At 59.2% G+C, this 224480-nt stretch carries 214 protein-coding genes, 1 other RNA gene and 7 pseudogenes (1 of these 222 cut by a window edge); 119 read left to right on the top strand and 103 right to left on the bottom strand.

Annotated features, from left to right (window positions below; genetic code table 11):
* Together PSH90_RS26345 and PSH90_RS26340 are read left to right on the top strand one after the other, a co-directional pair.
* Positions 1-2855, top strand: the 3' portion of a protein-coding gene (locus PSH90_RS26345; RefSeq protein WP_256807623.1) for a hypothetical protein. The gene continues 181 nt to the left of window position 1, outside the view; the window shows 2855 of its 3036 coding nt (coding positions 182-3036); its start codon lies off the left edge, out of view; it ends in the stop codon at positions 2853-2855.
* Positions 2845-3354 (top strand): hypothetical protein, encoded by a 510-nt coding sequence (locus tag PSH90_RS26340; RefSeq protein WP_252877119.1) that lies wholly within the window; start codon positions 2845-2847, stop codon positions 3352-3354. The genes PSH90_RS26345 and PSH90_RS26340 overlap by 11 nt, the downstream gene beginning before the upstream one ends.
* Positions 3355-3527: 173 nt before the next feature.
* On the opposite strand, the gene PSH90_RS26335 is transcribed toward PSH90_RS26340, so the two are convergent.
* Positions 3528-3800 (bottom strand): hypothetical protein, encoded by a 273-nt coding sequence (locus tag PSH90_RS26335; RefSeq protein ID WP_252877118.1) that lies wholly within the window; start codon positions 3798-3800, stop codon positions 3528-3530.
* 11 nt (positions 3801-3811) lie between these two features.
* On the opposite strand from PSH90_RS26335, the gene PSH90_RS26330 reads away from it, so the two are divergent.
* The 4 genes from PSH90_RS26330 to PSH90_RS26315 all read left to right on the top strand — a co-directional run bounded on the left by PSH90_RS26330 (position 3812) and on the right by PSH90_RS26315 (position 6808).
* A complete protein-coding gene (locus PSH90_RS26330) occupies positions 3812-5176 on the top strand; it encodes a lysozyme inhibitor LprI family protein (protein ID WP_256807625.1) in 1365 nt (454 codons plus the stop codon).
* Between the two features lie 139 nt (positions 5177-5315).
* On the top strand, positions 5316-5771 hold the full coding sequence (locus tag PSH90_RS26325) for a cell division protein (RefSeq protein ID WP_252877116.1): 456 nt from the start codon (positions 5316-5318) through the stop codon (positions 5769-5771).
* Between the two features lie 4 nt (positions 5772-5775).
* Complete coding sequence (locus PSH90_RS26320) at positions 5776-6363, top strand: lysozyme inhibitor LprI family protein (protein WP_237143798.1); 588 nt, start codon at positions 5776-5778, stop codon at positions 6361-6363.
* 13 nt (positions 6364-6376) lie between these two features.
* Positions 6377-6808, top strand: coding sequence for a hypothetical protein (locus tag PSH90_RS26315; protein WP_252877114.1), 432 nt, complete (start codon positions 6377-6379; stop codon positions 6806-6808).
* Positions 6809-6867: 59 nt separating this feature from the next.
* Here the strand turns inward: PSH90_RS26315 and PSH90_RS26310 are convergent, their stop codons facing one another.
* On the bottom strand, positions 6868-7230 hold the full coding sequence (locus tag PSH90_RS26310; protein WP_056790830.1) for a DUF6124 family protein: 363 nt from the start codon (positions 7228-7230) through the stop codon (positions 6868-6870).
* A 368-nt stretch (positions 7231-7598) separates the two neighbouring features.
* Here PSH90_RS26310 and PSH90_RS26305 point away from each other — a divergent pair, with 368 nt between their 5' ends.
* Positions 7599-7982, top strand: a complete 384-nt coding sequence (locus tag PSH90_RS26305) for a hypothetical protein (protein WP_056790828.1) — start codon at positions 7599-7601, stop codon at positions 7980-7982.
* 188 nt (positions 7983-8170) lie between these two features.
* Positions 8171-10735 (top strand): hypothetical protein, encoded by a 2565-nt coding sequence (locus PSH90_RS26300; protein WP_305381781.1) that lies wholly within the window; start codon positions 8171-8173, stop codon positions 10733-10735.
* Between the two features lie 88 nt (positions 10736-10823).
* Here the strand turns inward: PSH90_RS26300 and PSH90_RS26295 are convergent, their stop codons facing one another.
* The 6 genes from PSH90_RS26295 to exbB form a co-directional block, all read right to left on the bottom strand.
* Entirely contained in the window at positions 10824-12224 is a 1401-nt protein-coding gene (locus PSH90_RS26295) for an aminoacyl-tRNA deacylase and HDOD domain-containing protein (RefSeq protein ID WP_041476626.1), read from the bottom strand.
* Between the two features lie 79 nt (positions 12225-12303).
* Positions 12304-14379 carry an ATP-dependent DNA helicase RecG gene (recG, locus tag PSH90_RS26290; RefSeq protein WP_041476627.1) on the bottom strand — a complete coding sequence of 692 codons (2076 nt, stop codon included), beginning with the start codon at positions 14377-14379 and terminating at the stop codon, positions 12304-12306.
* A gap of 9 nt (positions 14380-14388) precedes the next feature.
* The gene (locus PSH90_RS26285) at positions 14389-15318 is read right to left on the bottom strand and encodes a hydrogen peroxide-inducible genes activator (protein WP_024014805.1); all 930 of its coding nucleotides are present in this window, start codon (positions 15316-15318) and stop codon (positions 14389-14391) included.
* Positions 15319-15534: 216 nt separating this feature from the next.
* Positions 15535-16281 carry an energy transducer TonB gene (locus PSH90_RS26280; RefSeq protein ID WP_041476628.1) on the bottom strand — a complete coding sequence of 249 codons (747 nt, stop codon included), beginning with the start codon at positions 16279-16281 and terminating at the stop codon, positions 15535-15537.
* Complete coding sequence (gene exbD, locus PSH90_RS26275; protein ID WP_016772535.1) at positions 16278-16706, bottom strand: TonB system transport protein ExbD; 429 nt, start codon at positions 16704-16706, stop codon at positions 16278-16280. Before exbD ends, PSH90_RS26280 begins: the two co-directional genes overlap by 4 nt.
* A 6-nt stretch (positions 16707-16712) precedes the next feature.
* Positions 16713-17666 (bottom strand): tonB-system energizer ExbB, encoded by a 954-nt coding sequence (gene exbB / locus PSH90_RS26270; protein WP_041476629.1) that lies wholly within the window; start codon positions 17664-17666, stop codon positions 16713-16715.
* Positions 17667-17854: 188 nt separating this feature from the next.
* Here exbB and PSH90_RS26265 point away from each other — a divergent pair, with 188 nt between their 5' ends.
* Positions 17855-18712: an SDR family oxidoreductase gene (locus tag PSH90_RS26265; protein WP_252887012.1), complete on the top strand. Its 858-nt coding sequence runs from the start codon at positions 17855-17857 to the stop codon at positions 18710-18712.
* A gap of 140 nt (positions 18713-18852) precedes the next feature.
* On the opposite strand, the gene PSH90_RS26260 is transcribed toward PSH90_RS26265, so the two are convergent.
* The 6 genes from PSH90_RS26260 to PSH90_RS26235 all read right to left on the bottom strand — a co-directional run bounded on the left by PSH90_RS26260 (position 18853) and on the right by PSH90_RS26235 (position 24155).
* On the bottom strand, positions 18853-19593 hold the full coding sequence (locus PSH90_RS26260; RefSeq protein ID WP_305381779.1) for a hypothetical protein: 741 nt from the start codon (positions 19591-19593) through the stop codon (positions 18853-18855).
* Between the two features lie 65 nt (positions 19594-19658).
* Positions 19659-20039 carry a RidA family protein gene (locus PSH90_RS26255; protein WP_014340863.1) on the bottom strand — a complete coding sequence of 127 codons (381 nt, stop codon included), beginning with the start codon at positions 20037-20039 and terminating at the stop codon, positions 19659-19661.
* A 24-nt stretch (positions 20040-20063) separates the two neighbouring features.
* Positions 20064-22169 carry a bifunctional GTP diphosphokinase/guanosine-3',5'-bis pyrophosphate 3'-pyrophosphohydrolase gene (spoT, locus tag PSH90_RS26250; protein ID WP_007920338.1) on the bottom strand — a complete coding sequence of 702 codons (2106 nt, stop codon included), beginning with the start codon at positions 22167-22169 and terminating at the stop codon, positions 20064-20066.
* A 57-nt stretch (positions 22170-22226) separates the two neighbouring features.
* Positions 22227-22490 (bottom strand): DNA-directed RNA polymerase subunit omega, encoded by a 264-nt coding sequence (rpoZ, locus tag PSH90_RS26245; protein ID WP_008030604.1) that lies wholly within the window; start codon positions 22488-22490, stop codon positions 22227-22229.
* Positions 22491-22658: 168 nt separating this feature from the next.
* Entirely contained in the window at positions 22659-23279 is a 621-nt protein-coding gene (gene gmk, locus PSH90_RS26240) for a guanylate kinase (protein WP_039757364.1), read from the bottom strand.
* Between the two features lie 12 nt (positions 23280-23291).
* Complete coding sequence (locus tag PSH90_RS26235) at positions 23292-24155, bottom strand: YicC/YloC family endoribonuclease (protein ID WP_016770639.1); 864 nt, start codon at positions 24153-24155, stop codon at positions 23292-23294.
* Between the two features lie 268 nt (positions 24156-24423).
* On the opposite strand from PSH90_RS26235, the gene rph reads away from it, so the two are divergent.
* The 3 genes from rph to gltS all read left to right on the top strand — a co-directional run bounded on the left by rph (position 24424) and on the right by gltS (position 27119).
* A complete protein-coding gene (gene rph / locus PSH90_RS26230; protein ID WP_027610407.1) occupies positions 24424-25146 on the top strand; it encodes a ribonuclease PH in 723 nt (240 codons plus the stop codon).
* 25 nt (positions 25147-25171) lie between these two features.
* On the top strand, positions 25172-25540 hold the full coding sequence (locus PSH90_RS26225; protein ID WP_016772541.1) for a DUF4870 domain-containing protein: 369 nt from the start codon (positions 25172-25174) through the stop codon (positions 25538-25540).
* Positions 25541-25910: 370 nt separating this feature from the next.
* Entirely contained in the window at positions 25911-27119 is a 1209-nt protein-coding gene (gene gltS, locus PSH90_RS26220) for a sodium/glutamate symporter (protein ID WP_041476631.1), read from the top strand.
* A 68-nt stretch (positions 27120-27187) separates the two neighbouring features.
* Here the strand turns inward: gltS and PSH90_RS26215 are convergent, their stop codons facing one another.
* Positions 27188-27967 carry an exodeoxyribonuclease III gene (locus tag PSH90_RS26215; protein WP_016772543.1) on the bottom strand — a complete coding sequence of 260 codons (780 nt, stop codon included), beginning with the start codon at positions 27965-27967 and terminating at the stop codon, positions 27188-27190.
* 82 nt (positions 27968-28049) lie between these two features.
* Between PSH90_RS26215 and pyrE the strand changes: the two genes are divergently transcribed.
* The gene (gene pyrE, locus PSH90_RS26210) at positions 28050-28694 is read left to right on the top strand and encodes an orotate phosphoribosyltransferase (protein ID WP_056791572.1); all 645 of its coding nucleotides are present in this window, start codon (positions 28050-28052) and stop codon (positions 28692-28694) included.
* A 102-nt stretch (positions 28695-28796) separates the two neighbouring features.
* Here pyrE and PSH90_RS26205 read toward each other — a convergent pair whose 3' ends face one another.
* The 7 genes and pseudogenes from PSH90_RS26205 to coaBC form a co-directional block, all read right to left on the bottom strand.
* Positions 28797-29189, bottom strand: a complete 393-nt coding sequence (locus PSH90_RS26205; protein WP_305381777.1) for a hypothetical protein — start codon at positions 29187-29189, stop codon at positions 28797-28799.
* On the bottom strand, positions 29176-29748 hold the full coding sequence (locus PSH90_RS26200; RefSeq protein WP_016772546.1) for a hypothetical protein: 573 nt from the start codon (positions 29746-29748) through the stop codon (positions 29176-29178). Before PSH90_RS26200 ends, PSH90_RS26205 begins: the two co-directional genes overlap by 14 nt.
* A 15-nt stretch (positions 29749-29763) precedes the next feature.
* Positions 29764-29976, bottom strand: a complete 213-nt coding sequence (locus PSH90_RS26195) for a hypothetical protein (RefSeq protein WP_056791581.1) — start codon at positions 29974-29976, stop codon at positions 29764-29766.
* A 196-nt stretch (positions 29977-30172) separates the two neighbouring features.
* The gene (gene argB / locus PSH90_RS26190) at positions 30173-31078 is read right to left on the bottom strand and encodes an acetylglutamate kinase (RefSeq protein WP_016772548.1); all 906 of its coding nucleotides are present in this window, start codon (positions 31076-31078) and stop codon (positions 30173-30175) included.
* A gap of 17 nt (positions 31079-31095) precedes the next feature.
* Positions 31096-32499: pseudogene (locus PSH90_RS26185) on the bottom strand (phosphomannomutase/phosphoglucomutase); the annotation flags it as partial.
* 239 nt (positions 32500-32738) lie between these two features.
* Positions 32739-33194: a dUTP diphosphatase gene (gene dut / locus PSH90_RS26180; RefSeq protein WP_041476635.1), complete on the bottom strand. Its 456-nt coding sequence runs from the start codon at positions 33192-33194 to the stop codon at positions 32739-32741.
* Positions 33195-33199: 5 nt separating this feature from the next.
* Complete coding sequence (gene coaBC, locus PSH90_RS26175) at positions 33200-34408, bottom strand: bifunctional phosphopantothenoylcysteine decarboxylase/phosphopantothenate--cysteine ligase CoaBC (protein WP_016772551.1); 1209 nt, start codon at positions 34406-34408, stop codon at positions 33200-33202.
* 133 nt (positions 34409-34541) lie between these two features.
* On the opposite strand from coaBC, the gene radC reads away from it, so the two are divergent.
* Positions 34542-35216: a DNA repair protein RadC gene (gene radC / locus PSH90_RS26170; RefSeq protein WP_095181239.1), complete on the top strand. Its 675-nt coding sequence runs from the start codon at positions 34542-34544 to the stop codon at positions 35214-35216.
* A gap of 145 nt (positions 35217-35361) precedes the next feature.
* On the opposite strand, the gene PSH90_RS26165 is transcribed toward radC, so the two are convergent.
* A complete protein-coding gene (locus PSH90_RS26165) occupies positions 35362-36948 on the bottom strand; it encodes an ABC transporter substrate-binding protein (RefSeq protein ID WP_133335679.1) in 1587 nt (528 codons plus the stop codon).
* A 446-nt stretch (positions 36949-37394) separates the two neighbouring features.
* On the opposite strand from PSH90_RS26165, the gene rpmB reads away from it, so the two are divergent.
* Complete coding sequence (rpmB, locus tag PSH90_RS26160) at positions 37395-37628, top strand: 50S ribosomal protein L28 (protein WP_007920377.1); 234 nt, start codon at positions 37395-37397, stop codon at positions 37626-37628.
* Between the two features lie 11 nt (positions 37629-37639).
* The gene (gene rpmG, locus PSH90_RS26155) at positions 37640-37795 is read left to right on the top strand and encodes a 50S ribosomal protein L33 (RefSeq protein WP_016772554.1); all 156 of its coding nucleotides are present in this window, start codon (positions 37640-37642) and stop codon (positions 37793-37795) included.
* Positions 37796-37998: 203 nt separating this feature from the next.
* On the opposite strand, the gene PSH90_RS26150 is transcribed toward rpmG, so the two are convergent.
* Positions 37999-38361, bottom strand: a complete 363-nt coding sequence (locus PSH90_RS26150; RefSeq protein ID WP_150742913.1) for a cupin domain-containing protein — start codon at positions 38359-38361, stop codon at positions 37999-38001.
* A 236-nt stretch (positions 38362-38597) separates the two neighbouring features.
* Here PSH90_RS26150 and PSH90_RS26145 point away from each other — a divergent pair, with 236 nt between their 5' ends.
* Complete coding sequence (locus PSH90_RS26145) at positions 38598-40091, top strand: aldehyde dehydrogenase (protein WP_305381775.1); 1494 nt, start codon at positions 38598-38600, stop codon at positions 40089-40091.
* Between the two features lie 260 nt (positions 40092-40351).
* Positions 40352-41494 carry an MFS transporter gene (locus PSH90_RS26140; RefSeq protein WP_041476639.1) on the top strand — a complete coding sequence of 381 codons (1143 nt, stop codon included), beginning with the start codon at positions 40352-40354 and terminating at the stop codon, positions 41492-41494.
* An 87-nt stretch (positions 41495-41581) separates the two neighbouring features.
* On the opposite strand, the gene PSH90_RS26135 is transcribed toward PSH90_RS26140, so the two are convergent.
* Together PSH90_RS26135 and PSH90_RS26130 are read right to left on the bottom strand one after the other, a co-directional pair.
* Positions 41582-43150, bottom strand: coding sequence for a phospholipase D family protein (locus PSH90_RS26135; RefSeq protein WP_252879093.1), 1569 nt, complete (start codon positions 43148-43150; stop codon positions 41582-41584).
* Between the two features lie 61 nt (positions 43151-43211).
* Complete coding sequence (locus PSH90_RS26130; protein ID WP_041476641.1) at positions 43212-44633, bottom strand: PLP-dependent aminotransferase family protein; 1422 nt, start codon at positions 44631-44633, stop codon at positions 43212-43214.
* Between the two features lie 175 nt (positions 44634-44808).
* Between PSH90_RS26130 and PSH90_RS26125 the strand changes: the two genes are divergently transcribed.
* Complete coding sequence (locus tag PSH90_RS26125) at positions 44809-45051, top strand: DUF1127 domain-containing protein (RefSeq protein ID WP_041476642.1); 243 nt, start codon at positions 44809-44811, stop codon at positions 45049-45051.
* A gap of 47 nt (positions 45052-45098) precedes the next feature.
* Here the strand turns inward: PSH90_RS26125 and PSH90_RS26120 are convergent, their stop codons facing one another.
* Positions 45099-46409: an FAD-binding oxidoreductase gene (locus PSH90_RS26120; protein WP_236167768.1), complete on the bottom strand. Its 1311-nt coding sequence runs from the start codon at positions 46407-46409 to the stop codon at positions 45099-45101.
* A gap of 146 nt (positions 46410-46555) precedes the next feature.
* Between PSH90_RS26120 and PSH90_RS26115 the strand changes: the two genes are divergently transcribed.
* A complete protein-coding gene (locus PSH90_RS26115; protein WP_041476668.1) occupies positions 46556-46909 on the top strand; it encodes a YkgJ family cysteine cluster protein in 354 nt (117 codons plus the stop codon).
* A gap of 120 nt (positions 46910-47029) precedes the next feature.
* On the opposite strand, the gene PSH90_RS26110 is transcribed toward PSH90_RS26115, so the two are convergent.
* Positions 47030-47518: an Lrp/AsnC ligand binding domain-containing protein gene (locus PSH90_RS26110; RefSeq protein WP_010465173.1), complete on the bottom strand. Its 489-nt coding sequence runs from the start codon at positions 47516-47518 to the stop codon at positions 47030-47032.
* 153 nt (positions 47519-47671) lie between these two features.
* Between PSH90_RS26110 and dadA the strand changes: the two genes are divergently transcribed.
* The 6 genes from dadA to PSH90_RS26080 all read left to right on the top strand — a co-directional run bounded on the left by dadA (position 47672) and on the right by PSH90_RS26080 (position 53793).
* Positions 47672-48976, top strand: a complete 1305-nt coding sequence (gene dadA, locus PSH90_RS26105) for a D-amino acid dehydrogenase (RefSeq protein ID WP_122506211.1) — start codon at positions 47672-47674, stop codon at positions 48974-48976.
* Positions 48948-49301: a RidA family protein gene (locus PSH90_RS26100; RefSeq protein ID WP_041476645.1), complete on the top strand. Its 354-nt coding sequence runs from the start codon at positions 48948-48950 to the stop codon at positions 49299-49301. The genes dadA and PSH90_RS26100 overlap by 29 nt, the downstream gene beginning before the upstream one ends.
* A 93-nt stretch (positions 49302-49394) precedes the next feature.
* Positions 49395-50468, top strand: a complete 1074-nt coding sequence (gene alr / locus PSH90_RS26095; RefSeq protein WP_252877104.1) for an alanine racemase — start codon at positions 49395-49397, stop codon at positions 50466-50468.
* 88 nt (positions 50469-50556) lie between these two features.
* Complete coding sequence (locus tag PSH90_RS26090; protein WP_016772566.1) at positions 50557-51105, top strand: cupin domain-containing protein; 549 nt, start codon at positions 50557-50559, stop codon at positions 51103-51105.
* Positions 51106-51286: 181 nt separating this feature from the next.
* Positions 51287-51700: a cytochrome c5 family protein gene (locus PSH90_RS26085; protein ID WP_039757383.1), complete on the top strand. Its 414-nt coding sequence runs from the start codon at positions 51287-51289 to the stop codon at positions 51698-51700.
* 170 nt (positions 51701-51870) lie between these two features.
* The gene (locus PSH90_RS26080; RefSeq protein WP_305381774.1) at positions 51871-53793 is read left to right on the top strand and encodes an acetyl-CoA hydrolase/transferase C-terminal domain-containing protein; all 1923 of its coding nucleotides are present in this window, start codon (positions 51871-51873) and stop codon (positions 53791-53793) included.
* A gap of 131 nt (positions 53794-53924) precedes the next feature.
* On the opposite strand, the gene PSH90_RS26075 is transcribed toward PSH90_RS26080, so the two are convergent.
* Positions 53925-54497 carry a xanthine phosphoribosyltransferase gene (locus PSH90_RS26075; RefSeq protein WP_016772573.1) on the bottom strand — a complete coding sequence of 191 codons (573 nt, stop codon included), beginning with the start codon at positions 54495-54497 and terminating at the stop codon, positions 53925-53927.
* A gap of 57 nt (positions 54498-54554) precedes the next feature.
* Positions 54555-56564: a DNA helicase Rep gene (gene rep / locus PSH90_RS26070; protein WP_016772574.1), complete on the bottom strand. Its 2010-nt coding sequence runs from the start codon at positions 56562-56564 to the stop codon at positions 54555-54557.
* 272 nt (positions 56565-56836) lie between these two features.
* Here rep and PSH90_RS26065 point away from each other — a divergent pair, with 272 nt between their 5' ends.
* Entirely contained in the window at positions 56837-58510 is a 1674-nt protein-coding gene (locus tag PSH90_RS26065; RefSeq protein ID WP_056791613.1) for a bifunctional diguanylate cyclase/phosphodiesterase, read from the top strand.
* Between the two features lie 128 nt (positions 58511-58638).
* Here PSH90_RS26065 and PSH90_RS26060 read toward each other — a convergent pair whose 3' ends face one another.
* Positions 58639-60033: a NorM family multidrug efflux MATE transporter gene (locus PSH90_RS26060; protein WP_252877102.1), complete on the bottom strand. Its 1395-nt coding sequence runs from the start codon at positions 60031-60033 to the stop codon at positions 58639-58641.
* A 160-nt stretch (positions 60034-60193) separates the two neighbouring features.
* Here PSH90_RS26060 and PSH90_RS26055 point away from each other — a divergent pair, with 160 nt between their 5' ends.
* The 3 genes from PSH90_RS26055 to PSH90_RS26045 all read left to right on the top strand — a co-directional run bounded on the left by PSH90_RS26055 (position 60194) and on the right by PSH90_RS26045 (position 64689).
* A complete protein-coding gene (locus PSH90_RS26055; RefSeq protein ID WP_122698699.1) occupies positions 60194-61114 on the top strand; it encodes a LysR substrate-binding domain-containing protein in 921 nt (306 codons plus the stop codon).
* 188 nt (positions 61115-61302) lie between these two features.
* Positions 61303-63279 carry a methyl-accepting chemotaxis protein gene (locus PSH90_RS26050; protein ID WP_016772578.1) on the top strand — a complete coding sequence of 659 codons (1977 nt, stop codon included), beginning with the start codon at positions 61303-61305 and terminating at the stop codon, positions 63277-63279.
* Between the two features lie 195 nt (positions 63280-63474).
* Entirely contained in the window at positions 63475-64689 is a 1215-nt protein-coding gene (locus PSH90_RS26045) for an aldose 1-epimerase family protein (RefSeq protein ID WP_305381773.1), read from the top strand.
* Here the strand turns inward: PSH90_RS26045 and PSH90_RS26040 are convergent.
* Positions 64686-65333 (bottom strand): annotated as a pseudogene (locus tag PSH90_RS26040) (ATP-binding protein); the annotation flags it as partial. The gene PSH90_RS26045 and the pseudogene PSH90_RS26040 sit on opposite strands and share 4 nt — an antisense overlap.
* Before the next feature lie 258 nt (positions 65334-65591).
* Between PSH90_RS26040 and PSH90_RS26035 the strand changes: the two are divergent.
* The 5 genes from PSH90_RS26035 to PSH90_RS26020 all read left to right on the top strand — a co-directional run bounded on the left by PSH90_RS26035 (position 65592) and on the right by PSH90_RS26020 (position 71459).
* Positions 65592-66146 carry a heteromeric transposase endonuclease subunit TnsA gene (locus tag PSH90_RS26035; RefSeq protein ID WP_060753681.1) on the top strand — a complete coding sequence of 185 codons (555 nt, stop codon included), beginning with the start codon at positions 65592-65594 and terminating at the stop codon, positions 66144-66146.
* Positions 66133-68061 (top strand): helix-turn-helix domain-containing protein, encoded by a 1929-nt coding sequence (locus PSH90_RS26030; RefSeq protein WP_060753640.1) that lies wholly within the window; start codon positions 66133-66135, stop codon positions 68059-68061. Before PSH90_RS26035 ends, PSH90_RS26030 begins: the two co-directional genes overlap by 14 nt.
* Entirely contained in the window at positions 68058-68948 is an 891-nt protein-coding gene (locus PSH90_RS26025; protein WP_305381771.1) for a TniB family NTP-binding protein, read from the top strand. Before PSH90_RS26030 ends, PSH90_RS26025 begins: the two co-directional genes overlap by 4 nt.
* Positions 68906-70027 (top strand): TniQ family protein, encoded by a 1122-nt coding sequence (locus PSH90_RS27640; protein ID WP_081086978.1) that lies wholly within the window; start codon positions 68906-68908, stop codon positions 70025-70027. Before PSH90_RS26025 ends, PSH90_RS27640 begins: the two co-directional genes overlap by 43 nt.
* Before the next feature lie 670 nt (positions 70028-70697).
* On the top strand, positions 70698-71459 hold the full coding sequence (locus PSH90_RS26020) for a hypothetical protein (RefSeq protein ID WP_162492701.1): 762 nt from the start codon (positions 70698-70700) through the stop codon (positions 71457-71459).
* A 55-nt stretch (positions 71460-71514) separates the two neighbouring features.
* Here the strand turns inward: PSH90_RS26020 and PSH90_RS26015 are convergent, their stop codons facing one another.
* The 9 genes from PSH90_RS26015 to PSH90_RS25975 all read right to left on the bottom strand — a co-directional run bounded on the left by PSH90_RS26015 (position 71515) and on the right by PSH90_RS25975 (position 79764).
* Complete coding sequence (locus PSH90_RS26015) at positions 71515-71733, bottom strand: hypothetical protein (RefSeq protein WP_305381769.1); 219 nt, start codon at positions 71731-71733, stop codon at positions 71515-71517.
* A gap of 30 nt (positions 71734-71763) precedes the next feature.
* Positions 71764-73593 (bottom strand): hypothetical protein, encoded by a 1830-nt coding sequence (locus PSH90_RS26010; protein WP_305381767.1) that lies wholly within the window; start codon positions 73591-73593, stop codon positions 71764-71766.
* Between the two features lie 225 nt (positions 73594-73818).
* A complete protein-coding gene (locus tag PSH90_RS26005) occupies positions 73819-74262 on the bottom strand; it encodes a hypothetical protein (RefSeq protein WP_305381765.1) in 444 nt (147 codons plus the stop codon).
* 87 nt (positions 74263-74349) lie between these two features.
* The gene (locus PSH90_RS26000) at positions 74350-75681 is read right to left on the bottom strand and encodes a three-Cys-motif partner protein TcmP (protein ID WP_305381763.1); all 1332 of its coding nucleotides are present in this window, start codon (positions 75679-75681) and stop codon (positions 74350-74352) included.
* 16 nt (positions 75682-75697) lie between these two features.
* Complete coding sequence (locus PSH90_RS25995; protein ID WP_011102969.1) at positions 75698-76441, bottom strand: phage Gp37/Gp68 family protein; 744 nt, start codon at positions 76439-76441, stop codon at positions 75698-75700.
* 251 nt (positions 76442-76692) lie between these two features.
* Positions 76693-77859 carry a three-Cys-motif partner protein TcmP gene (gene tcmP, locus PSH90_RS25990; RefSeq protein ID WP_305381761.1) on the bottom strand — a complete coding sequence of 389 codons (1167 nt, stop codon included), beginning with the start codon at positions 77857-77859 and terminating at the stop codon, positions 76693-76695.
* A gap of 145 nt (positions 77860-78004) precedes the next feature.
* On the bottom strand, positions 78005-78613 hold the full coding sequence (locus PSH90_RS25985; RefSeq protein WP_305381760.1) for an antitoxin Xre/MbcA/ParS toxin-binding domain-containing protein: 609 nt from the start codon (positions 78611-78613) through the stop codon (positions 78005-78007).
* Positions 78614-78667: 54 nt separating this feature from the next.
* On the bottom strand, positions 78668-79054 hold the full coding sequence (locus tag PSH90_RS25980; protein ID WP_224795215.1) for a hypothetical protein: 387 nt from the start codon (positions 79052-79054) through the stop codon (positions 78668-78670).
* A 131-nt stretch (positions 79055-79185) separates the two neighbouring features.
* Positions 79186-79764 (bottom strand): ACP phosphodiesterase, encoded by a 579-nt coding sequence (locus tag PSH90_RS25975; protein WP_305381758.1) that lies wholly within the window; start codon positions 79762-79764, stop codon positions 79186-79188.
* 241 nt (positions 79765-80005) lie between these two features.
* Between PSH90_RS25975 and PSH90_RS25970 the strand changes: the two genes are divergently transcribed.
* The 5 genes from PSH90_RS25970 (at position 80006) to kefC (ending at position 84198) form a co-directional block, all read left to right on the top strand.
* On the top strand, positions 80006-80338 hold the full coding sequence (locus PSH90_RS25970; protein WP_014860758.1) for a carboxymuconolactone decarboxylase family protein: 333 nt from the start codon (positions 80006-80008) through the stop codon (positions 80336-80338).
* Between the two features lie 38 nt (positions 80339-80376).
* On the top strand, positions 80377-81483 hold the full coding sequence (locus tag PSH90_RS25965; RefSeq protein WP_305381756.1) for an alkene reductase: 1107 nt from the start codon (positions 80377-80379) through the stop codon (positions 81481-81483).
* Positions 81484-81513: 30 nt separating this feature from the next.
* Positions 81514-81732, top strand: coding sequence for a 4-oxalocrotonate tautomerase family protein (locus PSH90_RS25960; RefSeq protein ID WP_134175963.1), 219 nt, complete (start codon positions 81514-81516; stop codon positions 81730-81732).
* Between the two features lie 111 nt (positions 81733-81843).
* A complete protein-coding gene (kefF, locus tag PSH90_RS25955) occupies positions 81844-82365 on the top strand; it encodes a glutathione-regulated potassium-efflux system oxidoreductase KefF (RefSeq protein WP_305381754.1) in 522 nt (173 codons plus the stop codon).
* Entirely contained in the window at positions 82366-84198 is a 1833-nt protein-coding gene (gene kefC, locus PSH90_RS25950; RefSeq protein WP_305381753.1) for a glutathione-regulated potassium-efflux system protein KefC, read from the top strand.
* A 21-nt stretch (positions 84199-84219) separates the two neighbouring features.
* Here kefC and PSH90_RS25945 read toward each other — a convergent pair whose 3' ends face one another.
* From PSH90_RS25945 to PSH90_RS25915, 7 genes are all read right to left on the bottom strand, one after another.
* A complete protein-coding gene (locus tag PSH90_RS25945; RefSeq protein ID WP_305381752.1) occupies positions 84220-84549 on the bottom strand; it encodes a co-chaperone YbbN in 330 nt (109 codons plus the stop codon).
* Between the two features lie 64 nt (positions 84550-84613).
* Positions 84614-85312, bottom strand: a complete 699-nt coding sequence (locus PSH90_RS25940) for a DsbA family oxidoreductase (RefSeq protein ID WP_305381750.1) — start codon at positions 85310-85312, stop codon at positions 84614-84616.
* A gap of 3 nt (positions 85313-85315) precedes the next feature.
* Complete coding sequence (locus PSH90_RS25935; RefSeq protein WP_134175968.1) at positions 85316-85906, bottom strand: TetR/AcrR family transcriptional regulator; 591 nt, start codon at positions 85904-85906, stop codon at positions 85316-85318.
* Between the two features lie 102 nt (positions 85907-86008).
* Entirely contained in the window at positions 86009-86782 is a 774-nt protein-coding gene (locus PSH90_RS25930) for an SDR family NAD(P)-dependent oxidoreductase (RefSeq protein WP_134175969.1), read from the bottom strand.
* A gap of 93 nt (positions 86783-86875) precedes the next feature.
* On the bottom strand, positions 86876-87430 hold the full coding sequence (locus PSH90_RS25925; RefSeq protein WP_305381749.1) for an OsmC family protein: 555 nt from the start codon (positions 87428-87430) through the stop codon (positions 86876-86878).
* Positions 87431-87814: 384 nt separating this feature from the next.
* Positions 87815-88390 carry a TetR/AcrR family transcriptional regulator gene (locus tag PSH90_RS25920; RefSeq protein ID WP_305381748.1) on the bottom strand — a complete coding sequence of 192 codons (576 nt, stop codon included), beginning with the start codon at positions 88388-88390 and terminating at the stop codon, positions 87815-87817.
* Positions 88391-88775: 385 nt separating this feature from the next.
* Positions 88776-88982, bottom strand: a complete 207-nt coding sequence (locus PSH90_RS25915) for a hypothetical protein (RefSeq protein ID WP_305383156.1) — start codon at positions 88980-88982, stop codon at positions 88776-88778.
* A 495-nt stretch (positions 88983-89477) separates the two neighbouring features.
* Between PSH90_RS25915 and PSH90_RS25910 the strand changes: the two genes are divergently transcribed.
* The 4 genes and pseudogenes from PSH90_RS25910 to PSH90_RS27635 all read left to right on the top strand — a co-directional run.
* On the top strand, positions 89478-90065 hold the full coding sequence (locus PSH90_RS25910) for a hypothetical protein (protein ID WP_305381746.1): 588 nt from the start codon (positions 89478-89480) through the stop codon (positions 90063-90065).
* On the top strand, positions 90062-90379 hold the full coding sequence (locus PSH90_RS25905) for a hypothetical protein (RefSeq protein WP_060753629.1): 318 nt from the start codon (positions 90062-90064) through the stop codon (positions 90377-90379). The genes PSH90_RS25910 and PSH90_RS25905 overlap by 4 nt, the downstream gene beginning before the upstream one ends.
* Positions 90379-90789, top strand: a complete 411-nt coding sequence (locus PSH90_RS25900) for a protein-export chaperone SecB (RefSeq protein WP_134175974.1) — start codon at positions 90379-90381, stop codon at positions 90787-90789. The genes PSH90_RS25905 and PSH90_RS25900 overlap by 1 nt, the downstream gene beginning before the upstream one ends.
* Positions 90790-91256: 467 nt before the next feature.
* Positions 91257-91532 (top strand): annotated as a pseudogene (locus tag PSH90_RS27635) (DUF4113 domain-containing protein); the annotation flags it as partial.
* A 579-nt stretch (positions 91533-92111) separates the two neighbouring features.
* On the opposite strand, the gene PSH90_RS25890 reads toward PSH90_RS27635, so the two are convergent.
* Positions 92112-92255 carry a hypothetical protein gene (locus PSH90_RS25890; protein ID WP_158510682.1) on the bottom strand — a complete coding sequence of 48 codons (144 nt, stop codon included), beginning with the start codon at positions 92253-92255 and terminating at the stop codon, positions 92112-92114.
* Positions 92256-92682: 427 nt separating this feature from the next.
* On the opposite strand from PSH90_RS25890, the pseudogene PSH90_RS25885 reads away from it, so the two are divergent.
* Both PSH90_RS25885 and PSH90_RS25880 read left to right on the top strand, forming a co-directional pair.
* Positions 92683-93344: pseudogene (locus PSH90_RS25885) on the top strand (alpha/beta hydrolase); the annotation flags it as partial.
* Between the two features lie 651 nt (positions 93345-93995).
* Complete coding sequence (locus PSH90_RS25880) at positions 93996-94994, top strand: hypothetical protein (RefSeq protein ID WP_305381745.1); 999 nt, start codon at positions 93996-93998, stop codon at positions 94992-94994.
* Positions 94995-95286: 292 nt separating this feature from the next.
* Here PSH90_RS25880 and PSH90_RS25875 read toward each other — a convergent pair whose 3' ends face one another.
* The 6 genes and pseudogenes from PSH90_RS25875 to PSH90_RS25850 all read right to left on the bottom strand — a co-directional run bounded on the left by PSH90_RS25875 (position 95287) and on the right by PSH90_RS25850 (position 100589).
* Positions 95287-95520, bottom strand: coding sequence for a hypothetical protein (locus tag PSH90_RS25875; protein ID WP_305381743.1), 234 nt, complete (start codon positions 95518-95520; stop codon positions 95287-95289).
* 39 nt (positions 95521-95559) lie between these two features.
* Positions 95560-97122, bottom strand: a complete 1563-nt coding sequence (locus PSH90_RS25870) for an anti-phage dCTP deaminase (RefSeq protein WP_060753625.1) — start codon at positions 97120-97122, stop codon at positions 95560-95562.
* 141 nt (positions 97123-97263) lie between these two features.
* Positions 97264-98115 (bottom strand): annotated as a pseudogene (locus PSH90_RS25865) (YifB family Mg chelatase-like AAA ATPase); the annotation flags it as partial.
* A gap of 595 nt (positions 98116-98710) precedes the next feature.
* Positions 98711-99256 carry an N-acetyltransferase gene (locus PSH90_RS25860; protein WP_353956558.1) on the bottom strand — a complete coding sequence of 182 codons (546 nt, stop codon included), beginning with the start codon at positions 99254-99256 and terminating at the stop codon, positions 98711-98713.
* Positions 99257-99451: 195 nt separating this feature from the next.
* Complete coding sequence (locus PSH90_RS25855; RefSeq protein WP_252877099.1) at positions 99452-99964, bottom strand: Bro-N domain-containing protein; 513 nt, start codon at positions 99962-99964, stop codon at positions 99452-99454.
* A gap of 364 nt (positions 99965-100328) precedes the next feature.
* The gene (locus tag PSH90_RS25850; protein WP_095181253.1) at positions 100329-100589 is read right to left on the bottom strand and encodes an accessory factor UbiK family protein; all 261 of its coding nucleotides are present in this window, start codon (positions 100587-100589) and stop codon (positions 100329-100331) included.
* A gap of 394 nt (positions 100590-100983) precedes the next feature.
* Between PSH90_RS25850 and glnK the strand changes: the two genes are divergently transcribed.
* The 4 genes from glnK to sutA all read left to right on the top strand — a co-directional run bounded on the left by glnK (position 100984) and on the right by sutA (position 103766).
* A complete protein-coding gene (gene glnK, locus PSH90_RS25845) occupies positions 100984-101322 on the top strand; it encodes a P-II family nitrogen regulator (protein WP_002555808.1) in 339 nt (112 codons plus the stop codon).
* Between the two features lie 37 nt (positions 101323-101359).
* Entirely contained in the window at positions 101360-102697 is a 1338-nt protein-coding gene (locus PSH90_RS25840) for an ammonium transporter (RefSeq protein ID WP_041476939.1), read from the top strand.
* A 215-nt stretch (positions 102698-102912) separates the two neighbouring features.
* Positions 102913-103338, top strand: a complete 426-nt coding sequence (locus PSH90_RS25835; protein WP_024014775.1) for a secondary thiamine-phosphate synthase enzyme YjbQ — start codon at positions 102913-102915, stop codon at positions 103336-103338.
* Between the two features lie 101 nt (positions 103339-103439).
* Positions 103440-103766 (top strand): transcriptional regulator SutA, encoded by a 327-nt coding sequence (gene sutA, locus PSH90_RS25830; RefSeq protein WP_056791627.1) that lies wholly within the window; start codon positions 103440-103442, stop codon positions 103764-103766.
* Between the two features lie 189 nt (positions 103767-103955).
* Here the strand turns inward: sutA and PSH90_RS25820 are convergent, their stop codons facing one another.
* The 6 genes from PSH90_RS25820 to PSH90_RS25795 are packed head-to-tail and all read right to left on the bottom strand — an operon-like array spanning position 103956 to position 108562.
* Positions 103956-104663 carry an HAD family hydrolase gene (locus tag PSH90_RS25820; protein ID WP_305381742.1) on the bottom strand — a complete coding sequence of 236 codons (708 nt, stop codon included), beginning with the start codon at positions 104661-104663 and terminating at the stop codon, positions 103956-103958.
* Positions 104660-105559, bottom strand: coding sequence for a tyrosine recombinase XerC (gene xerC / locus PSH90_RS25815; protein WP_252877097.1), 900 nt, complete (start codon positions 105557-105559; stop codon positions 104660-104662). Before xerC ends, PSH90_RS25820 begins: the two co-directional genes overlap by 4 nt.
* Before the next feature lie 2 nt (positions 105560-105561).
* The gene (locus PSH90_RS25810) at positions 105562-106287 is read right to left on the bottom strand and encodes a DUF484 family protein (protein WP_041476935.1); all 726 of its coding nucleotides are present in this window, start codon (positions 106285-106287) and stop codon (positions 105562-105564) included.
* Positions 106288-106300: 13 nt separating this feature from the next.
* Positions 106301-107131, bottom strand: a complete 831-nt coding sequence (gene dapF / locus PSH90_RS25805) for a diaminopimelate epimerase (protein WP_056791632.1) — start codon at positions 107129-107131, stop codon at positions 106301-106303.
* A gap of 3 nt (positions 107132-107134) precedes the next feature.
* Positions 107135-108382, bottom strand: coding sequence for a diaminopimelate decarboxylase (gene lysA, locus PSH90_RS25800; protein ID WP_056791636.1), 1248 nt, complete (start codon positions 108380-108382; stop codon positions 107135-107137).
* Between the two features lie 9 nt (positions 108383-108391).
* On the bottom strand, positions 108392-108562 hold the full coding sequence (locus PSH90_RS25795) for a lipoprotein (RefSeq protein WP_016772589.1): 171 nt from the start codon (positions 108560-108562) through the stop codon (positions 108392-108394).
* A 314-nt stretch (positions 108563-108876) separates the two neighbouring features.
* Between PSH90_RS25795 and cyaY the strand changes: the two genes are divergently transcribed.
* The 3 genes from cyaY (at position 108877) to rnk (ending at position 110108) form a co-directional block, all read left to right on the top strand.
* The gene (gene cyaY / locus PSH90_RS25790) at positions 108877-109209 is read left to right on the top strand and encodes an iron donor protein CyaY (RefSeq protein WP_056791639.1); all 333 of its coding nucleotides are present in this window, start codon (positions 108877-108879) and stop codon (positions 109207-109209) included.
* Between the two features lie 3 nt (positions 109210-109212).
* Positions 109213-109434 carry a DUF1289 domain-containing protein gene (locus PSH90_RS25785; protein WP_076564524.1) on the top strand — a complete coding sequence of 74 codons (222 nt, stop codon included), beginning with the start codon at positions 109213-109215 and terminating at the stop codon, positions 109432-109434.
* Positions 109435-109688: 254 nt separating this feature from the next.
* Positions 109689-110108: a nucleoside diphosphate kinase regulator gene (gene rnk / locus PSH90_RS25780; protein WP_024014769.1), complete on the top strand. Its 420-nt coding sequence runs from the start codon at positions 109689-109691 to the stop codon at positions 110106-110108.
* Positions 110109-110117: 9 nt separating this feature from the next.
* On the opposite strand, the gene PSH90_RS25775 is transcribed toward rnk, so the two are convergent.
* The 3 genes from PSH90_RS25775 to PSH90_RS25765 form a co-directional block, all read right to left on the bottom strand.
* Positions 110118-112961, bottom strand: a complete 2844-nt coding sequence (locus PSH90_RS25775) for a class I adenylate cyclase (protein ID WP_305381740.1) — start codon at positions 112959-112961, stop codon at positions 110118-110120.
* A 182-nt stretch (positions 112962-113143) separates the two neighbouring features.
* The gene (locus PSH90_RS25770; protein ID WP_003229392.1) at positions 113144-113389 is read right to left on the bottom strand and encodes a TIGR02647 family protein; all 246 of its coding nucleotides are present in this window, start codon (positions 113387-113389) and stop codon (positions 113144-113146) included.
* A gap of 197 nt (positions 113390-113586) precedes the next feature.
* Positions 113587-113877, bottom strand: coding sequence for a hypothetical protein (locus tag PSH90_RS25765; RefSeq protein ID WP_305381739.1), 291 nt, complete (start codon positions 113875-113877; stop codon positions 113587-113589).
* Between PSH90_RS25765 and PSH90_RS25760 the strand changes: the two genes are divergently transcribed.
* Both PSH90_RS25760 and PSH90_RS25755 read left to right on the top strand, forming a co-directional pair.
* Entirely contained in the window at positions 113876-114001 is a 126-nt protein-coding gene (locus PSH90_RS25760) for a hypothetical protein (protein WP_263596261.1), read from the top strand. The genes PSH90_RS25765 and PSH90_RS25760 overlap by 2 nt on opposite strands.
* The gene (locus PSH90_RS25755) at positions 114001-114660 is read left to right on the top strand and encodes a glutathione S-transferase (protein WP_056791651.1); all 660 of its coding nucleotides are present in this window, start codon (positions 114001-114003) and stop codon (positions 114658-114660) included. Before PSH90_RS25760 ends, PSH90_RS25755 begins: the two co-directional genes overlap by 1 nt.
* Positions 114661-114787: 127 nt before the next feature.
* On the opposite strand, the gene argH is transcribed toward PSH90_RS25755, so the two are convergent.
* Positions 114788-116182, bottom strand: coding sequence for an argininosuccinate lyase (gene argH / locus PSH90_RS25750; RefSeq protein WP_305381738.1), 1395 nt, complete (start codon positions 116180-116182; stop codon positions 114788-114790).
* A 317-nt stretch (positions 116183-116499) separates the two neighbouring features.
* Here argH and PSH90_RS25745 point away from each other — a divergent pair.
* From PSH90_RS25745 to rsd, 8 genes and pseudogenes are all read left to right on the top strand, one after another.
* A pseudogene (locus PSH90_RS25745) lies at positions 116500-116655 on the top strand (sensor histidine kinase); the annotation flags it as partial.
* Positions 116652-117398 (top strand): LytTR family DNA-binding domain-containing protein, encoded by a 747-nt coding sequence (locus tag PSH90_RS25740; protein WP_016772598.1) that lies wholly within the window; start codon positions 116652-116654, stop codon positions 117396-117398. The pseudogene PSH90_RS25745 and the gene PSH90_RS25740, both read left to right, overlap by 4 nt.
* A gap of 137 nt (positions 117399-117535) precedes the next feature.
* Entirely contained in the window at positions 117536-118477 is a 942-nt protein-coding gene (gene hemC, locus PSH90_RS25735) for a hydroxymethylbilane synthase (protein ID WP_252868458.1), read from the top strand.
* A pseudogene (locus PSH90_RS25730) lies at positions 118474-119172 on the top strand (uroporphyrinogen-III synthase); the annotation flags it as partial. The gene hemC and the pseudogene PSH90_RS25730, both read left to right, overlap by 4 nt.
* 84 nt (positions 119173-119256) lie before the next feature.
* Complete coding sequence (locus PSH90_RS25725; protein ID WP_056791721.1) at positions 119257-120399, top strand: uroporphyrinogen-III C-methyltransferase; 1143 nt, start codon at positions 119257-119259, stop codon at positions 120397-120399.
* Positions 120396-121634: a heme biosynthesis protein HemY gene (locus PSH90_RS25720; protein WP_042607105.1), complete on the top strand. Its 1239-nt coding sequence runs from the start codon at positions 120396-120398 to the stop codon at positions 121632-121634. Before PSH90_RS25725 ends, PSH90_RS25720 begins: the two co-directional genes overlap by 4 nt.
* A gap of 216 nt (positions 121635-121850) precedes the next feature.
* Entirely contained in the window at positions 121851-122402 is a 552-nt protein-coding gene (locus PSH90_RS25715; RefSeq protein WP_305381736.1) for a disulfide bond formation protein B, read from the top strand.
* A gap of 181 nt (positions 122403-122583) precedes the next feature.
* On the top strand, positions 122584-123042 hold the full coding sequence (gene rsd, locus PSH90_RS25710; protein WP_095181261.1) for a sigma D regulator: 459 nt from the start codon (positions 122584-122586) through the stop codon (positions 123040-123042).
* Between the two features lie 57 nt (positions 123043-123099).
* Here rsd and PSH90_RS25705 read toward each other — a convergent pair whose 3' ends face one another.
* Positions 123100-123765 carry an FKBP-type peptidyl-prolyl cis-trans isomerase gene (locus PSH90_RS25705; protein ID WP_305381734.1) on the bottom strand — a complete coding sequence of 222 codons (666 nt, stop codon included), beginning with the start codon at positions 123763-123765 and terminating at the stop codon, positions 123100-123102.
* A 192-nt stretch (positions 123766-123957) separates the two neighbouring features.
* Between PSH90_RS25705 and PSH90_RS25700 the strand changes: the two genes are divergently transcribed.
* Positions 123958-125139, top strand: a complete 1182-nt coding sequence (locus tag PSH90_RS25700; protein ID WP_305381733.1) for an AlgP family protein — start codon at positions 123958-123960, stop codon at positions 125137-125139.
* On the opposite strand, the gene PSH90_RS25695 is transcribed toward PSH90_RS25700, so the two are convergent.
* The gene (locus PSH90_RS25695) at positions 125136-125597 is read right to left on the bottom strand and encodes a TIGR02444 family protein (RefSeq protein ID WP_095181264.1); all 462 of its coding nucleotides are present in this window, start codon (positions 125595-125597) and stop codon (positions 125136-125138) included. The two genes, PSH90_RS25700 and PSH90_RS25695, sit on opposite strands and share 4 nt — an antisense overlap.
* A 50-nt stretch (positions 125598-125647) precedes the next feature.
* Between PSH90_RS25695 and PSH90_RS25690 the strand changes: the two genes are divergently transcribed.
* The 3 genes from PSH90_RS25690 (at position 125648) to rhtB (ending at position 128926) form a co-directional block, all read left to right on the top strand.
* The gene (locus PSH90_RS25690) at positions 125648-127558 is read left to right on the top strand and encodes an ATP-binding cassette domain-containing protein (protein ID WP_305381732.1); all 1911 of its coding nucleotides are present in this window, start codon (positions 125648-125650) and stop codon (positions 127556-127558) included.
* Positions 127558-128139 (top strand): mechanosensitive ion channel family protein, encoded by a 582-nt coding sequence (locus PSH90_RS25685; protein ID WP_056791670.1) that lies wholly within the window; start codon positions 127558-127560, stop codon positions 128137-128139. Before PSH90_RS25690 ends, PSH90_RS25685 begins: the two co-directional genes overlap by 1 nt.
* Before the next feature lie 154 nt (positions 128140-128293).
* The gene (rhtB, locus tag PSH90_RS25680) at positions 128294-128926 is read left to right on the top strand and encodes a homoserine/homoserine lactone efflux protein (protein ID WP_024014759.1); all 633 of its coding nucleotides are present in this window, start codon (positions 128294-128296) and stop codon (positions 128924-128926) included.
* Positions 128927-129143: 217 nt separating this feature from the next.
* Here the strand turns inward: rhtB and PSH90_RS25675 are convergent, their stop codons facing one another.
* The 5 genes from PSH90_RS25675 to PSH90_RS25655 form a co-directional block, all read right to left on the bottom strand.
* On the bottom strand, positions 129144-129890 hold the full coding sequence (locus PSH90_RS25675; RefSeq protein ID WP_016772609.1) for a hypothetical protein: 747 nt from the start codon (positions 129888-129890) through the stop codon (positions 129144-129146).
* 3 nt (positions 129891-129893) lie between these two features.
* Positions 129894-130481, bottom strand: coding sequence for a penicillin-binding protein activator LpoB (lpoB, locus tag PSH90_RS25670; protein WP_016772610.1), 588 nt, complete (start codon positions 130479-130481; stop codon positions 129894-129896).
* Between the two features lie 36 nt (positions 130482-130517).
* Positions 130518-130889 (bottom strand): YcfL family protein, encoded by a 372-nt coding sequence (locus PSH90_RS25665; RefSeq protein ID WP_016772611.1) that lies wholly within the window; start codon positions 130887-130889, stop codon positions 130518-130520.
* A 16-nt stretch (positions 130890-130905) separates the two neighbouring features.
* Complete coding sequence (locus PSH90_RS25660; RefSeq protein ID WP_056791673.1) at positions 130906-132300, bottom strand: COG3014 family protein; 1395 nt, start codon at positions 132298-132300, stop codon at positions 130906-130908.
* A gap of 206 nt (positions 132301-132506) precedes the next feature.
* Entirely contained in the window at positions 132507-133913 is a 1407-nt protein-coding gene (locus PSH90_RS25655) for a COG3014 family protein (protein ID WP_150637080.1), read from the bottom strand.
* A 242-nt stretch (positions 133914-134155) separates the two neighbouring features.
* On the opposite strand from PSH90_RS25655, the gene PSH90_RS25650 reads away from it, so the two are divergent.
* Together PSH90_RS25650 and PSH90_RS25645 are read left to right on the top strand one after the other, a co-directional pair.
* A complete protein-coding gene (locus PSH90_RS25650; protein ID WP_095181268.1) occupies positions 134156-136054 on the top strand; it encodes an FTR1 family protein in 1899 nt (632 codons plus the stop codon).
* A 102-nt stretch (positions 136055-136156) separates the two neighbouring features.
* A complete protein-coding gene (locus PSH90_RS25645; protein WP_041476910.1) occupies positions 136157-136612 on the top strand; it encodes a YaiI/YqxD family protein in 456 nt (151 codons plus the stop codon).
* A 104-nt stretch (positions 136613-136716) separates the two neighbouring features.
* Here the strand turns inward: PSH90_RS25645 and elbB are convergent, their stop codons facing one another.
* Together elbB and PSH90_RS25635 are read right to left on the bottom strand one after the other, a co-directional pair.
* Positions 136717-137385 (bottom strand): isoprenoid biosynthesis glyoxalase ElbB, encoded by a 669-nt coding sequence (gene elbB / locus PSH90_RS25640; RefSeq protein WP_016772616.1) that lies wholly within the window; start codon positions 137383-137385, stop codon positions 136717-136719.
* Positions 137386-137552: 167 nt separating this feature from the next.
* Positions 137553-138212: a DedA family protein gene (locus PSH90_RS25635; protein WP_110644478.1), complete on the bottom strand. Its 660-nt coding sequence runs from the start codon at positions 138210-138212 to the stop codon at positions 137553-137555.
* A gap of 207 nt (positions 138213-138419) precedes the next feature.
* On the opposite strand from PSH90_RS25635, the gene hemB reads away from it, so the two are divergent.
* Together hemB and ppk1 are read left to right on the top strand one after the other, a co-directional pair.
* Positions 138420-139433, top strand: a complete 1014-nt coding sequence (gene hemB / locus PSH90_RS25630) for a porphobilinogen synthase (RefSeq protein ID WP_252877091.1) — start codon at positions 138420-138422, stop codon at positions 139431-139433.
* 18 nt (positions 139434-139451) lie between these two features.
* On the top strand, positions 139452-141677 hold the full coding sequence (gene ppk1 / locus PSH90_RS25625; RefSeq protein WP_016772619.1) for a polyphosphate kinase 1: 2226 nt from the start codon (positions 139452-139454) through the stop codon (positions 141675-141677).
* 170 nt (positions 141678-141847) lie between these two features.
* Here the strand turns inward: ppk1 and ppx are convergent, their stop codons facing one another.
* The 5 genes from ppx to PSH90_RS25600 all read right to left on the bottom strand — a co-directional run bounded on the left by ppx (position 141848) and on the right by PSH90_RS25600 (position 146404).
* Positions 141848-143350, bottom strand: a complete 1503-nt coding sequence (gene ppx / locus PSH90_RS25620; protein ID WP_041476907.1) for an exopolyphosphatase — start codon at positions 143348-143350, stop codon at positions 141848-141850.
* A gap of 207 nt (positions 143351-143557) precedes the next feature.
* Entirely contained in the window at positions 143558-144295 is a 738-nt protein-coding gene (locus PSH90_RS25615) for an amino acid ABC transporter ATP-binding protein (protein WP_007911148.1), read from the bottom strand.
* Positions 144282-144932, bottom strand: coding sequence for an amino acid ABC transporter permease (locus PSH90_RS25610; RefSeq protein WP_016772621.1), 651 nt, complete (start codon positions 144930-144932; stop codon positions 144282-144284). Before PSH90_RS25610 ends, PSH90_RS25615 begins: the two co-directional genes overlap by 14 nt.
* Positions 144929-145597, bottom strand: coding sequence for an amino acid ABC transporter permease (locus tag PSH90_RS25605; protein ID WP_305381731.1), 669 nt, complete (start codon positions 145595-145597; stop codon positions 144929-144931). The genes PSH90_RS25610 and PSH90_RS25605 overlap by 4 nt, the downstream gene beginning before the upstream one ends.
* Before the next feature lie 21 nt (positions 145598-145618).
* Positions 145619-146404: a transporter substrate-binding domain-containing protein gene (locus tag PSH90_RS25600; protein ID WP_076564506.1), complete on the bottom strand. Its 786-nt coding sequence runs from the start codon at positions 146402-146404 to the stop codon at positions 145619-145621.
* 256 nt (positions 146405-146660) lie between these two features.
* Between PSH90_RS25600 and PSH90_RS25595 the strand changes: the two genes are divergently transcribed.
* The 6 genes from PSH90_RS25595 (at position 146661) to PSH90_RS25570 (ending at position 152854) form a co-directional block, all read left to right on the top strand.
* Positions 146661-147368 (top strand): FadR/GntR family transcriptional regulator, encoded by a 708-nt coding sequence (locus PSH90_RS25595; RefSeq protein ID WP_056791723.1) that lies wholly within the window; start codon positions 146661-146663, stop codon positions 147366-147368.
* Positions 147369-147488: 120 nt separating this feature from the next.
* Entirely contained in the window at positions 147489-147818 is a 330-nt protein-coding gene (trxA, locus tag PSH90_RS25590; RefSeq protein ID WP_003206727.1) for a thioredoxin TrxA, read from the top strand.
* A 248-nt stretch (positions 147819-148066) separates the two neighbouring features.
* Entirely contained in the window at positions 148067-149326 is a 1260-nt protein-coding gene (rho, locus tag PSH90_RS25585; protein ID WP_003229334.1) for a transcription termination factor Rho, read from the top strand.
* Between the two features lie 240 nt (positions 149327-149566).
* Positions 149567-151033: a 4-hydroxy-3-polyprenylbenzoate decarboxylase gene (gene ubiD / locus PSH90_RS25580; RefSeq protein ID WP_039757427.1), complete on the top strand. Its 1467-nt coding sequence runs from the start codon at positions 149567-149569 to the stop codon at positions 151031-151033.
* Complete coding sequence (locus PSH90_RS25575) at positions 151033-152001, top strand: CDP-6-deoxy-delta-3,4-glucoseen reductase (protein WP_056791686.1); 969 nt, start codon at positions 151033-151035, stop codon at positions 151999-152001. The genes ubiD and PSH90_RS25575 overlap by 1 nt, the downstream gene beginning before the upstream one ends.
* Before the next feature lie 184 nt (positions 152002-152185).
* Positions 152186-152854: a gamma-glutamylcyclotransferase gene (locus PSH90_RS25570; protein WP_024014748.1), complete on the top strand. Its 669-nt coding sequence runs from the start codon at positions 152186-152188 to the stop codon at positions 152852-152854.
* On the opposite strand, the gene glpT is transcribed toward PSH90_RS25570, so the two are convergent.
* Together glpT and PSH90_RS25560 are read right to left on the bottom strand one after the other, a co-directional pair.
* On the bottom strand, positions 152830-154179 hold the full coding sequence (gene glpT, locus PSH90_RS25565) for a glycerol-3-phosphate transporter (protein ID WP_024014747.1): 1350 nt from the start codon (positions 154177-154179) through the stop codon (positions 152830-152832). The genes PSH90_RS25570 and glpT overlap by 25 nt on opposite strands.
* A 257-nt stretch (positions 154180-154436) precedes the next feature.
* A complete protein-coding gene (locus tag PSH90_RS25560) occupies positions 154437-155414 on the bottom strand; it encodes an NADPH:quinone oxidoreductase family protein (protein WP_039757431.1) in 978 nt (325 codons plus the stop codon).
* A gap of 150 nt (positions 155415-155564) precedes the next feature.
* Here PSH90_RS25560 and PSH90_RS25555 point away from each other — a divergent pair, with 150 nt between their 5' ends.
* Positions 155565-155972, top strand: a complete 408-nt coding sequence (locus PSH90_RS25555; RefSeq protein ID WP_056791694.1) for a flagellar basal body-associated protein FliL — start codon at positions 155565-155567, stop codon at positions 155970-155972.
* A gap of 19 nt (positions 155973-155991) precedes the next feature.
* Here the strand turns inward: PSH90_RS25555 and PSH90_RS25550 are convergent, their stop codons facing one another.
* From PSH90_RS25550 to PSH90_RS25535, 4 genes are all read right to left on the bottom strand, one after another.
* Positions 155992-157110 carry an ABC transporter permease gene (locus PSH90_RS25550; RefSeq protein WP_095181272.1) on the bottom strand — a complete coding sequence of 373 codons (1119 nt, stop codon included), beginning with the start codon at positions 157108-157110 and terminating at the stop codon, positions 155992-155994.
* Positions 157110-159833, bottom strand: coding sequence for a ribosome-associated ATPase/putative transporter RbbA (rbbA, locus tag PSH90_RS25545; protein WP_305381730.1), 2724 nt, complete (start codon positions 159831-159833; stop codon positions 157110-157112). The genes PSH90_RS25550 and rbbA overlap by 1 nt, the downstream gene beginning before the upstream one ends.
* Complete coding sequence (locus PSH90_RS25540) at positions 159830-160795, bottom strand: HlyD family secretion protein (RefSeq protein WP_305381729.1); 966 nt, start codon at positions 160793-160795, stop codon at positions 159830-159832. The genes rbbA and PSH90_RS25540 overlap by 4 nt, the downstream gene beginning before the upstream one ends.
* Before the next feature lie 123 nt (positions 160796-160918).
* A complete protein-coding gene (locus PSH90_RS25535) occupies positions 160919-161368 on the bottom strand; it encodes an EVE domain-containing protein (RefSeq protein WP_095181275.1) in 450 nt (149 codons plus the stop codon).
* Positions 161369-161565: 197 nt separating this feature from the next.
* On the opposite strand from PSH90_RS25535, the gene PSH90_RS25530 reads away from it, so the two are divergent.
* On the top strand, positions 161566-161721 hold the full coding sequence (locus PSH90_RS25530) for a hypothetical protein (protein WP_024014743.1): 156 nt from the start codon (positions 161566-161568) through the stop codon (positions 161719-161721).
* A gap of 35 nt (positions 161722-161756) precedes the next feature.
* On the opposite strand, the gene PSH90_RS25525 is transcribed toward PSH90_RS25530, so the two are convergent.
* The 4 genes from PSH90_RS25525 to PSH90_RS25510 form a co-directional block, all read right to left on the bottom strand.
* Positions 161757-162362, bottom strand: a complete 606-nt coding sequence (locus PSH90_RS25525) for a 5-formyltetrahydrofolate cyclo-ligase (RefSeq protein ID WP_024014742.1) — start codon at positions 162360-162362, stop codon at positions 161757-161759.
* A gap of 81 nt (positions 162363-162443) precedes the next feature.
* Positions 162444-162622: non-coding RNA, 6S RNA (gene ssrS, locus PSH90_RS25520), on the bottom strand.
* A gap of 30 nt (positions 162623-162652) precedes the next feature.
* Entirely contained in the window at positions 162653-162970 is a 318-nt protein-coding gene (locus PSH90_RS25515; RefSeq protein WP_056791703.1) for a cell division protein ZapA, read from the bottom strand.
* Positions 162967-163176, bottom strand: coding sequence for a TIGR02449 family protein (locus PSH90_RS25510; protein ID WP_007911197.1), 210 nt, complete (start codon positions 163174-163176; stop codon positions 162967-162969). Before PSH90_RS25510 ends, PSH90_RS25515 begins: the two co-directional genes overlap by 4 nt.
* A gap of 125 nt (positions 163177-163301) precedes the next feature.
* On the opposite strand from PSH90_RS25510, the gene PSH90_RS25505 reads away from it, so the two are divergent.
* The 10 genes from PSH90_RS25505 to gcvP all read left to right on the top strand — a co-directional run bounded on the left by PSH90_RS25505 (position 163302) and on the right by gcvP (position 175977).
* On the top strand, positions 163302-163862 hold the full coding sequence (locus tag PSH90_RS25505; RefSeq protein ID WP_041476897.1) for a YecA family protein: 561 nt from the start codon (positions 163302-163304) through the stop codon (positions 163860-163862).
* 27 nt (positions 163863-163889) lie between these two features.
* Entirely contained in the window at positions 163890-165224 is a 1335-nt protein-coding gene (pepP, locus tag PSH90_RS25500) for a Xaa-Pro aminopeptidase (protein WP_041476895.1), read from the top strand.
* On the top strand, positions 165221-166408 hold the full coding sequence (gene ubiH, locus PSH90_RS25495; protein ID WP_305381728.1) for a 2-octaprenyl-6-methoxyphenyl hydroxylase: 1188 nt from the start codon (positions 165221-165223) through the stop codon (positions 166406-166408). Before pepP ends, ubiH begins: the two co-directional genes overlap by 4 nt.
* The gene (locus PSH90_RS25490) at positions 166401-166886 is read left to right on the top strand and encodes a DUF4442 domain-containing protein (protein ID WP_305381726.1); all 486 of its coding nucleotides are present in this window, start codon (positions 166401-166403) and stop codon (positions 166884-166886) included. The genes ubiH and PSH90_RS25490 overlap by 8 nt, the downstream gene beginning before the upstream one ends.
* A 9-nt stretch (positions 166887-166895) precedes the next feature.
* Positions 166896-168113 (top strand): 2-octaprenyl-3-methyl-6-methoxy-1,4-benzoquinol hydroxylase, encoded by a 1218-nt coding sequence (locus PSH90_RS25485; protein WP_252887992.1) that lies wholly within the window; start codon positions 166896-166898, stop codon positions 168111-168113.
* A 220-nt stretch (positions 168114-168333) separates the two neighbouring features.
* Positions 168334-169338, top strand: a complete 1005-nt coding sequence (locus PSH90_RS25480; RefSeq protein ID WP_056791711.1) for an extracellular solute-binding protein — start codon at positions 168334-168336, stop codon at positions 169336-169338.
* Between the two features lie 243 nt (positions 169339-169581).
* A complete protein-coding gene (locus tag PSH90_RS25475; protein ID WP_252886960.1) occupies positions 169582-171198 on the top strand; it encodes an iron ABC transporter permease in 1617 nt (538 codons plus the stop codon).
* A 155-nt stretch (positions 171199-171353) separates the two neighbouring features.
* The gene (gene gcvT / locus PSH90_RS25470; RefSeq protein WP_056791717.1) at positions 171354-172436 is read left to right on the top strand and encodes a glycine cleavage system aminomethyltransferase GcvT; all 1083 of its coding nucleotides are present in this window, start codon (positions 171354-171356) and stop codon (positions 172434-172436) included.
* A 47-nt stretch (positions 172437-172483) separates the two neighbouring features.
* A complete protein-coding gene (gcvH, locus tag PSH90_RS25465) occupies positions 172484-172867 on the top strand; it encodes a glycine cleavage system protein GcvH (RefSeq protein WP_125925399.1) in 384 nt (127 codons plus the stop codon).
* Between the two features lie 236 nt (positions 172868-173103).
* Positions 173104-175977: an aminomethyl-transferring glycine dehydrogenase gene (gcvP, locus tag PSH90_RS25460; protein ID WP_305381724.1), complete on the top strand. Its 2874-nt coding sequence runs from the start codon at positions 173104-173106 to the stop codon at positions 175975-175977.
* A 186-nt stretch (positions 175978-176163) separates the two neighbouring features.
* Here the strand turns inward: gcvP and PSH90_RS25455 are convergent, their stop codons facing one another.
* From PSH90_RS25455 to PSH90_RS25445, 3 genes are all read right to left on the bottom strand, one after another.
* Positions 176164-176484 carry a DUF2388 domain-containing protein gene (locus tag PSH90_RS25455; protein ID WP_172667868.1) on the bottom strand — a complete coding sequence of 107 codons (321 nt, stop codon included), beginning with the start codon at positions 176482-176484 and terminating at the stop codon, positions 176164-176166.
* A gap of 65 nt (positions 176485-176549) precedes the next feature.
* The gene (locus tag PSH90_RS25450; RefSeq protein WP_024014732.1) at positions 176550-178334 is read right to left on the bottom strand and encodes a GspE/PulE family protein; all 1785 of its coding nucleotides are present in this window, start codon (positions 178332-178334) and stop codon (positions 176550-176552) included.
* 92 nt (positions 178335-178426) lie between these two features.
* Positions 178427-178765, bottom strand: a complete 339-nt coding sequence (locus PSH90_RS25445) for a hypothetical protein (RefSeq protein ID WP_305381723.1) — start codon at positions 178763-178765, stop codon at positions 178427-178429.
* 126 nt (positions 178766-178891) lie between these two features.
* Between PSH90_RS25445 and PSH90_RS25440 the strand changes: the two genes are divergently transcribed.
* Positions 178892-179356 (top strand): Lrp/AsnC family transcriptional regulator, encoded by a 465-nt coding sequence (locus PSH90_RS25440; protein WP_024014730.1) that lies wholly within the window; start codon positions 178892-178894, stop codon positions 179354-179356.
* 106 nt (positions 179357-179462) lie between these two features.
* Here PSH90_RS25440 and PSH90_RS25435 read toward each other — a convergent pair whose 3' ends face one another.
* Entirely contained in the window at positions 179463-180833 is a 1371-nt protein-coding gene (locus tag PSH90_RS25435; RefSeq protein ID WP_041476882.1) for an inorganic triphosphatase, read from the bottom strand.
* A 156-nt stretch (positions 180834-180989) separates the two neighbouring features.
* Between PSH90_RS25435 and argE the strand changes: the two genes are divergently transcribed.
* Both argE and argA read left to right on the top strand, forming a co-directional pair.
* Positions 180990-182144, top strand: a complete 1155-nt coding sequence (gene argE / locus PSH90_RS25430) for an acetylornithine deacetylase (protein WP_305381722.1) — start codon at positions 180990-180992, stop codon at positions 182142-182144.
* Between the two features lie 262 nt (positions 182145-182406).
* On the top strand, positions 182407-183708 hold the full coding sequence (argA, locus tag PSH90_RS25425) for an amino-acid N-acetyltransferase (protein WP_016772647.1): 1302 nt from the start codon (positions 182407-182409) through the stop codon (positions 183706-183708).
* Between the two features lie 139 nt (positions 183709-183847).
* Here argA and tauA read toward each other — a convergent pair whose 3' ends face one another.
* The gene (tauA, locus tag PSH90_RS25420) at positions 183848-184837 is read right to left on the bottom strand and encodes a taurine ABC transporter substrate-binding protein (protein ID WP_305383151.1); all 990 of its coding nucleotides are present in this window, start codon (positions 184835-184837) and stop codon (positions 183848-183850) included.
* 364 nt (positions 184838-185201) lie between these two features.
* On the opposite strand from tauA, the gene PSH90_RS25415 reads away from it, so the two are divergent.
* From PSH90_RS25415 to PSH90_RS25380, 8 genes are all read left to right on the top strand, one after another.
* The gene (locus PSH90_RS25415; RefSeq protein WP_095181290.1) at positions 185202-186560 is read left to right on the top strand and encodes an OprD family porin; all 1359 of its coding nucleotides are present in this window, start codon (positions 185202-185204) and stop codon (positions 186558-186560) included.
* A gap of 292 nt (positions 186561-186852) precedes the next feature.
* Positions 186853-187491: a peroxiredoxin gene (locus PSH90_RS25410; protein ID WP_041476878.1), complete on the top strand. Its 639-nt coding sequence runs from the start codon at positions 186853-186855 to the stop codon at positions 187489-187491.
* A 315-nt stretch (positions 187492-187806) separates the two neighbouring features.
* The gene (gene ssuE, locus PSH90_RS25405; RefSeq protein ID WP_041476877.1) at positions 187807-188400 is read left to right on the top strand and encodes an NADPH-dependent FMN reductase; all 594 of its coding nucleotides are present in this window, start codon (positions 187807-187809) and stop codon (positions 188398-188400) included.
* A gap of 89 nt (positions 188401-188489) precedes the next feature.
* Entirely contained in the window at positions 188490-189464 is a 975-nt protein-coding gene (locus tag PSH90_RS25400; protein ID WP_041476876.1) for a sulfonate ABC transporter substrate-binding protein, read from the top strand.
* A gap of 25 nt (positions 189465-189489) precedes the next feature.
* Positions 189490-190638, top strand: a complete 1149-nt coding sequence (gene ssuD / locus PSH90_RS25395) for an FMNH2-dependent alkanesulfonate monooxygenase (RefSeq protein WP_133335804.1) — start codon at positions 189490-189492, stop codon at positions 190636-190638.
* Positions 190639-190647: 9 nt separating this feature from the next.
* Positions 190648-191430 (top strand): aliphatic sulfonate ABC transporter permease SsuC, encoded by a 783-nt coding sequence (gene ssuC, locus PSH90_RS25390; RefSeq protein WP_056786226.1) that lies wholly within the window; start codon positions 190648-190650, stop codon positions 191428-191430.
* Positions 191427-192233, top strand: coding sequence for an aliphatic sulfonates ABC transporter ATP-binding protein (ssuB, locus tag PSH90_RS25385; RefSeq protein WP_305381720.1), 807 nt, complete (start codon positions 191427-191429; stop codon positions 192231-192233). Before ssuC ends, ssuB begins: the two co-directional genes overlap by 4 nt.
* 29 nt (positions 192234-192262) lie before the next feature.
* Positions 192263-192478 carry a molybdopterin-binding protein gene (locus PSH90_RS25380; RefSeq protein WP_003229256.1) on the top strand — a complete coding sequence of 72 codons (216 nt, stop codon included), beginning with the start codon at positions 192263-192265 and terminating at the stop codon, positions 192476-192478.
* Between the two features lie 161 nt (positions 192479-192639).
* Here the strand turns inward: PSH90_RS25380 and PSH90_RS25375 are convergent, their stop codons facing one another.
* Together PSH90_RS25375 and PSH90_RS25370 are read right to left on the bottom strand one after the other, a co-directional pair.
* The gene (locus PSH90_RS25375) at positions 192640-193272 is read right to left on the bottom strand and encodes a TetR/AcrR family transcriptional regulator (RefSeq protein ID WP_095181294.1); all 633 of its coding nucleotides are present in this window, start codon (positions 193270-193272) and stop codon (positions 192640-192642) included.
* A 282-nt stretch (positions 193273-193554) separates the two neighbouring features.
* The gene (locus PSH90_RS25370) at positions 193555-194931 is read right to left on the bottom strand and encodes a glutamine synthetase family protein (RefSeq protein ID WP_016772657.1); all 1377 of its coding nucleotides are present in this window, start codon (positions 194929-194931) and stop codon (positions 193555-193557) included.
* 728 nt (positions 194932-195659) lie between these two features.
* On the opposite strand from PSH90_RS25370, the gene PSH90_RS25365 reads away from it, so the two are divergent.
* From PSH90_RS25365 to PSH90_RS25335, 7 genes are all read left to right on the top strand, one after another.
* Entirely contained in the window at positions 195660-197018 is a 1359-nt protein-coding gene (locus tag PSH90_RS25365; protein ID WP_016772658.1) for a glutamine synthetase family protein, read from the top strand.
* Positions 197019-197074: 56 nt separating this feature from the next.
* Positions 197075-198439 carry an aspartate aminotransferase family protein gene (locus PSH90_RS25360; RefSeq protein WP_236167738.1) on the top strand — a complete coding sequence of 455 codons (1365 nt, stop codon included), beginning with the start codon at positions 197075-197077 and terminating at the stop codon, positions 198437-198439.
* A 171-nt stretch (positions 198440-198610) separates the two neighbouring features.
* Positions 198611-199723, top strand: coding sequence for a polyamine ABC transporter substrate-binding protein (locus tag PSH90_RS25355; RefSeq protein ID WP_039757472.1), 1113 nt, complete (start codon positions 198611-198613; stop codon positions 199721-199723).
* 186 nt (positions 199724-199909) lie between these two features.
* Complete coding sequence (locus PSH90_RS25350) at positions 199910-201007, top strand: polyamine ABC transporter substrate-binding protein (protein WP_305381719.1); 1098 nt, start codon at positions 199910-199912, stop codon at positions 201005-201007.
* Between the two features lie 63 nt (positions 201008-201070).
* Positions 201071-202213, top strand: coding sequence for an ABC transporter ATP-binding protein (locus PSH90_RS25345; protein WP_252884988.1), 1143 nt, complete (start codon positions 201071-201073; stop codon positions 202211-202213).
* 35 nt (positions 202214-202248) lie between these two features.
* Positions 202249-203130, top strand: a complete 882-nt coding sequence (locus PSH90_RS25340; RefSeq protein ID WP_177327003.1) for an ABC transporter permease subunit — start codon at positions 202249-202251, stop codon at positions 203128-203130.
* The gene (locus PSH90_RS25335) at positions 203127-204017 is read left to right on the top strand and encodes an ABC transporter permease subunit (RefSeq protein ID WP_056786237.1); all 891 of its coding nucleotides are present in this window, start codon (positions 203127-203129) and stop codon (positions 204015-204017) included. Before PSH90_RS25340 ends, PSH90_RS25335 begins: the two co-directional genes overlap by 4 nt.
* Positions 204018-204217: 200 nt before the next feature.
* Here PSH90_RS25335 and PSH90_RS25330 read toward each other — a convergent pair whose 3' ends face one another.
* Positions 204218-206629, bottom strand: a complete 2412-nt coding sequence (locus PSH90_RS25330; protein ID WP_305381718.1) for a penicillin acylase family protein — start codon at positions 206627-206629, stop codon at positions 204218-204220.
* Between the two features lie 102 nt (positions 206630-206731).
* Positions 206732-207310, bottom strand: coding sequence for a DUF6436 domain-containing protein (locus PSH90_RS25325; RefSeq protein ID WP_056786241.1), 579 nt, complete (start codon positions 207308-207310; stop codon positions 206732-206734).
* A 99-nt stretch (positions 207311-207409) separates the two neighbouring features.
* Between PSH90_RS25325 and PSH90_RS25320 the strand changes: the two genes are divergently transcribed.
* Complete coding sequence (locus tag PSH90_RS25320; protein ID WP_056786244.1) at positions 207410-208357, top strand: alpha/beta hydrolase; 948 nt, start codon at positions 207410-207412, stop codon at positions 208355-208357.
* 87 nt (positions 208358-208444) lie between these two features.
* Here PSH90_RS25320 and PSH90_RS25315 read toward each other — a convergent pair whose 3' ends face one another.
* On the bottom strand, positions 208445-209179 hold the full coding sequence (locus tag PSH90_RS25315; RefSeq protein ID WP_041476866.1) for a DUF2059 domain-containing protein: 735 nt from the start codon (positions 209177-209179) through the stop codon (positions 208445-208447).
* Between the two features lie 108 nt (positions 209180-209287).
* Between PSH90_RS25315 and PSH90_RS25310 the strand changes: the two genes are divergently transcribed.
* Positions 209288-209920 (top strand): 2OG-Fe(II) oxygenase, encoded by a 633-nt coding sequence (locus PSH90_RS25310; RefSeq protein WP_076564478.1) that lies wholly within the window; start codon positions 209288-209290, stop codon positions 209918-209920.
* Positions 209921-209922: 2 nt separating this feature from the next.
* A complete protein-coding gene (locus tag PSH90_RS25305; RefSeq protein ID WP_095181302.1) occupies positions 209923-210408 on the top strand; it encodes a DUF523 domain-containing protein in 486 nt (161 codons plus the stop codon).
* Positions 210409-210632: 224 nt separating this feature from the next.
* Here the strand turns inward: PSH90_RS25305 and PSH90_RS25300 are convergent, their stop codons facing one another.
* Complete coding sequence (locus PSH90_RS25300) at positions 210633-211196, bottom strand: transporter substrate-binding domain-containing protein (protein ID WP_095181303.1); 564 nt, start codon at positions 211194-211196, stop codon at positions 210633-210635.
* Between the two features lie 135 nt (positions 211197-211331).
* Here PSH90_RS25300 and PSH90_RS25295 point away from each other — a divergent pair, with 135 nt between their 5' ends.
* Positions 211332-211757 carry a DUF4399 domain-containing protein gene (locus tag PSH90_RS25295; RefSeq protein ID WP_305381717.1) on the top strand — a complete coding sequence of 142 codons (426 nt, stop codon included), beginning with the start codon at positions 211332-211334 and terminating at the stop codon, positions 211755-211757.
* A 51-nt stretch (positions 211758-211808) separates the two neighbouring features.
* On the opposite strand, the gene serA is transcribed toward PSH90_RS25295, so the two are convergent.
* Positions 211809-213038, bottom strand: coding sequence for a phosphoglycerate dehydrogenase (serA, locus tag PSH90_RS25290; RefSeq protein WP_024014707.1), 1230 nt, complete (start codon positions 213036-213038; stop codon positions 211809-211811).
* 205 nt (positions 213039-213243) lie between these two features.
* On the opposite strand from serA, the gene PSH90_RS25285 reads away from it, so the two are divergent.
* From PSH90_RS25285 to PSH90_RS25270, 4 genes are all read left to right on the top strand, one after another.
* Entirely contained in the window at positions 213244-214638 is a 1395-nt protein-coding gene (locus PSH90_RS25285; RefSeq protein WP_305381715.1) for an FAD-binding oxidoreductase, read from the top strand.
* Positions 214639-214679: 41 nt separating this feature from the next.
* Positions 214680-215345: a fumarylacetoacetate hydrolase family protein gene (locus tag PSH90_RS25280; protein WP_024014705.1), complete on the top strand. Its 666-nt coding sequence runs from the start codon at positions 214680-214682 to the stop codon at positions 215343-215345.
* A gap of 204 nt (positions 215346-215549) precedes the next feature.
* Entirely contained in the window at positions 215550-216473 is a 924-nt protein-coding gene (locus PSH90_RS25275; protein WP_252868441.1) for an SdiA-regulated domain-containing protein, read from the top strand.
* A gap of 117 nt (positions 216474-216590) precedes the next feature.
* Positions 216591-217508, top strand: coding sequence for an SdiA-regulated domain-containing protein (locus tag PSH90_RS25270; RefSeq protein ID WP_056786260.1), 918 nt, complete (start codon positions 216591-216593; stop codon positions 217506-217508).
* A gap of 143 nt (positions 217509-217651) precedes the next feature.
* Here PSH90_RS25270 and rpiA read toward each other — a convergent pair whose 3' ends face one another.
* Positions 217652-218326: a ribose-5-phosphate isomerase RpiA gene (gene rpiA, locus PSH90_RS25265; protein ID WP_007913886.1), complete on the bottom strand. Its 675-nt coding sequence runs from the start codon at positions 218324-218326 to the stop codon at positions 217652-217654.
* A 317-nt stretch (positions 218327-218643) separates the two neighbouring features.
* Between rpiA and ilvA the strand changes: the two genes are divergently transcribed.
* Positions 218644-220158 (top strand): threonine ammonia-lyase, biosynthetic, encoded by a 1515-nt coding sequence (gene ilvA, locus PSH90_RS25260; RefSeq protein WP_016772678.1) that lies wholly within the window; start codon positions 218644-218646, stop codon positions 220156-220158.
* A 41-nt stretch (positions 220159-220199) separates the two neighbouring features.
* Complete coding sequence (locus PSH90_RS25255) at positions 220200-220613, top strand: DUF2269 family protein (RefSeq protein ID WP_305381714.1); 414 nt, start codon at positions 220200-220202, stop codon at positions 220611-220613.
* Between the two features lie 120 nt (positions 220614-220733).
* Here PSH90_RS25255 and PSH90_RS25250 read toward each other — a convergent pair whose 3' ends face one another.
* The gene (locus PSH90_RS25250) at positions 220734-221390 is read right to left on the bottom strand and encodes an HAD family phosphatase (protein WP_041476856.1); all 657 of its coding nucleotides are present in this window, start codon (positions 221388-221390) and stop codon (positions 220734-220736) included.
* A 143-nt stretch (positions 221391-221533) separates the two neighbouring features.
* Here PSH90_RS25250 and PSH90_RS25245 point away from each other — a divergent pair, with 143 nt between their 5' ends.
* Entirely contained in the window at positions 221534-222013 is a 480-nt protein-coding gene (locus PSH90_RS25245; RefSeq protein WP_003229203.1) for an RNA pyrophosphohydrolase, read from the top strand.
* Between the two features lie 22 nt (positions 222014-222035).
* Complete coding sequence (gene ptsP, locus PSH90_RS25240; protein ID WP_041476855.1) at positions 222036-224315, top strand: phosphoenolpyruvate--protein phosphotransferase; 2280 nt, start codon at positions 222036-222038, stop codon at positions 224313-224315.
* Positions 224316-224480: the final 165 nt, after the last annotated feature.

The following is a 224480-nucleotide window of genomic DNA, read 5'->3' as shown; positions in this document are numbered from 1 at the left end:
TGGACTCCACTTACTACACAACCGTGGTGCCACCCGACGTCAAGAAAGGCGATATCGCTCTTTGGATTAATGAAGATCCGCTGGGTGGTGGAGATAAGTTATTTCATACCGGTATTGTTGTTGACGTTAATCCTACCGGTACTGCAGGCAAGTTCTTCGGCGCGCAGACGAGGAAAGGGCCGTCATTTACTTACTTTGGCACTAAAGATCCGGCCTTCTACTGGCCCATTCCTACAAAATTTCTCAGGGCTAAAGAAGAGTATAGAACCGGCGCAGCGGAACAACCGGCCCCTGCCCCCGCTCCTGCACCAACGCCTGCTGGACCGGAGCCTGTTCTAAACTTTCAATTCCCCATAAGAAAGGCTGATGGGAAACAGTTCGACAGTGCCAATGAACTGTATACCGCCATCGAAAATGAGACCTCAGGTCAATACCTTTTGGGTAGCTATAACTTTTGGCACGGTGGCATTCATATTAGCAATGCCAGTGCATCCTACTGTGTGAAAGACGAGCCCGTACGATGCATGGCGGATGGTGTGGTTGTAGCCTATCGCCTCAACGAAGATTATTTACAGTCGGAGTACGCTGGAGATAAACCGGCCAAGCTTAAATACTCTAATTCTTTCTGCCTGGTTCGGCATGACTACAAGTCGCCCGCTAACCCGGAAGAAGGCCCGAACAAAGGGAAACAAAATAAGCTGGTATTTTTCAGTCTTTATATGCACTTGATGCCCTATAAAGGCTACTTGCCTACAGAGGAGGAGTTGGGTAAGCCGAAGATAAAGTTCACGGTGGGAGATTTTACTGCCCGCAGTGATTCTGAGGAAGGTCCGGAATGCGTGAAGTATGGGCTGATTTCTGCGGGCTCTGTCTTTGAAGTTCTAGAAGAAAAGCTTGCCAGCAACGGTATCACTTACGCCCGAGGTAAGTTGTTAAGTGGCAAGGTGCCTAACAGGAAATTAGGGGAAGAATCCTGGTTTGCTTATAAGAAAGATGGTGTGGCAGTCAAGAATAAAAAAGACACCGCGATCTGGAGCGCAATATTACCGCCGGAACGAACCCGGCCAGGCTATTGGAAGGGGCTGGTTAAGGCTCGTGTCAGCGCCCCGAACGGATTGCCGTTGTTCGCAGCGCCCAAAGCTGTTGCTAACGGTGAAAGTGCTGGTGAACCGCTGGGAGAAATGGCCCTTTGTTTGAACAGTGAAATTAAATTCGACGGCACCAAAGTATTTAATCTGAAGGTTGGAAGTTCTCTGGTTCGGATGGCTGAGTGCACCTGCCTGTCTGGCGGTTTGAGAGGCGCAGGAACGGTTCCGTCAACATTCTGGGCGAGCGTCGAAGATATCGGTAACGGTCGGATGGTCACGTGGGCCGAAGTCACACCTGCCGAATTCGATAAGGTAATTGCTTGCGAAGCAGCGATAAAAGCAGGCCATCCAATAGGGTTTTTAGGCTTGCAGGAGAACCTCGGGAAAGTTGAGGGTTCAATCTCTAGCAAATATCACGCTCATATTGAGATATTCACCAGTGATACCGGCCTCGATAAATTCTTGCAGAATGAAGCTGCCCTGAAAATTGGCATGAGTTACCTGAATCTGCCGGCGGGCACGGTACTTGCCAGTAAGGCGACCACGGGACAGCCTGCGACCCTTGAGTCCAAACATATAGTTCCTATGGGATCGGTCTCTGTGTTCAAGGACTCAAAAGGGGTTGAGTGGTATGAGCCGACCGTTACAGAGAAAGATAAAAAGCTGACGGGCCTGATCAAAAAGGCAGATGTTACCTTTACGTCTGCAGGTGCTCAGTTGATATCTCAACATGATTGGGCAAAGTTGGGATATGCAGTTGTCAAAGAGGGCGATGAGAATTCAGATGGTTTTCTTGATCCGGACTCGATGCCGCCTTTTTTCAAGGAGCTCCATGCGAAACTCGACGCTTTGGGTGACAAAGATGGTGAAGTTACCTCCGCGGACTTGAACTCGGCATTGAAGAATGTGGAGTTCCGGGATAAATGGACAAAGTTGATTGCTTACCACCCCACCGAGTGGCAGGCGAAGTCTTCCGAGCCCAAGTGGAGTCGCCTTGATCAATTGCTCGCTGAGTCGCCAAAGTTACTGGAACATGAAAAAGAGCGGATTGACAAGCTTGTTTTTTGGGATGAGCTGGCGGGTGCGTTACAGATGCCTCTTCCGAAACAGGTCTATCATTTTCACCCGATTGCGTTCGTCAATAATTTCATGAAGTTTGCCGTGCCTGGAAAAGGTTGGGCGCACAGTGCGTTTGCCAATTTGCTCGCGAGCGTTGAGTCGAATAATGATTACACTGCTTACAATAGGACCAAGGGTGGACTGAAAGCGTTTTATAAAACTGATTTGACTACGTTGACCATCGCTGAACTACAGCAGAAACAGAAGGACCGGGATATTTTTGCGGCGGGTCGCTATCAAATGGTTCCTGACACGATAAATGGTGCTGTGAAAAAGCTCGAACTTGCTTCCACGCTTAAATTTGACGAAGAGACTCAGGATAAGATTTTTGAGGAATACTTGATAAAAGTTAAGCGCAAGGCATTCATCCAGTATCTGGAAGGCGATGGCGACGTCGAAAAAGCTGCCTATGCCTGGGCCTTGGAATTCGCCTCGGCAGGTGTAAGAAAGGGCAAGACCATTAGCCCGGTGCCGAAGAAAGATGAGCACGGAAACATCGAAATGAAAGACGGCAAACCGGTGATGCTCGCGAGGGTCGCAAGCTTTGAGGGACAGTCGTATTATGCGGGCGACGGTCTCAATACCGCTCACATTTTGCCGGCTGACATGGTTCGTGTTCTCGAGGAGTCAAAAAACAATGGCAAGTAAGTTATCAGCGTCCCGCTTGTTTTGGCTGGGCGCGCTTTTTCTCTTCTCGTGTTTTGCCAAGGCCGATGTGCCGCGGTTCGAAAACTATAAAGTCGACGAAATTTTTAAGGGCCAACATCACGACGCTGTTGCCAGTGATGAAAATAAAAGCTGGGCTGAGGGGCGCAAGAAAGCCATCAAGCAACCCGTAAATTTTGCGGGCCATTATGTTGTTTACGCAAACGGCTGTGGCGGCGGGTCTATCTGTGGCGAAATTCTTGACGTGAAAACGGGGGAGGTTGTTACGTCCTTTCCTAATGCTTATTACATCATCGGAAATGACGGTACCGCACCCTACGCGGCCGTCTACAAGCCAGACAGCAAATTGCTCGAAATTATGGGTGTAGCGGCCGATCCGGAAGTGGATGTAGAGGGTAACGATCTCGAGGAGGGTAACCGGCAGCGCTTCTACGAGTTCGATGGCAAGAAGCTCACTCTGATCGAACTTGTCGATCAGTAAATTTGGTTTATTCCAAGGGGAAAGGTGACGGATGTGCCTCTGGCTAAGTCCGCACCTCCCCTTTCTCCAGCGTGTTCATTTCCTGCGTTGTCGCCATCGACTATCCCTGATGTTGCAACGACCCGTTTGCACTCCTGGGATTCCGGGCGCAGGTGGGAGTAGGGCGGGTAAATTCAGTTCAACCCTTTAGCGGCATCACTAATCGGTCTGACTTGGACGATGCCGGCGTTAGCTGAAACCACCACATTGAGTCCCGTCAACGGTGTCGACACGAAATCAGCCCCAAATCCGGCACGTTTGAAGAGTTGCAGCCGGACTGCGGCGATGGCTTCGTTAACCTGCGCGTCGACAAAAAACGTAAGACGTTGCTCAGCACTTACTGGGGCATGAACGGACCAGATCAATGCATCACCCGACTCACCAAACGCAAAGCCTGAATGACTCAAGGAAGAACCCCGTGAAACGTTTTGTTTTTACCCTGCTGGCCGTGCTACTGCCGGTTTCAGCGGCCTATGCGCAGGATGACTGCAGCCATGTCACCTCAAGCCTGGAAATGGTGCCCTGTTCGGAGGCGGCGAAGAAGGCTGCCGATGCGCAGTTGAACGTCAGCTACAAGCAGTTGATGTCGCGGCTTGAGTCTGACTATCGAGCAGATCCGGCGTTGGGTGCGGAGTACGCGGCGAAGGTTAAAGAGTCGCAACGTGCGTGGTTGAAATTGCGCGATGCTAACTGCCCTTTGGAGGCATTCGAGATCGAGACTGGGATGCCGGCGCATGTGTTCGCGGTTAACTTGTGCATCGCCAGAATGAGTCGCGAGCGCTCGGCGTATCTGGACAAGATTGTCCCTGCGCTTGCATCCGATAAGAGCGCTTCGACGGCACCGACCAGCGACGCTTGCCCCTCGGAGGAGTTCGCGCCTTTCCTGACCGCGTTTTCCGCCAACAGCGAATCACAACGCCGTCTGACTGCAATGACGGTCAAGTCGCTGGTGTTGAAACCGGTAGCTGGGAAGGATCGACGTACCTTTGAGCCTTCGACCTCGGGTGTCAGTGGAACAACCTTCACCTATCCGCTGATGGCTGCAATCACGCCCGGCAAGACACCTGGGGTCGAGATTGAAGAGGTTGATGACAGTCACGTCAACGTGGTGGATAAACGGGCCGGCAACAGCAATATCAAGATCTTCAACTTCTCTCGTCAGGCGTGCTGGGTGCTTGAGGGGATTGAGGATTGGTCGGTCAGCGAGAAGGATCTTGTCGCAACGGATAACCCGGGAATGAGCCGCGCCGAAAACTTTTGTTATCAGCGTGCAGAAGCGTTGGGTGGGCTGGGGTCTCTTGAGCAATACGGGCTGACTGCGGAGCTGATTGAAGCGTCGCTGGAAAATTTTGTGTGTGCTGCAGAGTCGGGCGATGCACAGGCGAGCCTGTCGGCGGCGAGCCTGAGTCTTTCGCAAATGGCATCTCAGTTGGAAACCCCTAAGGTTGAGGCTTTGTTCAAAGCGGCCTCGAAAATACCAAAGGGTGCGCTGGGCTATGCGACGTTTCTTTGTTCGGGAAACTCCACCGACTATAACGGCCCTTGCCTTCATCCCAAGCAGGCAGAAGAGCAGGTTATTCGAGCGATTACCATGGGCTCCACAGACGCGATGAATTATCTGGCTTCTACCTTTGAAGCAGGCGAGTGGGGAACGAAGGATATGTCTCGAGCGTTAGCCTGTTATCAAATGGCGGCTGACAAAGGTGATCAGCTGGGCCTCTTCAACGTGGGGCGATTGGGATCGTCAGCCACGGCGCCCATCAAATCCAGCCACTGCATTTGAATTTCGAGGGCCTGTTTGAGGCGGTTTTGCACAAGTTTTGCCTGAATCCCTCAGGCTAAAACGTTTAACGCTTGAGCATCTGACTCCCCCGATTTTCCTTTAAACTCCCCACCCCCAAGGAACGCGCTCAGGACACGGAATGCCAGCCCCTTCTTCCTCGCTTCGCCCAGCGTTGGTGCTTTGGCTATATGCCGCTGCGATCACGCATATCCTCGCCGGTCTTACCCTGACCTGGGCCGGTGACTCCGGCTTGCTCGATGGCTACCTGCAAGTCCTCGAACTGTCGTTCTGGGGTGCCGATGCGGTTCCCACCGCCGGCCGCGAACAACAAGTCTGGTGGCTCGCGCTGTTCGGCGCGACGTTGCAAAGTTATTCGCTGTACATGTTCGCGCTGGTGCACTTGGGCAATCGCTTGAAAGCTCCGGCCATCTGGGGCTGGTTGATCGCCGGCATCCTGTTATGGGCGCCGCAGGACATGTGGCTCTCGGCGCAACAGCAGGTCTGGTCGCACGTGTGGCTGGATGGTTTAGCTCTGTTGGTGTTGTTGCCGCCGCTGTTTTGGCTGTACAGACATGACCGTCAAAGGAAGGAGTAACAGCGTGAAAGTATTTTCGATTCTTCTCGGTTGCTTGCTCTCTGCTGCTTCATCCGCATTGTTTGCTGGAGAAGCGTGCAACCCAGACAGTTTGTCCAACCCGGACTTGATCACCTGCGGCCAGCAAACCTTCAAGAAAGTCGATGGTGTCTTGAACGAGCAATACAAAAAAGCGCTGTCGACTCTGGCTCCTGCGGAGCAAAGCCACCTGAGAGATGTGCAAAAGAACTGGGTGCGCTTCAAAGAGTCGTTTTGCGAAGAGCTTTACCAAGCTGCGTTGCCGGGTGCTGAGGCGCCAATCGAGAGGCTTGGGTGTCTGGTGCAGACAACCAATGCTCGGCTGGGAGAGTTGATCGCTCTACAGACGGGTTTACTGCTGGATGGTTTTTACAAAGCGGCATCCGCGATTGCAGGGAAGGATCGTGAGAGAAATTTAGCGGCCTCAATCGAGCGGCTGGGAGGGGATCAATTCGATGATCCGCTTTGGAAGAAGTACGCAGAAGGGCACTGCCAGATGGCTAGCCGTCTGTTGCGTGAAGACGTCGCCTACTGCGTGGTGAGGATGCGCTTTCAATTACCCATGAACCGCTAAAGGAATGTTTGGTTTGAAATTTTCGTCTGCATTGTTTTCCGCGATGCTCGTTTTCATTCCTCTGGCGGCTCATAGCGAGGTCACGACCGGGGTTTTTTGCTTTCGCTCCTACGAAGGCAAACCCATAAATTTTGAATTCCGAACCTATTACGACTCTGTCGCCAAATGGAGCGGTGCTGGCGTCAAGTACAGCAAGTCGAAAAAGGCAATCGGGCTGGTTCATCGCAGTACTGAACAAGAAGAACTCGTGTATGGCCGGCCCTACCAGTACACGACAACTTGGGTTGAAGTAGTTGATGGCGCACTGACAGGTGAGTATCAGATGGTCACTCAGGGTGGCCGGGTTGATGCGATGACGTATACGAATTACAAGTCTGCAAAGAAGTATTCGTTTGAAAACGATTACAACGTGGATGCGAAACCTGAAACAGGTTGCCAGTGGTGAAGCAGGGAATATTCAAAAAGGGGACTTAACGTCCCCTTTTTTTTCATTCACCAATCTCGCTACGGCTTGGCCGCCACGCTTCGCACTTCAATGTGATCAAGCGTCCCTTCCACCATCAATCTGACCCCGTCCGCCATCCTACTCAATGCCAATGCAACCGAGCGGCGTGAGCCATCTATGTCGTCCGCAAGGTCCGCAGCGATGATGCTGATGGATAGCAGGTCTTCCGAGGCGTTGGCCAGGAGGGCTTCGGCATCGATGTCCGGGTTCAGGCTGAACAGGCCTTCAGGGCGTGGGGCCTGAGAGAGGTCAGATTTGCCGAAGTGGTGATCGAGGGCGCGTTCGGCGGCTTCATGTAATTTTCTTGAATCGAAGGATTCGTAGGGGGAGGTGTCCTCGGTGTTGGTATTTGAATTGGTCATCGGTGTAAATCCCTTGGAGTAAGAAGAAATTGCTCCCGAATTCGGACTTGCACATCCGGTCACCGAATACCCGATGACGCAGGAAGCCTATCGGTGATCTTCAAGCTCGCCTAGTTCACGGACAGCCCCGCACTTTGCAGGAAACTTCCCATGGATTCGCGGGGCGGAAGATCAAAAGATCGCAGGCTTCGCCAGCTCCTACAGGGATGTGTTTCAACAGGTGTAGGACGTTGCTTGCGGAATCGTGACTTGGCGGTCATCGTGCGGGAAATGGTCTGCATCCTCTTCCAACAGCTTCAGATACTGGCGTTATCGTCCGAATCCCTTACACTGCCCCGGCCGTTCATTTTCCTTTTGAGGCTGTGCGCATGAAATTTCGTTTTCTCCTGTGGATGATGGGTTTGTTGATGGGTAAGGCCAGCCGGACAAATCCTGCGTTCCAGCAGCAGTTGGGTGACAAGGATCTGGTGTTTCAGCTGCAGACGCTGGACGGGAAAGTGGCGCGGCATTTCGTGGTCAAGGATCAGCGCATCACCAGCAAGTCTGGCGTGGTGCCGGAGCCGGCGTTTGCGATTGCGTTTAAAGACGCGGGTTATGGCTTTGCCACGATGCAGGCGAAGAACAAGCAGTTGGCGTTTATGCAGGGGATTCAGGACAAGTCGATCCAGCTCAAGGGCAACCCGGCGCTGGTGATGTGGTTTCAGGGGTTGATGAAGTATTTGAAGCCGAGGAAGGCAAAGGCCAAGGCTTGAGATTTTTTTGGGTTGGCTTCAAGCGAAGCACAATGAAGAATCGTGCGTTCTTTGGCTCGCAAAGTCTTTATTCAGGCCTGTAAAGACGGTCGAACTGTCATTTCTGTCAGGTGCTTTGCTCATCTTCGCGATGCTCTACTCAAGCTCCGGTCCCGTAAAGGACGCCACGCACTTGATGGAGCAAGAACATGACTCAGGCTCAGGACTTGACCACGCCAGGTACCCCCGATCCCTCTTTTGCCCTGAATGGTTTATTGAAATTACCGATACCGGGCATTGCGAGCCATGAGGCTGCGGCCGTTTTGGCCCTTCCCGACGGGAAGTTGCTGGTCGCTCTTCCTCTGGAAGGAAGTGACGCGCTGCTGGCCATCGCCCGATTGAACGAAGACGGTACGCTCGACAAGTCCTTCGGAAGTCATGAGACGGGTTTCGTCGAGATATCTTTGAACGGCGCTAGCATCAGCACCGTGTTTGGGCTCGATGCGTTGCGGGACGGCGGCTGGCTGGTGCGCGTTCAATACTTCACACAGAAGGCCGTCGATGCCGGCCAAGCAATGATCCGCTTGAAAGGCGACGGTGAGCTGGACGATTCGTTCGGCGATAAAGGCGTGAGTTTATTTTCTTTCTACAAGATCCCGGGCTCCACGCTTGCGTCGTCGGCAGGGGCGAAGTCAAGCCAAAAGTCCCCCGCTACAAATGCCTCTACCGTCTCTGCAGTTCAGCAGGCCGATGGCAAAATCGTCCTGCTCCATTTCCTGCTGATCGATGAGCCATGGCCATCGCCCGTCGTGATGCGTCTTTTGGCGAACGGCTCGCTCGATCCATCATTTGACGGCGCGGGGTACGTCTTGGTGGATGTCGGTGCCACCTCGAACACCGCCGGCGCTATCGCTGTTCAAGCCGATGGCAAAGTATTGGTTTGCGGCGTTTTTCAGAGTGGTGAGACAGCCTCCGGAGTTTTTCTGGCACGTTTGGACGTAGCGGGGAAGCTGGATAAGGATTTCAACAACGGCCAGGCGAAGCTGATTTTCGACGAGGATGGCGAGAGCTCTTTGAACGCTGTTTCGGTGCGCGAAAGTGATGGCAGGATCGTTGCGGTGGGTGACGCCTGGCAAAAGAACGTCCATGGCGGGTTGGTGGTTGTGCTGAACGCCAGTGGAGCATCCAATCTTGTATTCAATAATGGCCAGCCTCTGTTTTCCCCGTTACTGCCAGACGGATTGACGTGGCGGCATACATCACAGCTCGACGGCTCGATCATTGTCGTTGGAGCCGGTGATTCCGCGGTAATTACCGCGCGCTTTCTCGCAGACGGCAAGCTGGACACGGCCTTCAACGGTATTGGCTATACGCTCTTCGATAACGTAGCGGGGCCAGTGTTTCCTCATGATCTGGCAATCATGGAGGACGGTCGGATAGTGGTGTCCATGACCCACACCAGCCTTTCTGACCCTTCCCGGGTGGATGGTTGGATCACTCGCTATCTAAGCGCAAACCTGACGAGTGGCACGCTGAATTTTGATCCGTCTTTTGGCGAAAACGGCATTGTCAGATTTCCGCTTGGAGGATTGTCTGAGTTTGACGTAAGAGCGGTATTGGCTCTGCCGGACAACAAGTTGCTGGTGGCTGTTCGTCGACGCAACGATGGCCTGGAAACGCTGATCGCCCGGCTTCTGGAGGACGGCCAACTAGACCTCGGTTTTGGTGAAGAAAAGACCGGATTCGTCGAGATTTCACTCAAGGACGGTTTGTATATGCACTCGATGCTCGAGTTGACGCCGTTCCCGGATGGCGGTTGGCTCGTTCGTGCCGAGTACCAGAACAATGGGCCTGATGTTTCCGCCGGGCTGGTTGTCGTGAAACAAGACAAAGATGGACGGCTGGATCACAACTTTGCTGAACAGGGTGTGCGTTACCTTCCTTATGCGCAGATGGGGAGCGCGGGTCATGGCGACAATGTCTTGCGGCAAGACGAGAAAATCCTGCTGGTCGGATCCGTCGAAGACGACGCTGGCCGTGTGAGCGGCGTCGTCATGCGGCTCAATGCGGATGGCTCCGACGACACCACGTTCAATGGCACGGGTTTCGCGCCTGTCGAGCTCGCTGGCATTGCACACCAACACAGTTCTGCGCAGATGGTCGCGCATCAACCTGACGGCGCTGTGGTGGTTGGTGGCAGCTATAGCGGGCCATCTTCGGGCGCTTACGTCATTCGATTCGACGCTAACGGCAAGATCGACAGGGAGTTTGGCGAGAGCGGTAACGGAGTCGTGATCATCTCTGGTGAGGATGAGATCCACCTGTCCGCCATTTCAATTGTGGATAGCAAGATTGTTCTTGCAGGGGCTGCCGTAAGGGACGGTGGCATGCGTGGAGTGATTGCGGTCCTCACGTCCAAAGGCTCCTACAATCTCGTATTCAATAACGGTAAACCGTTGTTCTCCGACTTTGTCCCGCAAGGTTTGAGATGGTTGCGCTGTGTAGCGCGACCTGACGGTTCAATCGTCGTCAGCGGCGACACCGGAATCGGAGTCACCGACGATGATCCGAGTGCGATCACGGCGAAGTTTTTGGCGGACGGAACACCGGACCTGTCATTCAACGGCACAGGGTTCAGCATCTTCGACGAGGCCGGGGTCCTGGAGGCTCTTCATGACATGACGGTACTAGGGGACGGCCGAATTGTAGTGGGAGGGTATTTCATTGGAAGCTTCCCGAACCCGCAGGGCTGGGTGATTCGGTACCGCGGTTGATTACGCCAATAATCAACAGTTGGCCGCAACGCACCCGCTCCTGAAGATCGCATCGATCTTGTGGGAGCGGGCTTGCCTGCGAAGCTTTTCAGGCCTGGCTGAACTGCGAAGCCAGTTCACGCAGCAGCACTTCAGCCTCAAGCACTTTGCTGACGACATCGTTGGCTTTGTCACGGCTCAGGCCGACGCGTTCAAGCAGGGCATCCGGAATATCTTCATCCGGCCCGGAGCCAATCCCGCGGCTGCGTAGCAGGCGTACGGCCAGGCAGACGAGGTTCGGGTATTCGGCGTAGGCGCCGTCGTAGCTTGGGTCGTGCTGGAAGCGCAGGGCGGTGGCCAGTTCATCCGGCATGTCCCAGTAGCGCATCAGCCACGAGCCGATCTGTTCACGGCTGATACCGAGCAGGTGTTGCTCGATGTAGCTGTGGCACAGGTGCGGGTTGACCTCCAGGTGGCGGCAGATCAGCGAGAAGTGCGGCGGGAACACGTGGGCCAGCAGCAGGTAACCGAAGTTATGCAGCAGACCGGCCAGATACGTCAGGCCTGCTTCCGGGCGCTGGGCGCGCGGCATGGCGCGGGTCAGGCCTTCGATGACGGCGGCGGTGTAGATCGACTGCTGCCAGTACGGCGTGGTGTGTTGCGGGTGGTCTTTGGGCAGGCTCAGGGTCTTGCCGAGGGCCAGGCCCAGCGCGAGGTTGATCACCAGATCGAAGCCCAGCACGCGGACGATCGCGTCTTCCACCGAACGAATCTTGCCCGGCGAGGCGTAGTACGGCGACGCCGCCCAGCTCACCACTTGCGCGGCCAGCGCCGGGTCGGTTTCAACCACGCCGGTGATGTCGTCGATGGTGGCATTGGGGTCAACGCGCAGCTTGATGATTTTTTGCGCGGTTTCGGCCAGCGGCGGAATCTCGATGGTCGCTTCCAGACGCTGCTGAATGCGGCGTGCGGTGAACGCCTGCACGGCCTGGGTGATTTCCTCGCGGTCATCGTCCGGGCGGTCGAGGTTCGGGCGGATGCTGCTCAGGGCTTCGCCGAAGTTGGCGGCGCTGGCCTTGGTCAGCATCGATTTGAAGTCTTCGCTGCTGATTTCCAGCAGCAGGCCCGGCTCGCCGGAGTTGATCAGCAGCTTCGGCTCGCGCAGCAGGCTTTCTTCGTAGAGGCACGGCGAACTGGTTAGCGCCGGCAGGCCTGGGAGCAGGCTCAGATTGTGTTTGCCGAGCATCTTTTCCAGGCGTTCGGTGGACACCGCTGTGAGTCGGCGACCAGTGAGTTCGGCGAGGCGATTGAGATCCAGCAACTGGCTCTGTGGAAACAGCACCATCAACGCGCCCACGGCGTCGTCCAGCAACACGGCCTGCACTTTGCGCGAGGCATTGAGGCCGTGGTGGTCGAGCACTTCTTCGTAGGCAACGCCCAGCTTGTTGAGCAGCAGCCGAATAACAGACGGAGCTTGCGGAGATTCGGGGACGAGAGCAGCTTCGGTCATGGTCTGTATCCGTTTTTGAAACAATGGCAGGAGTATAACCAGCTCTGTAGGAACGATCCTGCACAAACTGCGACGGTGCTCACACTTGGCCGTATTGCTGCCCATGCCGCAGCCAACGGTCAAGCAATGGGCTGACGTGGGTCGGCCAGCGCTCCAGCAAAGCCTGGGCGGCATCGCGCACGGCGGGCAATAAATCGGCGTCGCGCATCAGGTCGGCGACCTTGAATTGCAGCAGGCCGGTCTGGCGGGTGCCGAGCATTTCCCCGGGGCCGCGCAGTTCGAGGTCCTTTTCGGCGATAACGAAACCGTCGTTGGTCTCGCGCATGATGCCCAGGCGCTGGCGACCGATCTGCGACAGCGGCGGATGGTAGAGCAGTACGCAATGGCTGGCGGCGCTGCCCCGGCCGACGCGACCACGCAACTGGTGCAACTGTGCGAGACCAAGGCGTTCAGGGTTTTCGATGATCATCAGACTGGCGTTGGGCACGTCGACGCCGACTTCGATCACCGTGGTCGCGACCAGCAGTTGCAGGTTGCCGGCCTTGAACTCGGCCATGACGGCGGCTTTCTCTACCGGTTTCATGCGCCCGTGAATCAGCCCGACTTTCAATTCGCCGAGGGCGGCAGTGAGGTCTTCGAACGTGGTTTCGGCGGCCTGGCAGGTCAGCTCTTCGGACTCCTCGATCAACGTGCACACCCAATAGGCCTGACGCCCCTCGGCACAGGCGCTGCGCACCCGTTCGATGACTTCGACGCGGCGGGTGTCGGTGACCAGCACGGTGTTGACCGGGGTACGCCCGGGCGGCAATTCATCGAGGATCGAGGTGTCGAGGTCGGCGTAGGCGCTCATCGCCAGCGTCCGTGGAATCGGTGTGGCGGTCATGATCAGTTGGTGCGGGCACATGCGCCCGCCGACGCCTTTCTGCCGCAGTGCCAGACGCTGTTGCACGCCGAAGCGGTGCTGTTCGTCGATGATCACCAGTGCGAGGTTCTTGAACTGCACTTCGTCCTGGAACAGCGCGTGGGTGCCGACCACCATTGGTGTTCCGCTGGCGATCTGCTCCAGCGCGGCGACGCGGTTTTTGCCTTTGAGCTTGCCGGCCAGCCACGCGACTTCAATGCCAAGCGGTTCGAGCCAGCGCTTGAAGGTGATGAAGTGTTGTTCGGCGAGGATCTCGGTCGGCGCCATCAATGCAACCTGGTAACCGGCCTCCAGCGCTTGCAGTGCGGCGAGGGCGGCAACCACGGTCTTCCCCGCGCCAACGTCACCCTGAATCAGGCGCAACATCGGTTCGTGCTGACTGAGGTCGTAGGCGATTTCGTTGCCGACGCGCTGTTGCGCGCCGGTCGGGTTGAAGCCGAGGTTTTTCAGATATTTCGGTGGCAGCTTTGTGGCTTTCGGCATCGCCGGCGCGCGCAGTGAACGCATGCTTTCGCGCAGACGCTGTTGCGACAGTTGATGCGTGAGCAGTTCTTCGAAAGCCAGGCGATGCTGCGCCCAGTGATGGCCAAGGGCGAGTTCATCGACGTCGGCATCGGCGGGCGGGTTGTGCAGGTAACGGATCGCGTCGGCCAGCGGCGCCAGTTGGTAGTCGCGGGCCAGTTCGGTCGGCAGCCAGTCCGGCAGGGTGCTCGGCTTGAGCAGCGTCAAGGTCTGCATGCACAACTGGCGCAGGCGCTGCTGGGTCAGCCCTTCGGTGAGCGGGTAGACCGGGGTCAGGGTTTCATCCACTGGCGGCGGTTCGTCGCCGGTGATGGCGCGGTATTCGGGGTGGTAGATTTCCAGGCCTGAGGCGCCGGGCCGGGCTTCACCGTAGCAGCGAACCCGCGTGCCACGCTTGAGGCCTTCTTTCTGCGCATTGCTGAAATGGTAGAAGCGCAGGCTCAGCCCGCCGGTGCCGTCCTGCAAGCGCACGACCAGACTGCGGCGGCGACCCATGACCACGTCGGCACCGCTGACGGTGCCTTCGACCACGGCGTCCTGCCCCGGTCGCAATGCGCCGATCGGCACCACGCGGGTGCGATCCTGATAACGCAGCGGCAAGTGGAAGAGCACGTCCTGCAGATTCTCGAGGCCGACCTTAGCCAGTTTCTCGGCCATGGCTTCGCCGACACCCTTGAGTGCCGTCACCGACACTTGCGACAGCTCCGTCATGACGCTCGCTTAACCGGCCGTGACCGGCGCCGCTGGCTTGGCCACCGAGCACAGGCGAATGGAGTCGGCGAGGATCTCGATGGCTTTCGGCCGTGGGAAGCTGGCGCGCCAGGCGATCGCCACGGTGCGGAACGGCACCGGCGCGGTCAGTGGACGCACTTCGATCACGCCGGGGGCGTAGTGATGGCTGTCCACCGCCGACAGCGGCAGGATCGAGATGCCCAGGCCGGACGCGACCATGTGGCGAATGGTTTCCAGCGAGCTGGATTCTACCGTGGTGTGCTTGGCGCCGTCGTTGCCCTTGGTCAGGGTCGGGCAGGCTTCGAGCACCTGATCGCGGAAACAGTGACCTTCACCGAGCAGCAGCAGGCTCTTGTCGTTGAGCAGGCCGGCGTCGATGGATTCTTTCTTGGTCCACGGATGCTGGGCCGGCATGAGCACGTAGAACGGCTCGTCGTAAAGCGGCAGGGTCAGCACGTCGGCTTCATTGAACGGCAGGGCGATGATGATCGCGTCGAGCTCGCCGTTGCGCAGTTTGTCGCGCAGCACGTGGGTAAAGTTTTCTTCGATGTACAACGGCATCTGCGGGGCGACCCGGTGCAGTTGTGGAATCAGATGCGGGAACAGGTACGGGCCGACGGTGTAGATGGCGCCGACTTTCAGCGGTGCGGTCAGCTGGTTCTTGCCGGCTTGGGCCAGTTCGCGGATGCCTTGGGCTTGTTCCAGGACTTTCTGCGCCTGGGCGACGATGCCTTCGCCGACCGGGGTCAGGCGCACGGCGCTTTTGCTGCGCTCGAAAATCAGCACACCGAGTTCGTCTTCAAGTTTTTTCACGCCCACCGACAGCGTCGGCTGACTGACGTGGCAACGCTCGGCGGCATGGCCGAAGTGCTGCTCTTGGGCGAGGGTAACGATGTAGCGTAATTCTGTGAGGGTCATAGCAAGCGTCCATGAAGATGCGCGCCAAGCATACCGGCTGCAATCGATAGACGCACGTTATCAGACTGCGGGCTGAGTGCGACACCGGTCGAGGTCGGTTTGCCGCTGGCAGATATGCAAAAGGCACCTTTCGGTGCCTCTTGGCTTGGTTCTCTCGGCTAGCGGAGAACCTTGTGGGAGCTGGCAAGCCAGCTCCCACAGGTATTGCGGTGTTGCTTAGCGGCGGCGTTCGAGCGAATAAACAAACGGCGCAACAATTTCGATCGAGCCGTTGTTGAGCATGTCGGCCGGCGGCTTGGGCAGCGGTTGTGCGCGGCGGATCATGTCCAGGGTGGCCCGGTCCAGATCAGCGTTGCCAGAGCGGCCCACCAGTTCGAACGACAGCACATTACCTTCGCCATCAACCACGAAGCGCAGACGATTCAAGCCTTCTTTGCCCCGCGACTGCGCACTCTGCGGGTACTTTTTGTACTTCTGCAAATGCGCGAGCAGGGTACCTTGCCAACTGGCCTTGGCTGCCAACTGAGCCGGCGACGGACCTGGTGCGGGCTGGGCGGATTTCTCCGTTGGCGCCTGAGTCGGTTGAGTATCGGCCGGTTTCTCCTCGGAAGGTTTTTCCTTCGGCGGATCAGGCAGCTTCTTCTCCACCGGCTTTGGCGGTTTCGGCTTGGGCTTAGGCTTGGGTTTGGGTACCGCGATTTCCGCTTTCGGTGCTTCAGCCAGTTTCGGGATCGGCAACTCTTCAACCGGAGCCGGTGGCTGCGGCGGTGTGACGACTTTCGGCGGAGCCGGCGGTGGCGGGGCAGGCAACGGGGCCAGCTCGACCATCATTGCCTGCGGCGGCAATTCGATGGGCGGGCGGGCGGTCCAGTTCAGCGCCAGCGCGATGGCCAGCGCGTGCACGCCCAGCACCACGGCCAGGCTACCGCTGTAACGCGTCAGCTTATGGCGCGTCGTGATCATTTCTTGGCTGCCGTCTCAAGTCCGACCAGACCGACCTTCAGGTAACCGGCGGCGCGCAGGCTGTCCATCACGCTCATCAGGTCGCCGTAATCCACGCCTTTGTCGGCCTGGAAGAAGATGGTGGTGTCTTTCTTGCCCTGGGTCTTGGCGTCGAGGGTGGCGCCGAGGGTTTCGGCTTTCACTTCGTCGTCACCGAGGAACAGGCGCTGGTCCGCTTTCACACTGAGGAACACCGGTTTCTCTGGCCGCGGCGCCGGTTTGGCGGTCGAGGCCGGCAGGTCGACTTTGATGTCCACAGTGGCCAACGGCGCGGCCACCATGAATATGATCAACAGCACCAGCATCACGTCGATGAACGGCGTGACGTTGATTTCGTGGTTCTCGGCCAGATCGTCGTCTGCGCCTTCTTTCAAATGCAGGCCCATGGCCGATTACCCCACTTTAACCATGTGCGGCTGCGAGCTGCGCTCAGGCTGGTGGTCGAGATCGCGGCTGACCAGCAACAGGACTTCTGCCGAGGCATCGGAGACCTGCGCCTTGTAACCGGCGATGGAACGGGCGAAGACGTTGTAGATCACCACCGCAGGGATCGCCGCAACCAGACCCAGTGCAGTGGCCAGCAGCGCTTCAGCGATGCCCGGTGCGACAACTGCAAGGTTGGTCGTCTGGGTTTTGGCGATGCCGATGAAGGAGTTCATGATGCCCCACACGGTACCGAACAGACCTACGAACGGTGCGGTGGAACCGATGGTGGCGAGGACGCCGGTGCCGCTGCTCATGTTGCGACCGCAGGCAGCAACGAGGCGCTCGAGGCGGAAGCTGACGCGTTCCTTGATGCCTTCTTTCTCGCGGCTGTTGACCGACAGGCGCATCTCTTCAAGCGCGTCATGCACCAGCAGGTTGGCGAGGGTGCCTTCCTTGCCAGCCGTTGCGCTGGCTTCCTTGAGGGTGGTGGCTTTTTTCAGTGCAGCGATTTCGCCACGCAGACGACGCTTGGCGCCCATCAGCTCGAAGCCTTTGGCGATCCAGATAGTCCAGGTGATGATCGAAGCGATGGCCAGACCGATCATCACGATTTTCACGATGATGTCGGCGTTCTGATACATACCCCACGGCGAAAGGTCGTGGGCCATGCCCAAGGTGTTGTCGGCTTCGAGGGCTTCAGGTGCGTCGGCCGCGTCGACAGCCTGCACCGGATCGGTGGCGGCTGGTGCAGCCGGAGCGGCAGCGGGTGCGCTCTGCTCGGTGGCGGCTGGGGTGGCGGGCGCTTGAGCGTCGGCGAAGGCGGCGGTCGGTGCCAGCATCAGGCTGAGCAACAGAGCCGCGACAGCGCTCCAGGCACGAGGTCGAGTGGTTGGCGAAGCGGGAGTTTGATTACGTGTCATGCTGGCCGGACCTGAGATAGAAAAACGTTGTTGCTCTTCCAGGCCTCGTGAGGCCGAGAACAAAAGTGGCGTGCATTATTGCAAGTAATTCTTGTTAACAAAAGTAATAGAGTAACTTTTTTTCCTTCATTGCTAGCCGTTCGTCCTGTGCCAGAGCTAGTCTGTGCCTTTCTGATGGGAGTTTTCTGATGTCCGCGCCTTCTGTTTTGATTGCCGGTTGTGGTGATGTCGGCAGTCGTCTGGCCACGCAATTGCTGGCGGCTGGCTGGCAAGTTCATGGCCTGCGCCGCGACGTTTCCAAGCTGCCGGAGGGTGTCATCGGCGTCGCCGGCGACCTGTTCAGCGAAGAGTGTCCGGCGACCTGGCCGGTAGGCGCTGTCGATTATCTGGTGTATTGCGCTGCGGCCACCGATCACGACGAAGAGGGCTATCGCAAGGCCTACGTGCAGGGTTTGCAGAATGTGCTGAGCTGGCTTGGTGACTATGGGCAAGTGCCCGAGCGGCTGATCTTCGTGTCGAGCAGCAGCGTGTACGGCCAGCAGGATGGAGCATGGGTGGATGAGACCTCCGAGACGGTCGCGGCCGGTTATTCAGGTCGCTTGATGCTCGAAGCCGAGCAGGTCGCGCTCAATAGCGGCATCCCGGCAAGTGTGCTGCGGCTGACCGGCATTTACGGCCCGGGCCGCGAGTGGCTGCTGACTCAGGTGCGTCGCGGCTATCGCGTGGCTACGGAGCCACCGCTGTATGGCAATCGTATTCATGCCGATGATGCAGCGGGGCTGCTGGCGTTCTTGCTGGAAAAAGACCGCGAGGGCGTCAAGCTGGACGAGCTCTATATCGGTGTGGATGACGCGCCAGCGCCATTGGCCGAGGTGGTGGGCTGGTTGCGCGAGTACCTGGGTGTGACTGAATGGGCGGACGACGCCAGTGTGCGGCGCACCGGCAGCAAGCGTTGCAGCAATGCGCGGGCGAAAGCGTTGGGGTGGGTGCCGAAGTATCCAAGTTACCGCGAAGGCTATGCAGCGATTCTTAAAGGTAAGTGCTGAATTTTCAGCAACACAAAAACCACTGTGGGAGCGAGCCTGCTCGCGAATGCGGTATGTCAGTCATTATCAGTTCGACTGACCCACCGCGTTCGCGAGCAGGCTCGCTCCCACATTTGATCTTCTGAGGTTTCGGAAGCAGGTTACTGTTTTTCCAGCAACCACTTGCGCTCACCCGCGGCAAACTGCGGTTGCTCATCCGCCAGCGCAGCGTTGACTGCTTGCAAAATCTCCAGCTCCTTGCCCTTGCGCACAAAGATCCAGTTATTGCCCTGGCCATTGAGTTGCAGCCACATGCTGTCGTTGCCATTGCTCATGGACGCGCAATCGCCGGCCAGACACAAGGCATAACGGTCAACGCCCGGCAGGCCGGTCACCTGGCCGTCGGCCTGGAACTGCACGGTGCCGCCTTCACCCTGGCCACTGGCGATGATCCAGTTGCCGCCCAGGTATGCTGAGTAGAGCGCGCGTTCGAAGCTGGCACCGATTGGCGCGCCTTCCGGCACGGGGATCTGTGCGCGATCGAAGACTTGTTCGGGTTCGTTGTCGCTGGCAGCTTGCTGCAGGCGCCCGCCATCGCGTTTCAGTTCGCTGGCGGAGCTGCCGTAGAAATCGACTTTCCAGGCGCCGGACTCTCCGCCCAGCAGCCGTCCTTCGACGTTCTCAAAACCGTTGGTGTAGCGGGCCTGACCGGCCTTGGTGTTGACGTCCCACTCCAGATTCGGGCCGTAAGCCTGCAGCGCTTCACGCAGGGGACCGCCCTTGGCGGCGGCATCGATCGCCACCTGGTTGATCCAGGTGCCGCTGATGTCACGGTCGGCAGGGTCGCTGGCGCAGCCGCCGAGAAACAGGGCGAGCAGCGAGAGAGCTAGCGCTTTGCGCATGGTGAAATCCTTTCAAAACCTTTTCTTGCGGCAGTCGGCGCGGCGTGAAGGCCGCGCCGTGCGCATCACTCGATGACCAGAATGGCATCCATTTCAACCTGCGCACCCTTCGGCAGGGCGGCCACGCCAATGGCGGCGCGGGCAGGGTATGGCTGGTCGAAGTACTTGCCCATGATCTCGTTGACCTTGGCGAAGTGGCTCAGGTCGGTGAGGAAGATGTTCAGTTTGACGATGTCCTTGAACGAACCGCCGGCAGCTTCGGCCACGGCTTTGAGGTTCTCGAAGACCTGGACGGTCTGGGCTTCGAAGCCCTCAACCAGTTCCATGGTTTTTGGGTCCAGAGGAATCTGGCCCGACATGTACACGGTGTTGCCTGCCTTGATCGCCTGGGAGTAAGTACCGATGGCGGCCGGGGCCTTGTCGCTGGTGATGACGGTTTTGGTCATGTAGGACTCCTTGTAATAGGCAGGTTATGCGCGCATGCGGGTGATGCGGATCACCCCGGTCAAGGCGCGCAGTTTCTTGATCACGCGGGCCAGGTGCACACGGTCGTGGACGCTGACCACCAACTGCACGACGCTGATGCGACCATCGCGTTCGTCCATGCTGATTTTCTCGATATTGCCGTCGGCCGCGTTGACGCTGCTGGCCAGCAGGGCGATCAGGCCGCGCTGGTGTTCCAGCTCGACGCGCAACTCGACGTTGAATTCGCCGGTGACATCCTTGGCCCACGAGAGCTGGATGCATTTTTCCGGGTTGTGCCTGATTTCGCTGATGTTGCGGCAGTTATCCAGGTGCACGACCATGCCTTTGCCCGCCGACAGATGTCCGACAATCGGGTCGCCGGGGATCGGTGTACAGCACTTGGCGTAGCTGAGCACCAGGCCTTCGGTGCCGCGAATCGCCAGCGGACCTTCCGGGCTCGGCAGCTGCTCGCCTTCGCCAAGCAGGCGACGGGCAACGACATAGGCCATGCGGTTGCCCAAGCCGATGTCTTCGAGCAGGTCTTCGATCAGTTCGAGGCGGTACTCGGTAAGCATTGCTTTGACGCGCTCTGCCGGAATCTTCTCCAGGGAGCTGTCGAAACCGTTGAGGACCTTGTTCAGCAGGCGTTCGCCAAGACTGATGGACTCGGAGCGGCGTTGTAGCTTCAGCGCATGACGAATGTGCGTACGCGCCTTGCCGGTAACGACGAAGTTGAGCCATGCCGGGTTCGGCCGGGCGCCGGGAGCGCTGACGATCTCGACCGTGGAGCCGCTTTGCAGCGGTTCGGACAGCGGCGCGAGACGACGATTGATGCGGCAGGCGATGCAGCTGTTGCCGACATCGGTGTGCACTGCGTAGGCAAAGTCGACCGCCGTGGAGCCTTTTGGCAGCTCCATGATCCGGCCTTTGGGCGTGAACACGTAAACCTCGTCCGGGAACAGGTCGATCTTCACGCTTTCGATGAATTCCAGCGAGTTGCCGGCACGTTGTTGCATTTCCAGCACGCCTTTGACCCACTGGCGAGCGCGGGCGTGCGTGCCTTTCGGTTGCTCGTCACCGCTGGATTTGTACAGCCAATGGGCGGCGATGCCGTTGTTGGCCATTTCTTCCATTTCGCGGGTGCGGATCTGGATCTCGATCGGTACACCGTGCATGCCGAACAACGTGGTGTGCAGCGACTGATAGCCGTTGGCCTTGGGGATCGCGATGTAATCCTTGAAGCGCCCTGGCAACGGTTTGTACAAATTATGCACAGCACCCAATACGCGGTAGCAGGTATCGACCTTGTCGACGATGATCCGGAACGCGTAAACGTCCATGATTTCGTTGAAGGCCCGACGCTTGCCGCGCATTTTCTTGTAGATGCCGTAGAGGTGTTTCTGCCGACCGCTGACTTCGCCCTGGATGCCGTCGATGGCGAGGCAATGGCCGAGGGACTCTTCGATCTTGTTGACGATTTCCTTGCGGTTGCCCCGGGCGCGCTTGACCGCCTGGTAGATCCGCGCGGAACGCATCGGGTGCATGGCCTTGAAGCCGAGGTCTTCGAATTCGATGCGGATCGCGTGCATGCCCAGCCGGTTGGCGATGGGTGCGTAGATCTCGAGGGTTTCCTTGGCGATACGCCGGCGTTTTTCGCCGGACAGCACTTCCAGCGTGCGCATGTTGTGCAGACGGTCGGCGAGCTTGACCAGGATCACCCGGATGTCGCGCGCCATGGCCATGGCCATTTTCTGGAAGTTTTCAGCCTGTGCTTCGGCCTTGGTCTCGAAGTTCATCTGGGTCAGTTTGCTGACCCCGTCGACCAGTTCGGCCACGGTTTCACCAAACTGCGCTTGCAGCGCTTCCTTGGCGATACCGGTGTCTTCGATCACGTCATGCAGCATCGCGGCCATCAGGCTCTGATGGTCCATGTGCATGTCGGCAAGTATATTGGCCACGGCAAGAGGATGCGTGACGTACGCCTCACCACTGCGACGGCGTTGACCGTCATGGGCTTGTTCGGCGTAGAAATACGCTCGGCGGACCAGGTTGACCTGGTCATTGCCGAGGTAGGTCGATAAGCGATCGGCGAGGGCGTCTATGCTCGGCATGATGAATCCTGCCGAAAGCTGTGACCCCGCGCCGTGCTACGTCGACCAGGCATAGGCTTAGACGGCCTCGTTCGACTCGTCCTCGAACGCTGCGAACAGCGGTTCATCCTGGACGATTTCCTGCTCGGCGATGAACTCGTAGCTCATCAGGCCTTCAGCAATTTCACGCAGCGCGACAACGGTCGGCTTGTCGTTTTCCCACTGCACCAATGGCTCTTTGCCGCCGGTGGCCAGTTGACGGGCACGCTTGGTAGAGAGCATGACCAGCTCAAAGCGGTTTTCCACGTGTTCTAGGCAGTCTTCAACGGTTACGCGGGCCATGGTATTCCTCGGAGCGAATGCAATATGCGCGCTGCCCGGTTGGGCGAGCGGACTGAGCAGTTTAAAAAATCACCAGCGATTAGGGAAGCGCTGATTTTTTGACCAGACCCTTCAACGCGCTGCAAGCACCAATGTAAAGCGCTTGCAGGCATTTTGGGAAGTGCTGTTTTAGCCGAGCAACTCAGCCAGCAATTTGCCGAAACGCACTTGCTGGCGTTTCTGTTGCAGCTGATTGGCGCGGAAAATCGCTTTCAGATCGTCCAGCGCGTGGGCGAAATCGTCGTTGATGATCAGGTAATCGTAATCGACGTAATGGCTCATCTCGCTGACCGCTTCGCGCATGCGGCCGTCGATGATCTCGTCGCTGTCCTGGCCGCGGTTGGTCAGGCGCTGGTGCAGGGCTTGCAGCGATGGCGGCAGGATGAAGATCGAGCGTGCTTGCGGCATCAGCTTGCGCACTTGCTCGGCGCCTTGCCAGTCGATTTCCAGAATCAGGTCGTGACCTTCGTCCAGCGTCTGCTGCAGGCGGCTTTGCGAGGTGCCGTAGAAGTTGCCGAAGACCTCGGCGCGTTCAAGAAAGTCGCCGTGCTCGCCCATCTTCACGAACTCTTCGCGGGTCACGAAATGGTAGTTCACGCCATCCACTTCGCCCGGGCGCATGGCGCGGGTGGTGTGCGAGACCGAAACGCGGATCTCCGGGTCGGCGTCGGTCAACGCCTTGACCAGACTGCTCTTGCCCGCGCCCGATGGCGCGGAAATGATGTACAGGGTGCCGGTGTGTTGGGTCATGTCAGGGTAGCCTTACTCAATATTCTGCACTTGTTCGCGCATCTGCTCGATCAACACCTTGAGGTTGACGGCGGCCTGGGTGCTGCGCGGGTCGAAGGCTTTGGAGCCCAATGTGTTGGCCTCGCGGTTGAGCTCCTGCATCAGGAAGTCCAGACGCCGCCCGGCGGCACCACCGGACTTGAGCACCCGGCGGACTTCGATGATGTGAGTGCTCAGGCGATCCAGTTCTTCGGCCACGTCGCTTTTTTGCGCGAGGATGACCATTTCCTGTTCCAGGCGCTGCGGGTCGAGCTCAGCCTTCATGTCGGCGAAGCGGTCGAGAACCTTCTGGCGCTGGGTGGCGAGCATCTGCGGCACCAGTTCACGCAGGGTCACCACGTCTTCTTCGATGGAAGTCAGGCGGTCGTTGATCAAGCGAGCCAGCTCCGCGCCTTCGCGCTCGCGACCAGCCTTCAGATCCTTCAAGCCCTGATTGAACAGCGCCAGCGCTTCGGCGTTCAGCGCTTGCGGGTCGGTCGCATCGGCCACCAGCACGCCGGGCCAGGCCAGCACTTCCAGCGGATTCAGCGCAGCAGGATTCTTGATCAGCCCGGCAACGGTTTCCGCAGCGGCCACCAGTTGTGCGGCGCGTTCGCGGTCCACTTGCAGCGGTTTGCCGGTGCTTTCTTCGGTGAAGCGCAGCGTGCATTCCAGTTTGCCCCGCGACAGGCCCTGACGCAGTGCTTCACGCACGGCGCCTTCGAGGTCGCGAAACGATTCGGGCAAGCGCAGGTGCGGTTCCAGATAGCGGCTGTTGACCGAGCGCAGTTCCCAGCTCAGGGTGCCCTGAACGCCGGCTTTCTCGACGCGGGCGAAGGCGGTCATGCTGTGCACCATGGCGGTGACCTCGCAATGCAGATCGGCGCGAAACGCTGTTTCGCAGGCGCGATTTCAATGAATTTAAGCCGACTGGCAGCAAAGGCGCAGGATTGTAGCGCAGTGCGGCGAATGCGCCCAAACACACGGTGTGACAAAGCGCTGCAGCCCGTCGGTTATGCGCGCTCGAGGGGCTTCGGTCGTCGGCCGGCGGTTTTAACCAGTGCCCACTCGCGGTGCAGGGCTCTATAATGCTCGGCAGTTTTCCGTCCTCAGTACAGGTATCCCTATGAAACGTCCAAGTGGTCGCGCTGCCGATCAGCTCCGCTCGATCCGCATCACCCGCAACTACACCAAACACGCCGAGGGATCTGTACTGGTCGAATTCGGTGATACCAAAGTCATCTGCACCGTCAGCGTCGAAAATGGCGTGCCGCGCTTCCTCAAAGGCCAGGGCCAGGGCTGGTTGACTGCCGAGTACGGCATGCTGCCGCGCGCCACCGGTGAGCGTAACCAGCGTGAGGCCAGCCGTGGCAAGCAGGGCGGTCGTACTCTCGAAATCCAGCGTCTGATCGGCCGCTCCCTGCGCGCGGCGCTGGATATGTCCAAGCTTGGCGACGTGACCCTGTATGTCGATTGCGACGTGATCCAGGCCGATGGCGGTACTCGCACCGCGTCCATCACCGGCGCCATGGTTGCGCTGGTCGATGCCCTGAAAGTGATCAAGAAGCGCGGCGGCCTGAAAGGCGGTGACCCGCTCAAGCAGATGATCGGTGCAGTCTCGGTGGGCATGTACCAGGGCGAGCCGGTGCTGGATCTGGACTATCTTGAAGATTCCGCTGCTGAAACCGACCTGAACGTAGTGATGACCAGCACCGGCGGTTTCATCGAAGTGCAGGGCACTGCTGAAGGCGCGCCGTTCCAGCCTGAAGACTTGAACGCCATGCTGGAACTGGCGAAGAAAGGCATGAACGAGATCTTCGAACTGCAGAAGGCTGCACTGGCCGACTGAGGTTTTCGACCACAAGGAGGACATGATGAGTGACGAGCAAGAGTTGCTGCCCAAACCGAGCCAGGAGGTTCGCCAGTGGGCAATGTTCTGTCACCTGTCCGCCTTGCTGGGGATCTGGATTCCGTTCGGCAATCTGATCGGGCCGTTGATCCTATGGCAGATGAAGCGCGAGAAAGACCCTTTTATCGATGCACAGGGCAAAGAGGCGTTGAATTTTCAGATCACGGTGGCGATAGCCTCAATGATCTGCTTCCTGCTCATGCTGCTGATCATTGGTTTCTTCCTGTTTGGTTTGTTGGCGATCGCCGCACTGGTCCTGACGATCATTGCAGGGGTCAAAGCCAACGAAGGTTTCCCATACAGATATCCGTTCACCTGGCGATTGATCAAGTGAAAGTCTGTTGTAGCGCAATATGAAAATACCCCGACTTATCGGGGTATTTTTATTTGTGCAACTTAATAATTGGTTTTTGTTGTAGGACTAGTCTGTTAACGATGTGCGGTTTGGCATTTATTTGCTGATATTCCTCTATTACATCTTTGGTCACAACTGATCGGTCCAGTGCTTATTCCCGTTCTTGTTATTGGCGCGAGCTGATTGTTAAAGTTTCCCGATGTTATGTTTCGGTTGAAACATTCCGATATGTTCAAGCCATCGATGGCACTTGAATTCCCCAGTAATCAGTGTTGAGAAAATCAGCCGGTTCACCAGTAGAGCCCAGGTAAACGCTCGCCTCGTGAATACTTAGCCAAGAATAATCCACATGATTGAGCTCGATTTCTACGGCACGCTCGTGGCCGCTTCTTTAGTACTGCTGCTCGGACGCGGACTTGTTACGCGTGTCGGCTTTCTGCGAAGTTACAATATTCCTGAACCGGTAGCGGGTGGCCTGGTGGTTGCCGTGCTCCTGTTGATATTGCGCACGTTCGATATTGAAGTCCGCTTCGATACATCATTGCAAACACCCTTAATGTTGGCTTTCTTTGCCACCATTGGCTTGAGTGCCGACCTTGCCAGTCTGAAGAAGGGCGGCCGCATTGTCGGTATCTTCCTGCTGGCGGTCATTGGCTTGCTGGTGGTGCAAAATGCCATGGGCATCGGGTTGGCAACCCTGCTCGGGCTCGACCCTTTGATGGGCTTGCTGACGGGCTCTATCACGCTGGCCGGCGGCCACGGCACTGGCGCGGCATGGGGCGCGGTGTTCAGCGAGAAATATGGCCTGGCCTCGGCTTCGGAGCTGGCGCTGGCCTCAGCGACGTTCGGTCTGGTGCTGGGTGGTCTGATCGGTGGGCCCGTTGCCCGATTGCTGATCAAGCGCGTGCAAGTGCCGGGTTGCAATACGCAACAAGCGCCGCGACTGCCAAGAGGTTTTGAACAGCCGAACAAGGAACGCTCGATCACGCCGTTTTCTTTCGTCGAAACGCTGGCGCTGATTGCCGTCAGCCTGCTCGCTGGCAACCTTCTGAATGGCGTTCTGCATGGCACTGCGTTCGAACTGCCGACGTTTGTTTGCGTGCTGTTTGTAGGTGTGGTGTTGCGCAACAGTCTGTCAGCACTTGGCTTGTATCAGGTGTTCGAACGTGAAGTTTCCGTGCTCGGCAATGTCAGCCTCTCGCTGTTTCTGGCGATCGCGCTGATGTCGCTGAAGCTTTGGGATCTGGCGGCGTTGGCATTGCCGATCTTCATCATTCTGGCCGTGCAGGCGCTGGTCATGGCGCTGTTCGCGATTTTCGTAACGTTCCGGGTGATGGGCAGCAACTATGATGCCGCCGTGCTCGCTGCGGGACATTGCGGCTTTGGGCTGGGTGCCACGCCTACGGCCATTGCCAACATGCAAGCGGTGACGCAGCGCTATGGGCCTTCGCAGATCGCGTTTCTGGTGGTGCCGATGGTAGGAGCGTTCTTCATCGATATCGTTAACGTCATCGTGATCAAGCTGTACCTGGCCCTGCCATTTTTCGCTGCGGTCTAGGAAGCACAGTTCATAAAAAATGCCCGCATCTCACGATGCGGGCATTTTCTTTGGCTGCGATACGACGCTTAGATGGTCAGCGTCCAGTCGTAGTCGACGATCAACGGCGCGTGCTGCGAAAACCGTGGCTGACGCGGCAGGCGTGCACTGCGCACCGAGCGACGCAGGCCCGGGGTCAGGATCTGATAATCGAAACGCCAGCCCAGATTGAGCATCTCGGCCTGTTCGTTATCCGGCCACCAGCTGTACTGATCGCCTTCGCGGCTGACTTCGCGCAGCGCATCGACATAGCCCATGTTGCCGACAATCTCGTCCATCCAGGCGCGTTCCGGCGCCAGGAAGCCTGGAGATTGCTGGCTGTCGCGCCAGTTCTTGATGTCGAGTTTCTGCTGCGCAACGTACAGCGAGCCACAATAAATGTACTCGCGACGTTTGCGTCGCTGTTTGTCCAGGTACTTGCCGAAATCGTCCATGAGCTTGAACTTCTGGTTCAAGTCCTCATCGCCGTTCATCCCCGAAGGAAACAGCAAGGTGGCAATACTGACTTTGTCGAAATCTGCTTGCAGGTAGCGCCCGTAGCGGTCGGCCGTCTCGAAACCGAGACCGCTGATGACAGCCTTCGGTTGCAACCGCGAATACAAAGCCACGCCGCCTTGGGCAGGGACTTCAGCATCGCAGGCATAAAGGAAGTAGCCATCCAGTTGGAAGGCTGGGTCATCCAGTTCAAAGGCGGAGGCACGGGTGTCCTGCAGGCAGATGACGTCGGCATTCTGGGCTTGCAGCCAACTGAGCAAACCGCGCTCGACTGCCGCCTGAATACCATTGACGTTCACACTGATGATCCGCATAAATGGCCCCAAAAATCGCGTGCGTGTATGATACACGGCGTCAAGCTAATTAGCTAAATCCGTGGTATTTGGGGTTTTTTTCATGCAAGCGTATCAGCGCGATTTCATTCGTTTTGCCATCGATCGCGGCGTTTTGCGCTTCGGTGAGTTCACCCTGAAGTCCGGGCGCACCAGTCCCTACTTCTTCAACGCCGGCCTGTTCAACTCGGGTTCGGCCCTGGCGCAGCTGGGACGTTTCTACGCTGCGGCCATCACCGAGAGCGGCATCCCCTTCGACGTTCTGTTTGGCCCGGCTTATAAAGGTATTCCGCTGGCGGCCACGACCGCCGTTGCGCTGGCCGAGCATCACGATCGTGACCTGCCGTGGTGCTTCAACCGTAAGGAAGCCAAGGCCCACGGCGAGGGCGGCAGCCTGGTTGGCGCGCCGCTGACTGGCGAAGTCTTGATCATCGACGACGTGATCACCGCCGGCACCGCCATTCGTGAAGTGATGCAGATCATCGCTTCCCAAGACGGCGCCAAAGCCGCCGGTGTGCTGATCGCACTGAACCGTCAGGAGCGTGGCAACGGCGAATTGTCGGCCATCCAGGAAGTCGAGCGTGACTTCGGCATTCCGGTGATCAGCATCGTCTCGCTGAATCAGGTGCTGGAGTTCCTCGCCGACGATCCGCAGCTCAAGCAACACCTCCCAGCCGTGGAAGCGTACCGCGCCCAATTTGGCGTGTGATACGCACCTGTAGGAGCTGCCGAAGGCTGCGATCTTTTGATCTTGTTTTTCAGGATCAAGATCAAAAGATCGTCCGATCGCGGCCCGAGCCTTCGGCAGCTCCTACAGTGGTCTACGCAGTTTTTGCCATTTGATCAGCAGTCTCAGCGCCAGTCCCGCATTGACCAGCGCAAACACCAGCAGCGCTACAACCACCATCACGTACAACGTGCGATCCACATCGAAATCCCACAAATCCAGCGTGCTGCTGTCGATGATGCTAACCGCAGCCGGCAAGTTGACGTAAAACAGCGCCACAAACGCGCACGTCAATGGCAATGCTCGCCAGTAGAAAGCTGCCATCACCTTGTCTCGACTGCGCTTGCGGGCCTGCGAACCTTTTTGAAATTCATCTTCAGCCAGCGCTTCATTGAGCGCCGGCCACGCCAGATTGAACATGAACGTGGTCAGGGTCAGCAGCAAGCCACTGACCGCGACGATGTCACTGAACGGCATTCAGACCCAGCGTTGCACACAGCAATGCGTGGGAATCTTCGCTGATCTCGAATTGCCCGGCGCTGCCCTTGCGTTTGGTGATGGGTTTGAAGGTCGGCTCGTTCTGGGTGATGAGCATGTTCAATTCATCGCGGATCACGTCCGAGCTGATCACCACCAGAAACACGTTTTGCGCATGCTCGGCGGACTGGATTACGGCGCGCATGCTGTGCTGCAGGATGTCGTCGAGCTGATTGCGAAAACGCGAAACGGTGTTCTTCAGCAGGGTTTTGCTTTGGCTCTGGGTCAGTTGAAAGATCGTCGAGATCTGCGATTCGGTCGGCAGGGTTTGCCCAAAGTAACTCTGAATCAGATACAGCAGGCGATCCTGTTTGGCTTCGTCCGCCCGGCTGGGCATGCCGCCCTCAACCAGCATTTTCAGGTATTCGGTCAGGCTGGCTTTGGCGATGCGCTCCAGCGCATGGGCGATTTCAGCGTCGCCGATGCGCAAGGTCTTTTTTACCGGTTCCTTTTGTTCCTGCTCGAAAGCATCGGCGTCGATCGTGAACGAGATCTGCATGAGTCGCCGCTCCGGTTATTTGTCGCTGGCGGCTGGGTAGGGATCCTGGGGCGCATCTCCTTGGCCGGTGAGCACTTTCCAGCCCTTGAGTGGGTGAGAGGCTTCGGTGAAGTCAGGGCAGGGCGGCATCGAAGTCTGCGAAGGGGCTGAATACTCTCGGCCGCAGTCCACGCAGGCGTAAGTGCCAGCCGAAATGTCACTGCCGTAAGGAACGCTGTTTTTTTGCATGGGAAGATCTCCGTTGGATGAGGGGAAGATCCTATGGAGATTTGTTCTGGAGGGATGTCGGACGTTTCGCTGTGTCGCGTCAGGCTTTTCCTGCGCGCACAAAAAAGATCGCAGCCTTCGTCAGCTCCTACAGAAATTTCGCATCAACGAAATTTGCAGGCGCTGCCGCAGATTGCGATCTCCGGTGTATCAGCGATCAAGGACGCTTGCGATTGCTGATCAGCGTACCCACGCCAGTATCAGTGAAGATTTCCAGCAGAATCGCGTTCGGCACACGACCGTCGATGATCAACGAACTACCTACGCCACCCTGAACCGCTTCCAGTGCGCAGCGGATCTTCGGCAGCATGCCGCCGTAGATCGTGCCATCGGCGATCAGGTCGTCGACCTGCTGCGTGCTCAGGCCGGTCAGCACGGTGCCCGACTTGTCCATCAGGCCGGCAATGTTGGTCAGCAGCATCAGCTTTTCAGCTTTCAGTGCTTCGGCAACCTTGCCCGCCACCAGGTCGGCGTTGATGTTGTACGACTCGCCGTTCTCACCGACGCCAATCGGCGCGATGACCGGGATGAAGTTGCCTTTGACCAGCAGATTCAACAGCTCGGTATTGATGCCGACGACTTCGCCGACATGGCCGATGTCGATGATTTCCGGCTGGGTCATCTCCGGGGTCTGGCGGGAGACGGTGAGCTTCTTCGCCCGGATCAGCCCGGCATCCTTACCGGTCAGGCCGATGGCGCTGCCGCCATGGCGGTTGATCAGGTTGACGATACTCTTGTTGACCTGACCGCCAAGGACCATTTCCACCACGTCCATGGTCGCCGCGTCGGTAACGCGCATGCCGTCGACGAAGTGGCTTTCGATCGACAGGCGCTTGAGCAGATCACCGATCTGCGGGCCGCCACCGTGCACGACCACCGGGTTGATGCCCACGGCTTTCATCAGCACGATGTCGCGGGCGAAGCCGGTTTTCAGCTCCTCGCTTTCCATCGCGTTGCCGCCGTATTTGATCACCAGGGTCTTGCCGACATAGCGTCGGATGTAAGGCAGCGCTTCGGACAGGACCTTGGCAGTGTTGGCGGCGGCTTCGCGTTCGAGGGTCATTCAGGGCTCCGGGTGGATCAGAACGGTAGTTGGAGATCAGGTGCAACGCGTTTCAGTTGGGCGTGGAACACATCCTTGATGCGCTGCAATTCAGCCTCGTCATCGGCCTCGAAGCGCAGCACCAGCACCGGTGTGGTGTTGGACGCGCGCACCAGGCCCCAGCCTTTGGCGTAATCGACACGCACGCCGTCGATGGTGGTCAGGTCGGCGCCTTCGCCCCACTGAGCATCGTGCAGTGCATCAATGATGCTGAATTTGCTCTCTTCGGTCACATGGATATTGATTTCCGGCGTGGAAATATCGTTCGGAAAGGTCGCAAACAGCTCTTCAGCAGTGGATTTTTCCTTGCTGAGGATCTCCAGCAGACGTGCGGCGCTGTAAATGCCGTCGTCGAAACCGAACCAGCGCTCCTTGAAGAAGATGTGCCCGCTCATTTCGCCGGCCAACAGCGCGCCGGATTGTTTCATTTTCTTTTTGATCAACGAGTGACCGGTCTTCCACATTAGCGGCCGACCACCGTATTCCTTGATCAATGGCACCAGGCGACGGGTGCATTTGACGTCGAAGATGATTTCCGCGTCCGGGTTGCGCGCCACTACGTCGCGAGCGAACAGCATCAGTAGGCGATCCGGGTAGACGATGCTGCCGGTATTGGTCACCACGCCAACGCGGTCGCCGTCACCGTCGAAGGCCAGGCCGATATCGGCGTTGGTCTCTTTGACTTTGGCAATCAGGTCTACGAGGTTTTCCGGTTTGCCCGGATCCGGGTGATGGTTCGGGAAGTTGCCGTCGACTTCGCAGAACAGCGGGATGACTTCGCAGTTCAGCGCTTCGATCAGTTGCGGGGCGATCACGCCGGCCGCGCCGTTGCCGCAGTCGACCACGACTTTCAGGCGGCGGGCCAGTTTGATGTCCTGGACGATTTCGGTGTTGTAGCGGTCGAGGATTTCGACCTGAGTGACGCTGCCCTGGCCAGTGCTCAGGTCGTTGTTCTTGATGCGTTCGTGCAGCACCTGAATCTGCTCGTTGGCGAGGGTGTCGCCGGCGATGACGATTTTGAAGCCGTTGTAGTTCGACGGATTGTGGCTACCGGTGAGCATCACCCCGGACTTGCCGGCCAGCACGTTGGCGGCGTAGTACAGTGCCGGCGTTGGCACCAGGCCGACATCGCTGACGTGGCAACCGCTCTCGGCGATGCCGCGAATGAGTTCCGCGACCAGCTCCGGGCCGGACAGGCGACCGTCACGACCGACCGACACGTTCGGTTCGCCCTGAGCCAGGCTCTGCGAGCCGATGGCGCGACCGATCCAGTAGGCGGTTTCACCGTTGAGGTATTCTGGCACGGTGCCACGAATGTCGTAGGCGCGGAAAATGCTGTCAGGCAGCTTCGGGGCGATCTTGGCGGGGGTGCTCATCTGTGGACATGCTCCATCTCGAAAAGGGCGGGACAGACCGGCGAAAGATTCGACGGCAGGCTCAAACTGAAGGGTATGACGGCGTTTTCCACAGAGAGTTCGTGCTATGAAAGGGCCATGACGCCCCGGCTGGCGTGGCTTTCGGCCGGCAAAACCTTGATTTACGGTGTTAAAACCTGCTGCCGATGTAGCGCATTTTTTGTGGCGAGGGGATATATCCCCTCACCACAATAATTTCTATCCGGTTATTTGGTGCCGGTATGGCCAAAACCACCGGTACCGCGCTCGGTCTCGACAAACTCTTCAACCATTTCGAAATGCGCCTGCACCACCGGCACCAGCACCAATTGCGCCAGGCGTTCGCCCACGGTCATGGTGAAGTCGCTCTGGCCGCGGTTCCAGCAGGAGACCATCAGCGGGCCTTGGTAATCGGAGTCGATCAGGCCGACCAGATTGCCCAGCACGATGCCATGTTTGTGGCCCATGCCCGAGCGCGGCAGGATCAGCGCGGCGAGATTCGGGTCGCCGATGTACACCGACAGGCCGGTGGGAATCAGCACGGTTTCACCCGGTTTGATCACGATGTCCTGTTCCAGCATGGCGCGCAGGTCGAGGCCGGCGGAGCCCGGAGTGGCGTATTGCGGCAGCGGGAATTCGCTACCGATGCGTGGATCGAGGATCTTGGCTTGCAAAGCGTGCATGTAAATTAAACCTGGTTCAGACGTTCGGCGATAAAAGTGACCAGTTGGCGAGCGATCTTGCTCTTGCTGGTCTGGGCGAAAACCGTGGCGTGCAGCTCACGGTCGATGACGCTGCAGGCGTTTTCTTCGCTGTTGAAACCGATGCTCGGGTTGGCGACGTCGTTGGCGACGATCAGATCGAGATTCTTGTCCTTCAGCTTGCGTGCAGCGTAGTCGAGCAGGTGTTCGGTTTCGGCGGCGAAGCCGACACTGAACGGACGGTCGGGACGGGTCGCGATAGTGGCAAGGATGTCCGGGTTGCGCACCATTTGCAGGACGAAGCCGTCACCGCTCGTAGGATCTTTCTTGAGTTTATGCGGGGCGACGACTTCAGGGCGGTAGTCCGCCACCGCTGCCGACGAGATGAACACGTCGCAAGGCATGGCCGATTCGCAGGCGGCGAGCATGTCGCGGGCGCTGACGACATCGATCCGCGTCACGCGATCAGGCGTCGGCAAGTGCACCGGGCCGCTGATCAAAGTGACACGGGCGCCGGCTTCCACGGCTGCTTCGGCGAGGGCAAAACCCATTTTGCCGGAGCTGTGGTTGGTGATGTAGCGCACCGGATCGATGTTTTCCTGAGTCGGGCCGGCGGTGATCACCACATGCTTGCCGGTCAGGGCCTGGCGCTGGAAGCAATCGGCGGCGAGCAGGGCCAGATCGGTGGCCTCCATCATGCGGCCCATGCCGACGTCGCCGCAGGCCTGGCTGCCCGAGGCCGGGCCGAAAGTCTTCAGGCCACGGCTTTCCAGCAGTTGCAGGTTGGCCTGGGTCGCCGGGTCGCGCCACATCGCCTGATTCATCGCTGGTGCGACGGCAACCACGGCATCAGTGGCCAGCACCAGCGTGGTCAGCAGATCGTTGGCGATGCCTTGGGCCAGACGGGCGATCAGGTCGGCGGTGGCCGGGGCGATCAGTACCAGATCGGCCCATTTCGCCAGCTCGATATGACCCATGGCGGCTTCGGCGGCAGGGTCGAGCAAGTCGAGGTGAACCGGGTGGCCCGACAGGGCCTGCATGGTCAGCGGGGTAATGAATTCGGCGCCGCCATGGGTCATGACCACACGCACTTCGGCACCCTGGTCGATCAGGCGGCGAACCAGATCGGCGCTCTTGTAGGCCGCAATGCCGCCGCCGACGCCCAGAACGATGCGTTTCCGATACAGCCGCTGCATAGGTCTGCCTTTCATTTCGTTGATGACGGCGGCGCGATACCCCTCCCCAGGGTTGAATCGACCGCCAAAAAGATGGGCTACGATATCACAGCGACCGCTACGGAACAGCGGCGCCCACAGACAAGGAGGTGCTATGAGTATTCGCGATTGGCCGGCGGCGGAACGGCCGCGGGAAAGGCTGTTGGAACACGGCGCAGGGAGTCTTTCGGACGCTGAGTTGTTGGCGATTTTTCTGCGGACCGGATTGCCCGGAAAAAGCGCTGTGGACCTCGCCAGACATCTGCTGACGCAATTCGGTGGCCTGCGTTTGCTGCTCGAGGCCGATCAGGACGCATTCAGCAAACAACTGGGCCTCGGCCCGGCCAAGTTCGCGCAGTTGCAAGCCGCGCAGGAAATGAGCAAGCGCCATCTGGCCGAGCGTTCACGACAGAAACCGGCACTGGAAAACCCTCAGGTCGTCCGCGATTACCTCAAGGCGATGCTGCGGCATGAGCCGCACGAGGTGTTCGGCTGCCTGTTTCTCGATTCAAAGCATCAGGTGCTTAATTTCGAGGCACTGTTTCGCGGCTCGATCGACAACACCAGCGTGCACCCCCGGGAGGTGGTGAAGCGCGCGCTGGCCAATAACGCGGCGGCGGTGATTCTGTGTCACAACCATCCGTCCGGCAACACCGATCCGAGTCAGGCAGATCGGCTGCTGACCAAGCGCCTGCAGAAAACCCTGGAACTGATTGACGTGCGAGTGCTCGATCACTTCATCGTCGGCGACGGCGAGCCGCTGTCGATGGCGGAGTGTGGTTGGATGTAGTTCTCGGCGCCGATTCTGGACCTTGTGGGAGCGAGCCTGCTCGCGAAGGCGTTTTATCAGTCAGCATCATTGTTTGCTGAAAGACCGCTTTCGCGAGCGGGCTCGCTCCCACAGATTGTTTCCATCCACCGGTGTGTCAGGCAGGTTATTTGAGGCTGATCTTGGAATAATCCTGCCGGCCAAACGGGCTGACGGAATAACCCTGAACATCCTTGCGCGTCAAAGCGTAGGCCGTCGGGTGCGCCAGTGGCAGCCACAATGCCTGCTGCTGGATCTGCGCTTGTGCCTGCTCATACAGCTTGGTGCGCACGCCTTGCTCGCTAGTGGTCTTGCCGGCGCTGATCAGCTTGTCCAGATCGGCGTTGCAGTAGCGGGCGAAGTTGGTCCCGGACTTCACTGCTGCGCAGGAAAACTGCGGGGTGAGGAAGTTGTCCGGGTCGCCGTTGTCACCGGCCCAGCCCATGAACAGCAGATCATGTTCGCCGGCCTTGGCGCGACGAATCAGCTCGCCCCATTCGATCACACGAATTTCTGCCTGGATGCCGATCTCGGCCAGATCCGACTGCAGCATCTGCGCGCCGAGGCTTGGGTTCGGGTTGAGCAGGCTGCCCGATGGCCGCGTCCAGATCGTGGTCTGGAAGCCGTCCTTCAAGCCGGCCTTGGCCAGCAGCGCCTTGGCTTTGGCCACGTCGTGCGGATAGCCCGGCAGGTTCTTGGCATAGCTCCAGGTGTTCGGCGGGTACGGGCCGTTGGCCGCTTCGGCCGTGTCTTCGAACACGGCTTTGATGTAGTTGGCCTTGTCGAAGGCGAGGTTGATCGCCTGGCGCACTTCCGGCTTGTCCAGCGGCGGATGCTGGCTGTTAATGCCCACGAAAGCGGTCATGAACGCGTCAGTCTTTTCGACTTTCAGCGTCGGCTCCTTCAGCGCAGCCTGTACGTCCAGTGGTTTTGGCGACAGGGCGATCTGGCATTCATTGCGCCGCAGCTTTTGCAGACGCACGTTGGCGTCCGGCGTGATGGCGAAGATCAACGGGTCGACGGCAGGCTTGCCATGGAAATAATCCGGGTTGGCCTTGTAGCGAATCGCCGCGTCTTTCTGGAAGCGATTGAACACGAACGGACCGGTGCCGATCGGCTGGCTGTTGAGTTTGTCGGTGGCGCCGGCCTTCATCAGTTTGTCGGCGTATTCGGCGGAATAGATCGAGGCGAAACCCATGCTCAGGGTCGCGAGGAAGGTCGAATCCGGATGATCAAGCGTGAAGCGCACGGTGAGCGGGTCAAGGGCGTCGATCTTTTTGATCAGGGTTGGCAACTGCATCGACTGCGCATGCGGGAAGCCGCTCTGCGCGACTTTGTGCCACGGGTTGGCCGGGTCGAGCATGCGGTCGAAGCTGAATTTGACGTCTTCGGCACTCAGCTCGCGGCTCGGCTTGAAGTAATCGGTTGTGTGAAATTTCACCTGCGGGTGCAGTTTGAACACATAGGTGAGGCCGTCGGTGCTGACTTCCCAGCTGTCGGCAAGGCTCGGAATGACCTTGCCGCTGGCGGTGTCGAAATCCACCAGGCGGTTCATCAATACGTCAGCCGAAGCATTGGTGGTGGTCAGTGAGTTGTACTGCACCACGTCGAACCCTTCAGGGCTGGCCTCGGTGCACACGCTCAACGCGGCGGCCTGGGCAAGGGGGCTCAGCAGGAGCGGGGCGAGCAACAGGGGTAGGGCAGCGAGGCGCATGGTCGGTTTCCTTTACAGATCGAAGGCCCATCTGCAAGTGCAGTCTGGAAAAGTCCTACCCTAGAGCTCTGAATTGCAAATGACTATCCCCTTTTTGCATTTTCAGGCGCACTCTTGCGCGGTTTCTAGCGTGGGCCGCCCGATGAAAAGTCTGAATCGCCTGTAGGACGGGATTTCTGCGACGAGTGGTCAAAACTGGCCGCAGCCTTTGTCCAAGGCGTCTGCGGCGGAAAAAATCGCCCTTTTGCCGATTGATTGCACACCGATTGTTGTTGCACCCCGGTCTTTCTGGTATAAAGCAGCGCTCTTTTCTAGGGGCCCGGTTCCTTCACTGTAGGTGTAGCCGGTAAGACCTCTAAAGAAACGCGGCGCCTGGCGCCAAATGACTGAGAGATTAAGCGGCCAACCCATGCCGGGTTGGGCATGTGGTTTTAGAGGGCTGAGGCATGTCGAGAGTATGTCAAGTTACCGGTAAGGGTCCGGTGACTGGGAATAACATTTCCCACGCAAACAACAAAACCCGTCGTCGTTTCCTGCCGAACCTGCAGCATCACCGCTTCTGGGTTGAAGAAGAGAAACGTTTTGTGCGTCTGCGCGTATCTGCCAAAGGCATGCGTATCATCGACAAGCGTGGCATCACTGTCGTGCTCGCCGAACTTCGCCGCGATGGCAAGATTTAAGGGAGCTAATCATGCGTGAATTGATTCGTTTGATCTCGAGCGCCGGTACTGGTCACTTCTACACTACCGACAAGAACAAGCGTACTACCCCGGACAAAATCGAGATCAAGAAATATGATCCGGTTGTTCGCAAGCACGTGATGTACAAGGAAGGCAAAATCAAGTAATTGATTTTTCCTGACTGCGAAAAAGGCCCGTATCGTGAGATACGGGCCTTTTTTTTGCCTTGGATTCTGCGGTGACCGGTTAGGCCTTATCGCTGGCAAGCCAGCTCCCACATTGATTGCCGGTCTTCACAGAACCTGTGTCATGCACAAAACCTGTGGGAGCTGGCTTGCCAGCGATGAGGGCCGATCAGCCAGCAAACATCTCAAGCCTTCTGTTCAAAGATCACATAAACCTTGCGGCAAGCCTCCAGCACTTCCCAGGTGCCGCGAAAACCCGCCGGGATCACGAAGCGATCGCCAACGCGCAAGGTCTTGGCATTGCCATCGCTGTCACGCAATACCGAAACCCCCTGCAGAATCTCGCAGTACTCATTCTCGGTGTAATTCACCGTCCACTGGCCCACCGCGCCTTCCCACACACCAACACCCATTTGCCCACAAGGGCTGTCGTATTGATGAAACACCGCCTGCTCAGGATCGCCCTTGAGCACTTTCGCCGGGTCCGGGCGATAACGCTCGGCTTCGCTGCTGGCGAGGCTGATGTCGACGACGTTCTGGATGTTCATTGTTGTTTTCTCCGTTAATGACGGCGCGTTGGCTGGAATGAGCCAAAGTCTATGTTTATTAAAATGAACACCGCAAGGCCGTATGGCCAGCTTATGTCAAATATATTGAAACAAACCCGGTCGCTGGTTTAGGGTGGCGGGTGCCTCGGGCCGAAAGTGCAGGCTGGCCGGGCAGAATTCTTGAACAGCGCCGCAGCGCTTGCGGTGCTCGTATTCAATAAGAGGAGGACACCCGAATGACCACCCTGACTCGTGCCGACTGGGAACAACGCGCCCGCGATCTGAAAATCGAAGGCCGCGCCTTCCTGAATGGCGAATACACCGACGCCGTTTCCGGCGAAACCTTCGAATGCATCAGCCCGGTCGATGGCCGCTTGCTCGGCAAGATCGCCAGCTGCGACGCCGCCGATGCTGACCGTGCTGTAGAAAACGCCCGCGCCACCTTCAACTCCGGCGTCTGGTCGCGCCTGGCGCCGACCAAACGCAAAGCCACCATGATCTGCTTCGCCAGCCTGCTGAAACAGCACGCCGAAGAACTCGCGCTGCTGGAAACCCTCGACATGGGCAAGCCGATCAGCGATTCGCTGTACATCGACGTGCCGGGTGCGGCGCAGGCGCTGAGCTGGAGCGGTGAAGCGATCGACAAGATCTACGACGAAGTCGCCGCGACCCCACATGATCAACTGGGCCTGGTGACTCGCGAGCCGGTGGGCGTGGTCGGCGCTATCGTGCCGTGGAACTTCCCGCTGATGATGGCTTGCTGGAAACTCGGCCCGGCGCTGTCGACCGGCAACTCGGTGATCCTCAAGCCGTCGGAAAAATCGCCGCTGACCGCCATCCGTATCGCTGCGCTGGCCATTGAAGCCGGGATTCCGAAAGGCGTGCTCAATGTGCTGCCGGGCTATGGCCACACCGTCGGCAAGGCGCTGGGTCTGCATAATGATGTCGACACGCTGGTCTTCACCGGCTCGACCAAGATCGCCAAGCAACTGATGGTCTACGCCGGCGAATCGAACATGAAGCGCGTCTGGCTGGAGGCCGGCGGCAAGAGCCCGAACATCGTCTTCGCCGATGCGCCGGATCTGCAGGCCGCCGCTGAATCCGCCGCCAGCGCCATCGCCTTCAACCAGGGCGAAGTCTGCACCGCCGGTTCGCGTCTGCTGGTCGAGCGCTCGATCAAGGACAAATTCCTGCCGATGGTGATCGAGGCGCTGAAAACCTGGAAGCCGGGCAATCCGCTGGACCCGGCGACCAACGTCGGTGCGCTGGTCGATACCCAGCAGATGAACACCGTGCTGTCGTACATCGAATCCGGCCATAGCGATGGCGCCAAACTGGTCGCCGGCGGCAAGCGCATCCTCCAGGAGACCGGTGGCACTTACGTCGAGCCAACCATTTTCGATGGTGTGAGCAATGCGATGAAGATTGCTCAGGAAGAGATTTTCGGCCCAGTGTTGTCGGTGATCGCTTTCGACAGCGCCGAAGAAGCCATCCAGATTGCCAACGACACGCCATACGGTCTGGCCGCAGCGGTGTGGACCCAGGACATCTCCAAGGCGCACCTGACCGCCAAGGCTTTGCGCGCCGGTAGCGTGTGGGTCAACCAGTACGATGGCGGCGACATGACCGCGCCGTTCGGTGGCTTCAAGCAGTCGGGCAACGGTCGCGACAAATCGCTGCACGCCTTCGACAAGTACACCGAGCTGAAGGCGACGTGGATCAAGCTGTAAGACGTTAGCGAGCCCGGTCACTCCGGGCTTCCTGACCAAACAGAGATCCGCTGTGGGAGCGAGCCTCTGTGGTGAGGGGATTTATCCCCGTTCGGCTGCGAAGTAGTCGCTAAACCATTGCACGCGGTGTACCTGGTACATCGTGGTTGCAGGTTTTGGGGCCGCTGCGCGACCCAACGGGGATAAATCCCCTCGCCACAGGGGCTCGCTCCCACAGTGATTTTGTGGTGCATATAAAAATATCCACAGGAGCGTGGAACATGCGGTGGGCGACGTATTTCGCCGTGTTGGCGTCTGTCTTGAGTGTCGGTCTGGCCCTGGGGGTCAGCATGCCGCTGGTGTCGTTGCGTCTGGAGGGCTGGGGCTACGGCTCGTTCGCCATCGGTGTGATGGCAGCCATGCCGGCGATCGGCGTATTGCTGGGGGCGAAGGTTTCCAGCCATCTCGCTGCGTATTTCGGCACGGCGAACCTGATGCGCCTGTGCCTGTGGGCCGGGGCATTGTCGATCGGCCTGCTGGCGCTGCTGCCGAGTTATCCGATCTGGTTGCTGCTGCGGTTGCTGATCGGTGTGATCCTGACCATCGTGTTCATTCTTGGCGAGAGCTGGATCAATCAACTGGTGGTCGAGCAGTGGCGCGGGCGTCTGGTGGCGCTGTATGGCAGCAGCTATGCGCTGAGCCAGCTGTCCGGTCCGTTGCTGCTGGGTGCGCTGGGTACCGAGCATGATTACGGTTTCTGGGTCGGGGCCGGTCTGCTGACGCTCTCGCCTTTCCTGCTGCTGGGGCGCAGCGGCGCGCCGAGCAGCGAGGCCAACAGCGTCACGTTTGGCGATCTGTGGGGCTTTGCCCGTGAGCTGCCGGCGATTGCCTGGGCGGTGTCATTGTTCGCCGCGTTCGAAGCGATGATCCTGACGTTGCTGCCGGTGTACTGCCTGCAACAGGGGTTCACCGCCGAAATCGCGCTGGCCATGGTCAGCACCGTGGTGGTCGGCGATGCGCTGCTGCAATTGCCGATTGGCGCCCTGGCCGATTACCTGTCGCGGCGCACGCTGTTTGCCGGGTGCGCGGTAGTGTTAATGCTGTCGAGTCTGGCCATTCCAATGCTGCTCGACACGCTGCTGATCTGGCCGCTTTGGGTGCTGTTCGGCGCCAGTGCTGGCGGCTTGTTTACCCTGTCGCTGATTCTGATTGGCGAGCGTTATCGTGACGATGCGCTGGTGCGCGCCAATGCGCATATTGCCCAGTTGTGGGGTGTCGGTTGTCTGGTCGGGCCGTTGGCGGCGGGGGCGGGGAGTCAGTGGATCAACGGGCATGCGTTGCCACTGTTGATGGCGGCTGGGGCTTTCGGGTTGGTTATCCTGTTGTTGCGCCAGGGCGCCTTCGGCAAAATCCAGACTGCTTGAGATAAAAAGATCGCAGCCTTCGGCAGCTCCTACAGGGCAAACGCATTTCCAACTGTAGGAGCTGCCGAAGGCTGCGATCTTTGCTTTTTACAGCATCCGCTCCAGGCCGACGCTGGTGCTGAACCATGAGTTGAAGCGCCGCCACCAGCTCCCCGGTTCCTTGGTCAGGGTATGCATCTGGCCGTTGTCCTCGGTGACCCAGACGACCTTGCCGTCCTCGAGTTTCGCCTGATAACTCAAGGTTGGCGCCATGCCTTGCAGTGCCAGTGCGCGCACATGCTCGGCCAGTTCCGGGCTGTCCACCAGGACGCCGACCTCGGTGTTCCACAGCACCGAGCGCGGGTCGAAATTGAACGAGCCGATAAACGATTTGCGTCGATCAAAGATCATCGCCTTGCTGTGCAGGCTGGAATCCGAGCCGCGAAACGACTTGCTGTAGAACACGCGTGGCCCGCTGCCGTAGTTATCCCCAGGCTGGCGGCGCAACTCATAGAGTTTCACTCCGTGTTCAAGCAACGCCTTGCGATAGGGCGCGTAACCGCCATGCACCGCCGGTACGTCGGTAGCCTCCAGCGAATTGGTCAGCAGACTTACGGAGACCCCGGCATCGGCGCGCCCTGTCAGGTAGACCAGCCCCGGCTGGCCGGGCACAAAGTAGGCGGAAATCATGATCAGCTCTTTGCTGACGCCGGTCAGTTCCGGCGCCAGTTGTGTGGTCAGCAGCAGATGCGGATCCGGTTCGCCCTTGGACAGGACCTTGCTCGGCGCATCCCACAAGGCCTGGTTCCAGGCCCAGATCAGCTCTCTGCGCCAGATGTCCATGCGCGGGTCGGTGGTGAACTTCATCAACTGCTGATACAGCGCGTGGTTCTGCTTGCGGGTTTCTTCCAGCGACTCTTCCAGGCGCGTGCGCGTGTTTTGCAGGTCGACGGCGGTCGGTTGGCTGGAGAGAAATTCGTCGATCGGCTTGCTCAGCGCACTGTTCCAGTACTGGTCGAAACTGTGTCCGAGCTGCTCGGCCACCGGGCCGATGCTGAGCATGTCGATGTCGGTGAAATTCAGGTTGGCTTCGGCATCGAAATATTCATCGCCCAGATTGCGCCCGCCGACGATGGCCGCGCTGTTGTCCGCCAGCCACAACTTGTTGTGCATGCGCCGGTGCTGCACGGACAGATTGAACAGTCGCCCGGCCGCGCGTGTTACGCCGGTACTGCGCCCGAGATGCAACGGATTGAACAAACGAATCTGGATCTGCGGATGTGCCGCAAGGGTGGCGATGATCTGGTCGAGGCCGTCGCTGGTGGTGTCGTCGAGCAGGATGCGCACGCGCACGCCACGGTCGGCCGCCTTCAACACTTCCTCCACCAGCATCCGCGTGCTGATGCCGTCGTGGACGATGTAGTACTGCAAATCGAGGCTGACCTGGGCATGGCGAATCAGCTCGGCGCGTGCGGTAAAGGCCTCGCCACTGTCCGAGAGCAGGCGAAACCCCGATTGCCCTTTGTAGGGTGCGGCCTGAGCCTGAATCGAACGGCCGAAGCTGGAGTCCGACGCCGGCAGGGCCTGGCTTGGTTCGCGCGGCACATCAAGGCTGGCGCAGCCGCTGAGGAACGAGGCGAGTATCAGTAAAGCGAGTAGGGGCTGTCTGAAGCTCACGTAGGGTCGTTCCGGTTGGCGGCTGAGGTCGGCAATTTGGACGCCGGGCGCGCAAAAAAGGTCAGTCGGTCTCAGCGAGTAATTTGATTGCCGCAGCACCGACCTTGCGCACCGCTTCTTCGATTTGCGCTGTTGGTTTGGCAGCGTAGTTCATCCGCAAACAATTGCGGTACTTGCCCGAGGCGGAAAAGATGCTGCCAACGGCAATCTGTACGCCCTGATCGTGCAGCGCGCGATTCAGTTTCAGCGTGTCGAAACCTTCCGGCAGTTCCACCCAGAGCATGAAGCTGCCTTGCGGGCGGCTGGCGCGGGTGCCGGCCGGGAAATAGCGCGTCACCCAGTCGATCATCGCGTCACGATTGCGTTGGTACTGCATGCGCATACGCCGCAAGTGCGGCTCGAAATGGCCGGCCTTGATGAATTCGGCGATAGCGATCTGCGGTTGTGGTGCGGTGGAGCCGGTGCTGATGTATTTCATGTGCAGCACTCGCTCCAGATATCGGCCCGGCGCCACCCAGCCGATGCGCAGCCCCGGCGCCAGGGTCTTGGAGAACGAGCTGCAGAGCAACACGCGGCCGTCTTCGTCGAAGGATTTGATCGTACGCGGGCGCGGGTAGGTATAGGCCAGCTCGCCATACACATCATCTTCGATGATCGCCACGTCGAAACGCTGGGCGAGCGTCAACAACGCGCGTTTGCGCGACTCGGGCATGACGTAGCCGAGCGGGTTGTTGCAGTTTGGGGTGAGCTGAATGGCCTTGATCGGCCACTGTTCCAGCGCCAGTTCCAGGGCGTCGAGGCTGATCCCGGTGAGCGGGTCGGTGGGGATTTCCAGGGCTTTCATGCCCAGGCCTTTGAGGGTCTGCATGGCGCCGTGAAAACTCGGCGAGTCCACCGCGACGATGTCGCCCGGCTCGCAGATCGCATGGATGCTGGTGGAGAGCGCTTCGTGGCAGCCAGTGGTGATCACCAGATCGCTGGCGCTCAACTGACAGCCGGAATCGAGCATCAGCCGTGCGATCTGTTCGCGCAGTTCGAGGTTGCCGTGGATGTTGTCGTAATACAGACCAGGCATGTCCTGCCGGCGGCTGATTCGCGCCAGCCCGCGCAGCAGCGGCTTCATGGTAGGTGAGCCAACATCGGGCATGCCACGTCCCAATTGCACGACGTCCTTGCGCGGTACGGCGCGGATCAATTCCAGCACCTGATCCCATTGCGAAATCTCTACCGGCCGTTGCGCGGGGCGGCCTACTGCGGGCAGCTCCGGCAACTCGCGTCCGACGGGGACAAAATAGCCGGACTTGGGTTTTGGCGTGGCCAGACCGCTGTCTTCTAGCACGCGATACGCCTGCTGCACCGTGCTCAGACTGACTCCGTGTTCGACGCTCAAGGCACGCACCGACGGCAAGCGGTCGCCGGGACGATAGAAGCCTTGTTCGATGCGGGTGCCGAGCAATTCGGCGAGGTTTACATACAGAGTCATGGTGGCCTTGGTGCGTCTTGGTGAAAACCAGTACAGATGCGGCAAAAATCAATCATTCAGTCTGCGAATCGGCAAATCTGTATGGATTTAATACTGGTTCTTTGAGTCTGTAATGGTTTTGCTCGCCCGCGCATCATGGAATCTCTGGCTACCCAAGTAAACAGGAGCAACGAAAATGAACGGCTTGAGCGATGTGCGGCTGACGTTACACAGTCAGGAACTGGCGGCAGGGCAAAAGGACAACGCGCGCAATCTGCTGCGTAACGCGCCGTCCGGCCTCAGTCGCTGGGATCTGTTCTGGCATCGTCTGCACACGCGCAAGGCATTGCTCGGCCTGACACCGGAGCAGCTCAAGGATGTCGGGTTGACGCGGGAGCAGGCAAGGGAGGAGGGGTTGAAGCCGTTCTGGCGGATATGAATACCGCAGAGCGTTCCCATGCTCTGCGTGGGAACGATCCTGATTCGTCAGACCAACTCTTTCAGCCGATGCCACAACATCCCCAACGCCAACAACGGCGAGCGCAAGTGCTTACCGCCGGGGAAGGTGATGTGCGGCACCTTGGCGAACAGATCAAAGCCGCCGCCATGCTGCCCGCTGATCGCCTCGGCCAGCAGCTTGCCGGCCAGGTGTGTGGCATTCACCCCATGCCCTGAATAGGCCTGGGCGTAATACACGTTCGGCTGGTCGGCGAGCCGGCCAATCTGCGGCAAGCGGTTGGCACCGATGCCGATCATCCCGCCCCACTGATAATCGATTTTCACCCCGGCCAGTTGCGGGAACACTTCAAGCATCTTCGGTTGCATATAGGCGCCGATGTCTTTCGGATCGCGTCCCGAGTAATGACATGCGCCGCCAAACAACAAGCGTCGATCCGCCGAGAGCCGGTAGTAATCCAGCGCCACCCGCTGATCGCAGACCGCCATGTTCTGCGGCAGCAGGTTGTGCGCCTGCTCTGCGCTCAACGGTTCGGTGGCGATGATGTAGCTGCCGGCGGGCAGGACCTTGCCGCTCAGTTGCGGGTTGAGGTCATGGAGATAGGCATTGCAGCCCAGCACCAGAGTCTTCGCCCGCACCGAGCCTAGCGCGGTGTGCACCTTCACTTCGGGGCCGTAATCGATGCGCGTCACTGCCGATTGCTCGAACAATTGCACGCCCAGTTGCTGCGCCGCTGCCGCTTCGCCCAGCGCCAGATTCAGCGGGTGCAGATGCCCGGAACCCATGTCGATCAAACCGCCGACATAGCGCTTGGAACCGACCACGGTGTGCATTTCACTGGCCTGCAACAGACGGGTTTCGTAGCGATAACCCAGGCTGCGGAGTTCTTCGGCATCTTCGGCAAAACCGTCGAGATCGGAAGGCTTGTTGGCGAGGTCGCAGTAGCCCCAGGTCAGGTCGCAGGCAATGCCGAAACGCTCAACGCGCCGACGGACAATCTCCACCGCTTCCAGGCCCATGAGTTTCATCTCGCGCACGCCCTCGGCACCGATGACATTGGCGAACTGGTCAAGGCCGTGACCGACACCGCGAATCAACTGCCCGCCGTTGCGACCGCTGGCGCCCCAGCCGATCCGGTGCGCTTCCAGCAACACTACGCTGAAACCGCGTTCGGCCAGTTCCAGCGCCGTGTTCAACCCGGAAAAGCCACCGCCGACCACGCAGACATCCGCCACCACCTCGCCTTGCAGCACGGGATGGTCAGGCTGCGGCAGGCTGCTGGCGGCGTAATAAGAGGCAACGTGGGGTTGGCTCGCGGTGGTCGGGGCGCGGGCGGTCATGGGCATCATCCAACGGCTGAGTGTCGAGAAAATTTGACGGAGCATAAGCCGCGCGCCCGAACGTGGGCAACATCGGTCGGCCTGCGGTGTCTGGATCCGGACTTTTGCGGCACAATCATCAGCCCGCCACTTTGGTCACCGTTTCGATGAGCTGCAACAGTCAGAAAATCCGCACCCTGCGTCAGCAGATCCCCACGTTCGACTGCGTGCCGGGCTGCCACGACTGCTGCGGCCCGGTGACCACGTCGCCCGAGGAAATGGCCCGGCTGCCGCGCAAATCCCGGGCCGAGCAGGATGCCGCGCTGGAAGAACTCAACTGTGTGCACCTGGGGCCGAATGGCTGCACGGTGTATGAAGAGCGGCCGCTGATCTGTCGATTGTTTGGTACGACCAAGACCCTGCCGTGCCCGAACGAGCGGCGGCCGGTGGAGTTGATACATCCACGGGTCGAGAAGCAGATTTTCGAGTACATGGCGGCGAATCGGCAGGTGTTGGTTTAAGTGATCGTTCCCACGCTCTGCGTGGGAACGCCTCTTCGGACGCTCCGCGTTCGGCCTTTGGGACGCAGAGCGTCCCGGGCTGCATTCCCACGCAGAGCGTGGGAACGATCATTGCGGTGATCAGTCCGGAATCGGCAGGCAAAGGCTCTCTTTCACCTCTTCCATGACGATATAGCTCTTCGATTCACGCACATGCGGCAGCTTCAACAGAATGTCGCCGAGCAGTTTGCGGTACGAGGCCATCTCGGAAATCCGCGCTTTCACCAGATAGTCGAAATCCCCTGACACCAAATGGCACTCCAGCACATGCGGCAGCTTCAGCACCGCGCGTCTGAATTCTTCGAATGTGTCGCCGGATTTGTAGTCGAGGCTGATCTCGACAAACACCAGCAAGCTACCCTTCAAGTGCTGCGGATTGAGCCGGGCGTTGTAGCCCATGATGATCCCCTCGCGCTCCAGGCGCCGCACGCGCTCGGTGCAGGGCGTGGTCGAGAGACCGACCTTTTCCCCGAGTTCGGTAAAGGAAATCCGCCCGTCCGCCTGGAGGATGCGCAGGATGTTGCGGTCGATCTTGTCCAGCTCACGTTTGGTCTGAGTGTTGGTACGCATAGGGGATGCGCCTCCGTGAAAAGGGTTTTTGTCGAGAATTGTCGCCAAATATAGGCGCTTATATAGTGAAAAGCACTGGCATTTCTTTTTTACACTGCGCCCATCATTGCTCTAACAAACAGTTCGGCGAAAAGCCGCGATGAGGGATTGAAAATGCGCGTCATGGTCTTGGGTAGCGGCGTCATCGGTACCGCCAGTGCTTACTATCTGGCCCGTGCCGGGTTTGAAGTGGTGGTGGTCGACCGGCAGCCTGCTGCGGCCATGGAGACCAGTTTCGCCAACGCCGGCCAGGTCTCGCCGGGTTACGCCTCGCCGTGGGCTGCGCCGGGCGTACCGCTCAAAGCGATCAAGTGGCTGCTGCAACGCCACGCGCCGCTGGCGATCAAAGCCACTGCCGACATCGACCAATACCTGTGGATGGCGCAAATGCTGCGCAACTGCACCGCCAGCCGTTACGCGGTGAACAAGGAGCGCATGGTGCGTCTGTCCGAGTACAGCCGCGACTGCCTCGATGAATTGCGCGCCGAAACCGGTATCGCCTACGAAGGCCGCAGCCTCGGCACCACGCAGTTGTTCCGTACTCAGGCGCAACTGGATAACGCCGCCAAAGACATCGCCGTGCTGAAAGAATCCGGCGTGCCCTTTGAAGTCCTCGACCGCGCCGGCATCGCCCGCGTCGAACCGGCTCTGGCAGGCGTGACTGACATTCTCGCTGGCGCGCTGCGTCTGCCCAATGACCAGACCGGCGACTGCCAGATGTTCACCACGCGCCTCGCCGAAATGGCGCGCAAGCTCGGCGTGGAATTCCGTTTTGGCCAGGACATCCAGAAACTCGACTACGCCGGTGATCGAATCAACGGCGTGTGGATTGACGGCAAGCTGGAAACCGCTGACCGCTACGTGCTGGCGCTCGGCAGCTACTCGCCGCAACTGCTCAAGCCGTTGGGCATCAAGGCCCCGGTGTATCCGCTCAAGGGCTACTCGCTGACCGTGCCGATCACCAACCCGGACATGGCGCCAACGTCGACCATTCTCGACGAGACCTACAAGGTCGCGATCACCCGTTTCGACAACCGCATCCGCGTCGGCGGCATGGCCGAGATCGCCGGTTTTGACCTGTCGCTGAACCCGCGTCGGCGCGAAACCCTGGAGATGATCGTCAACGACCTTTATCCTCAGGGCGGCAATCTGGCCGAGGCGAGTTTCTGGACCGGCCTGCGCCCGACCACGCCGGACGGTACGCCGATCGTTGGCGCCACGCCGTTCAAGAATCTGTTCCTCAACACCGGTCACGGCACGCTCGGCTGGACCATGGCCTGCGGTTCCGGCCGTTTGCTCGCCGACCTGATGGCGAAGAAAAAGCCGCAGATCAGCGCCGAAGGCCTCGATATTTCCCGTTACGGCAACCAGACCCAGGAGTCCGCAAAACATGTCAATCCAGCGCCAGCTCACCAATGAGCGCATGAGTCAGATCGTCAGCCACAATGGCACCGTGTATCTGGCCGGGCAGGTCGGCGACGACTTTGACGCCGGAATTGAACAGCAGACCCGCGAGGTGCTCGCCAATATCGAGCGCCTGCTCGATCTGGCCGGGACGGACAAGCAGCATCTGTTGTCGGCGACGATCTACCTGAACGACATTGAAGCGCACTTCGCCGGGATGAACGCGGTGTGGGACCAGTGGCTGCCAAAAGGCGCCGCACCGGCCCGTGCCACCGTCGAAGCGAAGATGGCCAAGCCAAGCATTCTGGTGGAGATATCCATCGTCGCCGCGCTGCCATAACGTTTTACAGATCCCTCTCCCGGTGCTGTTGGCGGTTCACGTCGTCAGTCAGCGCCGGTTTTTCTTCCCATGACCGCCCAGAAGTCTGCCGCCATGCGTCCTGCCCGTGCCCTGATCGACCTCCAAGCCCTGCGCCACAACTACCGAATTGCCCGCGAAGTCACCGGCGCCAAGGCGCTCGCCGTGATCAAGGCGGACGCCTACGGCCATGGCGCGGTACGTTGCGCCCAAGCGCTGGAAGCCGAAGCGGATGGTTTTGCCGTGGCCTGCATCGAAGAAGCATTGGAGCTGCGTGCTGCCGGAATTCGCGCGCCGGTACTGCTGCTGGAAGGCTTCTTCGAAGCCGATGAGCTGGCGTTGATCGTCGAGCATGATTTCTGGTGCGTGGTGCATTCGCTGTGGCAGCTCGAAGCGATCGAACAGGCAGTCCTGAGCAAACCGATCACGGTGTGGCTCAAGCTCGATTCCGGCATGCATCGCGTCGGCCTGCATCCGAAAGATTATCCAGCGGCCTATCAGCGTCTGCTGGCCAGCGGCAAGGTGGCGAAAATCGTGCTTATGAGCCACTTCGCCCGCGCCGATGAACTGCATGCGCAAAGCAGCGCCGAGCAGGTCGCGGTGTTCGAAGCGGCGCGTCAGGGTCTGGCGGCGGAAGTCAGCCTGCGCAACTCGCCAGCCGTGCTCGGTTGGCCAGAAATCCAAAGCGACTGGGTACGCCCGGGCATCATGCTCTACGGCGCGACCCCCTTCGAAGAAGTCAACGCCGTGGCCGAACGCCTGCAACCGGTGATGACCCTCGAATCGAAAGTCATCAGCGTGCGTGAATTGCCGGCCGGCGAACCGATCGGTTATGGCGCCAGATTCATCACCGACAAGCCGATGCGCATCGGCGTGGTCGCCATGGGTTACGCCGACGGTTACCCGCGTCAGGCGCCGACCGGCACGCCGGTGCTGGTGGCCGGCAAACTCAGCCGCCTGCTGGGGCGTGTGTCGATGGACATGCTCTGCATCGACCTGACCGACATACCGGAAGCGGGCCTCGGTTCCAACGTCGAACTGTGGGGCAAAAACATCCTCGCCAGCGATGTGGCGAAGTGGGCCGATACCATCCCGTATCAGATCTTCTGCAACCTGAAACGTGTGCCAAGGCTCTATTCCGAGGGTTGACGCCGCTGCGGGGGCCAAGTGTTGTAAATACTGAACGCTGTCGCCATGATAACGCTCAATATTCTTACAACATCAGGAGGCTCCCGCCTTGGACGTCGGTGAACGACTGCAATCGATCCGCAAGCTCAAAGGGCTTTCCCAGCGTGAACTCGCCAAACGCGCGGGCGTCACCAACAGCACCATTTCGATGATCGAAAAGAACAGCGTCAGCCCATCGATCAGTTCGCTGAGAAAGGTGCTCGGCGGCATTCCCATGTCGATGGTCGAGTTCTTTTCCGAAGAGATCCTGCAGGACCAGCCGACCCAGATCGTCTACAAGGCCAATGAGCTGATCGACATCTCCGACGGCGCCGTGACCATGAAACTGGTCGGCCGCGCCCACCCGAGCCGCGCCATCGCCTTCCTCAACGAAATCTATCCGCCGGGCGCCGACACTGGCGAAGAAATGCTCACCCACGAGGGCGAGGAAACCGGAATTCTGGTCGAAGGCCGCCTCGAACTGGTGGTGGGTCTGGAAACTTTTATCCTCGAAGCCGGCGACAGCTACTATTTTGAAAGTACCAAGCCGCATCGTTTCCGTAACCCGTTCGACGTGCCGGCGCGACTAATCAGCGCAGCCACGCCGGCGAATTTCTAAGCAGAAGGCGCCAAGCCAATACGGCAAAGGCCCCAGAACCGTTTTACCGATGGGCAACAAGACCCCTCTAACCATGGGGTTGTTTCAGTACAGCGGCCTACCCGCTATACTTGCGCCCGCCTGCGAACCGTGGCCGCAGGCGTGAATAGCCACCATTGAGGGTGAACGCGTGAACCTAATTATGAAAATGCTGGCTGCACCAGCAACCGTACTGGCCCTCTGGGCTGTCAGCGCTCAAGCTGCGACAAATGACGACATCGCCAAACGCCTCGAGCCCGTCGGCCAGGTGTGTGTTCAAGGGCAGGAATGCAAGGGTATGGAAGTGGCTGCTACCGCTGGCGGTGGCGGCGGAGCAAAGGCCCCTAAAGACGTGATCGCCAAGCACTGCAACGCTTGTCACGGCACGGGCCTGCTCGGCGCGCCGAAGATCGGCGACAAGGCAGCCTGGAAGGAGCGGGCCGATCATCAGGGTGGTCTGGACGGCATCCTCGCCAAGGCCATCACCGGCATCAACGCCATGCCGCCAAAAGGCACCTGCGCCGATTGCTCCGATGAAGAGCTCAAGGGCGCGATCAAAGAGATGTCCGGTCTGTAATCAGCGCCGGCTTTGAAAAAAAACCGTCTTCGGACGGTTTTTTTGTGTCTGTGGTTTCTGGTTTCCGATTCATTCAGGCCCTGATCCCTCCAAACCAAACACTGTCCTTTGCAGCAAACTCAAGGCAATCTCGGTCTACCCCTATCAATAGAACGGGCGGGAGGCTTCAGATGGTGCAGTTGTGTTCGATCGAACAGGCGGTGGACGACGTGCTGGCGCGTTTGCCTGCGCACATCCACATGGGCCTGCCGCTGGGGTTGGGCAAGCCGAATCACTTCGTTAACGCGCTATACCGGCGCATCAAGGACCTGCCCGAGCGGCAGCTGACGATCTATACCGCGCTGTGCCTCGGTCGGCCGAATCTGGGCGATGGCTTGCAGAAGCGCTTTATCGAGCCTTTCGTCGAGCGCGTGTTTGGTGATTATCCGGAGTTTGATTTTCTCGCCGATCTCCAGCATGACAGCCTGCCCGCCAACATCCGTATCCAGCAGTTTTTCATGCAGCCCGGCAGTCTGCTCAACAGCGCGCCGGCGCAGCAGGATTACGTCAGCAGTAATTACAGCCATGCCGCCCGCGACATCAATGCGGCGGGCCTGAACCTTGTGGCGCAACTGCTGGCCAGCAACAGTGAGCATCCCGATCGTCTGAGCCTGAGTTGCAACCCGGACATTACCCTCGATCTGCTGCCGATGATCGCCAAGCGCCGCGAGGCAGGGGAGACCATTGTGCTGGTCGGCCAGGTCCATACGGATCTGCCGTACATGCCCGGCGATGCGGAAGTCGACATCGATACCTTTGACCTGCTGATCGACGAGAAGGACAGCAGCACGCTGTTTTCCACGCCGAACATGCCGGTGGGCTTTCAGGATCATTTCATTGGTTTGCACGCCAGTGCGCTGGTGCGCGATGGCGGTACATTGCAAATTGGTATCGGCTCGATGGGGGATGCGTTGACTGCTGCGCTACTCGCGCGGCAGGCCGATAACGCCGGCTATCAGGCGGTGCTCGATGACATCAACCTCAGCCAATGGGCGCAATTGATTCAGCGCGAGGGCGGCACCGCGCCATTTGCCAAAGGCCTCTACGGTTGCAGCGAGATGTTCGTCAACGGGCTGCTGGTTTTGGCGGATGCCGGGATCATCCGGCGCAAGGTCTATCCGGATGTGCCGACCCAAGAGCAGGCCAACGCCGGCAGCCTAGATGAAGCGGCACAGCCTGACGGTATCTCGGTGCACGGCGGCTTCTTCCTTGGCCCGCGCAGTTTCTATGAGCGGCTGCGCGAGTTGCCGCAAAGCAAGCTGCTGGAATTCAACATGACCCGTATCAGCTACATCAACGAGCTGTACGGCCAGGAAGAGCTCAAGCGCTTGCAGCGCATCGATGCGCGCTTCATCAACACCGTGTTCACCATGACTCTGCTCGGCGCCGGCGTGGCTGATCAATTGGCAGACGGACGCGTGCTCAGCGGTGTCGGTGGGCAGTACAACTTTGTTGCTCAGGGCCACGCACTGGAAGGCGCGAGATCGATGTTGATCCTGCGCAGCTGGCGCGAGTCCGGCGGCGAGGTCAATTCCAATATCGTCTGGGACTACGGCCACTGCACGATCCCGCGGCACCTGCGCGACATCGTCGTCACCGAGTACGGCATCGCCGACCTGCGCGGTAAGTCCGACGCGGCGGTGATTGAAGCGCTGCTCAATATCAGCGATTCGCGCTTCCAGCCGGGGCTGATCGAACAGGCGCAGAAAGTCGGCAAGCTGCCAAAGGATTTCCGTATCGATCCACGGTTTGCCGATAACACACCGCAACGCTTGCAGGCGATTGCCGCGCGACATCCGAACCTGTTTCCGGAGTATCCGCTGGGCTGTGATTTCACTGTGATCGAACGGGATCTGCTGCGGGCGCTGAACTGGCTGAAGAGCAAGTTCAAGCTGACGGAGATTCTGGAATTGGGCAAGGCAGCGCTGGATGCGCCGGAGGCCTCAACGTTCCCGGAACACCTTGAGCGGATGCAGCTGACCAATCCGGAGGGCCTGAAGGAGGACCTTTTCCAACGCCTGCTGCTCACAGGCCTCAAAGCTACCGCGCAATAACTGCCCACACCAGAACCCACTGTGGGAGCGAGCCTGCTCGCGAAAGCGGTGTGTCATTCACTCAACAGGGTGACTGACACAATGCATTCGCGAGCAGGCTCGCTCCCACAGGGGAAACTCGGTGCCGCTGGTTACTCGATGAAGGTAACGACGCCATCCTTCAGCGATTGCACCCGGGCCAGCGACTCAACGCGGTAGCCCTGCGAGTCCAGTTCGGCGCGGCCGCCCTGGAACGACTTTTCGATGACGATGCCCAGACCGGCGACGGTGGCGCCGGCCTGTTTGATGATCGAGATCAGCGCTTGCGAGGCCTTACCGTTGGCCAGGAAATCGTCGATGATCAGCACGCGGTCGCTGCTGGTCAGGTGGCGCGGGGAAATGGCCACGGTGCTTTCGGTCTTCTTGGTGAACGAGTAGACGGTCGCCGAGAGCAGGTTTTCAGTCAGGGTCAGCGACTGTTGCTTGCGGGCGAAGATCACCGGCACGCCGAGGTTCAGACCGGTCATGATCGCCGGGGCGATGCCTGAGGCCTCGATGGTGACGATCTTGGTGATCCCGGAGTCCTTGAACAGCGCGGCGAATTCGTCACCGATCAGCTTCATCAGGGCCGGGTCGATCTGGTGGTTCAGAAAAGCGTCGACTTTCAGGACCTGATCGGAAAGCACGATGCCTTCTTCGCGGATTTTTTTGTGCAGTGCTTCCACAACAGCTTCCTCTGTTGGCGCGATGGGCGCCGAAGGTAGATTAAAAAGTAGTCGATTCTAGCGCTTTAACATCGCGCGTATATCGGCCAATGCGCTATTGCCACGCACGGCTTTGACTTCAGTCGGGGTGTCGTCGTTGCCTTCCCAGGCCAGATCGTCCGGCGGCAGTTCATCGAGGAAGCGGCTCGGCGCGCAGTCGATGATTTCGCCGTACTGCTTGCGCTTGGCTGCGAAGGTGAAGGCCAGGGTCTGGCGGGCGCGGGTGATGCCCACGTAGGCCAGGCGACGCTCTTCTTCGATGGTGTCGGCTTCGATGCTGGAACGGTGCGGGAGGATTTCCTCTTCCATGCCCATGATGAACACGTAAGGAAATTCCAGCCCTTTGGACGCATGCAGCGTCATCATCTGCACACCTTCGGCACCGTCCTCTTCTTCCTGCTGGCGCTCAAGCATGTCACGCAGCACCAGTTTGCCGATGGCGTCCTCGACGGTCATTTCGCCGTCTTCGTCTTTCTCGAGGGTGTTTTTCAACGCCTCGATCAGGAACCAGACGTTGCCCATGCGGTAGTCCGCCGCCTTGTCGCTGGAGCTGTTGGTGCGCAGCCAGTTCTCGTAATCGATGTCCATGACCATGCTGCGCAGCGCAGAGATCGGATCTTCGCCGGCGCACTGCTCGCGGACCTTGTCCATGAAGCGCTTGAAGCGCGCCAGGCGATCGGTGAAGCGGCTGTCGAGATGTTCGCCCAGGCCAATTTCGTCGGTGGCGGCGTACATCGAGATCTTGCGTTCGGTAGCGTAGTTACCGAGCTTTTCCAGGGTGGTCGAGCCGATCTCGCGGCGTGGCACGTTGATCACGCGCAGGAAGGCGTTGTCGTCATCCGGATTGACGATCAGGCGGAAGTAGGCCATCAGGTCCTTCACTTCCTGACGACCGAAGAAGCTGTTGCCGCCGCTCAGGCGATACGGCACCTGGTGGTGTTGCAGCTTCAATTCGATCAGCTTGGCCTGGTAGTTACCGCGATAGAGAATCGCAAAATCGCTGTACGGGCGGTCGGTGCGCAAATGCAGGCTGAGGATTTCCATCGCCACGCGCTCGGCTTCGGCGTCCTCGTTGCGGCAGCGGATCACGCGGATCTCGTCGCCGTGGCCCATCTCGCTCCACAGCTGTTTTTCGAATTCGTGCGGGTTGTTCGAGATCAGCACGTTGGCGCAGCGCAGGATGCGGCTGGTGGAGCGGTAGTTCTGCTCCAGCATCACCACTTTCAAGGACGGATAGTCGTCCTTGAGCAGCATCAGGTTTTCCGGGCGCGCGCCACGCCAGGCATAGATCGACTGGTCGTCGTCGCCGACCACGGTGAACTGGTTGCGCTTGCCGATGAGCATCTTCACCAACAGATACTGGCTGGCGTTGGTGTCCTGGTATTCGTCGACGAGCAGGTACCGCACCTTGTTCTGCCACTTTTCGAGAATGTCGGCGTGTTCTTCGAAGAGCTTTACCGGCAGCAGGATCAGGTCATCGAAGTCCACCGCGTTGAACGCCTTGAGCGTGCGCTGGTAGTGGGTGTAGACGATCGCGGCGGTCTGTTCCTTGGGGTTGCGCGCGTTTTCCAGGGCCTGGGCGGGCAGGATCAGGTCGTTTTTCCAGGCGCCGATCATGTTCTTGATCTCGTCGACGCCGTCGTCGCCCGCGTATTCCTTCTGCATGATGTCGGTCATCAGGGCTTTGACGTCGGTCTCGTCGAAGATCGAGAAACCGGGTTTGTAGCCCAGCCGCGCATGCTCCTTGCGGATAATGTTCAAGCCCAGGTTGTGGAAGGTGCAGACGGTCAGGCCGCGTCCTTCGCCGGCACGCAACAGGGTGCCGACCCGCTCTTTCATTTCGCGCGCGGCCTTGTTGGTAAAGGTCATGGCGACGATGTACTGGGCGCGGATGCCGCAGTTCTGAATCAGGTGCGCGATCTTGCGCGTGATCACGCTGGTCTTGCCGGAGCCAGCACCGGCGAGCACCAATAGAGGGCCGCCGACGTAGTTCACGGCTTCTTGCTGCCGGGGATTGAGTCGGGACATACGAAAATTCGGGAGTCGTTGACGAAATGGGCCGGCATTTTAACAGGCTCAGCGATTTGTGCTGCTCTGTCCGACTTGTGACGCAACACGCGATTCAAATTTGCCGGTTTTGTTACTTTCACGCAGGATGCGCGGGGATTTTGCGGCTAATGTTCTCATTCGTGACACAAAATAACGTTTCGAGGCCGTTGTCATCAGACAACGCATTGGTCATTGTTCAGCACACCGGCATAATGCCCCGCCTACATCATTGCAGAGTCTAGGGAGTCAGCTTGTCTACGCCTGTCGAACCCTTGCGTTTGCTGCTACTGGCCGAAGAGCCAGCGTGGACAGCGTTGTTGCGTGAGTGTCTGGCTCCGATGGGGAGCGCGGCGGTGCTGATCAGTGCGCCGAACTGGGATTCGGTCAGCCGCCTGTTCGAGGACAACCGCCACGCGGTACTGCTGACCCTGCCAGCGTTGCAACCGCCGCCCGGTCGCTGCAGCCTGCCGACCGTTCTGCTGCTGGAGCACGAACCGGCCACTGCGCCGGTCGGTGTCAGCGACTGGCTGGTATTCGACGCCCTCGATGCCGGCATGCTCCAGCGTTGCCTGCGCCATGTGCGCGAGCGCGGCGTGCTGGAAAACACTCTCCAGCGCCTTGCCGAACAGGACCCGCTGACTGGCATCGCCAATCGCCAGGGCTTTCAGACCCTGCTTACTGCGCGTCTTGCCGAAGGCGACGGTCGCGGCCTCGCCCTCGGCCATCTCGATCTCGACAACTTCCGCCATGCCAACGATGCCCTTGGTCATCAGGCCGGCGATCGCTTGATCCTGCAAGTGGTCGCGCGGCTGAAAAGTCAGCTGGAGGCCGGCGATCAACTGGCACGGCTGGGCAGCGATGAATTCGCTCTGCTGATCGATACCCGCCGCGCGCCGCAACGCGCCGAGTGGATGGCCGAACGTATCACTGAGGCGTTGGCCGAACCTTATTGGGTCGACGGCGAGAGCCTGCTGATCGGCTCCAGCCTTGGCATCGCCCATGCCCGCGCCAATGGCGGCGCCGATCCACTGATGTGGCACGCCCATATCGCCATGCAGCAGGCCAAGAGCACACAGGGCTGCACTTTTCATATCTTCAACGAACGCATCAACCGCAACGCGCGGAGCATGGCCGACCTCGAAAGCGAGCTGCGCCGGGCCTTGCGCCGCGATGAGCTGGAACTGCATTACCAGCCACGCCTGAATCTTGAGGACGGCCAGATTGTCGGCCTCGAAGCGCTGGTGCGCTGGCGTCATGGCGAGCGCGGTCTGTTGCCACCGAGCGAGTTCGTCCCGCTGGCCGAGCAGAGCGGTCTGATCGTGCCATTGGGTTACTGGGTGATTTCCCGCGCCTTGCGCGATATGCAGGCCTTGCGCGAGCAGGGGCTGCCGGCGCTGCACATGGCGATCAACCTGTCGTTCCGCCAGTTTCAGGACAGCCAGTTGCTGCCGACACTCAGCCGTCTGATTGCCGAGCGCGGCGTCGAGGCGCAGTGGCTGGAATTCGAACTGACCGAAACCGCGGTAATGCGGCGCAGCGATCTGGTCAAACAGACCATGGATGCGCTCGGCCGCCTCGGTGTGCGCTTCTCCCTGGACGATTTCGGCACCGGGTTTTCGTCGTTCGTGCACCTCAACAGCCTGCCCATCACATTGCTGAAGATCGACAAGAGTTTTGTCGGCGGCATGGAACAGCGCGAAGAGAACCGCAAACTGGTGCACGCGATGATCAACCTCGCGCACAACCTGCATCTGGAAGTGGTCGCCGAGGGCGTCGAGACGCCGGAGCAACTGGAGTTGTTGCGCGGGTTCGGCTGCGATCAGGTGCAGGGTTATCTGATCAGCCGGCCGTTGCCGCTGGATGAGCTGGTGGAATATCTGACGTCTGGATCGAACCAGCAGCCGGCCCTGGAAATCGTCGGTTGATCACAATTGTTGCGGCCGGCGCAAATCCCCGTGGGAGCGAGCCTGCTCGCGAAGGCGTTATGTCAGCTGGATGATCTGGGCCTGACACTCGGTCTTCGCGAGCAGGCTCGCTCCCACAAAGGAAAACCTCATTCGGCCTGGGGGATGTTGAAACCTTGAGCTTGCGGCTCGCGCCGAATCATCCGCTGCATCTTCCATTCGAACGCCAGCGTCAGGCTCACCGCCGCGCACGCCAGGCCCAACGCCAGACCCCACCAGACACCCGTCGGCCCCCAGTTGAGGTGGAACGCCATCCACCACGCCGCCGGTGCGCCAATCAGCCAATAGCAAGCCAGTCCGACCAGAAATGTGGTTTTGGCATCCTTGAGCCCACGAATACAGCCCATGGCAATCGTCTGCGTGCCGTCGAACAGCTCGAACCACGCCGCTACGGCCAGCAGGCTCACCGCCAGACGGATCACCTCGGCAAACGCCGGGTCATTATGGTCCAGGAACAGGCCGACCAACTGGTTCGGCCACAGCCAGAACACCAGGGCGAAGCCGAGCATCACCACGGCGCCGAAAGCGATACCGACACGCCCGGACATCCGTGCATCGACCAGTTGCCCGGCGCCGTAGTGTTGGCCGACGCGCATGGTGATGGCATAGGACATCCCGGCCGGGACCATGAAGGCCACCGACACGATCTGCAGGGCGATCTGATGCGCACCCATTTGCGTACTGCCCATGGTGCCCATGCACAACGCGGCAAAGGCAAACAGCCCGACTTCCACCGCATAGGTGCCGCCAATCGGCAGGCCCAGGCGCCAGAGTTCTTTCAGGTATTTCCGGTTCGGCCGCGACAGACCGGCGCGCAACGGATAAGCGTCATAAGCCGGATGCCGACGGATATGCCAGGCCAGCGCCAGTGCCATGCAGTTGGCGACAATCGCCGTGACCAGACCGATGCCGGTCAGACCCAGTTGCGGCAGGCCGAACATGCCGGTAATCAGCGCGTAGTTGAGCAGGAAGTTGGCCACCGTGCCGGCGAGGCTGATGACCATCACTGGCGTCGCCCGGCCGATTGCACTGGTAAAGCCGCGCAGAGCCATGAAGCTCAGATAACCGGGCAGGGCGAAAGGCAGGGCGATGAGGAATTGCCCGGCGGCGTTGACGTTGGTTTCGGTCTGGCCGAACAGCAGCAACACAGGTTTGAGGTTCCACATCAGCAGCCCGGCGCCTAGGGCCATCAGCCACGCCAGCCACAACCCGGCCTGCGTCAGCCGCGCCGCGCCGATGATGTCGCCGGCACCCTGACGGATCGCCACCAGTGTGCCGACCGCTGCAATCACGCCGATGCAGAAAATCGACACGAACGAGTAGCTCGCCGCACCGAGGCCGCCACCGGCCAGCGCTTCGGGACTGAGGCGCGCCATCATCAGGGTATCGGTCAGCACCATCAGCATGTGCGCCAACTGCGAAGCAATCAGCGGCCCCGCCAGCCGCAGAATGGCCCAGAGTTCGGTACGCACAGGATGCTGCATGGTCATCACCACCCAAATATCAGAGGAAGCAGAAGAGCGTCGATTCTCGGCGCTTGGCAGGCTTTGCACAAAGGGATAAAAAGGATGGGTGGCATGATTAATACTCATCCTGAAACGTACCCGCCGAATTGGCTATATCCCCGCTACTGGAGCTTTTTGTATGTCCCGACGCCTTCCGCCGTTGTATGCCCTGCGCGCATTCGAAGCGGCAGCGCGACACAGCTCGTTCACCCGCGCGGCGGAAGAATTGTCGATCACCCAGAGCGCGGTCAGTCGGCACATGCGCACCCTTGAAGAACACTTCGCCTGCCGGCTGTTTCATCGCAGCGGGCGCAACCTGCAACTGACCGAATCGGCACGGCTGCTGCTACCCGGTATCCGCGAAGGCTTCGCTGCCCTCGAGCGCGCCTGCAATACCTTGCGCGCCGAGGACGACATCCTGCGCATGAAAGCGCCATCGACCCTGACCATGCGTTGGCTGCTGGCGCGGTTGAGTCGCTTCCGCCATTTGCAGCCGGGCAATGAGGTGCAACTGACCAGCGCGTGGATGGACATTGATTCGGTGGACTTCAACAACGAACCGTTCGATTGCGCGGTGTTGCTCAGTGACGGGCATTTCCCGCCGGACTGGGAAGCGAGCCTGCTGTTTCCCGAGGAATTGATTCCGGTCGGCGCGCCGAACCTGCTCAATGATCAACCTTGGGATGTAGCGCGTCTGGCGACCGCCGAACTGCTGCACCCGACCCCGGATCGCCGTGACTGGCGCAGTTGGCTGGAGCGCATGGGTCTGTCCGAGCAAGTTTCGCTTAAGGGCGGGCAAGTGTTCGATACGCTGGAGCTGGGCATGATCGCGGCGGCGCGCGGCTACGGCGTTTCGATGGGGGATCTGTTGATGGTTGCCGAAGATGTTGCGCAAGGGCGCTTGAGCCTGCCGTGGCCTACGGCCGTCGCCAGTGGCCTGAATTATTACCTGGTCTGGCCAAAGCCGCGCCCGGGAGGTGAACGTTTGCGCCGCCTCAGCGATTTTCTCCAAGGCGAAGTCCGCGCCATGCAATTGCCGGCGGTAGAGCGCTTGAGCTGAAACGTTCGAGCCGGCACAATGCCACCACTGCGCCATACCCACGCAATGCGCTCAAGTATTCGGTTTTACCGCCGACTACGAGCTTGTGGAACCGTCGTGCCGGTTCCGCGTTACACCCCACTATTAGAATATTTTCCGGGCAATTACCGCGATCAAGGAGGATTCGGTGGCTCGGCCAGGAGCTGTTCATGTCTCAACCTCGTGCTCGGATCGCCTCGCAGCTGGGCCTTGCCCTTGCTGTGATACTGGCGATAGTCATCAGCGGCAGTACGGTGTTCGCCTTGCGTTCGCTGGATTCCGCCAACCTCGCCACCCGTGAAGAGCATCTGGCCAGTGAGGCCCGGCTGCTGGCCGATCAACTGAGTACCTTCCACGGTACGCTGCGCGAAAGCACCCTGCGCCTGAGCGGTCTGTTCGAAAAACGCTTCGGCAGTGGCCTGAGTGTGCACCCCGATCAGCCAGTGACCGTGGCCGGCGTGCAGACCCCGGGTCTGCATCTGGGCAACGAAGTGCTGAACAACAACTTCAAGGAAGTTGACGAGTTCAAGCAGATGACTGCCGGTGTGGCCACGGTATTCGTGCGCAGCGGCGAAGACTTCATTCGCGTCAGCACCAACGTCAGCAAGCAGGACGGCACCCGTGCCATCGGCACCGTGCTCGATCATGCCAACCCGGCCTACGCGAAGTTGATGGCAGGGCAGAGTTATGTCGGCCGCTCGTTGCTGTTCGAGCGCTACTACATGTCGCAGTACACACCGGTGCGCGATGCGGGCGGCAAGATCATCGCCGTGTTGTATGTAGGTTTCGATTACACCGACGCGCAGAACGCGCAGTTCGCCAATCTCAAGCGCTTCCGCATTGGCAAGACCGGCTCGCTGGCCCTGCTCGACGAGCAGAACAAATGGCTGGTGCCGATTGCCGGTGTCGAAAACCTGGATCAAGCCGCCCCGACCATCAACAATCTGGTCAAAACCCCGGGCAAGGGTGAGTTCTGGAGCGACAAGGGCGAGGACTTCTACAGCATCGCCGTGCCGTTCGAAGGTGGCCCTTGGTCGGTGGTGGCGAGCATGCCGAAAGCCGAGATCCGCGCGGTGACCTGGAGCGTCGGTACGCAACTGGCGATCGGCAGCCTGCTGGCGATGTTGCTCGCGGTCGGTTCCGTGGTCTGGCTGCTGCGCAGCAAACTCGCGCCGCTGGGCGATCTGGTGCGTCAGGCTGAGGCCTTGGGTGCTGGTGATCTGAGCGTGCGTCTGAACGTATCGAGCCACGATGAAATCGGGCAGCTGTCCCGCGCGTTCAACCAGATGAGCCAGGCGCTGTCGACCATGGTCGAGCACATCCGCCGCGCTTCGGAAGAGGTCAATAGCCGTGCGCAGGCGCTGTCCGGTTTGTCCGGCGGTGCGTATGAGGGCATGGAGCAGCAGTCGGGCGAAATCACCAGCATGGCCGGCGCCGTGGAAGAGTTCAGCGCGACGTCGTTGAACATCGCCGACAACATGGGCGCGACCCAGCGCCTGGCGCAGGAAAACGCTCAGCAAACGCAGATCGGCCGCAGCTCGATGGAAGAAGCGTCGTCGTCGCTGGAGCAGATCGCCGGTGCGCTGAACAGCACCGCCAGCGTGATCAACACGCTGGGGCAGCGCTCTCAGGAAATCGGCGGAATTGTCGGTGTGATCACCTCGATCGCCGAGCAGACCAACCTGCTGGCACTCAACGCTGCCATCGAAGCCGCGCGTGCCGGTGAACAAGGTCGCGGTTTTGCCGTGGTCGCGGACGAAGTGCGCAGCCTCGCCTCGCGTACCCGTCAGGCGACCGATGAAATCTCCAGCATGATCCACAGCATCCAACAGGAAACCGGCAACGCGATCAGCACTATGGAACAGGGCAACGTGCTGATGCAGGAAGGCCTGTCGCGCAACGCCAATGTCGCCTCGGCGCTGGCGCGGATCGACGAGCAGAGCCGTTCGGCAGGCCAGCAGTTCGCCGCGATCACCACCGCCACTCAGGAGCAGAGCAGCACTGCTACGTTGCTGAGCAGCAATTTGCAGAGCATCGCACTGGCCAACAGTGAGCAGCGTGAGGTGGTGTCGAACCTGGCTGTCACCGCGAAAGAGCTGGAGAAGCTGGCGGCGGATCTGCGTTCCGAGGTTGACCGCTTCCGTTGATGCATCTTTGAAACAGCTATCGCGAGCAGGCTCGCTCCCACAGTAGTCGGCGTAATTCACAAATATTGTGAAGGCCCGATGTCCCTGTGGGAGCGAGCCTGCTCGCGAATGCTTTTCTCCCACCGCTTCTTTGCACTTGCTGAAACGTTTCCGCAGCGCTATAAAAATGGCACAACTCCAATAAAGGCTGCTGCCATGACCCCGCTCAAACTCCTCGTCGCCCTCGGCGCATTCTCTGCCGCTTCTCATGCCATGGCTTGGGACTATGTCCTAATCGACGCCAACACTCCGGCAAAAAACCGGACGATCACCAGTGAGCAACTCGGTGTAAAAACCGCCAAACCGTTTTCCGTGACCTTGCGTACTCTGCATGGCGGTCGTCAGGAGGGCGTCAGCATCGTCGACATCGATAACGGCACGATGAAACTCTCGGTGGTGCCAACCCGTGGCATGAACGTGTTGCAGGCTTCGGTGGGCGACGTGCGCATGGGCTGGGATTCGCCGGTCAAGGACGTGGTCAACCCAGCGTTCATCGAACTCAACGGTCGCGGTGGTCTGGGCTGGCTGGAAGGCTTCAATGAGCTGGTCACCCGTTGCGGTTACGAGTGGGTTGGCCATCCCGGCATGGACAACGGCGAACTGCTGACCCTGCACGGTCGCGCCGCCAACATCCCGGCCAGCACCGTCACTTTGCACATCGACGAGAAGCCGCCGTATGCCATCACGCTGCGTGGCGAGCTGAAAGAGCAGGCATTCAAGAAAGTCGATTTCTCGGTAGCGACCGAACTGGTCACCGAACCGGGCAGCGCAAGCTTCGCCCTTAACGACACTCTGACCAACAACGGCGACTATGCGAAGGAATATCAGGCGCTGTATCACAGCAATTTCAGCACGCCGTTTCTTGAGCAAGGGGCAAAATTCGCTGCGCCGGTGAAGCAGGTATCGCCGTTCAACGACAAGGCCAAGGGTGACCTGCCCGACTGGCAGACCTATCGCGCGCCAACCAAGGACTACGACGAAACTGTCTACAACGTCGTGCCGTATGCGGACGCCAAGGGTGACACCTTGACTGTGTTGCACAACAAGGCCGGTAGTCTCGGCGTATCCGTTGGCTTCAACACCGAGCAGTTGCCGGTGTTCTCGCTGTGGAAAAACACCGACACCCAGGGGCAGGGCTACGTCACCGGGCTGGAGCCTGGGACGAGTTTTTCCTATAACCGTCGCTATCAGCGGCCGTTGAATCTGGTGCCGACCATCGCCCCAAAACAGCACAAGCAGTTCCAGATCAGCTACAGCCTGTTGGCGGATAAAGCTGCGGTGGATAACGCCTTGAAGCGTGTGACCGATATTCAGGCCGGGCGTGATACCGAAGTGCGTCAGGCACCGCTGGTTGATCTGACCGAGCATTAAGGTGTCGCCGGCCGGTATTGCAGTGCCTCGGCCAGATGCTCGCGGGTAATCGCATCGGCCTGCTCAAGATCCGCCAGTGTGCGCGCGACCTTGAGCAGGCGATGCGCCGAGCGCAGCGACAGGATCAGTCGCTCGCATGCCGCCTCCAGCCATTTCTCGTCAGCTGTGGATAACTTGCAGTGACGCTTGAGCCCCGGCAGATCGAGAAACGCATTGGCACAGCCCTGACGCTTCTGCTGTCGTTCGCGAGCCTCGGCCACCAGAGCCGCAGCGCTGGCGCTGTTTTCGCCGGGCTTGGCTGCCGGATTCAACGCGGTTGCCTCCCGCGCCACGGTCAGGTGCAGATCGATCCGGTCCAGCAGCGGCCCTGACAGCTTGTTGCGATAGCGCTGGACCATGTCCGGTGTGCACGAGCATTTGCCGCTCGGTTCGCCAAGATATCCACAGGGACACGGATTCATCGCGGCAACCAATTGAAATCGCGCGGGGAAACGTACGCGATCCTTGGCCCGCGCGATGACGATATGTCCCGACTCCAAAGGCTCGCGTAAAACTTCCAACACCTTGCGATCAAACTCCGGCAACTCATCGAGAAACAGCACGCCATGGTGGGCGAGGGTGATCTCGCCGGGTTGCGGTTTCGAGCTGCTGTCGGCTTTCGAAATAACTGAGAAAGGGCTAGGCTAGAGGCCTTTGTTGGCCATAGAACGCTTCTGAAATTACTGAGAAGAATGTCGGTAATAAATGAGACCAGATAGAAAATGATCGGAAATAAATGCGACCAAATTAAATCGGTCCGAAAGATCAAGCCGACTCGCCGCAGCATTTCAGGAGTGATGGCTTTCAAGGGGCTCGGTGGTGTTGCTTTCGAATCGTCGTTGGAAAGGGATTTTTTGAAACGGATGCGGTTCTCTCACCAGGTCGAGTCGGTTATCTCCCAACCGGTTGAGGTTCCTTTCACCGACTCCTTGGGCCGTCCCCAGATCTACACGCCTGATTACCTTGTTTTCTACCACCAGCAGCACCTGCCTTACTTCGGCGCACTGCCGCCGCTGCTGGTGGAGGTCAAGCCGAGGGAGCAATGGGTAGAAAATTGGCGAGACTGGTCAGGTAAATGGAAGGAGGCTCGCCGGTTGGCGCGCAGCCAGGGGTGGCAGTTCCGCATTTATGATGAATCGCGCATTCGCGGTCTCCCGCTCGAAAACATTGTGTTCTTGGAGCGTTTCGAGCGAATGATTTTTGAACAAAGCGACATCGATGCTGTGTTGAAGACGCTGCGTGAGATGGAAGTCGCCCCAGTGCACTACCTTCTGGCACGGCACTTCAATGGCATTTTCCGTGACCGGGGCGTGTCGCTGCTTTGGCACTTGATTGCCACGCGTCAGGTCGACTGCGACATCACCGAACCTCTTAACCACGATCTCGAACTCTGGGTCCCCGATAATGAAACTGTATGAAGACGACACCAGCGAGCACCTGGTTCCGTTTGAACCTGTTCGGTCACGCGTTGCCATTGAAGTCGGCGCGATGGTGCGCCGGGACAAAGAGGTCTACCGGATTGTTCAAATCCTAGATCTACAAACGGTGATCGGGACCGAGGTCGAGACGGGCCGCAGTACGGCCCTTCAAATTATGGACCTCAGAGCTGTAGATCCGGAGAAACTGGACGGGCTGTACGTTAACCACGATATCAGCAGCATCAGTTCGGATGCCTGGGCTATAGCGCAAAAGCGCTATTCCGCGATTCTGCCTCTATTGGGCAACACGGTGTTGTCCAAAGAGACAGTGGCAGCGCGAGCGAAGGCCACCGGGATCAGCCCGGCAACGCTTTATCGTTGGCTGGATCGGTACAATCGATGGAATGAGGTTCTGGCTCTTGTTCCGCGCAAGCGCGGTTGGCGCGAGGGCAGCACACGTCTTTCTGTCGAAGGAGAAAAGCTCGTACAGGACGTGCTGGATGATTACTACCTGACGGTGCAGAGGTACACGGTTCAGTCCACGATTTCGGAGATTGAGCGCAGAGCGCGAGCGCTCGATATCCAGCCTCCTGGCGCATCTGCTATCAGGGCGCGGATTAGGCAGATTCCGGAGGTGGTGAAGCTTCGTCGGCGCGGTTATGCCGATCAGGCGAACAACAGACACACGCCTTCAGTCGGCCAGTTTCCGGATGAGGGCTATCCGCTGGCCGTTGTGCAGATCGACCATACCCCGGTCAACCTCATTGTGGTGGACGAACGACACCGCAAGCCAATTGGTCGGCCTTGGCTCACCCTCGCCATTGACGTCTACTCCTGCATGATCGTTGGTTACTACCTGGCGTTCGAGGCGCCTTCCGAGACATCCGTTGCGATGTGCATCGCACACTCTATTCTTCCCAAGGAAGCTTGGCTGGCTGCTCACGACATTCGTGGTGAATGGCCTGTTTGGGGGTTTCCACGAACAATTCATACTGACAACGGTGCTGACTTCCGGGCGCAGAATATCGTGGATTCCTGTAAGAACTACGGGATAGACAGCGTCTTCCGACCATCCAAAGTTCCAAAATACGGTGGTCGAATTGAACGGGTGCTTGGCACTTTCATGAGAATGGTCCACGAGCTGCCAGGCACTACCTTCAGTAACCCTCAGGAGCGCGAGGGCTATGACTCGGATGCTAAAGCCGTTCTCACAATGGCGGAATTCGAGATATGGCTGGTTCGGTCAATTTTGAAGTATCACCAGACCTATCATAAGAAGATCCACATGAGCCCTGCTCGCAAGTGGCAGTTGGCGTTTTTCGGCAATCGGGAGTTCGATCCCTTGGTCAGTGTGCCGGCGCGGCCGACCGATCCTTTGGCGGTCCAGTTGGATTTCCTGCCATCGCAACGCAGGACCGTGCAGACGTACGGGGTGCAATGGGATCTATTTTACTACTCCGAAGCGCTGCGCCATTGGATCAATCGAAAAGATCCCGCGACTGGAAAGGCAATCAAACTGCTTTTTAGGCGGGATCCGAGGGATGTCAGCGTCATTTGGTTCTACGATCCTGTTCTGAAGCAGTACTTTCGCGTGCCGGCCTCATACCAGGCATTTCCTGCGGTGACGCTTTGGGAATATCACGCTGCCAAGGATAAGGCTGTCAGCGAAGGGCGGGAGAACATTGACGACGCATTGATCGCCGAGTACGCCGTCGAAAACCGAAAGCTAGTCGAGGAGGCATCCGCGACCAGCAAGAGAGCCCGGAAAGACGCTCAAAAGAGTCGTACCCACAGCAAGAAAGGTACACCGGCCCAACCTACAAAGCCTGTGGCCAAGCTGGTACTGGATCTCGTCCAGGAGGATTCTGATTTGCTTATGCTTTCGGAAGTCGAGTCGACAGGTGAAGTCGAATGAGCACATACGAACACATCCATCCTGATTTTCGACCAGTGTTGCAGTTGAGCGACCGGGAACGGATCCTCTTTATGGGAGAGGAACGTTGGATCGGGTATGCATCGGCTCGCACTATTCTGGACACGCTCAATGACCTGATCGTCATGCCCAAGCGAGCCCGCATGCCTAATCTGCTGATCGTAGGCGATTCCAACAATGGTAAGACGACCGTTATCAGGCGATTTCAGAAAACGCATGGCGAAGGGTACGTCGACGAAAATGACGATCCCGTTCGACCCCTGATTTTGGCAGAAGCCCCATCGACTGCTGACGAGAAGGCGCTGTATGTGGCTCTTTTGGAACAGTTATGGATGCCTTACAGGATCACGGATACCAAGTTGGCATTGCGCTACCAGGTTATTCACTCCTTCCGCGAGCTTAAGGTCAGAATGCTCATCATTGATGAGTTCCATTCGTTGCTCACAGGCTCTGCAATTAAGCAGCGTGAGGTGATGAACGCTTTGAAGTCCCTCTGTAACGAGCTGGTGATTCCAATCATTGGTGTTGGAACCACGGATGCTGTTCGCATCCTCCATCATGATCCACAACATGCCAGCCGCTTCGATGTTATCAAGCTCGATCAATGGAAGCTCGATCCCGAATTTCAGCGCATGCTCAAAGGTTTTGAGTCGATACTGCCTTTGAAAAAGCCTTCTGGGCTGGCACATCCAGACAAGGCTCGGCGTGTACACGCGATTTCCGGCGGTAACCTTGGGAATGTGCACCGGCTTCTGATGGAGTGCTCGAAGCAGGCCATAGTCTCCGGCAAGGAATGCATTGACATAGAACTCATCGAGAGCATGTCATGGTTGCGTCCTACTCGTGGCATCCGGGAGCAGTCCCTTTAAACCCGATCTGGCCTCTTAGTAAACCGCTGCTTACGGACGAGCTTCTAACTTCCTGGATTATCAGGATGGCGCTAGCTCACGGCTGCTCACCAGCAGCGTTGACCGTAATCGCATGGCCTGGCATTAGGGCTTGGGCAAGTGATTTGGATCGATCTGTTTCAGTGAGTAGGCTTGCGGTTCTGAGTAAGCAGTCGGGTGTGCCCTGCGCAAGCTTGCAGTCCGCCACCCTCGAGCATGTGATGACTTCGATTGTGCGTCAGCCGCACAGATTACTGCGCGCAAGCTGGCCTTGGCTGACGGTACTGGGTTCTCGAGGCGGTCATCATAGCGGAGGGCTGCAATGCTGCCCGGATTGCATTGCGCAATCTAATTCTCGGTTTTTCATCCAGTGGCGTTTAGCTTGGCATACCTGCTGCCCTATCCATGGCGTGCAGCTGATTGAGCGGTGCGGACATTGTCTGGCGCCGCTTCAACCGGAGCTGCTGAGAGCCGGAGGCTCGCTCGGCACCTGCCACAGGTGCGGTGCTGCGCTAAACGATGGCACTCGGTGCGACGCGGCAGTAGCTGCGCTGGCTTTCCAGAGATACGTGGACGAAAGCATTGGCCGTTGGCCCTTGTACGGCTCGTCGCCACTCGATTTTCGCGATTGGTTAACTGTTGCACGAACAATGGTGAGCTTTGCTCAGGCAGCAGTGCGTCGCCATAGCGCTGCGGCTGAAAGATTCTTTGAATCACTGGGTATACCGCTTGAGTCTCTTCAACCGATTCCGGTGGGGTTGCCCCTTGAATACCTTCCTCCCGCTGAGCGCTCTGTCCTGCTCAGCATCGTGTGGGTGATAATGTCAGCCGGGCCACAAAGATTTATCGAAGCGGCACGGCATGAGTCACTTCCAGCCTCGACGCTGCATTTACCCTCCAGTGGTTCTCCTCCAGTTTTGCTGGATTTGGTCGCTGCATTGCAGTCGCCTAGGCATCATTTGGTGAGCTGTGTTGACCGTAAACAAACCAGTAGCCCCGCGCAGACGCTGCGTATGTGGTTGCGACTGAAACGAAAGGTCAGACGACGTGGTATCCGTTGAACATTTGGCTCGTTGTGAATGCGACGGCTGCGGTCGTGCCATTGAACAGCCCAAGAGGATTTACCAAGATAAGCGTTATTGCGGCAACTGTTACCCGCGGCTGTTCAAGCGTCGACTATGTCCTGGCTGTGGCAATTTCGCCAGACTCCCGACATTCGATAAGACCGCTCGCTGCAGTGCCTGTTTAAGGCGCGGTTATTGTGCCCGATGCAACAAAGTCGATTTTAAGATAGGGCGGATCACCCCCTATGGGCCTGTGTGTAAACCCTGCGCAGTGCACTTTCGTGAACCGGCAATCTGTGACGCGTGTGGAACGCTATCTCAGCGAACAGCGAGGAACTCGCTGACCGGCAGATTGCTCTGCCCAAAATGCAGCGGCCCTGCTGCCGAAACCTGTCCTGATTGCCGGCGCCATCGCGTACTGATATCGGAACCTGATGGTCGCAAGCGCTGCAAGGTCTGCATTGAGCAGGGTGTGAATGCGTGCGCGACTTGTGGTGTCAGCACGCCAGCCGGGCGCGGCAAAGAATGTGAGCAGTGCTATTGGGAGCGAACCTTCCAAAAGCGCTTGGCAATCAACACTAGCGGTTTGAGCGTGCTATCGATGGCGCAGCGGTTTGAGCGATTCGGAAATTGGGTTTTGCTTGAACTCGGACCCAAGGCTGCAGCCTTGAAAATCAACGCCTATTACAAGTTCTTTAAAGAGCTCGAAAACGTCTGGCAGGGTGTGCCTCAGTACTCTCAGTTGCTGCGGCATTTCTCGGCCGAAGGATTGCGCCGCTCTCGTGTGCCGATGGGCTGGCTGAGCGAGTTCGACGGATTAGTGGTGTGCGAACAAGCCCGTGAGGAGGATTCGGAGCACCGACGTGTGCAGGGCATCATGGAGCAACCCAGAGAGTCTTGGCCTCAGCAGTTGATCACTGGTTACCACCGTATGCTGCAAAGTCGGCTGGCGGCCGGTGACATCAGTTTACGGTCCATCAGGCTCGCCTTGCGATCTGCTTCTGACCTTCTGGATCACTCGCGACTGAAGGCTGCCGCCATGATTGACCAGAAAGCACTCGACGGCTATTGGCGTAAGTCGCCGGGGCATGTGGCAAGTGTCACGGGGTTCGTCGGGTACTTGAATCAGGTCTACAGCGCAGGGCTGAACTCTCGCCCGGATCCAAGGTGGGCAAAGCAACAGAAACAGGCGAAGCGCGAACGTGAGCTTGTCGAATTGCTGTCACAACGCGACGAGACTAGCGATTTTGAGTCAAGATGGATCGTTAAAGCCTTGGCTTATTTCCATGGGATTGGCAGGGTCAGTCGCAAGGGGCTGGTATATGCGCCGGCAACCTACCAGGGGACTGCTGGATTCAACATCGAATGCTCACAAAAGGTGCTCTGGGTGCCGTCAGCGAGCACCTATGAGCGAGCAATGGACGAATGAGCGGGCAATTCATGGAGTTTGACCAGATGTTCTCTTTCGACCCGGTTTCAAGGCTTTAGCACTGTCGTAGTTGCATGATTGCATCTGCAATTGCTTTTGAATTCGCATCCAAGGTCTCCATGGCTACAACAGCGTTGTCTGCAATATTCTCTAAGCCACTCTCTGATAGCCACTTGGTAATTTCTTCAATCGCGGCGCCTAGGGCGTGCTGATTGTGTAGTAGCAGTGTTAGAGCATCGGCCGTAGCGATCTTGGCATCTAGGTTGTCAGGCATGGCGGTCTTCCTTGGAATGCTTCCTGAAGCCTAGCCCATCTCTTCGCCTACCATAGAGTCATCCTCTTTTTGGGTAGGCAGCGATTCAGGCTGAATGAGTGCTAGCCCGAGTTCGTTGAACTTGTTGATGAGGATGCTTCGGTAAATAATCTCCTTATCGTGTTTGCCGTGGTTGAACGTGACGTAGTCTTCTGGGTAGAGCTTCTTGAGCTTGCTGAAAACCCCTCTGTAGCGAGGAATTCTTTGACATAGCTCGTTGACGAGATGTTTGAACGCCTCTTCATTTTCGCTGAATTTCATCAACAGTCCGGCAGATCCGGGAGGTATCTCACCGGTTTTTCCGTCCTTTCGCTGAACCTCGAAGCAAAAGTAGTTACCCTTGGTCGTTTTGATGCGGACGATCAATATTCCTCGACGCAGTCCGGCGCCCCGGTCCAGATACAGCCAAGAGCGCATATCTGGTGGCAGCTCCTCTTCGTTTTCGACCACGAGTTCAACGACACCGAGTGGCGGCTTACTGCTGAATCGCGCCACGGGCGTGTACCAGTCAACGCGCAGAATGTTTTTCGGATACTCTGCGGCGATCGATTTGAGAGCCTTCCAGATGTCCATGAAAAAGCCTTGGGTTTCCAGCACCACGTCGGGCGCTGCCTCATGCTCTTCATCCGACACTGTTTCAAGCTTGCCAACTTGCTTTCCACTTCCCGTGCCGGTTCCTGCGGAAACTCCATCTGCCTCAGGTGGAGCTGGTCCAAGGCGGCTTTTGTTAGCTTTTACCACGGATTTTGTTTTCTTCACTGGGCGCTTTGCGCCGAGTAGTTTAAAAGGCGCCGCTTTCGCCTCATAGATTTCGGCATGTCGATCCGGCTCAATCGTGGATCGTTCCTGGAGAAAGTCTTCGAGAGCGGCGCTTTTGATTGGGCGTGGCAGCACGAGCCTTCCCAAGCCATCCACACCTTCGCTGCTGTCGAACTTCAGCTTCTGAAATTCGACTTCTGGACCTCTGGGCATGTTCGTTCCCATGAGATCCAAGCACAAAAACGTTTTCCCACCATTCAGCCATTTGCCACGGCCGAGGATTTCACCTGGACCTTCGAACCAGGGTTTGCATTCGAGAAGTATGGCCTTGCCCGGTGCATGGGAAATGAATTGCGAATTCACTCTCTTTACAGCGCTGGTTGTGCGTGGGTCGTAAAGAATATGGGCCAAAAACACCGCGTCGAAGAAACGCATTCTCGGGCCGGGGCGAACCAGCCAGACTGGCAGATTACGTTCTGCTGCCGGGTTCTGAAAAAGAACGTTAGAAACATCGCTCCAGCGCAAATTGGCTAAAGCCCTGCAAATCTCCATGTTTCTGGCATAGGCACGTACAAAGTACTCGGTGCAGGGGATCAGCAGATTGCAACCATCGTCGAGCGAGAAGTTGAGAAGTTTGCAGCGATCGTCGTTTCCCAAGAGTAACGGATACTCCTCATCTGCAAAGAGGTGCCCTTGACCTGAAGCGAACAGCGCTCTGCGTGAGGTAATCCGCGATTCCCCTGCATTGAAGTTGACCGCAAGCCTCTCGGTGTCGAGCTCGGTGTCTGAGATGCAGCGACCATTGCGCCAAATGGTACCCACCCTATAGTGGGGAAGACTCGTGAACGGAATGTAGGCCACCTTAAAGTCGCCTGGGACGTTGTCCTTGAGTCTGCGGAACAGCACGACCGCTAGGGGGATGGACATCGCCCTGTTATTGCGCATCGCAGGTCCATACCACCAGACAATGTAGTCGCCTGGCCAATCTTGAGTTCTTGGATCAGGATTTCTGAGATCTGGCCTTCCGTATGCAAAATTGCAACGCGTCACTGCTTCAGTCACCGACCACTATCTCCTGGCTTTCAGCTCAATCCATTTCGCGCTTCATCGGCTCACCGATGTGCTGCTTATTTGATATCACTATCCAGTGTAAGGACCAAGCGCTCTGATGTGAACTCTCTGGGCCAGTTGTCACGTCATTCGCGTCTTTGGGGAGCGGGCTCTAACTAGAGCCTCGTCCATCAAAAGTAGCTGTTGTGAACACCGATCTTCTTGAGAGGAATGCCATTAATGGGGCATTACCTGATCTCGTCGCCAGATGGTTCCAGCAATGGCAGCTGGCTTGAAGTCGATGATGCCTGCAGAGCCCAGTGGGGAAGTGGCTTGCAGTGGAGGATCAAGACTAAGCGTTTGCCCGGTGCTGAGCTGTAGCTGTGTGAAATACACATCGTGTGAGTCGTTGACCTTGTTGATCAGACGTCCAAACAAGCGGCTACCTCGTGCGATTGCCACGTTCTCGTAGTCGTCGTAAACATTCTCGTAGACCATCGCCGCAACATAGTTCGGGTCTACGCGCTCCAATGTCAGATTGAGGAACGTCCCTTCAGTTACCTCATACGGCACGCTCACGGGTCGCTGAGCGACTACCGCCGGCTGCTGAGCCTGCGCCAAATCTGCAAAAATCAGGGCGTGAACCACCGCGGCGGCGCAAATTAGTTTTTTACCTACCATCAATAACTCCAGACATCAGTGAACCGTTGCGTGCAAGCAGCCCGATAATGAACGAAAAATAGATTCAGGGAGCAGCCGAGGCGGTCGTCAATCGTCTGCGTCCGACTGTGTCTTGCGAGGCATTGTCACCGACGGAGTGAAAAACATGGTGCGTTGAGAGGCGGGCATCAGGATGTCAGTGGACTTGATGCTGCTGCCTTTGCGGCGCTTGGTTCGCCCATCCTTGTCAAAGACTTCGATGTCCTTGCACAGGATCGGCATGTGAAGCGCTTCACGAACGATGCTCTCGTTAGCCATAGTTCCGTTGGCCATGCTCCTCATCATCATTCCGAACGACTGCGTTGGCCGGTCATAGATCTTGCGTGGCAGCAGTTCAGATAGCTCCGTCTCTATCCGCTTGCCGGTCACGCCATCGAAGAAGTGTTCCTCACCGAAGCCCAGGTTTCGCTGATCGGTCACCTGGATGTCGCGCTTGGTGTCGTAGCCAACAAACAGTGCAGGCGTCATGGAATGCGAAAAGTGGTTGCCATACTTCCAATGGATTTCTTTCATTACCGCATTGGCGCGATAGCTGTTGGCGAGGTGGATGAACCAGTAGGTCCTTGGGTTGGAACCGAAGGGTGTAATGAAAAAGACCGTCATGAATTCCGCGCCGCTTTCTTTCAGAATACCTTCTGCCAGAAATCTCTGTATGAGGTGCTGCCATTCCCGACGCATCGTGGCCTTGAATGAGGGAAGCTTTTCCCAAGGAATGTATTTCTCAAGATCGATGTTTTGCAGTGCCTTGCGGTTTTCATCTCGCTCCGACAGATAGTCAATCAAACTGTCTACGTTGAATGTTAATAAGACCTCAGCATTATCCACTTCATTGAAAATGGTTCGAATGCTCGAAAATGGCACATCTTTATACGCGTATTGATCCAGCAGAAACAGCGCTCGTTCGGAAAGCTTGAATTTCTTGATTTGATTAATCAGAGCAGGAAGCGCATTGGTAAAACGCGACTGGAGCAGAAATACATTCTGATCAATGAGGTGGCTGTATCCCCTTTCAAAAAGCACGCCACGTAAATAATCTATATTGTCTTTCTTGATGTCTACGAAGTAGTAGTTGGCTGCAACCTCGCGATCTTGCCGTCTTAAAATATTGAGCTCGGCAACGGTTTGTCGAACTGTATCCAAGGCAATGATCGGCGAGCCGTAGTGGATGCCCACTCCGTCATCATCTTGGTAAACACCACCTCCGCAGAAGCCGTCGATGATATTTATCCCGATCTTGGGAATTCGCTGATTGCTCATCACGACTGTGATGTAAGTGCGAATATAGTCCTCGATAATTTTGTGCTTTATCTTGCTGTGCGGGTCAATCTGGGGATACGTTCCTGTGGAAATATTCCATTTGTACTTTTCATCCCTGGCCATGCGGTCAATCCCTAACTCAGGCTAAATTCAAAAGAGGTATCTCATCCCAGGTTTGACCGTTCAACAGTCGCCCATTGGCTTTCTTCGAGCGTTTAACGCCATCTGCCCCCCAGCCTCCCCATTGTTTGAAGAAGAAGGCCGAGCCCGATACGTCGCACTGGCGATGAATGTTATCGACCCATTCCTGCTGCATTGGGCGTGCTTTGTTACCAGACTCGCCACCGACAATCACCCAGTGGATATCGGTCAGATCAATCTCGCCTAAATCCTCCAGAAGAGGTTCTGCTGAGAGAAATCTGATTGTTGCATTTACCCGGCGCAGGCAATCAATACGAGGAACACCGTATGCCTTGTCCTCAACCGAGACGCCCAGCCAAGCATTGGTCGGTGGTGTGCGCTTGCTAAAGTAGTCAGCGAGTCTTTCGGCCCGTTTTGTCAGAATTTGGAAGGTATGTTGCGTTGCTTCGCGAATTACCTCAAAGACCTGATCGATATAATGATCAGGGACTTTCTCATGAAACAGGTCAGACATCGAATTTACAAAATAAATGGTCGGCTTTTTGCGCTGAAGTGGTTCTCGCAGTTTTTCAGGGCGCAGGCTAAGTTTAAATCCATTCTCGTAACCCGGCGTACCCATCGCTTGCAAACGATGAGCCATATTTTCTGCATAACAATGCTTGCAGCCCGGCGATACCTTGGTGCACCCAACAATGGGGTTCCAAGTCATTTCAGTCCATTCAATGCTCGTCTGGGTACTCATTGCAATTTCACTCCTGTCGTCATGCAGGAAAGTCTTAATCATGGGTTTGAAATAACACTCGTCACCGAAGTGATGGAGCATATATTCTAATTCCTGCCAAGTTTCAAGCATACCACAAAGCTTTCAAAAAACTAGGCAAATAGCCCGATGACATAAATAAAAGTCAGTTTGTTTTGATATATAAGACCAGCGGTGATGGGACGAATATTGCTCGTTGCTGTTCATGCATATCACCAATGAATTGATGAGATTCATTCTGCACAAAGTGCCCATCGCTCGCTTGCTCTTGGCCAATTAGGTCTGACAGGTTTCTTTGTCCGACTTTTAACGTCATTATCCAAGTTGTATATTTTTCCATCCTTCACGAGCTCTTTAAAAGCGAGCTGAAAGTCCGTAGGGTATAGGTCTGTTTCTTCCAAAAAGCCCGCCCAGCACTCATTGTCTATGAGCATCGGGCTCGTCGAGAGCTTTGTGAGCAAGTAGGTCTTTGCAAGCGTTCGGTTGTCTTGAGCACCCGTTGTCTCAGGCGGCTCCTCTATGGTGCCGAACAGATCGTCGATAGGCGCGCGCTTGCTCGATTGATTTCGCAACTTTGTCTCAAACTGACTGACACGTTGAATCATGTGCATTTGCTCAGCGGCTTCTTTGAAGACAATCAGGCCTTTTGGATGTCGGGTGAGATAAATCAGGAAATACAACACACGATCCATGCCAGGGCGTTCCACCGTCACATGTGCTGACCTGCCACCGTAAAGGCTTCCAATGGCCTGGCGGTACTGCGCGACGATAATGCGCTGTCGCTCGGTCGCCGACTCTTTACCCGAAAAGCTGATCGGTTTGCCCAACAGATCTTCCACGTTTGCCTGCTGTGCTTTCATCGACATCGCTCTGTTGATGAAGTCATACATCAGGTTGATGAGAAACTCTGCTTTGTTCAACGCCAGTAGTGGAGCAAGCACCGGAGCGTTGATGACCTTGCGCCACCCTTTAGGGTCGATAAAAAAGAAGGTGAAGTTATGCGATGCCCATGCGGCAATCTCGGGAATTTTGGTGGTGTAATCGCCCTGGATGCAGTCTGCTGCAACGCAGGAACTCGAATCGTTGTCGAGAAAGCTTTTCAGTTTTGAGAAAGCCTCTTTATTTTTCTCGATGTATAAGGCGCGGAATTTAACTTTGCAGCCATGGACCTCTTCGAGCGACTTGGCGCAGTCTTTCATCAGCTTCAGTGAAATGCCAATAGAGGTGTCGCGTAAATCCTCTGATTCTTCAGACCACGGCCCAGCGAAGCAGTCTACGTAATTGATGACTGTTTCATTTCTGCCAATAATCATGAAAAGCCGTTGGAGATAGGTCTTTAGAATAATGTGCTTTACGTAAGCCTGTTCCCGACCGTGGTACTCCACTGGTATCGCCGCCATAACACTTCCCTGTTGATGCGCTCGTTCACTGGTTAGCTAGACGAACAATATGGTATTCCGTAGTGGCGATACGATATCTGAGCCGTTACGGGATGGCTACGCTGAAGACGTCCAGCGAGCTGTCGCTTTCTTGGTCATTACGCCCTCACAGAAGCATTCCTTCCCTGGCTTGTGTGAGCAATTCCTCTACCCGATTTGTTCCGGGGGTAGTCGAAAGCATTTCGATAGGCGTTCTACCTGACAACTGGGACTTGGGTTTGGAGAGCCAGCGTTTAGCTTTTTCGACGTCCCCAAAGAAAGATTCTGCGAGAGCCAAGATATGTGCGATTCGATAGAGGTAATCACTTTCGCTGGTACTCAGCCGTGCATCGCTCGATTGCAGTGGCTGTACGTCAATATTCACGATTCCCATAGCCCGCAATGCCAGAAGGCTGCTCCCTGTCAGCCCTGTCTTCACCAGCTCGTGGAGCTGCTCATCGGTTGCATCTGTTGAGATGTTGAGCAGATATCTCAAGCGGTGGCGATAGGTACGGGAGAAGTCTTGCCGCGCAGGGGCCGCGATCCTCGCCTGTCTCATCGCGAAGTCAGAAGTGGGCTTCAGGATGATTGAGCGTCCGACAACATCAACCGTAAGCTTATCTCCAATCGTCAAAGACATTTGGTTCAACAAGTCACTTGGCAGATTGATGATGAGATCGCCGCTACCATCATTGGTCTGTTGGCATCGAATCGTCCACACATCATTCCCACTCATATTCGGCCACCTTGAACGTTTTAATGGCGATGTATGTATGCATAACGGGCGGTCTCACTGCCCCACGAGGGCGTCGAGATCATCAATAGTGATCCACTGCCGATTTCCCCTGCCAAGCAGAACGTACACCGTGTTCTTGGTCAGGAAAAAACCTGATGATTCAAAACCGATCTGAAAGGATGTACGCACCCAATCACCGGGTTGGTAACGTCCACGACTATCGAGTACAACGCACGGCGCGTAGACCAAAACCGGCTCCAAGCCTCGCGTGTGTAGCGCCATGAGTTCGTCGCTGTTTACCTCAAGGTCCAGAATTGTCCAGTCGCTGACCAAGCAATACGGACGAGGAGCGTATTTTTCTTGTGCAGAAAGGGCAGCCTCCTTTGCGGACAAGCTACAGCCATCTATCGGCGTACCTTGTCCGCCGAAAAGCTTTGCCAACCGTGTAAGGTCCATTTGCCACCAGATGCGTCAAAACAGTGCTTTGAATTCTGCGCTTTCTATACCTGTTTGATGCAACCGTTGGTCAACGGATCTCCTACCCAGTCGCTTGGCAGTTCATTCCGCATGCCCTAAGTGTGTTTCGCAAGCTTCGCGAATCGTTCCAGCAGTGGATAAAACTCCGCAAAATCTGAACTCAGCGGCTCATAGAGGGATGTCAGCTCTTCAAATGCACTACGCAGGTTTTCAGGCTCCGATAGCCGTTTGGATATCACGTCCAAGCCATGGCCGATCATCGAGAAGTCTCTATACGCACCCAGCCAATCCTCCGTAACGATCAAAGGCGCCACCCGAGCTAATGGCTCCGGCAAGGAAGGTTCGCTTTGTAGAAGCGCGTAAACCTTTTCCGAAAATTCCTTCAGGGTGGTTTCTGAGTACTGATCCCAATCCCGAGCCAAGCAGTGATCAAAAAACATGTCGAGGGCTATCCCACCATATCTACGTCGCGTGATCGTGAACCGATCTAAGGCTCGTTTCACCACAGCGTGAGAATCAGTGAACGCGTCGATCTTGCGATGAAGGTGGATCGCTTCTTCTGTTTTTACAGAAAAGCGTCCAGAGAGTGCTCCCTTTACGAAATCTCCGTAAAGGCTTCCCAGCAGCTGTTCAGGGTGCTGCCCCCCGAGATGAAGGTGCGCTAGGTAGTTCATGGCCACTCGCTATCAAGATATGTGATTGATTTCATTTGGCCTGGGTGAGTGCCGCAGGACTTTTTGCGAAGGATACCATCCTAGAGGTAGGCAAAAAGATAGATCAATTATATTCAGCTTAATATCCTCGATATTGAATATCAACCAAACCACATTGTATGCCTACCTACTAGATGGTAGCTTATGGGTAAGTTTTCTGACTGCTTAGAAACCGTCGTCCTCCATACCTGTGAGAATCCCCATGCAAGATTGGAAGCAAACCCGCAAAGACATCAACACACGGCTGGTTGAACTCAATGGCCTGTCCCCCGAGACCATGAAAGGCATGGCTGCGCTAGGCGCCGCTGGCGGCAAGACCAACCATCTGGACGCCAAGACCCGCGAGCTGATTTCTTTGGCCGTGGCTGTGACAACTCGTTGCGACGGATGCATCGCCTTTCACGCGGCGGAAGCCAAGAAACTCGGTGTCACGAGCGAAGAGGTCGCGGAAGCGCTGGGCGTCGCCATCAACATGAACGCTGGTGCTGCGCTGGTCTACAGCACCCATGTGCTCGACGCGTTCGACAAATCCTGAATCACCGACCTTCCACTTTTAGTTACGTCGAGATAATCATGAATAAATTGTTCACTCCGTACGATCTGTCTGGTGTTCCCCTGAAGAATCGCGTGGTCATGGCCCCCATGACACGGACCCGAACGCTAGACAACATTCCAAACGAATCGAATGCGCTGTACTACGCGCAACGAGCTTCCGCCGGCCTTCTGATCACCGAAGGCCTGCCGATTTCCGACGAAGCACGCGGCTACCTTTACACGCCTGGTATTTACGCAGATGAGCACTTGCCAGGCTGGCGCAAAGTCACTGACGCGGTGCACGCCAAAGGCGGAAAGATTTTCGCGCAGTTGTGGCACGTAGGCCGAATGTCCCATGTCTCGGTGCATGGCATTGCGCCCGTCTCCTCGGGGACTGTGCCTGCGGTGGATACCACTGTTTATGCTTGGGTCGAGCCTGGCAAATCAGGCCCGGTTCAGCCTAGCGCACCGCGCGCGCTGGAAACTGACGAAGTAAAACGTGTCATTGCGGACTTTGTGAAGTCTGCGCGCATGGCGATGGACGCCGGTTTTGACGGCATCGAAATCATGGCTGCCAACGGCTTCCTGTTCGATCAGTTCCTGAGCAGCGCCCTGAACACTCGCACCGATCAGTACGGTGGCTCCATCGCTAATCGTCAGCGTTTCTTGCTGGAAACCATCGACGCAATTGCAGCTGAAATTGGCGGTTCGAAGATCGGCGTACGTTTCTCCCCATTCGGACGCCTGTATGACTTCGGCGTGTACGAAGGCGAGCAAGAAACCTGGATGAGCATGGCGGCTGCGCTCAACGATCGCGAATTGGCGTTCGTTCACCTGAACTACCAGCCGACCATCCTCGCCGCGCACACACCACCTGGTTTCGGGGCCGCATTCCGTGAGGCCTACAAAGGCACCTTGATGGCCGCCGGCGGCTTCACCAAAGAGATCGCAGAGTCGGAACTAGCCCAGGGTGAACTGGACCTGGTCGCCTTCGGCACGGCTTACATTGCAAACCCGGATCTCGTAGAGCGCATGCAAAACGATTGGCCATTGGCCGAGGGTGATCGTGCGACCTACTACGGGGTAAGCGGTTCGATTGATAAGGGTTATACCGACTATCCGGAATATGCCTCGGCTAAAGCCTGACATTCTTTTTCCAGCATTCAGGAGCACACCATGCCACTCGTAACGATCAAAGGTATTGAAGGCGTTTTCTCCGATGAACAAAAAGCCGAGGTCATTCGCAAAGTGACTGACGCCATGGTGTCGGTGGAAGGCGAAAACATGCGCGCCCTCACTTGGGTCATCTTTGAAGAGGTCAAGAGCGGAGATTGGGGCATTGCCGGCAATCCCGTGACGGCGCAGGAAGTATTGAAGCTGCAAGCCGGTAAATAAGGGCTTCACCTTCAAGTCTTTGGCTCCGCGGACATTGAGTGCATTCGTGCTCAGTGACCGGGGAGCTTTTTGCATTCTGAAAGAACGCCCAGGTTTGTTGGGGATTAATCTGTGATTCTGATCATCTATGCCCATCCTTACCCTGAGAAATCCAACGTCAATAAGTTGATGCTCAGGCTTGCCGCTAATAATTCCGATGTCGTCATCCGCTCCCTTTACGACCTGTATCCCGATTTCAACATTGATGTCGAAGCTGAACAGAGGGCTGTCGAACAAGCACACCTGCTGGTTTTGCAACATCCGCTTTATTGGTACAGCTACCCCCCCCTTCTAAAGCTGTGGATCGACAAGGTGTTCACTCAGGGCTGGGCCTATGGCGAGGGAGCCACTGCCCTCAAAAACAAACACCTTCTATGGGCTGTGACCACGGGAGGCGAGCACGATCACTTCAATATCGGCGACAACCCTGGGTTCGCCGTGCTCGCTCAACCCCTTCAAGCAACAGCCCGTTACTGCGGGATGCGCTGGCTAAGCCCAGTTGCAGTTCATGGAGCCTACAGAGCTGATGCAAATGCGCTGCTCCCACAGATGCGTGATTACAGCACACGTCTCATCTCGTGGAGGGATGAATGAATGGACACTCATAGCCTGATTGAAATGCTCATTTACTTAGGCTCAGCAGCATTGATTGTGCCCATCGCAGTGCGGTTAGGATTGGGCCCCGTGCTGGGTTATCTACTAGCTGGCTGCCTGATAGGCCCATGGGGCCTGAAGCTAGTGACGGATGTGGAGTCCATCCTGCATTTTGCTGAAATCGGCGTGGTCTTGATGCTGTTCATCATTGGTCTTGAACTTGACCCGAAACGACTTTGGGCCATGCGCCGTATGGTGTTCGGTGGCGGTGCGCTGCAAATGCTTGCGTGTGGTCTAGCAATTGCCGTGTTTTGCGCGGCACTGGGCTTGAACTGGACAGCCGCACTGTTGGTGGGATTAACACTGAGTCTCTCGTCGACCGCCATTGCCATGCAGGCCATGAACGAACGAAACATGATCCCAACTGCCGTGGGTCGCAGCAGTTTTGCCGTGCTGTTGTTTCAGGACATCGCGGCGATTCCACTGGTGGCAATGATTCCTTTGTTGGCCGCAAATGGTGGTACGCCTTCCGGTGCTGAACTCGCGCTGTCCATCGCAAAAATCGTCGGTGCGATTATCGCGGTAGTGCTCTTGGGTCAGTACGTTTCCCGTCCAGTCCTTCGCTTCGTCGCGCGCTCAGGATTGCGTGAAATCTTCAGTGCCGTTGCGCTGTTTCTAGTGTTTGGATTCGGCTTCTTGCTGGAGGAGGCAGGATTGTCCATGGCCATGGGCGCCTTTCTCGCCGGTGTTCTGTTGGCGAGCTCGGAATACCGGCACGCGTTGGAAAGTGACATCGAGCCATTCAAGGGGCTGCTGCTCGGTCTGTTTTTTATCGGCGTGGGCATGTCGATCGATTTCGGCACGCTGATCGATGCACCATTGAAAGTCTTGACGCTTACCTTGGGTTTTATCCTGATCAAGCTGGTGGTTATCAAACTCCTTGGTCGATTCTTGAGTGTCCCTACTGAACAACGCTCTTGGCAGGCGGTGTTTCTGGGTCAAGGCAGTGAGTTCGCTTTCGTCGTGTTTGGCGCAGCAACCGTTGCCGGGATTCTGGTCGACCCTTGGGGCAAAAGCCTCACTTTGGCGGTGGCGTTATCCATGTGCGTCACACCGCTGCTGATCTTGGTGCTTAATCGACTGGAATCCGCAAATAAACGGGGGGATCAGCAAGCTGACACCATTGAACAAAGCAATCCTCGGGTGATCATCGCCGGCTTCGGTCGATTCGGCCAAATCGCCGGCCGACTACTAATGTCGTGTGGGTTTGAAGTCGTAGTACTGGATCACGATCCCGATCATATCGAGACGTTGCGCAAGTTCGGGGTCAAGGTATTTTACGGCGATGCGACCCGCATCGATTTGCTCCACGCTGCCGGCGCTGCGCAGGCAGTGGTGCTGATCAACGCCATCGACAATCAGGAAGACAACCTGGCATTGACCAGACTGGCTCAGGAGCACTTTCCATCTCTGAAGCTGGTGGTACGTGCTCGCGATATGGGGCACATCATCACCCTCCGCCAGATGGGGATTGAGGCAGTTGAGAGGGAAACTTTCGAGAGTGCATTGTCCTTGGGACGAAGAGCGCTGGAGCAGCTTGGGATCGGGCGCTACGAGGCTCGAGAACGCGCGGATAGATTCCGCCGATTGAATCTGGAGATGCTTGAAGAAATGGCAGCCCAACCCGAAGACGACACCGAGTTTAAGTACGACGCCTACAAGCGCGCTAATGCGCTGCTGACAGAAATATTCAATGAAGATCGTGCTCACCCGTTCGATAACGGGCCGGGAAAAACTTTACCTGCAATCAAGGGCAGGAACGCACCAGACTAAGCCATTGGGGCTGAGGCTCGCCTAACGAGCCTCTTCCAGCTCCGCCAGTATTACCTTCTTCAAGGCAGAGACGGACCGAGACCCAGGCATGACCCGCAAAAGTCGGCCCTGATGGAAGACCGCCAAAGACGGCACCGCGCGAATGCCATACATTTGCGCAATCGTCGGCGATACCGCGACGTCTATCTTCCCAAATACTGCCAAGGCGTGAAGCTTTTCCTCCAGCGCATGAAAGATCGGCTTCATCTCCTGACAAGGCTTACACCAGGATGCTGAAAACAGCACAACGCTGCTGCCTTTGGCAATAAATCGGGTGAACTGTGGAGCGCTTAACTCAACGATACGGCTCATGAGATCTTCTTGCTCCAGACTGTGGGAGGTGCGGTCCTGCTAGGTACCGCACAACCAATGCCTATCAAACTTTGCAGCCATCGATACCGCAGACTTGTCCTGCAAAATCCTCTTCCTTGACCTGTACTTTCGCCTGCATCTTATTCAGCGCTTCGAGAAAAACAGCCTCAGGCTGAGCGCCGGACAACGAGAATTCGTTGTTGAAGACGAACATCGGCACACCCGATCCCAATTGCGCAGCGAAGTGCTCGTCCTCTTCCATCTCAACGCGTAGTTCTACGGATGACCACGCGAGCTGGATTGACTCTTCCGACACGCCCACATCCCGTGCAATCGCCTCCAGACTGGAGCGATCAAACAGTGACTTGCCATGGGTAGTGCTTTGTTCATACAAGGCCTCCACGAGGCGCTTTTTCACCGCGGACTCTTGAACCGCTTTAACCAGGACATGGGCGTCCGAGGTATCCCCAAACTGCATCGAGGCAAAGCGATAATCCAGACCCGCATCGTTGCCGTACTTAATTACGGTGTTCATCATCGCTTCAGCGGTGTCTGCGTTCCCGAGTTTGCGCTTGAGAGCAGCAATCATAGGTTCTGGTGTGTGGTTCGCCGCCAAGCGATAAGCACGAATATTTATCTGAACGGCGTCTTTTTCGTCAAAGCGATCCAGCGCTTTTTCAAAGCGACGCTTTGCGACCCAGCACCAAGGGCAAACAAAATCAGACCAGATATCGACTACGTATTTTTTCGAAGTGGTTTGCATAAGTCATCCTGCGAGAAGAAATGAAGACCGCATTGCCAGCGACTCAAGCAAATGGTCAAAGCCAGCTAAAGGGTAGGTTGATCGGCCCAATGCCCAATCGATGAGGCTTGAGCCCTCAAGCGTGCTCAGCAGCATGAAGGCGTATTCCTCAACGGGTTTATCCAGCAGCCAGTGGTGCAGTTGGACGGCGTTATTGAGGGTGGCCGTCAGCCAGTCGAGCTGAGACTCAAAGAATTCCCGAGTGAGCTCCTGCAGCGAGATGGGCAATGCGGCCATTTCTGCCGCCAATGCACCACACAACGGCAGCAGCCCGTCATGGGCGCTGGCGACGAACAGCCGCGAAAACTCACGTAGCCGCAACAGCGGATCGGGATGCCTGATTTCTATCGAGCCAAGCGTCTCTGTGAATCGATGGATGTAATCCTTGATCAATTCCGCGCCCAGACATTCTTTGGTCGGGAAGTGATGATGAATACTGGCTTTCCTGATGCCGATCTGTGCTGCTAGGTCGGCGTAACTGAACGCTGAGTAACCTCTGGAGCGCATCTGTGTTTCCGCGACATTCAACAGTGCGGCTTTTGTCGTGATAGACATTGGAGACTCCTCCGGCCAGCGTTCAGCCGTTTTTAGCCAAGGCAGCGATCCGGTGAGCGCCCTCGCGGAGGAGGGACATTCCATTTGCGCTGCACTTTCGGGTCAGGCACGTACGGCCATGATCCCGGCGTCCACGTCCCAGATTGCGCCTGTCACCCACGATGTCTTGTCCGACAGCAGGAACAGGATGGTATTGGCAACGTCTTCTGGAACGCCGACTCGACCCAGCGGGTGGAAATCGTTCAGCGACTTCATGGCTTCCGGAATCGCTTCCTTGTCCATGAAACCCTCGTAGATCGAGGTGTGAACAATGCCCGGCGATACCGCGTTGACGCGAATACCCGAATGAGCCAACTCGATGGCCAAGTTACGTGTCAACGCATGCAGACCTGCTTTGGCCATCGAGTAGGCGGAGGCAGGAGAACCAGCCAGTGCCGCCTGTGCACCGATGGAGCCGACATTGACGATCGAACCCTCGCGCTTGGCTGCAAGCATGTTTTTGACCACTGCCTGGGTGATGAAGAAGGTCGCGCGGTTGAGCGACAGGTACATGTCGTACTCAGCTTCGTCGTGCTCGGTGAAAGGTTTTGGAATGAAGATCCCGGCCGAGTTCACCATAAGGCTGATGTCGCTGTGTTTGGCGTTGATTTCGTCACGGACGAAGTTCATGCCTTCTTCAGTCATCAGGTTGGCCACGATCACTGAGACCGAACCCAGTGGGCTCAGCTCGTTACGAACGGCGTCAGCCTTGTCTTGCTTGCTGCCGGTGAGCACAACGCTACCGCCTGCCTTGAGAACCATGCGTGCGGTTTCCAAGCCCATGCCACTAGTGCCGCCGACGACCAACAGTTTCTTGCCTTTGAAAAAATCGTTCATTTCAGACTCCGGGTATCCAGATTTAGTAAGGGGGCACCAAACCAGCTTTCTGCCTGGTGCTCACAAGTTGTCTATCTCGATGAAGCAGACGATTTAGCCTTCAAGGACTTCGAGGGTTGGCACCATGCGGATGGCTTTCGAAAAGTTGGCGTAGTTGACCGATGTTTTCAGCACCACCTTGTGCAGTTCTTCAACGCGCTCGCGGGGGGCGTCGGTGTGCAGGCGAATCACGACGCTCACTTCGTCGTAGCCAGGGTTGACGGTTTCGTCGATGCCCAGGAAGCCGCGAAGGTCGAGGGTGCCGTCAGTCTCGATCTCAAGGCTGTGAATCTTGATGCCCATCATTGCCGCATTCGCTGCATAGCCGACCGACATGCAAGCGTTGAGCGCGGCCATCAGCAATTCCTGCGGGTTAGGCGCGGTGTTTTGGCCCAGCAATTCATTTGGCTCATCGGCGACAATTTCAAAATCGCGCGAGTAGGCTTCCCCGGCCAGGCTGTAGCGATTGACCTTCGCGACGGAACGGGTCTGACCTTTCCACTCGGTCTTCACGTTAAAGCTTGCATGACGTTTGGTCGCATCCTCAGCAACGCCTTGGGCAAACTGCTGGAGTGCGGCGACATCGATACCATTCAGATTGTTGCTCATGTGTTCGTTCCTCTTCGGATGGACCGGGCGTTTGACCCGGAAGAGAAACAAGCCTACCAACTAGTAGGTTGGACATCAATAGGTTATTCTCTTATAGCTGATCGTCGCAAAAAAACGTGCTCTACAGATATTCTGGAATAAGCGCGCTTGCGATCACCGTAGAGGTGTCGCAGCTTTCGAAGAAATTGGCTCGGGTTTGTTAGGGTAAAGAAGGGGAAAAGTGTCCGCGACTATTGCAGGACTCGATGTGCTCCCGATAGAAAGAGCGCGCGAATGCAGAATTTAGAGGTCGAGACTGGGGGATGAAACGATCACGAGGAGGCGGCCAGGCCGTGCTGGTCACAGCAGAGCCGAAGGCTTGGGAAGCGGAAGAAGCTGTTAGCCTTAGTGGCGCGTCCCCGCAGCCCTAAGGCCATCCAAAATGAATTCAAAACCAGAAAACTGCTCGTAGTTGTCGTTCAACGCCCAAGATACAAAGCTGCCGCCTTCCAGTGTGTTCAAGATGAGCCTGGCGACCTTCACGCAGTCGAGATCTGCTTTGAGTTCGCCGGCTTCTTGGCCCTTCACGATATTCTCCTGAAGCCAGTTGAGGTGAATCTCGAAAAATTCTCTCGTCATTTGCTTTAGGCTATCGGGCAAAGCCAGCAATTCCGCCGCCAGTGCGCCGCAGAGTGGAAGCAGTGCGCTTTCACTGCTTTTGGCGAACATTAAGGCGAAGGCACTGAGTCGATCATTGATGCCGGCATTTTCTGCATTGATGCTTTCCAGCTGACTTTTGAACCGGAACAGATAGCTCTCGACGATGGCAATCGCCAAACCTTCCTTTGTGGGAAAGTGATGATGAATACTCGCTTTCTTGATGCCGATCTCTTCAGCCAGATCTGCGTAGCTGAAGGCTGCGTAGCCTTTCGTACGCAGGAGAATCTCTGCGCTGGCAAGGAGGTCAGAACGTGTACTCATAAGGCCTTTTCCAAATTGATCAACACGCCATCATAAATTAGTACTTCATCATAAGACAGCGATCGGGTTATCCGCACCTGTCACATTCAATGGGCGCTGGGAGACCTTTTGGTGGCTCGTGGAGCGGCCAGAGTAGTGGGAAAATGGCTGTCTGATGTAATGAGGCATCAAGTGACATCAAACGGTGGAACGTGCTTCAGCGCGCGGATTATCCACCGCCCTGTCTCGTACCGACGGAAGGGGAACAAAGCTAATGTCACTTTTCCGTAGCCTGGCAATTCGCTCGGATGCATATGCCACCTTTTTATTAGCATCGTATGTCCTTGGTAGATGTAACCGTGGGCATTTTTCGCTACCACTTCTACCAATCGAAAACGGTGATCCATCAGGATTTTTGGCTTCGCAGCTTCGCTAAACCTTGCTTAATATAGCCAGCGTTCTCGCCAATCGTCCAAAGACTTCCTCGAACGTTTTCTCCCAGCTCTACCAGCCCCTGCTTTTCAGCCTGAAGTGTCAGCTCCATGAGTGCCGCTTCTAACCCCAACTGATTTTTGTAGCATCCTCTCCAATAAATCGGACAAAGAATATTCATCTGACTTCGCATAGACTCCACATTGAAAATGTAAAGCATAGCAGCGTGTCAGCTGTGGATGCTGTCGTGGTAATTTTAAAAAAATCACAGCATGGCGGCATTATTCTTCGGGCGGCGTGATCAGCCATATTTCACCTGCATTCTCGCTGCATGGCTTGGGGAAGCTAAAAAATCATGGGCGATTCTAGGTCGTTATTGTTTTTGGGTGGATGTATGCCCTAAAACCAATATTAGTGATTTTTATTGTCTGGCTGTTTGAAATATTACATGTTGCTAAGGGTGGTGGTGTTGTTTTTGTAAGATGGTTAATTTAAGTTGTGAATGTCTCCGTTGCAAGTAATTTACAATTAAATGGTGGCCTCAAGTTTCTTTATATTTTGTGACCATTTTAAAAATAAGTGCAATAGAAAAATACTATTATCTGGTGCGTTGTTGATTGTGGTAGCATATGGCCATAGTTGGTATTATTTTTGATGCTAAACGGATTGTGCATCCATGGTTCTAAAAGTCAAAGGCTTCCATACTTGCAAAGCAAGAGGAACTAAAGAAGAGTTGCGAGACAAAGTTCCTTTTCTTAGTCGGCGAGAAAATCAATGGCTTGGTCAGGGTTATTACTTTTGGACTGGTAGCGATTACTGGGCTCATAAATGGGGTCAGGAAGGTAATCGAGTGATCTCGAAATTTGATATCTCGATGCCAAAAAATCAAGTCTTAGACCTAATTGATTCGGTTGAAGATCAGATACATTTCAGGAAAATTGTAGACTGCTTCTCGAAAGGCGCCTTGAAGGAGGCGTATGAACAAAGGTTTAATTCGGAAATATGCGTGTCTTCAGTGCTGACGTGGTTGAGGGAGGAGCGGGCCTTGGGCCACGATGTTTTTCCCTACGGCGCTGTCAGAGCGAAGGATTCACACGCCGAAAAACGGCTTCGTTTCCTCCCAGGTGGTCGGAGAGAGGAACTTAACCTAGTGGAGAGGCATCAGATGTGTGTCTACAATGAGTTTAAGGACGCAGCTGTAACATTTGATTGTTTTGTTCATCCTGCACATTTCATGGACGGTTACGATGGAGCACTGGCATGACAGAGAATAAAGGCGATAGGATGTTAGCTCTAATTGAGCAGCGTCTTAATGCGTACACCGTAGAGGAAACAATTGAGCGCTTGCACTCTTACGAGTGTCATGGCCCAAGTGTGTCTGATTTTTTTGATTCGATGGAGAACCCTTCGAATAAATCAGATCTGTACTCTTCATGGGAACTAAATAGCGAAACGTTGGAACTGTACAATCGATATATGAGTGCTATGCAGGAGCTAACGTTTAATGACGTAGCTTTCAATGAAGAGCAGTATAGCGCTGTGGATGAAAACTTCGACATGTACGGTTTGGCGGCATAATGAAAATTAACATAATAGACAGTCGCGTCACTGAGCTTTATTTTTCGCCAAGCAAGATAGACGGTTCAACTGAAGAAATGAACGAGAGCCTTAAAGGTAGTGCTACCTTTAAGGCTCGTGTTGAGTTCAGCGAAAAGAATTTTTTTGTGGTTTTCGCGCTAACGCTCCATTTGGACGAAGAAGTTGTTATTAAGCTTGGGTATAAGTCCAGGTTTGAGACGGATAATGAAATTGATGAGGAATTTAAGAGCTCTAACTTTCCTTATGTTAATGCTCCAGCAATTGCTTATCCTTTCCTTCGCGCCTTCGTTGCTAATATAACGCTAAGCTCCGGATACACTCCTGTTATGCTGCCCTCTGTGAACTTTGTCGCAATGAAAGATAAGGTTATGGCTGAAAGTGGTCGTTGAGTGAAAATTGCATTACTGATGTGATAGCATGAGCTTGCGCTAATATCCTTAATTATCCCAAGCTCGCGAGTGCCCAGCGTATGAGTCGAGTTGAGTTTCGTATTCGGCTTTTCGGCATCTTCGTTATTCCTTTATCGAAAAATATTCTGACCATATAAACGGCTAGCATTATTCCTTTGCTTTAAGTCATCAGCGGATATTACTCCGCCAAAGTGACGAATCAGCTAGCATGAAATGGCGATTTATTAATCTGAATCCCTATCAGCACAGGATTTGTACTGATCCAATGAAGCCAGAAATCACCACAAACGAGCCCAATAGTTGGCGCGTTTGTAGTGAATGGACCTTCCAGTCATTCGCTGTCTCTCTATTGTTGATAGCCCTACTGTCATTCGTTTGGATCAGCAGTGGCATACTCGGATTCTTGTCTCATTAATTTCGAAAGTGTCAGCTATTTCGAAAACCTACAGGTGTACCGGATCGGTTTCAACTACAGCAAGGCCGAGGTCATTTTGCTGAATCTTTGTCAGCAGGGGAATTCACCGAGGATCTGTTTGCCCGGTCGATCAGGCGAGGCAACGAAGGTGCTGTCGGTGCTTGATGCGATCAACGACCGATGTGGCCGAGGCACGTTGCGGGTGGCGAGTGTTCTCACTACGCCTGATTGGGTCATACGACGCCAGTTGATGAGCCAGAGCTACACGACTCGGCTCGATCAGATTTGGCGCGTTCCTTGCCATTAAGGGGATTAGCTAATGCCTATCCGCAGGATCGGGTGGGTAAAGTACGAAATTCGCGGAAATCGGGTGTGTAATGTACGGAAGTCCACGAGCCGTTTTCGCCGAGACCCAACGATTACGGGGCTCGTGGGCTCGTAAGAAAGCCAATCAGGGGAAAAATCTGCAAAAAACCGTACTTTACCCACCGCATTTGGCGAGGCATCAATCGCGATAACCTGGTCAGTCTGCACTCACTTTTTTCGCACAAAAAAAAGCACGACCGAGGTCGTGTTTTTATACATCCATCTAACTAATCATGATTAGCGAGCGGCGGTGCCAAACAAATCCCAGTTAAGCGGTCTGTCCGAGTATTCGTCGGTGGTTGTGGTGTACTTCCTGATTGCAACAACGATAATATTAAAACTACTGCCCATTTTGTTTTTGACATAAACATTCCTCTTTTTAGTTTATAAGCTCACTCCTTACTCAGTTACCCGATATTGGTTAACATTGTTTTTTGTTTGCTTACAATCAATATTGCATAAAAAGAAACAATGTCAACAGCAGTCGTAAATATTTTTATAATTCATGCGCCACTGCCTGTTAAACAAGATTATTCAGATAGCTAGATACGGCGAGGTATGTTCCGCTGACTAGCAGTGCCAGCTTGCTGACAATCAAAATGACGTTGCCGAGTGTTGGTTTAAAGGTGAAATCTGCTTTGATGCTTACTTCAATTTTACTCATGTGTCCGGTCTCTATTTAGTGAATGAGGTAAGCTTATCCACGACCAGTAGTGTCCGCAAGTCCAAGCAGGCTGGGGGTTATGCCCTAAACCTATATATACCTATATCCTAACTTCTCAGTAGATCATGAGACAAAAACTGTCTTGCAACCTGAAAGCTGTAAAGATAGAGGTTGTCGCGTTCCCGAAAACCACGCTCATCACGCTTTATAAAAAGTACTCAATTCCGACGACCTATATAGTAACTTTTTTCGCAAAGTAACTTTTTTGGCCAGATGAGCCTACTGTGAAATTGCACTCGACTTGACCATCCGCTTGCATTCGATCCGACCAGTCATTTGCATTCGTTCTGACGACCGGTAGCATCGGATTTGACCCGCACGCCTTGTAATCATGGTCGGTAGAAAATGGTCAGTGCGTCCGTTCGCTTACCCGACTCACGAGCGTCTGATTTACAACCTTGTAGGGGGCCAGGTGCCGCAGCTGTTTTACGACGACTACACGCCATCGCCCGAGGCCAATTCCCAACGGCTATAAACCAAGCCTACGCCGCGCCCCGTTGGATCGCCGAGCATGGCAAGGAGATCGGTGTCGATGGCAGCCGCTTGGCTGTCGCAGGCAACAGCGTCGGCGGGAATATGGCCACGGTAGTTGCGATCAAGGCGAAAGAGGCTGAACTCCGAAGTTGTGTTTTCAGACGCCTCTGTGGCCTTTGACCGATGCTAGCTTCAATACCGGTTCTTACAATCAATTCGTCGAAGGATACTTCCTGACGCGCAATATGATGAGTGGTTCTGAGACAACTACACCACTGACACGAAGCATCATGAGGCATTCACGCCTTGCCTTTACATACCATTCTTGATCAGCTGAAAGGTTTGCCACCGGCACTGGTACAGATCCCCGAAATGGAGGTTCAGCGTGACGAAGGCGACGCGTGCGCCCGCAAGTTAGACGCCGCTGGTGTCCCTGTGATCGCCGTCCGTTGTAACGGCATGATTCACGACTTTGACCTGCTCTATGTTCTCGACCAGGTAGTCGGTACGCGCGGTGCGGTGGGCCAGGCAGACCAGAAGATCAAGCAGCACCTCAATAAAAGGTGCAATCCTCACCGGGGAGGCCTAGTGGCCCCGGTGGGCATTTTTTGTATCTCTATCGGCTTTTGTGCACCAACACCCGCTCCAGCATTCAGGCACAGCCTGTCGTTTGAGGATGATTATCACGATAGAGCGTTCCCTCGTAACAGGGGAGCGCCTCAACTCAGTCCAATGAGCGCGCCCACGATCTATAAGTATCCACGACTTCATCCAGCCTTACTTTATGGGGGCTGGCGGGAAATTCAGTCGCCTCTCCAGACAGCGTTCCAGTTGCATCTATTTTCGTGTAGCTGCATTTATTTCCAATTGTCACACAAGATGCTTAAGACCATTGACCCGATTCGTAGACGAGGTGTTACCGCTTTTTATCCACATCAGGAATTCAGGGTAGGAGACACAGGTGGCTCATGGAGCAGCCAGAGGAGTGGGTGAATGGCTGGCTGCTAATCCTAGTACAGGTAGAGCGTGACGAAGACTTGTCTTTTTGGCGAAGGTTCGAGTAAAGTCCGGCTACGGTTTTAGGCCAGGATCACTCCCTTAGCTGCTGCGAGCTAGACAGTGTTGTAGGACTTCTTGTCGCCTGAAACTCCATTGTTTCCGGCAGTGTAATTCGCAGCCTGACCGGGTAAATAGTGGAGTCATCACATGCTTTTTAGCACCCAATCTGCGTTCGATACCTTCGCACGCAATATCCATACCGCAGCATCCGACGCCTTTTCTCTCAGTCGCTCGAAGCTCAATGAAGCCCTCGCTCATGGGTACGGTTTCCGTACGTATGCGTCGTTGTGTGCATCTCTGAAACAGGGACCTTTGGACAATGCGTCGACCTTCGATCATGCAGTGTTTCTGAACAGCATGGCCGATCTTGAGGGCTGGACTAAGGCCTCAATGCTTGGCGTACTCGTTGAAGGGCATACCTTCGATATCGAGATCGCCAAGTGGCCTGTTGGCACTCCACGGCGTAACCAGCCTGGAGACCTGGAAGCCAGCTATCACGTCGTGTTGAACGTCTCTGAGGCTGACGGTAAAAAAGCCCAAGGGCTGACGCCATTTACTCTGCCCGTGTTCGCCGAAACAATGACGGATGAAAAGTTCCGGGTCGATTCGGCTCCTACCTACCGGGTGACGGAGGGACTTTACGTCAGTCGCTTCCGGAAGGGGACACAAACGCTTCGCGCGAGCATCGCAGATGGCCGCTGGGGCGGTGAAGCGTTCATCTACGGCACTGAGGAACAGCTGGATGATTCGCGCAGCTTGAAAAAGATCAAATCCTCGATGGTGAAAAGTGCTCTCCCTTCTGTATCAAAACGTGTGGTCTGTGATGTTTACCATCCAGATCAATATCATCCAAATGCACGTCGTATCGAGATCGTACTTGGTGCCCAAGTGCTCGAGTTCCTAGGCTCGAGCCCGCTTCACTTTCAAATTCCAGCGATGGCAGAGCGCTTTTTCGTCATGGATGATGGGCGCAGCAATACCGAGGGGCTTGGCGTGATTGTCGACGGTTTCTGGGGGGCGGCGGTCAACTCGAACGGTGTCGATGAAGATGAAAACTCCACTCCTCTGGAGGAGGTGCGGGTACGCATGCAGATTGCCGTTGAGTCGAGCCTCTCTCAACTTGGTTTCAATCGTCATCGTAGTTAATCAGCACCTTATCCGGCGGAAACGCCCGCGCTAGGCGCGGGCACCTTCGTGAGCACCTATATCCGTTGATCGATAGCTAGAAGCCGTTCAGATCGTGATGCTCAGGGATTGAGTGCAAAAGAATTTTTAGGCCGAATTTTGCTAGCGCGTTAAAGCTCACGGCGAGATCTCTAGGGGGGATTGGGATGCCTGTATCGTTTAAAGGATGAACAGGCATACTTCTGTGTCGATCAGTTTTGCGTAGGTGCGGATCTATCAGAGCTTTAGAGAGCTTCTCACCACTGAGCATGACTCAAACGAAATGCCGAGTTCTCTCCAGAATTCTAGCGAGCAAGCCTGCTTCGACAGACGAGACTGCTGGTCGGCGGAACTCTACGACATTACATTCAGCTAAAGGATAGGCGTGAGAAGACTCTATGATCGTTGCCACAGGCAGGTACGATTGATCGCCGATGTCCAAAGCTTCGAAGGACAAAGTCAGCTGAGTGCCCTGTTCTGAGTGATCAGATTCATCAACGATTTTCATAAAAATGCTCCAATGCTGCTACCGATAAACCGGTTGATCTCAAATGCCGCGCGAGGATAGACCCTGGACGATGAGAGATTCAAGAGTCGGAATAGCTTCCATTGTGACAAAAGCGACGGGATGAGCCTCCCTGGTTTGCATAACGCCCTCCGAGTTTTTCCGACCGTTGGGGTGAGCAGAGAAGAAGCGAAGAAATCGTGAGGGCGCTACGCCATCGAACGGCATCACTCTCACCTTATCCGTTTCGTTCTCATTTTCAGTTATAGCATCCTCGTGAAGCTTCGTCGCAAGGCTCTTCCGGTAGGGCTCCAAAAAGTAAACCTCACGTACACCAGCTGCGACGATGTGCCGCGCACATGAATGACATGGATACGTGGTCACAAACAGCTTCCCGTCACGGATTTTCCCGCCATCGGTGCTTCCAGCACTGAGTAAAGCATGCATCTCGGCGTGAACAGCACGAGAAAACTCAATCAGGCTCTTGAGTTGGGATTTCTTCCGTATTGCCTTGTAAACCTTTTCGCGGTTTGCTTCATCGATGAGCCCTTCGCTCGATAGCAAATCGACGATAGCGTTTGAGATGACCTCTTTCTCCTGATCGTTGGAGCATCGACCACCTTCGAGGTTCCAGCAGCGTCGATCTTCATCTGGGGAGCTTCCATAAGACTCTGTCTGGTAGAGCCCGCCGAAGGCTTTGGGAACGTCATTCCACCCTGTCGCTAATATTTCCCCTTCCTCGCTTGTAATTGCAGCGCCGACCTGACGGGAGAGGCATGCGGAATTTCGTGCGGCAGAAAATGCTGCATACATAGCGCGCTCGTTGAGGGTTGGCGTCGCGATGACTGTTCCCAAAATGAGATCAAGGAATCGTTTAACACGTCCTTTGCGATGCGTGTCGGTCGTTTTTTCTACGCGTAAGAAGAAGTCTGCTTGCGGAAAGGTGTCTTCGACTCGTTGCCCGTGATCCATCTCTTCGCCGGAGTCTCGATCGATCAGATCGTGAATCTGATCGCCTTGGCCTTTGTAGCGTTCCAGCCTGGTGATTCGTAGCTCAATCGGGGAGTAGACGCCTACCACATGCAGCATGTCCCCGTAGACGGAGCGCAGCAGGCGGAGTTCGTCGATATGTTTAATTGAGTCGATAATGTGGCAATAGCGGACAGTGATCTTTGGAGTCGGCGCGGAACCCGAAGTGTCGAAAAGGTCTGGCTCCTGAACTTTTTCAGCAGCCTGCTGCGCTTCTTCTCGTTCAAGGGTAATTCGACGAATGGCGAAGCGCGCCAAGATCTCGTTCCCGTGTTCCTCGCGAAGTTCGTTACCTGCTTCAATGAGCTTGAGGATCGACTTCTCACCCGTCAGCGACTTTTGCTTACGGATTTCGTCACTCAGCCTGATGATGTTTACTTTTTCGTAGTTGTAATCGGTGCCAAGTAGCAGTTCCTGGAATGTTTTTGCCACGTCGTGCAACGGTGTTCCCATCGGTCCGCACAACGCGATAACAATCTCTGGAGTGATCGTTTTACCGATTGCACCGATGTCGTCGAAGTGCCCGCTCTTATCACTATTAGCTGAGGCAATGAGGCGGAAATCTGGAGCTGCCATAACGATCCCTGTTTGTAGGTAAGCTTCGATGATTGATCATCGCATAATGACATCACTGTTTAGTAGCTTTGCGTTAAATAGCGTCTCCAAGCGTAGTCAGTAGTCGCATTAATTTCGAGAATTTCTCATTAATTTCGAAAACCGACAGCTGCCACCGACCAATGCCGGCCCTGAAGCCGAATGGTGTGGTTGGCGGAAGGGGCGTTGCGGCCAGTGAGTCAGAGGCACCCCGCTGGCGACCGATTGAATCGCTGCCACTTCCAGCGCCTCACATTCGGAAAGCGGTGGCAGTAATCCTGGCAGACGACTGGCCAGCAGCGTCTTGCCGGTTCCCGGAGGCCCGCTGAACAACAAGTTGTGCGCCCCCGCTGCGGCAATCAGCAATGCGCGTTTTGCGGTTGTTTGACCCTGCACTTCGTTGAGGTCGGGATAGGGCTTGGCAGCGTGCATCAAACCATCGGAAACGTAAGGCTCGACCGGCGTGTGCCCATTGAAATGCGCCACCGCTTCCAGCAAATGATCGACCGCAAACACCTTGAGCCCGGATGCCAGGCACGCCTCTTCTGCATTCGCTCGAGGCACCACCAGCGCCCGCCCGGCCTTGCGCGCCGCCAGTGCCGCCGGCAGCACACCACGCACCGGCCGCACGGCACCCGACAGCGCCAACTCACCCAGACATTCCACCTCGTCCAGGGTCAGGCAGGGCACCTGCACACTCGCCGACAGAATCCCCAAAGCAATCGCCAGATCAAACCGCCCGCCATCCTTGGGCAGGTCCGCCGGCGCCAGATTCAAGGTGATCCGCCGCGCCGGAAATTGCAGTCCGGAATTGATGATCGCGCTGCGTACGCGATCCTTGCTCTCCTTCACCGCCGCTTCAGGCAGGCCGACCATGGTCAGCGACGGCAGACCGTTGGCCAGATGGACTTCGACGGTAACAGCGGGGGCTTCCACGCCAATCTGGGCGCGACTGTGGACAATGGAGAGGGACATGGTCGTTCCTTGAGTTGAATCGGGGGCCGCTTCCTGCGGGTTTTTGAAGGATAGTTGAGCCGGGTTTCAGTGCTGAAATAGAGGTTTACAAGACGTATCAAGACCCGATGGGCTGTCAGTGCTTGCCTGAATTGGAGCGTTGACTCTCGCTCGGCATTGACGGATCCTCCCGCTCGAGGACTGCAACTGCGCATTCGTTGGGACTGGGCACCAGTAAAAGCTCCCCCGCATTTTTGGCAGCAGAGAAAGCTGGTTTCTCTGAAGTAGTGACGACGGGCCAGCTCGTCGGATTCTGAACCCATGGTTGCAAAGCCAGGAGCTAAAGAATCGCTGCGACTACTCCTCCAAACACAAAAAAGGCGTCCTATGGACGCCTTTTTATTTTTGACTCAGGATCTTCTACCGGCCAGCGGGCCGCTTGGCTCAAGCTCTGGCCCACACGTAACAGCAACTTCAATAAATCGCCGTTGGTTGGCTGACATATCCCCAGCCAACCGGAGTGCTTCGAGATGTAGTTCAACAATCTGAAGAAGCTTTGCCTTTCGCTTTTTTGGGCTCATACGCACCTCGTACGATTGGGTTGTTGATTTCGATGTTATTGACCGTTCACAGAAATGACAAGCCGGTTGGTATGGTCGAATTCGAACCCCAGTTTCCGGTAGTAAAAGACAACATTCGGATCAGGATCCTGAATTTCGATTTCTTTGCATCCTAGCGCTCGCGCATAGTGATCTGCGACAAGCAGAGCAATCGGCGCGATCCTGCCGCGAAGCGGGTGCGCCCTGTCCGGATGCCCTTCCAACAGAATAATCTTTAAGCAGATAGAGCTTGCGCGCGGGGTCGCATAGCACATGCCGCAAAGAATCTGTTTGAACCATATCGCCAAATCCAGACCTTTCGCATCTTTACTTTTCCAGTCTGCAACGTCATCCCAAGGGAAAATTGTTGGCCCCTCCCAGAGAAAGTATTGCTTTATCGCTGCTGGGGTAATTGGCTCAAACTTGACCGCTGCTGCATCAATATTTGGGATTCTCGGGGCAATGTTGTTTATAAAGAATTTGTAGGCGATCTTTCGCGAGTTTGATCTGAATGTCTGGTTGCGAAGATCCGTTGCTTTGCCTTTTCTTCTCATTGTTTTCATCTGTTTGGATCTGGTCGCAGAAGATAGCCAGCAGAGAGGGGGCAGCGAAATCAGACGTGGGGGACGCGTTTTGTAGGACGTTACTTCTGTGAGTGGAGGATTTCGGAGTAGGGGGGGCGAGTTAACGAAGACACAAAACAGGTCATTTCAGTGATATCACTGAAATGACCGTTGGTGAGGTTGCAGCGCAAAAATTCAGATCAATTGCAGAGCCTTTCTCCACCATGAGTTCACAACCGTGCGGTTTGCTTGTTCTCGCTCCGTCACCATGTGTGGTACATCCTGCAACCGTATCCACGGCTGGTTATTCCAGTGCAGCAAACTCAACGTCATGTCCGGCCAACTGAGCAAGCTGAGATGTGGGCGTTCGCTTGTGCTGGGGAGTTGGGCGTCGCGCAGGGTGGGGATGACTTGGTGGGTGAGCCATTCGCGCAGCGCTCGGTATTCGGGACAGTAGTGGTAGACGAGGAGGGCGTAGATGCCTGATTCGCTGATCAGCAGGGTGTTTTCGATCTGGTTGTGGATCAGGGTTTTGCGGGTTTGGTATTGGTCGGGGTCGAGTTTTCGCAGCATGCGTTCGTTGAGGTAGATGTGCAGCAGGCGGCTCAGGTCTCGGGCGCAGAACCAGGGTTGGTTCTGAATGAGGAGTGCGTTGAGGGGGAGTTTGTGGCGGGTGAAGATGCTAGGTGTCAGGTAGTTTTCGTCCATGGTTCAGTTCTCGAATTCAAGTGAAGAAAACTGCTTCTGTTCGTCGCCAAACGAAAAGGGTGGCAGCTATGCGCGGGTTGGCGAACCGGTGAATTCGAAACCGGCAGACCCTGAGGTCTCCCACGCAAAGCCGCCATAACTCGTTGAGAGAAAAAACCTCTGTGTGAGTTTAGTTGCATTGCGTCAAATTCGATCCAGGTCGCCAAACCCGGTGCTGAACATTCAGCATCGGATGAGCTTAGAAACCTGGGCTTTTCGGCGCAATCGGACGGCGGTGGTGCAGGTTGTAGGACGTTGCGGGGATGGTTGAAGGGCTGAAGATCAAAAGATCGCAGCCTTCGGCAGCTCCTACAGGGGACGCGAATTATTCAGCGGGCGGTGTCAGCTTCGCTTCCATCTCGGCAACCTTGGCTTCGAGGCTTTCGAGGCGGGCGCGAGTACGCGCCAGCACTACCATCTGACTATCGAACTCTTCCCGGCTGACCAGATCGAGTTTGCTGAAGGCACTTTGCAGCAGCATTTTGAACTGGCTTTCCATTTCGGCTTTCGGCAGCGGGGTGTCGCCGCTGAAGAGGCGGGAGGCGGTGCCACTCAGGGCGTCGAGGAAGTCTTTGGGCGCGAGCATGGGAAATGTCCTGGAAACAATGGCCGGCAGTGTATCACGCAGTGTCTATAGTCAATCCCGTTGCACGGATGCACGCTTTTCGCGCAGGGGGACGGACGGTGGCGCACCGTTGTTGTGCGTATCGGCAAAAGCTTTTCTGCCCGAGCGCTTGCAACAGGTGCCAAGCGATTGAAATGCAGGGTTTTTGCCGAGCTGGCAAGGTTTCTGCTTAGTCACCCTCGACCCATGCACTGATGCAGTCGCTGTGACGAATGCAGTGCGGCAGACGAAGCGGGGAGTTTCGTCTGATGCGGTTAGCTGGCGTCAACGATGCGTTACAAAGCCAGGCACTGCGCTTAGACTTGAGACGGGTTTGTTTTCCTGGGGCAAGTCCACCAATTCGGGAGAGAGTTTCATGAAGCTAGTCACTGCCATCATCAAGCCGTTCAAGTTGGACGACGTGCGCGAGTCGCTGTCCGAAATCGGCGTGCAGGGCATTACCGTCACTGAAGTCAAAGGCTTCGGCCGGCAGAAGGGTCACACCGAGCTGTATCGCGGCGCGGAATATGTGGTCGATTTTCTGCCCAAGGTGAAAATCGACGTGGCCATCGACGACAAGGATCTGGATCGGGTTATCGAGGCGATAACCAAAGCGGCCAACACCGGCAAGATCGGTGACGGCAAGATCTTCGTGGTCAATCTGGAACAGGCGATCCGCATCCGTACCGGCGAAACCGATACCGACGCGATCTAAGCGCCGCCACAAACCCAACGCCCCAGGAGAAAACAATATGACTCTGCGTAAATTCGCAGGGCTAGGCGCCCTGTTGTCCATCGTAATGCCCGGCATCGCCATGGCGGCAGACGAAGTGGCAGCGCCAGTCCTCAATTCCGGCGACACCGCCTGGATGCTCACCTCGACAGCGCTCGTGCTGTTCATGACCATCCCCGGCCTGGCGCTGTTCTACGGCGGTATGGTTCGCTCGAAAAACATTCTTTCCGTGCTGATGCAGTGCTTCGCCATTACCGGTCTGATCAGCATCCTGTGGGTCATTTATGGCTACAGCATTGCCTTCGACACCACCGGCATGGAGCAGGGCGTCGTCAACTTCAATTCGTTCTTCGGCGGCATGGGCAAGGCGTTCCTCGCCGGTGTCACGCCTTCGAGCATCACCGGCCCGGCGGCGCTGTTCCCTGAGGCGGTGTTCATCACCTTCCAGATGACCTTCGCGATCATCACCCCGGCGCTGATCGTCGGTGCGTTCGCCGAGCGCATGAAGTTCTCCGCGATGCTGATTTTCATGGGCATCTGGTTCACGCTGGTTTATGCACCGATCGCGCACATGGTCTGGTCCGGTAACGGCGGCCTGATGTGGGACTGGGGCGTGCTCGACTTCGCTGGCGGCACCGTGGTGCACATCAACGCCGGTATCGCCGGTCTGGTCGCTTGCCTGGTACTGGGCAAGCGCAAAGGCTTCCCGACCACACCGATGGCTCCGCATAACCTCGGCTACACCCTGATGGGCGCGGCGATGCTGTGGGTCGGCTGGTTCGGCTTCAACGCCGGTTCCGCTGCAGCCGCCAACGGCACTGCCGGTATGGCCATGTTGGTTACCCAGATCGCCACTGCCGCTGCGGCACTGGGCTGGATGTTTGCCGAGTGGGTCACCCACGGCAAGCCAAGCGCACTGGGCATTGCTTCGGGTGTGGTCGCCGGTCTGGTCGCGATCACTCCGGCCGCTGGCACTGTAGGCCCGATGGGTGCACTGGTGATCGGTCTGGCCGCAGGCGTGGTGTGCTTCTTCTGCGCCACCACCCTGAAACGCAAACTCGGCTATGACGATTCCCTGGATGCCTTCGGCGTGCACGGCATCGGCGGTATCCTCGGCGCGATCCTCACTGGTGTGTTTGCCGCACCGGCACTGGGCGGCTTCGGCACCGTGACTGACATCGGCGCGCAGGTCTGGATTCAGATCAAAGGCGTCGGCTTCACGGTGATCTACACCGCGATCGTGACTTTCATCATCCTCAAGGTCCTGGACGCCGTCATGGGTCTGCGTGTGACCGAGGAAGAAGAGTCGGTGGGCCTCGATCTGGCACAACACAACGAACGCGGCTACAACCTGTAAGTACGCGCACTAAAAAACTTGCCCGGTTCGCCGGGCATTTTTTTGTCCGGGATTTGTCATTCAAGGTGCGGCTGAAAGGATTTTTCTTACGGCTTTGGTCGTCTTTACGACGAGGCTTTTTCTGCGGGCAATCGCTTACATCGCTGCAGGAATATTAGGGCCTTTGTTTTTTTTCAGAGCACGCTAGAATGCGCCCCGAACGAGCGGAGAACTGTATGTGGCAACAGACTCTGATAACCCTGCGGGCAAGGCCCCGGGGCTTTCATCTGGTGACGGACGAGTTACTCGCAGGCTTGCCTGAACTCAAGACCTGTCGGGTCGGTCTGTTGCATTTGTGGCTGCAGCACACGTCGGCATCGTTGACCATCAACGAGAACGCCGATCCGGCAGTTCGTCGCGACTTCGAACGATTTTTCAATCGTCTGATCCCACAAGGAACAGACGGCTACGAGCACAACGACGAAGGCCCGGATGATCTCCCGGCGCACTTCAAGGCCAGCGTGCTCGGTTGCCAGATCAGTCTGCCGGTTGCGGCAGGGCGGCTGGCACTGGGTACCTGGCAAGGGATTTATCTGGGCGAGCACCGTGATCATGGCGGTGCCCGTAAAGTCCTCGCCACCTTGCACGGTGAACAGGCATGAGCCGCTGCCGGGCAGCGGCAGAAGATTTTTCAACGGCGGCTTCGACAGCCGCCAAAGCTGGTCTATAACTAATCTGCTTTTGGCAAGTCATGAGGTAGAACATGAGCGACGATGATCTGGAAAACGACGACCTCGAAGTAGGCGACGAAGACGAGGCCGAGGAAGGCCTGGAAGCGGCAGCGGAAGACGTTACCGAAGACGATGGCGGTGACGACACGCCGGCCCCGGCTGCCAAAGGCAAAGCCAAGGCTGCGGTCTCGGTCGACGAGTTGCCGAGCATCGAAGCCAAGAACAAGGAGCGCGACGCCCTGGCCAAGGCCATGGAAGAATTCCTTGCGCGCGGCGGCAAGGTGCAGGAAGTGGAGGCCAATGTGGTCGCCGATCCGCCCAAGAAGCCGGACAACAAGTACGGCAGCCGCCCTATCTGAGGCGCGTCGCTCGCTTGCTGAAAAAGCCCGCCGTCGCTGCGGGCTTTTTTATGCCTGGAATAAATGCGTTGAAAACAAATGCAGTCCCCTGTGGGAGCGAGCCTGCTCGCGAAGAGGGCATGTCAGCCGACATACATGTTGGATGACACACCGCATTCGCGAGCAGGCTCGCTCCCACAGGGCTGTAGATCAGTTCGAGGAAGCATTCCAGCGGGAGAGGACGGCTGGCAGTTCAGTGAGGCTGCGAATTTCCGCATCCGGCAAGCGCTCCGCTTCCCAGACCTTGCCCGTCGGGTTGAACCACACCGCGCGCAAGCCTGCCTGCTGAGCGCCGGCAATGTCATCGCCAGGATGATCGCCGACATGCACCGCCGCTGCGGGGCTTACACCGCCGCGCTGTAACGCTTCATGAAACAGCCGTGCATCCGGTTTGGCGATGCCGATGTCTTCGGCGCACAAGGCGAACTTGAAGTAATCCGCCAGCCCCAGCCGGCGCACGTCGGCATTGCCATTGGTGACCACGCCGAGGGCGTAATGATTGGCGAGCAGCTCCAGCAGCGGCTCGACCTCCGGGAACACTTCGATCTGATGCCGCGCATGCAGGAACACTTCAAAAGCCTTGTCAGCCAGCTCCGAGGCCTCGCCGTGGGCATATCCGGCTTCTTCCAGCGCATGGAACAGCACACGTCGACGCAGCGCGCTGATGCGGTGCTTGAGCCCCGGTTCGCCCGCCAGCACACGCTCGCGAATCGACCACAAATGCTCCACCGGCACCGCGCCCAGACCCGAGGCATGTTCGCTCAGCCATTCGCGCAACACGGTTTCGGCGCTGGCGATCACCGGAGCGGTGTCCCACAGGGTGTCGTCGAGGTCGAAGGTGATCAACTGAATGCTCATGAATCATCGCCTTTCATGCGTTTGGCCCGGGGATGGGCGCTGTCGTAGATCGCCGCCAGATGCTGGAAGTCGAGGTGGGTATAGATCTGTGTGGTTTTGATATCGGAGTGGCCGAGCAATTCCTGCACCGCGCGCAGATCCTGCGAGGACTCGAGCAAATGGCTGGCGAAGGAGTGCCGGAGCATGTGCGGGTGCAGGTTCTGCCCCAGTTCGCGCTCGCCAGCCAGTTTGACCCGCACCTGAATCGCGCGCGGGCCAAGGCGTCGGCCCTGCTGGCTGACAAATACGGCATCGTCTGCCGGGTTGGTCATTGCGCGTAGCGGCAACCAGTGTTCGAGGGCTTCGCGGGCCTTGGCGCCGACTGGCAGCAGCCGGGTCTTGCTGCCCTTGCCGAGCACCTGAACCATGCCGTCGGCGAGGTCGAGTTGATCGAGATTGAGCCCGGTCAGCTCGGACAGGCGCAGGCCAGAGGAATAGAACAGCTCCAGAATCGCCTGATCGCGCCGGGCGAGAAAATCGTCCTCGACCGCACCTTCCAGCAGCTGCAATGCGCGATCGGTATCAAGGGTTTTCGGCAGGCGTCGTTCGCCTTTCGGCGGGGCCAGGCCGGTGGCCGGGTCGTGGTCGCACAGGCCTTCGCGATTCAAGTAGTGATAGAGCCCGCGCACCGCCGAGAGCAGGCGGGCGAGGCTGCGCGAGGACTGGCCTTGCGCATGCAACCGGGCGATCAGGCTGCGCAGGCGCTGGATATCCAGCGCGGCCCAACTGCCGATGTTCTGCTTGATGCACCAGCCAAGGACTTTATCGAGGTCGCGGCGATAAGCCGACAGGGTGTGCGGCGACACCTGTCGCTCACTGCGCAGATGTTCGCAGTAAGCGTCCAGTTGTCGTTCCATGGTCAGCGTACCGAGCGCAGCGAGCTGTTGACCCGTGGCAGCACGCGGCCCATGACCTCGGCGATGTAGCTCAGGAACAGGGTGCCGACCGAGCTCTTGTAGTGCTGCGGGTCACGGCTGGCGATGGCCAGAATGCCGTGAATGCCCTGATGGCTGATGGCAACCACGGCGGTCGAGCCGATCTGCTGGCGCTGTTCTTCGCCGAAGAGGAAATCCAGCTCATGTTCACGCAGGCTGCCGCTGACGCTTTTGCCTTCGGTGAGCAGGCCACCGATCGCGGTTTGCGCGTCGGCGTGAGTCACCCAGCGGCCGACCGGTGCCGGGTTGTCGCCGAGCAGGATCAGGCTGACGAAAGGCACCTGGAAATCCTGACGCAGGCTGTCCTCAACGCTGATGACCACGTCTTCTAGGGTCGATGCATCCATCAGCGCGAGAATCAGGCGGCGGGTCTTTTCAAACAGGCGATCGTTGTCGCGGGCCACGTCCATCAGATGCGAAAGGCGATGGCGCATCTCGATATTGCGGTCGCGCAGGATGGTCATCTGCCGCTCGACCAGCGACACGGTGTCGCCGCGTCGGTGCGGAATGCGCAACGAGGGCAGCAGCTCTTCGTGCTCGACGAAAAAGTCCGGATGAGCCTCCAGGTAGGCGGCAACTGCGGCTGCCTCGAGGCTCTCGGACGCTGATTCGTCGGCTGGTCGGGCGGGTACCTGTGGCTTGTCGGTCATGATTTCTGCTCGCTCAAAGACGCACTTGTCCTTCGTATACACGCACTGCCGGACCGGTCATCAATACCGGTTCGCCCGGGCCGGCCCACTCGATGGACAGGCGTCCGCCGGGCAGGTCGATCAACAGCGGCGAATCCATCCACCCCTGACTGATGGCCGCCACCGCCGCGGCACAGGCGCCGGTGCCGCAGGCCTGGGTTTCCCCGGCGCCGCGTTCCCACACACGCAGTTGCGCGCGATGGCGATCGATGACCTGAAGGAAGCCGACATTGACCCGCGCCGGAAAGCGCGGGTGGTGTTCGATCTTCGGCCCCAGTTCATGCACCGGTGCGCTGTTGATGTCGTCCACGCGAATGACCGCATGGGGATTGCCCATCGACACGGCGGCCAGTTCGACCGTGGTGCCATCGACTTCCAGCGGATAGCTGCTGGCCTGGGCCGGCGCCTGGAATGGAATGTCTGCCGGCACCAGGCGCGGCGCGCCCATGTTCACGCCGATCTGGCCGTCGTTACGCACGTCCAGTTCAATGATGCCGCCCTTGGTCTCGACGCGGATCTGCCGTTTGGCGGTCAGACGCTTGTCGAGCACGAAGCGGGCGAAGCAGCGCGCACCGTTGCCGCACTGCTCCACTTCCGAACCGTCGGAGTTGAAGATCCGGTAGCGGAAATCCACATCCGGGTTGCTCGGCGCTTCGACGATCAGCAACTGGTCGAAACCGATACCGGTGTGGCGGTCGCCCCATTGCTTGGCGTGTTTGGGCTGAATGTGCGCGTGCTGGCTGACCAGGTCGAGGACCATGAAGTCGTTGCCCAGGCCGTGCATTTTGGTAAAACGCAGCAGCATGGGTTACTCCGGCAGCAGGCTTTCGCCGGCAAACAGCTCGGCCACGGTTTCGCGGCGACGCACTTCAAAAACCTGATCACCATCCACCAGCACTTCAGCGGCACGGCCGCGAGTGTTGTAGTTGGAGCTCATCACAAAACCGTAGGCGCCAGCCGAATGCACGGCCAGCAGATCGCCTTCTTCCAGCGCCAGCTCGCGGTCCTTGGCGAGGAAGTCGCCGGTTTCGCAGATCGGGCCGACGATGTCGTACTTGCGTGCAGCGCTGTCGCGCGGTTTCACCGCCGTGACGTCCATCCACGCCTGATACAGCGCCGGACGGATCAGGTCGTTCATCGCCGCGTCGACGATGGCGAAATCCTTGTGCTCGGTGTGCTTGAGGTATTCGACCTGTGTCAGCAACACGCCGCCATTGGCAACGATGAAGCGGCCTGGCTCGAACACCAGCGCCAGATCACGCCCGTCGAGACGTTCGCGCACAGCCTTGATGTAATCGGCAGCCAATGGCGGCTCTTCATCGCGATAACGCACGCCCAAACCACCACCGAGATCGATGTGGCGCAGGTGAATGCCGCAATCGCCGAGGCGGTCGACCAGATCCAGCAGGCGATCGAGTGCATCAATGAACGGCGGCAGGGTGGTCAGTTGCGAACCGATATGGCAGTCAACGCCCACCACTTCCAGGTTCGGTAGATGCGCGGCGCGCACGTACACGTCTTCGGCATCGGCAATGGCGATGCCGAACTTGTTCTCTTTGAGACCGGTGGAAATGTACGGGTGGGTGCCGGCATCGACGTCCGGGTTCACGCGCAGCGAAACCGGGGCGCGAACACCCAGCTCGGCGGCGACTACTTGCAGGCGCTCAAGCTCATCGGTGGACTCGACGTTGAAGCAGTGCACGCCGACTTCGAGGGCGCGGCGCATGTCGTCACGGGTCTTGCCGACGCCGGAGAAAACGATCTTGTCGGCGCTGCCACCAGCGGCCAGTACACGTTCCAGCTCGCCACGGGAAACGATGTCGAAACCGGCGCCGAGACGGGCCAGGACATTCAGTACGCCGAGGTTGGAGTTGGCTTTGACCGCGAAGCAGACCAGATGCGGCATACCGGCCAGCGCATCGGCGTAGGCCAGATATTGCGCTTCGATGTGCGCGCGCGAGTAGACATAGGTGGGCGTGCCGAAGCGGTCGGCGATGGCGGACAGCGCCACACCTTCCGCGAACAGCTCCCCGCCACGGTAGTTAAAAGCGTCCATGGCGATCCCTTAGTAAACGTCGTGCTTGTGAGCCTTGGATGGCTGCTTCTGCGAAGACTGGGCTTGTTCGGCCGGGTCCTGATCGTCATCCGGCAGGTACAGCGGGCCTTTTTGACCACAGGCCGAAACGAGGCAGGCAACCGCGACGAGCGCAGCAAGGGAAGAGATCAGGCGCTTCATGGCGAAATCCTTGAAAATGCGTTAATTGCGCCGGAGTATACCGGCCACCCGGCAGCTTGCCTATGCGAGGGGGTTCCCGTCCGGCGGGGCTCCTGTGATGCGCATCATCCCTGTGGGAGCGAGCCTGCTCGCGAAGGCGTCGGCAAATTCAACAGGCTCGTTGCCTGACACACCGCTTTCGCGAGCAGGCTCGCTCCCACGGGGGCGGTGCTGGATGGGCCGACAGGTGCTTGGTCGTTAATCTTTGCAATCGGTCGGCAGCGTCCGTATCTTTCGGCGCTTGAGCCTGATCAGACATTTTTGAGGTTGCCGCAATGAGTTTGTCCGAAGCCCGTTTCCACGATCTGGTCGATGCTACCCAGCAGACGCTGGAAGATATCTTTGATGACAGCGACCTGGATATCGACCTGGAGAGCTCGGCAGGTGTCTTGACCGTCAAGTTCGAAAATGGCTCGCAGCTGATCTTCAGCCGCCAGGAGCCGTTGCGTCAGCTGTGGCTGGCGGCCGTGTCCGGTGGTTTTCACTTCGACTACGACGAAGAAAGCGAGCGCTGGATGTGCGACAAGAGCGAAGAGCAATTGGGCGAAATGCTTCAGCGCCTCGTCAAGCAGCAGGCTGGCGCCGAATTCGATTTCGAAGGTCTGTGATTCGTGACGGATGCCGCGCCTGTTCGCCCGCCGAAACCGCTCTACAGCAACGTCAGCCCGGCGGTGCCTTCGCCCTGCACCGGCGTATGCCGACTGGACGAACAGAAAGTCTGTCTCGGCTGTGCGCGCCACGTCGAGGACATTCGCGAGTGGCGCTCGGCGGATGATCAGCGGCGCCGGGTGATTTGCCAGCAGGCTACCGCACGAAAATCCCAAGCCTGTTGATATCGTGGCGAGGGGATTTATCCCCGTTGGGTCGCGTAGCGGCCCCAAAATCTATACGGCTGCTGCGCAGCCGAACGGGGATAAATCCCCTCGCCACAAGGGTTTCACCCAGGCAAAAAAGGGCGTGACTTGTATATTTTTTGAGCTGTGATAGTGTCCGCGAACGCCTCAAACCACCGAGGCACGGTGAAAACCCCGTCTTTTTTGGCGGGGTTTTGCTTTTTTTGTGCAGAAGAAAGGAGTCTGCCTGGATCATGACCGCACCTTCCATCACCCTTACCCGTCTGGACGTGCAACGTCTGGAGCGCCTGATCGACAGCCTGAGCGACAAAGACCAGGCTGCGCCGGGCGTGATTGCGCTGCAAACCGAGCTGGACCGCGCCGATACCGTGGTCGGCCACGATGAAGTGCCCGCCGATGTCGTGACCATGAATTCCCGCGTGCATTGCCGCGAAGAAGGCAGTGGCAAGGATTACCACCTGACGCTGGTCTATCCCAAGGACGCCAACGCCGACGAAGGCAAAATTTCCATTCTGGCGCCGGTCGGCAGTGCGCTGCTGGGCCTGAAGGTCGGTCAGCATATCGATTGGCCGGCGCCGGGCGGCAAATCGCTGAAACTGACCTTGCTGGAAGTGGAATCGCAACCGGTCAACGGCGGCGCCTTTCCCGAATAAATCCCCGCTTCAAACCTGTTCGAGCGCTTCATTCAACGAGCGCTCCAGGTCCGCCTTGTAGCGCAGATACAGATTGCTTGAACTGTGCCCGTCACCGAGCAGACCCGACAGGTCGAGGTCGGTGATGTAGCAGCGATAACGCTCGGTCTCGCGACGCTGCTCGACGATCTCCCGGGCGACCACGCTGAACAACTGGTCGCCATGCTCCAGCTCGCTGAATTCCCGCTGATTGCAGTACAAGGTGACCTGCACTTCGCCGGGTGCGGCTTTGCCGATGATTGCCTGCACGTCGTAGAACGGTTTGTTCACCGGGGTCTGCGGTGCTGGTCGGGTTTCGACCCTGCGCGAGCGCCCCGGGCCTGACGGCAACAGCTGGTAATACAAAGTCTCGGGGCTGCCCGCAGGGCCACCGTCCATCGGCAATTGCGCTTCACGGCGGTACTGGATCGATTGCAGAAAACGTTGCAGCGGCACCAGCAGACTCTGCTCGTCGTGGTACGGCAGATGTTGTTGCCACAGCGCATTGAATTCATCCAGCACGTACAGCTCCGCCTGCTGTTCACTGATGCGATAGAACACTTGAATGCACTCCGGCTGACCCATCGGCAGGATCAGCGCCAGATCGTGATCTTCCAGCGCCATCGGGTCGAGGTGCAGCGGGCTGTAGCGCGGTTGTTCTTCGCCCAGATAATCGAGCAGCGCCGGCAGGGTGGCGAGGGCGACATGGTTGACCTGACCCGGCACCAGCTCCAGCACGTGATAGTGCTGCTGCACCTGAATCAGGTAGCGGTGATTCAGCTCGCTGAGCAACAGGGTCTGCGCGGTGTCGACGATTTCTTCGACGCGGCGGGCAATGAATTGCGCGCGGTTGTGGCAGAAGCAGCGCACTTTCAGCGACGGCTGCACAGGGCCGCGCGGCAGGTTGTTGAGGTAATCGCGCAGGCAGTCGAGCAGCGCATGCGCGCCGTCGAAACGATTGACCAGCACTTCGTTCCAGCTGTTGAGCGTGACCTGATCGAGGGTCAGCACCAGATTCTCGCGCACGCCGGCATAGCTCAGCGAGTCGGTGCGTTCGGTGGTCATCAAAATGTTCAGATCACGGTGATGCTTGAGCGGATCGACGCCGACGTTGATCAGCAGCAGCACTTCGCTGGGCACGGCGGCGCGCAGCAAGGGCTCTTCGGCGACGGTGGACAAGGGCAGGGCGATGCACTGCTGCAGGCTGCCGAGCAGGTTGAACAGCTCGAACTCGCTCAAGTCGCTGGTGCCCGGATGCAGGGCCAGGCGGGTGCTGCTGTCGATCACGCCGTTGCGGTGGCACCAGGTCAGCAGTTCAAGTAGCTCGCGACTGCGCTTGATCGGCGCGAAGTGTTCCCACTCCAGCGCCGTCAGGCTGCCGTTGTACAAACCCCACTGGGTCTGCCCCGGCTCCTTTTTGTTCGGCGACTGCACCAGGGTCAGGGTGTCTTCGGCCAGGTCCGGGGCGATGCCCGGATTGATGAACTCGACCTTGTCGGCCTTGCGCTCGAATGCCGCGTAGAGTCGACGGCCGAGCACATTGAGGTCGCGCTTGTTGATCAGGCTGACGGTCTGTTCGCTGCGGGCGAACTGGGTCAGAAAGCGATAGCTGTAATTGAGTTCGTTGACCAGCGCGCGGCGCTCGGCGCTGACCTGGCGGACTTTCCACTGACTGCGGCTGTCGAGCAGCGCCAGTTGCCGCTGATCCCAGTGCCACTCGCCGGCCAGGCGTTCGAGCAGTGCGCGTTGCCAACCCTGGCTGCGGCTGTTGCCGGTGAGCTTGCGGTTGACCTTCAGATACAGCGCGCGGCGCACCAGCTCAAGGCGTTCCGGTTCGTTGCGGGCGAGCAGGTATTCCTCGATACGCCGGTACACGACCATGTACGGGTCAAGCTCATCGAGATCGAGCTGATTGGCGAACACGGCTTTCTTGAAGCGCAGGCTCAGGCACTGCACTTGCGGATGTTCGCTGGCGTACACCTCGGTCAGCAGCAGTTTGAGCACCGACTTGTAGGGCGACTCGATGCCTTTGAACAACTGCCACAATCCGGCACCGATGAATTCCCCGGGCGGAATGGTCGCCATCGGCCCGAGATCGAGGGTTTCATCGGCGCGAATAAAGCGTTTAGACAGCAGGGTGTGGGTGTAAGCGTCGTAGGCTGTTTCTTCATAGACTGGCACCAGCCACCAGATCGGCGTGCGCCCGGCCAGCCAGATCGCCGTGCGATAAAACTCGTCGAGCAGCAGATAGTGCTGGGTGCTGCCGCAGTTTTCCGAACTGAGCTGAGCATCACGTTCGCCTTTGACGAAGCGCGCCGGGTCGATCAGGAAGAAATGCGCCTCGGCACCCTGGCTCGCGGCCCAGGTTTCCAGCAACTGGCATTTCTTGCGTAGCTCGGCGAGTTCGCTTTCGCTCAGATCTGGGGCATGGCAGACCCACACATCCATGTCGCTCTGATCGGCCTGTGCCAGCGTGCCGAGGCTGCCCATCAGGAACAAACCGTGAATCGGTCGCGGCGGGTTGCTGCCATGGCGCGGTTTGTAAGAAAACGAGCGGGTCAGGCGCTGCGCCTCGGTCAGCGCATTGGCGTCCGGCTCATAATTCGAGAGACCGGCCGACGTACTGCCCGAGACATAGCCGGGCAGCAACGGATGATTGACGTGAAAGAACAGCGGCAACAGCGTCAGCACGCTTTGCTGGCGCGTCGACAAACCTTCGAGGGCGCGGCCGAGGCGGCCTTCATTGAGTTTGAGAAAACGGGCGCGCAGTTGGCTGAGTACCTTGCGGTCGATGCCTTCGTCCAGGTCGGGGCGGATTTCGTGGGTGCGCGTCATGTCAGCTCAAACCGGCTTGCAGGCTCGGACGTAGAGGGTCTCGAAATGGCCGCAGTTTAGCCTCTGCGCAGCAGGAGGTTTAAGCTGAATTTGTTTTTTGACGTCAGATTTTCATCGACAGTGATCAGGCTGGCCCGCGGAAATCCCGTGGCAGGAGTTTCCGTGGGCAAAGTCGGAAAAAGTCAGGCGGTTTCCTGCTCTCTCAGAATCGTCAGTACGGTCTGCACGTTTTGCGCGGCATCGCGGCCGAGGCTGGTCAGATAACCGCCATCGGGCTGGTCGGTTAGTTCTTTTTCGAAGAGGCGTTTGGCGGCGGCTATGTGTTTCGGGGCAGCGGTCTGATGAATTTTCAGACCTTCCTGGGAACTGTCCAGGTTGAAGAGTGCAAGGACTTCCAGTTCGGCAACCAACTCAGGGGTAAGCGACATAAGGACTCCAGACTTTCTAGGAATTGGACGACAGCGCCTCTAAGGTGAACCCGCTGGTGCAGCATGTCCAGTGCTCGGATCAGGGGATTTTGTCTTGAGGCGAATTCCAGTGTAGTCCGCATAAAAAAGATCGCAGCCTTCGGCAGCTCCTACATCGGATCTGTGTAGGAGCTGCCGAAGGCTGCGATCTTTTGATCTTATTGCTTTTCCGGTGGCAGCTCTGGCAAAGCGCGCAGTGTCGCTTCGTACCACTGGGTGTCGAACGGGCGGTCTTCATCGAGCATCGCGTCAATCTCATAGGCAAGCACGTGAGCCATGAGGTTGAGGATCTCTTCGCGCTCCATACCGACCAGAGTCAGCTTGTTCAATGTCGCCTTGGCCGCTGGCGGGTTGTCGCTTTCGATCTGGTTCTCGATGGCTTCGATCAGCGTCGCTTCGATGAATGCTTCTTCGTCGTCATCGTTGACGATATCTGTCGGCTCGCTCATGGCAGGCTCCTCAGGGAAAGGCGCCAGTTTACCCGCATTCAGCGGCGTGATGCTGCTGGCGGGAAACGTCGCGGCGATCTATAAACAGGCACTGCCCACCCCGCACGGCCTGGAGGCTCTGTGATGTTCAAGCTCTACGGATTTGCTGTCAGCAACTACTACAACATGGTCAAACTGGCGCTGCTGGAAAAAGGCCTGCCCTTCGAAGAGGTGACGTTCTACCCGGCGCAAACCCCGGAGTCACTGGCGATCAGCCCGCGCGGCAAGGTCCCGGTGCTGGGCGTCGACGCCGGTTATATCAACGAAACCGCGATCATTCTCGAATACCTCGAACAATCACAAAAGGGCACGCCGCTCCTGCCCAGCGATCCGTTCGAGCGCGCGCAGGTATTGGCGATTGCGAAGGAGATCGAGTTGTACATCGAGTTGCCGGGGCGTGCCTGCTATGGCGAGGCGTTTTTCGGTATGACGTTGCCGGAGGCGATCAAAGAGAAGACCCGGACGGAGCTGCTGCTGGGCTTCGCGGCACTCGGCCGCCACGGCCAGTTCGCCCCGTATGTGGCGGGTGACAGCCTGAGCATTGCCGATTTGTACTTCCTCTACAGCGTGCCGCTGGCCTGTGCGGTCGGGCAGAAGCTGTTCGGGATTGATCTGCTGGCCGAGATGCCGCAGGCGAAGGCGCTGCTGGAGCGGTTAGAGCAGAATCCGCATGTGCAGAAGATTGCGGCGGATAAAGACGCGGCGATGCCGGCGTTTTTGGCGATGATTGCTGCCAAAAAGTGAATTATATAGCGCTCTGAAGGACGCCTTCGCGAGCAGGCTCGCTCCCACATTGAGTCGGTGGTGAACACAATTTTGTGAACATCCAGAATCCCGGTGGGAGCGAGCCTGCTCGCGAAGCTCTTGGCTTTTAGCGGCTGGCGATTAGGGCCTGACCGCGCGCCACCGCAGCCCTGACCTGCGCCGGCGCAGTCCCGCCAATATGATCGCGGGCATTCACCGAGCCTTCGAGGGTCAGCACGGCAAACACGTCCTGCTCGATCTGATCGCTGAACTGACGCAGTTCTTCGAGGCTCATCTCGGCCAGATCCTTGCCGGTGTCGACGCCGTATTTCACCGCGTGGCCAACGATTTCATGGCAATCACGGAACGGCAGGCCACGGCGCACCAGATAATCCGCTAAGTCAGTCGCAGTGGAGAAACCGCGCAGTGCCGCTTCACGCATGATCGCGTGTTTCGGCTTGATCGCCGGGATCATGTCGGCAAACGCGCGCAGCGAATCGCGCAGGGTGTCGGCGGCGTCGAACAGCGGCTCCTTGTCTTCCTGATTGTCCTTGTTGTAGGCCAGCGGCTGGCCCTTCATCAGGGTCAGCAGGCCCATCAGCGCGCCGAAGACGCGGCCGGTCTTGCCGCGTACCAGTTCGGGCACGTCAGGGTTTTTCTTCTGCGGCATGATCGAGCTGCCAGTGCAGAAACGATCCGGCAGATCGATGAACTGGAACTGCGCGCTGGTCCACAGCACCAGCTCTTCGGAGAAGCGCGACAGGTGCATCATCGCGATGCTTGCGGCCGAGCAGAATTCGATGGCGAAGTCACGATCGGAGACGTTGTCCAGCGAGTTGCCGCCGACGGCGTCGAAGCCGAGCAGTTGCGCGGTGTATTCGCGGTCGATCGGGTAAGTGGTGCCCGCCAGCGCGGCGCTGCCCAGCGGCATGCGGTTGGTGCGCTTGCGGCAGTCGAGCAGACGCTCGTAGTCGCGGCTGAGCATTTCGAACCAGGCCAGCATGTGGTGCCCGAAAGTTACCGGCTGTGCGGTCTGCAAGTGGGTGAAGCCCGGCATGATGCTTGCGGCCTCACGCTCGGCTTGCTCCAGCAGGCCCTTTTGCAAGCGGGTGATCTCGGCGAGGATCAGGTCGACTTCATCGCGCAGCCACAGACGGATGTCGGTGGCGACCTGGTCGTTGCGGCTGCGCCCGGTGTGGAGCTTTTTACCGGTGACGCCGATGCGGTCGGTCAGGCGTGCTTCGATGTTCATGTGCACGTCTTCGAGGTCGACGCGCCAGTCGAACTGGCCGGCCTCGATTTCGCCCTGAATGGTCTTCAGGCCATCGATGATGCTGTCGCGCTCGGCATCGGTCAGCACGCCGACCTTGGCCAGCATGGTGGCGTGGGCAATTGAGCCCATGATGTCGTGGCGATACAGGCGCTGGTCGAAAGTGACGGAGGCGGTGAAGCGGGCGACGAAGGCGTCGACGGGTTCACTGAAGCGGCCGCCCCAGGACTGATTGGTCTTGTCAGTGCTCATGAATTCGCTCGTATCGGCTTGAAGAAATGGCGTGAAACGCTGGCGCGGATAATAACAGGGTTGCCAATCCTGTCGCTGACACCGGTCGATACGTTTTTTCGCGGATGTGTCAGGCATGTCCGGCGCGGTCTGCAAGGAATTTACAAAAGGATATTTTTTGATTGAGCAATATCGTTCCGACGAACGTCTACAGTGGACATAAGGGTCGGTGCGAATGCGGATCATGCAAAGGTCCGGCCACTGGCTATAAGAAGAGGGGGCGGGTGAGTTGTACAACGGTCACCCACCGCGAGAAACGCAGGAAACACTGGGCTCTGAGCCGTTCGACCCGGACGCTGGCAAATATTGCTGGCCGACGTACGGCACTTTTTGGCGCTCGGGCTAGTCTTAGCGTGGATCGCGGTGACGGAGGTCACTACACCTGTCTACGCTATCCTTGTGCGAGACTCACGCAGGAATCCAGCGCAATATGAATGTCCTGATCGTTGATGACGAACCCCTGGCTCGCGAGCGCCTAAGCCGTATGGTGAGCGAGCTCGAGGGTTACACAGTCCTGGAGCCCAGTGCCACGAATGGCGAGGAGGCGTTAGCGCTGATCGACAGCCACAAGCCGGATATCGTGCTGCTCGATATCCGCATGCCGGGCCTCGATGGCCTGCAGGTTGCTGCCCGACTGTGCGAACGAGAGACGCCGCCGGCCGTGGTGTTTTGCACCAGTCCCGATGAATTTGCCGTGGAAGCCCTGCAGGCCAGCGCCGTGGGCTATGTGGTGAAACCTGTGCGAACCGAACACTTGAATGAAGCCCTGAAGCGGGCTGAACGTCCCAACCGGGCGCAACTCTCGGCCCTGACCCGTCCCGCTGCCGAAAGTGGCAACGGCCCACGCAGCCACATCAGCGCACGGACCCGTAAAGGCATCGAGCTGATTCCGCTGGATCAGGTGGTCTACTTCATCGCCGACCACAAATACGTGACCCTGCGTCACGAAGCCGGCGAGGTGCTGCTCGACGAACCCCTCAAAGCCCTTGAAGACGAATTCGGCGAACGCTTTGTGCGTATCCACCGCAACGCGCTGGTCGCTCGCGACCGCATCGAGCGCTTGCAACGCACCCCACTGGGACATTTCCAGTTGTTCCTCAAAGGCCTCAATGGCGATGCGCTGATTGTCAGCCGTCGGCATGTTGCCGGTGTGCGCAAGATGATGCAGGGGCTGTGACCCGGTCTTCGCCGGGCCTTTCGAGTTCTTTTACCCGGCATGGCAGGCCAGGGAGGCCGCGCCGGTTCTGATTCAGGTCAAAGTGAAATTGACTGAGCTGTTATTATCCGCCGTATCTATTCAGTACGGATTGTTCCATGTCCCCTCGCGAAATCCGCATCGCCACCCGTAAAAGTGCGCTGGCCCTCTGGCAGGCCGAATACGTCAAAGCCCGTCTCGAGGCGGCCCACCCGGGCCTGCTGGTGACGCTGGTGCCCATGGTCAGTCGCGGTGACAAGCTGCTCGACTCGCCACTGTCGAAGATCGGCGGCAAGGGCCTGTTCGTCAAGGAACTGGAAACCGCGCTGCTGGAAAACGAAGCTGATATCGCCGTGCATTCGATGAAAGACGTGCCGATGGACTTCCCGCAAGGCTTGGGTCTGTTTTGCATCTGCGAGCGTGAAGACCCGCGCGATGCTTTCGTCTCCAACACCTACGCCAGTCTTGAAGCGCTGCCTGCCGGTGCCATCGTCGGCACCTCGAGCCTGCGTCGGCAAACGCAATTGCTGGCGCGTCGCCCGGATCTGCAGATCCGTTTCCTGCGTGGCAACGTCAACACCCGTCTGGCCAAGCTCGACGCCGGCGAGTACGACGCGATCATCCTCGCTGCGGCGGGCTTGATCCGCCTGGGTTTCGAAGATCGCATCACTTCGGCGATCAGTGTCGATGACAGCCTGCCGGCCGGTGGCCAAGGCGCGGTCGGCATCGAATGCCGCAGCGCCGACCACGAAATCCACGCCTTGCTCGCACCTTTGCATCACGCCGATACCGCTTCGCGGGTGAACGCCGAACGCGCCCTCAACAAACATTTGAACGGCGGCTGCCAAGTGCCGATCGCCTGCTACGCCGTGCTTGAGGGCGAGCAGTTGTGGTTGCGCGGTCTGGTCGGTGAGCCGAGCGGTGGCAAGCTTCTCAGTGCCCAAGCCCGGGCGCCGCGTGCCGACGCGGAAACCTTGGGTGTGCAGGTCGCTGAAGACTTGCTCAAGCAAGGCGCTGACGACATTCTCAAAGCTGTCTACGGCGAGGCGGGTCACGAGTGACAGCCTGGCGCCTGCTGCTGACGCGCCCGGCAGACGACTGCGCGGCGCTGGCCGAACAGCTGGCCGGGCACGGGATTTTCAGCAGTTGTCTGCCGCTTTTGGACATTGTTCCGCTGCCGGTCTCTGACACTATTCGCCAAGCGATTTCGCGATTGCCCGCTTGCAGCGCAGTGATCGTGGTCAGCAAACCGGCGGCGCGGATCGCGGTGGACTTGCTCAAGTCTGAAGGCGCGCCGCCATTGAGCATGCCGTGGTTCAGCGTCGGCGCGGCGACCGCAGGCATTCTTCGCGAACACGGTCTCGATGTGAGCTTTCCGGTTGACGGCGATGACAGTGAAGCTTTGCTGCAATTGCCGCGTCTGCGCGAGGCGGTGAGCCAGCCCGGCGCGCAGGTGATGATCCTGCGCGGCGAGGGCGGTCGTGAACTGCTCGCCGAGCGCCTGCGCGCGCTTGGTGCTAGTGTCGAGTATCTGGAGTTGTATCGCCGTGAACTGCCAGCCTATCCGCTGAACGAGCTGCCACGGCGGATCGAAGCGGAACGCTTGAACGGGCTGGTGGTCAGCAGTGGACAGGGTTTCGAGCACCTGCGGCAGATGGCCGGCGATGCCTGGCCGAAGATTGCGCAGTTGCCGTTGTTTGTTCCAAGCCCGAGGGTCGCCGAGCTGGCACGTGCCGCCGGGGCTCAAACAGTTGTGGATTGCCGCGGCGCGAGTGCCGCGGCTTTGCTGACGGCGTTACGGGAATGTCCCGTGCCGTTTTCTAATGCAAAGGATGGATACGTGAGCGAAACAGCCTTGCCAAAAGATGACGTCCAGCCTGCGCTCGATGCCCAGGTTGAAACTCCACCACCGGCCAAAGAGCCGCGCCGAGGCAATGGACTGGCAATTGTCGCCCTGCTGCTCGGCGCCGCCGGTGTCGCCATTGGCGGCTGGGGTGTCTGGCAGGTGCGCCACCTGCAGAACAACACGCAGCAACAGTCGAGTCAGGTGCAGGCGCTGAACGATCAGGCGCAGAGTCTGAAGCTCAACGAACAGCGTCTGACCGAACGCCTGGCGCAGCTGCCCGGTGCTGACGAGCTCGCCGAGCGCCAGCGTCTGGTCACGCAACTGCAGGGCGATCAGCAGCGCCTCAATCAACGTCTGGAAACCGTCCTCGGCGCCAGCCGCAAGGACTGGCGTCTGGCCGAGGCCGAGCACTTGCTGCGTCTGGCCAGCCTGCGCCTTTCAGCGTTGCAGGACATCAGCAGCGCCCAGGCACTGGTGCAGGGCGCCGATGAAATTCTCCGTGAGCAGAACGATCCGGGTTCCTTCGCCGCGCGCGAGCAAGTGGCGAAAACCCTGGTCGCCTTGCGCAGCACCGAACAGCCGGATCGCACCGGGCTGTTCCTGCGTCTCGGCGCGCTGCGCGATCAGGTCATCGACCTCACCGAGCTGGCGCCGGAGTACAAGGATCGCGGCGAGTCCCTGCTGGGGCTGACCGCCGATGGCGATGGCGCCGGTCGCTGGGCGCAGTGGTGGGACAAGGTGTCGCGCTATATCCGCATCGATTTCAACGCTGACAAAAACGTCAAACCGCTGCTGGCCGGGCAAAGCCTGAGCCAGGTGCGCCTGGCCCTGAGCCTGGCGCTGGAGCAAGCGCAGTGGGCGGCGCTCAACGGTCAGGCGGCGGTGTACACCCAGGCGCTGGCCGAGGCACGCGATGTGCTCAAGGGCAATTTCAACCCGGACAATCCGCAAAGCAAAGTCATGCTGGAACAGGTCTCCGAGCTGAGCAAGGAACCGGTCACCGTCAAGACGCCGGATCTGACCGGCACCTTGAGTGCGGTGCAGGGGTATCTGGAGCGGCGTAACGTCAATGCTGAAGAATCGGTGAAACCGTTCGCCAAGCCTGCCGCCAATGCTGCGCAGGAGGCGACCCCATGAAGCGCCTCTATGTAATCGTGTTTCTGGTCATCGCCGCGACGGCAGCGCTGGGCCTGGCGATTGCCGAGCATTCCGGTTACGTGCTGGTGGCGTACAAGAGCTTCCGCTACGAATCGAGCCTGTGGGCGACCTTGGCGGTGATAGCGGTGCTGTGGCTGCTGTTCTGGGGCATCAAGGTGCTGGTCGAGCTGGTGATGACCTCCACCGGCGTGGTCAATCCGTGGTCGCGACGCAATCGCAGCCGCCGCGTGCAAGTGGCGATCGAGCACGGGCAGCTGGATCTGGCTGAAGGTCGCTGGGCCAGTGCGCAACGGCATCTGACCCGCGCGGCGGAAGCCGAGCGCCAGCCATTGCTTTATTACCTCGGCGCCGCACGTGCGGCGAACGAGCAAGGTCAGTACGAAGAAAGTGATCGTTTGCTCGAACGTGCGCTGGAGCGTCAGCCGCAAGCCGAATTGGCGATCGCTCTGAGTCACGCACAATTGCAGACCGATCGTGGCGACACCGACGGTGCGCTGGTGACCTTGCAGGCAATGCATGAACGGCATCCGCGCAGCGCGCAGACGTTGCGTCAATTGCAACGTCTGCATCAGCAGCGTGGCGAATGGTCGGCGGTGATTCGTTTGCTGCCTGAGTTGCGCAAGGACAAAGTGCTGCCGCCGGCAGAACTGGCCGAGCTCGAACGGCGCGCCTGGGGTGAGAACCTCTCGCTGGCAGCGCATCGTGAAGAAGACGGTACGGTGGGTCTGCAATCGCTCAAGCGGGCGTGGGAACAGCTGACTTCGGCGCAGCGTCAGGAAGCACCTTTGGTACTGGCCTATGCCGAGCAATTGCGCCAGCTGGGCGCTCAGGTCGAGGCCGAAGAGGTCCTGCGTACAGCGCTCAAGCGCAAATACGACAGCCATCTGGCGCGGCTTTATGGTCTGGTTCGTGGCAGTGATCCTGCGCGTCAGTTGCAGACGGCCGAGGGCTGGCTCAAGGAGCACCCGGCCGATCCGAGCCTGCTGCTGACCCTTGGACGCCTGTGTCTGCAAACCAGCCTTTGGGGCAAGGCCCGTGACTATCTGGAAAGCAGTCTGCGCGTGCAGCGCAATCCGGAGACCTGTGCGGAGTTGGCCCGTCTGCTTGCACAGCTTGGCGATACCGAGCGCAGCAATCAGTTGTTCCAGGAAGGTCTGGGGCTGCTGGATGAACGCTTGCTGGCGGCGCCGTTGCCGGTTGCGGCGAAGGTCTGAATGGCGAGGGAGGTTGCTCCCTCGTGAACTTCAATGACCGAAAATTCCCCTTCTTTGCGCTCTAGAGACAAAGTCCTACAAAGCGCTTCACCGTTTCCTATCGAGCCTGTCGGGTTTTCCCTACACCTGCGGTGAACTGTCGGCAGGCCCTTGCCTTGAAAGGCTGACACGCTTTCCTCTACCGTAACCGTCTGTCTCTACTGTTACGGAAAAGCCATGTCGTTGGCCTGCTCACGCTCCTTATTCTTCATGGCTTTCATTGCGGGGGCCTTTGCTCTGGGAGCTTCCTATTACCTCGAATACGCGGTCGGCCTGACGCCTTGCAGTCTGTGCCTGGTGCAGCGATTGTTCCTCACATTGCTGTGCATTGGCTGCGGCGTGGCGGCGGTGCATGGCCCCCGGCGCGTTGGCTTATGGTGGTACTGGCTGTTTGCACTCGGCGCCAGTCTGGGGGGAACCACCGCTGCGTGGCGGCAGGTGTTGATCCAGAGTGACTCGATGCTGCAACTGGTCAAATGCTCGCCAACCGTGGAGTCACTGTTCAGCGACCTGCCGTGGATCTGCGCCTTGCAACGGATGTTCAACGGCGGCGCCGATTGTGCGGACATCTCCTGGACACTGTTCGATTTGAGCATCCCGGAATGGAGCCTGCTGTTTTTTGTCGGCGTGTCGATCCTTGCGGTTTATCAGTTGTTGCGTCTGACCTGGAGCGCTCTGCAACGATCTGTCAGCGACGAAGCGTCGCACCACATGCTGGTCAGGGATTAAACACTTGTATGAACTTTATCTCCTGCGTACCTTGAAGCCATAGGCGTGCGGGCATAATCTGGCCGGCACGTGTCATTGGATTTATGTTGCTCGATGACGCTCTGCCCGATCGTCCACCAGTCAAATCAGAACAGGGGCGCGGGTGTAGAGCAGCATGACCCACAAGGGAAGAGAGATCGCCATGCTCGAAAGTTGTCAGAATGCTCAGGAACGTTGGGGTGGGGTTCATCTGCTGATCGACCGCTGGTTGCAGGAGCGTGAAGAGCTGATCGGCGCCTACGACAAGCTCGGTGCGCAGCCTGAGTCGCTGTCCGAGAGCCGCAAGCCTTTGCAGGAATTCTGCGGCGTGCTGGTCGATTACGTATCGGCGGGGCACTTCGAAATCTATGAACAGCTGACTGGCGAAGCCAAGGCGTTCAACGACAAGCGCGGTCTGGAACTCGCCGAGACCATCTATCCGCGCATCGACGTCATTACCGAGAAGCTGCTCGCATTCAATGATCTGTGCGACGAAGGCAAATGCGTTGCGGAGAAATTCAAGGAATTGGGCGGCTTGCTGCATGAGCGCTTTGAACTTGAGGATTGCCTGATCGAAGTGCTGCACACGGCACACAAGGAAGAATATTCGGTTCAGGCCTGATCCACGTCCTTCATGAAAAACGGTGCGCCCGCAAGCGCACCGTTTTTTTATGCCTGATCAGCTCGTCGCACCACGCAACTCCACTTCAAAAACCAGAGGCGTGAACGGCGCAATCAGGTCGCCGGCACCGTCGGCACCATAGGCCTGATCCGATGGAATCACCAGCCGCCATTTCGCCCCCACCGGCATGTTCTGCAAGGCGGTGCGCCAACCGGCAATCACGCTGTCGAGGTTGAACCATTGCGGCTGGGTGTTCTGATCGAACACGGTGCCGTCCGGCAGCTTGCCGACATACAGCACCTGCACTTTGCCGTCCGGGCCGGCCTTGGCGCCAGTGCCCGGAGCCAGTTCAGTCAGGAGGATGCCATCGGCCAGTTCCTTCACCCCCGGTTTGGCTTTTTCTGTGCTGAGAAAGCGTTGCTCGTTTTCCATCGCAGCATCGCTCGACTGCCGTGAAGCCTGCTCGGCATTTTGCGATTCATGGTCGGCCAGAATCTGTTCAATGCGCGCTTCACTCAACGCCAGTGGCTTGCCCTGATACGCCTGTTGCAGACCTTCGATCAGCGCCTGGATCTGCAACTGCGGCACCTCTTGGCGCAGTCGTTCGCCGAGGCTGGCACCGAGGCTGTAAGCCAGATCATGAGCATCGTTCGCCGTGTTTTTTTCATCGGCATACGCCGTCGAAAAAAACACGCAGAGGGACAAAATAAAGTAGCGCGACATGGGCACTCTCCGACCTGAGATGCGGGGGATTATGCCAGTGCAAACGTCTGCATCGGTGAACTGCTTTTTCCTCGGCGCAGAACATTTCGGCTGCGGTGCAACGCAACGGTGCAGATACTGTCAACATGCCCTAGCGGCGGTATCAGCAGAGGTCTAGTATGAGCCGCACTCACGTCAGCCAGGAGGTAAACCATGTCGGCCACCAAGAAGCCTGTAAATACTCCGTTGCACTTACTCCAACAATTGTCGGGCAGCCTGCTCGAGCATTTGGAAAACGCTTGCTCGCAAGCCTTGGCTGATGCTGAAAAACTGCTCGCCAAGCTGGAAAAACAGCGTGGCAAGGCGCAGGAAAAACTGCACAAATCGCGCACCAAGTTGCAGGACGCCGCCACTGCCGGCAAAGCCAAGGCTCAGAACAAAGCCAAGTCTTCCGTGAAAGAACTCGAAGACCTGCTGGACGCTTTGAAAGATCGTCAGTCCGAAACCCGCAGCTACATTCTGCAACTCAAGCGCGATGCTCAGGAAAGCCTGAAACTGGCCCAGGGTGTTGGCCGCGTTCAGGAAGCAGTGGGAAAAGTTCTGTCGTCGCGCTCGGCCAAACCGGCAGCAGCACCAGCGAAGAAAGTCGCTGCCAAACCTGCTGCAAGCAAAGCCCCGGCGAAGACCGCTGCGGCGAAACCTGCTGTTGCGAAAACCGCCGCCAAACCAGCGGCGAAGGCGCCAGTGAAAGCGGCTGCCAAACCAGCGGCGAAAACTGCAGCGAAGAAGCCGGCGGCGAGCGCGGCAAAACCGGCGGCTAAAACCACCGCAGCCAAACCTGCTGCAGCCAGGCCAGCAGTGAAAGCCACCCCTGCCAAAGCCGCTGCGAAACCGGCCGCGAGCAAAGCTGCACCGGCGAAAACCGCAGCCGCCAAACCTACGGCAAAACCGGCAGCCAAGCCTGCTGCCAAAACCGCCGCTGCGAAGCCTGCTGCCAAGACTGCGGCTAAGCCGGCCGCCGCCAAACCTGCTGCGAAAGTGGCGGTAAAACCGGCTGCCAAACCAGCCGCAACATCGGCAGCAAAACCTGCGGCAAAAACCACTGCTAAGCCGGCCGCCGCCAAGCCTGCTGCCAAACCCGCTGCTGCCAAGCCTGCCGCTGCTGCAAAACCGGCCGCCAAGCCAGCCGCAAAACCAGCGGTGAAAAAGCCTGCAGCTGCCAAGCCAGCCGCGACCAAAACGGCTACCGCTCCAGCGGCCAAGCCTGTCACTGCCGCTACCCCGGCTGCTCCAGCTGCGTCGGCACCGTCGTCCGCCGCCCACTCGACCCCTTCGACTGCGCCAGCACCAGCCGCTTCGTCGAACGTCAGCAGCACCCCGACCAGCGCTTCCTAAGTGCCGGTTGCCGCGACGCGCAGCACTTGCAGCGCGTCGCGGTTCAGGCTGGCGGCATTGCCGGCCAGGTCTTCAAGCCAGGTCACCGAACCTGCATCGTTGCGCGTCCACTCCTGCGCCACACCTTCAAGGCGTGAAAGCAAGGTGCGCTCAGCTTCAAGCTCCAGTGATTTGATCTGCTCGCGCATGCCGGCCACCACCGCATCGTCGACGGCCCGCGCTTTCCATTGCAGGCGCAGGGTTCGCAGCGGCTGCACCACTTCGATATCCCATGGCGCGGTCAAGGCCTTGAGCAAGCGTACGCGCGGCTGATCGCAGGCCACCGCGCGCTGCTCCAGCCACAAACCGCACAGCAGCAGGCAGACATTGGCGCCCGCCGTTTGCAATTGCAGGCAGGCATCTTCCACACCCGGGCGGGCGTAGACATCAAGGGCAAAGCTCCACAGGTCAGAGGACATCGTGCTACTCGCGCCAGTTGTGAGCGAAGCTGGTAGACTCCGCCGCCATTATGATCCGACTTCAGAACCTGACTTTACAGCGTGGCCCGCAACGTCTGCTAGAAGACGCCGAGCTGACCCTGCACGCCGGCCACAAAGCCGGCCTCATCGGCGCCAACGGTGCCGGCAAATCCAGCCTGTTCGCCCTGCTGCGCGGCGAGTTGCACCCGGATTCGGGCGACTGCCTGCTGCCGGCCGACTGGCGCATTGCGCACATGCGTCAGGAGGTCGACACCCTCGAGCGCCTGGCGGTCGATTATGTGCTCGATGGCGACCTGCGTTTGCGCGAGGTGCAACGCGAGCTTGCCGCCGCCGAGGAGGCCCATGACGGCACCGCACTGGCGCGCCTGCACGCTGAACTCGACAGCGCCGACGGCTACACCGCCGATGCGCGGGCGCGCAAGCTGCTCGCCGGTCTTGGGTTCACCAATGAGCAGATGGATCGTCAGGTAGGCGATTTCTCCGGTGGCTGGCGGATGCGTCTGAATCTGGCGCAGGCACTGATGTGCCCGTCGGATCTGCTGCTGCTCGACGAACCGACCAACCACTTGGACCTCGATGCGATCATCTGGCTCGAAGAGTGGCTGAAGAGTTATCCGGGCACCTTGCTGCTGATTTCCCACGATCGGGATTTCCTCGACGAAGTGGTCGATCACGTTGCCCATGTCGATCAGCGCAAACTGACCCTCTACCGTGGCGGCTACACCGCGTTCGAGCGCGCCCGTGCCGAGCGTCTGGCCCAGCAGCAACAGGCCTACGAGAAGCAGCAGGCGCAGCGTGCGCACATGGAAAGCTACATAGCCCGCTTCAAGGCGCAAGCGACCAAGGCCCGTCAGGCGCAGAGCCGGATCAAGGCGCTGGAGCGCATGGAAGAATTGTCGGCGGCTCACGTCGATTCGCCGTTCGACTTCGTCTTCCGCGAGTCGACCAAGATCTCCAGCCCACTGATCGACCTGTCCGATGCACGCTTGGGTTATGGCGACAAGACCATCCTCGAGAAGGTCAAGCTGCAACTGACCCCGGGTGCGCGGATCGGTCTGCTTGGGCCGAACGGCGCGGGTAAATCGACGCTGATCAAGAACCTCGCCGGCGAGCTCGAACCGCTGGCCGGGCGCCTGACCCGTGGCGAAAACACCGTGGTCGGCTACTTCGCCCAGCATCAGCTCGACTCGCTGGACTCCAAGGCCAGCCCGTTGCTGCATTTGCAGCGCCTCGCGCCGGGTGAGCGCGAGCAGACCTTGCGCGATTTCCTCGGCGGCTTCGACTTCCGGGGCGCGCGCATCGATGAGCCGGTGCTGAATTTTTCCGGTGGCGAGAAGGCCCGTCTGGCCCTCGCGCTGATCGCCTGGGAACGGCCGAACCTGCTGCTGCTCGACGAACCGACCAACCACCTCGACCTGGAAATGCGTCTGGCGCTGACCATGGCCCTGCAGGAATTCAGCGGTGCGGTGCTGGTGGTTTCTCACGATCGGCACTTGCTCAAGAGCACCACCGACAACTTCTATCTGGTTGCCGACGGCAAGGTCGAAGAGTTCGACGGCGATCTCGAAGACTACGCGCGCTGGCTGGTGGAATACCGTCAGCGCAGTGCGCCGGTCAGCAACACGCCTGTCAACCCGGACAAGACCGACAAGAAAGCGCAGCGCCAGGCGGCGGCAGCGTTGCGTCAGCAACTGGCGCCGCACAAGCGCGAGGCCGACAAGCTCGAAGCCGAACTGGGCAAGCTCCACGAGAAACTGGCCAAGGTCGATGCCAGCCTCGGTGACAGCGATATCTACGAGCCGGCGCGCAAGAATGAATTGCGTGATCTGCTCGCCGAACAGGCCAAGTTGAAGGTGCGTGAAGCCGAGCTGGAAGAAGCCTGGATGGAAGCGCTGGAAACCCTGGAAAGCATGCAGGCGGAGCTGGAGGCGTTGTCCTGATGGAAGCCTTCAAGCTGCCTTTCTCGGCGGTGTGGGTCGAACCGTTGTGGTTCACCGCGCAGATTCTGCTGATTCTGCTGGCCGGTTACCTGACCCAGCGTTTCGTCGCCAAAGGCCTCACTCGCCTGGGTGAGCGCTATCCGTTTCCGCCGCAGTTGCTGATGCCGCTACGCGGCGTGTTGCGCTGGCTGATCATGGGCAGCGCGCTGCTTTTCGTGCTTGAGCGCCTCGGCGTTTCGGCCACGGTGCTGTGGACGGCGCTGTCGGGATTTGTCGCGGTGGCGGCGGTGGCGTTCTTCGCCATGTGGAGCGTGCTGTCGAACCTGCTCTGCGCGATTCTCATCTTCACCGTCGGGCCGTTCCGCCTCGGCGACGTAGTCGAGCTGGTGGATACCACCGACAAGCCTGGCGTCAAAGGCCGGGTGATCGCGATCAATCTGCTCTACACCACGCTGGTCGAGGCCGAAGAGTTGGGCACCGGCAGCGCCATGGTGCAGGTGCCGAACAGCCTGTTCTTCCAGCGTTCGGTGCGGCGTTGGCGCGGGACAGATGTGTTTCCGTCGAGTGGCTTTGAGAAGTAGCTTTTCCAGCAAGATCAAAAGATCGCAGCCTTCGGCAGCTCCTACATTTGGAATACGATCCCTGTAGGAGCTGCCGAAGGCTGCGATCTTTTGCTTTTAGCCCCAAACAGCATTAGTTTTGACGACTTGTCACAAGCATCAGCCGAGGTGTGCGATGGAGCTTCAAACATGGCTGGCATTTTTTGCCGCCTGCTGGGTGATCAGCCTGTCCCCGGGCGCGGGCGCCATCGCGTCGATGTCCAGCGGTCTGCAGTACGGATTCTGGCGCGGCTACTGGAACGCACTGGGCCTGCAGATCGGTCTGGCGGTGCAGATCGCGATTGTCGGCGCGGGTGTTGGCGCTGTGCTCACCGCTTCGGCCACAGCATTCCATGCGATCAAATGGTTCGGTGTCGCCTATCTGGTTTACCTGGCGATCAAGCAATGGCGGGCGCTGCCCATGGACATGAGCGATGACGCCGCAGTGCGGCCGATCGGCAAGCCGCTGGCTTTGGTGTTTCGCGGCTTTCTGGTGAACATCAGCAACCCCAAGGCGTTGGTGTTCATGCTTGCGGTGTTGCCGCAGTTCATCAATCCCCATGCGCCGCTGCTGATTCAGTATGTGGTGATCGGCGTGACCATGGTTTTCGTCGATCTGATTGTCATGGCCGGCTACACCGGACTGGCGTCGAAGGTGCTGCGCCTGTTGCGCACGCCCAAGCAGCAGAAACGCATGAACCGCACCTTTGCCGGGTTATTCATTGGCGCGGCGGCGTTCATGGCGACGTTGCGCAAAGCGGCGGCGTAAACCGCTCGGACAGAAAAAAGGCGACCTCAAGAGGTCGCCTTTTTCATTTCTACCGAGACATCGGGGCAAGCGAGCTTTTGTGGCGAGGGGATTTATCCCCGTTGGACTGCGCAGCAGTCCCAATCGTCTTGAATCAATAGCGAGGGCCGCTTCGCGACCCAACGGGGATAAATCCCCTCGCCACAGAGCCCTTCGCCACAAAAGTCCTCAGATCGGCTCAGCGTAAAATCACCGGCGCCGTATCACGCGGCAGATTATTGCGCTGCGGCGCTTCACGCGGCTGCTCATAACCGTCACCGCCACCGAGTTGCATGCTCAGTTGCCCGGCCACGTCTTCGCCCAAGGCCTTCGACACCTCACGCACCACCCGCGGACGGTTCAGCGAGATCTTGATGTCGCGATGGTTCACCAGTTTGGTGTCCTGCGCTTCGCCCATCGCAGTGAAGGCCGAGGTGATCTCGTAGGTCTTGGTGTTGATCAGGCTGAAATCCGCCACCAGCGTCAGGCCCAGCACTGCCGAGTAGCTGTCGGTGTGCGCCAGCTCGTTGATGTCCTGGGTGAAATCGATGTCGGACACGGTGCCGAACAGCACGTAGTCGGCGCCTTTGAAGTTGCCGGCCTTGATGCGCTTGATCACGTCATACACGTCGCCTTTGGATGAGGCGGTATACGGCGTGCCCTGCACCAGCTGGAACATGCCGGTACGCAGGATTTCACCCTTGATGTCGCCGGTGAATTTGCGCAACTCGCCCTGTTCGATATAGCTGGTGGTCGCTTCGATCTCGTTGTAGCTCGAAGAACCGCTGGCGCTGTAGTAACTCTCGCGGTGATTGCTCTGCGCCGAAACGATGTGGATGTATTGCTCCACGCGCTCCTGATACGCCAGATCCGTCACCGCCACTTTCGGGGCCGCCTGCGCGCTGAACGCGCAAGCCAGGGCCATCATGCCAATCCATGTGCGCATCGATTAACGCTCCGTGGTTTTGCGGATCTCTTTTTCGTCCATCCACTCGGCCAGACCGCTTTCGACGTCGATCAACTGCAGGCTGAATTTGTAGAAGACGTCCTTGTAGTCGCTGCTGCGCTTGACGATCGAGCTGATCGAGCCTTCGATGCGGTACTTGGCGGCAACCATGTTGCCGGTCTTGGCCACGGTGCTTTTCTTGTACAGACCGCTCTGGTTTTGCAGCTTGAGCTGGTCAACCTGGCTCTGCATTGCATTGTTGTCGCTGGCAAAGCGCGCGACACCGGTCTTCATCAGCTGGGTCTTGATGCTGGTGGTGATTTCGCGGGTGTCGATGTACTCGCTGGTCTTGTTCTTCACATCGTAGACCTGAACCACCGGACGGCCCTGCAGAATGCCGGACTGGGCCAGCGAGCGGGTCATCGACTCGGCGATCATTTGCAGGTCGGTCGAACCGAATTCGTTGGTCACGGTTTCAACAGCCTTGGTGTCGCCGTAGCTGATGTTCTTGCTGCCCAGGGTCGGCGAGGTGTTGGCGCAACCGGAGGCGAGCAGGGCGATGACGGCGATGCAGGAAAAGCGTGCAAACATGAGAAAGCTCTCTCAATCAGAAATAGGGTGGCGGGCTTAAGGCGTCTTGATTTCCAGACGGAAATCCACGGCTTTCGGGGTCGGGGCGATGGCCTGAATGAAGCTGGTCTGGGCGCCGTACATCATCTGGCTTTTCCACACTTCTTCTTCGGCAACCGGGAAACCTTCGGCGCCGAGCCAGGCGAAGCGGTAGTAGAAAATCTTGTTGCTGTTAAGGGTGTTGCTCAACTGCACGTTGACGGTCATGAAGCCGTTTTCACGAGCCACGCGCATGGCGCCGACGACGATGTGTTTCTGCGGGCCCATGGCCACGACTTTGCTCGCGGCGCTGCCCGGCTCCGGCGGTGGCGGGGTGGCGCAGCCGGCCAGCAAGGCGAGGGCGGCGACGGCGATGATCTTCAAGCGCATTGCAAAGACTCCGTTCTTAAGGTTGTTTGAGGCTGGCGACGTTGGTCGCGGCAGCGCTCGGCATTACGTGAGCAGCGATGCCGCCAGCGAATACCTGGTTGCCCACGGCGCGCAGGCTGATCACTTGGTAGCGCTGGTCTACAGTGACCTTGACCACCGAGCCGCCGACGGCGCTCGGCAGGGTAACCTGATGCTCACCTTTTTTCAGGCGCAGACGCACCACTTGGGTGTTGTCCGGCAGGGTGCGCCATGTACGGGTATCGGCACCTTCGAGCACTGCTGAAGAAATACCCACAGCGAGACCGGCCAGCGGATTGGTTTCGTTGATCTGCTTCTGCGCCACGCCTTTGGTGATCGCGCGCACGGTGGTGCGCACGATGATCCCCGGCATGTCATCACGCAGAGCGCGGCGGGACATGGCGGTGGTGCTGTTCAGTGCGGTCAGGTCGACCTGCTTGCCGTCGACGCCGATCTGCGCAAAAGGCGCGGTGGAGGTGTCCGGTTTGATGATCGGGAACGACAACGGGGTGATCACCACGTTGTTGGAAATCGGCAGCGGCAGCGGTACGCGAATCGAGTCACGGGCCGGGGCCAGACCGCTCTGCACGACGATGAGAATGTCGCTGTCATCGGATTTGGAAGGCTTGTCGAGGTTGACCAGCGCCTGCTCGAGCAGCGGCGTGTTCGGGCGCAATTCGGCAGCCTTGCGATAACCCGGCGCGGCCAGATCCTTCTCGCCCAGGGCTTCGTAAACGAAACCGGCCAGGTAATGGCTGAACGCACTCTGGTAGCTGTTTTTCAGGCCGACCACTTCCGGCGCGTCGAGGCTGGCCACCGGATAACCCTGCAGATCCTTGTACTGGGTCTTGATGCCTTCTTTCTCGGCCTGTTCTTCGCTCTTGAGGTATTCCTTGTCGCGCAGGTCAGCGATCACTGCTTCGCGTTCGTGAGTCTTTTTGATCGCCGTGCGGGCACCATCGAAATCGTTGACCGCCAACAGGTTCAGAGCCATCTGCGTGGTCAGCATGACTTTTTCGTAGTCATAGCCTTCGTAGCGACGCACCTTGTCGTTGACGATGAAGCTGCCGAACTGCGCCAGGTACTTGGCCGAGTCGAGCTTGACCGCGTCTTCCCATTGACCGACCACCTGATCGGCGCTGCCCCACGCGTTCTGGCTGCCTGACAGGTCGCCCTTGGCGCGCAGCAGTTCGCCTTTCTCGAAGTAATAGAGCAGGTCTTTGTCGGTGCCGGTGTTGTTCTTTTCCAGCAGGGTCAGCGCGGCGTCGACGTTGCCGGATGCCAGTTGCTGATTGGTCTGGGCCAGTTCGGAATCGTAGTTGCGAAACGCTGCGCAGCCGGACAACAGCGTGACGGCGCTGAGCGCGAGCAGCATGGGAGCGCGGAATGCCATGGGTACTTCTTCCCTGAGTAACAAAACTTGCAGCCGCGTGTGCTGGTCGGGCTGGTGTGACCTATCGACGGTGGCGCTGGCCTCCTGCCAATTCCTCATGCGTGAGGAGCTTTTGATGCCGGCTCGCTGGGCGAGGGCGCGGCATTATAAACGTGGGGTGATGGCTATGTAATAGCTTTTTGGGTGCATTTTCAGATGCGGTGCCATCACTTCTCCGCAGAAGCGGGTGTATCCGACGCGGGTTTTTGATTCGGTACAAAGGCTGATCCGACGGTATAGACCTGATCCCGGAATACCCGCAGGTGCAGAATCTGGCGGTCCTGGTCGACGCGCATTTCAAAAGGGTGGTCGATGGACGCAGGCGCAAAACGGAAGGTATGCAGGCCTTTTTTCAAGCGCAGGCGGGCGACCAGCGTCTTGTCCGGCAACGCTCGCCATGTGCGGGTGTCGGCTTCTTCGAACGGATCATGCTGAGTGACGATCAACGAGGCTTTCGCCGGGTTGCGCTCGTTTTCCTGCGCTTGACCGATGGCGGCCATGTTGGCGCGGAACATCGCCCGCGAGATGATTTGCGGCATGTCGTCGCGCAGTGTGCGCATGGACATATCGGTCACGCTATTGATCACTACCAACGGCTGTTTGCGACCGTCTACGGTGATATGGCTGAAGTTGGGTGTGACCGCGTCCGGCACCATCACCGGGAATGAAATGGGCGCAATGATGACCAGCGTTTCGTTCAGACGAACCGGGATCGGCACCTGCACGGAGCTGCGAGCCGGGGCCAGGCCACTCTGGATAATCAGCAACACATCGCTTTCATCGGCTTTCGCTGGCGGTTTGTCGAGATTGCGCAGGGCCTTTTGCAGCAAGGGCATATCCGGCCGCAGTTCGATCGCCTGACGATAACCGGCCGCCGCGAGGGCGCGTTCGCCGAGGGCTTCATAGGTGAATCCGGCCAGATAGTGGCTGAACGCACTCTGATAGCCGTTTTTCAGCTCAACGACCTGCGGCGCATCAAGCAAGGCGACCGGGTAGCCTTCCAGTTCCTTGTAATGGAGAACTTTGCCTTGAGCTTTTGCCTGTTCCTCGGCCGCTTCGTATTGCTTTTCACGCTGGCGGGCGATCAATGCTTCGCGTTCGTGGGTTTTCCTGATGTCTGCGCGGGCGCCGGCAAAGTCATTGACGGATAGCTGGTTCAAGGCCATTTGCGTAGTCAACATGACCTTTTCGTAATCGTAGCCTTCATAGCGCCGCAGCTTGTCGTTGACCAGCATCGTGCCCATTTCATCACCGAAACGGGCCAGTAATTTCATCGCGCCGGACGGGTTGGCTTCCTCGCGCTGGAAGATCATGCGGTCGGCATTGCGCCAGGCGTCCTGGCTGTCGGGCAGGGCACTGCCAGCGCTGAGGATCGCGCCTTTTTCCAGGTAATACAGCAGATCCTTGTCTTCCCACGGGTTGTTCATTTCCACCAGTGCCAGAGCCCCGGTCAGATTGCCCCGGGTCATTTGCTCGGTGGTCTGCTGCATTTCAAGATCGTAGTTGCGATAGGCGGCACAACCGCTCAACTGAACAGCGACGCAAAGCAGCAAAACGAACGGAAGACTCCGCATTGAGGTTGATTCCTTGCGCGCAAATGCTCTGGGGCGGGCAGTATAAAGTGGATGGTGGCAAATGGCTGCGATCTTGATCGAGCGTCAATCGGCAGCGGGCAGTGCGGCAATACTCGGCGACAAACGCTGCTGCCGTCTGCCGGGTATTTCCTGCCAATCAAAGCGAAACGCCGACAAAGCTTGAGAGAAATGTCTTCGAAGTGAACAATATGTAACTTCGCATTTCCATTTGAGATTCGTTCATGACTGCCTCGTCCCGATTGCTGGCCTGGCTGCTGTTCCCGTTATTGTCCCTGAGCAGCCTGCCGCTGCTGGCCGATACCGTGGAAGGCGCGCCGCAAGCGTTGCACCTGCTCGATTACATCAGTGCCGATTACCCGCCGACGGTCGCGGCAGGCAAAGTCATCGACGATGGCGAATACCGCGAGCAGCTGGAATTCACCCAGGTTCTGCAAGGCTTGATCACTGCATTGCCAGCCAAACCGGAAAAAGCCGCGCTGGAACAGGGCGTCGAATCTTTGCACGCCGCCATCACTGCGAAGCAGGACGGTGCTGATGTCGCCCGTCAGGCCCGACAGCTGGGGGCGAAACTGGCGGTGGCTTATGAAGTCAGCCAGGCACCGATCATCACTCCGGACCCGACACGCGGTGCGCCGCTGTATGCGCAAAATTGCTCGGTGTGCCACGGCGACACTGGTGCTGGCGACGGCCCGGCCGGTGTCGGTCTGACCCCTGCGCCAGCCAACCTGCGCGACGCTGCGCGGATGGATCACCTGAGTCTGTACGCGATCTACAGCACCCTCGGCCAGGGCGTCGAAGGCACCGACATGCCGGCGTTCGCCGATCAGCTCGATGATCGCCAGCGCTGGGATCTGGCCACCTACATCGCCGGCTTCAGCGCCGATGCGGCGGCCGCCAAGTCCGACAAGGTCTACAACATCGCCGACCTGGCCCGCCAGACCCCGGCCGAGGTGCAGGCTGCCGAGGGCGCAGAGGTCGCGGCGACGTTCCGTGCCCAGCGCGCGCAACCGCCGCAGGTCAAGCGCGGTCCGGCGCAGTTGCTCGATTACACCGCCGCCACGCTGGACAAAAGCCTCGCGGCCTACCGCGCCGGTGAACACGATCAGGCCTATGACCTGTCGGTGGCGGCGTATCTGGAAGGCTTCGAACTGGTCGAAAGCTCGCTGGATAACGTCGATGCCAACGTGCGCAAGGACACCGAAAAATCGCTGATGGCGTATCGGCAGTCATTGCAGGATGGTCTGCCGGTCGAGCAGGCCGAACAGCGTCTGGACGCGGCCAAAGCCAAACTCAAGGAATCCGCCGGCCTGCTGGGCAGCGATGGTCTGAGCTGGTCGCTGAGCTTCATCTCCGGCCTGCTGATTCTGCTGCGCGAAGGCCTGGAAGCGATTCTGGTGCTGGCGGCGATCCTCGCCTTCCTGCGCAATACCGGTCAGCAATCGGCAGTACGCAGTGTCAACGTTGGCTGGGGTCTGGCACTGCTGGCAGGTCTGGGTACCTGGGCACTGGCGGCGTACGTCATCGACGTCAGCGGTTCGCAGCGTGAGTTGCTGGAAGGCGCCACCGCGCTGTTTGCCAGCGTCATGGTGTTGTGGCTCGGCGTGTGGATGCATGACCGCCGTCATGCGGCGGCCTGGCAGGATTACATCAAAAGCAGTCTGGTCGGCGGCGGTGGACGTTTCGGCTTTGCGATCCTGGCGTTCTTCTCGGTCTATCGCGAGTTGTTTGAAGTGATCCTGTTCTACGAAACCCTGTGGCTGCAGGCCGGTCCAGCCGGGCACAACGCCGTGCTGGCCGGCGGCGCGACGGCGCTGGTGCTGCTGGTCGGCCTGGCCTGGGTGATTCTGCGCGGCTCGGCGAAACTGCCGCTGACGCTGTTCTTCAGCATCAACGCCGCGCTGTTGTGCGCGCTGTCGGTGGTGTTTGCCGGGCATGGCGTGAAGGCCTTGCAGGAAGCCGGGATCTTCGGCACACGGCCGGTCGCGTTCTTTGAATTCGACTGGCTGGGGATCCATGCCGATGCCTATTCGCTGACCGCGCAGGTGGTGGCGATTGTGGCGATTGCTGTGCTGTATGGGCGCAGTTGGGTGGCGGAGAAGCGTCGGGTTTCGGCTGCATAAAGGCATTCGCTGCGCTCATATTCGCGAGCAGGCTCGCTCCCACAGGTTCGGTATGTATCCTGTGGGAGCGAGCCTGCTCGCGAATTTTTTGGAGGCAAGAACATGCGTGTATGGATTGATGCCGACGCCTGTCCACGGGCGGCGAAGGATCTTGTAGTGAAATTCGCCCTCAAGCGCCAGTTCGAAGTGGTGCTGGTAGCCGGGCAGCCGCAGACCAAGCCGGGGCTGGCCATCGTCAAACTGATCGTGGTGCCGAGCGGGCCGGATGCGGCGGATGATTATCTGGTCGAGCACGCCGTGCCGGGCGAGCTGGTGATCTGCAGCGATATTCCGCTGGCCGATCGGCTGGTCAAGAAGGGCGTGGCGGCACTGGATCCGCGCGGCAAGGAGTTCGATGCGCAGAACATGGGCGAGCGGCTGGCGGTGCGGAATCTGTTCACCGATCTCAGGGAGCAGGGCCAGATGAGCGGCGGCCCGGCGCCGTTTGGCGAGCGCGAGAAGCAGGCGTTTGCCAATGCGCTGGATCGGATTCTCACCCGGCTCACCCGCAAGCCCTGAAAAGATCGCAGCCTGCGGCAACTCCTACAGGGGCGGTGTATGCCGCAATATCACGGCGCGACACGAAACCTGTAGGAGCTGCCGAAGGCTGCGATCTTTTGATTTCAAGCGTCGTTTTCGTGAGTCAGTTCGAGCACGCGGTCGACCAGTTTGTTGATCCCCGAAGCCGCTTCACTGATGGTCTGCGCCAGCATGTACGCCGGGGTGGTGACCAGTTTGCGCGCCTTGTCTTCGACGATTTCGGTGACGGCGCACTCTTCGTGGGTGGCGCCCATCTTGTTCATGGCCGCAGCGGTGTCGGCGTCGTTGCCGATGGTGCAGGTCACGCCCGGGCCATAGATTTTCGCCGCCAGCGCCGGGGAGATGCAGATCAGCCCGACCGGTTTGCCCGCTTCGGCAAATGCTTCGGCCAGGGCCAGCACTTCGGGTTGCACGGTGCAGCCGGCGCCTTCGATGGCGAAGTTCGACAGGTTCTTCGCCGCGCCGAAACCGCCGGGCACGATCAGCGCATCGAAGTCTTCGACGTCGGCGTCGCGGATATCCTTGACGTTGCCCCGGGCAATGCGCGCCGATTCCACCAGCACGTTGCGCGATTCCGGCATTTCTTCGCCGGTCAGGTGGTTGATCACATGCAATTGCGCGATGTTCGGCGCGAAGCACTGCACCTGTGCGCCGCGCTGGTCGAGGCGCAGCAGGGTGATGACACTTTCCTGGATTTCGGCGCCGTCGTACACGCCACTGCCGGACAGGATCACTGCAACTTTTTTGCTCATGGGCTTCTCTCCAGATTCATGGCGCTCAATGTCCCTCAAATCGTCGCGCGTGGCCATAGGGGCATGGCTGACGCGCGCGGGGGCAGAGCGCTCTCTCAATGGATCGCAACGGCGGCGGGGTGTTCATTATTTGCCTGGGCTGCGCGTGGCAGTCGCCAGCGAATGGCTTATTCGGCTGGCGTTTTCGGCCCGGCAGGAGGGGTCGCTTCGGCCTGGCGCAACTGCTCTGCCTCGGCGGCCTTGGCGAGCAGCTCGTCCTGATAGATTTTCTTCGCCAGTTGCGCATTCTTGAAGCGGCGCCGCAGCCACAGGCCCAGGCCGAGGATCAGCAAGGCGCCGAGCACCCACAGCTCGTACTTCTTGATGCTGCCGAGCATGCCTTCCAGCACTGCGCCGAAGTGGTAAGCCGCCGCAGCCAGGGCGGTGGCCCAGATCGCCGCGCCGATGCCGTTGAGCAGCAGGTAACGTCCCGGTGGATAACCGGACAGGCCGATCGCCACCGGCATCACGGTGCGCAGGCCATAAACGAAGCGGAAGCTCAGGACCCAGATGTCCGGATGTTTGCGGATGTGCTCCAGTGCGCGGTCGCCCATCATCTGCCAGCGCGGTTTGCGCGCAAGCAATTTGCGCCCGTGCTTGCGCCCCAGGAAGTACCACAGCTGATCACCGGCATAACTGCCGAAGAACGCCACGACCACCACCAGGTTGATGTCCATGTATCCACGGAACGCAAGGAAGCCTGCGAGCACCAGAATGGTTTCGCCTTCGAAGAACGTGCCGAGAAACAAGGCAAAGTAGCCAAAGTCGTGCAGAAATTGTTGGAGCATTGTCTGGGTGCTGGCGAAATGAACGCGCAGCCTAACCCTTCGGGCACATTCATGAAAGTGTCCAAATGTGTCTCGACGTGAACATTTCCTACATCGACAATGGATTGCGGCTACCTGTCACAGAGCACACATAACTGTCATCTGTTAGTCATAATGGCCGTCTATAACTGTCACGCTCGCCCGTTTGCCCGGGCTCAGGAGTCTGCCGTGAGCTTTACCCCCGCCAATCGTCTGTTCCCAGCCACTCGTCTGCGCCGCAATCGTCGTGATGATTTTTCGCGGCGCCTGGTGCGTGAAAACGTATTGACGGTCGATGATCTGATCCTGCCGGTGTTTGTGCTTGACGGTGAAAACCGCCGCGAAGCCGTGGCCTCGATGCCGGGCGTCGAGCGACTGAGCATTGATCTGCTGCTTGAAGAAGCGGCGAAATGGGTCGCGCTGGGCATTCCGGCGCTGGCTCTGTTCCCGGTCACCCCGCCTGAGCTGAAATCCCTCGATGCCGCCGAAGCCTGGAATCCCGAAGGCATCGCCCAGCGCGCCACTCGCGCCCTGCGCGAGCGTTTCCCGGAGCTGGGCGTGATCACTGACGTCGCGCTGGACCCGTTCACCACCCACGGTCAGGACGGCATTCTCGACGAAGACGGCTACGTGCAGAACGACATCACTGTCGATGCGCTGGTGCGTCAGGCGCTGTCCCACGCCGAAGCCGGCGCGCAGGTGGTGGCGCCATCGGACATGATGGACGGTCGCATCCAGGCGATTCGTGAGGCGCTGGAAATTGCCGGTCACGTCAACGTCCGCATCATGGCCTACTCGGCCAAGTATGCCAGCGCCTACTACGGCCCATTCCGCGATGCTGTGGGTTCGGCGTCGAACCTGGGCAAGGCCAACAAGGCTTCTTATCAGATGGACCCGGCCAACAGTGACGAAGCGCTGCACGAAGTCGGTGCCGACTTGTCCGAAGGTGCGGACATGGTCATGGTCAAACCGGGCATGCCCTACCTGGACATTCTTTTTCGCGTCAAAGATGCCTTCAAGGTGCCGACCTTCGTCTATCAGGTCAGTGGCGAATACGCCATGCACATGGCCGCTATCCAGAATGGCTGGTTGAGCGAAGCGGTGATCCTCGAGTCACTTACCGCCTTTAAACGTGCCGGTGCAGATGGCATCCTGACTTACTTTGCCGTTCGTGCCGCTCAATTGTTACGAGAGCAGAAATAGCCCTCCCAGGAACATTCCATGAATACCGAAGGACTCACTGAAGTTGCCGTAAAAGAAGCTCAGCCGGTGGTCGAGCAAATCACCGAAACCCCGCCGGAACTGGAGCCTGCGCCACCCGCGCCGGTTGCCGAAACCGCTGTGGCGGTACCGGCGATCGCCATTCCCGGCCTGGATGACAGCAGCCTGTACATCCACCGCGAGCTTTCGCAATTGCAGTTCAACATCCGCGTGCTGGAACAGGCGCTGGACGAGTCCTACCCGTTGCTGGAGCGGCTGAAGTTCCTGCTGATCTTCTCCAGCAACCTCGACGAATTCTTCGAAATCCGCGTCGCCGGGCTGAAAAAGCAGATCACTTTTGCCCGCGAACAGGCCGGCGCTGACGGCTTGCAGCCGCATCAGGCGCTGGCGCGGATCAGCGAGCTGGTTCACGGTCACGTTGACCGCCAGTACGCGATCCTCAATGACATCCTCCTGCCGGAGCTGGAAAAGCATCAGGTGCGCTTCATCCGTCGGCGCAACTGGACGACCAAGCTCAAGACCTGGGTCCGCCGCTATTTCCGCGACGAGATCGCGCCGATCATCACCCCGATCGGCCTCGACCCGACGCACCCGTTTCCGCTGCTGGTGAACAAGAGCCTGAACTTCATCGTCGAGCTCGAAGGCATCGACGCCTTCGGTCGCGACTCCGGTCTGGCGATCATCCCGGCGCCGCGCCTGCTGCCACGGATCATCAAGGTCCCGGAAGAAGTCGGCGGTGCCGGCGACAACTATGTGTTCCTGTCGTCGATGATCCACGCCCACGCCGATGACCTGTTCCAGGGCATGAAGGTCAAAGGCTGCTACCAGTTCCGTCTGACCCGCAACGCCGACCTGGCGCTCGATTCCGAAGACGTCGAAGACTTGGCCCGCGCTCTGCGTGGCGAGTTGTTCTCGCGGCGCTACGGTGACGCGGTGCGTCTGGAAGTCGCCGACACTTGCCCGAAACACCTCTCGGACTATCTGCTCAAGCAGTTCAACCTGAGCGAGACCGAGCTGTACCAGGTCAACGGCCCGGTCAACCTGACGCGCCTGTTCAGCATCACCGGTCTGGACAGCCATCCGGAGCTGCAATACACGCCGTTCACCCCGCAGATCCCGAAACTGCTGCAGAACAGCGAAAACATCTTCAGTGTGGTCAGCAAGCAGGACATCCTCCTGCTGCACCCGTTCGAGTCGTTCACCCCGGTGGTCGACCTGCTGCGTCAGGCCGCGAAAGACCCACATGTGTTGGCCGTACGGCAAACGCTTTACCGCTCCGGCGCCAACTCGGAAATCGTCGATGCGCTGGTCGACGCCGCGCGTAACGGCAAGGAAGTCACCGCGGTGATCGAGCTGCGTGCGCGCTTTGACGAGGAATCCAACCTGCAACTGGCCAGCCGTCTGCAAGCGGCGGGCGCAGTGGTGATCTACGGCGTGGTCGGCTTCAAGACCCACGCCAAGATGATGCTGATCCTGCGCCGTGAGGCTGGCGAAATCGTCCGTTATGCGCATCTCGGTACCGGCAACTACCACGCCGGTAACGCCAAGCTTTACACCGACTACAGCCTGCTGACCTCCGACGACGCTTTGTGCGAGGACGTCGGCAAACTGTTCAGCCAGTTGATCGGCATGGGCAAGACGCTGCGCATGAAAAAGCTGCTGCATGCGCCGTTCACCCTGAAGAAGGGCATGCTCGACATGATTGCCCGCGAAACCCAGTTCGCCCTCGAAGGCAAACCGGCGCACATCATCGCCAAGTTCAACTCGCTGACCGATCCGAAGATCATCCGCGCGCTGTACAAGGCCAGCCAGTCCGGCGTGCGCATCGATCTGGTGGTGCGCGGCATGTGCTGCCTGCGTCCGGGCATCGCTGGGGTTTCGCACAACATTCATGTGCGCTCGATCATCGGCCGCTTCCTCGAGCACACGCGGGTGTTCTACTTCCTCAACGGCGGCGACGAGCAGATGTTCCTTTCCAGCGCCGACTGGATGGAGCGCAACCTCGACAAGCGCGTCGAGACTTGCTTCCCGGTGGAAGGCAAGAAGCTGCTGACCCGCGTCAAGAAGGAGCTGGAGCTGTACCTGACCGACAACACCCACAGCTGGAGTCTGCAGTCGGACGGCCGCTACATTCGCAACACGCCCACCGGAAACCAGAACCCGCGCAGTGCGCAGGCGACGTTGCTGGAGCGGTTGGGCAGCCCGATATTGCCGGTGAGCAGCTGACCTTCAGCCCAATAAAAAGGCGATCCCTCGGGATCGCCTTTTTTGTACCTGCACTGATTCCGACCTGTGGCGAGGGGATTTATCCCCGTTGGGCGCGAAGCGACCCCTTGAGTCAAAATCGGGCCTGCTGCGCAGGCCAGCGGGGATAAATCCCCTCGCCACAATCAGTGTCAATGCACCGTGAGAACAATCCCCACCCGCGTCAACCAGTCCGCCTCAAGCCCGAAATCCGCCTGGGTCAGCTGATTTTCATCCAGCCAGTTCTCCGGGAATTCCACATCGAGATGGTCGCCATTGGCATGCAGCGCCACCTGCGGCATCGCCTGGGTTCCGCGAATGTGATGGAACAGAATGGCAAACCGCAGCAGCACGCACAGGCGAATCAGTTTGATGCCGTCATCGCCGAATTCGGCAAACTTGTCCTTGGGAATATTGCGCCGGTGCCCGCGCACCAATAGCGCGAGCATCTGCTGGTCTTCTCGCGAGAAGCCTGCCAGGTCGGAGTGCTCGATGAGGTAGGCGCCATGCTTGTGGTAGTGATAGTGAGCGATGTCGAGGCCGACTTCGTGGACCTTCGCCGCCCAGCCGAGCAGTTCGCGCCAGATGCCGTCATCCAGTTCCCAGTCGACAGCAACCTGATCGAACGCGTGCAGGGCCTTGCGCTCGACCCGCGCTGCCTGTTCCAGGTCGACGTGATAGCGCTCCATCAGCGAGGTCAGGGTGCGTTCGCGCACGTCTTCATGGTGATGGCGGCCGAGCAGGTCGTAGAGCACGCCTTCGCGCAGCGCGCCTTCGCAATGGTCCATGCGTTGCAGTTCGAGGGCGTCGAAGATTGCTTCGAGAATCGCCAGGCCCGCCGGAAAGATCGCCCGGCGGTCAGGCTTGATGCCTTCGAAATCGATCTTGTCGGCGTCGCCGAGCTTGAACAGCTTGCGCTTGAGCCACGCCAGGCCTTCGGCGTTGACCTCGCCGCTGCCGTGGCCGCCAGCCTTCAAGGCCAGGCCGATGGCGCGAATCGTACCGGAGGAGCCGATGGCTTCATCCCAGGTCAGGCGATGCAGGGCGTGCTCAATGCTCATGATCTCCAGGCGCGCCGCCGTGTAGGCCTGGGCGTAGCGCGCCGGGGTGATCTTGCCGTCCTTGAAATAACGCTGAGTGAAACTCACGCAGCCCATTTGCAGGCTTTCGCGCAATAAAGGCTCGAAGCGCTGGCCGATGATGAATTCGGTGCTGCCGCCGCCGATGTCGGCGACCAAACGTTTGCCTGGGGTGTCAGCGAGCGTGTGCGAAACGCCGAGATAGATCAGGCGCGCTTCTTCACGGCCGGAAATGACTTCTACCGTGTGGCCGAGGATTTCTTCGGCGCGGCGGATGAATTCGCCACGATTGCGCGCTTCACGCAGGGCGTTGGTGCCGACGATGCGCACGGCGCCGAGCGGCATACCGTTGATCAGTTGGGCAAAGCGCTTGAGGCAATCGAGGCCGCGCTGCATCGATTCTTCGTTGAGCTGGCGCGCGTCGTCGATGCCGGCGGCCAGTTGCACCTTCTCGCCGAGGCGCTCGAGGATGCGGATTTCGCCGTTCTGGGCCTTGGCCACGACCATGTGAAAGCTGTTGGAGCCCAGGTCGATTGCGGCGATCAGGGACAGATTCTTGGCTTGGGATTGCGGCATGGTCAGGGGGTCTCGGTCGATAACCCCGACATCGTGCCACGATCAAACGCTGGCGCCAACGCGCATGGTTCAAACCGTTGATTCAGCGCAGAAAGTCTGGGGATCGCGACGCGGCCATTCGCGAGCAGGCTCGCTCCCACAGGTGAACGCATTCCCATGTGGGAGCGAGCCTGCTCGCGAAGAGGGCATCACTGCTTCAGAAAATCTTCAGGCTGTCGCTTCCACCGTGCCAATAAAGTTCGCCAGCTCCGCCGTCTGCGGATTGGCAAACAACACCTTTGGATCGCCCACCTCATGCACCTTGCCATGGTGCATGAACACCAGTTTGTCGCCCACCTCTCGGGCAAAGCGCATCTCGTGGGTGACCATGATCAGCGTCATGCCTTCCTTGGCCAATTGCCGCACCACGCTGAGCACTTCATTGACCAGCTCAGGGTCCAGCGCCGAGGTGATTTCATCGCACAGCAGCACCTTCGGCGACATCGCCAAAGCCCGGGCGATCGCCACCCGTTGCTGCTGACCACCGGACAAACGGTCCGGGAAGGCATCGAATTTCTCCCCGAGCCCGACTCGCTCGAGCATTTCGCGCGCCAGTTCGGCTGCCTTGGCCTTGGGTACTTTCTGCACCACTTGCGGCGCGAGCATGACGTTTTCGCCGACGGTCAGGTGCGGGAACAGGTTGAACTGCTGGAAGACCATGCCGACCTTCTGTCGCAGGCTGCGCAGATCAGCGCGGGCGGCGTCGAGGTATTCGCCGTCGACTTCGATCACGCCGTCGTTGATCGACTCCAGGCCGTTGAGTGTGCGCAACAGGGTCGATTTGCCCGAGCCGCTGCGGCCGATGATCGCCACGACCTGGCCTTCCTCGACGCTGAGATCGATGCCTTTGAGTACGTGGTGATCGCCGTAGTATTTATGCAGGGCGGAAATTCTAAGCAGAGGCATGCAGTCTCCTTTCCAGGTAGCGCGCACTGAGGGACAAGGGGTAGCAGAGCAGGAAGTAGCCGAGGGCGACGAGGCCGTAGACCATGAACGGTTCGAACGTGGCATTGGCGAGCATGCCGCCGGTCTTGGTCAGTTCGGTGAAGCCGATGATCGAGGTCACCGCTGTGCCTTTGACCACTTGCACCGAGAAGCCCACGGTCGGCGCCACGGCGATGCGCAGCGCTTGCGGCAGGATCACGTAGCGCAACTGCTCAAGCGGATTGAGCGCCAGGCTCGACGAGGCTTCCCACTGACCGTGGGGAATGGCCTCGACGCAACCGCGCCAGATCTCCGCCAGATAGGCGCTGGTGAACAAGGTCAAAGCGATCGCCGCGGCCATCCACGGCGAAATCTCGATGCCGGCCAGCGCCACGCCGAAGAACACCAGAAACAGTTGCATCAACAGTGGCGTGCCCTGAAACAGCTCGATCCAGGTGCGGGCGATGCTGCTTGGCAGCGTGTTCTTGGAGATGCGCATCACCAGAATCAGCAGGCCGACGAGGCCGCCGCCAATGAACGCCACCAGTGACAGCGCCAGGGTCCATTGCAGGCCGGTGAGCAGGTTGCGCAGGATGTCCCAGAAAGTGAAATCGCTCATTGGCTGCTCCTCGCAATGAACCGACGCCCGAACCAGTTGAGCAACTGGCGGATCAGCAGCGCCATGCACAGATAGATCAGGGTGGTCAGCGCATAGGTTTCAAAGGCGCGGAAGTTGCGCGACTGAATGAAGTTGGCGGCGAAGCTCAATTCTTCCGTGGCGATCTGCGAACACACCGCCGAACCGAGCATGACGATGATGATCTGGCTGCTCAGCGCCGGCCAGACCTTGCCCAGCGCGGGCAGCAGGACGACGTGGCGGAACGCTTCGAAGCGCGTCATCGCCAATGCCGCAGCCGCTTCCAGCTGCCCGCGCGGAATCGCCTGGATGCCGGCGCGGATGATCTCGGTCGAATAGGCGCCAAGGTTGATCACCATCGCCAGCACTGCCGCCTGCCACTCGGAGATCTGCATGCCGAGCGACGGCAGGCCGAAGAAGATGAAGAACAGTTGCACCAGAAACGGCGTGTTGCGGATCAACTCGACGTAGACGCCGAAGATCGCCGAGAACGGGCGAATCTGCCACGCCCGCACCAGCGCCCCGACAATGCCCACGCCGACCCCGAGCAGCGCGCCGATGGCGGTCAGCTCAAGGGTGAGCAGCGCGCCGCGCAGCAGCAGGTCGGTGTTTTCCACCACCGGCAAAAAATCGAACTGATAAGCCATGAAGGTCTCCCGCGCAGTCGATCAGAGATCGGCCGGCAGCGGCTCTTTCAGCCAGGTCTGCGAGTTCTTTTCCAGTGCGCCGTCAGCCTTGGCGGTGTTGAGGATGTCGTTGACCTTGGTCAGCAGCGCCGCTTCGTTCTTGTTCACGCCCACATAGACCGGGGAATCCTTGAGCTTCACCTTCAGCGCCGGTACGCGCTTGGGGTTCTTCTCGCTGATGGCCACCATTACCACGTTGCCGCTGGCGATCAGATCGACCTGGCCTGCCAGATAAGCGGCGATGGTCGAGTTGTTGTCTTCGAAACGTTTGATGGTCACGCCTTCGGGGGCGACTTTGCTCAGCTCGATGTCTTCAATGGCGCCACGGGTGACGCTGATGGTCTTGCCCTTGAGGTCGTCGAGGCTGGTGATCGCAGCGTCTGGCGGGCCGAACACGGCGAGGTAGAACGGCGCATAGGCGCGGGAGAAGTCGATGACCTTCTCGCGCTCGGCGTTTTTGCCGAGGCTGGAAATCACCAGATCGACTTTGCCGGTGGTGAGGAACGGGATGCGGTTGGTGCTGTTGACCGGGGTCAGTTCGAGTTTGACCTTGAGTTGGTCAGCGAGCAGTTTCGCCGTGTCGATATCCAGGCCGCGCGGCTTCATGTCCGGGCCGACCGAGCCGAACGGCGGGAAGTCCTGGGGCACGGCGACTTTCAGCGTGCCGCGTTTGACCACGTCGTCCAGACCGTCGGCGTGAGCGGGGGCCTGGCACAGCAGCAGGCCGGCAAACAGGGAAGCGAGGAGGGCGCTGTAACGCTGGGTCATGGACAATCTCCGGATCGGCGGGAAGTGGTTGCTGCGATCGGACAGAGCATGGGCCGTGCCAACAGGCGGATTTCGCCCCGGCAGGCCGCGGCATCAGCGGCTTGGTTCGGTCTTACTGGTCTGAACAGTCAACTCGGTTTTCGCACTGCGATGGCGCATCGGCAGTGCGCGCCGAACCCCGCTGGGGCACGACTTGCCGGACTCGACGAATAGCTTTACAACTAGCCGCACCTTGGCCCTGACGCGTCCGCACATCATGAATTCGATCTCCCGCGCCGTACCCGAAGTGGCGCTGCAAGCGATCCGCAAACTGATCACCGAACAGGGCTTCGGTGCCGGCGACGCGTTGCCTTCGCAACGGGATCTGGCGCTGCAACTGGGCGTCAGTCGGGCATCGTTGCGTGAAGCGCTGTCGTCGCTCAGTGCACTGGGCGTGGTCAGCATTCAGCCGGGCAAGGGCGTGTTCGTGCAGTCGCCGGTCGAATTGTCGCGCGGCGACAACGCGCCAGGCTGGTCGTTTGCGGCGCAGGCATCGCCGCTGGATATCTTTCAATTGCGCTATGCGCTCGAAGGGTTTGCAGCAGGTTTGGCGGCAGTGACGTTGAGCACGTTCGATCTGGATGCGCTGGAAGACAACGTTGCGGCCATGCGCGAGCAATTGAAGCTCGGCGACTTTGAGGCAGCGGCGAAACTCGACTTCGAATTCCACCGACGCATCCTTCTTGCCAGCGGTAATCAGGCGATGCTGAGCATTCTCACCGCCAGCGCCGAGATCTTCCTCGAGAGCCAGAAACTGCCGTTCATCCGCGCCGAGCGCGCCATGGAAACCTGGCAGGAACACCGCAAGATCCTCCGCGCACTGGCGCGCCGCGCCTCGGCGGCGGCGCAGAAAGCCATGCAGGAACACGTGCGCAACGCCGCCCTGCGCACCGGAATCGCCTTCATCGCTCCCGCCACGGCGTGAGTTGAGCTATACCCAAACTCATCAAGGGCCATAGCAACACTCAATCATCTGCGGCTTCCTGAACAAGGGAAGGGCGGCTATGATGGGCCACGTTTTTTTGCTTACAACCTGGAGAATTCCATGAGCAGCGATCTGATCAAACACGTTAGCGACGCTAGCTTCGAAGCCGACGTACTCAAGGCCGAAGGCGCTGTCCTGGTCGACTACTGGGCTGAATGGTGCGGCCCTTGCAAAATGATCGCACCGGTTCTGGACGAGATTGCCGAGACTTACAAAGGCAAGCTGACCGTCGCCAAACTGAACATCGACGAAAACCAGGAAACCCCGGCCAAGCATGGCGTGCGTGGTATCCCGACGCTGATGCTGTTCAAGAACGGCAACGTTGAAGCGACCAAGGTCGGCGCACTGTCGAAGTCGCAGCTGGCGGCTTTCCTCGACGCCAACATCTGAGCGTCGCAGTAAAACGCTGAAAAAAAGCCCCGCAAATCGCGGGGCTTTTTGCGTATTCAGGGCTAGACGCTCCGAAACTCAGGTGGTACATTCGGCCCCGCACTGGTTTCTCCAATGCCCCCTGCTAGCCGTCGCCGACGCACTCCTTTTCGAATTAGTTCGCGATCCTGTCGCCTTCTCCGCGGCGCGGCCTCATTAAGCCAAAAGCTTAATTTCCCCCCCTCCATAAATGATTACGTCATTCCTATATGAATCTGACTGAACTCAAGCAAAAGCCGATTACCGAACTGCTCGAATTGGCCGAACAGATGGGCATAGAAAATATGGCCCGTTCGCGCAAGCAGGACGTGATTTTCTCCCTGCTCAAAAAGCACGCGAAAAGCGGCGAGGAAATCTCCGGTGATGGCGTGCTGGAGATTCTCCAGGACGGCTTCGGCTTCCTGCGCTCCGCAGACGCTTCCTACCTCGCCGGCCCTGACGACATCTACGTCTCGCCGAGCCAGATCCGCCGCTTCAACTTGCGCACCGGTGACACCATCGTTGGCAAGATCCGCCCTCCGAAGGAAGGCGAGCGGTACTTCGCCCTGCTCAAGGTCGACACGATCAACTTCGATCGTCCGGAGAACGCGAAAAACAAGATTCTCTTCGAGAACCTGACGCCGCTGTTCCCGACGGTGCGCATGAAGATGGAAGCCGGCAACGGTTCCACCGAAGACCTCACCGGTCGCGTGATCGACCTGTGTGCACCGATCGGCAAAGGCCAGCGTGGTCTGATCGTCGCACCGCCGAAAGCCGGTAAAACGATCATGCTGCAGAACATCGCAGCGAACATCGCCCGTAACAATCCTGAAGTTCACCTGATCGTGCTGTTGATCGACGAGCGTCCGGAAGAAGTGACCGAAATGCAGCGCACCGTGCGCGGCGAAGTGGTTGCCTCGACCTTCGACGAGCCGCCGACCCGTCACGTGCAGGTTGCTGAAATGGTGATCGAGAAGGCCAAGCGTCTGGTCGAACACAAGAAAGACGTGGTGATCCTGCTCGACTCCATCACCCGTCTGGCCCGTGCCTACAACACCGTGATCCCGAGCTCCGGCAAGGTATTGACCGGTGGTGTCGATGCCCACGCCCTCGAGAAGCCGAAGCGTTTCTTCGGTGCCGCGCGTAACATCGAAGAAGGCGGCTCGCTGACCATTATCGCCACCGCGCTGGTTGAAACCGGTTCGAAGATGGACGAAGTGATCTACGAAGAGTTCAAGGGTACCGGCAACATGGAACTGCCTCTGGATCGCAAGATCGCCGAGAAGCGTGTGTTCCCGGCCATCAACATCAACCGCTCCGGCACCCGCCGCGAAGAGTTGCTGACCGCCGACGACGAACTGCAGCGCATGTGGATTCTGCGCAAGCTGCTGCACCCGATGGACGAAGTCGCCGCCATCGAGTTCCTGGTCGACAAGCTGAAAACGACCAAGACCAACGACGAGTTCTTCTTGTCGATGAAACGCAAGTAATACGCTGGCGTTTCAACAAAGGACGCTCCCGAGAGGGGGCGTTTTTTTTTTGCCCCGAAAAATCTCGCGCCCGTCACGGATATCTGTTGATGGGCCGATATTGCGGCGTCGGCAGCGCACTGCTGAGTCCCAGGCTTGCCCCTTCGCCGCAGCGCGGGGGCCACAATCGAGCAATGACGGGCTGCTGTTTGCTCCTCAGAGCAGGTAGGATGTACGCCTATTTTGAGGGTGCCATCGTCAATGAAATTCAAGGATCTTCGGGATTTCGTGCAGCAGCTTGAGCAGCGCGGAGAGTTGAAACGCATCCAGATTCCCGTCTCGCCGGTGCTGGAGATGACTGAGGTGTGCGACCGCACGTTGCGGGCCAAAGGCCCGGCACTGCTGTTCGAGAAGCCTACCGGTTACGACATTCCGGTGCTCGGCAACCTGTTCGGCACCCCCGAGCGCGTGGCCATGGGCATGGGCGCCGAGTCGGTCAGCGAGCTGCGCGAAATCGGCAAGCTGCTGGCCTTCCTCAAGGAGCCGGAGCCGCCGAAGGGCTTGAAGGACGCGTGGTCGAAACTGCCGATCTTCCGCAAGATCATTTCGATGGCGCCGAAAGTCGTCAAAGACGCGGTATGCCAGGAAGTGGTCATCGAAGGCGACGATGTCGATCTGGCGATGTTGCCGGTGCAGACCTGCTGGCCCGGCGACGTCGGCCCGCTGATCACTTGGGGCCTGACGGTCACCAAAGGCCCGAACAAGGAACGCCAGAACCTCGGTATCTACCGCCAGCAAGTGATCGGCCGCAACAAGGTGATCATGCGCTGGCTCAGCCATCGTGGCGGCGCTCTCGACTTCCGCGAGTGGTGCGAGAAGCACCCGGGCCAGCCGTTCCCGGTGTCCGTGGCCCTTGGCGCCGATCCGGCGACGATTCTCGGTGCCGTAACGCCGGTGCCGGACAGCCTCTCCGAATATGCTTTCGCAGGGCTCTTGCGCGGCAACCGTACCGAACTGGTCAAGTGCCGTGGCAACGATCTGCAAGTACCGGCCACCGCCGAAATCATCCTTGAAGGCGTGATTCATCCGGGCGAAATGGCCGACGAAGGCCCTTATGGCGACCACACCGGTTACTACAACGAAGTCGACAGCTTCCCGGTGTTCACCGTCGAGCGCATCACCCACCGGATCAAGCCGATCTATCACAGCACCTACACCGGGCGGCCGCCGGATGAGCCGGCGATTCTCGGCGTGGCGCTGAACGAAGTGTTCGTGCCGATCCTGCAGAAGCAGTTCCCGGAAATCACCGACTTCTACCTGCCGCCGGAAGGCTGCTCGTACCGCATGGCCGTGGTGACGATGAAGAAGTCGTATCCGGGGCATGCCAAGCGCGTGATGCTCGGTGTCTGGTCGTTTTTGCGACAGTTCATGTACACCAAGTTCGTTATCGTCACTGACGACGATATCAACGCCCGCGACTGGAACGACGTGATCTGGGCTATCACCACGCGCATGGATCCCAAGCGCGATACGGTGATGATCGATAACACGCCGATCGACTACCTCGACTTCGCCTCGCCGATCTCCGGCCTGGGCTCGAAAATGGGCCTGGATGCCACCCACAAGTGGCCGGGCGAAACCACTCGCGAGTGGGGCCGCGTGATCGTCAAGGACGACGCCGTCACCCAACGGATCGATGCCATCTGGAATCAGTTAGGAATAGATTGATGCGTGTAACCCTGCAGCCTTCCGGAGCAGTGCTCGAGATACAGCCCGGTGAGCGGATTCTCGACGGTGCGCGGCGCCTGGGCTATGACTGCCCGCAAAGCTGCCGCAACGGCAATTGCCACGTGTGTGCAGCGCTGCTGGTGGAGGGCCGCGTCGAGCAGGCCGGCAAAGTCCACGACCATGGCGAGTTCTACACCTGCATCGCCGCACCGCTGGAAGACTGCGTGCTGTTGTGGGATGGCGTGCTCGCACTCGGTGAATTGCCGGTGCGCAGCCTATCGTGTCAGGTCATCGAGTGCCGCGAGGTCGGCGGCGACACCTGGCGCGTGCGTCTGCGTGCACCGGCGGGCAAGCCGCCGCGCTATCACGCCGGGCAATATTTGATGATCGAGCGTGAGAACGGCGAGAAATCGGCGTTCTCCATGGCTTCGGCGCCCCACGGCGGACGTGATCTGGAAATCCATGTGCTGGCGCGCGAAACCAGTGCGTTGAGCCTGATCGAGCAGCTGCAACGCAACCCGCTGGTGCGTGTCGAGCTGCCGTTCGGTGACACACATCTTGCGGAACTACCCGACGGTCCGCTGGTGTTGATCGCCGCCGGCACCGGCATGGGCCAGATTCACAGCCTGATCGAACATTGCCGCGCCGAAGGCTTCAAGCATCCAGTGCATCTGTATTGGGGCGTACGCCGTCCAGAAGACTTTTATCAGATCGAGCACTGGGACGAATGGCTGAAGCTGCCCAATCTGTTCCTGCACAAAGTGGTCAGCGACCAGTGCGGCTGGGAAGGGCGCTGCGGGATGTTGCACGAAGCGGTTTGCGAGGATTTCCCCGATCTGAAGCCGCTGCATGTCTATGCCAGCGGTTCGCCGGCGATGGTTTACGGCACGCTGGACGCGCTGGTCGAGGCGGGGATGGATGCGCATCAGATGCGCGCTGATGTGTTCGCCTACGCGCCGCGCTCCTGAGACTTATAACTTGGTATATAGCCGATCGGTATTTACCTTAAACAGTAAATATCGCTAGGTTATATATGAATCAGGCAATTAATCAGTGGCACTTAATTTGCCTTAAAACATATGTGCCTTATTGTTACAACGGTGCGTTCTATTAAGTAATTCTTCACCCGCGGGGAGCTGAACGCTATTCGCCATGAGCGCCATTGAAAACGCAATTCTGAACCTGGCTTACCCTCCGCGGCTCGATCTTGGGCCGCAGCTGACGCACGAACAACTTCTCGCTTCCATGCAATCGACCATGGCACGCCACAAGGGCGGGCCGGTGTGGCTGTTCGCCTATGGCTCGCTGATCTGGCGGCCGGAATGCACGGCGGTCGAGCGCATGCGCGGTCGCGTGCATGGCTATCATCGCGGCTTGTACCTGTGGTCCCACGAGCATCGGGGTACCCCGGAAATGCCCGGTCTGGTGTTCGGTCTGGATCGCGGCGGTTCATGCAGCGGTTTTGCCTACCGCTTGCCGGAAGACAATCTCGATACCGCGCTGTACGCCCTGTGGAAACGTGAGATGCCGTTTCCGTCGTATCGTCCGCACTGGCTCAATTGCCGGCTCGAAGATGGCACTCAGGTGCAGGCCTTGGGCTTCGTTCTTGAGCGCCACCTGCCGAGCTACGCCGGCAACTTGCCGGATCATGTGCTCAGCCAGGTGTTCGCCAGCGCGAGCGGGCGTTACGGCACCACTCGCGATTATGTCGAGCAGACCGCGCACGCCCTGCGCAGCCACGCCATGCCGGATCGAAATCTGGAGGCGCGGCTCAAGCGCTGTAAATCACACAGCGATCAGGCGACCGCTTCACGGCTCTGACTGGCGACTTGCTTGTGCCACAGCGTTGGCGCAAGGAAGGCCATCGCCAGCAGGCAAGCGCCGACCAGCAGCACGAAACCGCCATCCCAGCCGAAGTGGTCAACGGTGTAGCCCATCGCCGCACTGGCCGCGACCGAACCCCCCAGATAACCGAACAGACCGGTGAAGCCCGCTGCAGTACCGGCGGCTTTCTTCGGCGCCAGTTCCAGCGCTTGCAGGCCGATCAGCATCACCGGGCCGTAGATCAGGAAGCCGATCGACAGCAGGGCGATCATGTCGACCATCGGATTGCCGGCCGGATTGAGCCAGTAAACCAGGGTCGCGACAGTCACCAGGGCCATGAACACCATGCCGGTCAAACCACGGTTGCCACGGAAGATCTTGTCTGACATCCAGCCGCACAGCAGCGTGCCCGGGATGCCTGCCCACTCGTAGAAGAAATAGGCCCACGAGGTCTTATCCACGGTGAAGCCCTTGGCTTCCTTCAGGTACGTCGGCGCCCAGTCCAGCACGCCGTAGCGCAGCAAGTAGACGAAGACGTTGGCCAGAGCGATGTACCAGAGCATTTTGTTGCGCAGCACGTATTTGACGAAGATTTCCTTGGCGCTGAATTCGTCTTCGTGGCTGGCGTCGTAGCCTTCCGGGTAGTCGTTCTTGTACTGCTCGATCGGCGGCAGGCCGACCGATTGCGGGGTGTCACGCATGGTGATGAAGGCGAATACCGCTACGCCCAGTGCGACTGCTGCCGGGACGTAAAACGCCGCGTGCCAGTCGTTGAACAGGCCCATGCCGATCAGGAACAGCGGGCCGATCAGACCGCCGCCGACGTTATGCGCCACGTTCCACACCGACACCACGCCACCGCGTTCCTTCTGCGACCACCAGTGCACCATGGTCCGCCCGCTCGGCGGCCAGCCCATGCCCTGCGCCCAGCCGTTGATGAACAGGAGAATGAACATCATCGTCACGCTGGACGTTGCCCACGGCGCGAAACCGAAAATGAACATCACCCCGGCCGAGACCAGCAGACCGAACGGCAGGAAGAAGCGCGGGTTGGAACGGTCGGACACCAGGCCCATGAGGAACTTCGACAGGCCGTAAGCAATAGCGATCGCCGACATTGCCAGACCAAGGTCGCCACGGCTGTAGCCTTCGTCGATCAGGTACGGCATGGCCAGGGAGAAGTTCTTGCGCAGCAGGTAGTAACCGGCGTAGCCGATAAAGATACCGGCGAAGATCTGCCAGCGCAGGCGGCGGTAGGTGCTGTCTATTTTTTCTTCAGGCAATGGAGCCTGATGTGCGGCAGGACGAAAGAAAGCAAACATTCAAGAGCTCCAGTTTTCTTGTTTTGACTGCGGATGCGAATGTTACAGTTTCGTTACCGAAAATAGCATCGCTTCACGTCGGCAAAACAGCGGAAATTTGGGCAGATGAACGTTCCTTTATGAACATGTCGCTCTGAGACAAGTACGCGGCGCTGAGGGAATGGTGGCTCGGGTGGGTTTCTGCGGTTTGACGCATGGGAGAGGCAGATCTCAGCGCTAAAGCGATCCGGATTGCTGCTCCGGATCGCTCCATGTTGTTAACGAACCTGAACGACAACCTTGCCCACAGCCTTGCGCTGGCCAAGATCATCGATCGCCTGCGCGGCATTGCTCAGCGGATACACCTGCGACACCAGCGGTTTGAGCTTGCCCTCGGCAAACCAGGCGAACAGCTGCTGGAAGTTGGCTGCATTGTCCTGTGGCTGGCGTTGGGCAAAAGAACCCCAGAACACGCCGAGTACCGCCGCGCCCTTGAGCAGGGCGAGGTTGACCGGCAGTTCCGGGATGCGTCCGCTGGCGAAGCCGACCACCAGCAGGCGGCCGTTCCAGGCGATGGCGCGGATGGCCTGGTCGAACAGGTCGCCGCCGACCGGGTCGTAGATCACGTCGGCGCCCTGGCCGTCGGTGAGGCGTTTGATCTCGTCCTTGAGGCTGGCTTCGCTGTAATTGATCAGCTCATCGGCGCCGGCAGCCTTGGCCACCGCGAGTTTCTCGGCGCTGCTGGCGGCGGCGATCACGCGGGCACCCATGGCTTTGCCAATCTCCACGGCGGCGAGGCCGACGCCGCCCGACGCGCCGAGCACCAGCAGGGTTTCGCCCGGTTGCAGGTTGGCGCGTTGCTTGAGCGCGTGCATCGAGGTGCCGTAGGTCATGCTGAATGCAGCGGCGATGTTGAAATCCATCGACGGCGGAATCGGCAGGACGTTGTAGCCCGGCACCGCCACCTGCTCGGCAAAACTGCCCCAGCCAGTCAGGGCCATGACCCGGTCGCCGACTTTCAGATGGCTGACCTTTTCCCCGACTTCACGCACCACGCCCGCCGCTTCACCGCCCGGCGAAAACGGGAAGGGCGGTTTGAACTGGTACTTGCCCTCGATGATCAGCGTGTCCGGGAAATTGACTCCGGCAGCGTGCACGTCCAGCAGGATTTCATTCTTCTTCGCGACAGGACTGGCGACGTCTTCCAGCACCAGCGATTCGGCAGGGCCGAAGGCTTTGCACAGCACGGCTTTCATCAGGGCTATTCCTTTGGGAGTGATGGCCGATAAGTGTAGGTGTGTGAATCAACGGGTCAACGAGCATGCCCGGCCCTGATAGTCAGCCATAAGCTTGTGCTTGCGCGGCGGGTCGTTATGCTAGGCCGCAAACCGGATAAGGAGCGAATTGTGAAAGCGTGGATCATGTTATTGCTGGCCCTGTCTCTGCCTGTGGCAGCACTGGCCGAAGAAGCCAAAGAAGGCGAGGCGCCGAAGGTCAATTACATCACCCTGAGCCCGCCGTTCGTCGGCAACTATGGCCTGGACGGCACCGCCAAGCTCAAGGTCTACAAAGCCGATGTGGCATTGCGTGTGACTGGTGAGGAGGCGACCAAACTGGTCAAGGCCAACGAGCCGCTGATCCGCAATCAGCTGGTGGCGTTGTTCACTCAGCAGTCGACCGAGGCGATGGGCAGCATCGAGGGCAAGGAAAAGCTGCGTCAGGAAGCGTTGAAGCAGACCCAGCAGGTCATGAATGACGAGACCGGCAAGCCTGTTGTTGAGGATCTGTTGTTCAACAACCTGATCATCCAGTAAATACGTTGGCTGCTGCTCTTCAGGACGCCAGGCTTTTGCGAAAGCGTGCCAAGGCGATGGCGAAGAACAGCAGACCGATGGCAGTCAGCGCCAGCAACTCCGGCCAGACCACGCTCAGCCCGGCGTCGCGAAACAGAATCGCGGCGCTGAGGCTGACAAAATGCGTGGACGGTGAGCCCTGCATGACCCACTGCAGCCAGTGCGGCATGCTGTCCAGTGGCGTGCTGCCGCCCGACAGCAGCAGCATCGGGATGATCACCGGAATCGCCAGCAAGCCGAACTGCGGCGTCGAGCGCGCGAGTGTCGCCAGAAAGATGCCCAGCGCGGTACTGGCAAACAGATAAACCGCAGTCACCAGCAAAAACAGGCTCATTGAGCCGGAAAGCGGCACGCCGAGTGCGCCTTTGACCACCACCTCCACGGACAGCCAGGTGCACAGCACCACCACCAGCAGGTTGCTCCAGATTTTCGCCAGCATGATTTCCAGCGCCGTCAGCGGCAGCACCAGCAAATGGTCGAGCGTGCCGTGCTCGCGTTCGCGCAGCAGCGCGGTGCCCGTGAGGATGATCGCCAGAATGGTGATGTTGTTGACGATCTGGATCACCGCCAGAAACCAGCCACCCTCCAGGTTGGTATTGAATAGCGCGCGGGTGGTCAGCGAAATCGGCGTCTTGCTCGCGGCATCGCTCTGACCGCCGTAGGCCTGCAGTTCACGCTGGAAGATCCGGCCGATGTAACCGGCGCCCATGAACGCCTGGCTCATCGCGGTGGCATCGACGTTGACCTGAATGGCCGGTCGCCGCGCCGCGAGCAGGTTGGTTTGAAACCCCGCCGGAATGTTGATCACGAAGGTGTACTGGCCGCTGTCCATCACCTGATCCAGTTGCGGGTAAGGCAGTAGCACCGGCGTCTGGAACTCCGGCGGTTGCAGGGCCTGGGCCAACTGGCGCGAGAGGGCGCTGCGGTCTTCGTCGACGATCGCCACGCTGGCGTTGTGCACGCCGATTACCGAACCGGCGGCGGGCATGTAGATCGCCACGGTGAAGGCGTAGAACAGGAACAGCAACAACACGCTGTCGTGGCGCAGGCTGGTCAGTTCCTTGAGTCCCAAGCGCAGGATGTGCGCGAACTTGTGCATCAGGCCTCCTGCTTTTTCAGCATGATCAGGCTCAACCCTGTGAACCCGACGAAGAAGCCGAACAGGGCCAGGCATTGTGGCCACAGCTGCCGCAAGTCCAGCGCCTTGGTGAACGTCCCCACGGCAATATCGAGAAAATGTCCTGCCGGAAACAGCATGCCCATCACCGCAGCCGCACCTTGCAGCGAAGAGCGCGGCACGATCAGCCCGGAGAACTGGATGGTCGGCAGGCTGGTGATGATCATGGTGCCGAGGATCGCGGCGATCTGTGTGCGGGTGAAGGCCGAGATCAGCAGACCCATGCTGGTGGTCGCCAGCACGTAGAGCAGGCCGCCAAACGCCAGTGTCAGCAGGCTGCCCTTGAACGGCACGCCAAACAGCCAGCGGTTCATCGCCACCAGCAGCGCGAGATTGACCAGACTGACCAGCAGGTATGGCGCCTGTTTGCCCAGCAGAAACTCCAGGCGGGTCAGGGGCGTGGCGTAGAAGTTGGTGATCGAGCCCAGTTCTTTCTCGCGCACGATGCCGAGTGCGGTGAGCATCGCTGGAATGAACGCCAGTATCAGCGCCATGACGCCGGGGCCGATAGCGTTGACGCTGACCACATCCTGGTTGTAGCGAAAGCGCGTTTCCAGGCTGGCGCCCGCCTGATGGTTGATGGCGAGACTGCTCTGTTCGGCCAACTGTTGCAGGTTGGCCAAGTGCACCGCTTCGACATAATTGCGGCTGGTCTCGGCGCGAAACGCCATGCCGCCATCCAGCCATGCCGCCACCGCGGGCTGGCGTCCGGCGTACAGGTCACGGCCGAAACCGGGGGGGATTTCCAGCGCAAGTTTGATCTCCGAGCGTTGCAGGCGTCGGTGCAATTCCTGTGCATCATGGATGGCTGGCCGTTCATCGAAGTAACGCGAGCCGCGAAAGGCCTCCAGATAGGTTCGGCTCTGCGGTGTCTGGTCCTGGTCGTACACGGCAAACGCGAGGTTTTCCACGTCCAGGGAAATCCCGTAGCCGAAAATCACCATCATGAAAATTGCCCCCGCCAGGGCGAATGCCATGCGCACCTTGTCACGCAGCAGCTCCTTGCCTTCGCGACTGGCCACTGCCAGCAGGCGACCGAGGCTGAAACCGCGCTGCTGGAGCGGCGGCGTGGCGGTCGTTGGCGCGGTCGGCGATTCACTGGCAGGCGGCGACTGCGCAGTGCCCTGAGCCTGTTCCAGGCACGTCACGAAAGCGGCTTCCAGCGTTTCTCCAGCGAACTGACGTTGCAGCGCTGCCGGGGTGTCGCACGCCAGCACTTGGCCGGCGTGCATCAGCGAAATGCGGTCGCAGCGCTGGGCTTCGTTCATGAAGTGGGTGGAGAGAAAAATCGTCACGCCTTGCTCGCGAGACAGTTCGATCAACAGTCGCCAGAAGTCATCGCGGGCGGCCGGGTCGACACCGGACGTCGGCTCATCAAGGATCAGCACTTCCGGACGATGCAACACCGCAACCGCCAGCGACAGGCGTTGACGCAGCCCCAGAGGCAGGGCGCCGGACGGCTGATCGGCGACGCTGAGCAGGTTGAAGCGTTGAATGAGGGCATCGATGCGTGGCGCACTCTCGGCTTTGGGCAAGTCGAACAGCCGGGTGTGCAGATCAAGGTTCTGTCGCACACTGAGTTCGCCATACAGCGAAAAGCTCTGGGACATGAAACCGACCCGTTTGCGTGTGGCCAGATCCTTGGCATTTACCGGGTTGCCGAGCAGTGTCGCGCGGCCTTCGCTGGCAGGCATCAGCCCGGTCAGGACTTTCATCGTGGTGGTCTTGCCGCAGCCGTTGGAGCCGAGAAAACCGAAAATTTCGCCGCGACCGATGGCGAAGTTGACGTGATCGACCGCAGTGAAGTCGCCGAAACGCAGTGTCAGGTCGTGGGCCTCGATGGCGGTGTCGCTGCTGCCACTGCTACGTGGCGGAATCACCAGCGGCCTGACGTCATGCTGGCTGTCACCCTGGAAATGGGTGAAGGCCTCATCGAGTTTGCCACTGGGGGTGACGGCCGCCAGTTCACGGCTCAGACCGGTGGCAATCAATTTGCCGTTGTCGAGCATCAGGCAATGCTCGAACTGTTCGGCTTCTTCCATGTACGCGGTGGCGACCAGCAGGGTCAGTTGCGGGCGCTGGCGCCGCACGTCGTCGATCAGCTCCCAGAAACGCCGTCGTGAGAGCGGGTCGACGCCGGTGGTTGGCTCATCGAGGATTAACAGATCCGGTTCGTGGATCAGCGCGCAGCACAGTCCGAGTTTCTGTTTCATGCCGCCGGACAACTTGCCGGCGGGGCGCTCGGCGAACTTCAGCAGGTCGGTGGCAAGCAGCAGATTGCGCATGCGTTGTTCGCTGTCGGCCTTCGACAGGCCGAACAGCGTGGCGAAGAACTGAATGTTTTCGCGGATCGACAGTTCTGGATACAGGTTGCCGCCCAATCCCTGCGGCATGAAAGCGATGCGTGCATACAGCGTGTCGCGGTGGTGGCGCTGCTGGATCGGCCCGCCAAGGACGTCCAGTTGCCCTTGCTGCAAGGCCTTCACGCCGGCGATCAGTCCCAGCAGGCTGGACTTGCCCGCGCCATCGGGGCCGATCAGACCGCAACGGGTGCCGGCTGGCAGGCTGAAGGTGATATCGCTCAGTGCTTGCTGTTTGCCGTAGCGGTGCGCGATAGCATTGGCCTGGACCGCGAGGCTGCTCATTGCAGATTGGCCGGCCAGACGATCGGCGCGGTGCGCACATACCCGGCACCGGGCATGCCGGGCTTGGCTTGCGGTACGGCGCTGGGTTGGGTCAAGCGCAGTTTGACGCGGAACACCAGTTTTTGCCGCTCGTCGCGGGTTTCGACTTCCTTGGGGGTGAACTGCGATTTGCCGGCGACAAAACTGATTTTCGCTGGCAAGGGCTTGTCGGGCAGGGCATCGAGCAGTACCCGGGCCTCATCGCCCACCGCCAGACGCCCGGCCACCGAGGCGGACAAGTAGAGATTCATGTACTGATCGTTGGGGTCAATCAACAGCAGGACGCGGCCACCGGCACCCAGCACTTCCCCGGGTTCGGCCATGCGTAACTGGATCACGCCGTCAATCGGCGCCCGCAGGCTGCTGTCGTCGATTTCGCTGGTCAGTTGAGCGACCTGCGCCTGGGCTGCGCCGATCGCTGCAGCGACCGCCGACACTTGGGCGCGGGCCGCCGTCACGGCAGCGTTGCCGGTGCCGATGCGCGACTGCAATTGATCGATGACCTGAGCGCTGACGAAACCGTGCTTGAACAGCGACTCAGAGCGCCCGAGTTCCTGTTGGGCCAGCAGTAGCTCACTCTGACGCAACTGCACGTTGGCTTGGGCGGCGTTGAGGTTTTCCCGGGCGCGCACCACCTCGGCTTCGGCCTGGTTGCGCTGGGCTTCAAGGGTGCGGGTGTCCATGCGGGCCAGCAGTTGGCCTTGAGTGACCTTGTCGCCTTCATCGACCAGCACCTCGGCGAGGCGCCCGGGGGTCTTGCTGGCGATTTGCACTTCGGTGGCCTCAAGTCGTCCGTTGCCGGCCGACAGCCCCTCGGGCAGGCGGCTGCTCATCGACTTCCAGTAACCGAAGCCGCCAGCGGCCAACAGCAAGGCTATGAGCGATCCGGCAAATAACAGTGAGGAACGGCGGTGCGTCGACATGGGGGCATCCTGCGGCTGTGGCGTCCACTCTGACGGTTCAAGCGCTGGGGGCGCTTGATGTCAATCAAATGAGCGTCAAGCCTAGACCCTTTTGTCTGCCACCACGGTGTGACTTGGCAGTTCTCAGCGCAGGCCGAGCACTGCGGCCCATTGTTCGGCGGTGACGGGCATCACTGAAAGCCGCGAGCCTTTCTGCACCAGTGGCATTTCTGCCAGCGCGGTCTGCTGTTTCAGGTAGTCGAGCTTCAAGACTCGCGCAAAGGTTTCGACGTGCGCCACGTCGATGGCGCTCCAGGCATTCTTCTGCGCGGTGGCCTTCGGATCGAAGTAATGGCTCTGCGGCTCCAGCGCCGTCGGATCGGGATACGCTGCTTCGATAATTTTGCCAATCCCGGCAATCCCCGGCTCGGGGCAGCTGGAATGGTAGAAAAAGAACTCGTCACCGACCGCCATCGCCCGCAGGAAATTGCGCGCCTGATAGTTGCGAACCCCGTCCCAGCGCGCCTTGCCGAGCTTTTCCAGACCCTTGATCGAGAGTTCGTCGGGCTCTGATTTCATCAGCCAGTAGGCCATGTCGTGTGCTCCTGAAGCGGTCATTGGGCAGGTTGTCGGGCAATTTTATGACAAACCGACAGTCGGTTGACGTCAGCGTTTGCGCACAGGTTCACGTTGCCGCAAAATGCCGGCCTTTAAAGCTTGACGCTGCTGCACGGCCTACGAACGGAAACCGCTGCTGTCATCGTGATGATGTGCCTTGAGGGGGGCAATCGATGAAACGCAAACCGGATTTGCTATGGACTTTGGTAATTTTGTTTGGCCTGGGCGTGGTAACCACCGGTTACGCGCAGAGCCTGTGGGCGAACAAGACCGACGCGCCGATTGAAGTGGCGCAACAGGTGCAACAGTCGACCGCTTTCAAACGCTGAACCTGTCTCTTCGACGCCGCTGTTCCATGCGGCGTCTACTCTGCGAAATACCACGCCTTGTCGGTGACCGTGCCTTGTAACGGGACATCCCAGCTCGCCTGCGCCAAACGCTCGACCTTCTGACACTCATGGGCCAGGCCCAGCAGCGTCGGCTTGCGCCAGTTCTTGCGCCGGGCCAGATAGGCGAGGCTTCGATCATAAAATCCGCCGCCCATGCCCAGGCGCCCGCCGACATCGTCAAACCCTACCAGCGGCAACAGCACCAGATCCAGCGCCCAGACCTTGCGTTGCCGAGCCAGATTGGCCCGGGGCTCGAGGATGCGGAAACGATTGGGGGTGAGCTTTTCGCCGGGGCGGATGCGCTGGAAGACCATTTTCGTTCGTGGCCATGCGCTGAGTACCGGCAGATAAGTTGCCTTGCCGCGACGCTGGGCTTCGCGCAGCAGCAGGCGCGGATCGATTTCACCGTCGGTGGGCAAATACAGAGAGATATGTTTTGCCCGGCGAAAGTGCGGGTCCTGGGCCAATTGCCGGAACAGGCCTTTGGCAGCCTGGCGTTGTTCGCCCGGCGTCAGTGCGCGGCGCGCCTTGCGCAGCAGGCGGCGGAGTTGCGGGCGGGGCAGCAGCGCGGGTTCGGTCATGGTTCGGCTTCGGCAGGTGGATGCAAAAACGTACGCATAAAAAAACCGATGTCGGCATACACCGACATCGGATTTCGAATCAGGCTCCCCGGATGAACCGCTGTCAACTCAGCCCTTGAACCCGAAAGTTCAAGGTGGAAGAAGCAGTAGACTTTAAGGCTTTCCGTCTAGCGGACATGCACACCAGCCCAACGTGCAACTTCCAGGGTAGTGCGAATCGGCTCCGGGACATCGTCAACTGGCAAGCACCCCAGGGAGTGCCGCGAGTATACCTCAAGCTGTCAGGCGAATCAGCCCTTGACGGTGTTCTGATCGTCGGCCAGGACCAGATCGACACGATCGAGCAAGTCGCGCACCTGTTCGCGGGTCGAACCGCTGGCCTGGATGTCCGGGCGCTCTTCTTTGTGCAACAGGTCGTGGGTGATGTTCAGCGCGGCCATCACGGCAATGCGGTCGGCACCGATGACTTTGCCGCTGCTGCGGATCTCGCGCATCTTGCCGTCCAGGTAGCGGGCGGCACTGACCAGATTGCTGCGTTCTTCCGGCGGGCAGATGATCGAATACTCTTTGTCGAGGATCTGCACGGTAACGCTATTGCTTGAACTCATGAGTCTTGCTCCAGGGCCTTGAGGCGCGAAATCATCGATTCGACCTTACGCCGGGCGATTTCGTTTTTTTCAATGAGGTGAGCGCGTTCCTCGCGCCAGGTTTTTTCCTGAGCTAGTAAGAGTGCGTTTTGACTCTTAAGTTGCTCGACTCGGCCAATCAGCAGTTCGAGTCTGGCCATCAGCGCTTGCAGGTCGGTGTCTTCCATTGGGTCCACGTGTTCGTCTGATGGGTGGTGACTGGCGGACAGCCTTTAATGGTCTTGGCGGGGCTGTCGATGTAGGATACAAGGCCTTCATTCTAGACATAGCGCCGTCTGGCGCCTAGCTGCCCATGACCATTGCGAATTCCCCGTACCAAGCCTTTGCCACCCTGCTGACTGCCAGCGGCCACAACGTCTCGCCTGCCGAACTGCACGGCGTGCTGCTCGGGCGCAGTTGCGCCGGGGCCGGCTTCGATCACGAAGGCTGGCTGATCGACGCCGCCGAACTGCTCGAAGGCGACATCCAGGACAACGTCCGCAACGCCCTGATCGGCCTGCAGGAGATGGTCAAAGGCGAGCTGACCGGCGACGACGTCACTGTCGTGCTGCTGCTGCCGACCGACGATGCACCGCTGGCCGACCGCGCTGCTGCGCTGGGCGAGTGGTGCCAGGGCTTCCTCAGCGGTTTCGGCCTGAACTGCCGCGACAGCAGCATGCTCAGCACCGAAGCCACCGAAGTGCTGCAGGATCTGGCCGCCATTTCCCAGGTGCAGGACGCGCTGGAAGAATCCGAAGACGGCGAATCCGACTACATGGAAGTCATGGAATACCTGCGCGTCGCGCCGTTGCTGCTGTTCTCGGAAACCAAGAAGTCCGATGTGCCGCCAGCGGCCAAACCTTCGCTGCATTAATCGCGTGCCAGGGAAAGCGATCTGCCCATGACCCATATCCCCAAAGCGGAATACAGCCGTCGCCGCAAGGCCCTGATGGCGCAGATGGAACCCAACAGCATCGCGATCCTGCCCGCCGCCGCGGTGGCCATCCGCAACCGCGACGTCGAGCACGTCTACCGTCAGGACAGCGACTTCCAGTACCTCAGCGGTTTTCCCGAGCCACAGGCCGTCATCGTCCTGATGCCCGGCCGCGAGCACGGCGAGTACATCCTGTTCTGCCGTGAACGCAACGCCGAACGCGAATTGTGGGATGGCCTGCGCGCCGGGCAGGAAGGCGCGATCCGCGAGTACGGCGCCGACGACGCCTTTCCGATTACCGACATCGACGACATCCTCCCGGGCCTGATCGAAGGCCGCGACCGGGTGTATTCGGCGATGGGCAGCAACCCTGAATTCGATCGGCATTTGATGGACTGGATCAACGTGATCCGCTCCAAGGCGCACCTCGGCGCGCAGCCGCCGAATGAATTCGTTGCCCTGGATCACCTCCTGCACGACATGCGCCTGTATAAATCGGCGGCAGAAGTGAAGGTGATGCGCGAAGCCGCGCGGATTTCGGCGCAGGCGCATATCCGCGCGATGCAGGCCAGTCGTCCGGGGCTGTATGAATACAGCCTCGAAGCCGAGCTGGATTACGAATTCCGCAAGGGCGGGGCGAAGATGCCGGCCTACGGTTCGATTGTCGCCGCCGGGCGCAACAGCTGCATCCTGCATTACCAGCAAAATGACGCGCTGCTCAAGGACGGCGATCTGGTGTTGATAGACGCTGGTTGCGAGATCGACTGCTACGCCAGCGACATCACCCGCACCTGGCCGGTCAATGGCAGGTTCTCGCCGGAGCAGAAGGCGATCTACGAGTTGGTGCTGGCTTCGCAGGAAGCGGCGTTCGCCGAGATTGCACCGAACAAGCACTGGAACCAGGCGCACGAAGCCACGGTGCGGGTGATCACCGCAGGTTTGGTCAAGCTTGGCTTGTTGCAGGGCGAGGTTGACGAGTTGATCGCCAGCGAAGCCTACAAGGCTTTTTATATGCACCGCGCCGGCCACTGGCTGGGCATGGATGTGCATGACGTTGGCGAGTACAAGGTCGGCGGCGAATGGCGTGTGCTGGAGGTCGGCATGGCGCTGACCGTGGAGCCTGGCATCTACATCGCGGCGGACAATCAGAACGTGGCGAAGAAATGGCGTGGCATTGGCGTGCGCATCGAGGATGACGTGGTCGTGACCCGATCCGGTTGTGAAATCCTCACCAGCGGCGTGCCGAAAACCGTCGCCGAGATCGAGGCGCTGATGGCACAAGCAAGGACACACGCAGCATGAGTCGAGTCAATCTGGCAATCATCGGTGGCGGTCTGGTCGGCGCCAGTCTGGCGTTGGCGTTGCAGGCCGGGGCCAAGGCGCAGGGCTGGAAAATCGTCCTGATCGAACCGTTCGCCCCCGGCGACAGCTGGCAACCGAGCTACGACGCTCGCTCCTCGGCGCTGTCCTTCGGCTCGCGGCAGATTTATCAGCGCCTGGGCGTGTGGCAGGAAATCTCCCGCCGCGCCGAGCCGATCAAACAGATTCACGTCTCTGACCGTGGCCGCTTCTCCACCGCGCGCTTGTCGGCGATGGAAGAGGGTGTGCCAGCGCTCGGTTACGTGGTGGAAAACGCCTGGCTCGGCCAGTGCCTGTGGCAGCACCTCGACAAAGACGTGATCACGTGGCGCTGCCCGGCGGAAGTCACGCGCATGGAGCCGTTGGCCGATGGCTATCGTCTGACCCTCAACGATGAAACCACGCTGGAATGCGACCTCGCGGTGCTCGCCGATGGCGGCCGCTCCGGCTTGCGCGAACAGTTGGGCATCAACGTGCGCACGCGCCCTTACAACCAGAGCGCACTGATCGCCAACATCACCCCGAGTGAAGCGCACAACGGCATGGCCTTCGAGCGCTTCACCGACGAGGGGCCGATGGCCCTGCTGCCGCTGCCGGACAATCGCTGCGCACTGGTGTGGACGCGGCTGGGCATGGACGCGCAGCGTCTGACTGAATTGAGCGAGCGTGATTTTCTCAGCGAGCTGCAAGGCGTGTTCGGTTACCGCCTCGGCACCTTGAAACAGGTCGGCGTACGGCATCTGTATCCGCTGTCGCTGATCGAAGCTGAAGAACAGGTGCGTTCGCATCTGGCCGTGCTCGGCAACGCCGCACACAGCCTGCACCCGATTGCCGGCCAGGGCTTCAACCTGTCGCTGCGTGACGCCGATGCCTTGGCTGCCGCGCTGCTGGCCAGCGACAAGCCGCTGGGCGACTTCGCCACGTTGCAGGCCTATCGCGAGCGGCAGCGCCTCGATCAGGACCTGACGGTGGGCTTCTCCGATCAGGTCACGCGTCTGTTCGGCAGCAGCCAGCCGCTGGTGTCGCTGGGGCGCAACCTCGGCCTGCTCGGCCTCGATCTGCTGCCACCGGCCAAGCGCTGGTTCGCCCGGCAGGCGATGGGCCTGGGAACCCGTCCGGATGCTTGAGTGGCTGAGCAAAAAATTCGGCAAGGCACGATTGATGCGCTGGATAATGACCTTCTACCCGCCGTATCTCGGCGCCGGAGTGCGCGTTCGGCACATCAGTGACGACTTTCGCGATGTGCAGGTGTCCATGGGGTTGGGCTGGTACAACCGCAATTATGTCGGCACCCAGTTTGGCGGCAGTCTGTATTCGATGGTCGACCCGTTCTTCATGTTGATGCTCATGGAAAACCTCGGCCCGAAATACATCGTCTGGGACAAGGCTGCCGACATCGATTTCATTGCGCCGGGCAAAGGCCCGGTGTTCGCCCGGTTCAACATCGACCAGACCCTGCTCGACGAGATCCGCCGGCAGACCGCCAACGGCGATAAATACCTGCCGCAGTTGCAGGTCGACATTCATGACGGCGCCGGCAACCTTGTGGCGCGGGTCGGTAAAACCCTTTACGTGCGGCTCAAGCCGCAAGCGAGACAGGCCTAAAGCATGGAAATGCGCGCAGATGTGCTGATTGTCGGAGCCGGAATGGTCGGCAGCGCCCTGGCGCTGGCGTTACAGGACAGTGGGCTGGAAGTGCTGTTGCTCGACGGTAGCCCGCTGAGTGTCAAACCCTTCGCTGCCGAAGCGGCGTTCGAACCGCGCGTCAGTGCATTGTCGGCGGCGAGCCAGCGTATTCTCGAGCGCCTCGGTGTCTGGGACGGCATCGCCCAGCGGCGCAGCAGCCCGTACACCGACATGCACGTGTGGGACGGCAGCGGCACCGGGCAGATTCATTTCTCGGCCAACAGCGTGCATGCCGATGTGCTCGGCCACATCGTCGAAAATCGCGTGGTCCAGGATGCGCTGCTCGAGCGTTTGCATGATTGCGACCTCGGCATGTTGGCCAATGCGCGGCTGGAGCAGATGCGTCGCTCCGGCGATGACTGGCTGCTGACCCTGGCCGACGGCCGCACCTTGCGCGCGCCGCTGGTGATCGCGGCCGATGGCGCCAATTCTGCTGTGCGCCGTCTGACCGGCGTGGCGACCCGCGAGTGGGATTATCTGCATCACGCCATTGTGACGAGCGTGCGCTGCAGCCAGCCGCACCGCAAAACCGCCTGGCAGCGCTTTACCGATCACGGGCCGCTGGCGTTTTTGCCACTGGAGCGTGATGGTCAGCAGGACTGGTGTTCGATCGTCTGGTCGACCACGCCGGGTGAAGCCGAGCGCCTGATGGCACTCGAGGAGACGGCGTTTTGCGCTGAGCTGGAGCGAGCCTTCGAAGGGCGCCTCGGTGAAGTGATCAACGCCGATCCGCGTCTGTGCGTGCCGCTGCGTCAGCGCCATGCCAAGCGCTACGTCGCTGAGGGCCTGGCCTTGATCGGTGATGCGGCGCACACCATTCACCCGTTGGCGGGGCAGGGTGTGAACCTTGGTTTCCTCGATGCAGCGGTGCTGGCGGAAGTGCTCCTGCAAGCGCATCAGCGCGGTGAGCGACTGGCGGACGTGAAGGTGCTGAGCCGCTACGAGCGTCGGCGCATGCCGCACAATCTGGCGCTGATGGCAGCGATGGAAGGCTTCGAGCGGTTGTTCCAGGCCGACCCCCTGCCGCTGCGCTGGTTGCGCAATGCCGGATTGAAACTGGTCGAGCAGATGCCCGAGGCGAAGGCGTTGTTTGTGCGCGAGGCGCTGGGGTTGACTGGGGATCTTCCAACTCTGGCAAAGCCCTGACCGCCTCATTGAGGCTGATGGCCCCTTCGCGAGCAGGCTCGCTCCCACTGTTGAGATGCATTCCAATGTGGGAGCGAGCCTGCTCGCGAAAGCGTCCGCCCACTTACCGCAGTTTTGAGCCGTGCAACATCTGGTAACGCCTTCCCCCAGTGTTCGATTGTGGTGGTAAATGTGAGTCCTTATCATTTGGCCCACCTTTCCCGACCGTGAGACCACTCCCATGTTGGCACCCAAGCGTCTTCTGACCGCACTGGCCTTGACCCTGATCGGCAGCACCACTGCCCAGGCCGCCGATGAGGTGGTGGTGTACTCGTCGCGCATCGATGAGCTGATCAAACCGGTATTCGATGCCTACACCGCCAAGACCGGGGTGAAGATCAAGTTCATCACCGACAAGGAAGCGCCGCTGATGCAGCGCATCAAGGCCGAAGGCGAAACCGCCACCGCCGATCTGCTGCTTACCGTCGATGCCGGCAACCTGTGGCAGGCCGAGCAGATGGGCATCCTCCAGCCATTCACCTCGAAAACCATCGACGCCAATATTCCTCAGCAATATCGCTCGTCCACCCACGCCTGGACCGGCCTGAGCCTGCGCGCACGGACCATCGCCTATTCCACCGAGCGGGTGAAGCCGGGCGAACTGACCACCTACGAAGCGCTGGCCGACAAGAACTGGGAAGGCCGCCTGTGCCTGCGCACGGCGAAGAAGGTCTACAACCAGTCGTTGACTGCGACCATGATCGAAGTCCACGGCGCCGAGAAGACCGAGAAAATCCTCAAGGGCTGGGTCAACAACCTGTCCACTGACGTGTTCTCCGATGACGTTGCAGTGCTGGAAGCGATCAACGCCGGGCAGTGTGACGTTGGCATCGTCAACACCTACTACTACGGTCGCCTGCACAAGCAGAAGCCTGAATTGCCGGTGAAGCTGTTCTGGCCGAATCAGGCCGATCGCGGTGTGCATGTGAACCTGTCGGGCATCGGCCTGACCAAACATGCACCGCACCCGGAAGCGGCCAAGGCGCTGGTCGAATGGATGACCACGCCTGAGGCACAGAAGATTTTTGCTGATGTGAACCAGGAATTCCCGGCCAACCCGGCGGTGGCGCCATCGGAAGAGGTGGCGGCGTGGGGCAAGTTTGTTGCTGATACGTTGCCGGTTGAGGTGGCGGGTAAACGTCAGGCCGAGGCGATCCGGATGATGGATCGGGCGGGGTGGAACTGAGGCGTTTCGTGTAACTGTTGATCTTTCAAGATCGCTCCCTCACCCCAGCCCTCTCCCGGAGGGAGAGGGAGCCAACTTGTTGCTTTCGAAACTTGAGTTCGACTCAATATCTCAGGTCGATGTAGTTTGCATGAGCACCTCGGTCAGTTCCCTCTCCCTCCGGGAGAGGGCTAGGGTGAGGGCAGCAATCCCAACCTGAAATACGCAATCCAAGAACACCCCAATCCCTCCAGAGACCCAAAAGTGGCCCACCCCGCCCAACGCCGCTGGTACCCCATCGTCTTCGCCATCGCCGCGCTGGTGTTGTTGCCCCTGAGCGTGTTGCTGCTGTCGTGGCAGACCATCGATCAGCAGATCTGGTCGCACCTGTGGCAAACCCAGATGCCGCGTCTGCTCGGCAATACCCTGACGCTGATCCTCGGCGTCGGTGTCGGCGTGATTCTGCTGGGTGTCAGCCTCGCATGGCTGACCAGCCTCTGTGAATTCCCCGGTCGGCGCTGGCTCGACTGGGCGCTGATGCTGCCCTTCGCCATTCCAGCGTATGTACTGGCGTTCGTTTTCGTCGGCCTGCTCGATTTCGCCGGCCCCGTGCAGTCCCTGTTGCGCGAATGGTTCGGCAGCGGCCTGCGCCTGCCTCGGGTACGGTCCACCGGCGGGGTGATCGTGGTGCTGGTGCTGGTGTTTTATCCCTACGTTTATCTGCTGGCGCGCACCGCGTTTCTGGCTCAGGGCAAAGGTTTGATGGAAGCGGCGCGGGTGCTGGGCCAGTCGCCGTGGCAGGCGTTCTGGCGGGTTGCGCTGCCGATGGCGCGTCCGGCGATTGGCGCGGGCGTGGCGCTGGCGCTGATGGAAACCCTCGCCGATTTTGGCGCGGTGTCGGTGTTCAACTTCGATACCTTCACCACGGCCATCTACAAAACCTGGTACGGCTTTTTCAGCCTGCCCAGCGCTGCGCAACTGGCCAGTCTGTTGCTGCTGGTGGTGATGCTGGTGCTGTACGGCGAGCGCCGGGCACGCGGGGCGAATCGGGCCAGCAACGAGCGGCCACGGGTGAAAGCGCTGTATCACCTGCGGGGAATCAAGGCCTTCGCGGCGACGGGCTGGTGTGGATTGGTGTTCGCCTGCGCCTTCGTCATCCCGGTGCTGCAACTGATCGTCTGGTTCTGGCAGCGTGGACGCTTCGATCTGGATGAGCGTTACGCCGGGCTGATTCTGCACACGCTCTATCTGGGCGCGATGGCGGCGCTGATCACCGTCAGCGTTGCGCTGTTGCTGGCGTTTGCCCGGCGCCTGGCGCCGACCCCAGCCATCAACTCCGGCGTCGGTCTGGCCAATCTCGGCTACGCCTTGCCCGGTTCGGTGCTGGCGGTGTCGATCATGCTTGCCTTCAGTTATCTGGATCGTGAGCTGGTGATTCCGCTTTCGTCATGGCTCGGCGGTGCGGGCAGACCGTTGCTGCTCGGCAGCCTCGCAGCTTTGCTGATGGCGTATCTGGTGCGCTTTATCGCTGTCGCTTACGGGCCGCTGGAAAGCAGTCTGGCGCGTATACGGCCATCTTTGCCCGAAGCGGCACGTAGCCTGGGTGTCAGTGGGCCGCGACTGTTTTTCAAAGTGTATCTACCGCTCTTGCTGCCCGGCACTTTGAGTGCGGCGTTGCTGGTGTTCGTCGATGTGCTCAAGGAAATGCCCGCGACCCTCCTGATGCGCCCGTTTGGCTGGGACACGCTGGCGGTGCGCATCTTTGAAATGACCAGTGAAGGCGAATGGGCGCGCGCCTCGTTGCCAGCATTGACCCTGGTGCTGGTCGGGCTGTTGCCGGTGATCGGATTGATTCGACGTTCGGCGCATCGAAACACTTAGTCGTCAGTCCTACATCATGCGGCTACAATGCGCGGCATTCGGTGCGGTTCGTCTGACAGACCCGTGCGCTGGAATCGGCTGCAAGCCTTATTCATCAAGGCCTTCAGCCGTATAGCGGCGGTCCGCACCCTCGCCACGCCCGGAAGGAGAAACCCATGGGACAGCGTACGCCTCTGTATGACCTGCACCTCGCGCTCGGCGCGAAGATGGTCGATTTTGGCGGTTGGGACATGCCACTGCATTACGGCTCGCAGGTCGAGGAGCACCACGAAGTGCGCCGCGATTGCGGGGTGTTCGATGTTTCCCATATGACCGTGATTGATGTCACCGGCGCCCAGGCCAAGGCCTGGCTCCAGCATCTGCTGGCCAACGACGTCGAACGTCTGCACCGCCCCGGCCGGGCGTTGTACAGCACCATGCTCAATGAGCGCGGTGGCATCGTCGACGACATGATCGTCTATCGCCTCGACGACGCGTACCGGCTGGTGTTCAACGCCTCGACCCGCGATCAGGATCTGGCCTGGATGAACGCCCAGCTCGGCGCCTACGACGTGCAACTGCACGAGCGCGCCGAGCTGGCGATGCTCGCCATCCAAGGCCCGCAGGCCCGGCACAAGATTGCCGAACTGGTCACCCAGTCGCGCGCCACGCTGATCCAGCAACTCAAACCTTTCGAAGGCGCCATCGACGGCGACTGGTTCATCGCGCGTACCGGTTACACCGGCGAGGATGGCCTGGAAATCTGTCTGCCGGCCAATCAGGCGCCGGGTTTCTTCAACGACCTGGTCGGTGCCGGTATTTCGCCGATCGGCCTTGGCGCTCGCGACACCTTGCGTGTCGAGGCCGGAATGAACCTGTACGGTCAGGACATTCATCAGGACGTTTCACCGCTGGCCTCGAACATGGCCTGGAGCATCGCCTGGGAGCCGGCCTCGCGGCAGTTCATCGGCCGTGCGGCGCTGGAGGCGGAAAAAGCCGTCGGCGTGGCGCATAAACTGGTCGGTCTGGTGCTGGAAGAGCGCGGGGTTTTGCGCGCTCACCAAGTGGTTCGCATCGCCGATGTTGGCGAAGGGGAGATCACCAGTGGTAGTTTCTCTCCTACGCTGAGCAAATCGATTGCCCTGGCGCGTGTACCGATGGCGACTGCCGACCGCGCCGAAGTGGAAATCCGTGGCAAGTGGTATCCGGTGCGAGTGGTCAAACCGACCTTCGTGCGCCATGGCAAAACCTTGATCTAACCTTTTCTGGCGGGCATGACCGCTGACCAATTTCCGAGGAACCGAAGATGAGCGATATCCCTGCCGAACTGCGTTTTGCCGAAAGTCATGAATGGGCGCGTCTGGAAGCTGACGGCACTGTCACCGTGGGCATCAGCGATCACGCGCAGGAAGCGCTGGGCGACGTGGTGTTCGTCGAGTTGACCGAAGTCGGCAAGGTGTTCGCCGCCGGTGATCAATCCGGCGTGGTCGAGTCGGTGAAAGCCGCCTCCGACATCTACGCCCCGGTCAGCGGTGAAGTCATCGCGATCAACGAAGAGCTGGGTGGCTCGCCTGAGCTGCTGAACTCCGACCCGTACGGCGCGTGGATCTTCAAGCTCAAGCCAAGCGACAAGGCCGAGCTGGACAAGCTGCTGGATGCTGCTGGGTACAAGGCTGCAATCGGCGAGTAAGTTGCCGGCAACACCCAAAGCCCCGATTCGTCGGGGCTTTTTTATGGGCGACGAATATCCCTTTGTGGGAGCGAGCCTGCTCGCGAAAGCGCCATATCAGTCAATGCCAAGGTTTCTGAAACACCGCTTTCGCGAGCAGGCTCGCTCCCACAGGGGCGGCGTGATCTTGAAAATTCGCCTGCTATGCTGGTTTGACCGTGTCGATTGACGCCAAGCGCCAGCCAGGAGAGCCCGTCATGTCCCAGTCGCCGTCCCTGAGCCAGTTACGCGATCCCGAAGCCTTTCTGCGCCGCCACCTTGGCCCGGATGCCGCCGAGCAGCAGGCGATGCTCGACAGCCTGGGCCTGGGCAGTCGTGCCGAGCTGATCGAGCAGACCGTGCCGCCGGGCATTCGCTTCAATCGCGCACTGGATCTGCCGCCGGCACTCGGCGAACAGGCTGCGCTGGCGAAACTGCGCGGTTATGCCGAGCAGAATCAGCTGTTCACCAGCCTGATCGGTATGGGTTATCACGGCACCGTCACGCCGACCGTGATTTTGCGCAATGTGCTGGAAAATCCCGGCTGGTACACCGCGTATACCCCATACCAACCAGAGATCGCCCAGGGCCGGCTCGAAGCGCTGCTGAATTTTCAGCAACTGACCATCGACCTCACCGGCCTGGAACTGGCCAACGCCTCGCTGCTCGATGAGGCCACCGCAGCGGCCGAAGCCATGGCGTTGGCCAGGCGCGTGGCGAAGTCGAAGAGCAATCTGTTTTTTGTGGATGAAAACTGCCATCCGCAAACCCTCTCCGTGGTGCAGACCCGCGCCGAAGGTTTCGGCTTCGAGCTGGTCGTCGACGCGGTGGATAACCTGGCGCAGCACGAGGTGTTCGGCGCGCTGCTGCAATACCCCGACACCCACGGCGAAATCCGCGATCTCAAACCCTTGATCAACCACCTGCACGCACAACAGGCCCTGGCCTGCGTCGCTACCGATTTGCTCAGCCTGCTGGTGCTGACGCCGCCGGGTGAGTTGGGTGCCGATGTGGTGTTCGGTTCGTCCCAGCGTTTCGGTGTGCCGATGGGTTATGGCGGCCCGCACGCGGCGTTTTTCGCCAGCCGCGAGGAGTACAAACGAGCGATTCCGGGGCGGATCATCGGTGTATCGAAAGATGCTCGCGGCAACGTCGCGCTGCGCATGGCCCTGCAAACCCGCGAGCAACACATCCGCCGCGAGAAAGCCAATTCGAACATCTGCACCGCGCAGGTGCTGCTGGCCAATATCGCCAGCTGTTATGCGGTGTATCACGGCCCCGAGGGCTTGAAGCGTATCGCCCAGCGCGTGCATCGCCTGACCTGCCTCCTCGCCGCGGGACTCAAGCGCAACGGTATCAAACGGCTCAACGAGCAGTTCTTCGACACCCTGACCCTGGAGGTCGGCGGTGCGCAAACGGCGATCATCGAAAGCGCTCAGGCAGCGCAGATCAACCTGCGCATTCTCGGTCGCGGCCGCGTCGGGCTGAGTCTGGATGAGACCTGTGATGAACACACCGTGGCAAAACTGTTCGACGTGCTGGTCGGGGCTGATCACGGCCTGAGCGTTGACGCGCTGGATGGCGAAGACATGGCTTCTGGAATTCCAGAGCATCTTCAGCGCAGCACACCGTACCTGCAACATCCGGTGTTCAACGCTCACCACAGCGAAACCGAGATGCTGCGTTACCTCAAACAACTGGAAAACAAGGATCTGGCGCTCAATCAGTCGATGATTCCGCTCGGTTCCTGCACGATGAAGCTCAACGCCACCAGCGAAATGATCCCGATCACCTGGCCGCAGTTCGCCAATCTGCATCCCTTCGTGCCGAGGGAGCAGGCTGTCGGTTACACACTGATGATCGAAGAACTTGAGGGTTGGCTCTGCGCGATTACCGGTTTCGATGCTATCTGCATGCAGCCCAATTCCGGCGCCCAGGGCGAATACGCCGGGCTTTTGGCGATCCGTAAATATCACGAGAGCCGGGGGGAGGGCGCGCGGGATATCTGCCTGATTCCGTCGTCGGCCCATGGCACCAACCCGGCCTCGGCGCAGATGGCCGGAATGCGTGTGGTGATTGTCGAATGCGATGAGGCGGGCAACGTCGATCTGGAAGACTTGAAGCTGAAAGCCGCAGAGGCCGGGAACAAGTTGTCGTGCCTGATGGCGACCTATCCGTCGACCCATGGCGTTTACGAGGAGGGCATCAGCGAAATTTGCGCAGTGATCCACCAGCACGGCGGCCAGGTGTACATGGATGGCGCCAATCTCAATGCCCAGGTTGGTCTCGCCCGACCGGCGGACATTGGCGCCGACGTGTCGCACATGAACCTGCACAAGACCTTCTGCATTCCCCATGGCGGCGGCGGGCCGGGCATGGGGCCGATCGGCGTCCGTGCGCATCTGGCGCCGTTCGTCGCCAACCATCCGGTGGTGCCGATTGACGGACCGCTGGCACAAAACGGCGCAGTCAGCGCAGCACCGTGGGGCAGTGCGAGCATTTTGCCGATCAGTTGGATGTACATCGCCATGATGGGCCCGCAACTGGCGGACGCCAGCGAGGTGGCGATTCTGGCGGCAAATTATCTGGCGCAGCATCTATCCGGGGCATTCCCGGTGCTTTACGCCGGGCGCAACGGCCGGGTGGCGCATGAATGCATTCTTGATTTGCGCCCACTGAAGGCTCAGACCGGCATCAGCGAGGAAGACGTTGCCAAGCGGCTGATGGATTACGGCTTCCACGCGCCGACCATGTCCTTCCCGGTGCCCGGTACGTTGATGGTCGAGCCGACCGAGAGCGAATCCAAGGCAGAACTCGACCGCTTCATCGCGGCGATGCTGAGCATTCGCGCAGAGATCAATGAAGTGCAGAAGGGCAACTGGCCGGGCGAAGACAACCCGCTCAAACGCGCGCCGCATACGCTGGCCGATGTCACTGGGATCTGGGAACGGCCCTACAGCATCGAACAGGGCATTACCCCGAATGCGCACACCCGATTGCACAAATATTGGCCGGCGGTGAATCGGGTGGATAACGTTTACGGGGATCGCAACCTGTATTGCGCGTGTGTCCCGGTGGATGATTACCGCTGATCTCTAAATCCACCGCCGTCCCTGTGGGAGCGAGCCTGCTTGCGAAAGCAATCGTCCAGCCAGCATTTTCGGTGACTGGCTCACCGCTTTCGCGAGCAGGCTCGCTCCCACAGGGTTTTGTATCGGTTTCAGAAGACGGGCAAAAAAATGCCGCTCGATCGAGCGGCATTTTCATCGGCGCAACGTTTACTCGGAAGCCACGGCGTTCTTCGCCAGAATCGCGTTCGCCAGTTCCATGTCCGAAGCCTGCAGGCCCGGGTTGTCGGCGCGGACTTTCTGCATGGCTGCTTCCAGGTACGGGCCACGGATGCCGCCGTCGCTGGCGACGAAGCTGCCGGCGTCGTCCTGGGCGGCGACGATCAGCTTGTGATCCTTGAACGTCAGGTAGGTCGAGCCGGTGGTGGCACCGGAGGAGATGACGTTACGCCAAAAGCTGTCCGCCATGGCCGAACCAACGGGAAGCGACAGCAGGGCCAAGGTGGCGACAGCAAGTTTGAGACGCATGATGAGGTGACTCCTGGGATTGACTACGGCGTTGGATAGCCGATCCCCCGATCCAGTTCCGTGCTGAATTATTTCAACTCACTTTGCGGCGTCACCCGCAGCACTTCTTCCACCGTGGTCAGCCCCGCCGCGACTTTCTGCGCGCCGGACAGGCGCAGGCTGCGCATGCCTTCCTTGAATGCCTGACGCCTGATCGCGGTGAGGTCGGTATCCGGGGTGATCAGCGCTTTGAGGCTGTCGCTCAGTTGCATGATTTCGTAGACCCCGGCGCGGCCGCGATAGCCGGTGTCGCGGCATTCTAGGCAACCGATCGCTCGCTGCGCATTGCTCGGCAGCGGCGCTTGCCAGGGCCGGGTCAGGGTTTGCCAGTCTTCATCCTCGAGCGTCAGTGGCGCCTTGCAGTGCGGGCACAAGGTGCGCACCAGACGCTGAGCCATAACGCCGAGCACGGTGGCTTTGATCAGGTAATGCGGCACACCGAGTTCGAGCAAACGGCTGATGGCGCTCGGTGCATCGTTGGTGTGCAGGGTGGACAAGACCAAGTGGCCGGTGAGTGCGGCCTGAATCGCCATTTCGGCCGTTTCCAGATCGCGGATCTCGCCGATCATGATGATGTCCGGGTCCTGCCGCATCAGCGCGCGCACCCCGGCGGCGAAGGTCAGTTCGATGTTGTGCTGCACCTGCATCTGGTTGAAGGCCGGCTCGACCATTTCGATCGGGTCCTCGATGGTGCAGAGGTTGACCTCCGGCGTCGCCAGTTTTTTCAGCGTGGTGTACAGGGTGGTGGTCTTGCCCGAACCGGTCGGCCCGGTGACCAGAATGATGCCGTTGGGCTGGCGGGTCATGTCCTGCCAGCGCCGCAGGTCGTCGGCGCTGAAACCCAACTGGTCGAAATTTTTCAGCAGCACTTCCGGGTCGAAGATCCGCATGACCATTTTTTCGCCGAACGCCGTCGGCAAGGTCGACAAACGCAACTCCACTTCGCCGCCGTCCGGGGTCTTGGTCTTGACCCGGCCATCCTGGGGTTTGCGTTTTTCCGCGACGTTCATGCGACCGAGGCTTTTCAGGCGACTGACAATCGCCATGGTCACCTGCGGCGGGAATTGATAGACGTTGTGCAACACGCCGTCGATGCGAAAGCGCACGGTGCCGTGCTCACGGCGCGGTTCGATGTGGATGTCGCTGGCGCGCTGCTGGAAGGCGTACTGGAACAGCCAGTCGACGATGTTGACGATGTGCGCGTCGTTGGCGTCCGGTTCCTGGTCGCTGGCGCCGAGATTGAGCAGTTGTTCGAAATTGCCGAGGTTGCCGCCCTGGGCGTCGGCATTGCTGGCGCCGCTGACCGATTTGGCCAGACGAAAGAATTCGACGCTGAAGCGCTGGATGTCGACCGGGTTGGCCACAACGCGTTTGATCGGCAGCTTCAACACGTGGGTCAGGTCGGCTTCCCAACCGCTGACGTAGGGCTGAGCGCTGGCCACGGTGACCGAATCGCGGTCCACGGCGACGGCGAGAATCTTGTGGCGCTGGGCGAAGGCATAGGACATCAGCGGCGTGATCGCCGCGACATTGATTTTCAGCGGATCAATGCGCAAATACGGCTGACCGGCCTGTTGCGCCAGCCACAGGGTCAGGCTTTCCAGATCCAGATGTTTGCCCGGACGGCTGAGGTCGTCGAGTTGCTGGCTGGCGATGAATTCCAGCGGATGCATCTGCCCGTGAGCAGCATGGCGACGGCGGGCATTGAGCGCCTGTTCCGCCGCGTCCTGGCAGATGAAGCCTTGGGCGACCAGTTCCCGTAATACATCGTTGAGGTCGAGCCAGCGGTCCTGAGTGACAAATTGAACGGACATGCGGCTTTCCTTTTTAAGCGTCATGCGCAAAAGGATAGTCGTGGCTCTGCTGACCGTTGGGCCACTACCCGACGAAGCCGTTGCCGGATTTGTCAGCCGGCAGCCTGTGCGGGCGCCTGCCACGCTGCGTCGGCGTTGTGCAGGTCCACTGTGCAGACGCTGATCAGGTTGCGCAGTTTTTCCGCGATCACTTGCGCGCGATGCCAGCTCAGGCCGCTCATGAGCAGATCGATCGACAGCAGATCGTCCTGGCGCTGGACGTTGACCTGCTCCGGCGTCAGAAACTGCAAAGCGAACAGATTCAGCACCCGCACCAGCAGATCCGGCTCGGCCTCGGCGAGGATCCGGTACTGCGCCAGGCAGTGGGCGTTGTTGACGTTCCAGACATCGGCGCGGGTGGGGGCGCTGTTCACGGCTTCAAGGTGCGGCATGGCGAGTCTCCAAAATCACTGGAGAAATTTTTACATTCGGTGCGGGGTATTTCTTGGCTATGATCGGCGTCTGAACGGATTTATCGAAAGAGTTGATTCGTGAAAGATGATCTTTGAGGATTTTTTATGCACAGCGAGCTGGACGCCTACGACCGCAAGATCCTCGCCTTGCTGCAGGAAGACGCTTCGCTGTCGAGCGCGCAGATCGCCGAGCAGGTCGGCTTGTCGCAATCGCCGTGCTGGCGGCGGATTCAGCGGATGAAGGAGGAGGGCATCATTCGCGGCCAGGTGACCTTGCTGGATCGCAAGAAGATCGGCCTGAACACGCAGATCTTTGCCGAGATCAAACTCAACGCTCATGGGCGTTCGAACTTCACTGAATTCACCGAGGCGATTCGCGGCTTTCCGGAAGTGCTGGAGTGTTATGTGCTGATGGGCGCAGTGGACTTCATGTTGCGCATAGTCGCGGCAGACATTGAGGCGTACGAGCGGTTCTTTTTCGAAAAGCTGTCGCTGGTGCCGGGGATACAGGAAGTGAATTCGATCGTGGCGCTTTCTGAAATCAAGTCCACCACCAGCCTGCCGGTCTAGTGCGGATGGCCTTTGTGGCGAGGGGATTTATCCCCGCTGGGCTGCGCAGCAGACCCCGCTTGATCGTTCCCACGCAGAGCGTGGGAACGATCAGGTGGGAAGGTGTTTAGCTGCGCAGGAGGATTTTCCAGGCGCGGTTCTGGTACACCGCAATTGCCTGATGCTTGCGCGCATCGAGCAGTTCGTCGGTGATGGTCGGCTCGTTGGCCAGTTGCGCCAGTTTGTTCAGCTCACCGTACAGGCGATCCATTTCCGGGATGTCCAGCACGTTGCGCGCATGGTGCAACCAGACCTGAATGCGTTCGATACGCGGCAGTTGTTCAGCGAGATCTTCCGGCTGCTGCTGATAGCGTTGCAGCTGCAGAGCAGTGGCTTCTTCGCCGAGCAGACGCGGCAGCCAGCTGTGCAGTTGCGCGTCACCCTGACGATTACCGCGAGTGTTGCGGTCGGCGGTCCAAGTGCGGGCCAGCAGCCAGCGTGAAGCGTTCAGCGAGAACTGGCCCCAGCGCGGGTCTTCCAGTTCTTCGAGGAACTGCTCCGGCGCGGCCTTGCGCACGTCTTCGTCTTCGATACCGACCTGTACCAGCGGACGCCAGTCTTCCAGCAAGGCATCGAGGGCCACGCGCAAATCGTGGGTCGACTGACGCGGCGCAGCCTGGCCGAGGCTGCTGAGCAGGGCGCGCATTTCCGCGAGGTTCTCGACCCAGTCCTGCAGCAGACGCCAGTGGCCGTTGAAGCGATATTGTTCGGCCAGACGCTGGCTGCTGCCGAGCAGATGCCAGCTCAGCGCGGCGAAGGCGTCGTCGAGACGGGTTTCGGTGGTCAGCTGCGGCGCTGGCAGGCTCAGCGAGTAGCTGTTGGCGTCGTGCAGGCGATAACCGCGCTCGGCCTTGCTGATATCGCATGGCATCAGCGCCAGGGTTTCGGCCAGTTCGGCAGCCAGTTCCAGCAACGCGGCAGGCTCGCCTTCGCGCAGCTCCAGTTCCAGCTCGCAGATTTCTTCTTTCTGCTTGCCGACCACCACGTGACCGAGATCCAGCGCGGCTTCAATGACTACTTTGGTCTTGCCACGGCCCCAGGCGATTTCGGCGCGCTCGCGGACGAAATCGGTGGTGAAGATCGGCTTGAGGGTTTTCTTGTCCAGCTCGGCGAGCGACTCGGGCCAGCATTCGCCGTCGAGTTTCTTCACGTCGAGCTTGGCCTTCGGCAGTTTCCAGTCGTACTCGTTACGCTCGGACAGACCGGCGACGCTCTGGCCGCGGGTCTTGAGAGTTTGAATCACTTCGTCACCGTCCTTGCGCAGGCGCAGGGCGACCTTGGCCTGGGCGAGGTCGCGCTCGGGGGTGTCGAAGTACTGGTTCATCAACTCACGGCGTTCCCAGCCACTTTTGTTTCGTTTCTTCAGCAGCGGGTGCTCGCGCAGGGCAGCGAGGGTTTCGCGGCTGACGCGGAGTTTGATTTCAGTTTCTTTTTGCATGGCCGGAACATCCAGAATCGGGAGCGCAGCCGGGGGAATGTGTGGCTGCCAAGGCCGTGCAGTGTACAGGAGTCAAACTTCCTACGCCCTGCGGCGGTTTATTCCGCGCGCCGGATGGTTCTATAGTGGGCCTCAATCCGGGACCTGGAGTCAGTGATGCCATTGCCGTCCATGCAAGACCAGTTCGCCGCGCTGATTGCCGCGCCATCGGTCAGCTGCACCCAACCGAACCTGGACCAGTCCAACCGCGCCGTCATCGATCTGCTCGCTGGCTGGCTCGGTGACCTGGGTTTCAGCTGCGATATCCAGCAGGTCAGCCCCGGCAAATTCAATCTGCTCGCCAGTATCGGCAGCGGCCCCGGCGGCCTGGTGCTGGCCGGGCACAGCGACACCGTACCTTATGACGACGCGTTGTGGCAGACCGACCCGCTGAAGCTCACCGAAGTCGACGGTCGCTGGGTCGGGCTGGGCAGTTGTGACATGAAGGGCTTCTTCGCGCTGATCATCGAAGCCGTGCGGCCGCTGCTCGATCAGCCGTTCAAGCAACCGCTGCTGATCCTCGCCACCTGCGACGAAGAAAGCTCGATGTCCGGCGCCCGAGCGCTGGCCGAGGCCGGGCAACCGTTGGGCCGCGCGGCGGTGATCGGCGAGCCGACCGGGCTCAAGCCGATTCGCATGCACAAAGGCATCATGATGGAGCGCATCGATATCCTCGGGCAGAGCGGTCACTCGTCTGATCCGCGCCTGGGCCACAGCGCCCTTGAAGCGATGCACGATGCGATCGGCGAACTGCGCGGTCTGCGCCTGTTGTGGCAGCGTGAATTCAGCAACCCACAGTTCAGCGTGCCGCAACCGACGATGAACTTCGGCTGCATTCATGGCGGCGACAACCCCAATCGCATCTGCGGCCAGTGCTCGCTGGAATTCGACCTGCGCCCGCTGCCGGGCATGGATCCGAGCCTGCTGCGCGCGGAAATCCTGCACAAGCTCAACCCGGTGGCCGAGCGGCACAAAGTGAAGATCGACTACAAACCGCTGTTCCCGGAAGTGCCGCCGTTCGAGCAGGCTGCAGATGCCGAACTGGTGCGCATCGCTGAAAAGCTCACCGGCCATCGCGCCGAAGCAGTAGCGTTCGGCACCGAAGCGCCTTATCTTCAGCGCCTCGGCTGCGAAACCATCGTCCTCGGCCCCGGCGACATTGCCTGCGCGCATCAACCCGGCGAGTACCTTGAAATGTCACGTTTGCAGCCTACCGTGCATCTGATTCGGCAGTTGATTGAACATTATTGCCTGACGACAGACGAACGATGACGGCCCTGTGTGGGAGCGAGCCTGCTCGCGAAAGCGTTCCGTCAGTCGCCATTGATGAACCTGATCCACCGTTTTCGCGAGCAGGCTCGCTCCCACAGGGTTAAATGTCTTGCATCAACCCGGTAAATTGCCTGCACCACAACCCGTATTCATGAGGAGAGCGCGCGTGTCGCCAAGCCTGTTCCGACGATAACCATCAGCCCGCTGTGCGTTTTTCGTTTCGCCCCTTTTTTCGGCTGCTCTTTATTACAGGCCCAGGTTCATGCCCGAATACGTCAATTGGCTTCGCCACGCGTCTCCTTACATCAATGCCCACCGCGATTGCACCTTCGTCGTCATGCTTCCCGGCGACGGCGTCGAGCATCCGAATTTCGGCAATATCGTCCACGACCTGGTCTTGCTGCACAGTCTGGGCGTGCGTCTGGTGCTGGTGCACGGCTCGCGCCCGCAGATCGAAACCCGCCTCGCCGCCCGTGGCCTGACCCCGCATTACCATCACGGCATGCGCATTACCGATGCCGCGACGCTTGAGTGTGTGATCGATGCGGTCGGCCAGTTGCGCATCGCCATCGAAGCGCGGCTGTCGATGGACATGGCCTCGTCGCCGATGCAGGGCTCGCGTCTGCGCGTGGCCAGCGGCAACCTCGTCACCGCGCGGCCGATCGGTGTGCTGGAAGGTGTCGACTATCACCACACCGGTGAAGTGCGTCGGGTTGACCGCAAAGGCATCAATCGCCTGCTCGATGAGCGCTCGATCGTGCTGTTGTCGCCGCTGGGCTATTCGCCGACCGGCGAGATCTTCAACCTTGCCTGCGAAGACGTCGCCACCCGCGCCGCCATCGATCTGGGCGCGGACAAGCTGCTGTTGTTTGGCGCCGAGCTCGGCCTGATCGACGAAAACGGCAAACTGGTGCGCGAACTGCGCCCGCAACAAGTGCCGGCACATTTGCAGCGTCTGGGCATGAGCAACTATCAAGCGGAATTGCTCGATGCCGCCGCCGAAGCCTGTCGAGGCGGCGTTGCGCGCAGCCATATCGTCAGTTACGCCGAAGACGGCGCATTGCTAACCGAACTGTTCACCCGCGACGGTGGCGGTACGCTGGTGGCGCAGGAGCAATTCGAACTAGTGCGCGAGGCGGCGATTGAAGACGTCGGCGGCCTGCTCGACCTGATCAGTCCGCTGGAAGAGCAAGGCATTCTGGTGCGCCGCTCGCGGGAAGTACTGGAGCGCGAAATCGAACAGTTCAGCGTGGTTGAACGGGAAGGCATGATCATCGCCTGTGCGGCGCTGTATCAGATTGCCGATTCCGATGCCGGCGAACTGGCGTGCCTGGCGGTGAATCCGGAATACCGCCACGGCGGACGCGGCGACGAGTTGCTCGAACGCATCGAAACCCGCGCGCGGGCGCAGGGTTTGAAAACCCTGTTCGTACTCACCACGCGCACCGCGCACTGGTTCCGCGAGCGCGGTTTCGAGCCTAGCAGCGTCGAACGCCTGCCAGCGGCACGGGCGTCGCTGTACAACTATCAGCGCAACTCGAAGATCTTCGAAAAGACCCTCTGAACAACAGCGAGGTGTCCTGTGGCGAGGGGATTCATCCCCGCTGGACTGCGCAGCAGTCCCCTTGCGTTTCCAAGTGAAAACATAGGTGGTCGCTACGCGACCCAGCGGAGATAAATCCCCTCACCACAGGGTTCTGCATTCAGTCAGAGATGAACCTGGCGCTGACGTACGGCGAATAATCCGCCAGCACTGTCTCGACCTTGCCCTGTTCCTTCAAGAATTTCGCCGTTTCGGCAATGGCCTCGGCGGTGCCGCCGTCCAGCAGCGCCGTGCTTTGCTGCGCCTTGGCATCCGGGAACGCCGATCCGGCCAGCAGTTCCGGCACATCTGCTGCGTTGGCACCGGTCAATTTGGCGATTTTCTGCACAGGCACCGAGTCGGCCGTCCAGCTGTCTTTGTGTGCGGCGTAATCAGCGAACGACTCCAGGGTGACCTTGGCAAACTTGGCCACGATCTCGGGATGCTTCTCGGCAAAGTCCTTGCGCGCCACCCACACCTCAAAGGTCGGCGCACCCCACTGGCCGACCTGGGCGGCGTCGGTCAGGGTCTTGCCGGTCTTGCGGATCTCGCCCAGCGCCGGCGACCAGACAAAGGCCCCGTCAATGTCGCCACGCTTCCACGCGGCGGCGATTTCCGCCGGTTGCAGGTTGACCACTTTGACTTGCGAGGTATTCAGGCCCCAGTGCTTCAGCGCCCCAAGCAGACTGTAGTGCGAGGTGGACACGAACGGTGTGGCGATGGTTTTACCGATCAGGTCCTGCGGTTTGTCGATGCCGCTGCCGTTGCGCACCACCAATGCTTCGGCGGCATTGATCTGTGCCGAAACGATGAACGCCACGATCGGCAGATTGCGTGAAGCAGCTGCTGCCAGGGGACTTGAGCCAAGGTTGCCTATCTGTACGTCGCCAGAAGCAATGGCAGTGACGACTTCCGGGCCGCTGTTGAAACGACGCCAGTCGATCTTCTCGCCGATGGTTTTTTCATAGACACCATCGGCCTGCGGCACTTTGCTCGGATCGATCCCGGTCTGGTAACCGACCGTCAGACCGGCGGCATGTGTGGAAAAAGAAAACAGTGCCGACACACAAACTGTAACAAATTGACTTGATAGTGCGCGTTTCGCCATGATGCGTCGCCTTTTCGATGGGATTTGCCGTGTTGGGAGCACGGCAAAGCTAATCGATCTAAAAAAAGGTCAACAAATACCATTTAGGAATGAGCTTAGGCGCCGATACGCTGTTTCCCGGCGCGGATGGCCATTAATGGGCCATATACCTGAATGGCATGAAAAAGAACGAATAAATTCTTTTTGGGATTATCAGGAAGTCTTTACGCTGCAGGGACCAAATCACTCGCGATTAGACGATGGTCGTAGACATACAAGGTTACGATTGACTTGGCAGTCACGGTCTGGCGCTAATCGCGGATCTTAGGATTCAGGGCAAATCGACCCCGAACCAGGAACACAAGAATTAGAACGAGAGGAGCGATACATGAACAAGTCCACCTTGGCCCTGGCTGTGGCCGTTGGGGTTATGGCGCAGCAGGCAGGCGCCGCCGGTTTCATCGAAGACAGCAAGGCTACTCTGGGTCTGCGCAACTTCTACATCAACACTGACAACCGTAACGGCACTGCCGAACCAAGCCGCAACGAAGAGTGGGGCCAAGGCTTCGATCTGCGTTTCATTTCCGGTTACACCCAAGGCACTGTCGGCTTCGGTATCGATGCCATCGGCCTGTTGGGCGTACGTCTGGATTCGGGCGGCGGCACCAACGGTAACGTTGCCTCCAACGGCACCCCAGGCACTGCTTACGGCGGCACTGTTTTCCCAAGCGAATCCAACGGTCAGGCAGTTGATAACTTCTCCAGCCTGGGCCTGACAGCCAAAGCGAAGATCTCCCAGACCGAACTGAAGCTGGGTACTCTGCAGCCGAAGAACCCGGTCATCGTCACCAACGACGGTCGTTTGCTGCCGCAAACCTGGCAGGGTGGCCAGATCACTTCCGGCGAGATCAAGGACCTGACTCTGGTCGGTGGCCAGATCGAGCACGTGAAAGGTCGTAACTCCAGCAACAATGAACAGCTGTCGATCGGTGGTGCAAACGCACGCACCGCGAACAGCAACAAGTTCATCTACGCCGGTGGTGATTACAAAATCACCAAGGACCTGACTGCCCAGTACTACTACGGCAATCTGGAAAACTTCTACAAGCAGCATTTCCTGGGTCTGGTGCATAACTGGTCGATCGGTCCAGGTGTGTTGAAGTCCGACTTCCGTTACTTCAATAGCTCCGACGACGGCCGTAATGGCGATGAATCTGCCTATTTCAGCAACGGTGCCTACGGCAACAGTTCGCTGGGTAACGGCAAAGGCAAGGTCGACAACAATCTGTACAGCGGCCTGTTCCTGTACACCGTTGCCGGTCACACCTTTGGTGGCGGCTATCAGGTGAGCAACGGCAGCAGCGACTTCCCTTGGCTGAACCAGGGCGACGGTTCGTCGAACTACACCATCACCGACATGCAGATCCAGAAGTTCAACCGTGCCGGCGAGCGCACCTGGCAAGCACGTTACTCCTATGACTTCGCCAAGGTTGGCGTGCCTGGCCTGACCGCAGGCATGGTTTACCTGCGTGGCGACAATGTCGATACCTACGCGAGTCGTGTGCAAACCTCCAATGGCGCTTCCGAGTGGGAACGCGATCTGACCGTGGCGTACGTGGTTCCGGAAGGCCCGTTGAAGAACGTCGGCTTCATGTGGAAAAACGCTTCGTGGCGCACCGACATCGCTGGTCAACGCGACCAGGACGAAAACCGCCTGATCCTCAGCTACTCGATCCCGCTGCTGTAATAGCACTCGAGCAACTGAAGCAAAAAAAAGCCCCGTCCGGCATCGCGCCGGACGGGGCTTTTGCGTTTCGAGTCAGGCTCACCCCCGTAAGCCCTTCTCGATTTCCCTCTTTGCTGCAACTCAAGGCCTTCTCGAACCTTGCGTTGGATGTTCGTCGCGATGCGGGTCGGTGTCCAATGAACAGATGTTTAATATTCATTAATGATCTAGATATCTAGTTATTTATTCTTTTTCGCGCTGATCGATCCCGAGCTACAGTTGTTGTCTCCCATCCCTCATCAGGAGCAGCACCATGAGCCTCAGACTCGGCGACATCGCCCCCGATTTCGAACAGGACTCCAGCGCCGGCAAGATTCGTTTTCACGAATGGCTGGGCGATAGCTGGGGCGTGCTGTTTTCCCATCCGGCGGACTTCACTCCGGTGTGCACCACCGAGCTGGGTTTCACCGCCAAGCTCAAGGATGAATTCAGCCGACGCGGCGTCAAGGCCATCGCGCTGTCGGTTGACCCGGTGGACTCGCACCACAAGTGGATCGAGGACATCAACGAAACCCAGAACACTATCGTCAACTTCCCGATCCTGGCCGATGCCGATCGCAAGGTCTCCGATCTCTACGACCTGATCCACCCGAACGCCAATGACACGCTGACCGTGCGTTCACTGTTCGTCATCGACCCGAACAAGAAGATCCGTCTGACCATCACCTACCCGGCGAGCACCGGGCGCAACTTTCACGAGATCCTGCGGGTGATCGACTCGCTGCAACTCACCGACAACTACAAAGTCGCCACACCGGCTAACTGGCAGGACGGTGAAGAGGTGGTGATCGTGCCGTCGCTCAAGGACGAAGACGAGATCAAGCAGCGCTTCCCTAAAGGCTATCGCGCGGTGAAGCCCTACCTGCGCCTGACGCCGCAGCCGAACAAATAAGATTTGTGGTGCAGTCACCGCCGCTTTCGCGAGCAGGCTCGCTCCCACATTTGCAATGCATTCCCCTGTGGGAGCGAGCCTGCTCGCGAAGGCGTCAGTCCAGGCACTTGAGAATCCAGAATCACAACGCAGGGGATTTCAGGCCGTTTCGACGGCCTTTTTTTTCGCCTGGATTCTGCTCCGCGATATATCTCTTAAATGCATAACCAAATGAATAAATATGATTTATGGATATATAAATCAGCTGGTAAGGTCACTTCCATTGAAGCGAGATCGCAGCCTGCGAATCGCCTGTAACGCTTAAAGGAATCTGCAATGCTGGTCGTCTCACTCGGTGGCAGTCCCAGCCTGCGCTCCCGTTCCGGGGTGCTGCTGGAGCGTTCGCAACGCTGGTTGCAACAGCAAGGGGTGGAAGTGGTGAGTTATCAGGTGCGGGACTTCCCGGCCGAGGATCTGCTCCACGCGCGCTTCGACAGTCCGAAGGTCCTCGACTTGTTGCAACAGATCGCAAACGCCGATGGCCTGCTGATCGCCACGCCGGTTTACAAGGCCTCGTTTTCCGGTGCGCTGAAGACCCTGCTGGATCTGCTCCCCGAGCGTGCCTTGAACCACAAGATTGTCTTGCCGATGGCCACGGGCGGCAGCATCGCTCACATGCTGGTGGTCGATTACGCCCTCAAGCCCGTGCTGTCGGCACTCAAAGCGCAGGAAATGCTTCAGGGTATTTTCGCCGAGGACAGCCAGATCGCTTATGGCGAAGGCAGTGCCGCCGCGCAACTGGCGCCTGCCCTGGAGCAACGGTTACACGAGGCCCTGGATCAGTTCATCGGCGCCATGGCGCGCCGGCCGAAACCGCTGGAGCCAGGCCTGCTGAACGAACGTTTGTTGAGTGCTCGCTGGAGCATTTAAGCCTCATCGAAATTTGAAGTACTGGCCTTACTCGCCCGCCAACGGGCAAGCAGGTGCAGCCACAACCCAACAGCAAAAAGGAGAGCGCTATGCGCACTGTATTTTTGCGTCGTGGTCTGGTCGCTCTGTTTGCTGCGGCTGTCACCTTCGGCGCCATCACCCAAGCTCAAGCCGAGACATTGCGGATCGGTTATCAGAAGTACGGCACGCTGGTGCTGCTCAAAGCCAAAGGCACGCTGGAAAAACGTCTGGCGGCGCAAGGCGTCGACGTGCAATGGACGGAATTCCCCGGCGGCCCGCAGCTGCTCGAAGGCCTCAACGTTGGCTCGATCGATTTCGGCGTGACCGGCGAAACTCCACCGGTTTTCGCCCAGGCCGCTGGCGCGGATCTGCTCTACGTCGCCTATGAACCGCCAGCACCGAACAGCGAAGCGATCCTCGTACCGAAAGACTCGCCGATCAAATCGGTGGCCGATCTCAAAGGCAAGAAAGTCGCCCTGAACAAAGGCTCCAACGTCCACTACCTGCTGGTGCGCGCGCTGGAAGACGCCGGCCTCAAGTACAGCGATATTCAGACCGTGTTCCTGCCGCCGGCTGATGCCCGCGCTGCGTTCGAGCGTGGCAGTGTCGACGCCTGGGTCATCTGGGATCCGTATCAGGCCGCTGCCGAGAAGCAACTGCAAGCGCACACCCTGCGCGACGGCAAAGGCATCGTCGACAACCATCAGTTCTATCTGGCCACAAAACCTTACGCGCAGAAAAATCCCGAGGTGATCAAGACCCTCGTCGAAGAAGTCCGCGCGGTTGGTGAATGGTCGAAAGCCAATCCCGAAGACGTGACGCAACAGGTCGCGCCACTGCTTGGCCTGCCGGCGGACATCACCCTGACCTCGGTGAAACGCCAGGGCTACGGCGCGCTGTTCCTGACCCCGGAAGTGGTCGCTGCGCAACAGAAAATCGCCGACACGTTCTTCCAGCTCAAGCTGATTCCCAAGCCGTTGAGCATCAAGGATGTGATCTGGACCCCGCCGGCCGCTGTGGCCCAAAGCTCCCAAGCCCAGTAATTCGAATCCACAAGGAGACCACTCCATGAGCCTCAACATCTTCTGGTTCCTGCCGACCCACGGCGACGGCCATTACCTTGGCACCGCCGAAGGCGCCCGCGCGGTTGATCACGGTTATTTGCAGCAAGTCGCGCAAGCGGCGGACCGTCTGGGTTTTGGCGGGGTGCTGATTCCGACCGGGCGTTCCTGCGAAGACTCGTGGCTGGTGGCAGCCTCGCTGATTCCGGTGACCCAGCGCCTGAAGTTTCTGGTCGCCCTGCGCCCCGGGATCATTTCCCCGACGGTCGCGGCGCGCCAGGCAGCGACGCTGGATCGTTTGTCCGGCGGGCGTGCGCTGTTCAATCTGGTCACCGGTGGCGATCCGGAGGAACTGGCTGGCGATGGTCTGTTCCTCAACCATGAGGAACGCTATCAGGCCTCGGTGGAATTCACCCGCATCTGGCGCCGTGTGCTGGAAGGCGAAACCGTCGATTACGACGGCGAGCACATCAGCGTGAAAGGCGCGAAGCTGCTCTATCCACCGATCCAGCAACCGCGTCCGCCGCTGTATTTCGGCGGTTCCTCGGAAGCGGCGCAGGATCTGGCGGCCGAGCAGGTCGAGATGGTTCTGACCTGGGGCGAGCCGCCGGCCGCGGTGGCCGAGAAGATCGCACAAGTGCGCGCCAAAGCCGCCAGGCTCGGCCGCACCGTGCGCTTCGGCATTCGTCTGCATGTGATCGTCCGTGAAACCAATGCCGAAGCCTGGCAGGCAGCGGACCGGCTGATCTCGCATCTGGACGACGACACCATCCAACGTGCCCAGGCTTCCTTGGCGCGCTTCGATTCGGTCGGCCAGCAACGCATGGCCGCGCTGCACGGCGGCAGCCGCGACAATCTTGAAGTCAGCCCGAACCTCTGGGCTGGTGTCGGTCTGGTACGTGGCGGTGCCGGTACGGCGCTGGTCGGCGATGGCCCGACCGTGGCAGCGCGGGTCAAGGAATATGCGGATCTGGGCATCGACACCTTCATCTTCTCCGGTTATCCACACCTCGAAGAATCGTATCGGGTAGCCGAGCTGCTGTTCCCGCATCTTGACGTTGAACGCCCGGAACTGCCGAAGAGCGCCGGTTATGTCAGCCCGTTCGGCGAGATGGTCGCCAACGACATCCTGCCCAAAGCCGCGTCGCAGAGCTGAGGCGCGGCCATGAACAAATTTATCCACAGCCTCGCGCCCTGGGCGTTGCCGGTGTTGCTGCTGGCGGTGTGGCAGTTGTCGGTGTCGGCCGGTTGGTTGTCGACGCGGATTCTGCCGGCACCGGTGGCGGTGATCGAAGCCGGCGTCAGTCTGGTGCGCAGCGGCGAGATCTGGACACACCTGGCGATCAGCGGCTGGCGCGCAGCACTCGGTTTCACCATCGGCGGCGGCATCGGCCTGGTGCTGGGCTTCATCACCGGCCTGTCGAAGTGGGGCGAACGCCTGCTCGACAGCTCGGTGCAGATGATCCGCAACGTGCCGCACCTGGCGCTGATTCCGCTGGTGATCCTGTGGTTTGGTATCGACGAGTCAGCGAAGATTTTCCTCGTGGCGCTGGGCACCTTGTTCCCGATTTACCTCAACACTTACCACGGCATCCGCAACGTCGACCCGGCGCTGGTGGAGATGGCGCGCAGTTATGGCCTGAGCGGTTTCAGCCTGTTCTGGCAGGTGATTCTGCCGGGTGCGTTGCCGTCGATTCTGGTCGGCGTGCGCTTCGCTTTGGGCTTCATGTGGCTGACGCTGATCGTCGCTGAAACCATCTCGGCCAGCTCCGGTATCGGCTATCTGGCGATGAACGCCCGCGAGTTCTTGCAGACCGATGTGGTAGTGCTGGCGATCCTGCTTTACGCGGTACTGGGCAAACTCGCCGACCTCGCCGCGCGGGGACTTGAGCGCGTGTGGCTACGCTGGCATCCGGCCTATCAGGTTGCCAAGGGAGGTGCGGCATGACTGCTCAACAACCTCCACGCCTGCTGCGCGGGATACCGCTGGCGGTGCGCAACCTGCAGAAAACCTTCGGCTCACGCCAAGTGTTGCGCGACATCGATCTGCACATTCCGGCGGGGCAGTTTGTCGCCGTGGTCGGGCGCAGCGGTTGTGGCAAGAGCACGTTCTTGCGCCTGCTCGCCGGCCTCGATCAACCGACTGGCGGGGAGTTGCTGGCCGGCTCCGCACCGCTCAGCCAGGCGCGTGACGACACGCGGTTGATGTTCCAGGAAGCGCGGCTGCTGCCGTGGAAAAGGATTATCGACAACGTCGGTCTCGGCCTCAAGGGCAACTGGCGCCAGCAAGCGCTGGATGCACTGGAAGCAGTGGGCCTGGCCGATCGCGCGAATGAGTGGCCGGCGGCATTGTCCGGTGGCCAGAAGCAGCGCGTGGCGCTGGCTCGGGCGCTGATCCACCAGCCGCGTCTGCTGCTGCTCGACGAACCGCTCGGCGCACTGGATGCCCTGACCCGCATCGAGATGCAGCAACTGATCGAACGGCTCTGGCAGCAACACGGTTTTACCGTGCTACTGGTGACCCATGACGTCAGTGAAGCGGTGGCGATTGCCGATCGGGTGATCCTCATCGAGGACGGCGAAGTTGGCCTCGACCTGCACGCCGAACTGCCGCGCCCCAGGGTGCGTGGCTCGCATCGCCTCGCCGCACTGGAAACCGAAGTGCTCAACCGTGTTCTGTCCCTGCCCGGCGAACCGCCGGCGCCGGAACCCGTTTCACCCCTGCCTACGCAACTGCGCTGGGCGCAATAACACCTTTATCAACGACAGGAATCAATGCCATGACTATCAAAGCCATCAACGTGCGCAACCAGTTCAAAGGCTCGATCAAGGAAATCGTCCTCGGCGACGTGCTGTCGGAAATCGACGTGCAGACCGCTTCGGGCATCGTCACTTCGGTGATCACTACCCGCTCTGTGAAAGAGCTGGAGCTGGTGGTCGGCAGTGAGGTGATCGCCTTTGTGAAGTCCACCGAGGTGTCCATCGCCAAGTTGTGAGCCGGTGAGCAAAAAACAACCCCGGAGGGTGTGAGCCCTTCGGGGTTTTTTGTGCCTGTCGCGGATTCGGCGGCGCGGCTTTCGCGAGCAGGCTCGCTCCCACAGGGGAACGCATTTCAAATGTGGGAGCGAGCCTGCTCGCGAAAGGGCCGGTGCATGCGCTAGAGATTTCTTTTGGGTAGATACGGCGGAAGGTACAACCCGATATAGGCATCAAACACGCGCATCCCTTCCTCGGCCATGCGCGGGGTGATCTGCCCGTGCTGCTGCACCGAACGTGCATAGACCCGGTCGCCCAGTTCCATCGCCAGGGCAAACACATCGACATCGTCCGGCAGCCTCGGCAACTCGAAATGCTGGTCGAACAGCTTGTGCATCAGGTCGCCCAGTTCGAGGTCGTGCTGGCGGTCGGCCTGGGTGACTTCGGTCAGGCCATGTTGCGCCAGAATCAATTGCCGTGCGGCGGCATCCTGATCGTAGATCTCGAGCATGCGCTGTTCGACCAGTCGCGACAGATCTCGCCAGTCGCGCAAGGCATCATGATCGATCGGTGCTTGCAGGCAAGCGCGGAAGGCTGCGTGGACATCGGCGGTCAGCGCTTCGAGCAGCGCCGGGACGCTGGCGAAAAAGTGATACACGGAGGAGGGCGGAATCTGCGCGCGCTCGGCCACGCTGTAAATCGACAGACTGGCCACGCCCTCCGCCGCCAGCAACGTGCGCGCGGCATCGAGGATCGAATCGATCCGCGCCTGACTGCGGGCACGGGGTTTGCGGACGGTGGCGGGACGCGTCATGGAAGTCTCCTGCGGGGCAGCGGGCATTGTACGAGGCGGTTCAGGTGTTGTCTGCCAGTACCCTGTGGCGAGGGGATTTAGCGAAACGTCGCACCGCCCCGTTCGGCTGCGCAGCAGTCGTAAACCCTGAGAGCCGGGTATTCCTGACACACCGAGTGGGATGGATTTGGGGCTGCTTCGCAACCCAACGGGGATAAATCCCCTCGCCACAGGTTTTGTGTTCGGCCATAAAAAAACGCCGTGGGCGCGAAGCCAACGGCGTTTCTTTGGACGTTACAACGCTTAAACGGTATGCAGATACCAGTTGTACTCAAGGTCGGAGATGGAGTGTTCGAACTCCTCCAGCTCGCTTTCCTTGCAGGCAACGAAGATATCGATGTACTTCGGATCGATGTACTTGGCCATCACCTCGCTGTCGTCCAGCTCGCGCAGGGCATCGCGCAAGTTGTTCGGCAGGCTCTGTTCGTTCTGCTCGTAGCTGTTGCCTTCGACAGGCGCGCCCGGTTCGATCTTGTTGACCAGGCCGTGGTGCACGCCGGCCAGTACCGAAGCCATCAGCAGGTACGGGTTGGCGTCGGCGCCGGCCACGCGGTGCTCGATACGTACGGCATCGGCAGAGCCGGTCGGTACGCGAATCGCCACGGTGCGGTTGTCCAGGCCCCAGCACGGCGAGTTCGGTACGTAGAACTGCGCGCCGAAGCGACGGTAGGAGTTGACGTTCGGGCAGAGGAAAGCCATCTGCGCCGGCAGGGTCTCGAGCACACCGCCGATCGCGTGACGCAGCGCGGCGTTCTGCTCGGGATCCTCGCTGGCAAAAATGTTTTTGCCGGCTTTGTCCAGAATCGAAATATGTACGTGCAGACCATTGCCCGCCTGGCCCGGATACGGCTTGGCCATGAAGGTGGTGTCCATTTCATGGTCGTAGGCGATGTTCTTGATCAGACGCTTGAGCAGGACCGCGTAGTCGCAGGCCTTGATCGGGTCGGCGACGTGGTGCAGGTTCACTTCGAACTGCGCCGGGGCACTTTCCTTGACGATCGCATCGGCCGGGATGCCTTGCTCTTTGGCACCTTCCAGAATGTCCTGGAGGCAGTCGACGTATTCGTCGAGGTCGTCGATCAGGTAGACCTGAGTCGAGTGCGGGCGTTTGCCGGAGATCGGCGAGCGTGGCGGCTGTGGACGGCCGTTCACGTTTTCCTGGTCGATCAGGTAGAACTCGAGTTCGAAGGCGGCGCAGATGGTCAGGCCGAGCTCGTCGAACTTGGTCACCACCTGGCGCAGCACTTCGCGGGGATCGGCGAAGAACGGATCGCCTTCGAGTTCGTGCATGGTCATCAACAGCTGCGCGGTCGGGCGCTTCTGCCATGGCTCGTTGCACAGGGTATCGGGGATCGGATAGCAGATACGATCGGCGTCGCCGATGTCCAGGCCCAGCCCGGTGCTTTCCACCGTGGAGCCATTGATATCCAGAGCAAATAGAGAGGCCGGCAGGTTGATGCCTTTCTCGTAAACCTTGTGGAGGCTGGTGCGTTCGATGCGCTTGCCGCGCACCACACCATTCATATCCGCAATCAGAAGGTCAACGTACAGAACCTCAGGATGTTCCTTAAGGAACGCGTTCGCTTCGTTAAGCTGAACGGCACGCGGGGGTACCGACATGATGCAACACCTTTGTTGTTAAAAATATCAATCATTGATCTTTTCTGGTTTCAGTCAACCCGAACGGCCTGCCGAAGTCAAGCGAGGCCTTTTTTGCCCCGAAAAAGCGCTTGAAGGGCATTTATGGGGCACTTTGGGGCGTTTTTTCAAACCTTGAACGTTGCTCAGCTGCGGGCTTGAGCAGGCCGTGTTGTATTTTTTACGGGGGTGTTGTGTAAAAAAATGAACAAGGCTAAGCTCCGGTCAAACCCATAACAGCAATAATACCGGGGTGCTTCATGTCTCGCCTGCCGTTAATCGGCATCACCGACTGCTCGCAACAGTCCGGTCTGCATGCTCATCACATCAGTGGCGATCAATCCGTCCGTAGCGCAGCCAGCAAGGCGCGCAGCCTGTCGACGAGACTCTCGTCAACATCCGGCAAAACGGCAGCGTCCGATATTCTGGACGTCGGGCACAGCATCCGCTTTATGGCGTCTCCTTTCACTATAGAACTCTTTCCCTCCCAAAGCCCGTGCCGCACTCAGCGTCATGCTTGTGATTCTGCACGTTTGCAAAGTGCACGGGAAATGCAACGCCAGCGTCAAGGGCAGGTAAGCTCCTCTTTCATTGTCTATGCGCGGTGCCAGGCGTAAGCCGGCACTGCGCGAGCAAGCCCCCTTTAACGCGACGCCGCAAGCGTCAAAATTGCCTGACATCGCGTCAGGAGACTCAGCCCAGAGGCATTTATGAGTAACAACCTCGACCAGCTCACCGATTGGTTGAAAGACCGCAAGATCACAGAAGTCGAATGCATGATCGGCGACTTGACCGGTATTACCCGGGGCAAGATTTCGCCGACCAACAAGTTCATCGCCGAGAAAGGCATGCGTCTGCCGGAGAGCGTGCTGCTGCAGACCGTGACCGGCGACTACGTCGAAGACGACATCTATTACGAACTGCTCGACCCGGCCGACATCGACATGATCTGCCGCCCCGACCAGAACGCCGTGTACCTGGTGCCGTGGGCCATCGAGCCGACCGCGCAGGTGATCCACGACACCTACGACAAGCAAGGCAACCCGATCGAGCTGTCGCCGCGCAACGTCCTCAAGAAAGTCTTGAAGCTGTATGCCGACAAGGGCTGGCAGCCAATCGTGGCGCCGGAAATGGAGTTCTACCTGACCAAGCGCAGCGACGACCCCGACTATCCGTTGCAGCCGCCGATCGGCCGCTCGGGCCGTCCGGAAATCGGCCGGCAGTCGTTCTCCATTGAAGCGGCCAACGAATTCGACCCGCTGTTCGAAGACGTCTACGACTGGTGCGAATTACAGGAGCTGGACCTCGACACGCTGATCCACGAAGACGGCACCGCGCAGATGGAAATCAACTTCCGTCACGGTGACGCCCTGTCGCTGGCCGATCAGATTCTGGTGTTCAAGCGCACCATGCGCGAGGCCGCGCTCAAGCACGATGTCGCTGCGACATTCATGGCCAAGCCGATGACCGGCGAGCCGGGCAGCGCCATGCACCTGCACCAGAGCATCATCGACATTCAGACCGGCAAGAACGTTTTCTCCAACGAAGACGGGACCATGAGCCAGCTGTTCCTGCACCACATCGGTGGCTTGCAGAAACTGATCCCCGAGCTGTTGCCGCTGTTCGCGCCGAACGTCAACTCGTTCCGCCGCTTCCTCCCGGACACTTCGGCACCGGTAAACGTCGAGTGGGGCGAAGAGAACCGTACCGTCGGCCTGCGCGTACCGGATGCCGGCCCGCAGAACCGCCGCGTGGAAAACCGTCTGCCGGGCGCCGACGCCAACCCGTACCTGGCGATCGCCGCGAGCCTGCTCTGCGGTTACATCGGCATGGTCGAGGGCCTGAACCCGAGCGCGCCAGTGGTTGGCCGTGGTTACGAGCGCCGCAACCTGCGCCTGCCGCTGACCATTGAAGACGCGCTGGAGCGCATGGAAAACAGCGCGACCATCGAGAAGTATCTCGGCAAGACCTTCATCACCGGCTACGTCGCGGTCAAGCGCGCCGAGCATGAAAACTTCAAGCGCGTGATCAGTTCCTGGGAGCGTGAGTACCTGCTCTTCGCCGTCTGATACGCCGGGCGCGGCGGCCAGCCGTCGCGCCTTCACCGATAACAAGGAGAATTGGCATGACCAGCAACAACCCGCAAACCCGCGAGTGGCAAGCGCTGAGCAGCGATCACCACCTGGCCCCGTTCAGCGACTTCAAGCAACTGAAAGAGAAAGGCCCGCGGATCATCACCAACGCCAAGGGCGTTTATCTGTGGGACAGCGAAGGCAACAAGATCCTCGACGGCATGGCCGGCCTCTGGTGCGTGGCGATCGGTTACGGTCGCGATGAACTGGCCGATGCCGCCGCCAGGCAGATGCGCGAGCTGCCGTACTACAACCTGTTCTTCCAGACCGCACACCCGCCGGCACTGGAACTGGCCAAGGCGATTGCCGACGTGGCGCCAGAAGGCATGAACCACGTGTTCTTCACCGGCTCCGGCTCTGAAGGCAACGACACCATGTTGCGCATGGTCCGTCACTACTGGGCGATCAAAGGCCAGCCGAACAAGAAAGTCATCATCAGCCGCAAGAACGGTTATCACGGTTCGACCGTGGCCGGCGCAAGCCTGGGCGGCATGACTTATATGCACGAGCAGGGCGACCTGCCGATTCCGGGCATCGTCCACATCGCGCAGCCGTACTGGTTTGCCGAAGGCGGTGACATGTCGCCGGAAGAGTTCGGCATCTGGGCGGCCAATCAGCTCGAAGAGAAGATTCTCGAAGTCGGCGTCGACAACGTCGGTGCCTTTATTGCCGAGCCTATTCAGGGTGCCGGCGGCGTGATCATTCCGCCCGACACCTACTGGCCGCGCATCAAGGAAATCCTCGCCAAGTACGACATCCTCTTCGTTGCCGATGAAGTGATCTGCGGCTTTGGCCGTACCGGTGAGTGGTTCGGTAGCGATTTCTACGACCTTGCGCCTGACATGATGACCATCGCCAAGGGCCTGACCTCCGGCTACATCCCGATGGGCGGATTGATCGTGCGTGATTCGGTGGTGGCCGTGCTCAACGAAGGCGGCGATTTCAACCACGGCTTCACTTACTCCGGGCATCCGGTGGCAGCAGCGGTGGGCCTGGAAAACATCCGCATCCTGCGCGACGAAAAAATTATCGAGAACGCCCACAACGAAACGGCACCGTATTTGCAGAAACGTCTGCGCGAGCTGAACGATCACCCGTTGGTGGGTGAAGTTCGCGGCGTCGGTCTGCTGGGGGCGATCGAGCTGGTGCAGGACAAGGCCACGCGCAAGCGTTACGAAGGCAAGGGCGTGGGCATGATCTGCCGGCAGTTCTGCTTCGACAACGGCCTGATCATGCGCGCAGTCGGCGACACCATGATCATCGCGCCGCCGCTGGTGATCAGCAAAGCCGAGATCGATGAGCTGGTTACAAAAGCACGCAAGTGTCTGGACCTGACCCTCAATGCGCTGCAGGCCTAGGTGCTAGGCTTTGGGCGGGGGAGCTGCGGCGCACTCGCTCAAAGCTGTCAGAAAGGCTGGTCTTTTGTTGAAAGACCGCCTCGGATCTTGCCAGACTAGCCGCGGTTCCAGTTGTCCGGGTTCGGCCGCTGAACAAAGTGGTTCAAAAAAGAAAAATTTGGAGCATGACGCATGAAGGCATTAGGTAAAAAGCTAGCTGGCAAGACTCTGCTCGCGCTGTCCATGGCGGGCATGATGGCGGGTGCGGTGCACGCGGACGACAAGGTGCTGCACGTCTACAACTGGTCCGACTACATCGCGCCGGACACCGTGGCCAACTTCGAAAAAGCCACCGGGATCAAAGTCGTCTACGACGTCTTCGACAGTAACGAAACCCTGGAAGCCAAGCTGCTGGCCGGCAAGTCCGGTTATGACATCGTGGTGCCTTCCAACAACTTCCTCGCCAAGCAGATCAAGGCCGGCGTTTACCAGGAGCTGGACAAGTCCAAGCTGCCAAACTGGAAAAACCTCGACGAAGACCTGCTCAAGGCCGTTGGCGATGCCAGCGACCAGGGCAACAAACACGCCTTCCCGTACATGTGGGGCTCGATCGGCATCGGCTACAACCCGGCCAAGGTCAAGGCCGCGCTGGGCATCGACAAGATCGATTCGTGGGACGTGGTGTTCAAGCCGGAAAACATCGAGAAGCTCAAAAGCTGCGGCGTGAGCTTCCTTGATGCGCCGACCGAAATGATTCCGGCGGCATTGCACTATCTGGGCAAGCCGACCAACAGCAAGGACAAGGCTGATCTGAAAGCTGCCGAAGACCTGTTCCTGAAGATCCGTCCTTCGGTCGCCTACTTCCACTCGTCCAAGTACATCTCGGATTTGGCCAACGGCAACATCTGCGTCGCCGTCGGTTACTCGGGTGACCTCGAGCAATCCAAGACCCGCGCCCAGGAGGCCGGTGACAAGGTCAAGCTGGCCTACACCATTCCGAAAGAAGGCGCCGGTACTTTCTACGATATGGTCGCCATTCCCAAGGATGCCGAAAACGTCGAAGCCGCCTACAAGTTCATGAACTACCTGCTGGAGCCGCAAGTGATGGCCGGCATCACCAACGCCGTGCGTTTCCCGAACGGCAACAAGGCGGCAACGCCTCTGGTGGACAAGGACATCACCAGCGACCCGAGCATCTATCCTTCGGCTGAAGTGAAGAAGCAGCTCTATGCGATCAGCGATCTGGACGCCGCCACACTGCGTCTGATCACCCGCAGCTGGACCAAGATCAAATCGGGCAAATAAGCCGGTTTGTCGCCACAACCACTGGCCGTCGTCGTCGCGACGGCGGCCAGCGGATAATTAAATGACAGAAAGTTTTGCTGGATCGGTTTTTCGAGGGTAAGTTGCGCGCCGGTTTTGTTGTCGGGCAGCCATGGCTGTCATGCAGCGCGGGGCAACTTGGGCCCAATCAATTTAGAGGACCTCCACTTGCCTGTATTTTCTTCTTTGCGCAAAGCCCTGCTGGCCGCTGCCGGCCTGACAATCGCTGTCGGAGCCCAGGCTGCCGGTACGGTGCATATTTATAACTGGTCCGATTACATCGGCGAATCGACTCTGGCCGACTTCGAGAAAGAGACCGGGATCAAACCGGTCTACGACGTTTTCGACTCCAACGAAACCCTGGAAGGCAAGCTGCTCGCCGGGCGCACCGGTTACGACGTGGTCGTGCCGTCGAACCACTTCCTTGGCAAGCAGATCAAGGCGGGCGCGTTCCAGAAGCTCGACAAGGCGCAGTTGCCGAATTATTCCAACCTCGACCCGGTGCTGCTCAAGCGCCTGGAGCAGAACGATCCCGGCAACCTCTACGCCGTACCGTATCTGTGGGGCACCAACGGCATCGGCTACAACGTCGACAAGGTCAAAGCTGTGCTGGGCATCGACAAGATCGATTCCTGGGCCGTGCTGTTCGAGCCGGAAAACATCAAGAAGCTGCACAGCTGCGGTGTCGCGTTCCTCGATTCGGCTGACGAAATGATGCCGACCATGCTCAATTACCTGGGCCTGAACGCCAACAGCACCAACACCAAGGACTACGAAAAGGCCACCGCCAAGCTGCTCGCGGTGCGTCCCTACGTGACCTATTTCCATTCGTCGAAGTACATCGGCGATCTGGCCAACGGCGACATCTGCGTGGCCATCGGTTTCTCCGGCGATATCTTCCAGGCGAAGAACCGTGCTGAGGAAGCCAAGAAGGGCGTCAACATCGCCTACTCGATCCCGAAAGAGGGCGGCGCGCTGTGGTTCGACATGCTGGCGATCCCCAAGGATTCGTCCAACGTCAAACAGGCCCACGCCTTCATCAACTATTTGCTGAAACCTGAGGTGATCGCCCAGGTCAGTGATTACGTCGGTTACGCCAACCCCAATCCGGGTTCGGACAAGCTGATGGAACAATCCATTCGCACCGATGAAGCGGTTTACCCACCGCAAGCAGTCCTCGACAAGACCTACGTGTCGACCGAGTTGCCAGCCAATATTCAGCGTTTGATGACCCGTAGCTGGACCAAGGTCAAGTCGGGCAAATAACGCACAAACTATCCAGGGTTCGTCTTGCGGGGCGAACTGCTGCTTCTGTTGGGAGTTTCGTAAATGGCAGTTGCCTCCGGCGCCTACAAGAAAGCCCTCGAGGGCGACCAGACACCGAAACAGGTGCTGGTCAAAATCGACCGGGTCACGAAGAAGTTCGACGAGACGATTGCCGTGGACGACGTGTCCCTGGAAATCAAGAAGGGCGAGATCTTTGCCCTGCTCGGCGGTTCGGGATCGGGCAAATCCACCTTGCTACGGATGCTGGCAGGCTTCGAACGGCCCACGGAAGGGCGGATTTTCCTCGACGGCGTCGACATCACCGACATGCCGCCGTACGACCGTCCGATCAACATGATGTTCCAGTCCTACGCTTTGTTCCCGCACATGACCGTGGCGCAGAACATTGCCTTCGGCCTGCAGCAGGACAAGATCCCCAAGGCCGAGATCGACGCCCGCGTGGCCGAGATGCTCAAGCTGGTGCAGATGAGTCAGTACGCCAAGCGCAAGCCGCATCAACTGTCCGGCGGCCAGCGCCAGCGTGTGGCCCTGGCCCGTTCGCTGGCCAAGCGGCCGAAGCTGTTGCTGCTCGACGAACCGATGGGCGCACTGGACAAGAAGCTGCGTTCGCAGATGCAGCTGGAACTGGTGGAAATCATCGAGCGCGTCGGCGTGACCTGCGTGATGGTGACCCACGACCAGGAAGAGGCCATGACCATGGCCGAGCGCATCGCGATCATGCACCTGGGCTGGATTGCGCAGATTGGTAGCCCGATTGACATCTACGAAACCCCGACCAGCCGTCTGGTCTGCGAATTCATCGGCAACGTCAACATCTTCGAAGGCGAAGTGATCGACGACGCCGAAGGCCACGCGACCATCACCTGCAAGGACCTCGACCGGCAGATCTACGTCGGCCACGGCATCAGTACCTCGGTGCAGGACAAGTCGGTCACCTACGCGATTCGCCCGGAAAAACTGCTGGTCACCGCCGACATGCCGACCTGCGAGTACAACTGGTCGAGCGGCAAGGTCCACGACATCGCTTATCTGGGCGGGCACTCGGTGTTCTACGTCCAATTGCCGAGCGGCAAACTGGTGCAGTCGTTCGTCGCCAACGCCGAACGTCGCGGCGCGCGTCCGACCTGGGGCGATCAGGTCTACGTGTGGTGGGAAGACGATAGCGGCGTGGTACTTCGCTCATGAACATGCGCAAATTCAAACGCCGTATAAACCGAATCATCCCCAATGGCCGGCAGCTGGTCATCGGGGTGCCGTTCATCTGGCTGTTCCTGTTCTTCATGCTGCCGTTCTTCATCGTTCTGAAGATCAGCTTCGCCGAAGCCGACGTGGCGATCCCGCCGTACACCGAGATCTACACCTACGCCGAGCAGAAGCTGCAACTGCTGCTGAACCTGGGCAACTACGCGTTGCTTGGCGACGACGAACTGTACATCGCCGCCTATCTCGGCTCGCTGAAAATGGCCTTTATCAGCACCGTGCTCTGCCTGCTGATCGGTTACCCGATGGCCTACGCCATCGCCAGCGCGCGCAAGGAGCTGCAAACGGTGCTGGTGCTGCTGATCATGATGCCGACCTGGACGGCGATCCTGATCCGCGTGTACGCGTGGATGGGCATCCTCAGCAACAACGGCCTGCTCAACGGCTTCCTGATGAGCATGGGCCTGATCGACGAGCCGCTGCAGATCCTCAACACCAACCTGGCGGTGTACATCGGGATTGTCTATTCGTACCTGCCGTTCATGATCCTGCCGCTGTACGCCAACTTGGTGAAGCATGATCAGAGTCTGCTGGAAGCCGCGTCGGATCTGGGTTCGAGCACCTTCAACAGCTTCTGGAAAATCACCATTCCGCTGTCCAAGAACGGCATCATTGCCGGCTGCATGCTGGTGTTCATTCCGGTGGTCGGCGAGTTCGTGATCCCGGAACTGCTCGGCGGCCCGGAAACCCTGATGATCGGTAAGGTGCTGTGGCAAGAATTCTTCAACAACCGCGACTGGCCGGTGGCGTCCGCGCTGGCGGTGGTGATGCTGGCGATCCTGATTGTGCCGATCATTCTGTTCAACCGCAGTCAGGCCAAGGAAATGGAGGGTAAAGAATGAAGCGCTTCCGTTTCTCCAGCCTGATGCTGGTACTGGGTCTGATCTTCATCTATCTGCCGATGCTGATTCTGGTGATCTACTCGTTCAACGCCTCGAAACTGGTGACGGTGTGGGGCGGCTGGTCGATCAAGTGGTATGTCGGCCTGCTCGACAACTCGCAATTGATGGGCTCGGTGTTGCGCTCGCTGGAAATCGCCTGTTACACCGCCGTGGCGGCGGTGGCACTGGGTACCCTGGCAGCGTTCGTGCTGACCCGTATCACGCGCTTCAAGGGCCGTACGCTGTTCGGTGGCCTGGTGACTGCGCCGTTGGTGATGCCGGAAGTGATCACCGGTCTGTCGCTGTTGCTGCTGTTCGTGGCCATGGCCCAAATGATCGGCTGGCCGCAGGAGCGCGGCATCGTCACCATCTGGATCGCCCACACCACGTTCTGCGCCGCGTATGTGGCGGTGGTGGTGTCAGCGCGCTTGCGTGAGCTGGACCTGTCGATCGAAGAGGCGGCGATGGACTTGGGCGCGCGGCCGTGGAAGGTGTTCTTCCTGATCACCATCCCGATGATCGCGCCGTCGCTGGCGGCGGGCGGGATGATGTCGTTCGCGCTGTCGCTGGATGACCTGGTGCTGGCGAGCTTCGTGTCCGGCCCGGGTTCGACGACCCTGCCGATGGAAGTGTTCTCGGCCGTGCGCCTGGGTGTGAAGCCGGAAATCAACGCCGTGGCCAGTCTGATTCTGCTGGCGGTGTCGCTGGTGACCTTCCTCGTCTGGTTCTTCAGCCGCCGCGCCGAAGAAGCACGCAAGAAAGCCATCCAGCAAGCCATCGAAGAAAGCGCCGCCGATTCGTGGAAACAACCGGACGCACGCCGCGCGCCAGCGCCGGAAGCGGCCTAAGCAATATCAGGTTGGCCTCAACCCTGCGGCCAACCTGGTTGTAAATGTGGGAGCGAGCCTGCTCGCGAAGACGGAGTGTCAGTCGACTCAGATGTCGGCTGACACAGCGCTTTCGCGAGCAGGCTCGCTCCCACATTTGGAATGCAATCTCCTGTGGGAGCGAGCTTGCTCGCGAAAGGGCCGGTGCAGATTGCATCAATCTATTGCGCAGCCCGCGCAGGCAGCAGCTTCAACGTACTGCGCGTATTCGCCAGCACCTCTTCCTCGCTGAAATGCGCCTGCACATAAATCCCCTCCACATACGCATCGGCCTGGTCGTCATAGTGACTGTCCAGCGGCACGCCACTCTGGCCGACCGGATTGATCGTCAGGCTATGGACCGGATCGGCAAAATCCACCAGACGCCGCGTCGACGGTCCATAGGTCACCGGCCATGGCGCCGGGCCGATCTTCGCCGAGAGGTTGTTTGGCACTTCGTGGCTGCCCGGCGCCGCGAACGGGCCGACGTTGAACAGGCGATCCAGCGGCTTCTGCTGCCCCAGCGGATGGCCGTGAGTCAGGGTGTGCGCCGCGCCCCACTGCCAACCGGCCACGTTATCGCCGAGGGTCAGTTTCAGATGCGCCATGCTTGCCGCCCACGCCGTGCGCACGACATCGGCGCGGGTTTCTTTGGCCGGCGTGCTGCGATTGTCCCACCACGGTGAGTCCGCCTTGGCCGCCAGGCGTGGCAGCGCGGAGTCGATTACCCGCGTCGACAGCAGTGTTTCGAAGAAGTCATTGCCCAACTCATCGCGCATCGCCGCATCGGCAAGGTCGTAGAGGAATTGGTTGAACAGCGTCGCGCTGACGGAATTCAGCGGATAGTCGCCGGGCCATTGCGCCAATTGCTCGACCAGTTTCAGCTGCGCCGGATCACTCACCACCTCACGCAAAACCGGCAACAGCGGCGCCAACAGACGCGGGCCGTAACCGGTCGTCGTGCCCAGCTGCAGTTGCTGGTTGGCCTCGTTGCTCCACTTCACCCGGTTGTCGCTGAGCTGACGGTCAAGCTGCTGACCACGATCGGCAAGGTTGTAGTAACCGGGGATCTCCATGCCGGTCGGCGACACGGGCTGGAAGTTGGCCGAGACGATATAGCCGCGCGCCGGGTTCTCTTCCTGCGGGTTGGCGCTGAACGGGTAGTAGCCGTCCTTGTCCGCTTCGGGCGTGCTGCCGTCGAGGATGAAGCCCGGTTGCACCCCGGCCGGACGTTTGGGCAGCAAGGCCGAGGCCCACCAGGCGATATCGCCTTTGGCGTTGGCGTACACCAGATTCAGGCCCGGCGCCTGCACCTTGGCCGCTGCCGCGCGGGCCTTGGCCAAGGTGTCGGCGCGGTTGAGCTGGTAGAAGCCGTCGAGGATCGGGTTAGGTGTTTCGAGGAAGGCCCACCACATCGCGATCGGGGTCTTGCCGGCGGCGCTGCCAAGAGCATCGTTGACGATTGGCCCGTGCGGGGAGTGGCGCAAGGTGAGCGTCACCGGCGCCTGACCCTTTACCTTGATCTGTTGTTCGCTGACGAGCATCTCGGTCCACTGACCGCGATACCAGACTTGATTGGGGTTGTCCGGGTTGACCTTCTCGGCGATCAGGTCGAGATCGTCGTTCTGGAACATGGTCAGGCTCCAGCCGAAATCGAGGTTGTGTCCCAGAAACGCGAACGGCACCAGTGCCTGATGATGGCCGTACAACTCGAAACCCGGCGCCGACAACTGCGCCTCGTACCATACCGACGGCACCGAGAAACGGATATGCGGATCGCCGGCCAGCAATGGCTTGCCACTCTGACTGCGGCTGCCGGCAATCACCCAGGCGTTGCTGCCCTCGAACTGCGGCAGGCCGTTGTCGAGCAGCGCCTGTTCGCTGAGGCGGGCGAGGGCGGTGAGGTCCTGCCAGTCGCCGGCGGCGAGGGCCGGTGCGTGCCGGGTGTGATCGGTGGCCAGAACGCCTTTGGCCTGCCAGTCGAGATCGAAGACATTGAGGTAATCGGCGCCGAGCTGATCGCGCACGTAGGTCAGCAGCGGCTCGGTGCGAAACGCAGCAGCAAAGCTGTAGGCCATGTAGCCGGCGACGCTGATGCTGTCTTCGGCAGTGAACGGCCGCTTGGGGATGCCCAGCACGTCGAACTCGATCGGCGCGGCGTGGGCGTCCTGATATTGGTTGATGCCATCCAGATAGGCTTGCAGGCCCTTCCATGCCGGCGACTGCTTGTCGAGGCTGGCGACGTAACTGGCCGCGCGCTCGCGAATGCGCAGGCTGCGAAACAGTTTGTCGGTGTCGAGCAGTTTCGGCCCTAGCACTTCGGCCAGCTCGCCCCGGGCGAGGCGGCGCATGGCTTCCATCTGGAACAGACGATCCTGCGCGTGCACATAACCGAGGGCGCGATAGAGGTCGGTTTCGTTCTCGGCGCGGATATGCGGCACACCGCGCTCGTCATAGCGCACGGTCACCGAGCCTTGCAGGTTGCGCAGCTCGACCTGGCCCTGGCGCGTCGGCTGCTTGCTGTAGATATACCCGCCGGCGGCGCCGAGCAGGACAACGATGAGCAAGGCAACGACGATCAACGCACGCTTCATGGTGACTCCTTGTGCAGGCGGGAGGGCCGCCCATCGGGCTGCAAACATTTATCACAGAGCATCTGTGCGCTGCAGCGCTGTCCTTGAAAAGTCCGGAATGCCTTACTTCGCGTCCGCCGGCCATGGGCAATAACAACCCACCGCCAAGGTGTGGGTAGCATTGACCGGGCGATCTTCCGTCAGGGCATGCAGGATCGGTTCGATAAAGCTGTTGCTGGAGTTGCAGGTCAAGCCTTCGCTGTACGGGCCGAAGTAGGCGAGTTTGCCGCTGCGATCCCAGATCGCCACGGCAGGGCTGGCGGGGATCTGTTCGGCGCCGGGCAGGACGATGATGGTTTTCAGGCTGGCGAGGGTGGCGGGCAACTGGCCGTGGCTGCCGGGCTTTTGCACGGCGAAGAACTCCACGCCACGCGCGCCGAACTGTTCGACCATCTCGCTCAGGTGCTGTTGATTGCCGACGTTGCACGGGCAGGCCGGATCCCAAAAGTGCACGAGGCGGATATTGCCCGGCCCGGCGAGGTTGTCCGGCAGGCGCAGCGGGTCACCGGAAAATACCGCCGTATGTTCGCTGAACGCGCGCAGATAGCGGCCCTGAAACCAGTCATATGCCGCCCACAGCACCCCGGCGCAGATCAGCGCGAGCAGGCTGGCGAACAGTGCGGTGCGGTAGGGCGAACGCATGGTTTTCGATCCTCGAAAGGCCGGCTAGCTTGCCATGTCTGCCTCTACAGATGAATATCGCAGGCCGATAAAGTCCGTTTACCGCTTTGGAATGTGCGCATGCCTGATACTTTCGACCCCGATCATTTACGCGCGAGCCTCAAGCCATTGGCCGAGTGGCAGCCGTTATCGGATGAGGCGAAGGCTTATCAGCGCTTCTACAAGACCGACTTCGCCGAGCGCGATGTCTGGCGCGGCATGGGCCGTTTCGAAGTCGATGGCTACGAGCTGGTCAGCCATTGCTGGTGGCCGGAGAAGGTCAAGGCGACGTTGTTTCTGCTCCACGGTTACTACGATCACATCGGCCTGTACCGGCATGTGATCGAGTGGGCGCTGGATCAGGATTTCGCCGTGATCGCCTGCGACTTGCCGGGACACGGATTGTCGAGCGGGCCACGAGCGAGCATTCGTGATTTCGCTGAATACCAGGACGTGTTGCAGGCGCTGTTCGCTGAAGCGAACTCGATCGCGCTGCCGCAGCCTTGGCATTTGTGCGGGCAAAGCACCGGTGGCGCGATTGTCGTCGATCATCTGCTCAATCATGGCGAGAACAGCCCGGCGCAGGGGCAGGTGATTCTGCTGGCGCCGTTGGTGCGACCGAGGGCGTGGGGCTGGTCGCAGCTGAGTTATTACCTGCTGCGGCCGTTTGTGCGCGGGGTGGTGCGACGCTTTAGCGAGAACTCCAACGATCCGGATTTTCTGCCGTTTCTGCTGGCCGATCCGTTGCAGCCAAGACGCCTGCCGACCAAGTGGGTGGGCGCGCTGTCGCGCTGGATCATTCGCGTCGAGCACGCGAAAAAAAGTCCGCGACGGCCGCTGATCATTCAGGGACAGGCGGACATGACAGTCGACTGGCAGCACAATCTGCAGGTGTTGAAATGGAAGTTCGACCGGCCGCAGATTCTGCTGTTGGCCGAGGCACGGCATCACCTGGCCAATGAAACGGCGGAGATGCGTGAGGAGTATTTCGAATTCTTGAGCAAGCGGATCAGGGGCCGGAATCTCTGAAGCGTTAAGGCAAGATCAAAAGATCGCAGCCTTCGGCAGCTCCTACAGGGGGACGCGTTTCAAGGAGCTGCCGAAGGCTGCGATCTTTTAAGGTTGGCCGACCGCCAACCCCGCCCGAATCGCCGCCAGTGCCGCCTGGTAGTAAGCCTTGCCCTCGGTCGACTCGGCAAATGTCGCAAACTCTTCCAGCTCTTCATCCGACAAGTCGCGATAGACATAGAGCAGCGTGTTGTTCAGATCGGCGCCGATCTGATCCATCAGGCGCTGGCGCTGACCGTTCAACATGCCCTGTGCCTGTCCGCCGCCGAGCAATCCCGGGATCATCGAACTCAAGCTGTCCGCCGCTACGCCGGCAATCGCCAGACTGACCTCGGCGCCCGCCTCACGGGCCGGCAGGGCCTGGGCGAGATGGCCGATGATCAGCAAGCGACTGTCGCTGGCCTGCATCTTCGGCAGGCCCTGGGCATTTTTTGCCAGTTGATCGCGACGGGTTGCGAGCAATTCGGCGGCGACGATTTTCTTGCCCAGTGGTGACTGGAAGAAGGTCAGCGCCGGTTTCGGGTCGGCGAGTTTCTGCCGCAGTTGCGCTTCGGCACGCTGATCCATGGCCTGCGCGGCGAAGCGCTGATTGCTGTTGTTGACCAGCGCCTGAAATACCGCAGGCGGCAGGCTGTTCTGATAGCGCTGCTGGGCGGCGCTCAGGGCATCGTTGAAATGCGCGCGTTGTTCTGGCCAGCCGGCGACCTTGTACAACTGATCGTGGCCGTCCGCCCAGGCGGGCAATACGCAGAACATCAACAGTGAAAAAAGCAAACGGCGCATAGGGACTCCTGTCAGCAGCGGACTATTGTCCGTGCGGTGCCGGTACTTGTCGAGAATTCCTAGCAAGGCGCTGCGTGGCTCTGTCGGATTTATCGCCGTCGGCATACTATGCGCGCCATGCCGATATCCTCTGAACACCCGCTGCTGTTACGCATTGTCGACGACCTGGCCGAACACGGCTGGTCGCAGCAGAACATCTTCCTGCCCGCCGATCTGACCCGGGCGCTGGCGGCCGAGTGCCGTAAACGTGAAGCCGAGGGTGAGCTGGCGCCGGCGGCGGTCGGTCGCGGGCCGTTTTCGGAGATTCGCGAGGGTATTCGCGGCGATCACATCCAGTGGATCGACCCGGGTCAGGCCGACGCCACTGACCGCTACCTGAGCCTGATGGACAGTCTGCGCGAGGCACTCAATCGCGGCTTGTTTCTGGGGCTTGAGGATTTCGAATGCCATTTCGCCCTGTACCCGCCCGGCGCGTTCTACCTCAAGCACCTCGACCGCTTTCGCGATGATGACCGGCGCATGGTCTCGGCCGTCATCTACCTCAACGAGGCCTGGTTGCCGGAGGACGGTGGCCAGTTGCGCATGTACCTGGGCGAGGAACGTGTGCACGACGTGCAGCCGACCGGCGGCTGCCTGGTGGTGTTTCTCTCCGGCGAAGTGCCCCACGAAGTGTTGCCGGCCCATCGCGAGCGCCTGTCGCTGACTGGCTGGTTCCGTCGCCGTGGCAACGAGCCGTTCTGAACATGGAAAAGATCCTGGTCAGTCGCTGCCTGCTGGGCCATCGCGTGCGCTATGACGGTGGCGCGAGCGGGCCGTTTGATCTGCTTGAGCAGTGGATCGAAGAAGGGCGGGTAGTGCCGTTGTGTCCGGAGGTGGCCGGTGGATTGCCGACGCCGAGGGCGGCGGCGGAGATTCCCGGCGGGCAGGGCGGTGAGGTGCTGGATGGCACTGCTGCTGTGATCACTACCGATGGCGAGGATGTCAGTGCGCAATTTCTCGAGGGGGCGCGGCAAGCGCTGGAACTGGTGCAAAAGCACGGCATTCGGGTGGCGGTGCTCAAGGCCAACAGCCCCTCTTGCGGGAATCTGTTGACGTATGACGGCACGTTCAGTGGGGTCAAAGTCAGTGGCGAAGGGGTGACGGCGGCGTTGCTCAAGCGTCATGGGGTTCGGGTTTTCAGTGAACTTGAGCTGGTTGAGGCGGCGGTGACTCTGGCGGCTTTGGACTGATCCGCCATCGTTGCCCTCACCCCAGCCCTCTCCCGGGGGGAGAGGGGGCCGACCGAGGTGTCTGGCGCTGTCCATCGACCTGAAAGACCTTGGCGACCAGAGATTCGACAAAGCCATGATCAGTCGATTTCGGATTCGTTATAGCAATCCCAAGTCGGCGTACCTCTAAAGCATCCCCGGATCAGTTCCCTCTCCCTCCGGGAGAGGGTTAGGGTGAGGGGCTCTTACGGTTTCAACCACTTCTCGGACAGCGCCGCCAACCGCCCATCCGCCTTGATCCGTTCCAGCGCGCTCTTGAGGCTGGCCTGAAATGCCGGATTACCCTTCTGAAACGGGATCGCCAACTCGACCGGCGCTGCCGCTTTCGGCTTCGCTTCGGTCAACGCCTGCACCAGCACCAGCGGCCGCGGCGTCTCGTCCTTCTTTGCCAGCAACTGCCCGTCGACCTCGCCGTACGGCTCGCTGAAGTCGAAACGATCCTTGAGTTCGGGTGTCAGTGCTATGTGGTTGAGCGCGACATCGTATTTGCCGCTTTCAACGCCCTGGAGCAGGTCGCCCTCGTCGGTGACGATGAAGTCGGCGCGTACATCCAGCTCCTGGGCCAGAAGTTGCCCAAGCTCGACCTCGAACCCCGTGAGGGTGTCGCCTTCCTTGTAATTGAAGGGCGGTGTATTAGCCTCAAGGGCTATGCGCAGCTCGCCACGGTCGTTGACGTCATCAATCAGTTCGGCGTGAGCCAGCGGGCTCAGAAGGGGTAGCAGGCAGATCAGGCCAGGCAGCAAGCGCATGGTCACTCCTTTGAAATCATTATCGCGACGCTCTGATTCAGGCTCGCTTTGCTATGGTTGTCGAGTGCCTTCGACAACGAATGGTCATGAAGTTGTCATGACCGTGCGGATTTTACGGAAAAACTGGAGAAGAAAATGAAAAGCTTTATGTCTCGTGCAGCGTTGGCCGGTGTGCTGATGGGTGTTTCGGTGCTGGCCAGTGCGGCGACACCGGCGCCGAAGGATGCTGAAGTGTTCATCGTTTCTCCCGAGGACGGCGCCACCGTCTCGCAGGAATTCAAGGTCAAGTTCGGCGTCAAGAACATCGCGCTGGCCCCGGCGGGTGACACCACCAAGAACACCGGCCACCATCACCTGCTGATCGACGTCGACGACCTGCCGGCCGAAGGCGCGCCGATCCCGACGGACGCTCACCACATGCATTTCGGCAAGGCGCAGACCGAAGCCACGATCAAACTGGGCCCCGGCAAGCACACCTTGCAACTGATCCTCGGCGACAGCGGCCACATGCCGTTCGACCCATCGATCGTTTCGGAAAAAATCACGGTCAACGTGAAATAAAAAAAGGGAGCCTTTCGGGGCTCCCTTTTTCTTGCGCTACGAACGCTGTGCTTAGAACAGCACCCGACTACGGATAGTACCGTTGACGTGTTGCAGCTTCTCTTGCGCCAGCTCCGAGTATTCGGCGTCGACGTCGATCACCACGTAACCGACCTTCTCGTTGGTCTGCAGGAACTGACCGGAGATGTTGATGCCGTTTTCGGCGAAGACCTTGTTGATCTCGCTCATCACACCCGGGATGTTCTCGTGGATGTGCAGCAGGCGGTGCTTGCCAGGGTGAGCCGGCAGGGCCACTTCCGGGAAGTTGACCGACGACACCGAGGTACCGTTGTCGCTATACTTGACCAGTTTCTCCGCTACTTCCAGACCGATGTTGGCTTGCGCTTCGGCGGTCGAGCCGCCGATGTGCGGGGTCAGGATCACGTTGTCGAGGCCACGCAGCGGGCTTTCGAACTCTTCGTCGTTGGAGCGGGGCTCCACCGGGAACACGTCGATGGCCGCGCCGATCAGGTGCTTGTCCTTGATCGCGTCCGCCAAGGCGTCGAGCTCGACCACGGTGCCACGTGCAGCGTTGATCAGAATGCCGCCCTTCTTGATGGCGCGGATTTCCTTCTCGCCGATCATCCACTGAGTGGCGGCGGTTTCCGGTACGTGCAGGGTGACGATATCGGACATGCCCAGCAGCTCGTGCAGATTGTTGACCTGCGTAGCGTTGCCCAGTGGCAGCTTGGTCACGGTGTCATAGAAGAACACTTGCATGCCCAGACCTTCAGCCAGCACCGACAACTGCGTGCCGATCGAGCCGTAGCCGACGATGCCCAGCTTCTTGCCACGGATCTCGAACGAGTTGGCAGCGGACTTGATCCAGCCGCCACGGTGGCAGGAGGCATTTTTCTCAGGGATGCCGCGCAGCAGCAGGATCGCTTCGGCCAGTACCAGTTCCGCTACGGAACGGGTGTTGGAGTACGGTGCGTTGAACACGGCGATACCGCGCTCGCGGGCCGCACTGAGGTCAACCTGGTTCGTGCCGATGCAGAAACAGCCGACCGCGACCAGTTTCTTCGCGTGATCGAAGATCTCTTCGGTCAGTTGCGTGCGCGAGCGAATGCCGATGAAGTGAGCGTCAGCAATCTTTTCCTTGAGCTGGGCTTCCGGCAAGGAACCAGTCAGGTATTCGATGCTGGTGTAGCCCGCCGCCTTGAGGACGTCGACAGCCGATTGGTGGACGCCTTCGAGAAGAAGGAACTTGATCTTGCTCTTATCGAGAGAAGTCTTGCTCATCTGCGTAAACCTGTATCCCGGAGAAAAATGGCAGGGAGGGAGCAGCCTGGAGCTGACCCGCACGGCAACAAAGCCGTCACCGCGGATCTGGCCTTGGGCACTGTCCGGCGGGGTCGGTATGCTAGCATAGCCACCCCGCTAAACACTCATTCCTGCGACGTGAAGCGTTCTCAGGATGACCATGAATTGTTCGAGAGTTCTGTCGATGACCAATCCTGCGCTGATTGATGAACTGAAGACCCTGGTTGAGCCTGGCAAAGTCCTCACTGACGCCGACTCCCTGAACACTTACGGCAAGGATTGGACCAAACACTTCGCCCCGGCACCGAGCGCCATCGTGTTTCCCAAGACCATCGAGCAAGTGCAGGCCGTGGTGCGTTGGGCCAACACTCACAAGGTTGCGCTGGTGCCATCCGGCGGGCGCACCGGGTTGTCCGCCGCTGCGGTGGCGGCCAATGGCGAAGTGGTGGTTTCGTTCGATTACATGAACCAGGTTCTCGACGTCAACCTCACCGACCGCACTGCCGTGTGCCAACCGGGCGTGGTCACTGAGCATCTGCAGAACGTCGCCGAAGAAAACGGCCTGTACTATCCGGTCGACTTCGCCTCGGCAGGTTCCAGCCAGATTGGCGGCAATATCGGCACCAATGCCGGCGGGATCAAAGTGATTCGCTACGGCATGACCCGCAACTGGGTGGCCGGCATGAAAGTCGTCACCGGCAAGGGCGATGTGCTCGAACTGAACAAGGACCTGATCAAGAACGCCACCGGTTACGACTTGCGTCAGCTGTTCATCGGCGCCGAGGGCACCCTCGGTTTCGTCGTCGAAGCGACCATGCGCCTTGATCGCGCGCCGAAAAACCTCACGGCGATGGTCCTCGGCACCGCCGATTTCGATTCGATCATGCCGGTGCTGCATGCCTTCCAGGGCAAACTCGACCTGACGGCGTTCGAATTCTTCTCCGACAAGGCGCTGGCCAAGGTCATGGGCCGTGGCGACGTGCCGGCGCCATTCGACACCGAGTGCCCGTTCTACGCCCTGCTGGAATTCGAAGCGACTACCGAAGAAGTGGCCAATAGCGCGCTGGAAACCTTCGAACACTGCGTAGAACAGGGCTGGGTGCTCGACGGCGTGATGAGCCAGAGCGAAACCCAGTTGCACAATCTGTGGAAGCTGCGCGAGTACATTTCCGAAACCATTTCCCACTGGACGCCGTACAAGAACGACATCTCGGTTACCGTCTCGAAAGTGCCGGCGTTCCTGCGCGAAATCGACGCGATCGTTGGCGAGCACTACCCGGATTTCGAAATCGTCTGGTTCGGCCACATCGGCGACGGCAATCTGCACCTGAACATCCTCAAGCCGGAAAACCTGAGCAAGGACGAGTTCTTCGCCAAGTGCGCCACCGTCAACAAGTGGGTGTTCGAAACCGTCGAGAAATACAACGGCTCGATCTCGGCCGAGCACGGCGTCGGTATGACCAAGCGTGATTACCTGACCTACAGCCGCTCGCCGGCCGAGATCGAGTACATGAAAGCGGTCAAGGCAGTGTTCGACCCGAACGGCATCATGAACCCGGGCAAGATTTTCCCGGTTTGATCGGTAATCTCTGTTGAATCAATAAAGGCAGGAGTCGGTAAATGAGCTATCAGCACCAGTACGTCGACGGCACGCGCATTCACTTCCCGATCGGGAAAGTCGTATGCATTGGCCGCAATTACGCCGAACACGCCAAGGAACTGGATAACCCAGTGCCGACCGAGCCGCTGCTGTTCATCAAGCCGGGCAGTTGCGTGGTGCCGCTGGAAGGCGGGTTCAGCATTCCGACCGAGCGTGGTTCAGTGCACTACGAGGCGGAGATCGCCGTGTTGATCGGCAAGCCGCTGTCGACCAAGCCGAGCCGTGAAGAAGTCCTCGATGCGATCTCAGGCTTCGCCCCGGCGCTGGACCTGACCCTGCGCGACAAGCAAGCCGAGCTGAAAGCCAAGGGCCTGCCGTGGGAAATCGCCAAGTCGTTCGACGGCGCGGCGGTGATCGCGCCGTTCGTGGTCGGCAGCACCTTCGCTGACCTGACCGACATCGGCATCCGCCTGACCATCAACGGCGAAGTGCGCCAGGACGGCAACAGCAGCGCGATGCTCAACCCGATCGTGCCGATGATCCAGCACATGGCTGGCTGCTTCTCGCTGCAGGCCGGTGACGTGATCCTTACGGGTACGCCAGTGGGCGTCGGCCCGCTGAACGTCGGCGATGAAATCGTCCTCGAGCTGCCGGGGGCGAGCAGCTTCAGCAGCAGCGTGCGCTAACCGCGGAACCCCTTGCAGGGGGTGAGCTTTGTGGTGAGGGTATAAATCCCCTCGCCACAAGTGTGTTGCTGGCAAACGCACACGGCAATCCCGCCATTTCCCGTTTTTTTCACATCCTCTCTGGATAATTCCCGCGATTCTGGCGTCTCAGCCGGCCTCTTTGTGCTATTACCCTTGGCCTGAATTAACGGAACGCATCCCTCGATGGCATCTCGAACTCAGCAGAAATCCCCCTCCCGTTCGCGCTTCGTCCTGCGCTGGTATGTCTGGCTGTTGCTGGTCATCGCCGCAGCCTATGGGCTGGCGTTCGCCATGCATTGGGATGATCGCGGCGTGCTGTGGGTGCTGGAGCGCTTCGAGAGCAAGGCCGAGCAAAAGGAGAGTGTGTGGCTGCCGGATTATCAGGTGGTGATCGATGCCAAGCCGCTGCCGGGGATGGAGAAAGACGAAGCCTCGGATCTGGCCTACAACCCGCAGACCAAGACCCTGTTTGCGGTGATGGGCAAGAATGCCTTCCTGGTCGAGCTGACGCTTCAGGGCGACGTGTTGCGCAAGATGCCGTTGGTGGGCTGGAGCAATCCGGAAGGCTTGACGGTCATGGAAAACGGTTTGCTGGCCATTGTCGATGAGCGTGAGCATACCTTGTCGATCATTAAGGTCGATGCCGCGACTCGTGAGCTGAACATCGCCGATTTCCCCAAATACGACCTCGGGCCGTCGAAAGATCAGAACAAGGCATTTGAGGCCATCACGTGGGATCCGCGCAATCAGCGATTGATTCTGGGGGAGGAACGCCCACCGGCGCTGTTCACGTGGAAAAGCGATGGCGGCCAGACCCTGCAGGGCGACAAGCAGAAACTGGCCAGCGATCAGCTGGATCTGCGCAACCTGTCGGCGCTGGCTGTCGATCCGCGCACTGGCCATCTGCTGGTGCTGTCGGCGGATTCACATCTGTTGCTTGAACTCGACGAGGATGGCAAGCAAGTCAGCTTCATGACGTTGCTTGGGAATTTCAACGGTCTGAAAGACACCATTCCCCGCGCCGAAGGCATGACCATGGATGAGGACGGCACGCTGTACATGGTCAGCGAGCCGAACCTGTTCTACCGATTCGAAAAACATCGGTAACTTTCCCTACAGTAATTGCGGAATTGCGCAGTTGTCGTGCGAGGCAAGTGGCCATTAAGCTTCAATTCAGACGGGCGTGATATTTCATCGGCCTGTCATGAATCCGAGCCTGCCTGAATGCGTCGACTTGCCCGCCCCAAACCGCTGATTCTCGTCCTGTTGATGATTGTCCTGATTGCGTTGATCGCGATCGGCCAATACCTGCGTCTGTTCGAGCGCGCCTGGTTCAACCTGCACACGCTGTGGCAACCGGTGAGCAGCGAGGCGATCGGGCTCGACCAGTATCGGGTGACGATCGAGGCGCGGCCGATCGAGGGGCTCGACGATGACGTCTCGGCGCTGACCTACGATCCGGTGCGTAAAAGCCTATTCACCGTGACCAACAAGAATTCCGAACTGGTCGAATTGTCCCTGGAAGGCAAGATTCTGCGGCGCATCGCTCTGGTGGGGTTTGGCGATCCGGAAGCCGTCGAGTACATCAGTGCCGACACCTACGTGATCACCGACGAGCGTCAGCAACGCCTGATCAAGATCCACCTCGAGGCCGACACCACTTTTCTCGATGCCGAGGATGCCGAGCAAATGACCCTTGGCGTGCACATGTCCGGCAACAAGGGTTTCGAAGGGCTGGCTTATGATTCTGTGGGCAAGCGGCTATTCGTGGCGAAAGAACGCGACCCGATGCTGATCTACGAAGTCCACGGCTTCCCGCATTTCAAACCGGACAAGACCTACGCGGTGCACGTGATCAACAACCCCAAGCGCGATGCCGGAATGTTTGTGCGTGATCTGTCGAGTCTGCAGTACGACGAGCGCAGCGGGCACTTGCTGGCGCTGTCGGACGAGTCGCGCTTGATCATCGAACTGGATGTCGACGGGCGCCCGTTGAGCACCATGTCGATCAGCGGCGGGCGCCAGGGTTTGCAGAAAACCGTGCCGCAGGCGGAGGGAATTGCAATGGATGATGACGGCACGTTGTACCTGGTGAGCGAGCCGAATCTGTTTTACGTCTTCAAAAAACCCACACCAAACTAACTGACATCACAAAACACTGTGGGAGCGAGCCTGCTCGCGAAGGCGGTTGATCAGTCTCTGAATATGTTGACTGACCCGACGCTTTCGCGAGCAGGCTCGCTCCCACAGGTTATTTATCAGCCCATGGCAAGTGGGGCAGTCTGTTACTCAGCCTTCAGGGTTTTCACGCCTTCACTGGTGCCCAGCAACAACAGATCCGCCGGACGCGCGGCGAACAGGCCGTTGGTGACCACGCCGACGATGGCATTGATCTGTGCTTCCAGCTCCACCGGGTTGGTGATCTGCAGGTTGAACACGTCGAGGATGATGTTGCCGTTGTCGGTCAGCACGCCTTCGCGGTACACCGGGTCGCCACCGAGTTTCACCAGTTGGCGGGCTACGTGGCTGCGGGCCATCGGGATGACTTCCACCGGCAGCGGGAACTCGCCGAGCACCGGCACCAGTTTGCTGGCGTCGGCGATGCAGATGAAGGTCTTGGCCACGGCGGCGACAATCTTCTCGCGGGTCAGGGCCGCGCCGCCGCCCTTGATCAGGTTCAGGTGCGCATCGCTCTCATCGGCGCCGTCGACGTAGAACTCCAGATCGCTGACGGTATTCAGCTCATACACCGGAATCCCATGGCCCTTGAGGCGCGCGGCGGTGGCTTCGGAGCTGGCGACCGCGCCATCGAACGCGCCCTTGTGCTGGGCCAGGGCGTCGATGAAGCAATTGGCGGTGGAGCCGGTGCCGACGCCGACGATGCTCTTGTCGTCGAGTTTCGGCAGGATGAAGTCGACGGCGGCCTGGGCCACGGCCTGTTTGAGTTGATCCTGGGTCATGCGGGCTCCGGAAGCGGGCAAGGGTTGGGCAGAAAGGCCGGCATTATAGGCCTCGCGGTGGTACAGGGGGAAACAAGCTGTGGCGAGGGGATTTATCCCCGTTCGGCGACGCAGTCGTCGTAAAACCCAGGAACGCGGTGTGACTGAAAAAAAGCAGGGGAGCGCTTCGCACTCCAGCGGGGATAAATCCCCTCACCACAACGGTGCTCACTCAAGATTGGGTTTCCAGACCTTAAAACCACCTGTTTAGTGTGGTCGCCTCGGCAAAAGGCGGGTTAGACTCGCTGGTCCCGCCCAGTCGCCAGTGATGCTTTCCGATGCTCGAACAGTACGTCAAAAAGATCCTCACCTCGCGCGTTTATGACGTTGCCGTAGAAACCCCGCTGCAGAACGCCCGCCAGCTCTCCGAGCGGCTGGGCAATGACATCTGGCTCAAGCGCGAAGACTTGCAGCCAGTGTTCTCGTTCAAGATTCGCGGCGCCTACAACAAGCTGACGCAACTGAGCGACGAAGAGCGCGCCCGCGGCGTGGTCACCGCGTCGGCGGGCAATCATGCGCAGGGTCTGGCTCTGGCGGCGAAAGTGTTGGGCGTCAAAGCCACCATCGTCATGCCCAAGACCACCCCGGAAATCAAAGTTGAAGGCGTGCGTTCGCGCGGCGGCAAAGTGGTGCTGCACGGTGACTCGTTTCCGGAAGCGCTGGCCTATTCGCTGAAACTGGTCGATGAAAAAGGCTACGTCTACATCCACCCGTACGACGATCCGCACACCATTGCCGGGCAGGGCACCGTGGCCATGGAAATCCTGCGTCAGCACCCGCAGCCGCTGGATGCGATTTTCGTCCCGGTCGGCGGTGGCGGCCTGATCGCCGGTATCGCGGCGTACGTGAAATACCTGCGTCCGGACATCAAGGTAATTGGCGTCGAACCGGACGACTCCAACTGCCTGCAAGCGGCAATGGCAGCGGGCGAGCGCGTGGTTCTGCCGACTGTCGGCATCTTCGCCGACGGCGTGGCGGTGGCGCAGATCGGCCAGTACACCTTCGAGATCTGCAAGGATTACGTGGATGAAGTGATTACTGTCAGCACCGACGAGATCTGCGCGGCGATCAAGGATATCTACGACGATACCCGCTCGATCACCGAGCCTGCCGGCGCATTGGGCGTGGCCGGGATCAAGAAGTACGTCGAGCAGCGTGGCGTCAGCGGCCAGACTTTCGTCGCCATCGACTCCGGCGCCAACGTCAATTTTGACCGCCTGCGCCACGTCGCCGAGCGCGCCGAACTGGGCGAAGGTCGCGAGGCGATCATCGCCGTGACCATTCCGGAAAAGGCCGGCAGCTTCAAGGCGTTCTGCGAAGCCATTGGCAAGCGCCAGATCACCGAATTCAACTACCGCTACAACACCGGCAGCGAAGCGCACATCTTCGTCGGCGTACAGACCCACCCGGACAACGATCCGCGCAGCGCCTTGCTGGCGAGCCTGACCGAACAGGGGTTTCCGGTGCTCGACCTGACCGACAACGAGCTGGCCAAGCTGCACATTCGCCACATGGTCGGTGGCCGCGCCGCGCAGGTGGTCGATGAAGTGGTGCTGCGCTTCGAATTCCCGGAGCGCCCGGGCGCGCTGTTCAACTTCCTCAACAAGCTCGGCGGGCGCTGGAACATCTCGATGTTCCACTACCGCAACCACGGCGCGGCGGACGGGCGTGTGGTCGCCGGCTTGCAAGTGCCGCATGACGAACGTCATCTGGTGCCGGCGGCGCTGGCGGAAATCGGCTATCCATACTGGGATGAAAGCGACAACCCGGCCTATCAGCTGTTTCTTGGCTGAGCGGCTACGCTGATGGGCATGGATCTACGGATGAGAACGACATGGAAACCCTGACCACCCTGAAAGTCCTCCACGTTGCGGCGACCGTGGTTATCCTCGCGAGCGGGCTGGGGCTCGCCGCCCTGAGCTGGCGAAATCGCAGCGAAGGGCCGGCCAGTACGATGCGCCGTCCGTGGCTGTTCATCTGGTGTCTGATGCTGATCGGCATGCTCAGCATGCCTTTCACCGGCTGGTGGTTGGTGCACCTGGTGGGCTGGCCATTGGGCCAATTGTGGATTCTGGGATCCAGCGTGATCTACGCCGTGGCCACGTTCAGTGCGGTCTGGCTGCTGGTCCGGCTGGATCGGTTGTGGACGAGCGGGGTGGGCAATCGCACATTCAATCTGGCGCTGGCGATTGTCAGCGGCGTCGGATTTGTCGCCATCGCGGCGTTGATGGGGGCCAAGCCGGTTTAAGGCTTGAGGCCGAGTTGACCCCCATCGCTGGCAAGCCAGCTCCCACAGGGGTATTCAGTGAACACAGATTAAGTGGACACTGAGAACCCTGTGGGAGCTGGCTTGCCAGCGATAGCAATCTCAGTCGCGCAACGAAATCACCGGCCAGCCACGCTTCTCGGCCTCGGCCCGCAGATTCGGATCCGGGTCCACCGCCACCGGATTCGCCACCTGCTCCAGCAGCGGCAGATCATTCATCGAATCGCTATAGAAATAGCTGTCCTCGAGCGAATAGCCGGTCTCTTCCAGCCAGCGATTGAGGCGCGTGACCTTGCCTTCGCGGAAGCACGGGATGTCGGTGCTGCGCCCGCTGTAGCGGCCGTCGATCATTTCGCATTCGGTGGCAATCAGGGTTTCCACGCCCAGGCGCACGGCGATCGGTGCCGTCACGAAACGGTTGGTGGCGGTGATGATCACTAGTTTGTCGCCGGCATCGCGGTGCTTCTTCAGCAGCTCCAGTGCCTTGGGCAGCACGATCGGCTCGATGCAGTCGCGCATGTAATCGCTGTGCCATTGCTCAAGCACGGCCATTTCCGTGCGGCCGAGAATTTCCAGGCAGAAGTTCAGGTAGGCGGCGTTGTCCAGCTTGCCGGCCAGGTAATCCTGATAGAACTCGTCGTTACGCGCCTTGTAGGCGATCGGGTCGAGGAAGCCGCGCTCGCACAGATAATCGCCCCAAGCGTGATCGCTGTCGCCGCCCAGAAGGGTGTTGTCCAAATCGAATAAAGCCAGGCGCATTGCAGTTACCCGCTGAAAAGTCAGTAAAAAGGCGACAAGAATACGGTCTTTTCACAAGAGTGCACATAAGGTAGGAACCTTCGTTGCCGCCTGATCAAGCTTTGTGGAACAATGCGGCGACATGCGTTTGCGAGGTTGTTGCCGTGATCGACCCCGATGGTTTCCGCCCCAATGTCGGGATCATTCTGACGAATGACGCCGGCCAGGTGCTATGGGCTCGCCGTATCAATCAGGACGCCTGGCAGTTTCCGCAAGGGGGGATCAACCCCGAGGAGACGCCGGAAGACGCCTTGTACCGCGAGCTGAACGAAGAAGTTGGCCTGGAACGTGAAGATGTTGAAATACTGGCCTGTACCCGGGGCTGGTTGCGCTATCGTTTGCCTCAACGCCTGGTGCGTACCCACAGCCAACCGCTGTGCATCGGCCAGAAACAGAAATGGTTCCTCCTGCGCCTGATCTCCAACGAGCAGCGGGTGCGGATGGATCTGACCGGTAAACCGGAGTTCGATGGCTGGCGCTGGGTCAGCTATTGGTATCCGTTGGGCCAGGTGGTGACATTCAAGCGCGAGGTGTATCGACGCGCTCTCAAAGAGCTTGCCCCGCGCCTTTTAGCGCGCGACTGACGACGGAGTTCGACCCCGAGCCATGCTCAATACGCTGCGCAAGATCGTCCAGGAAGTTAACTCCGCCAAGGATCTCAAGGCGGCGTTGGGGATTATTGTGTTGCGCGTCAAAGAGGCCATGGGCAGCCAGGTCTGCTCGGTCTACCTGCTTGATCCGGAAACCAATCGCTTCGTCCTGATGGCCACCGAGGGCTTGAACAAGCGCTCGATCGGCAAGGTCAGCATGGCCCCCAACGAGGGTCTGGTCGGTCTGGTCGGCACGCGTGAAGAACCCCTGAACCTGGAAAACGCTTCGGTTCACCCGCGCTATCGCTACTTCGCCGAAACCGGTGAAGAGCGTTACGCCTCGTTCCTCGGTGCACCGATCATTCACCACCGCCGCGTCGTCGGCGTGTTGGTCATCCAGCAGAAAGAACGCCGCCAGTTCGACGAAGGTGAAGAAGCCTTCCTCGTGACCATGAGCGCGCAGCTTGCCGGCGTGATCGCCCACGCCGAGGCCACCGGTTCGATCCGTGGTCTGGGCCGGCAGGGCAAGGGCATTCAGGAAGCCAAGTTCGTCGGCGTACCGGGTTCGCCGGGTGCTGCCGTCGGTACCGCCGTGGTGATGCTGCCGCCGGCGGACCTGGACGTGGTGCCGGACAAGACCATCACCGACATCGACGCTGAGCTGGCGCTGTTCAAGACTGCCATCGAAGGCGTGCGCGCCGACATGCGCGCCTTGTCCGCCAAACTCGCGACCCAGCTGCGCCCGGAAGAACGCGCGCTGTTCGACGTCTACCTGATGATGCTCGACGATGCCTCGCTGGGCAGCGAAATCACCACCGTGATCAAGACGGGGCAGTGGGCTCAGGGCGCGCTGCGTCAAGTGGTCACTGAGCACGTCAACCGTTTCGAACTGATGGACGACGCCTACCTGCGCGAGCGTGCTTCGGACGTCAAAGACCTTGGCCGCCGTCTGCTCGCCTATCTGCAGGAAGAGCGCCAGCAGAATCTGGTCTACCCGGAAAAAACCATTCTGGTCAGCGAAGAGCTGACGCCGGCGATGCTCGGCGAGGTGCCGGAAGGCACGCTGGTCGGTCTGGTCTCGGTGCTCGGTTCAGGTAACTCTCACGTCGCGATTCTCGCCCGAGCCATGGGCATTCCGACAGTGATGGGCCTGGTCGATCTGCCGTACGCCAAGGTCGACGGCATCGAAATGATCGTCGACGGCACCCGTGGCGAGGTCTACACCAACCCCAGCGAAGTACTGCGCAAGCAGTTCGCCGAAGTCGTCGAAGAAGAGAAACAACTGGCGCTGGGCCTCGACACCCTGCGCGACCTGCCGTGCGTGACCCTCGATGGCCACCGCATGCCGCTGTGGGTCAACACCGGCCTGCTCGCCGATGTGGCGCGGGCGCAGAAGCGTGGCGCCGAAGGGGTCGGCCTGTACCGTACCGAAGTGCCGTTCATGATCAACCAGCGCTTCCCGAGCGAGAAGGAACAGCTGGCGATCTACCGCGAACAGCTCGCCGCGTTCCACCCGCAACCGGTGACCATGCGCAGCCTCGACATCGGCGGTGACAAGTCGCTGTCGTACTTCCCGATCAAGGAAGACAACCCGTTCCTCGGCTGGCGCGGTATCCGCGTCACCCTCGACCACCCGGAAATCTTCCTCGTGCAGACCCGCGCGATGCTCAAGGCCAGCGAAGGCCTGAACAACCTGCGGATTCTGCTGCCGATGATCTCCGGCACTCACGAACTCGAAGAAGCCCTGCACCTGATCCACCGTGCCTGGGGCGAAGTGCGCGACGAAGGCACCGACGTGCCGATGCCGCCGATCGGCGTGATGATCGAAATCCCGGCAGCGGTGTACCAGACCAAGGAACTGGCGCGGATGGTCGACTTCCTCTCCGTCGGCTCCAACGACCTGACCCAGTATCTGCTGGCGGTAGACCGCAACAACCCGCGCGTCGCCGACCTCTACGACTATCTGCACCCTGCGGTGCTGCAAGCTCTGCAAACCGTGGTCACTGACGCCCATGCCGAAGGCAAACCGGTGAGCATCTGCGGCGAGATGGCCGGTGATCCGGCGGCGGCGGTGCTGTTGATGGCGATGGGTTTCGACAGCTTGTCGATGAACGCCACCAACCTGCCGAAGGTGAAGTGGATGTTGCGTCAGGTGAACCTGAGCAAGGCGCAGGAGATGCTGGCGGAATTGATGAAGATCGATAACCCGCAGGTTATCCACAGCTCGCTGCAACTGGCGCTGAAGAATCTCGGGTTGGCCAAGATGAATTCGCCGGTGGTGACCAAGGCTCTCTAAAGATCAAAAGCCCCTCACCCTAGCCCTCCCGAAACGTCGGACCGCCCAGAGGGAGAGGGGACTGATTGGGGGATGCTGCAGAACTCCGTCGACCTGTAAGTGCTTTGCTGAATCCATAATCGACTCGATCTCTCAGGTCGATGTATACCGCAAGACACCTCGGTC

Source organism: Pseudomonas sp. FP1762, assembly GCF_030687105.1.
Lineage (GTDB): Bacteria > Pseudomonadota > Gammaproteobacteria > Pseudomonadales > Pseudomonadaceae > Aquipseudomonas > Aquipseudomonas siliginis.
The sequence above is the reverse complement of the archived record's forward strand: the minus strand, read 5'-3'. Positions and strand labels throughout refer to the sequence as shown.

Excerpts from the sequence above, each read along its gene's own strand:
- PSH90_RS26340 (WP_252877119.1), top strand. The coding sequence starts at position 2,845 with ATGGCAAGTAAGTTATCAGCGTCCCGCTTGTTTTGGCTGGGCGCGCTT.
- PSH90_RS26325 (WP_252877116.1), top strand. The coding sequence starts at position 5,316 with ATGCCAGCCCCTTCTTCCTCGCTTCGCCCAGCGTTGGTGCTTTGGCTA.
- PSH90_RS26310 (WP_056790830.1), bottom strand. The coding sequence starts at position 7,230 with ATGACCAATTCAAATACCAACACCGAGGACACCTCCCCCTACGAATCC.
- PSH90_RS26305 (WP_056790828.1), top strand. The coding sequence starts at position 7,599 with ATGAAATTTCGTTTTCTCCTGTGGATGATGGGTTTGTTGATGGGTAAG.
- PSH90_RS26300 (WP_305381781.1), top strand. The coding sequence starts at position 8,171 with ATGACTCAGGCTCAGGACTTGACCACGCCAGGTACCCCCGATCCCTCT.
- PSH90_RS26295 (WP_041476626.1), bottom strand. The coding sequence starts at position 12,224 with ATGACCGAAGCTGCTCTCGTCCCCGAATCTCCGCAAGCTCCGTCTGTT.
- recG (WP_041476627.1), bottom strand. The coding sequence starts at position 14,379 with ATGACGGAGCTGTCGCAAGTGTCGGTGACGGCACTCAAGGGTGTCGGC.
- PSH90_RS26285 (WP_024014805.1), bottom strand. The coding sequence starts at position 15,318 with ATGACCCTCACAGAATTACGCTACATCGTTACCCTCGCCCAAGAGCAG.
- PSH90_RS26280 (WP_041476628.1), bottom strand. The coding sequence starts at position 16,281 with ATGATCACGACGCGCCATAAGCTGACGCGTTACAGCGGTAGCCTGGCC.
- exbD (WP_016772535.1), bottom strand. The coding sequence starts at position 16,706 with ATGGGCCTGCATTTGAAAGAAGGCGCAGACGACGATCTGGCCGAGAAC.
- exbB (WP_041476629.1), bottom strand. The coding sequence starts at position 17,666 with ATGACACGTAATCAAACTCCCGCTTCGCCAACCACTCGACCTCGTGCC.
- PSH90_RS26265 (WP_252887012.1), top strand. The coding sequence starts at position 17,855 with ATGTCCGCGCCTTCTGTTTTGATTGCCGGTTGTGGTGATGTCGGCAGT.
- PSH90_RS26260 (WP_305381779.1), bottom strand. The coding sequence starts at position 19,593 with ATGCGCAAAGCGCTAGCTCTCTCGCTGCTCGCCCTGTTTCTCGGCGGC.
- PSH90_RS26255 (WP_014340863.1), bottom strand. The coding sequence starts at position 20,039 with ATGACCAAAACCGTCATCACCAGCGACAAGGCCCCGGCCGCCATCGGT.
- spoT (WP_007920338.1), bottom strand. The coding sequence starts at position 22,169 with ATGCCGAGCATAGACGCCCTCGCCGATCGCTTATCGACCTACCTCGGC.
- rpoZ (WP_008030604.1), bottom strand. The coding sequence starts at position 22,490 with ATGGCCCGCGTAACCGTTGAAGACTGCCTAGAACACGTGGAAAACCGC.
- gmk (WP_039757364.1), bottom strand. The coding sequence starts at position 23,279 with ATGACCCAACACACCGGCACCCTGTACATCATTTCCGCGCCATCGGGC.
- PSH90_RS26235 (WP_016770639.1), bottom strand. The coding sequence starts at position 24,155 with ATGGTGCACAGCATGACCGCCTTCGCCCGCGTCGAGAAAGCCGGCGTT.
- rph (WP_027610407.1), top strand. The coding sequence starts at position 24,424 with ATGAAACGTCCAAGTGGTCGCGCTGCCGATCAGCTCCGCTCGATCCGC.
- PSH90_RS26225 (WP_016772541.1), top strand. The coding sequence starts at position 25,172 with ATGAGTGACGAGCAAGAGTTGCTGCCCAAACCGAGCCAGGAGGTTCGC.
- gltS (WP_041476631.1), top strand. The coding sequence starts at position 25,911 with ATGATTGAGCTCGATTTCTACGGCACGCTCGTGGCCGCTTCTTTAGTA.
- PSH90_RS26215 (WP_016772543.1), bottom strand. The coding sequence starts at position 27,967 with ATGCGGATCATCAGTGTGAACGTCAATGGTATTCAGGCGGCAGTCGAG.
- pyrE (WP_056791572.1), top strand. The coding sequence starts at position 28,050 with ATGCAAGCGTATCAGCGCGATTTCATTCGTTTTGCCATCGATCGCGGC.
- PSH90_RS26205 (WP_305381777.1), bottom strand. The coding sequence starts at position 29,189 with ATGCCGTTCAGTGACATCGTCGCGGTCAGTGGCTTGCTGCTGACCCTG.
- PSH90_RS26200 (WP_016772546.1), bottom strand. The coding sequence starts at position 29,748 with ATGCAGATCTCGTTCACGATCGACGCCGATGCTTTCGAGCAGGAACAA.
- PSH90_RS26195 (WP_056791581.1), bottom strand. The coding sequence starts at position 29,976 with ATGCAAAAAAACAGCGTTCCTTACGGCAGTGACATTTCGGCTGGCACT.
- argB (WP_016772548.1), bottom strand. The coding sequence starts at position 31,078 with ATGACCCTCGAACGCGAAGCCGCCGCCAACACTGCCAAGGTCCTGTCC.
- dut (WP_041476635.1), bottom strand. The coding sequence starts at position 33,194 with ATGCACGCTTTGCAAGCCAAGATCCTCGATCCACGCATCGGTAGCGAA.
- coaBC (WP_016772551.1), bottom strand. The coding sequence starts at position 34,408 with ATGCAGCGGCTGTATCGGAAACGCATCGTTCTGGGCGTCGGCGGCGGC.
- radC (WP_095181239.1), top strand. The coding sequence starts at position 34,542 with ATGAGTATTCGCGATTGGCCGGCGGCGGAACGGCCGCGGGAAAGGCTG.
- PSH90_RS26165 (WP_133335679.1), bottom strand. The coding sequence starts at position 36,948 with ATGCGCCTCGCTGCCCTACCCCTGTTGCTCGCCCCGCTCCTGCTGAGC.
- rpmB (WP_007920377.1), top strand. The coding sequence starts at position 37,395 with ATGTCGAGAGTATGTCAAGTTACCGGTAAGGGTCCGGTGACTGGGAAT.
- rpmG (WP_016772554.1), top strand. The coding sequence starts at position 37,640 with ATGCGTGAATTGATTCGTTTGATCTCGAGCGCCGGTACTGGTCACTTC.
- PSH90_RS26150 (WP_150742913.1), bottom strand. The coding sequence starts at position 38,361 with ATGAACATCCAGAACGTCGTCGACATCAGCCTCGCCAGCAGCGAAGCC.
- PSH90_RS26145 (WP_305381775.1), top strand. The coding sequence starts at position 38,598 with ATGACCACCCTGACTCGTGCCGACTGGGAACAACGCGCCCGCGATCTG.
- PSH90_RS26140 (WP_041476639.1), top strand. The coding sequence starts at position 40,352 with ATGCGGTGGGCGACGTATTTCGCCGTGTTGGCGTCTGTCTTGAGTGTC.
- PSH90_RS26130 (WP_041476641.1), bottom strand. The coding sequence starts at position 44,633 with ATGACTCTGTATGTAAACCTCGCCGAATTGCTCGGCACCCGCATCGAA.
- PSH90_RS26125 (WP_041476642.1), top strand. The coding sequence starts at position 44,809 with ATGAACGGCTTGAGCGATGTGCGGCTGACGTTACACAGTCAGGAACTG.
- PSH90_RS26120 (WP_236167768.1), bottom strand. The coding sequence starts at position 46,409 with ATGACCGCCCGCGCCCCGACCACCGCGAGCCAACCCCACGTTGCCTCT.
- PSH90_RS26115 (WP_041476668.1), top strand. The coding sequence starts at position 46,556 with ATGAGCTGCAACAGTCAGAAAATCCGCACCCTGCGTCAGCAGATCCCC.
- PSH90_RS26110 (WP_010465173.1), bottom strand. The coding sequence starts at position 47,518 with ATGCGTACCAACACTCAGACCAAACGTGAGCTGGACAAGATCGACCGC.
- dadA (WP_122506211.1), top strand. The coding sequence starts at position 47,672 with ATGCGCGTCATGGTCTTGGGTAGCGGCGTCATCGGTACCGCCAGTGCT.
- PSH90_RS26100 (WP_041476645.1), top strand. The coding sequence starts at position 48,948 with ATGTCAATCCAGCGCCAGCTCACCAATGAGCGCATGAGTCAGATCGTC.
- alr (WP_252877104.1), top strand. The coding sequence starts at position 49,395 with ATGCGTCCTGCCCGTGCCCTGATCGACCTCCAAGCCCTGCGCCACAAC.
- PSH90_RS26085 (WP_039757383.1), top strand. The coding sequence starts at position 51,287 with ATGAAAATGCTGGCTGCACCAGCAACCGTACTGGCCCTCTGGGCTGTC.
- PSH90_RS26080 (WP_305381774.1), top strand. The coding sequence starts at position 51,871 with ATGGTGCAGTTGTGTTCGATCGAACAGGCGGTGGACGACGTGCTGGCG.
- rep (WP_016772574.1), bottom strand. The coding sequence starts at position 56,564 with ATGTCCCGACTCAATCCCCGGCAGCAAGAAGCCGTGAACTACGTCGGC.
- PSH90_RS26060 (WP_252877102.1), bottom strand. The coding sequence starts at position 60,033 with ATGCAGCATCCTGTGCGTACCGAACTCTGGGCCATTCTGCGGCTGGCG.
- PSH90_RS26055 (WP_122698699.1), top strand. The coding sequence starts at position 60,194 with ATGTCCCGACGCCTTCCGCCGTTGTATGCCCTGCGCGCATTCGAAGCG.
- PSH90_RS26050 (WP_016772578.1), top strand. The coding sequence starts at position 61,303 with ATGTCTCAACCTCGTGCTCGGATCGCCTCGCAGCTGGGCCTTGCCCTT.
- PSH90_RS26045 (WP_305381773.1), top strand. The coding sequence starts at position 63,475 with ATGACCCCGCTCAAACTCCTCGTCGCCCTCGGCGCATTCTCTGCCGCT.
- PSH90_RS26035 (WP_060753681.1), top strand. The coding sequence starts at position 65,592 with ATGCGGTTCTCTCACCAGGTCGAGTCGGTTATCTCCCAACCGGTTGAG.
- PSH90_RS26030 (WP_060753640.1), top strand. The coding sequence starts at position 66,133 with ATGAAACTGTATGAAGACGACACCAGCGAGCACCTGGTTCCGTTTGAA.
- PSH90_RS26025 (WP_305381771.1), top strand. The coding sequence starts at position 68,058 with ATGAGCACATACGAACACATCCATCCTGATTTTCGACCAGTGTTGCAG.
- PSH90_RS27640 (WP_081086978.1), top strand. The coding sequence starts at position 68,906 with ATGGTTGCGTCCTACTCGTGGCATCCGGGAGCAGTCCCTTTAAACCCG.
- PSH90_RS26015 (WP_305381769.1), bottom strand. The coding sequence starts at position 71,733 with ATGCCTGACAACCTAGATGCCAAGATCGCTACGGCCGATGCTCTAACA.
- PSH90_RS26005 (WP_305381765.1), bottom strand. The coding sequence starts at position 74,262 with ATGGTAGGTAAAAAACTAATTTGCGCCGCCGCGGTGGTTCACGCCCTG.
- PSH90_RS26000 (WP_305381763.1), bottom strand. The coding sequence starts at position 75,681 with ATGGCCAGGGATGAAAAGTACAAATGGAATATTTCCACAGGAACGTAT.
- PSH90_RS25995 (WP_011102969.1), bottom strand. The coding sequence starts at position 76,441 with ATGAGTACCCAGACGAGCATTGAATGGACTGAAATGACTTGGAACCCC.
- tcmP (WP_305381761.1), bottom strand. The coding sequence starts at position 77,859 with ATGGCGGCGATACCAGTGGAGTACCACGGTCGGGAACAGGCTTACGTA.
- PSH90_RS25985 (WP_305381760.1), bottom strand. The coding sequence starts at position 78,613 with ATGAGTGGGAATGATGTGTGGACGATTCGATGCCAACAGACCAATGAT.
- PSH90_RS25975 (WP_305381758.1), bottom strand. The coding sequence starts at position 79,764 with ATGAACTACCTAGCGCACCTTCATCTCGGGGGGCAGCACCCTGAACAG.
- PSH90_RS25970 (WP_014860758.1), top strand. The coding sequence starts at position 80,006 with ATGCAAGATTGGAAGCAAACCCGCAAAGACATCAACACACGGCTGGTT.
- PSH90_RS25965 (WP_305381756.1), top strand. The coding sequence starts at position 80,377 with ATGAATAAATTGTTCACTCCGTACGATCTGTCTGGTGTTCCCCTGAAG.
- PSH90_RS25960 (WP_134175963.1), top strand. The coding sequence starts at position 81,514 with ATGCCACTCGTAACGATCAAAGGTATTGAAGGCGTTTTCTCCGATGAA.
- kefC (WP_305381753.1), top strand. The coding sequence starts at position 82,366 with ATGGACACTCATAGCCTGATTGAAATGCTCATTTACTTAGGCTCAGCA.
- PSH90_RS25945 (WP_305381752.1), bottom strand. The coding sequence starts at position 84,549 with ATGAGCCGTATCGTTGAGTTAAGCGCTCCACAGTTCACCCGATTTATT.
- PSH90_RS25940 (WP_305381750.1), bottom strand. The coding sequence starts at position 85,312 with ATGCAAACCACTTCGAAAAAATACGTAGTCGATATCTGGTCTGATTTT.
- PSH90_RS25935 (WP_134175968.1), bottom strand. The coding sequence starts at position 85,906 with ATGTCTATCACGACAAAAGCCGCACTGTTGAATGTCGCGGAAACACAG.
- PSH90_RS25930 (WP_134175969.1), bottom strand. The coding sequence starts at position 86,782 with ATGAACGATTTTTTCAAAGGCAAGAAACTGTTGGTCGTCGGCGGCACT.
- PSH90_RS25925 (WP_305381749.1), bottom strand. The coding sequence starts at position 87,430 with ATGAGCAACAATCTGAATGGTATCGATGTCGCCGCACTCCAGCAGTTT.
- PSH90_RS25920 (WP_305381748.1), bottom strand. The coding sequence starts at position 88,390 with ATGAGTACACGTTCTGACCTCCTTGCCAGCGCAGAGATTCTCCTGCGT.
- PSH90_RS25915 (WP_305383156.1), bottom strand. The coding sequence starts at position 88,982 with ATGAATATTCTTTGTCCGATTTATTGGAGAGGATGCTACAAAAATCAG.
- PSH90_RS25910 (WP_305381746.1), top strand. The coding sequence starts at position 89,478 with ATGGTTCTAAAAGTCAAAGGCTTCCATACTTGCAAAGCAAGAGGAACT.
- PSH90_RS25905 (WP_060753629.1), top strand. The coding sequence starts at position 90,062 with ATGACAGAGAATAAAGGCGATAGGATGTTAGCTCTAATTGAGCAGCGT.
- PSH90_RS25900 (WP_134175974.1), top strand. The coding sequence starts at position 90,379 with ATGAAAATTAACATAATAGACAGTCGCGTCACTGAGCTTTATTTTTCG.
- PSH90_RS25890 (WP_158510682.1), bottom strand. The coding sequence starts at position 92,255 with ATGAGTAAAATTGAAGTAAGCATCAAAGCAGATTTCACCTTTAAACCA.
- PSH90_RS25880 (WP_305381745.1), top strand. The coding sequence starts at position 93,996 with ATGCTTTTTAGCACCCAATCTGCGTTCGATACCTTCGCACGCAATATC.
- PSH90_RS25875 (WP_305381743.1), bottom strand. The coding sequence starts at position 95,520 with ATGAAAATCGTTGATGAATCTGATCACTCAGAACAGGGCACTCAGCTG.
- PSH90_RS25870 (WP_060753625.1), bottom strand. The coding sequence starts at position 97,122 with ATGGCAGCTCCAGATTTCCGCCTCATTGCCTCAGCTAATAGTGATAAG.
- PSH90_RS25860 (WP_353956558.1), bottom strand. The coding sequence starts at position 99,256 with ATGAAAACAATGAGAAGAAAAGGCAAAGCAACGGATCTTCGCAACCAG.
- PSH90_RS25855 (WP_252877099.1), bottom strand. The coding sequence starts at position 99,964 with ATGGACGAAAACTACCTGACACCTAGCATCTTCACCCGCCACAAACTC.
- PSH90_RS25850 (WP_095181253.1), bottom strand. The coding sequence starts at position 100,589 with ATGCTCGCGCCCAAAGACTTCCTCGACGCCCTGAGTGGCACCGCCTCC.
- glnK (WP_002555808.1), top strand. The coding sequence starts at position 100,984 with ATGAAGCTAGTCACTGCCATCATCAAGCCGTTCAAGTTGGACGACGTG.
- PSH90_RS25840 (WP_041476939.1), top strand. The coding sequence starts at position 101,360 with ATGACTCTGCGTAAATTCGCAGGGCTAGGCGCCCTGTTGTCCATCGTA.
- PSH90_RS25835 (WP_024014775.1), top strand. The coding sequence starts at position 102,913 with ATGTGGCAACAGACTCTGATAACCCTGCGGGCAAGGCCCCGGGGCTTT.
- sutA (WP_056791627.1), top strand. The coding sequence starts at position 103,440 with ATGAGCGACGATGATCTGGAAAACGACGACCTCGAAGTAGGCGACGAA.
- PSH90_RS25820 (WP_305381742.1), bottom strand. The coding sequence starts at position 104,663 with ATGAGCATTCAGTTGATCACCTTCGACCTCGACGACACCCTGTGGGAC.
- xerC (WP_252877097.1), bottom strand. The coding sequence starts at position 105,559 with ATGGAACGACAACTGGACGCTTACTGCGAACATCTGCGCAGTGAGCGA.
- PSH90_RS25810 (WP_041476935.1), bottom strand. The coding sequence starts at position 106,287 with ATGACCGACAAGCCACAGGTACCCGCCCGACCAGCCGACGAATCAGCG.
- dapF (WP_056791632.1), bottom strand. The coding sequence starts at position 107,131 with ATGCTGCTGCGTTTTACCAAAATGCACGGCCTGGGCAACGACTTCATG.
- lysA (WP_056791636.1), bottom strand. The coding sequence starts at position 108,382 with ATGGACGCTTTTAACTACCGTGGCGGGGAGCTGTTCGCGGAAGGTGTG.
- PSH90_RS25795 (WP_016772589.1), bottom strand. The coding sequence starts at position 108,562 with ATGAAGCGCCTGATCTCTTCCCTTGCTGCGCTCGTCGCGGTTGCCTGC.
- cyaY (WP_056791639.1), top strand. The coding sequence starts at position 108,877 with ATGAGTTTGTCCGAAGCCCGTTTCCACGATCTGGTCGATGCTACCCAG.
- rnk (WP_024014769.1), top strand. The coding sequence starts at position 109,689 with ATGACCGCACCTTCCATCACCCTTACCCGTCTGGACGTGCAACGTCTG.
- PSH90_RS25775 (WP_305381740.1), bottom strand. The coding sequence starts at position 112,961 with ATGACGCGCACCCACGAAATCCGCCCCGACCTGGACGAAGGCATCGAC.
- PSH90_RS25770 (WP_003229392.1), bottom strand. The coding sequence starts at position 113,389 with ATGTCGCTTACCCCTGAGTTGGTTGCCGAACTGGAAGTCCTTGCACTC.
- PSH90_RS25760 (WP_263596261.1), top strand. The coding sequence starts at position 113,876 with ATGGCAGGCTCCTCAGGGAAAGGCGCCAGTTTACCCGCATTCAGCGGC.
- PSH90_RS25765 (WP_305381739.1), bottom strand. The coding sequence starts at position 113,877 with ATGAGCGAGCCGACAGATATCGTCAACGATGACGACGAAGAAGCATTC.
- PSH90_RS25755 (WP_056791651.1), top strand. The coding sequence starts at position 114,001 with ATGTTCAAGCTCTACGGATTTGCTGTCAGCAACTACTACAACATGGTC.
- argH (WP_305381738.1), bottom strand. The coding sequence starts at position 116,182 with ATGAGCACTGACAAGACCAATCAGTCCTGGGGCGGCCGCTTCAGTGAA.
- PSH90_RS25740 (WP_016772598.1), top strand. The coding sequence starts at position 116,652 with ATGAATGTCCTGATCGTTGATGACGAACCCCTGGCTCGCGAGCGCCTA.
- hemC (WP_252868458.1), top strand. The coding sequence starts at position 117,536 with ATGTCCCCTCGCGAAATCCGCATCGCCACCCGTAAAAGTGCGCTGGCC.
- PSH90_RS25720 (WP_042607105.1), top strand. The coding sequence starts at position 120,396 with ATGAAGCGCCTCTATGTAATCGTGTTTCTGGTCATCGCCGCGACGGCA.
- PSH90_RS25715 (WP_305381736.1), top strand. The coding sequence starts at position 121,851 with ATGTCGTTGGCCTGCTCACGCTCCTTATTCTTCATGGCTTTCATTGCG.
- rsd (WP_095181261.1), top strand. The coding sequence starts at position 122,584 with ATGCTCGAAAGTTGTCAGAATGCTCAGGAACGTTGGGGTGGGGTTCAT.
- PSH90_RS25705 (WP_305381734.1), bottom strand. The coding sequence starts at position 123,765 with ATGTCGCGCTACTTTATTTTGTCCCTCTGCGTGTTTTTTTCGACGGCG.
- PSH90_RS25700 (WP_305381733.1), top strand. The coding sequence starts at position 123,958 with ATGTCGGCCACCAAGAAGCCTGTAAATACTCCGTTGCACTTACTCCAA.
- PSH90_RS25695 (WP_095181264.1), bottom strand. The coding sequence starts at position 125,597 with ATGTCCTCTGACCTGTGGAGCTTTGCCCTTGATGTCTACGCCCGCCCG.
- PSH90_RS25690 (WP_305381732.1), top strand. The coding sequence starts at position 125,648 with ATGATCCGACTTCAGAACCTGACTTTACAGCGTGGCCCGCAACGTCTG.
- PSH90_RS25685 (WP_056791670.1), top strand. The coding sequence starts at position 127,558 with ATGGAAGCCTTCAAGCTGCCTTTCTCGGCGGTGTGGGTCGAACCGTTG.
- rhtB (WP_024014759.1), top strand. The coding sequence starts at position 128,294 with ATGGAGCTTCAAACATGGCTGGCATTTTTTGCCGCCTGCTGGGTGATC.
- PSH90_RS25675 (WP_016772609.1), bottom strand. The coding sequence starts at position 129,890 with ATGCGCACATGGATTGGCATGATGGCCCTGGCTTGCGCGTTCAGCGCG.
- lpoB (WP_016772610.1), bottom strand. The coding sequence starts at position 130,481 with ATGTTTGCACGCTTTTCCTGCATCGCCGTCATCGCCCTGCTCGCCTCC.
- PSH90_RS25665 (WP_016772611.1), bottom strand. The coding sequence starts at position 130,889 with ATGCGCTTGAAGATCATCGCCGTCGCCGCCCTCGCCTTGCTGGCCGGC.
- PSH90_RS25660 (WP_056791673.1), bottom strand. The coding sequence starts at position 132,300 with ATGGCATTCCGCGCTCCCATGCTGCTCGCGCTCAGCGCCGTCACGCTG.
- PSH90_RS25655 (WP_150637080.1), bottom strand. The coding sequence starts at position 133,913 with ATGCGGAGTCTTCCGTTCGTTTTGCTGCTTTGCGTCGCTGTTCAGTTG.
- PSH90_RS25650 (WP_095181268.1), top strand. The coding sequence starts at position 134,156 with ATGACTGCCTCGTCCCGATTGCTGGCCTGGCTGCTGTTCCCGTTATTG.
- PSH90_RS25645 (WP_041476910.1), top strand. The coding sequence starts at position 136,157 with ATGCGTGTATGGATTGATGCCGACGCCTGTCCACGGGCGGCGAAGGAT.
- elbB (WP_016772616.1), bottom strand. The coding sequence starts at position 137,385 with ATGAGCAAAAAAGTTGCAGTGATCCTGTCCGGCAGTGGCGTGTACGAC.
- PSH90_RS25635 (WP_110644478.1), bottom strand. The coding sequence starts at position 138,212 with ATGCTCCAACAATTTCTGCACGACTTTGGCTACTTTGCCTTGTTTCTC.
- ppk1 (WP_016772619.1), top strand. The coding sequence starts at position 139,452 with ATGAATACCGAAGGACTCACTGAAGTTGCCGTAAAAGAAGCTCAGCCG.
- ppx (WP_041476907.1), bottom strand. The coding sequence starts at position 143,350 with ATGCCGCAATCCCAAGCCAAGAATCTGTCCCTGATCGCCGCAATCGAC.
- PSH90_RS25615 (WP_007911148.1), bottom strand. The coding sequence starts at position 144,295 with ATGCCTCTGCTTAGAATTTCCGCCCTGCATAAATACTACGGCGATCAC.
- PSH90_RS25610 (WP_016772621.1), bottom strand. The coding sequence starts at position 144,932 with ATGAGCGATTTCACTTTCTGGGACATCCTGCGCAACCTGCTCACCGGC.
- PSH90_RS25605 (WP_305381731.1), bottom strand. The coding sequence starts at position 145,597 with ATGGCTTATCAGTTCGATTTTTTGCCGGTGGTGGAAAACACCGACCTG.
- PSH90_RS25600 (WP_076564506.1), bottom strand. The coding sequence starts at position 146,404 with ATGACCCAGCGTTACAGCGCCCTCCTCGCTTCCCTGTTTGCCGGCCTG.
- PSH90_RS25595 (WP_056791723.1), top strand. The coding sequence starts at position 146,661 with ATGAATTCGATCTCCCGCGCCGTACCCGAAGTGGCGCTGCAAGCGATC.
- trxA (WP_003206727.1), top strand. The coding sequence starts at position 147,489 with ATGAGCAGCGATCTGATCAAACACGTTAGCGACGCTAGCTTCGAAGCC.
- rho (WP_003229334.1), top strand. The coding sequence starts at position 148,067 with ATGAATCTGACTGAACTCAAGCAAAAGCCGATTACCGAACTGCTCGAA.
- ubiD (WP_039757427.1), top strand. The coding sequence starts at position 149,567 with ATGAAATTCAAGGATCTTCGGGATTTCGTGCAGCAGCTTGAGCAGCGC.
- PSH90_RS25575 (WP_056791686.1), top strand. The coding sequence starts at position 151,033 with ATGCGTGTAACCCTGCAGCCTTCCGGAGCAGTGCTCGAGATACAGCCC.
- PSH90_RS25570 (WP_024014748.1), top strand. The coding sequence starts at position 152,186 with ATGAGCGCCATTGAAAACGCAATTCTGAACCTGGCTTACCCTCCGCGG.
- glpT (WP_024014747.1), bottom strand. The coding sequence starts at position 154,179 with ATGTTTGCTTTCTTTCGTCCTGCCGCACATCAGGCTCCATTGCCTGAA.
- PSH90_RS25560 (WP_039757431.1), bottom strand. The coding sequence starts at position 155,414 with ATGAAAGCCGTGCTGTGCAAAGCCTTCGGCCCTGCCGAATCGCTGGTG.
- PSH90_RS25550 (WP_095181272.1), bottom strand. The coding sequence starts at position 157,110 with ATGCACAAGTTCGCGCACATCCTGCGCTTGGGACTCAAGGAACTGACC.
- rbbA (WP_305381730.1), bottom strand. The coding sequence starts at position 159,833 with ATGAGCAGCCTCGCGGTCCAGGCCAATGCTATCGCGCACCGCTACGGC.
- PSH90_RS25540 (WP_305381729.1), bottom strand. The coding sequence starts at position 160,795 with ATGTCGACGCACCGCCGTTCCTCACTGTTATTTGCCGGATCGCTCATA.
- PSH90_RS25535 (WP_095181275.1), bottom strand. The coding sequence starts at position 161,368 with ATGGCCTACTGGCTGATGAAATCAGAGCCCGACGAACTCTCGATCAAG.
- PSH90_RS25530 (WP_024014743.1), top strand. The coding sequence starts at position 161,566 with ATGAAACGCAAACCGGATTTGCTATGGACTTTGGTAATTTTGTTTGGC.
- PSH90_RS25525 (WP_024014742.1), bottom strand. The coding sequence starts at position 162,362 with ATGACCGAACCCGCGCTGCTGCCCCGCCCGCAACTCCGCCGCCTGCTG.
- PSH90_RS25515 (WP_056791703.1), bottom strand. The coding sequence starts at position 162,970 with ATGAGTTCAAGCAATAGCGTTACCGTGCAGATCCTCGACAAAGAGTAT.
- PSH90_RS25510 (WP_007911197.1), bottom strand. The coding sequence starts at position 163,176 with ATGGAAGACACCGACCTGCAAGCGCTGATGGCCAGACTCGAACTGCTG.
- PSH90_RS25505 (WP_041476897.1), top strand. The coding sequence starts at position 163,302 with ATGACCATTGCGAATTCCCCGTACCAAGCCTTTGCCACCCTGCTGACT.
- pepP (WP_041476895.1), top strand. The coding sequence starts at position 163,890 with ATGACCCATATCCCCAAAGCGGAATACAGCCGTCGCCGCAAGGCCCTG.
- ubiH (WP_305381728.1), top strand. The coding sequence starts at position 165,221 with ATGAGTCGAGTCAATCTGGCAATCATCGGTGGCGGTCTGGTCGGCGCC.
- PSH90_RS25490 (WP_305381726.1), top strand. The coding sequence starts at position 166,401 with ATGCTTGAGTGGCTGAGCAAAAAATTCGGCAAGGCACGATTGATGCGC.
- PSH90_RS25485 (WP_252887992.1), top strand. The coding sequence starts at position 166,896 with ATGCGCGCAGATGTGCTGATTGTCGGAGCCGGAATGGTCGGCAGCGCC.
- PSH90_RS25480 (WP_056791711.1), top strand. The coding sequence starts at position 168,334 with ATGTTGGCACCCAAGCGTCTTCTGACCGCACTGGCCTTGACCCTGATC.
- gcvT (WP_056791717.1), top strand. The coding sequence starts at position 171,354 with ATGGGACAGCGTACGCCTCTGTATGACCTGCACCTCGCGCTCGGCGCG.
- gcvH (WP_125925399.1), top strand. The coding sequence starts at position 172,484 with ATGAGCGATATCCCTGCCGAACTGCGTTTTGCCGAAAGTCATGAATGG.
- gcvP (WP_305381724.1), top strand. The coding sequence starts at position 173,104 with ATGTCCCAGTCGCCGTCCCTGAGCCAGTTACGCGATCCCGAAGCCTTT.
- PSH90_RS25450 (WP_024014732.1), bottom strand. The coding sequence starts at position 178,334 with ATGTCCGTTCAATTTGTCACTCAGGACCGCTGGCTCGACCTCAACGAT.
- PSH90_RS25445 (WP_305381723.1), bottom strand. The coding sequence starts at position 178,765 with ATGCCGCACCTTGAAGCCGTGAACAGCGCCCCCACCCGCGCCGATGTC.
- PSH90_RS25440 (WP_024014730.1), top strand. The coding sequence starts at position 178,892 with ATGCACAGCGAGCTGGACGCCTACGACCGCAAGATCCTCGCCTTGCTG.
- PSH90_RS25435 (WP_041476882.1), bottom strand. The coding sequence starts at position 180,833 with ATGCAAAAAGAAACTGAAATCAAACTCCGCGTCAGCCGCGAAACCCTC.
- argE (WP_305381722.1), top strand. The coding sequence starts at position 180,990 with ATGCCATTGCCGTCCATGCAAGACCAGTTCGCCGCGCTGATTGCCGCG.
- argA (WP_016772647.1), top strand. The coding sequence starts at position 182,407 with ATGCCCGAATACGTCAATTGGCTTCGCCACGCGTCTCCTTACATCAAT.
- PSH90_RS25415 (WP_095181290.1), top strand. The coding sequence starts at position 185,202 with ATGAACAAGTCCACCTTGGCCCTGGCTGTGGCCGTTGGGGTTATGGCG.
- PSH90_RS25410 (WP_041476878.1), top strand. The coding sequence starts at position 186,853 with ATGAGCCTCAGACTCGGCGACATCGCCCCCGATTTCGAACAGGACTCC.
- ssuE (WP_041476877.1), top strand. The coding sequence starts at position 187,807 with ATGCTGGTCGTCTCACTCGGTGGCAGTCCCAGCCTGCGCTCCCGTTCC.
- PSH90_RS25400 (WP_041476876.1), top strand. The coding sequence starts at position 188,490 with ATGCGCACTGTATTTTTGCGTCGTGGTCTGGTCGCTCTGTTTGCTGCG.
- ssuD (WP_133335804.1), top strand. The coding sequence starts at position 189,490 with ATGAGCCTCAACATCTTCTGGTTCCTGCCGACCCACGGCGACGGCCAT.
- ssuC (WP_056786226.1), top strand. The coding sequence starts at position 190,648 with ATGAACAAATTTATCCACAGCCTCGCGCCCTGGGCGTTGCCGGTGTTG.
- ssuB (WP_305381720.1), top strand. The coding sequence starts at position 191,427 with ATGACTGCTCAACAACCTCCACGCCTGCTGCGCGGGATACCGCTGGCG.
- PSH90_RS25380 (WP_003229256.1), top strand. The coding sequence starts at position 192,263 with ATGACTATCAAAGCCATCAACGTGCGCAACCAGTTCAAAGGCTCGATC.
- PSH90_RS25375 (WP_095181294.1), bottom strand. The coding sequence starts at position 193,272 with ATGACGCGTCCCGCCACCGTCCGCAAACCCCGTGCCCGCAGTCAGGCG.
- PSH90_RS25370 (WP_016772657.1), bottom strand. The coding sequence starts at position 194,931 with ATGTCGGTACCCCCGCGTGCCGTTCAGCTTAACGAAGCGAACGCGTTC.
- PSH90_RS25365 (WP_016772658.1), top strand. The coding sequence starts at position 195,660 with ATGAGTAACAACCTCGACCAGCTCACCGATTGGTTGAAAGACCGCAAG.
- PSH90_RS25360 (WP_236167738.1), top strand. The coding sequence starts at position 197,075 with ATGACCAGCAACAACCCGCAAACCCGCGAGTGGCAAGCGCTGAGCAGC.
- PSH90_RS25355 (WP_039757472.1), top strand. The coding sequence starts at position 198,611 with ATGAAGGCATTAGGTAAAAAGCTAGCTGGCAAGACTCTGCTCGCGCTG.
- PSH90_RS25345 (WP_252884988.1), top strand. The coding sequence starts at position 201,071 with ATGGCAGTTGCCTCCGGCGCCTACAAGAAAGCCCTCGAGGGCGACCAG.
- PSH90_RS25335 (WP_056786237.1), top strand. The coding sequence starts at position 203,127 with ATGAAGCGCTTCCGTTTCTCCAGCCTGATGCTGGTACTGGGTCTGATC.
- PSH90_RS25330 (WP_305381718.1), bottom strand. The coding sequence starts at position 206,629 with ATGAAGCGTGCGTTGATCGTCGTTGCCTTGCTCATCGTTGTCCTGCTC.
- PSH90_RS25325 (WP_056786241.1), bottom strand. The coding sequence starts at position 207,310 with ATGCGTTCGCCCTACCGCACCGCACTGTTCGCCAGCCTGCTCGCGCTG.
- PSH90_RS25320 (WP_056786244.1), top strand. The coding sequence starts at position 207,410 with ATGCCTGATACTTTCGACCCCGATCATTTACGCGCGAGCCTCAAGCCA.
- PSH90_RS25315 (WP_041476866.1), bottom strand. The coding sequence starts at position 209,179 with ATGCGCCGTTTGCTTTTTTCACTGTTGATGTTCTGCGTATTGCCCGCC.
- PSH90_RS25310 (WP_076564478.1), top strand. The coding sequence starts at position 209,288 with ATGCGCGCCATGCCGATATCCTCTGAACACCCGCTGCTGTTACGCATT.
- PSH90_RS25305 (WP_095181302.1), top strand. The coding sequence starts at position 209,923 with ATGGAAAAGATCCTGGTCAGTCGCTGCCTGCTGGGCCATCGCGTGCGC.
- PSH90_RS25300 (WP_095181303.1), bottom strand. The coding sequence starts at position 211,196 with ATGCGCTTGCTGCCTGGCCTGATCTGCCTGCTACCCCTTCTGAGCCCG.
- PSH90_RS25295 (WP_305381717.1), top strand. The coding sequence starts at position 211,332 with ATGAAAAGCTTTATGTCTCGTGCAGCGTTGGCCGGTGTGCTGATGGGT.
- serA (WP_024014707.1), bottom strand. The coding sequence starts at position 213,038 with ATGAGCAAGACTTCTCTCGATAAGAGCAAGATCAAGTTCCTTCTTCTC.
- PSH90_RS25285 (WP_305381715.1), top strand. The coding sequence starts at position 213,244 with ATGACCAATCCTGCGCTGATTGATGAACTGAAGACCCTGGTTGAGCCT.
- PSH90_RS25280 (WP_024014705.1), top strand. The coding sequence starts at position 214,680 with ATGAGCTATCAGCACCAGTACGTCGACGGCACGCGCATTCACTTCCCG.
- PSH90_RS25275 (WP_252868441.1), top strand. The coding sequence starts at position 215,550 with ATGGCATCTCGAACTCAGCAGAAATCCCCCTCCCGTTCGCGCTTCGTC.
- PSH90_RS25270 (WP_056786260.1), top strand. The coding sequence starts at position 216,591 with ATGCGTCGACTTGCCCGCCCCAAACCGCTGATTCTCGTCCTGTTGATG.
- rpiA (WP_007913886.1), bottom strand. The coding sequence starts at position 218,326 with ATGACCCAGGATCAACTCAAACAGGCCGTGGCCCAGGCCGCCGTCGAC.
- ilvA (WP_016772678.1), top strand. The coding sequence starts at position 218,644 with ATGCTCGAACAGTACGTCAAAAAGATCCTCACCTCGCGCGTTTATGAC.
- PSH90_RS25255 (WP_305381714.1), top strand. The coding sequence starts at position 220,200 with ATGGAAACCCTGACCACCCTGAAAGTCCTCCACGTTGCGGCGACCGTG.
- PSH90_RS25250 (WP_041476856.1), bottom strand. The coding sequence starts at position 221,390 with ATGCGCCTGGCTTTATTCGATTTGGACAACACCCTTCTGGGCGGCGAC.
- ptsP (WP_041476855.1), top strand. The coding sequence starts at position 222,036 with ATGCTCAATACGCTGCGCAAGATCGTCCAGGAAGTTAACTCCGCCAAG.